Source organism: Citrobacter sp. JUb117 (genome assembly GCF_024809055.1).
Lineage (GTDB): Bacteria > Pseudomonadota > Gammaproteobacteria > Enterobacterales > Enterobacteriaceae > Citrobacter > Citrobacter gillenii.
The window spans coordinates 57,672-288,357 of sequence record NZ_JANUFB010000006.1 but is presented as its reverse complement, the minus strand read 5'-3'; the positions used below and the strand labels follow the sequence as shown (position 1 = coordinate 288,357).

218 protein-coding genes, 2 tRNA genes, 1 other RNA gene, 5 pseudogenes and 1 other annotated feature (1 of these 227 running past the window's edge) are annotated in these 230,686 nt (G+C 52.9%); of the genes and pseudogenes, 124 read left to right on the top strand and 102 right to left on the bottom strand.

All coding sequences use genetic code 11. The features are described 5' to 3' along the window. Window positions 1-71 precede the first annotated feature (71 nt). Entirely contained in the window at window positions 72-629 is a 558-nt protein-coding gene (locus M2374_RS15815) for a DcrB family lipoprotein (protein WP_115257264.1), read from the top strand. A gap of 3 nt (window positions 630-632) precedes the next feature. On the opposite strand, the gene M2374_RS15810 is transcribed toward M2374_RS15815, so the two are convergent. Next, window positions 633-1,850, bottom strand: coding sequence for an MFS transporter (locus M2374_RS15810; protein WP_181688675.1), 1,218 nt, complete (start codon window positions 1,848-1,850; stop codon window positions 633-635). 132 nt (window positions 1,851-1,982) lie between these two features. Here M2374_RS15810 and M2374_RS15805 point away from each other — a divergent pair, with 132 nt between their 5' ends. The 20 genes from M2374_RS15805 to acpT all read left to right on the top strand — a co-directional run bounded on the left by M2374_RS15805 (window position 1,983) and on the right by acpT (window position 19,174). After that, the gene (locus M2374_RS15805) at window positions 1,983-3,032 is read left to right on the top strand and encodes an AI-2E family transporter (RefSeq protein ID WP_115257262.1); all 1,050 of its coding nucleotides are present in this window, start codon (window positions 1,983-1,985) and stop codon (window positions 3,030-3,032) included. Between the two features lie 415 nt (window positions 3,033-3,447). Then, entirely contained in the window at window positions 3,448-3,825 is a 378-nt protein-coding gene (locus tag M2374_RS15800; RefSeq protein ID WP_135912828.1) for a hypothetical protein, read from the top strand. A gap of 68 nt (window positions 3,826-3,893) precedes the next feature. Continuing rightward, window positions 3,894-4,955, top strand: a complete 1,062-nt coding sequence (locus M2374_RS15795; RefSeq protein ID WP_115257260.1) for a class I SAM-dependent methyltransferase — start codon at window positions 3,894-3,896, stop codon at window positions 4,953-4,955. A gap of 40 nt (window positions 4,956-4,995) precedes the next feature. After that, a complete protein-coding gene (locus M2374_RS15790) occupies window positions 4,996-5,718 on the top strand; it encodes a beta-ketoacyl synthase chain length factor (protein ID WP_181688674.1) in 723 nt (240 codons plus the stop codon). Window positions 5,719-5,759: 41 nt separating this feature from the next. Further along, window positions 5,760-6,530 carry a lysophospholipid acyltransferase family protein gene (locus M2374_RS15785; protein ID WP_404979241.1) on the top strand — a complete coding sequence of 257 codons (771 nt, stop codon included), beginning with the start codon at window positions 5,760-5,762 and terminating at the stop codon, window positions 6,528-6,530. Further along, window positions 6,511-6,768, top strand: a complete 258-nt coding sequence (locus M2374_RS15780) for a phosphopantetheine-binding protein (RefSeq protein WP_096759209.1) — start codon at window positions 6,511-6,513, stop codon at window positions 6,766-6,768. The genes M2374_RS15785 and M2374_RS15780 overlap by 20 nt, the downstream gene beginning before the upstream one ends. Before the next feature lie 12 nt (window positions 6,769-6,780). Beyond that, window positions 6,781-7,032: an acyl carrier protein gene (locus M2374_RS15775; RefSeq protein ID WP_096759208.1), complete on the top strand. Its 252-nt coding sequence runs from the start codon at window positions 6,781-6,783 to the stop codon at window positions 7,030-7,032. 6 nt (window positions 7,033-7,038) lie between these two features. Continuing rightward, entirely contained in the window at window positions 7,039-7,620 is a 582-nt protein-coding gene (locus tag M2374_RS15770; protein ID WP_181688673.1) for a hypothetical protein, read from the top strand. Beyond that, on the top strand, window positions 7,617-8,978 hold the full coding sequence (locus M2374_RS15765) for an AMP-binding protein (protein WP_181688672.1): 1,362 nt from the start codon (window positions 7,617-7,619) through the stop codon (window positions 8,976-8,978). The genes M2374_RS15770 and M2374_RS15765 overlap by 4 nt, the downstream gene beginning before the upstream one ends. Beyond that, window positions 8,965-9,318 carry a beta-hydroxyacyl-ACP dehydratase gene (locus tag M2374_RS15760; RefSeq protein ID WP_181688671.1) on the top strand — a complete coding sequence of 118 codons (354 nt, stop codon included), beginning with the start codon at window positions 8,965-8,967 and terminating at the stop codon, window positions 9,316-9,318. Before M2374_RS15765 ends, M2374_RS15760 begins: the two co-directional genes overlap by 14 nt. Next, window positions 9,309-11,000, top strand: coding sequence for a glycosyltransferase (locus tag M2374_RS15755; RefSeq protein ID WP_181688670.1), 1,692 nt, complete (start codon window positions 9,309-9,311; stop codon window positions 10,998-11,000). The genes M2374_RS15760 and M2374_RS15755 overlap by 10 nt, the downstream gene beginning before the upstream one ends. A gap of 2 nt (window positions 11,001-11,002) precedes the next feature. Next, entirely contained in the window at window positions 11,003-11,425 is a 423-nt protein-coding gene (locus M2374_RS15750; protein WP_259155266.1) for a thioesterase family protein, read from the top strand. Further along, on the top strand, window positions 11,422-12,027 hold the full coding sequence (locus M2374_RS15745) for an outer membrane lipoprotein carrier protein LolA (RefSeq protein WP_181688668.1): 606 nt from the start codon (window positions 11,422-11,424) through the stop codon (window positions 12,025-12,027). Before M2374_RS15750 ends, M2374_RS15745 begins: the two co-directional genes overlap by 4 nt. Continuing rightward, entirely contained in the window at window positions 11,996-14,317 is a 2,322-nt protein-coding gene (locus M2374_RS15740; protein ID WP_181688667.1) for an MMPL family transporter, read from the top strand. Before M2374_RS15745 ends, M2374_RS15740 begins: the two co-directional genes overlap by 32 nt. A gap of 130 nt (window positions 14,318-14,447) precedes the next feature. Beyond that, window positions 14,448-14,984 (top strand): DUF3261 domain-containing protein, encoded by a 537-nt coding sequence (locus M2374_RS15735; RefSeq protein WP_117342614.1) that lies wholly within the window; start codon window positions 14,448-14,450, stop codon window positions 14,982-14,984. Between the two features lies 1 nt (window position 14,985). Further along, window positions 14,986-16,155, top strand: coding sequence for a beta-ketoacyl-[acyl-carrier-protein] synthase family protein (locus M2374_RS15730; protein WP_181688666.1), 1,170 nt, complete (start codon window positions 14,986-14,988; stop codon window positions 16,153-16,155). Then, window positions 16,152-16,628 (top strand): 3-hydroxy-fatty acyl-ACP dehydratase, encoded by a 477-nt coding sequence (locus M2374_RS15725; RefSeq protein WP_181688665.1) that lies wholly within the window; start codon window positions 16,152-16,154, stop codon window positions 16,626-16,628. Before M2374_RS15730 ends, M2374_RS15725 begins: the two co-directional genes overlap by 4 nt. Continuing rightward, window positions 16,625-17,356 carry a 3-ketoacyl-ACP reductase FabG2 gene (locus M2374_RS15720; RefSeq protein ID WP_146718118.1) on the top strand — a complete coding sequence of 244 codons (732 nt, stop codon included), beginning with the start codon at window positions 16,625-16,627 and terminating at the stop codon, window positions 17,354-17,356. Before M2374_RS15725 ends, M2374_RS15720 begins: the two co-directional genes overlap by 4 nt. Next, window positions 17,353-18,582: a beta-ketoacyl-ACP synthase gene (locus M2374_RS15715; RefSeq protein WP_096759197.1), complete on the top strand. Its 1,230-nt coding sequence runs from the start codon at window positions 17,353-17,355 to the stop codon at window positions 18,580-18,582. The genes M2374_RS15720 and M2374_RS15715 overlap by 4 nt, the downstream gene beginning before the upstream one ends. Before the next feature lies 1 nt (window position 18,583). Continuing rightward, the gene (gene acpT, locus M2374_RS15710; protein WP_181688664.1) at window positions 18,584-19,174 is read left to right on the top strand and encodes a 4'-phosphopantetheinyl transferase AcpT; all 591 of its coding nucleotides are present in this window, start codon (window positions 18,584-18,586) and stop codon (window positions 19,172-19,174) included. Here the strand turns inward: acpT and M2374_RS15705 are convergent. Beyond that, window positions 19,166-19,672 (bottom strand): phenolic acid decarboxylase, encoded by a 507-nt coding sequence (locus M2374_RS15705; protein ID WP_135911256.1) that lies wholly within the window; start codon window positions 19,670-19,672, stop codon window positions 19,166-19,168. The genes acpT and M2374_RS15705 overlap by 9 nt on opposite strands. Before the next feature lie 99 nt (window positions 19,673-19,771). Here M2374_RS15705 and M2374_RS15700 point away from each other — a divergent pair, with 99 nt between their 5' ends. Together M2374_RS15700 and nikR are read left to right on the top strand one after the other, a co-directional pair. Beyond that, entirely contained in the window at window positions 19,772-20,632 is an 861-nt protein-coding gene (locus M2374_RS15700; RefSeq protein WP_117342497.1) for a LysR family transcriptional regulator, read from the top strand. An 82-nt stretch (window positions 20,633-20,714) separates the two neighbouring features. Further along, window positions 20,715-21,116 (top strand): nickel-responsive transcriptional regulator NikR, encoded by a 402-nt coding sequence (gene nikR / locus M2374_RS15695; protein WP_096759193.1) that lies wholly within the window; start codon window positions 20,715-20,717, stop codon window positions 21,114-21,116. Window positions 21,117-21,191: 75 nt separating this feature from the next. Here the strand turns inward: nikR and M2374_RS15690 are convergent, their stop codons facing one another. After that, window positions 21,192-22,388 (bottom strand): NAD(P)/FAD-dependent oxidoreductase, encoded by a 1,197-nt coding sequence (locus M2374_RS15690; protein WP_174361272.1) that lies wholly within the window; start codon window positions 22,386-22,388, stop codon window positions 21,192-21,194. A 229-nt stretch (window positions 22,389-22,617) separates the two neighbouring features. Here M2374_RS15690 and pitA point away from each other — a divergent pair, with 229 nt between their 5' ends. After that, window positions 22,618-24,117 (top strand): inorganic phosphate transporter PitA, encoded by a 1,500-nt coding sequence (pitA, locus tag M2374_RS15685; protein ID WP_115257235.1) that lies wholly within the window; start codon window positions 22,618-22,620, stop codon window positions 24,115-24,117. A 64-nt stretch (window positions 24,118-24,181) separates the two neighbouring features. On the opposite strand, the gene uspB is transcribed toward pitA, so the two are convergent. After that, a complete protein-coding gene (gene uspB, locus M2374_RS15680) occupies window positions 24,182-24,517 on the bottom strand; it encodes a universal stress protein UspB (protein ID WP_096759190.1) in 336 nt (111 codons plus the stop codon). 393 nt (window positions 24,518-24,910) lie between these two features. Here uspB and uspA point away from each other — a divergent pair, with 393 nt between their 5' ends. Both uspA and dtpB read left to right on the top strand, forming a co-directional pair. Next, window positions 24,911-25,348, top strand: coding sequence for a universal stress protein UspA (uspA, locus tag M2374_RS15675; RefSeq protein WP_003023368.1), 438 nt, complete (start codon window positions 24,911-24,913; stop codon window positions 25,346-25,348). 292 nt (window positions 25,349-25,640) lie between these two features. Continuing rightward, on the top strand, window positions 25,641-27,113 hold the full coding sequence (gene dtpB / locus M2374_RS15670) for a dipeptide/tripeptide permease DtpB (protein WP_115257234.1): 1,473 nt from the start codon (window positions 25,641-25,643) through the stop codon (window positions 27,111-27,113). 87 nt (window positions 27,114-27,200) lie between these two features. Here the strand turns inward: dtpB and M2374_RS15665 are convergent, their stop codons facing one another. Beyond that, entirely contained in the window at window positions 27,201-27,704 is a 504-nt protein-coding gene (locus M2374_RS15665; protein WP_181688663.1) for an Rrf2 family transcriptional regulator, read from the bottom strand. A 230-nt stretch (window positions 27,705-27,934) separates the two neighbouring features. Here M2374_RS15665 and M2374_RS15660 point away from each other — a divergent pair, with 230 nt between their 5' ends. Beyond that, window positions 27,935-29,134 carry an NAD(P)/FAD-dependent oxidoreductase gene (locus M2374_RS15660; protein WP_181540271.1) on the top strand — a complete coding sequence of 400 codons (1,200 nt, stop codon included), beginning with the start codon at window positions 27,935-27,937 and terminating at the stop codon, window positions 29,132-29,134. 111 nt (window positions 29,135-29,245) lie between these two features. On the opposite strand, the gene rsmJ is transcribed toward M2374_RS15660, so the two are convergent. Both rsmJ and prlC read right to left on the bottom strand, forming a co-directional pair. Further along, window positions 29,246-29,995, bottom strand: a complete 750-nt coding sequence (rsmJ, locus tag M2374_RS15655) for a 16S rRNA (guanine(1516)-N(2))-methyltransferase RsmJ (protein WP_115257231.1) — start codon at window positions 29,993-29,995, stop codon at window positions 29,246-29,248. 8 nt (window positions 29,996-30,003) lie between these two features. Beyond that, entirely contained in the window at window positions 30,004-32,046 is a 2,043-nt protein-coding gene (gene prlC / locus M2374_RS15650) for an oligopeptidase A (RefSeq protein WP_117342500.1), read from the bottom strand. A 214-nt stretch (window positions 32,047-32,260) separates the two neighbouring features. Here prlC and M2374_RS15645 point away from each other — a divergent pair, with 214 nt between their 5' ends. Together M2374_RS15645 and gorA are read left to right on the top strand one after the other, a co-directional pair. Then, window positions 32,261-33,103, top strand: a complete 843-nt coding sequence (locus M2374_RS15645) for a 23S rRNA (adenine(2030)-N(6))-methyltransferase RlmJ (RefSeq protein WP_096759184.1) — start codon at window positions 32,261-32,263, stop codon at window positions 33,101-33,103. Between the two features lie 104 nt (window positions 33,104-33,207). After that, window positions 33,208-34,560 carry a glutathione-disulfide reductase gene (gorA, locus tag M2374_RS15640; RefSeq protein WP_115257229.1) on the top strand — a complete coding sequence of 451 codons (1,353 nt, stop codon included), beginning with the start codon at window positions 33,208-33,210 and terminating at the stop codon, window positions 34,558-34,560. Between the two features lie 100 nt (window positions 34,561-34,660). Here gorA and M2374_RS15635 read toward each other — a convergent pair whose 3' ends face one another. Further along, entirely contained in the window at window positions 34,661-36,055 is a 1,395-nt protein-coding gene (locus M2374_RS15635; protein ID WP_181688662.1) for a cytochrome-c peroxidase, read from the bottom strand. Window positions 36,056-36,485: 430 nt separating this feature from the next. On the opposite strand from M2374_RS15635, the gene M2374_RS15630 reads away from it, so the two are divergent. Then, window positions 36,486-38,135, top strand: coding sequence for an alpha,alpha-trehalase (locus M2374_RS15630; RefSeq protein WP_181218563.1), 1,650 nt, complete (start codon window positions 36,486-36,488; stop codon window positions 38,133-38,135). A gap of 30 nt (window positions 38,136-38,165) precedes the next feature. Here M2374_RS15630 and M2374_RS15625 read toward each other — a convergent pair whose 3' ends face one another. Further along, a complete protein-coding gene (locus tag M2374_RS15625) occupies window positions 38,166-39,755 on the bottom strand; it encodes an STY4199 family HEPN domain-containing protein (protein WP_181688661.1) in 1,590 nt (529 codons plus the stop codon). 178 nt (window positions 39,756-39,933) lie between these two features. Between M2374_RS15625 and M2374_RS15620 the strand changes: the two genes are divergently transcribed. Both M2374_RS15620 and M2374_RS15615 read left to right on the top strand, forming a co-directional pair. Continuing rightward, the gene (locus M2374_RS15620; protein WP_115259888.1) at window positions 39,934-40,473 is read left to right on the top strand and encodes a GNAT family N-acetyltransferase; all 540 of its coding nucleotides are present in this window, start codon (window positions 39,934-39,936) and stop codon (window positions 40,471-40,473) included. A gap of 86 nt (window positions 40,474-40,559) precedes the next feature. After that, a complete protein-coding gene (locus M2374_RS15615; protein WP_117342504.1) occupies window positions 40,560-40,910 on the top strand; it encodes a glycoside hydrolase family protein in 351 nt (116 codons plus the stop codon). 18 nt (window positions 40,911-40,928) lie between these two features. On the opposite strand, the gene M2374_RS15610 is transcribed toward M2374_RS15615, so the two are convergent. Together M2374_RS15610 and M2374_RS15605 are read right to left on the bottom strand one after the other, a co-directional pair. Next, on the bottom strand, window positions 40,929-41,531 hold the full coding sequence (locus M2374_RS15610; protein ID WP_181688660.1) for a response regulator transcription factor: 603 nt from the start codon (window positions 41,529-41,531) through the stop codon (window positions 40,929-40,931). Between the two features lie 366 nt (window positions 41,532-41,897). Continuing rightward, on the bottom strand, window positions 41,898-42,656 hold the full coding sequence (locus M2374_RS15605; RefSeq protein ID WP_181517749.1) for an SDR family NAD(P)-dependent oxidoreductase: 759 nt from the start codon (window positions 42,654-42,656) through the stop codon (window positions 41,898-41,900). 119 nt (window positions 42,657-42,775) lie between these two features. On the opposite strand from M2374_RS15605, the gene M2374_RS15600 reads away from it, so the two are divergent. The 3 genes from M2374_RS15600 (at window position 42,776) to M2374_RS15590 (ending at window position 46,407) form a co-directional block, all read left to right on the top strand. Continuing rightward, complete coding sequence (locus M2374_RS15600; RefSeq protein ID WP_181688659.1) at window positions 42,776-43,675, top strand: LysR family transcriptional regulator; 900 nt, start codon at window positions 42,776-42,778, stop codon at window positions 43,673-43,675. Between the two features lie 47 nt (window positions 43,676-43,722). Next, entirely contained in the window at window positions 43,723-44,751 is a 1,029-nt protein-coding gene (gene yhjD / locus M2374_RS15595; protein ID WP_115257221.1) for an inner membrane protein YhjD, read from the top strand. Window positions 44,752-45,084: 333 nt separating this feature from the next. Beyond that, window positions 45,085-46,407, top strand: coding sequence for an MFS transporter (locus tag M2374_RS15590; RefSeq protein ID WP_181688658.1), 1,323 nt, complete (start codon window positions 45,085-45,087; stop codon window positions 46,405-46,407). An 84-nt stretch (window positions 46,408-46,491) separates the two neighbouring features. On the opposite strand, the gene M2374_RS15585 is transcribed toward M2374_RS15590, so the two are convergent. Both M2374_RS15585 and pdeH read right to left on the bottom strand, forming a co-directional pair. Continuing rightward, window positions 46,492-48,552: an AsmA family protein gene (locus M2374_RS15585; protein ID WP_135911249.1), complete on the bottom strand. Its 2,061-nt coding sequence runs from the start codon at window positions 48,550-48,552 to the stop codon at window positions 46,492-46,494. A 78-nt stretch (window positions 48,553-48,630) separates the two neighbouring features. Continuing rightward, window positions 48,631-49,398 (bottom strand): cyclic-guanylate-specific phosphodiesterase, encoded by a 768-nt coding sequence (pdeH, locus tag M2374_RS15580; protein ID WP_096759173.1) that lies wholly within the window; start codon window positions 49,396-49,398, stop codon window positions 48,631-48,633. 230 nt (window positions 49,399-49,628) lie between these two features. Between pdeH and M2374_RS15575 the strand changes: the two genes are divergently transcribed. Further along, window positions 49,629-50,558 (top strand): sugar kinase, encoded by a 930-nt coding sequence (locus M2374_RS15575; protein WP_096759172.1) that lies wholly within the window; start codon window positions 49,629-49,631, stop codon window positions 50,556-50,558. 99 nt (window positions 50,559-50,657) lie between these two features. Here the strand turns inward: M2374_RS15575 and M2374_RS15570 are convergent, their stop codons facing one another. The 3 genes from M2374_RS15570 to hmsP form a co-directional block, all read right to left on the bottom strand. Continuing rightward, on the bottom strand, window positions 50,658-52,151 hold the full coding sequence (locus M2374_RS15570) for a pitrilysin family protein (protein WP_115257218.1): 1,494 nt from the start codon (window positions 52,149-52,151) through the stop codon (window positions 50,658-50,660). 221 nt (window positions 52,152-52,372) lie between these two features. Continuing rightward, window positions 52,373-53,659: a dicarboxylate/amino acid:cation symporter gene (locus M2374_RS15565; protein WP_115257217.1), complete on the bottom strand. Its 1,287-nt coding sequence runs from the start codon at window positions 53,657-53,659 to the stop codon at window positions 52,373-52,375. Between the two features lie 178 nt (window positions 53,660-53,837). Further along, entirely contained in the window at window positions 53,838-55,823 is a 1,986-nt protein-coding gene (hmsP, locus tag M2374_RS15560; RefSeq protein ID WP_181688657.1) for a biofilm formation regulator HmsP, read from the bottom strand. Between the two features lie 424 nt (window positions 55,824-56,247). Between hmsP and megL the strand changes: the two genes are divergently transcribed. Together megL and M2374_RS15550 are read left to right on the top strand one after the other, a co-directional pair. Then, a complete protein-coding gene (gene megL, locus M2374_RS15555; protein WP_096759168.1) occupies window positions 56,248-57,444 on the top strand; it encodes a methionine gamma-lyase in 1,197 nt (398 codons plus the stop codon). 118 nt (window positions 57,445-57,562) lie between these two features. Then, window positions 57,563-58,861, top strand: coding sequence for an amino acid permease (locus tag M2374_RS15550; protein ID WP_096759167.1), 1,299 nt, complete (start codon window positions 57,563-57,565; stop codon window positions 58,859-58,861). A 44-nt stretch (window positions 58,862-58,905) separates the two neighbouring features. On the opposite strand, the gene M2374_RS15545 is transcribed toward M2374_RS15550, so the two are convergent. The 12 genes from M2374_RS15545 to M2374_RS15490 all read right to left on the bottom strand — a co-directional run bounded on the left by M2374_RS15545 (window position 58,906) and on the right by M2374_RS15490 (window position 71,108). Then, window positions 58,906-60,108: a sigma-54-dependent Fis family transcriptional regulator gene (locus M2374_RS15545; protein ID WP_146718143.1), complete on the bottom strand. Its 1,203-nt coding sequence runs from the start codon at window positions 60,106-60,108 to the stop codon at window positions 58,906-58,908. Between the two features lie 176 nt (window positions 60,109-60,284). Next, a complete protein-coding gene (gene dppF, locus M2374_RS15540; protein WP_115257215.1) occupies window positions 60,285-61,289 on the bottom strand; it encodes a dipeptide ABC transporter ATP-binding subunit DppF in 1,005 nt (334 codons plus the stop codon). Next, window positions 61,286-62,269 (bottom strand): dipeptide ABC transporter ATP-binding protein, encoded by a 984-nt coding sequence (gene dppD / locus M2374_RS15535; protein ID WP_096759164.1) that lies wholly within the window; start codon window positions 62,267-62,269, stop codon window positions 61,286-61,288. Before dppD ends, dppF begins: the two co-directional genes overlap by 4 nt. Before the next feature lie 10 nt (window positions 62,270-62,279). Next, the gene (gene dppC / locus M2374_RS15530; RefSeq protein ID WP_259155262.1) at window positions 62,280-63,182 is read right to left on the bottom strand and encodes a dipeptide ABC transporter permease DppC; all 903 of its coding nucleotides are present in this window, start codon (window positions 63,180-63,182) and stop codon (window positions 62,280-62,282) included. A 9-nt stretch (window positions 63,183-63,191) separates the two neighbouring features. Continuing rightward, a complete protein-coding gene (gene dppB, locus M2374_RS15525; protein WP_096759162.1) occupies window positions 63,192-64,211 on the bottom strand; it encodes a dipeptide ABC transporter permease DppB in 1,020 nt (339 codons plus the stop codon). Window positions 64,212-64,377: 166 nt separating this feature from the next. Beyond that, window positions 64,378-65,985, bottom strand: a complete 1,608-nt coding sequence (gene dppA / locus M2374_RS15520; RefSeq protein WP_181688656.1) for a dipeptide ABC transporter periplasmic-binding protein DppA — start codon at window positions 65,983-65,985, stop codon at window positions 64,378-64,380. Continuing rightward, a complete protein-coding gene (locus tag M2374_RS15515) occupies window positions 65,900-66,136 on the bottom strand; it encodes a hypothetical protein (RefSeq protein ID WP_162604169.1) in 237 nt (78 codons plus the stop codon). The genes dppA and M2374_RS15515 overlap by 86 nt, the downstream gene beginning before the upstream one ends. A gap of 578 nt (window positions 66,137-66,714) precedes the next feature. Then, window positions 66,715-66,847: non-coding RNA, RtT sRNA (locus M2374_RS15510), on the bottom strand. A 34-nt stretch (window positions 66,848-66,881) separates the two neighbouring features. Next, window positions 66,882-66,958: transfer RNA gene (locus M2374_RS15505), tRNA-Pro, on the bottom strand. 91 nt (window positions 66,959-67,049) lie between these two features. Then, complete coding sequence (gene eptB, locus M2374_RS15500) at window positions 67,050-68,741, bottom strand: kdo(2)-lipid A phosphoethanolamine 7''-transferase (protein WP_117342512.1); 1,692 nt, start codon at window positions 68,739-68,741, stop codon at window positions 67,050-67,052. A 208-nt stretch (window positions 68,742-68,949) separates the two neighbouring features. Then, entirely contained in the window at window positions 68,950-70,152 is a 1,203-nt protein-coding gene (locus M2374_RS15495) for an MFS transporter (RefSeq protein WP_096759157.1), read from the bottom strand. Window positions 70,153-70,403: 251 nt separating this feature from the next. Further along, window positions 70,404-71,108, bottom strand: a complete 705-nt coding sequence (locus tag M2374_RS15490) for an autotransporter outer membrane beta-barrel domain-containing protein (RefSeq protein ID WP_137399638.1) — start codon at window positions 71,106-71,108, stop codon at window positions 70,404-70,406. A gap of 159 nt (window positions 71,109-71,267) precedes the next feature. Between M2374_RS15490 and tag the strand changes: the two genes are divergently transcribed. After that, window positions 71,268-71,849: a DNA-3-methyladenine glycosylase I gene (tag, locus tag M2374_RS15485; RefSeq protein WP_096759155.1), complete on the top strand. Its 582-nt coding sequence runs from the start codon at window positions 71,268-71,270 to the stop codon at window positions 71,847-71,849. Further along, complete coding sequence (locus tag M2374_RS15480; RefSeq protein ID WP_096759154.1) at window positions 71,827-72,267, top strand: N-acetyltransferase; 441 nt, start codon at window positions 71,827-71,829, stop codon at window positions 72,265-72,267. Before tag ends, M2374_RS15480 begins: the two co-directional genes overlap by 23 nt. Here the strand turns inward: M2374_RS15480 and M2374_RS15475 are convergent. Then, window positions 72,236-74,569, bottom strand: coding sequence for a molybdopterin guanine dinucleotide-containing S/N-oxide reductase (locus M2374_RS15475; RefSeq protein WP_181688655.1), 2,334 nt, complete (start codon window positions 74,567-74,569; stop codon window positions 72,236-72,238). The two genes, M2374_RS15480 and M2374_RS15475, sit on opposite strands and share 32 nt — an antisense overlap. Window positions 74,570-74,729: 160 nt before the next feature. Between M2374_RS15475 and M2374_RS15470 the strand changes: the two genes are divergently transcribed. The 6 genes from M2374_RS15470 to ghrB all read left to right on the top strand — a co-directional run bounded on the left by M2374_RS15470 (window position 74,730) and on the right by ghrB (window position 80,644). After that, window positions 74,730-75,392 carry an OmpA family lipoprotein gene (locus M2374_RS15470; protein WP_045448680.1) on the top strand — a complete coding sequence of 221 codons (663 nt, stop codon included), beginning with the start codon at window positions 74,730-74,732 and terminating at the stop codon, window positions 75,390-75,392. Window positions 75,393-75,493: 101 nt separating this feature from the next. Next, complete coding sequence (locus M2374_RS15465) at window positions 75,494-76,510, top strand: LacI family DNA-binding transcriptional regulator (RefSeq protein ID WP_181688654.1); 1,017 nt, start codon at window positions 75,494-75,496, stop codon at window positions 76,508-76,510. A gap of 100 nt (window positions 76,511-76,610) precedes the next feature. After that, window positions 76,611-77,360, top strand: coding sequence for a sugar phosphate isomerase/epimerase (locus M2374_RS15460; protein WP_181688653.1), 750 nt, complete (start codon window positions 76,611-76,613; stop codon window positions 77,358-77,360). A gap of 3 nt (window positions 77,361-77,363) precedes the next feature. Next, window positions 77,364-78,302, top strand: coding sequence for a sugar kinase (locus tag M2374_RS15455; protein ID WP_181624878.1), 939 nt, complete (start codon window positions 77,364-77,366; stop codon window positions 78,300-78,302). Between the two features lie 64 nt (window positions 78,303-78,366). After that, a complete protein-coding gene (locus tag M2374_RS15450; protein WP_115257204.1) occupies window positions 78,367-79,647 on the top strand; it encodes an MFS transporter in 1,281 nt (426 codons plus the stop codon). Between the two features lie 22 nt (window positions 79,648-79,669). After that, window positions 79,670-80,644 carry a glyoxylate/hydroxypyruvate reductase GhrB gene (gene ghrB, locus M2374_RS15445; RefSeq protein ID WP_181688652.1) on the top strand — a complete coding sequence of 325 codons (975 nt, stop codon included), beginning with the start codon at window positions 79,670-79,672 and terminating at the stop codon, window positions 80,642-80,644. Window positions 80,645-80,702: 58 nt separating this feature from the next. Here the strand turns inward: ghrB and M2374_RS15440 are convergent, their stop codons facing one another. Beyond that, the gene (locus M2374_RS15440; RefSeq protein WP_096759146.1) at window positions 80,703-81,413 is read right to left on the bottom strand and encodes a DUF3053 domain-containing protein; all 711 of its coding nucleotides are present in this window, start codon (window positions 81,411-81,413) and stop codon (window positions 80,703-80,705) included. A 378-nt stretch (window positions 81,414-81,791) separates the two neighbouring features. Between M2374_RS15440 and M2374_RS15435 the strand changes: the two genes are divergently transcribed. The 3 genes from M2374_RS15435 (at window position 81,792) to cueP (ending at window position 83,302) form a co-directional block, all read left to right on the top strand. Then, window positions 81,792-82,082, top strand: coding sequence for an HTH-type transcriptional regulator (locus M2374_RS15435; protein ID WP_115257202.1), 291 nt, complete (start codon window positions 81,792-81,794; stop codon window positions 82,080-82,082). Between the two features lie 281 nt (window positions 82,083-82,363). Beyond that, the gene (gene cspA, locus M2374_RS15430; protein ID WP_004126446.1) at window positions 82,364-82,576 is read left to right on the top strand and encodes an RNA chaperone/antiterminator CspA; all 213 of its coding nucleotides are present in this window, start codon (window positions 82,364-82,366) and stop codon (window positions 82,574-82,576) included. Between the two features lie 186 nt (window positions 82,577-82,762). Further along, the gene (cueP, locus tag M2374_RS15425; RefSeq protein ID WP_096759144.1) at window positions 82,763-83,302 is read left to right on the top strand and encodes a copper-binding periplasmic metallochaperone CueP; all 540 of its coding nucleotides are present in this window, start codon (window positions 82,763-82,765) and stop codon (window positions 83,300-83,302) included. A 63-nt stretch (window positions 83,303-83,365) separates the two neighbouring features. On the opposite strand, the gene glyS is transcribed toward cueP, so the two are convergent. The 3 genes from glyS to M2374_RS15410 all read right to left on the bottom strand — a co-directional run bounded on the left by glyS (window position 83,366) and on the right by M2374_RS15410 (window position 86,760). After that, complete coding sequence (gene glyS, locus M2374_RS15420) at window positions 83,366-85,435, bottom strand: glycine--tRNA ligase subunit beta (protein WP_115257201.1); 2,070 nt, start codon at window positions 85,433-85,435, stop codon at window positions 83,366-83,368. 9 nt (window positions 85,436-85,444) lie between these two features. After that, window positions 85,445-86,356, bottom strand: a complete 912-nt coding sequence (gene glyQ / locus M2374_RS15415; protein WP_001168551.1) for a glycine--tRNA ligase subunit alpha — start codon at window positions 86,354-86,356, stop codon at window positions 85,445-85,447. Window positions 86,357-86,451: 95 nt separating this feature from the next. After that, window positions 86,452-86,760: a YsaB family lipoprotein gene (locus M2374_RS15410; protein WP_115257200.1), complete on the bottom strand. Its 309-nt coding sequence runs from the start codon at window positions 86,758-86,760 to the stop codon at window positions 86,452-86,454. Between the two features lie 175 nt (window positions 86,761-86,935). On the opposite strand from M2374_RS15410, the gene M2374_RS15405 reads away from it, so the two are divergent. Continuing rightward, complete coding sequence (locus M2374_RS15405) at window positions 86,936-87,931, top strand: acyltransferase (RefSeq protein ID WP_117342616.1); 996 nt, start codon at window positions 86,936-86,938, stop codon at window positions 87,929-87,931. A gap of 13 nt (window positions 87,932-87,944) precedes the next feature. Here the strand turns inward: M2374_RS15405 and yiaB are convergent, their stop codons facing one another. The 3 genes from yiaB to xylA form a co-directional block, all read right to left on the bottom strand. Further along, window positions 87,945-88,292 (bottom strand): inner membrane protein YiaB, encoded by a 348-nt coding sequence (yiaB, locus tag M2374_RS15400; RefSeq protein ID WP_115257199.1) that lies wholly within the window; start codon window positions 88,290-88,292, stop codon window positions 87,945-87,947. 167 nt (window positions 88,293-88,459) lie between these two features. Continuing rightward, window positions 88,460-89,914, bottom strand: coding sequence for a xylulokinase (gene xylB, locus M2374_RS15395; RefSeq protein ID WP_181688651.1), 1,455 nt, complete (start codon window positions 89,912-89,914; stop codon window positions 88,460-88,462). A gap of 72 nt (window positions 89,915-89,986) precedes the next feature. Then, a complete protein-coding gene (gene xylA, locus M2374_RS15390) occupies window positions 89,987-91,309 on the bottom strand; it encodes a xylose isomerase (RefSeq protein ID WP_181688650.1) in 1,323 nt (440 codons plus the stop codon). Window positions 91,310-91,671: 362 nt separating this feature from the next. Here xylA and xylR point away from each other — a divergent pair, with 362 nt between their 5' ends. Beyond that, window positions 91,672-92,850 (top strand): D-xylose utilization transcriptional activator XylR, encoded by a 1,179-nt coding sequence (xylR, locus tag M2374_RS15385; RefSeq protein ID WP_115257197.1) that lies wholly within the window; start codon window positions 91,672-91,674, stop codon window positions 92,848-92,850. 85 nt (window positions 92,851-92,935) lie between these two features. Here the strand turns inward: xylR and M2374_RS15380 are convergent, their stop codons facing one another. Continuing rightward, window positions 92,936-93,760: a protein bax gene (locus M2374_RS15380; RefSeq protein ID WP_096759137.1), complete on the bottom strand. Its 825-nt coding sequence runs from the start codon at window positions 93,758-93,760 to the stop codon at window positions 92,936-92,938. 316 nt (window positions 93,761-94,076) lie between these two features. On the opposite strand from M2374_RS15380, the gene malS reads away from it, so the two are divergent. Both malS and avtA read left to right on the top strand, forming a co-directional pair. After that, on the top strand, window positions 94,077-96,107 hold the full coding sequence (gene malS, locus M2374_RS15375; protein WP_181688649.1) for an alpha-amylase: 2,031 nt from the start codon (window positions 94,077-94,079) through the stop codon (window positions 96,105-96,107). Window positions 96,108-96,283: 176 nt separating this feature from the next. Further along, on the top strand, window positions 96,284-97,534 hold the full coding sequence (avtA, locus tag M2374_RS15370) for a valine--pyruvate transaminase (protein ID WP_181688648.1): 1,251 nt from the start codon (window positions 96,284-96,286) through the stop codon (window positions 97,532-97,534). 36 nt (window positions 97,535-97,570) lie between these two features. Here avtA and M2374_RS15365 read toward each other — a convergent pair whose 3' ends face one another. Both M2374_RS15365 and M2374_RS15360 read right to left on the bottom strand, forming a co-directional pair. Next, the gene (locus M2374_RS15365; RefSeq protein ID WP_181688647.1) at window positions 97,571-98,044 is read right to left on the bottom strand and encodes a 4Fe-4S dicluster domain-containing protein; all 474 of its coding nucleotides are present in this window, start codon (window positions 98,042-98,044) and stop codon (window positions 97,571-97,573) included. Between the two features lie 114 nt (window positions 98,045-98,158). Then, window positions 98,159-98,974: a helix-turn-helix domain-containing protein gene (locus tag M2374_RS15360; protein ID WP_115257193.1), complete on the bottom strand. Its 816-nt coding sequence runs from the start codon at window positions 98,972-98,974 to the stop codon at window positions 98,159-98,161. A gap of 252 nt (window positions 98,975-99,226) precedes the next feature. Between M2374_RS15360 and M2374_RS15355 the strand changes: the two genes are divergently transcribed. Together M2374_RS15355 and M2374_RS15350 are read left to right on the top strand one after the other, a co-directional pair. After that, window positions 99,227-100,621 carry an MFS transporter gene (locus M2374_RS15355; protein WP_181688646.1) on the top strand — a complete coding sequence of 465 codons (1,395 nt, stop codon included), beginning with the start codon at window positions 99,227-99,229 and terminating at the stop codon, window positions 100,619-100,621. Window positions 100,622-100,637: 16 nt separating this feature from the next. Further along, window positions 100,638-102,593, top strand: coding sequence for a glycoside hydrolase family 127 protein (locus tag M2374_RS15350; protein ID WP_137399628.1), 1,956 nt, complete (start codon window positions 100,638-100,640; stop codon window positions 102,591-102,593). An 86-nt stretch (window positions 102,594-102,679) separates the two neighbouring features. On the opposite strand, the gene M2374_RS15345 is transcribed toward M2374_RS15350, so the two are convergent. Then, window positions 102,680-103,420: a MipA/OmpV family protein gene (locus M2374_RS15345; protein WP_096759120.1), complete on the bottom strand. Its 741-nt coding sequence runs from the start codon at window positions 103,418-103,420 to the stop codon at window positions 102,680-102,682. Window positions 103,421-103,541: 121 nt separating this feature from the next. Here M2374_RS15345 and M2374_RS15340 point away from each other — a divergent pair, with 121 nt between their 5' ends. Further along, window positions 103,542-104,495, top strand: coding sequence for a LysR family transcriptional regulator (locus M2374_RS15340; RefSeq protein ID WP_115257191.1), 954 nt, complete (start codon window positions 103,542-103,544; stop codon window positions 104,493-104,495). A 16-nt stretch (window positions 104,496-104,511) separates the two neighbouring features. Here the strand turns inward: M2374_RS15340 and M2374_RS15335 are convergent, their stop codons facing one another. The 9 genes from M2374_RS15335 to M2374_RS15295 form a co-directional block, all read right to left on the bottom strand. After that, on the bottom strand, window positions 104,512-105,648 hold the full coding sequence (locus M2374_RS15335) for an HlyD family secretion protein (RefSeq protein ID WP_135911235.1): 1,137 nt from the start codon (window positions 105,646-105,648) through the stop codon (window positions 104,512-104,514). Window positions 105,649-105,653: 5 nt separating this feature from the next. After that, window positions 105,654-105,977 (bottom strand): DUF3302 domain-containing protein, encoded by a 324-nt coding sequence (locus M2374_RS15330; RefSeq protein WP_117342532.1) that lies wholly within the window; start codon window positions 105,975-105,977, stop codon window positions 105,654-105,656. A gap of 260 nt (window positions 105,978-106,237) precedes the next feature. After that, window positions 106,238-107,776 carry an aldehyde dehydrogenase AldB gene (gene aldB / locus M2374_RS15325; RefSeq protein ID WP_181688644.1) on the bottom strand — a complete coding sequence of 513 codons (1,539 nt, stop codon included), beginning with the start codon at window positions 107,774-107,776 and terminating at the stop codon, window positions 106,238-106,240. Window positions 107,777-107,868: 92 nt separating this feature from the next. Further along, window positions 107,869-109,020: an L-threonine dehydrogenase gene (gene yiaY, locus M2374_RS15320; RefSeq protein WP_135911233.1), complete on the bottom strand. Its 1,152-nt coding sequence runs from the start codon at window positions 109,018-109,020 to the stop codon at window positions 107,869-107,871. A 189-nt stretch (window positions 109,021-109,209) separates the two neighbouring features. Then, on the bottom strand, window positions 109,210-111,054 hold the full coding sequence (gene selB / locus M2374_RS15315; protein ID WP_117342535.1) for a selenocysteine-specific translation elongation factor: 1,845 nt from the start codon (window positions 111,052-111,054) through the stop codon (window positions 109,210-109,212). Next, entirely contained in the window at window positions 111,051-112,442 is a 1,392-nt protein-coding gene (gene selA / locus M2374_RS15310) for an L-seryl-tRNA(Sec) selenium transferase (protein WP_181688643.1), read from the bottom strand. Before selA ends, selB begins: the two co-directional genes overlap by 4 nt. A gap of 97 nt (window positions 112,443-112,539) precedes the next feature. Next, complete coding sequence (locus M2374_RS15305) at window positions 112,540-113,148, bottom strand: glutathione S-transferase (RefSeq protein WP_181688642.1); 609 nt, start codon at window positions 113,146-113,148, stop codon at window positions 112,540-112,542. A 70-nt stretch (window positions 113,149-113,218) separates the two neighbouring features. Then, window positions 113,219-114,355 (bottom strand): HlyD family secretion protein, encoded by a 1,137-nt coding sequence (locus tag M2374_RS15300; protein WP_181688641.1) that lies wholly within the window; start codon window positions 114,353-114,355, stop codon window positions 113,219-113,221. 2 nt (window positions 114,356-114,357) lie between these two features. Then, entirely contained in the window at window positions 114,358-114,714 is a 357-nt protein-coding gene (locus M2374_RS15295) for a DUF3302 domain-containing protein (protein WP_115257185.1), read from the bottom strand. Between the two features lie 530 nt (window positions 114,715-115,244). Here M2374_RS15295 and mtlA point away from each other — a divergent pair. From mtlA to mtlR, 3 genes are all read left to right on the top strand, one after another. Further along, window positions 115,245-117,158 carry a PTS mannitol transporter subunit IICBA gene (gene mtlA / locus M2374_RS15290; RefSeq protein ID WP_115257184.1) on the top strand — a complete coding sequence of 638 codons (1,914 nt, stop codon included), beginning with the start codon at window positions 115,245-115,247 and terminating at the stop codon, window positions 117,156-117,158. Between the two features lie 128 nt (window positions 117,159-117,286). Beyond that, a complete protein-coding gene (gene mtlD / locus M2374_RS15285) occupies window positions 117,287-118,435 on the top strand; it encodes a mannitol-1-phosphate 5-dehydrogenase (RefSeq protein ID WP_181688640.1) in 1,149 nt (382 codons plus the stop codon). After that, a complete protein-coding gene (gene mtlR / locus M2374_RS15280) occupies window positions 118,432-119,022 on the top strand; it encodes a mannitol operon repressor MtlR (protein ID WP_181490832.1) in 591 nt (196 codons plus the stop codon). Before mtlD ends, mtlR begins: the two co-directional genes overlap by 4 nt. A 12-nt stretch (window positions 119,023-119,034) precedes the next feature. Here mtlR and M2374_RS15275 read toward each other — a convergent pair whose 3' ends face one another. Beyond that, a complete protein-coding gene (locus M2374_RS15275) occupies window positions 119,035-119,241 on the bottom strand; it encodes a hypothetical protein (protein ID WP_096759106.1) in 207 nt (68 codons plus the stop codon). 292 nt (window positions 119,242-119,533) lie between these two features. Between M2374_RS15275 and M2374_RS15270 the strand changes: the two genes are divergently transcribed. From M2374_RS15270 to trmL, 6 genes are all read left to right on the top strand, one after another. Further along, window positions 119,534-119,896 (top strand): YibL family ribosome-associated protein, encoded by a 363-nt coding sequence (locus M2374_RS15270; RefSeq protein WP_096759105.1) that lies wholly within the window; start codon window positions 119,534-119,536, stop codon window positions 119,894-119,896. Between the two features lie 261 nt (window positions 119,897-120,157). After that, entirely contained in the window at window positions 120,158-121,813 is a 1,656-nt protein-coding gene (lldP, locus tag M2374_RS15265) for an L-lactate permease (RefSeq protein ID WP_096759104.1), read from the top strand. After that, window positions 121,810-122,586: a transcriptional regulator LldR gene (lldR, locus tag M2374_RS15260; RefSeq protein ID WP_096759103.1), complete on the top strand. Its 777-nt coding sequence runs from the start codon at window positions 121,810-121,812 to the stop codon at window positions 122,584-122,586. Before lldP ends, lldR begins: the two co-directional genes overlap by 4 nt. After that, a complete protein-coding gene (gene lldD / locus M2374_RS15255) occupies window positions 122,583-123,773 on the top strand; it encodes an FMN-dependent L-lactate dehydrogenase LldD (protein WP_096759102.1) in 1,191 nt (396 codons plus the stop codon). Before lldR ends, lldD begins: the two co-directional genes overlap by 4 nt. 210 nt (window positions 123,774-123,983) lie before the next feature. Then, on the top strand, window positions 123,984-125,324 hold the full coding sequence (locus M2374_RS15250; RefSeq protein WP_117342540.1) for an aromatic acid/H+ symport family MFS transporter: 1,341 nt from the start codon (window positions 123,984-123,986) through the stop codon (window positions 125,322-125,324). 46 nt (window positions 125,325-125,370) lie between these two features. Continuing rightward, window positions 125,371-125,844: a tRNA (uridine(34)/cytosine(34)/5-carboxymethylaminomethyluridine(34)-2'-O)-methyltransferase TrmL gene (trmL, locus tag M2374_RS15245; protein ID WP_181688639.1), complete on the top strand. Its 474-nt coding sequence runs from the start codon at window positions 125,371-125,373 to the stop codon at window positions 125,842-125,844. 179 nt (window positions 125,845-126,023) lie between these two features. Here trmL and cysE read toward each other — a convergent pair whose 3' ends face one another. From cysE to M2374_RS15220, 5 genes are all read right to left on the bottom strand, one after another. Next, window positions 126,024-126,845, bottom strand: coding sequence for a serine O-acetyltransferase (gene cysE / locus M2374_RS15240; protein WP_096759099.1), 822 nt, complete (start codon window positions 126,843-126,845; stop codon window positions 126,024-126,026). Between the two features lie 80 nt (window positions 126,846-126,925). Next, window positions 126,926-127,945, bottom strand: a complete 1,020-nt coding sequence (gene gpsA, locus M2374_RS15235) for an NAD(P)H-dependent glycerol-3-phosphate dehydrogenase (RefSeq protein WP_181688638.1) — start codon at window positions 127,943-127,945, stop codon at window positions 126,926-126,928. After that, on the bottom strand, window positions 127,945-128,412 hold the full coding sequence (gene secB / locus M2374_RS15230) for a protein-export chaperone SecB (protein ID WP_096759097.1): 468 nt from the start codon (window positions 128,410-128,412) through the stop codon (window positions 127,945-127,947). Before secB ends, gpsA begins: the two co-directional genes overlap by 1 nt. Window positions 128,413-128,459: 47 nt before the next feature. After that, on the bottom strand, window positions 128,460-128,711 hold the full coding sequence (gene grxC, locus M2374_RS15225) for a glutaredoxin 3 (RefSeq protein ID WP_032945356.1): 252 nt from the start codon (window positions 128,709-128,711) through the stop codon (window positions 128,460-128,462). Between the two features lie 28 nt (window positions 128,712-128,739). Next, window positions 128,740-129,171 carry a rhodanese-like domain-containing protein gene (locus M2374_RS15220; RefSeq protein ID WP_096759096.1) on the bottom strand — a complete coding sequence of 144 codons (432 nt, stop codon included), beginning with the start codon at window positions 129,169-129,171 and terminating at the stop codon, window positions 128,740-128,742. Window positions 129,172-129,419: 248 nt separating this feature from the next. Here M2374_RS15220 and gpmM point away from each other — a divergent pair, with 248 nt between their 5' ends. The 3 genes from gpmM to M2374_RS15205 are packed head-to-tail and all read left to right on the top strand — an operon-like array spanning window position 129,420 to window position 133,193. Continuing rightward, a complete protein-coding gene (gene gpmM, locus M2374_RS15215; RefSeq protein WP_181688637.1) occupies window positions 129,420-130,964 on the top strand; it encodes a 2,3-bisphosphoglycerate-independent phosphoglycerate mutase in 1,545 nt (514 codons plus the stop codon). Window positions 130,965-130,997: 33 nt separating this feature from the next. Beyond that, window positions 130,998-132,257 (top strand): murein hydrolase activator EnvC, encoded by a 1,260-nt coding sequence (gene envC / locus M2374_RS15210; RefSeq protein WP_232058724.1) that lies wholly within the window; start codon window positions 130,998-131,000, stop codon window positions 132,255-132,257. Between the two features lie 3 nt (window positions 132,258-132,260). Beyond that, window positions 132,261-133,193 carry a divergent polysaccharide deacetylase family protein gene (locus M2374_RS15205; protein WP_146718158.1) on the top strand — a complete coding sequence of 311 codons (933 nt, stop codon included), beginning with the start codon at window positions 132,261-132,263 and terminating at the stop codon, window positions 133,191-133,193. Here the strand turns inward: M2374_RS15205 and M2374_RS15200 are convergent, their stop codons facing one another. The 3 genes from M2374_RS15200 to kbl all read right to left on the bottom strand — a co-directional run bounded on the left by M2374_RS15200 (window position 133,194) and on the right by kbl (window position 136,655). Beyond that, a complete protein-coding gene (locus tag M2374_RS15200) occupies window positions 133,194-134,231 on the bottom strand; it encodes a glycosyltransferase (RefSeq protein WP_135911224.1) in 1,038 nt (345 codons plus the stop codon). 192 nt (window positions 134,232-134,423) lie between these two features. Further along, window positions 134,424-135,449, bottom strand: a complete 1,026-nt coding sequence (gene tdh, locus M2374_RS15195; RefSeq protein WP_153880297.1) for an L-threonine 3-dehydrogenase — start codon at window positions 135,447-135,449, stop codon at window positions 134,424-134,426. Window positions 135,450-135,458: 9 nt separating this feature from the next. After that, window positions 135,459-136,655, bottom strand: a complete 1,197-nt coding sequence (kbl, locus tag M2374_RS15190; protein ID WP_117342546.1) for a glycine C-acetyltransferase — start codon at window positions 136,653-136,655, stop codon at window positions 135,459-135,461. Between the two features lie 214 nt (window positions 136,656-136,869). Between kbl and rfaD the strand changes: the two genes are divergently transcribed. The 4 genes and pseudogenes from rfaD to M2374_RS15170 form a co-directional block, all read left to right on the top strand. After that, on the top strand, window positions 136,870-137,802 hold the full coding sequence (gene rfaD / locus M2374_RS15185; protein ID WP_096759088.1) for an ADP-glyceromanno-heptose 6-epimerase: 933 nt from the start codon (window positions 136,870-136,872) through the stop codon (window positions 137,800-137,802). Between the two features lie 2 nt (window positions 137,803-137,804). Then, window positions 137,805-138,851: an ADP-heptose--LPS heptosyltransferase RfaF gene (gene rfaF / locus M2374_RS15180; RefSeq protein ID WP_181688636.1), complete on the top strand. Its 1,047-nt coding sequence runs from the start codon at window positions 137,805-137,807 to the stop codon at window positions 138,849-138,851. A 3-nt stretch (window positions 138,852-138,854) separates the two neighbouring features. Continuing rightward, a complete protein-coding gene (gene rfaC, locus M2374_RS15175; RefSeq protein ID WP_181629909.1) occupies window positions 138,855-139,823 on the top strand; it encodes a lipopolysaccharide heptosyltransferase RfaC in 969 nt (322 codons plus the stop codon). A 16-nt stretch (window positions 139,824-139,839) separates the two neighbouring features. Then, window positions 139,840-140,865: pseudogene (locus M2374_RS15170) on the top strand (O-antigen ligase family protein); the annotation flags it as partial. On the opposite strand, the pseudogene M2374_RS22380 reads toward M2374_RS15170, so the two are convergent. Next, a pseudogene (locus M2374_RS22380) lies at window positions 140,853-140,903 on the bottom strand (hypothetical protein); the annotation flags it as partial. The pseudogenes M2374_RS15170 and M2374_RS22380 overlap by 13 nt on opposite strands. Before the next feature lie 212 nt (window positions 140,904-141,115). Here M2374_RS22380 and M2374_RS15165 point away from each other — a divergent pair. From M2374_RS15165 to M2374_RS15155, 3 genes are read left to right on the top strand one after another with little or no spacing between them, the layout of a single operon-like run. Next, complete coding sequence (locus M2374_RS15165; RefSeq protein ID WP_181688634.1) at window positions 141,116-142,126, top strand: glycosyltransferase; 1,011 nt, start codon at window positions 141,116-141,118, stop codon at window positions 142,124-142,126. A 1-nt stretch (window position 142,127) separates the two neighbouring features. Continuing rightward, window positions 142,128-143,183 (top strand): lipopolysaccharide core heptosyltransferase RfaQ, encoded by a 1,056-nt coding sequence (gene rfaQ, locus M2374_RS15160; protein WP_181688633.1) that lies wholly within the window; start codon window positions 142,128-142,130, stop codon window positions 143,181-143,183. After that, window positions 143,184-144,128, top strand: a complete 945-nt coding sequence (locus tag M2374_RS15155; RefSeq protein WP_181218496.1) for a glycosyltransferase family 8 protein — start codon at window positions 143,184-143,186, stop codon at window positions 144,126-144,128. A gap of 27 nt (window positions 144,129-144,155) precedes the next feature. On the opposite strand, the gene M2374_RS15150 is transcribed toward M2374_RS15155, so the two are convergent. The 4 genes from M2374_RS15150 to M2374_RS15135 are packed head-to-tail and all read right to left on the bottom strand — an operon-like array spanning window position 144,156 to window position 148,160. After that, complete coding sequence (locus tag M2374_RS15150) at window positions 144,156-145,148, bottom strand: glycosyltransferase (protein ID WP_181218494.1); 993 nt, start codon at window positions 145,146-145,148, stop codon at window positions 144,156-144,158. Window positions 145,149-145,195: 47 nt separating this feature from the next. After that, on the bottom strand, window positions 145,196-146,215 hold the full coding sequence (locus tag M2374_RS15145) for a glycosyltransferase (protein ID WP_181688632.1): 1,020 nt from the start codon (window positions 146,213-146,215) through the stop codon (window positions 145,196-145,198). A gap of 30 nt (window positions 146,216-146,245) precedes the next feature. Next, on the bottom strand, window positions 146,246-147,043 hold the full coding sequence (gene rfaP / locus M2374_RS15140; protein ID WP_181688631.1) for a lipopolysaccharide core heptose(I) kinase RfaP: 798 nt from the start codon (window positions 147,041-147,043) through the stop codon (window positions 146,246-146,248). Next, the gene (locus tag M2374_RS15135) at window positions 147,036-148,160 is read right to left on the bottom strand and encodes a glycosyltransferase family 4 protein (RefSeq protein ID WP_174361299.1); all 1,125 of its coding nucleotides are present in this window, start codon (window positions 148,158-148,160) and stop codon (window positions 147,036-147,038) included. The genes rfaP and M2374_RS15135 overlap by 8 nt, the downstream gene beginning before the upstream one ends. Window positions 148,161-148,572: 412 nt before the next feature. Here M2374_RS15135 and waaA point away from each other — a divergent pair, with 412 nt between their 5' ends. Continuing rightward, entirely contained in the window at window positions 148,573-149,850 is a 1,278-nt protein-coding gene (waaA, locus tag M2374_RS15130) for a lipid IV(A) 3-deoxy-D-manno-octulosonic acid transferase (RefSeq protein WP_115257166.1), read from the top strand. Window positions 149,851-149,858: 8 nt separating this feature from the next. Further along, a complete protein-coding gene (gene coaD, locus M2374_RS15125) occupies window positions 149,859-150,338 on the top strand; it encodes a pantetheine-phosphate adenylyltransferase (protein WP_115257165.1) in 480 nt (159 codons plus the stop codon). A 14-nt stretch (window positions 150,339-150,352) separates the two neighbouring features. On the opposite strand, the gene mutM is transcribed toward coaD, so the two are convergent. The 4 genes from mutM to radC form a co-directional block, all read right to left on the bottom strand. Further along, a complete protein-coding gene (gene mutM / locus M2374_RS15120; RefSeq protein WP_115257164.1) occupies window positions 150,353-151,162 on the bottom strand; it encodes a bifunctional DNA-formamidopyrimidine glycosylase/DNA-(apurinic or apyrimidinic site) lyase in 810 nt (269 codons plus the stop codon). Between the two features lie 98 nt (window positions 151,163-151,260). Next, window positions 151,261-151,428 (bottom strand): 50S ribosomal protein L33, encoded by a 168-nt coding sequence (gene rpmG / locus M2374_RS15115; RefSeq protein ID WP_003024094.1) that lies wholly within the window; start codon window positions 151,426-151,428, stop codon window positions 151,261-151,263. A 20-nt stretch (window positions 151,429-151,448) separates the two neighbouring features. Next, a complete protein-coding gene (gene rpmB / locus M2374_RS15110; protein WP_003024071.1) occupies window positions 151,449-151,685 on the bottom strand; it encodes a 50S ribosomal protein L28 in 237 nt (78 codons plus the stop codon). Window positions 151,686-151,960: 275 nt separating this feature from the next. Continuing rightward, a complete protein-coding gene (gene radC / locus M2374_RS15105; RefSeq protein WP_096759076.1) occupies window positions 151,961-152,626 on the bottom strand; it encodes a DNA repair protein RadC in 666 nt (221 codons plus the stop codon). Between the two features lie 169 nt (window positions 152,627-152,795). On the opposite strand from radC, the gene coaBC reads away from it, so the two are divergent. From coaBC to slmA, 3 genes are all read left to right on the top strand, one after another. Continuing rightward, the gene (gene coaBC / locus M2374_RS15100; RefSeq protein ID WP_137399949.1) at window positions 152,796-154,016 is read left to right on the top strand and encodes a bifunctional phosphopantothenoylcysteine decarboxylase/phosphopantothenate--cysteine ligase CoaBC; all 1,221 of its coding nucleotides are present in this window, start codon (window positions 152,796-152,798) and stop codon (window positions 154,014-154,016) included. Continuing rightward, window positions 153,994-154,452 carry a dUTP diphosphatase gene (gene dut, locus M2374_RS15095; RefSeq protein WP_003827259.1) on the top strand — a complete coding sequence of 153 codons (459 nt, stop codon included), beginning with the start codon at window positions 153,994-153,996 and terminating at the stop codon, window positions 154,450-154,452. The genes coaBC and dut overlap by 23 nt, the downstream gene beginning before the upstream one ends. 116 nt (window positions 154,453-154,568) lie before the next feature. Next, window positions 154,569-155,165, top strand: coding sequence for a nucleoid occlusion factor SlmA (gene slmA, locus M2374_RS15090; RefSeq protein ID WP_096759074.1), 597 nt, complete (start codon window positions 154,569-154,571; stop codon window positions 155,163-155,165). Between the two features lie 89 nt (window positions 155,166-155,254). Here the strand turns inward: slmA and pyrE are convergent, their stop codons facing one another. Both pyrE and rph read right to left on the bottom strand, forming a co-directional pair. Continuing rightward, window positions 155,255-155,896 carry an orotate phosphoribosyltransferase gene (pyrE, locus tag M2374_RS15085; protein ID WP_115257162.1) on the bottom strand — a complete coding sequence of 214 codons (642 nt, stop codon included), beginning with the start codon at window positions 155,894-155,896 and terminating at the stop codon, window positions 155,255-155,257. A 64-nt stretch (window positions 155,897-155,960) separates the two neighbouring features. Then, entirely contained in the window at window positions 155,961-156,677 is a 717-nt protein-coding gene (gene rph, locus M2374_RS15080) for a ribonuclease PH (protein ID WP_115257161.1), read from the bottom strand. A 125-nt stretch (window positions 156,678-156,802) separates the two neighbouring features. Between rph and M2374_RS15075 the strand changes: the two genes are divergently transcribed. Next, complete coding sequence (locus tag M2374_RS15075) at window positions 156,803-157,666, top strand: YicC/YloC family endoribonuclease (protein ID WP_096759071.1); 864 nt, start codon at window positions 156,803-156,805, stop codon at window positions 157,664-157,666. A gap of 259 nt (window positions 157,667-157,925) precedes the next feature. Next, window positions 157,926-158,543, top strand: a complete 618-nt coding sequence (locus tag M2374_RS15070) for a trimeric intracellular cation channel family protein (protein WP_096759068.1) — start codon at window positions 157,926-157,928, stop codon at window positions 158,541-158,543. Here M2374_RS15070 and ligB read toward each other — a convergent pair. Further along, entirely contained in the window at window positions 158,540-160,219 is a 1,680-nt protein-coding gene (gene ligB, locus M2374_RS15065; RefSeq protein WP_181490807.1) for an NAD-dependent DNA ligase LigB, read from the bottom strand. The two genes, M2374_RS15070 and ligB, sit on opposite strands and share 4 nt — an antisense overlap. Window positions 160,220-160,480: 261 nt before the next feature. Here ligB and gmk point away from each other — a divergent pair, with 261 nt between their 5' ends. The 5 genes from gmk (at window position 160,481) to recG (ending at window position 166,471) form a co-directional block, all read left to right on the top strand. Continuing rightward, the gene (gene gmk, locus M2374_RS15060; protein ID WP_005122601.1) at window positions 160,481-161,104 is read left to right on the top strand and encodes a guanylate kinase; all 624 of its coding nucleotides are present in this window, start codon (window positions 160,481-160,483) and stop codon (window positions 161,102-161,104) included. 54 nt (window positions 161,105-161,158) lie between these two features. After that, on the top strand, window positions 161,159-161,434 hold the full coding sequence (rpoZ, locus tag M2374_RS15055; protein ID WP_002442542.1) for a DNA-directed RNA polymerase subunit omega: 276 nt from the start codon (window positions 161,159-161,161) through the stop codon (window positions 161,432-161,434). Window positions 161,435-161,452: 18 nt separating this feature from the next. Beyond that, complete coding sequence (spoT, locus tag M2374_RS15050) at window positions 161,453-163,567, top strand: bifunctional GTP diphosphokinase/guanosine-3',5'-bis pyrophosphate 3'-pyrophosphohydrolase (protein ID WP_096759066.1); 2,115 nt, start codon at window positions 161,453-161,455, stop codon at window positions 163,565-163,567. A 127-nt stretch (window positions 163,568-163,694) separates the two neighbouring features. Then, complete coding sequence (trmH, locus tag M2374_RS15045) at window positions 163,695-164,384, top strand: tRNA (guanosine(18)-2'-O)-methyltransferase TrmH (RefSeq protein ID WP_096759065.1); 690 nt, start codon at window positions 163,695-163,697, stop codon at window positions 164,382-164,384. 5 nt (window positions 164,385-164,389) lie between these two features. After that, on the top strand, window positions 164,390-166,471 hold the full coding sequence (gene recG, locus M2374_RS15040; RefSeq protein ID WP_115257159.1) for an ATP-dependent DNA helicase RecG: 2,082 nt from the start codon (window positions 164,390-164,392) through the stop codon (window positions 166,469-166,471). 42 nt (window positions 166,472-166,513) lie between these two features. Here the strand turns inward: recG and gltS are convergent, their stop codons facing one another. Continuing rightward, a complete protein-coding gene (gltS, locus tag M2374_RS15035; protein ID WP_096759063.1) occupies window positions 166,514-167,719 on the bottom strand; it encodes a sodium/glutamate symporter in 1,206 nt (401 codons plus the stop codon). Window positions 167,720-167,944: 225 nt separating this feature from the next. On the opposite strand from gltS, the gene xanP reads away from it, so the two are divergent. Together xanP and M2374_RS15025 are read left to right on the top strand one after the other, a co-directional pair. After that, on the top strand, window positions 167,945-169,336 hold the full coding sequence (gene xanP / locus M2374_RS15030) for a xanthine/proton symporter XanP (protein ID WP_096759062.1): 1,392 nt from the start codon (window positions 167,945-167,947) through the stop codon (window positions 169,334-169,336). A gap of 121 nt (window positions 169,337-169,457) precedes the next feature. Next, window positions 169,458-171,167 (top strand): AsmA family protein, encoded by a 1,710-nt coding sequence (locus tag M2374_RS15025; protein WP_181490806.1) that lies wholly within the window; start codon window positions 169,458-169,460, stop codon window positions 171,165-171,167. Between the two features lie 90 nt (window positions 171,168-171,257). Here M2374_RS15025 and yicI read toward each other — a convergent pair whose 3' ends face one another. Next, window positions 171,258-173,576, bottom strand: coding sequence for an alpha-xylosidase (gene yicI, locus M2374_RS15020; protein ID WP_181490805.1), 2,319 nt, complete (start codon window positions 173,574-173,576; stop codon window positions 171,258-171,260). Between the two features lie 350 nt (window positions 173,577-173,926). Between yicI and M2374_RS15015 the strand changes: the two genes are divergently transcribed. The 3 genes from M2374_RS15015 to M2374_RS15005 all read left to right on the top strand — a co-directional run bounded on the left by M2374_RS15015 (window position 173,927) and on the right by M2374_RS15005 (window position 176,069). Further along, window positions 173,927-174,021 (top strand) — tRNA-Sec (locus tag M2374_RS15015). A gap of 160 nt (window positions 174,022-174,181) precedes the next feature. Then, window positions 174,182-175,375 (top strand): phage integrase central domain-containing protein, encoded by a 1,194-nt coding sequence (locus tag M2374_RS15010; RefSeq protein WP_181688630.1) that lies wholly within the window; start codon window positions 174,182-174,184, stop codon window positions 175,373-175,375. Window positions 175,376-175,385: 10 nt separating this feature from the next. Beyond that, window positions 175,386-176,069, top strand: coding sequence for a hypothetical protein (locus M2374_RS15005; protein WP_181540237.1), 684 nt, complete (start codon window positions 175,386-175,388; stop codon window positions 176,067-176,069). Here M2374_RS15005 and M2374_RS22375 read toward each other — a convergent pair. The 3 genes from M2374_RS22375 to M2374_RS14995 form a co-directional block, all read right to left on the bottom strand. Further along, complete coding sequence (locus M2374_RS22375) at window positions 175,989-176,588, bottom strand: biosynthetic peptidoglycan transglycosylase (RefSeq protein WP_181540236.1); 600 nt, start codon at window positions 176,586-176,588, stop codon at window positions 175,989-175,991. The two genes, M2374_RS15005 and M2374_RS22375, sit on opposite strands and share 81 nt — an antisense overlap. A gap of 495 nt (window positions 176,589-177,083) precedes the next feature. Further along, window positions 177,084-177,650, bottom strand: a complete 567-nt coding sequence (locus M2374_RS15000) for a phage polarity suppression protein (protein WP_181688629.1) — start codon at window positions 177,648-177,650, stop codon at window positions 177,084-177,086. An 18-nt stretch (window positions 177,651-177,668) separates the two neighbouring features. Then, window positions 177,669-177,896 carry an ogr/Delta-like zinc finger family protein gene (locus M2374_RS14995; protein ID WP_135912512.1) on the bottom strand — a complete coding sequence of 76 codons (228 nt, stop codon included), beginning with the start codon at window positions 177,894-177,896 and terminating at the stop codon, window positions 177,669-177,671. On the opposite strand from M2374_RS14995, the pseudogene M2374_RS14990 reads away from it, so the two are divergent. From M2374_RS14990 to M2374_RS14970, 5 genes and pseudogenes are all read left to right on the top strand, one after another. Next, window positions 177,840-178,124, top strand: a pseudogene (locus tag M2374_RS14990) (hypothetical protein); the annotation flags it as partial. The gene M2374_RS14995 and the pseudogene M2374_RS14990 overlap by 57 nt on opposite strands. Before the next feature lie 71 nt (window positions 178,125-178,195). Next, the gene (locus M2374_RS14985) at window positions 178,196-178,456 is read left to right on the top strand and encodes a hypothetical protein (RefSeq protein ID WP_404979232.1); all 261 of its coding nucleotides are present in this window, start codon (window positions 178,196-178,198) and stop codon (window positions 178,454-178,456) included. Continuing rightward, the gene (locus M2374_RS14980; RefSeq protein WP_071692548.1) at window positions 178,453-178,773 is read left to right on the top strand and encodes a DUF5375 domain-containing protein; all 321 of its coding nucleotides are present in this window, start codon (window positions 178,453-178,455) and stop codon (window positions 178,771-178,773) included. The genes M2374_RS14985 and M2374_RS14980 overlap by 4 nt, the downstream gene beginning before the upstream one ends. A gap of 14 nt (window positions 178,774-178,787) precedes the next feature. After that, window positions 178,788-181,121: a primase-helicase zinc-binding domain-containing protein gene (locus tag M2374_RS14975; protein ID WP_259155249.1), complete on the top strand. Its 2,334-nt coding sequence runs from the start codon at window positions 178,788-178,790 to the stop codon at window positions 181,119-181,121. Window positions 181,122-181,533: 412 nt separating this feature from the next. Further along, complete coding sequence (locus M2374_RS14970) at window positions 181,534-182,100, top strand: DUF6680 family protein (protein WP_181490804.1); 567 nt, start codon at window positions 181,534-181,536, stop codon at window positions 182,098-182,100. Window positions 182,101-182,108: 8 nt separating this feature from the next. Here the strand turns inward: M2374_RS14970 and M2374_RS14965 are convergent, their stop codons facing one another. Beyond that, a complete protein-coding gene (locus M2374_RS14965; RefSeq protein ID WP_115257155.1) occupies window positions 182,109-182,303 on the bottom strand; it encodes a toxin-antitoxin system HicB family antitoxin in 195 nt (64 codons plus the stop codon). 135 nt (window positions 182,304-182,438) lie between these two features. Between M2374_RS14965 and M2374_RS14960 the strand changes: the two genes are divergently transcribed. The 5 genes and pseudogenes from M2374_RS14960 to M2374_RS14940 all read left to right on the top strand — a co-directional run bounded on the left by M2374_RS14960 (window position 182,439) and on the right by M2374_RS14940 (window position 185,849). Next, window positions 182,439-182,729, top strand: a complete 291-nt coding sequence (locus M2374_RS14960; RefSeq protein WP_181490803.1) for a SymE family type I addiction module toxin — start codon at window positions 182,439-182,441, stop codon at window positions 182,727-182,729. A 160-nt stretch (window positions 182,730-182,889) separates the two neighbouring features. Further along, window positions 182,890-183,150: a type II toxin-antitoxin system Phd/YefM family antitoxin gene (locus M2374_RS14955; protein WP_117342569.1), complete on the top strand. Its 261-nt coding sequence runs from the start codon at window positions 182,890-182,892 to the stop codon at window positions 183,148-183,150. 3 nt (window positions 183,151-183,153) lie between these two features. Beyond that, complete coding sequence (locus M2374_RS14950; RefSeq protein ID WP_115257152.1) at window positions 183,154-183,456, top strand: type II toxin-antitoxin system RelE/ParE family toxin; 303 nt, start codon at window positions 183,154-183,156, stop codon at window positions 183,454-183,456. Window positions 183,457-183,743: 287 nt separating this feature from the next. Beyond that, window positions 183,744-184,025: pseudogene (locus tag M2374_RS14945) on the top strand (hypothetical protein); the annotation flags it as partial. A gap of 327 nt (window positions 184,026-184,352) precedes the next feature. Then, window positions 184,353-185,849 carry a C69 family dipeptidase gene (locus M2374_RS14940; RefSeq protein ID WP_259155247.1) on the top strand — a complete coding sequence of 499 codons (1,497 nt, stop codon included), beginning with the start codon at window positions 184,353-184,355 and terminating at the stop codon, window positions 185,847-185,849. Between the two features lie 65 nt (window positions 185,850-185,914). Here M2374_RS14940 and M2374_RS14935 read toward each other — a convergent pair whose 3' ends face one another. Then, complete coding sequence (locus M2374_RS14935) at window positions 185,915-186,565, bottom strand: LuxR C-terminal-related transcriptional regulator (RefSeq protein WP_117342577.1); 651 nt, start codon at window positions 186,563-186,565, stop codon at window positions 185,915-185,917. Window positions 186,566-186,998: 433 nt separating this feature from the next. On the opposite strand from M2374_RS14935, the gene M2374_RS14930 reads away from it, so the two are divergent. The 4 genes from M2374_RS14930 to M2374_RS14915 all read left to right on the top strand — a co-directional run bounded on the left by M2374_RS14930 (window position 186,999) and on the right by M2374_RS14915 (window position 191,773). Next, on the top strand, window positions 186,999-187,574 hold the full coding sequence (locus M2374_RS14930) for a fimbrial protein (RefSeq protein ID WP_181688625.1): 576 nt from the start codon (window positions 186,999-187,001) through the stop codon (window positions 187,572-187,574). A 67-nt stretch (window positions 187,575-187,641) separates the two neighbouring features. Beyond that, on the top strand, window positions 187,642-188,349 hold the full coding sequence (locus M2374_RS14925) for a molecular chaperone (RefSeq protein ID WP_146718187.1): 708 nt from the start codon (window positions 187,642-187,644) through the stop codon (window positions 188,347-188,349). A gap of 23 nt (window positions 188,350-188,372) precedes the next feature. After that, on the top strand, window positions 188,373-190,835 hold the full coding sequence (locus M2374_RS14920; RefSeq protein ID WP_181688624.1) for a fimbria/pilus outer membrane usher protein: 2,463 nt from the start codon (window positions 188,373-188,375) through the stop codon (window positions 190,833-190,835). Then, on the top strand, window positions 190,826-191,773 hold the full coding sequence (locus tag M2374_RS14915) for a fimbrial protein (protein ID WP_115257143.1): 948 nt from the start codon (window positions 190,826-190,828) through the stop codon (window positions 191,771-191,773). Before M2374_RS14920 ends, M2374_RS14915 begins: the two co-directional genes overlap by 10 nt. A gap of 77 nt (window positions 191,774-191,850) precedes the next feature. Here M2374_RS14915 and M2374_RS14910 read toward each other — a convergent pair whose 3' ends face one another. Together M2374_RS14910 and M2374_RS14905 are read right to left on the bottom strand one after the other, a co-directional pair. Beyond that, the gene (locus M2374_RS14910; protein WP_223240284.1) at window positions 191,851-192,690 is read right to left on the bottom strand and encodes a helix-turn-helix domain-containing protein; all 840 of its coding nucleotides are present in this window, start codon (window positions 192,688-192,690) and stop codon (window positions 191,851-191,853) included. A 245-nt stretch (window positions 192,691-192,935) separates the two neighbouring features. Next, window positions 192,936-193,853 carry a LysR family transcriptional regulator gene (locus M2374_RS14905; protein WP_115257142.1) on the bottom strand — a complete coding sequence of 306 codons (918 nt, stop codon included), beginning with the start codon at window positions 193,851-193,853 and terminating at the stop codon, window positions 192,936-192,938. Between the two features lie 112 nt (window positions 193,854-193,965). Here M2374_RS14905 and M2374_RS14900 point away from each other — a divergent pair, with 112 nt between their 5' ends. After that, on the top strand, window positions 193,966-194,973 hold the full coding sequence (locus tag M2374_RS14900; protein WP_115257141.1) for a zinc-binding alcohol dehydrogenase family protein: 1,008 nt from the start codon (window positions 193,966-193,968) through the stop codon (window positions 194,971-194,973). Between the two features lies 1 nt (window position 194,974). Next, entirely contained in the window at window positions 194,975-195,280 is a 306-nt protein-coding gene (locus M2374_RS14895; RefSeq protein ID WP_115257140.1) for a putative quinol monooxygenase, read from the top strand. Between the two features lie 39 nt (window positions 195,281-195,319). Here the strand turns inward: M2374_RS14895 and M2374_RS14890 are convergent, their stop codons facing one another. Beyond that, a complete protein-coding gene (locus tag M2374_RS14890; protein WP_135911193.1) occupies window positions 195,320-196,096 on the bottom strand; it encodes an SDR family NAD(P)-dependent oxidoreductase in 777 nt (258 codons plus the stop codon). A 147-nt stretch (window positions 196,097-196,243) separates the two neighbouring features. On the opposite strand from M2374_RS14890, the gene M2374_RS14885 reads away from it, so the two are divergent. Both M2374_RS14885 and M2374_RS14880 read left to right on the top strand, forming a co-directional pair. Continuing rightward, window positions 196,244-197,188: a LysR substrate-binding domain-containing protein gene (locus tag M2374_RS14885; RefSeq protein WP_181688623.1), complete on the top strand. Its 945-nt coding sequence runs from the start codon at window positions 196,244-196,246 to the stop codon at window positions 197,186-197,188. Between the two features lie 26 nt (window positions 197,189-197,214). After that, window positions 197,215-198,117: a carboxylate/amino acid/amine transporter gene (locus M2374_RS14880; RefSeq protein ID WP_146718191.1), complete on the top strand. Its 903-nt coding sequence runs from the start codon at window positions 197,215-197,217 to the stop codon at window positions 198,115-198,117. A gap of 28 nt (window positions 198,118-198,145) precedes the next feature. Here the strand turns inward: M2374_RS14880 and nlpA are convergent, their stop codons facing one another. From nlpA to M2374_RS14865, 3 genes are all read right to left on the bottom strand, one after another. Next, the gene (gene nlpA, locus M2374_RS14875) at window positions 198,146-198,964 is read right to left on the bottom strand and encodes a lipoprotein NlpA (RefSeq protein WP_135911190.1); all 819 of its coding nucleotides are present in this window, start codon (window positions 198,962-198,964) and stop codon (window positions 198,146-198,148) included. Between the two features lie 124 nt (window positions 198,965-199,088). Next, a complete protein-coding gene (locus M2374_RS14870; protein WP_181688622.1) occupies window positions 199,089-199,991 on the bottom strand; it encodes an Rpn family recombination-promoting nuclease/putative transposase in 903 nt (300 codons plus the stop codon). Between the two features lie 220 nt (window positions 199,992-200,211). Further along, window positions 200,212-200,628: a GNAT family N-acetyltransferase gene (locus M2374_RS14865; RefSeq protein WP_135911189.1), complete on the bottom strand. Its 417-nt coding sequence runs from the start codon at window positions 200,626-200,628 to the stop codon at window positions 200,212-200,214. A 129-nt stretch (window positions 200,629-200,757) separates the two neighbouring features. On the opposite strand from M2374_RS14865, the gene M2374_RS14860 reads away from it, so the two are divergent. Then, window positions 200,758-201,051 (top strand): YicS family protein, encoded by a 294-nt coding sequence (locus M2374_RS14860; RefSeq protein ID WP_115257133.1) that lies wholly within the window; start codon window positions 200,758-200,760, stop codon window positions 201,049-201,051. A 36-nt stretch (window positions 201,052-201,087) separates the two neighbouring features. Here the strand turns inward: M2374_RS14860 and M2374_RS14855 are convergent, their stop codons facing one another. Then, window positions 201,088-202,035 (bottom strand): LacI family DNA-binding transcriptional regulator, encoded by a 948-nt coding sequence (locus tag M2374_RS14855; RefSeq protein ID WP_137362526.1) that lies wholly within the window; start codon window positions 202,033-202,035, stop codon window positions 201,088-201,090. 292 nt (window positions 202,036-202,327) lie between these two features. Between M2374_RS14855 and M2374_RS14850 the strand changes: the two genes are divergently transcribed. The 5 genes from M2374_RS14850 (at window position 202,328) to M2374_RS14830 (ending at window position 207,287) form a co-directional block, all read left to right on the top strand. Next, a complete protein-coding gene (locus tag M2374_RS14850; RefSeq protein WP_096759495.1) occupies window positions 202,328-202,642 on the top strand; it encodes a PTS sugar transporter subunit IIB in 315 nt (104 codons plus the stop codon). Window positions 202,643-202,654: 12 nt separating this feature from the next. Then, window positions 202,655-203,986, top strand: coding sequence for a PTS sugar transporter subunit IIC (locus M2374_RS14845; protein WP_096759028.1), 1,332 nt, complete (start codon window positions 202,655-202,657; stop codon window positions 203,984-203,986). A 20-nt stretch (window positions 203,987-204,006) separates the two neighbouring features. Further along, window positions 204,007-205,389, top strand: a complete 1,383-nt coding sequence (locus tag M2374_RS14840; protein ID WP_146718193.1) for a glycoside hydrolase family 1 protein — start codon at window positions 204,007-204,009, stop codon at window positions 205,387-205,389. A gap of 12 nt (window positions 205,390-205,401) precedes the next feature. Continuing rightward, entirely contained in the window at window positions 205,402-205,704 is a 303-nt protein-coding gene (locus M2374_RS14835) for a PTS lactose/cellobiose transporter subunit IIA (protein WP_008786514.1), read from the top strand. Between the two features lie 206 nt (window positions 205,705-205,910). Then, the gene (locus M2374_RS14830; protein WP_096759026.1) at window positions 205,911-207,287 is read left to right on the top strand and encodes a carbohydrate porin; all 1,377 of its coding nucleotides are present in this window, start codon (window positions 205,911-205,913) and stop codon (window positions 207,285-207,287) included. A 125-nt stretch (window positions 207,288-207,412) separates the two neighbouring features. On the opposite strand, the gene nepI is transcribed toward M2374_RS14830, so the two are convergent. The 6 genes from nepI to uhpA form a co-directional block, all read right to left on the bottom strand. Continuing rightward, entirely contained in the window at window positions 207,413-208,606 is a 1,194-nt protein-coding gene (gene nepI, locus M2374_RS14825) for a purine ribonucleoside efflux pump NepI (protein WP_115257129.1), read from the bottom strand. A 130-nt stretch (window positions 208,607-208,736) separates the two neighbouring features. Continuing rightward, window positions 208,737-209,189, bottom strand: coding sequence for a DUF1198 domain-containing protein (locus tag M2374_RS14820; RefSeq protein WP_096759021.1), 453 nt, complete (start codon window positions 209,187-209,189; stop codon window positions 208,737-208,739). A 145-nt stretch (window positions 209,190-209,334) separates the two neighbouring features. Beyond that, entirely contained in the window at window positions 209,335-210,726 is a 1,392-nt protein-coding gene (gene uhpT, locus M2374_RS14815; protein WP_096759020.1) for a hexose-6-phosphate:phosphate antiporter, read from the bottom strand. 142 nt (window positions 210,727-210,868) lie between these two features. Next, the gene (locus M2374_RS14810; protein WP_181688621.1) at window positions 210,869-212,197 is read right to left on the bottom strand and encodes an MFS transporter; all 1,329 of its coding nucleotides are present in this window, start codon (window positions 212,195-212,197) and stop codon (window positions 210,869-210,871) included. A gap of 9 nt (window positions 212,198-212,206) precedes the next feature. Next, window positions 212,207-213,709, bottom strand: a complete 1,503-nt coding sequence (gene uhpB / locus M2374_RS14805; RefSeq protein ID WP_137362530.1) for a signal transduction histidine-protein kinase/phosphatase UhpB — start codon at window positions 213,707-213,709, stop codon at window positions 212,207-212,209. Then, window positions 213,706-214,299, bottom strand: coding sequence for a transcriptional regulator UhpA (uhpA, locus tag M2374_RS14800; protein ID WP_096759017.1), 594 nt, complete (start codon window positions 214,297-214,299; stop codon window positions 213,706-213,708). The genes uhpB and uhpA overlap by 4 nt, the downstream gene beginning before the upstream one ends. A gap of 22 nt (window positions 214,300-214,321) precedes the next feature. Here uhpA and M2374_RS22370 point away from each other — a divergent pair. Beyond that, window positions 214,322-214,405, top strand: a pseudogene (locus tag M2374_RS22370) (hypothetical protein); the annotation flags it as partial. A 48-nt stretch (window positions 214,406-214,453) separates the two neighbouring features. Here M2374_RS22370 and ilvN read toward each other — a convergent pair. The 3 genes from ilvN to ivbL all read right to left on the bottom strand — a co-directional run bounded on the left by ilvN (window position 214,454) and on the right by ivbL (window position 216,640). Next, on the bottom strand, window positions 214,454-214,744 hold the full coding sequence (gene ilvN / locus M2374_RS14795) for an acetolactate synthase small subunit (RefSeq protein WP_115257126.1): 291 nt from the start codon (window positions 214,742-214,744) through the stop codon (window positions 214,454-214,456). A gap of 3 nt (window positions 214,745-214,747) precedes the next feature. Beyond that, window positions 214,748-216,436, bottom strand: coding sequence for an acetolactate synthase large subunit (gene ilvB, locus M2374_RS14790; protein ID WP_153880496.1), 1,689 nt, complete (start codon window positions 216,434-216,436; stop codon window positions 214,748-214,750). A gap of 105 nt (window positions 216,437-216,541) precedes the next feature. Beyond that, window positions 216,542-216,640 carry an ilvB operon leader peptide IvbL gene (gene ivbL, locus M2374_RS14785; RefSeq protein WP_096759014.1) on the bottom strand — a complete coding sequence of 33 codons (99 nt, stop codon included), beginning with the start codon at window positions 216,638-216,640 and terminating at the stop codon, window positions 216,542-216,544. A gap of 523 nt (window positions 216,641-217,163) precedes the next feature. Between ivbL and tisB the strand changes: the two genes are divergently transcribed. From tisB to emrD, 3 genes are all read left to right on the top strand, one after another. Continuing rightward, window positions 217,164-217,253, top strand: a complete 90-nt coding sequence (gene tisB / locus M2374_RS14780) for a type I toxin-antitoxin system toxin TisB (RefSeq protein ID WP_115257124.1) — start codon at window positions 217,164-217,166, stop codon at window positions 217,251-217,253. Window positions 217,254-217,345: 92 nt separating this feature from the next. Beyond that, complete coding sequence (locus M2374_RS14775; protein WP_181688620.1) at window positions 217,346-218,206, top strand: DMT family transporter; 861 nt, start codon at window positions 217,346-217,348, stop codon at window positions 218,204-218,206. A gap of 208 nt (window positions 218,207-218,414) precedes the next feature. Next, on the top strand, window positions 218,415-219,599 hold the full coding sequence (emrD, locus tag M2374_RS14770) for a multidrug efflux MFS transporter EmrD (protein WP_181688619.1): 1,185 nt from the start codon (window positions 218,415-218,417) through the stop codon (window positions 219,597-219,599). Here emrD and M2374_RS14765 read toward each other — a convergent pair. Then, the gene (locus tag M2374_RS14765; RefSeq protein ID WP_181688618.1) at window positions 219,526-220,608 is read right to left on the bottom strand and encodes a cellulase family glycosylhydrolase; all 1,083 of its coding nucleotides are present in this window, start codon (window positions 220,606-220,608) and stop codon (window positions 219,526-219,528) included. The two genes, emrD and M2374_RS14765, sit on opposite strands and share 74 nt — an antisense overlap. Before the next feature lie 81 nt (window positions 220,609-220,689). After that, entirely contained in the window at window positions 220,690-221,616 is a 927-nt protein-coding gene (gene dsdC / locus M2374_RS14760; RefSeq protein ID WP_096759010.1) for a DNA-binding transcriptional regulator DsdC, read from the bottom strand. A 241-nt stretch (window positions 221,617-221,857) separates the two neighbouring features. On the opposite strand from dsdC, the gene dsdX reads away from it, so the two are divergent. Both dsdX and dsdA read left to right on the top strand, forming a co-directional pair. After that, window positions 221,858-223,195, top strand: a complete 1,338-nt coding sequence (gene dsdX, locus M2374_RS14755) for a D-serine transporter DsdX (protein WP_096759009.1) — start codon at window positions 221,858-221,860, stop codon at window positions 223,193-223,195. Between the two features lie 17 nt (window positions 223,196-223,212). Beyond that, a complete protein-coding gene (gene dsdA / locus M2374_RS14750; protein WP_135911183.1) occupies window positions 223,213-224,535 on the top strand; it encodes a D-serine ammonia-lyase in 1,323 nt (440 codons plus the stop codon). A 12-nt stretch (window positions 224,536-224,547) separates the two neighbouring features. Here the strand turns inward: dsdA and M2374_RS14745 are convergent, their stop codons facing one another. The 3 genes from M2374_RS14745 to M2374_RS14735 are packed head-to-tail and all read right to left on the bottom strand — an operon-like array spanning window position 224,548 to window position 225,774. Continuing rightward, entirely contained in the window at window positions 224,548-225,078 is a 531-nt protein-coding gene (locus M2374_RS14745; protein ID WP_135911182.1) for a radical SAM protein, read from the bottom strand. Beyond that, a complete protein-coding gene (locus M2374_RS14740) occupies window positions 225,075-225,437 on the bottom strand; it encodes a DUF202 domain-containing protein (RefSeq protein WP_181688617.1) in 363 nt (120 codons plus the stop codon). Before M2374_RS14740 ends, M2374_RS14745 begins: the two co-directional genes overlap by 4 nt. Beyond that, window positions 225,427-225,774, bottom strand: a complete 348-nt coding sequence (locus M2374_RS14735) for a YidH family protein (protein WP_096759005.1) — start codon at window positions 225,772-225,774, stop codon at window positions 225,427-225,429. Before M2374_RS14735 ends, M2374_RS14740 begins: the two co-directional genes overlap by 11 nt. A 108-nt stretch (window positions 225,775-225,882) precedes the next feature. Between M2374_RS14735 and M2374_RS14730 the strand changes: the two genes are divergently transcribed. After that, window positions 225,883-226,332 (top strand): hypothetical protein, encoded by a 450-nt coding sequence (locus M2374_RS14730; RefSeq protein WP_135911181.1) that lies wholly within the window; start codon window positions 225,883-225,885, stop codon window positions 226,330-226,332. Window positions 226,333-226,455: 123 nt separating this feature from the next. Here M2374_RS14730 and M2374_RS14725 read toward each other — a convergent pair whose 3' ends face one another. The 3 genes from M2374_RS14725 to ibpA form a co-directional block, all read right to left on the bottom strand. Next, complete coding sequence (locus M2374_RS14725; RefSeq protein ID WP_135911180.1) at window positions 226,456-228,117, bottom strand: putative transporter; 1,662 nt, start codon at window positions 228,115-228,117, stop codon at window positions 226,456-226,458. A gap of 124 nt (window positions 228,118-228,241) precedes the next feature. Then, window positions 228,242-228,670: a small heat shock chaperone IbpB gene (gene ibpB / locus M2374_RS14720; RefSeq protein WP_096759003.1), complete on the bottom strand. Its 429-nt coding sequence runs from the start codon at window positions 228,668-228,670 to the stop codon at window positions 228,242-228,244. A gap of 94 nt (window positions 228,671-228,764) precedes the next feature. Further along, window positions 228,765-229,178 carry a small heat shock chaperone IbpA gene (ibpA, locus tag M2374_RS14715; protein WP_045448945.1) on the bottom strand — a complete coding sequence of 138 codons (414 nt, stop codon included), beginning with the start codon at window positions 229,176-229,178 and terminating at the stop codon, window positions 228,765-228,767. Beyond that, window positions 229,172-229,244: a sequence feature (ROSE (Repression Of Heat Shock gene Expression) occurs in the 5'-region of heat shock genes and acts as an RNA thermometer to modulate expression.), on the bottom strand. It overlaps the preceding gene by 7 nt. A 240-nt stretch (window positions 229,245-229,484) precedes the next feature. On the opposite strand from ibpA, the gene M2374_RS14710 reads away from it, so the two are divergent. Continuing rightward, window positions 229,485-229,817, top strand: a complete 333-nt coding sequence (locus tag M2374_RS14710) for a YceK/YidQ family lipoprotein (RefSeq protein ID WP_096759493.1) — start codon at window positions 229,485-229,487, stop codon at window positions 229,815-229,817. Window position 229,818: 1 nt separating this feature from the next. Here M2374_RS14710 and M2374_RS14705 read toward each other — a convergent pair whose 3' ends face one another. After that, window positions 229,819-230,686, bottom strand: the 3' portion of a protein-coding gene (locus M2374_RS14705; RefSeq protein WP_181688616.1) for a DUF3748 domain-containing protein. 359 nt of this gene lie beyond the right edge of the window; 868 of the gene's 1,227 nt are visible here — the last part of the coding sequence; the start codon falls outside the window, past its right edge; it ends in the stop codon at window positions 229,819-229,821.

The following is a 230,686-nucleotide window of genomic DNA, read 5'->3' as shown; positions in this document are numbered from 1 at the left end:
GGTTCATTTTCCGAGTTGTGATAAGATGGACGAATGAGCCGTTATGGCCGTTTATCGAAAGGAAGAAGTCAATGCGCAATCTGGTTAAATATGTCGGTATTGGCCTGCTGGTTATGGGGCTTGCGGCCTGTGATAATAGCGATACCAAAGCGCCAGCCGAGGGTGCTGCCGCGGAAAGTAACGCCGCCGGACAACCGGTCAGCCTGCTGGACGGCAAGCTCAGTTTTTCCCTGCCAGCAGATATGACCGATCAGAGCGGCAAGCTGGGTACTCAGGCCAACAATATGCACGTGTATTCTGACGCAACCGGCCAGAAAGCAGTGATTGTGATTGTCGGTGATGACACCAGTGAAGACCTGACCGTGCTGGCCAAACGCCTGGAAGATCAGCAGCGTAGCCGTGACCCGCAGCTGCAGGTCGTCACCAACAAGTCGATTGAGCTGAAGGGCCATACCCTGCAGCAGTTAGACAGCATCATCTCCGCCAAAGGCCAGACCGCTTACTCTTCTGTGGTGCTGGGCAAAGTGGACAACCAGCTTCTGACCCTGCAGATCACGCTGCCTGCTGACGATCAGCAGAAAGCGCAGGCGACCGCAGAGAACATCATTAACACGCTGGTTATCCAGTAACGGTTAAGACGATGACACGGCCTCCGCAGAGTCCTCCGGGGGCCGTTTTTTTAACCGCCAGGTCAGCAATAACGCCACCGCCACCAGCCCGGCTGCCGCCAGATAAATAACCGGTACGCCCGCCCACGTCATCACCAGTCCCGCCAGCGGCCCGGTAATCCCCAGTGAGAGATCCATAAATACCGTGTAGGTCGCCAGCGCAGCGCCCTGATTCTGCTGCGGCACCGCTTTTACCGCCACCACGCCCAGCGCCGGGAACACCAGCGAGAACCCCGCACCTGCCAACAGAACGCCTACTTTCGCCATCCACGGCAGATCCGCCATCCCTACCAGCAGCAGCCCAACTATTTCCACGCTAAAACAGATCATCGCCACATTTAACCCGCCTAAGCGGTTAATGCCGTTTGGGAATAACAGGCGGGTCCCGACAAACGTACAGCTAAACAGCGTCAACGCGAATGCCGCGCCGTCCCAGCCTTTGGCGTCATAAAACAGCGTGATAAAGGTGGCGATCACCCCAAAACCAGCGGAAGCCAACGCCAGCGCCATACCGTACAACCAGACGCGCCCGAGCACCGCGCGAAACGGCATCGGCTTGCCCTTGCTGGCCTTCACCGCCGGACGTGGCAGCGCCAACATTATTGCTAACAGAGCCACCGCCATGATGGTCAGCGCCAGTCCCTGCAAACCACCCCAGGCGTAACACAGCACGCCCAGCGGCGCGCCTATCGCCATCGCTCCGTAGGTGACGATACCGTTCCATGAAATCACCCGCCCAATGTGTATTGAGCCCACCACACCCACGCCCCACAGCGTTGAACCGGTACCGGCAAAACTTTGCCCAATCCCCAGAATCACGCGCCCGAGGCACAGCAACACTAAGCTCACCATCGGCCAGCCACTGGTTGTTCCCGCCAGCAAATAGCCCAGGCCACTTAAAAAACAGCCGCACAGCCCGAACACGACAATCTTTTTCGGCCCCAGCAGATCGGCGTATCGCCCCGCATGCGGGCGGCTCAACAAGGTGGCGAAATATTGCAGGCTGATCACAAGCCCAGCCCAGAAGGCGCTAAAACCCATAACATCATGAACATAGCCGGGTAGCACCGCGAGCGGCAAGCCAATAGTCAGGTAGCTGGCGAAGTTAAACATCACCACCGAGACAATGCGCAGATTGAGACGAAATCCGTTAAGCGCCGGTTCAGCGACGGGTTCGGGCATGAAGGGTCACCACATTTTTACAACAGTGTTTCATTTCTACCATGTTGCCGGGCAGAAATCAGCAGACAGTTTAGGAATATAGGTCGTAAGCCAGCCGCTACACTTAGAGCAAAACGTAAAAAGGAAGAACACATGACAAGCGCTCAGCCTGATAAAACAGGTTTGCATATTTTGCTCAAACTGGCCGCCCTGGTGGTGATCCTCGCAGGTATTCATGCGGCTGCCGACATTATTGTGCAGCTGTTGCTGGCCCTCTTTTTTGCCATCGTCCTGAACCCGCTGGTGACCTGGTTTATTCGCCGGGGGCTGCGTCGCCCGATTGCCATTACGCTGGTGGTGGTAGTGATGCTGTTCGTGCTCACCGCGCTGGTCGGCGTTCTCGCATCTTCAATCACAGAATTCATGGACATGCTGCCAAAGTACAACAAGGAGCTGACGCGCAAGGTCCTCTACGTGCAAGAGATGGTGCCCTTTCTTAACCTGCACATGTCGCCAGAACGTCTACTGCAACGTATTGACTCCGACAAGCTAATGACCTTCACGACCACGCTGATGACCGGGCTTTCCGGCGCAATGGCCAGCGTCTTCCTGCTGGTAATGACGGTGGTGTTTATGCTGTTTGAGGTACGCCATGTTCCTTACAAGCTGCGCTTTGCGCTGAATAATCCGCAGATCCATATTGCGGGTCTGCACCGTGCATTGAAGGGCGTTTCTCACTACCTGGCGTTAAAAACATTGCTCAGCTTATGGACCGGAGCTATCGTCTGGCTGGGACTGGCGCTAATGGGCATTCAGTTTGCGCTGATGTGGGGCGTGCTGGCATTCCTGCTTAACTATGTACCCAATATTGGCTCGGTGATTTCCGCCGTCCCTCCCATGCTGCAGGCGCTGCTGTTCAACGGAATTTACGAATGCGTGCTGGTCGGCGCCCTATTTTTGGTCGTACATATGGTGATTGGCAATATCCTCGAGCCGCGTATGATGGGCCATCGTTTAGGCCTGTCGACGCTTGTTGTCTTCCTGTCCTTACTGGTATGGGGATGGCTGCTCGGCCCGGTCGGCATGTTACTTTCCGTGCCGCTTACCAGCGTGTGTAAAATCTGGATGGAAACTACCAGGGGTGGCAGCAAGCTGGCAATTTTGCTTGGCCCCGGTAGACCGAAAAGTCGATTACCGGGATAAACTACCAGACAAGGTAGTTTATATATTACGAATAAGATGGTAATAACGCAGACATTACCATCTTAACTTAAATAAAAAACCAATATACAAAGTAAAACCATAATAACTAAAATAAAAAACCTTCCAAAAACACATCTCCGGCACTAACCCACTATATTTAAAAACCATTTAAATTGATGCGCTTAGCTTGATAACGTATACTTCGCACCAATCATGTTGCTGCAAAATTTTCTACTGAAGAAAACCATTAAATATTAAGAAATCATGCCACCAGCACCGTGTTATCTGTCATGTGGAATACAACTCTAATTTAGCTTAAATAAAGATACAGATGATGAAAGGCGAGAATAATTTCATCACTTATTATTTCAATCGTATAAAAATACCGTGATAGGGAGTTTTAATGAAACAGTATATTAAGTGGTTTGCCGCTATTGCGGTTGTCGGCGCGCTGGCAGGCTGTGCGCGTACTGCGCCGATCGATCAAGTTCACTCAAGCGTTAGCGCGGGGCACACTCAGGACCAGGTTAAAAACGCCATTCTAAAAGCCGGCATTCAACGCCAGTGGATCATGACGGAAATTAACCCGGGGGTGATCAAAGCTCGTCAACAGACACGCGATCACGTGGCAGAAGTCCGTATCACCTACACCGCGACCAGCTACGACATCAAATATGACAGCAGTCTTAACCTGCAGGCTTCAGGCGGAAAAATTCATAAAAACTATAACCGTTGGGTGCGCAATCTGGACAAAGACATTCAGGTCAATCTGGCAGCCGGTGCCAATCTGTAATTATGCCTAAAGTCGGGCCGATAAGGCCCGATAACCTCACTATCTGCCACTCAACAGGTTGTTCCCACATGTACGAACAGGACTCGCTCAGCGCACTGGATGCTATTACTGAAGCACAACGTATCGCATTTGCCCCTATGCTTTTTCAAACCGCGTTGTGCCTGCGAAATGCGGGAGTACTGACCTGGCTGGATAAGCAAGGTAAACGCGGCGCTACGCTCGACGAAATTACCGAAAACAGCACCATCAACGAATATGCCGCCAGCATATTGCTGGATATGGGATTAAGTGGGCGCATCATTACCCACAAAGAGGGATATTATTACCTCGCCAAAATCGGTCATTTTCTTTTACATGACACGATGACCAGAGTGAACATGGATTTCACTCAGGATGTTTGCTATCAGGGCCTGTTCTATCTGGAAAATGCGCTGAAAGAAGGTAAACCCGCCGGATTAAAAATATTTGGCGACTGGCCAACCATTTATCCCGCCCTGTCGCAATTACCGCTGGCGGCGCGTGAAAGTTGGTTTGCTTTTGATCATTACTATTCAGACGGGGCATTTGACGCGGCATTACCGTATGTATTCGCCAATGCCCCTGCAACCCTGTACGATGTCGGCGGAAATACCGGAAAATGGGCATTACGTTGTTGTCAGCATGATGACAATATCGCCGTCACGTTATTAGATTTACCACAACAAATTGCGCTGGCCCGTGAAAATATCGAAAATGCAGGATTATCTCATCGCATAAAGTTCCATGCTGTGGATATGCTTAGTGACTCGCCTTTACCCGCAGAGGCTGATATCTGGTGGATGAGTCAATTCCTGGACTGTTTTTCCCCGGAGCAAATTATCGCCATGCTGAGCAAGATTGCCGGCGTAATGAAACCCGGTGCCAAACTCTGCATTATGGAACTGTTCTGGGATGCGCAGAAATTTGAAGCGGCCTCATTTAGCCTGAATGCGTCTTCGCTTTATTTTACCTGTATGGCGAACGGCAACAGTCGTTTCTACAGCGTAGAGAAGTTTTATCACTATCTGAAACAGGCAGGTTTTCAGGTAGATGAACGCCACGATAACCTGGGTATTGGGCATACTTTATTGATATGCCAGAAGAAAAAATAACAAACAACTGGAATAACCGATTTATCGCGGACGCGCGTTGATGAAATTTGCATTAAACATTACCGACTGGCAGGCAAAAGCTCCAGGATTAAGCGAAGCGGCACAGTGGCATGAATGGTCACGGCTTTCGCACACCATCGATCCAGCCTCGCCACAGGGAAAGCTCAGTGAATTACCGATGATGACCGCTCGCCGCCTCAGTTCGGGTAGCAAGCTGGCCGTCGAGTGCGGGCTGGCAATGCTCCGTCGTCATGCGATCGATGCCGTCCTCTATACCAGTCGTCACGGTGAACTGGAACGTAACTACCGCATCCTGCACGCATTGGCGACAGAGCAGCCAATCTCTCCGACCGATTTCGCCCTGTCCGTGCATAACTCCGCCGTCGGCAACCTGACCATCGCCGCAAAAAACCCGATCGTCTCCTCCTCGCTCTCAGCAGGCAAAGACACGTTCCAGCAAGGATTATGCGAAGTGATGGGCCTGCTACAGGCGGGATATCAGCGGGTGTTAATGGTCGATTTCGATGGTTTCCTGCCTGAGTTTTATCACCCGCAGCTGCCTGCTGACATGCCGACCTGGCCATTTGCCGTCGCGTTGGTTATTGAACCAGGTAGTCAGTGGCGGTGTGAAACCCGCCCATACCGCGACCACGGCGAGTCCACGTTGCCGCAAAGCCTGCTGTTTTTACAACATTATCTGCGAGATACCCCGGCGTTTACGCTGACGGGTGAACGCGTACAGTGGCAATGGAGTCAGGGGTGAGCGCGGTGTTCCAGCCCCTTAACCGGGCATGGCGACTGGTGATGACCGGTTTATGCTTCGCCCTGTTTGGCATCGGCGGACTGCTCCTTTCCACTATCTGGTTTAACGTATTGTTAATCACAGTATGGAATAATTCCATACGTCGGCGCATTGCCAGACGCAGCATAGCCGCCAGTTTTCGTCTCTTTTTAACGGTGACGAAGGGGCTTGGCGTGCTGGATTACCACATTGAAGGGCGTGACGTTTTGCTCAAGGAACGAGGATGTCTGGTCGTCGCCAACCATCCGACGCTCATCGACTATGTGCTACTGGCTTCGGTCATGGCAGAAACAGACTGTCTGGTGAAAAGCGCGCTCCTGAAGAATCCGTTCCTCGGCGGCGTAGTCCGGGCGGCGGATTATCTGATTAACAGCCAGGCTGATGCACTGTTGCCCGCCTGCCAGCAGCGGCTGGAACAAGGCAACACAATATTGATTTTCCCCGAGGGGACACGCACGCGTCCCGGTGAGGAAATGACGCTCCAGCGTGGTGCGGCAAATATCGCCGTGCGCTGCCACAGCGACTTACGCATAGTCACGATTAACTGCAGCGAGCAAATGCTTGATAAGCAAAGCAAATGGTATGACATTCCACCGGCTAAACCCGTATTTACCATATCCGTCCGCGCACGGGTAAAAATCGACCAATTTTACGATGCAAATTCACAAGAACCGGCGCTGGCCGCAAGGCAGTTGAACCGGCATCTTTTGCTTCAATTACAACCAGGTACGTTACCTCTTTCAGGAATTAATGATGCAAGCGCTTTATCTTGAAATCAAAAATCTCATTATAACGACATTGAATCTCGACGAACTTACTGCTGACGATATTGAAACCGACGCAGCGCTGTTTGGCGATGGCTTAGGGCTGGACTCCATCGACGCCCTGGAGTTAGGCCTGGCGGTGAAAAATGAGTATGGCGTGGTTCTCTCGGCTGAGAGCGAAGAGATGCGCCAGCACTTCTTCTCCGTCGCCACGCTGGCATCTTTCATTCACGCGCAACGTGCCTGAGGAAAGTCCGTTATGACTGAACAAAAAGCCATTTACGAAGAAGTCTCCGCGCTGCTGGTTAAGCTGTTTGAAGTCGACCCACAGGACATTAAGCCCGAGGCGCGCCTGTACGACGATCTGGAACTGGACAGCATTGACGCTGTTGACATGATCGTGCATCTGCAAAAGAAAACCGGCAAGAAAATCAAGCCGGAGGAATTTAAAGCGGTGCGGACAGTGCAGGATGTCGTCGATGCGGTAGAACGCCTGCTCAAAGAAGCATAACGCATCGTGTCGGGCGCGCGTTCGCTGCCAGTCGTACAACTGCTGACAGGCTTACTGCTGTTGGCCTGGCCATTTTTAATCTGGTTTGGCCTGACACATAACGGCCTGCACTGGCTGCTACCGCTGATGGCATTGCTGCTGTTTGTACGCTTTCGCCAGACCCGGCGACAGGCGGGACCGTTGCGCGTCGTGACGCAGATAGTGGCGGTAGCGGGCATCACGCTTTGCGTTACCAGCTATCTGCTCAAAACGCACCAGTTGCTGCTGTTTTATCCGGTGGTGGTCAACGGGGTCATGCTGGCAGTCTTTGGTGGCTCACTCTGGTCTACCATGCCGGTTGTCGAACGCCTGGCACGGCTGCGCGATCCCAATCTACCCGCAGCAGGTGTGCGCTACACGCGCCGCGTCACGCAAATCTGGTGTGCCTTTTTCATCCTCAATGGCAGCATTGCACTCGGTACCGCGCTGTATGGCGATATGTCCCTGTGGACGGTGTGGAATGGCATGCTCTCCTACCTGCTGATGGGAACGCTGATGGCAGGAGAGTGGCTGGTGCGCCGCCAGGTGATAAAACGAGATAACCCATGAAGCAGCCCCTTCCACTCTCTGAGTGGCTCAGCGCTCCACGTCCATCCGACGTACCCGTTGCGTGGTTAGAAGACGCGACCTGGACACTCGGCCATCTACGCCACGATGTTGCCCTGTTGATAACGTACCTGCAGCAGCAGGAGGGTGAACGCTGGGCACTGTGCTTTGAGGACAGCTATCTGTTTATCGTGGCACTGCTGGCAACGCTCCATGCTGGCAAAACGCCGGTGATCCCGGGCCATTGTCGCGTTTCATTATTGAACGAGCAGCATGCGCTGTTTGACGGCGTATTGAGCGATAAACCGCTGAACTGGCAGGGTCCGCTACAGGTTGTCCAGTCTGCCATGACGGCCGCCACAGACGACGTGACGTTCCCCCCCATCCGCAGCGACACCTTTGTGGAACTCTTCACCTCCGGCTCTACCGGCCAGCCGAAGCGGGTCGTTAAACCGATCGGGCGTCTCGATAACGAAGCGGCGTTGCTCGCCGCGCGCTTTGCCGACCGTTTAACAGGTTGTCGGGTGGTGGCATCAGTGTTGCCACAGCATCTGTACGGCCTGACATTTCGTATCTTCCTGCCGATGTCCTTGGGCTTGCCGCTACACGCGGCAATGCTCTGGTACGCCGAACAACTGGCGGCGTTGGGCCATGAGCATCAGTATGTGTTTATCAGCAGCCCGGCGTTTCTGAAACGCCTCGACCACCAGCTTGCCGCGCCGCCGGTCCGGATGGTTCTGTCAGCGGGCGGTATGCTGCCCTGGCAGGACGTCACGCAGACAGCAGACTGGCTAAACGTCTGGCCTGATGAGATCTACGGTAGCACTGAAACCGGCATCCTCGCCTGGCGTTATCGCCAGCAGGATGATGTAGCATGGCAGCCCTTCCCCGACATCAGATTCCGGTCAGAAAATGATGCGTTTCGCGTATTTTCCCCGCTGATTGCTGCTGATGATGGCCTGTTGCTCGACGATATTCTGCATTTTGCAGAAAACGGTCAGTTCCGCCTGATGGGACGGCGGGGCCGGGTGGTCAAAATTGAAGAAAAGCGTATTTCGCTAAGCGAAGTAGAGCGCCGTCTGCTGGCACTGGACGGCATTTGCGACGTTGCTGCTATGCCTGTCTCACGCGGCGGACGCCAGGGCGTTGGCGTCCTGCTGGTTCTGGATAACGAAACGCGTCAACGCTGGTATCAGCGCGGAGGAAAACCACAAGAGCTGAGCTGGCGGCGCGCGCTGCGCCCATGGCTGGAGCCGGTTGCTGTTCCCCGCTACTGGCGGGTGATTGACGAAATCCCGGTGAACAGTATGAACAAGCGTGTCTATGCGCAATTACAGGAGTTATTCCATGAAACCCCATGAAATTGAGCGTCATCAGGCACAACCTCAGCAGGTGGAGATTGTTTTGCATCTCGACCCTTCTCTATTCTGGTTCTGCGGACATTTTACCGTGCAGCCACTGCTGCCCGGCGTGGCACAGATCGACTGGGTAATGCACTACGCCACCACGCTGCTCGCCCCCGGCTGGCGCTTTCACAGCATTCAGAACGTGAAATTTCAGGCTCCGCTGTTACCGGAAAACACCGTCACGCTAGCCCTGGACTGGCAAGAAGAGCGCCAGATACTGACCTTCAGCTACCAGCGCCACGACGGCGAAGCGCGCCATACCGCCAGCAGCGGGAAGATCCGGTTATGCCGTTAACGTTTTCTCCCTGCGTGCTGATCCCCTGCTACAACCATGGCGCAATGATGGCCAGCGTGCTGGCGCGGCTTCAGCCGTTCGGCCTGCCCTGCATTGTGGTGGACGACGGCAGCGACGACGCCACGCGGGATGAACTGGCCCGCCTGGCAGCAGAAGATAAAAATCTGACCTTAATTCGCCTGCCGATTAACTCGGGCAAAGGTGCGGCGACGATCTGCGGCATGCAGGCGGCGGCAGAGGCCGGATTCAGCCACGCGGTGCAGGTAGACGCCGACGGGCAGCATGCCATTGAAGATATCCCGAAGCTGCTTGCACTGGCGGAGCTTCACCCAACAGCGTTGATTTCCGGGCAGCCTATTTATGACGACTCAATTCCCCGCTCGCGCCTGTACGGACGCTGGGTGACCCACGTCTGGGTGTGGATTGAAACGCTCTCGCTCCAGCTCAAAGACAGCATGTGCGGCTTTCGGGTTTATCCGGTAGCACCGACGCTACAGCTGGCGCAGCGCGTGACGCTCGGCAAGCGAATGGATTTTGATACCGAAGTGATGGTGCGCCTCTACTGGCAAGGTAACACCAGCTATTTTGTCCCCACCCGCGTCACCTATCCGCTGGACGGGCTATCGCATTTCGATGCCCTCAAAGACAACCTGCGCATTTCACGGATGCACACGCGCCTGTTTTTTGGCATGTTGCCGCGCATCCCGTCGCTGCTTTTTCGCCGCGCATCGCCACACTGGGCGCGCCAGCAGGAAGTAAAGGGATTATGGGGGATGCGCCTGATGCTACTGGTGTGGCGATTACTCGGGCGCAAAGCATTCTCCCTGCTGCTCTACCCGGTGGTCGGCGTTTACTGGCTGACGGCAACCACCGCCCGCAAAGCCTCCCAACGCTGGATTGCTCGCGTGCGTGAACAGCTAACCGCACGCCAGATGCCGCTGCCGCCATCGCTCACCAGCTATCAGCACTTCCTGCGTTTTGGCGATGCGATGCTCGATAAAATTGCCAGCTGGCGCGGCGAACTGCGGTTAGGCCGCGATGTGGTCTTTGCTCCGGGCGCTGAAGAGACGCTCAACGTTAGCTCACCGCGCGGCAAGCTACTGCTGGCCTCGCATCTGGGCGATGTTGAAGCCTGTCGCGCGCTGGCGCAATTACAGGGCAGCAAAACCATCAACGCGCTGGTGTTCAGCGACAATGCCCAGCGCTTTAAGCAAATTATGCAAGAGATGGCCCCGCAGGCCGGGCTGAATCTGCTGCCGGTAACCGATATTGGCCCGGATACTGCGATCCTGCTTAAAGAGAAGCTGGATCGCGGCGAGTGGATTGCCATCGTCGGCGATCGTATTGCAGTCAATCCGCAACGCGGCGGCGAATGGCGCGTCTGCTGGAGCCGTTTTATGGGGCAAGCGGCCCCCTTCCCGCAGGGTCCGTTTATCCTCGCCGCTATTTTACGCTGCCCGGTGGATCTGATTTTCGCCCTGCGCCAGCAGGGGAAACTGCGTATTCACTGCGAGCCTTTCGCCGACCCGCTACTGTTGCCGCGCGCCGACCGGCAAAACGCATTACAGCAAGCCATCGATCGCTACGCCGAACGTCTGGAACACTACGCGCTACAGTCGCCGCTCGACTGGTTTAACTTTTTCGATTTCTGGCAGTTGCCGGATACCAAAAACAAGGAGTAAGGGTGCTTAACGATCCCCGCTTTACGGCTGAAGTCGAGCTGACCATTCCGTTCCACGACGTCGATATGATGGGCGTGGCGTGGCACGGCAACTATTTCCGCTATTTCGAAATTGCCCGCGAGGCGCTGCTGAATCAGTTCGATTATGGCTATCGGCAGATGAAAGAATCGGGCTATCTGTGGCCGGTGGTCGATACCCGCGTGAAGTACCGCCACGCGCTGACCTTTGAGCAGCGCATTCGCGTACGCGCCCGCCTTGAGGAGTTCGAAAACCGTCTGCGCATTGGTTACGAAATTTTCGATGCCGAAACCGGCAAACGCGCGACTACCGGCTATACCATCCAGGTGGCGGTAGAAGAGAACAGCCGCGAACTGTGCTTCGTCAGCCCGGCTATCCTGTTCGAACGTATGGGGGTCACGCCATGAGATTTTTACCGCTGCTGGCGCTGCTTATCAGCCCATGGGTCAGCGCTCTGACGCTGGATGATCTGCAACAGCGCTTTACCGAACAGCCGGTGGTCCGCGCTCACTTCGATCAAACCCGCACCATTAAGGATCTGCCGCAGCCGCTACGATCGCAGGGTAACATGTTGATCGCACGTGACCAGGGATTGCTGTGGGACCAAACGTCCCCGTTCCCGATGCAGCTGCTGCTCGATGACAAACGGATGGTACAGGTGATCAACGGCCAGCCGCCGCAAACCCTCACCGCTGAGAACAACCCGCAGATGTTCCAGTTCAACCATCTGCTGCGCGCGCTGTTCCAGGCGGATCGTAACGTGCTGGAACAGAACTTCCGCGTGGAGTTTGCTGACAAAGGCGAAGGCCGCTGGACGCTGCGCCTGAAGCCGATCACCACGCCGCTGGATAAGATTTTCGCAACCATCGATTTAGCCGGAAAAACCTATCTGGAAAGTATTCAACTGAACGATAAGCAGGGCGATCGCACCGATATCGCCCTTTCCCAACACCAACTGACGCCCGCACAGCTGACCGATGACGAACGCCAACGCTTTGCCGCCCAGTAAACGTCCCGCGCTGCTGTGGGGAATCGCCTGCCTGATCCTATTGGGCGTGTTGCTGACGCTGTTGCCTCAGGCACGGCTTAACAGCAGCGTGCTGGCAATGCTGCCCAAGCAGACGTTGGGGGCGATCCCGCCGAGCCTCAACGACGGCTTTATGCAGCGCCTTGACCGGCAACTGGTCTGGCTGGTAAGCCCCGGGAAAAAAGCCGACCCGCAGGTTGCCCGCAGCTGGCTGTCGCTATTACAGAAATCGCAGGCGCTGGCTGAGGTCAAAGGCCCGATGGACGCCGACAGCCAGCAGGCATGGGGCGCTTTCTTCTGGCAGCACCGCAACGGCCTGATCGATAGCGACACCCGCGCACGCCTGCAAAACGGCGGCGAGGCGCAGGCGCAGTGGATTCTTTCCCAACTCTACTCGGCCTTCTCCGGCGTGAGCGGCAAAGAGCTGCAAAACGACCCGCTGATGCTGATGCGCGGCTCGCAGTTGGCAATGGCCAAAAACGGCCAGCGCCTGCGGCTGATGGACGGCTGGCTGGTGGCCCAGGATGAACAGGGCAACTACTGGTACCTGCTGCATGGCGAGCTGGCCGGTTCGTCGTTTGATATGCAGCAGACGCACCAGCTGGTCACCACGCTGAATACGCTGGAAGGTGAACTCAAGGCGCAATATCCGCAGGCGCAGCTGTTGTCTCGCGGGACCATGTTCTACAGCGATTACGCCAGCCAGCAGGCAAAGCGGGATGTTTCGACCCTCGGTGTCGCCACCCTGCTTGGGGTGATTTTGCTGATTGTGGCGGTGTTCCGTTCCCTGCGCCCGCTGCTGCTGTGTCTGATTTCGATCGGCATTGGCGCGCTGGCAGGCACCGTCATCACGTTGCTGATTTTTGGCGAGCTGCACCTGATGACGCTGGTGATGAGCATGAGCATCATCGGGATCTCCGCCGACTACACGCTCTACTATCTGACCGAGCGGATGGTGCACGGCGCAGAAACCTCACCGTGGCAAAGCCTCAGCAAAGTGCGCAATGCCCTGCTGCTGGCGCTGCTTACCACCGTGGCGGCGTATTTGATTATGATCCTCGCGCCCTTCCCCGGCATTCGTCAGATGGCGGTATTCGCGGCGGTAGGCCTGAGCGCTTCCTGCCTGACGGTGATTTTCTGGCACCCGTGGCTGTGTCGTGGGCTACCGGTGCGCCCGGTTCCGGCGATGGTACTGATGCTACGCTGGCTTGCGGCCTGGCGACGCAATAAAAAGCTTTCTGTCGGCTTGCCGGTGGCGCTGGCCCTGTTCTCGCTGGCGGGTCTTGCCACACTGCGCGTGGACGATGATATCTCGCAGCTTCAGGCGCTGCCGCAGGATATTTTGGCACAGGAAAAAGCGATTACCGCGCTGACCGGGCAGAGTGTCGATCAGAAGTGGTTTGTGGTGTACGGCCAATCTGCACAGCAAACGCTGGAGCGGCTGGAAGCCTTTACTGCTGCGCTGGAGCAGGCGAAAAAAGAGGGATGGCTTGGCGGGTATCGCACTATTCCGCTGAATTCACTCGCCCGCCAGCAACAGGATCTCAGCCTGCTGAAAAACGCTGCGCCAGCCGTAATCAAAGCCCTGAACAACGCCGGGCTGGCGACGGTAAACCCCGATCTTAACGCCATGCCGGTAACGATCGATGCCTGGCTTGCCAGCCCGGCCAGCGAAGGCTGGCGGCTGCTGTGGCTGACCCTGGCCAATGGCGAAAGCGGCGTGCTGGTACCGGTTGAAGGGGTGAAAAACAGTGCTGCATTAAGCACTCTCAGCACGAAATACTCCGGTGTCGCGTGGGTGGATCGTAAAAGCAGCTTCGACGAACTGTTCGCGCTGTATCGCCATATTTTGACCGGCCTGCTATTGGTTGCGCTGGCAGTGATTGCCTGCGGCGCGATGGTGCGACTTGGCTGGCGCAAAGGGCTAATCAGTCTCGTGCCATCGGTATTATCGCTGGGCTGCGGTCTGGCAGTGCTGGCGCTCAGCGGCCATGCAGTCAATTTGTTCTCGCTGCTGGCGCTGGTGCTGGTACTCGGCATCGGCATTAACTACACGCTGTTTTTCAGCAATCCGCGCGGCACACCGTTAACCTCATTTTTAGCGATTACGCTGGCGATGCTGACCACGCTGCTGACCCTCGGCATGCTGGTTTTCAGTGCCACCCAGGCTATCAGCAGCTTTGGTATCGTGCTGGTGAGCGGCATTTTCACCGCCTTCCTGCTGTCACCGCTGGCGATGCCAGTGAAAAAGAGAAAAAAAGACGATGAGTAAACTGATATTTCGTTGGTTGAGTGGGCTTTTGCCGGATGGCGGCGTTGCCTTATCCGGCCTACGTCAGCACATCAATTGTAGGCCGGATAAGCGCAGCGCCATCCGGCGGGGCCTGCTTGTCGCCACGCTGATGCTGGCCGGTTGCAGCCACTCACAGCCCGAACAAGAAGGCCGACCACAGGCGTGGCTGGAGCCGGGCGCACGCGTGACGCTACCCGCGCCGGGGATCTCTCCGGCGGTCAGTTCCCAGCAGCTCCTCACCGGCAGCTTTAACGGCAAAACCCAGTCGCTGCTGGTGATGCTTAACGCCGATGATAAAAAACTCACCCTGGCAGGCCTCTCCTCTGTCGGTATCCGCCTGTTCCTCGTCACTTACGATGAAAAAGGGCTGCATGCCGAACAGTCGATCGTGGTGCCGCAGCTGCCGCCCGCCAGCCAGGTTCTGGCCGACGTGATGCTCAGCCACTGGCCGATTAGCGCCTGGCAGCCGCAGCTGCCGAAGGGCTGGACGCTCACCGATATCGGCGACAAGCGCGAACTGCGCAACGCCCGCGGCAAGCTGGTCACAGAAATCACCTACCTGAACCGCAAAGGTAAGCGCGAGCCCATCAGCATCGAACAGCACGTGTTTAAATACCACATCACCATTCAATATCTGGGTGACTGAGATGATCTACATTTCTGCGGTTGGCATGATTAACGCGTTGGGCAACAACCTCGATGAGATTGCCGCCAACCTGACGCGCGGCGTGGCCCCCGGTATGCGCCCGCGCACCGGCTGGCTTCAGGGCCATCCGCATGCGGTGTTAGCCGGCGTTGACGGTGAACTGCCGACGATCCCCGATGAATTTAGCGCTCACCGTTCGCGCAATAATCAGCTGCTGCTGGCGGCGCTCGCGCAAATCCAGCCGCAGGTAGATGACGCCATTGCGCAGTTTGGTCGCGACCGCGTTGCCGTGGTGCTCGGCACCAGCACCTCCGGGCTGGACGAAGGCGACGTGCATGTTGATCTCACGCTCAACGGCAAAGCGAGCAGCGCCTGGCAGTACCCGCAGCAGGAGCTGGGCGACCCGTCGCGCTTTCTCAGCCACTGGCTGGCATTGGACGGCCCGGCGTTTACACTCTCTACCGCCTGCTCCTCCAGCGCCCGCGCGATCATGAGCGGACGCCGCCTGATTGAATCCGGGCTGGCGGACGTGGCGATTGTCGGCGGTGCGGACACGCTAAGCCGGATGCCAATCAACGGTTTCCATAGCCTGGAATCACTCTCGCCAACGTTATGCCAGCCATTTGGTCGCGACCGCGGCGGGATTACCATCGGCGAAGGCGCGGCGCTGATGCTGCTGACCCGCGAACCGCAGCCGATTGCGCTGCTGGGCGTCGGCGAATCCAGCGATGCGTACCATATTTCGGCCCCGCATCCGCAGGGCGAAGGGGCGATTCGCGCCATTACGCAGGCGCTTAACGACGCGGGGATGACGCCAGAGCAGGTGGGCTACATCAATCTGCACGGCACCGCCACGCCGCTGAACGACAAAATTGAGGCTAACGTAGTGAACACGCTATTTGGCGAAAGCGTCCCGTGCAGTTCGACTAAACATCTGACCGGACACACGCTGGGTGCTGCGGGGATCACCGAAGCTGCCATCAGTATGCTGATTTTACAGCGCGACCTGCCGCTGCCGCCGCAGGATTTTGGCTCCTCGCCACGCGATGAAACGCTGCCTGCTTGTGGGATCATCGAACAAATGCAGCCGCTACCGCGCCCGGTCATCCTGTCAAACTCCTTTGCCTTTGGCGGCAATAACGCCAGTATCCTGCTAGGGAGAAATTCATGAGCCGCTATTTAGCACCCGGCGACTATCTGCCGCACGACGCGCCGATGCTACTGCTTGAAGAAGTGGTCAGCGTGACAGACGACTCCGCCACCTGCCGCGTCATGGTATCGCCCGACGGCGTACTGGCTCCGTTTCTCGATGGCGAGGGCAATCTACCCGGTTGGTTCGCCCTTGAACTAATGGCGCAAACCGTTGGCGTCTGGTCCGGCTGGCACCGTCATCAGGCGGGTCAGGCCAGTATCTCGCTGGGCATGGTGCTCGGCGCACGTGAATTAGTCTGCGCGGCGGGAATATTGCCAGGTGGCCTGACGCTGGATATTAGCGTCACACTACTGATGCAAGATGCACGTTTTGGCAGCTTTGAATGCGCCATTCAGGCCGGTGAAGAGATGCTGGCAAGCGGTCGCGTCAACACCTTCCAGCCGACAGCGGAAGAACTTAACACCCTATTTCAACAAGGAGCGTCCGCATGAGTCGTTCAGTTTTGGTTACCGGCGCCAGCAAGGGCATTGGTCGCGCCATCGCCCGCCAGCTGGCGGCGGACGGCTTTGTGGTCGGCGTGCACTATCATCGCGATGCGCAAGGTGCCCAGGAGACGTTGGATGCAATCCTCGCTGCTGGCGGCACGGGGCGTCTGCTGGCCTTTGACGTCGCCAACCGCGAGCAGTGCCGTGAAGTGCTGGAGCAAGATAACGACGCGCACGGTGCGTGGTACGGCATCGTCAGCAACGCCGGCATTACCCGCGATGCGGCCTTCCCGGCGCTCAGCGACAACGACTGGGATGCGGTGATCCACACCAACCTCGACAGCTTCTATAACGTTATCCAGCCGTGCATGATGCCGATGATTAGCGCCCGCTTGGGTGGGCGCATCATTACCTTATCGTCGGTTTCCGGCGTGATGGGCAATCGCGGTCAGGTCAACTACAGCGCCGCCAAGGCGGGGATTATTGGAGCGACAAAAGCGCTGGCGATTGAGCTGGCAAAACGCAAAATTACCGTCAACTGCATTGCGCCGGGGCTGATTGATACCGGGATGATCGAAATGGAAGAGGCCGCACTGAAAGAGGCGATGTCGATGATCCCGATGAAACGGATGGGCCAGGCCGATGAAGTGGCCGGGCTTGCCAGCTATTTAATGTCGGATATCGCGGGTTACGTCACCCGCCAGGTGATTTCTATCAATGGAGGGATGCTATGACACGTCGCGTGGTCATTACAGGGATGGGCGGCGTCACCGCCTTTGGGGAAAACTGGCAGGATGTCTCCGCCAGGCTACTGGCGTATGAAAACGCGGTGCGCAAAATGCCGGAGTGGCAGGTTTATGACGGGCTGCATACGCTGCTTGGCGCGCCTGTCGACGACTTTACCCTGCCGGAACACTACACCCGCAAGCGTATTCGCGCCATGGGTCGCGTGTCGCTGATGTCCACCCGCGCGACCGAACTGGCGCTGGAGCAGGCCGGGCTGATTGGCGATGCGGTGCTGACCAACGGTGAAACCGGGATTGCCTACGGCTCGTCAACCGGCAGCACCGGTCCGGTGAGCGAGTTCGCCACCATGCTGACCGAGAAGCACACCAACAATATTACCGGCACCACCTACGTGCAGATGATGCCGCACACTACCGCCGTCAACACCGGGCTATTTTTCGGCCTGCGTGGGCGAGTGATCCCCACCTCCAGCGCCTGCACTTCCGGCAGCCAGGCGATTGGCTACGCATGGGAAGCGATTCGTCACGGCTACCAAACGGTGATGGTCGCAGGCGGCGCGGAAGAGCTGTGTCCGTCGGAAGCGGCGGTGTTTGATACCCTGTTCGCCACCAGCCAGCGCAACGATGAACCAAAAACCACGCCCTCGCCGTTTGATGAACATCGCGACGGGCTGGTAATTGGCGAAGGCGCAGGCACGTTGATTCTGGAAGAGCTTGAGCACGCCAAAGCGCGCGGCGCGACAATTTACGGTGAGATTATCGGTTTTGCCACCAACTGCGATGCGGCGCATATCACCCAGCCGCAGCGCGAGACGATGCAGATTTGCATGGAGCAGTCGCTGAAAATGGCGGGCTTACGCGCGCGGGATATCGGTTATATTTCAGCCCACGGCACGGCGACCGATCGAGGTGATATTGCAGAAAGTCAGGCAACCGCCGCCATTTACGGTGATAATGTGCCGCTGTCCTCGCTCAAAAGTTATTTTGGCCATACCCTTGGCGCCTGTGGGGCGCTGGAAGCCTGGATGAGTTTGCAAATGATGCGCGAAGGCTGGTTTGCGCCTACGCTAAATTTAAGCCAGCCTGATGCCAACTGTGGCGCGCTGGATTACATTATGGGTGAAGCCCGCAAGATTGATTGTGAGTTCCTGCAGAGCAATAACTTTGCGTTTGGCGGCATAAATACTTCTATTATCATCAAACGTTGGCCCTGATATGTACCGGATCGTTGTTGGGAAAGTTTCTGTTTTAAGCGCTGGCGCCCTGCCTCGCGCGTTGTATGAACAGGCGCCGCAAGGTGCGCGCCGCACGCGCTGGCTGGCTGGCCGCGTGCTGCTTTCCCATGCCTTGTCGCCACTGCCTGACATTGTCTATGGTGAGCAAGGAAAACCGGCATTCTCAGGCGACACGCCGCTGTGGTTTAATCTCAGCCACAGCGGGGATGACATCGCCCTGCTGCTCAGTGATGAAGGGGAAGTCGGCTGCGATATTGAAGTCGTGCGCCCCCGTGATAACTGGCAAACGCTGGCAAATACGGTATTCAGCCAGGGGGAACATGCTGAGGTAGAAGCGGAACATCCGGACCAACAACTGGCCGCATTCTGGCGCATCTGGACGCGCAAGGAAGCCATCATTAAACAGCGTGGCGGCAGCGCCTGGCAAATTGTCAGCGTCGACAGCACCACCCTGACGTCCTCACTCTCTGTCAGTCAGTGCCAGCTCGATACCCTGAGCCTGGCCGTGTGTACGCCAACGCCGTTTACATTGACTGCCGACGCCGTGCAGAGACTGGATACCTTAGCGTAAATTTTCCGGGAAGTTATCCGGCAATTCGCTGGCAGCACAGGCAATAACGCTGTCATTATTCGCCCCGCAGTCACGCACGAAGGTAATGGTCGCGAACTCATCAATCACCTCGGTTGGATACGCCGGGCCCGCATCACGATACGACATCATCAGCGGAATATGGTCATTCTGGAAGCAGACCGTTTTCTCCGGATTGTTGATCACCCAGCGTGGAAAGAAGATGGTGCCGTGGAAAAGTTTGTCACCCAGATTTACGATCAAGCTGACGTCGGTTCCGGTCGGTTCGGTCCATGAAATTTTATAAACGCTCTCCCCAACTCGCACAATGTACGCCCGCTGATCTTTCACCCAACGGTTAGCCACAATACCGCTGTGAATACGGTAATCCAGCGTGGTGTCATTTTTCACGTAGATCTCGTAATTCCAGCCATTATCGTAGGTATAGACCAGATGTTTGCCGACAAACCCGCTCAAATCATGTTTATCAAAAGCGCTCATATGCGTTCTCCTCTCAGTTGATGGGGCGATCTTAACGCTTCAAAAATTGGATGAATAACGCTATGTTTACATCATATTCATTCAATTTTTAGATGAGTTATGCATAAGACAACCCTGGAGCAGTGGGCCCTGCTGGAAAAAGTGGTGGAGCTGGGTAGCTTTACTAAAGCAGCGGAAGAGACCAACCGTAGTCAGTCTTCGGTGAGCTACAATCTGGCGCTGTTACAGGAACGGCTCGGCGTGACGCTACTGACGCCGGAAGGCCGCAGAGCGGTATTAACTCCGGCAGGCGAGGTACTGCTCAATCAGGTCAAACCGCTATTGAAGGCTTTTTCATGGGTGGAAACCCGGGCGGCGACTTTACGCAATGGCACGCGAACACGACTGGATTTGATGGTAGATAGCATCTTCCCACGCAAACGCCTGTTCGCGATCCTCAAGCAGTTCCAGCAGGCGTGGCCGCAGACGCAGGTGCGTCTGACTGAAGTGCTGGAGAATGCTGACGATCGGCTGGCGGCACATGCCGATGCGGACGTGATGGTTCTGACCCGGCGTCAGGATGTCACCGGACGCGGTGAATGGTTGATGAATATTGATTTTGTGGCCGTTGCCCACCGCGATCACCCGCTCTGCACGCAGGATACGCCGCTGGATGAAGACGCCTTACGCGCCTGGCCGCTGATACGTATTGCCGATCGCGACAACCCACAGCAAGCGGTTCGCGATGCCTGGACCTTCTCTACCATTGATGCCGCTATTGATGCGGTATTGTATCAGGTCGGTTACGGCTGGTTGCCCGAGGAGCGCATTCAAGCGCAGCTTGATCAGGGGCTATTACGTCCGTTGCCGTTAAGTCACGGCGCTCGCCGTGCCACACCGTTGCATCTGATCGTCAAAGAGACGCTCGCGCCGCTGGATGAGCAGGTAAGCACCCTGCTGCGTTTATTGCGAGCTCATTAACCTTTTCCCCAGATGCCGCACGTGTGTTACAAAATACGCTATTTCCGCATGCCCTGTACGCCACATAAAAGGTTAACTTTAGATGCAACGAGTCACCATTACTCTCGATGACGATTTACTGGAAACGCTGGACAGCCTGAGCCAGCGCCGGGGTTATAACAACCGTTCCGAAGCCATCCGCGACATTTTGCGCGGCGCGCTGTCCCAGGAAAGCACGCAAGAACACGGCACCCAGGGCTTCGCGGTGCTCTCCTATGTTTATGAACATGAGAAGCGTGACTTAGCCAGCCGTATTGTCTCGACCCAGCATCACCACCACGATTTGTCGGTCGCCACGCTGCATGTCCACATCAACCATGACGACTGCCTGGAAATCGCCGTGCTAAAAGGGGACATGGGTGACGTTCAGCATTTTGCCGATGACGTTATCTCCCAACGCGGCGTGCGCCACGGTCATTTGCAGTGCCTGCCGAAAGAAGAGTGACGTCTATTACGTTGCCGGCCACGACTACATCAGATGACGCGTAATATTAAAACGTTATACGGTTTACCTTCACCGTCACTCCCCGGACACTAAATCCTGCGCACACGCCCAGGCGCTCGACCATGCCCACTGGAAGTTATAACCACCCAGCCAGCCGGTGACGTCCATCACTTCGCCAATGAAATAAAGGCCCGGTACTTTGCGGGCTTCCATGGTCCGTGAAGACAATTCGTTGGTGTCTACTCCGCCCAGCGTCACCTCTGCCGTGCGATACCCTTCCGTGCCGTTTGGCTGCACGCGCCATTCGGTCAGCGTTTCCACCAGCGCTTGCTGATCGCGTAGGTTAAGCTGCTTCAACGTCACGTCCGGGATTTGCCCCAACTGCTGCAAACACTCCACCAGTCGCTTCGGTAATTGCATCGCCAGCGTGTTCTTCAGACTCTGATTGGGATGCGCGCTGCGCTGTTCATCAAGGAAGCTTTCGAGGTCAACATCTGGCAACAAATTAATGCTGACAAATTCACCCGGCTGCCAAAAACTCGAAATTTGTAAAACGGCCGGGCCTGACAGCCCACGGTGCGTAAAGAGCAGGTTTTCACGAAATACGGTGCCGTCCTCGGCGGTAATGACAGAGGGAACAGACACGCCGGAGAGCACCTGAAGCTGGTCAAGCAGCGGCTTATGCAGCGTAAAAGGCACCAGACCCGCACGCGTTGGCAGCACATTCAGGCCAAACTGTTCGGCAATTTTATAACCAAATGGCGTCGCACCCAGACCCGGCATAGAAAGCCCACCGCTGGCAATCACCAGTTTCGTCGCACCAACGGTTGCGCCGTTGAGCTCCAGCGTAAAGCCCTCATCATCCCGTGCAACGCTCAGAACTTCGCTACGTAAGCGCATCGTAACGTTACCTTTTTCGCATTCCGCTACCAGCATATCGACTATTTGCTGCGCGGAGTCGTCACAAAAAAGCTGGCCGAGCGTTTTTTCATGCCAGGCAATGCCATGTTTACCCACCAGATCGATAAAATCCCACTGGGTATAGCGCGCCAACGCTGACTTACAGAAATGAGGGTTTTGACTCAAATAAGCCGCAGGCTCAACATAAAGATTGGTAAAGTTACAGCGCCCCCCGCCAGACATGAGGATCTTGCGCCCGGGCTTTTTACCATTATCAATAAGCAGTACTCGACTTCCTGCTTGTCCTGCCTGCGCGGCACAGAACATACCCGCTGCGCCAGCGCCTATAATAACGGTATCAAACCTTTCCACGTTGCGATCCTCTCTAAAAAGCGGGCGTGAATTGTAAAGATTCCTCAGTGGCCGCACCAGCACCAAACCATCAAAAATAGGTATTTATCTGAATTCTATAAGATAATTCTTTAGTGGTGTCATACAAAGCAGGAGACAAATCAAAAAAACTCTATATTTCACTTTGCCCGCGCCGCCAAAGTCACTGATAATGCGCCGCGTTCATGTCCTCAAAATGGCGTAACGTCCTATGCTACATTTGTTTGCTGGCCTGGATTTACATACCGGGCTTTTACTCTTGCTTGCTTTGGCTTTTGTTCTGTTCTACGAAGCAATTAACGGCTTCCATGATACAGCCAATGCCGTCGCTACTGTGATCTACACCCGTGCCATGCGTTCGCAATTGGCGGTGATCATGGCTGCGGTGTTTAACTTCTTTGGTGTTTTGCTGGGCGGTCTCAGCGTAGCGTATGCCATCGTGCATATGTTGCCAACGGATCTGCTGCTCAACATGGGTTCATCACATGGCCTCGCCATGGTGTTCTCTATGCTGTTGGCGGCAATTATCTGGAACCTGGGTACCTGGTACTTTGGTTTGCCTGCATCCAGCTCCCACACGCTGATTGGCGCGATTATCGGTATTGGTTTAACCAATGCGTTGATGAACGGCACATCGGTCGTGGATGCACTTAACATCCCGAAAGTGATAGGTATTTTTGCCTCTCTTATCATCTCGCCGATTGTCGGCCTGGTGGTTGCAGGCGGCCTGATCTTTTTGCTGCGTCGCTACTGGAGCGGTACTAAAAAACGTGCCCGTATTCACCTAACGCCAGCAGAGCGTGAAAAGAAAGACGGCAAGAAAAAGCCGCCATTCTGGACGCGTATCGCACTGATCCTCTCCGCAATCGGCGTGGCGTTCTCTCATGGCGCAAACGACGGGCAGAAAGGCATTGGTCTGGTCATGCTGGTACTGATTGGCGTAGCACCTGCCGGTTTCGTGGTGAATATGAACGCTTCCGGTTACGAAATTACCCGTACCCGCGATGCCATCAATAACGTCGAAACCTTCTTCCAGCAACGTCCTGACCTGCTCAAGCAGGCGACCGGCGTAGACCAGTTGATTCCGTCACCGACGGAAACAGGTACAGCGACGACGACAGAGTTCCATTGCCACCCGGCTAATACCATTAACGCGCTGGAACGTGCGAAAGGTATGCTGGCGAATCTGGAAACCTACGACAAGTTAAGCGTTGAGCAGCGCGGACAACTGCGCCGTATTATGCTGTGCATTTCCGATACCACCGATAAGGTCGTGAAACTGCCTGGTGTAAGCAACGACGATCAGCGTCTGTTGAAGAAACTGAAAACCGACATGCTGAGCACCATTGAGTACGCTCCGGTGTGGATCATCATGGCCGTTGCGCTGGCTCTGGGCTGCGGTACGATGATTGGCTGGCGTCGCGTGGCAACCACTATCGGTGAGAAAATCGGTAAGAAAGGCATGACCTATGCTCAGGGGATGTCGGCGCAGATGACGGCCGCCGTCTCTATCGGTCTCGCCAGTTATACCGGTATGCCAGTTTCCACCACCCACGTACTCTCCTCTTCCGTTGCGGGTACGATGGTCGTTGACGGTGGCGGCTTACAGCGTAAAACAGTGACCAGCATTCTGATGGCCTGGGTCTTCACCCTGCCTGCGGCGATTATTCTTTCCGGGGGGCTGTACTGGCTCTCCCTGAAGCTTATCTAAGCGAATGCGCAATAAAAAAGCGGGCCTGCAAACAGGTCCGCTTTTTTTTACGCTGTCATCAGGTTCAGTGCCAGATAATCAGCGCAACCATACTGATTAATACCAGGCCACATAACGAACTGGTGAGAATGAACTGACCGCGCACGCGCTCACAGCGGCGAATAAACTCATCATCATGATGATCGCGATAGCGCTGAGCGTAGATATACCACACCAGACGCATCTGCTTGTTGGGTTGCCCATGCGAGGTAAAAAAGCCTCCGCCATCAACATACTGGTAAAGCAATGGATCGCAACCACGAAGTACCACTAACAGTGCGCGCAACGACGAGAAATAGCGCGCCATATTAACAATGCAAACGACACACAAAGCCCAGAATAACGCAATGGTGCTTATCATACCCCCTCCCCGGCGACCCGCCCACGGAGTTCCTCTCCGGGACTACCGCTCCCCGATACCCTACCAAACTATGCAGTGAAGAGTGCTACCGAAACCGCTCGTGTTAGTGTCACGCATCCGAGCGCCTCTCTAGATAGTGTAGGAGATTAGTTAATTTTTTTGCCAGAAGGTTAATCACTATCAATACAATTAACTGAAAAATTTGTTTAACTACTTGGCAATCAAGGTGGATTGACGGATTATTCTGGTCGCTATAATGTAAGGATAGTCCCTATAGGGTACGTCTTTACGACTGGGCTAGCCCCGCGCGTAAGGTCCGCAGGATGCGGATGACGCGGCGGCAAACGATCGCCAGAAGGCTAGTCATCGACAACTTATGGAAGGAGTAACACTATGGCTTATAAACACATTCTCATCGCGGTTGATCTTTCTCCGGAAAGCAAAGTTCTGGTTGAAAAAGCGGTCTCTATGGCGCGGCCTTACAATGCAAAAGTTTCCCTTATCCACGTTGACGTAAACTATTCCGACCTGTACACCGGGCTAATCGACGTAAATCTGGGCGACATGCAGAAACGCATTTCTGAAGAAACTCATCACGCGTTAACCGAACTGTCCACCAACGCAGGCTACCCTATCACCGAAACCCTGAGCGGTAGCGGCGATCTGGGTCAGGTTCTGGTTGATGCCATCAAAAAATACGATATGGATCTTGTCGTGTGCGGCCATCACCAGGATTTCTGGAGCAAGCTGATGTCCTCTGCGCGCCAGCTGATCAACACCGTTCACGTCGACATGTTGATTGTCCCGCTGCGAGATGACGAAGAAGCATAAAATGCTAGCTGTCGGGGGGTAACCCGCCCCGCTGTAAACATTTAAGCCTGTAAGCGCCCGCCTGTGCGGGCGTTTTTGTTTTTGTACCTTGCGTGAAAATTATTGCCTATCAGTACATCAATCCAACAAATAAATCATAATTAGTGTGATCAACTAATTGGATCGAAAACTATCTCTATAATACTCTACCCGCGCGGCATATCACCGCAGTCTATAACAAAATAAGACTTTTTCGGCGCGTTTTAGAATACGCGTTCATACTTTTCGGGATGGCTTTGAAAGGCGAAGGAATATGAATACACGAGCACCTACGGGCTTGCTGCAGCAACCTCGTCCGTTCTTCATGATCTTTTTTGTAGAATTATGGGAACGATTTGGCTATTACGGCGTTCAGGGCATCCTGGCGGTATTTTTTGTTAAACAACTCGGCTTCTCTCAGGAACAGGCGTTTATCACCTTCGGTGCGTTTGCTGCGCTGGTGTACGGCCTGATATCCATTGGTGGCTACGTTGGCGACCACCTGTTGGGCACCAAGCGCACGCTGGTTCTCGGCGCCATCGTGTTAGCCATTGGCTATTTCATGACCGGAATGTCGCTGCTGAAACCCGACCTGATTTTTATTGCGTTGGGTACCATCGCCGTAGGTAACGGGCTGTTTAAAGCTAACCCGGCAAGCTTGCTGTCAAAATGCTATCCGCCAAAAGACGCCCGACTGGACGGCGCCTTCACTCTGTTTTATATGTCGATTAACATCGGCTCCCTGCTGTCGCTGTCGCTGGCGCCGGTCATTGCCGATAAGTTTGGCTATGCGGTGACTTACAACCTGTGTGGCGCGGGACTTATCGTTGCACTGCTGGTCTATTTTGCCTGCCGTGGCATGGTGAAGGATATCGGTTCTGAGCCAGACCATAAGCCGCTGGTATTCCGCAATCTGCTGTGTGTACTGGCCGGTACCGTGGTGATGATATTCGTGTGCGCCTGGTTGATGCACAACGTGAAAGTTGCCAACCTGGTGCTGATCGTCCTGTCGATTATCGTCACCATCATCTTCTTCCGTCAGGCATTCAAACTGGATAAAACCGGGCGCAATAAGATGTTTGTGGCCTTTATCCTGATGCTGGAAGCGGTGGTGTTCTACGTGCTGTACGCGCAGATGCCGACATCACTGAACTTCTTTGCCATCAATAACGTACACCATGAAATTCTCGGTTTCGCCATCAACCCGGTGAGCTTCCAGGCATTGAACCCGTTCTGGGTGGTGCTTGCCAGCCCGGTACTGGCAGTGATTTATACCCGTCTGGGCAACAAGGGCAAAGACCTGACCATGCCGATGAAGTTCACGCTCGGTATGTTCCTGTGCTCGCTGGGCTTCCTGACCGCTGCTGCCGCGGGTATGTGGTTTGCCGATGCGCAGGGGCTGACCTCGCCGTGGTTCATTGTACTGGTATATCTTTTCCAGAGTCTGGGTGAGTTGCTGATTAGCGCCCTGGGGCTGGCCATGGTCGCCGCGCTGGTGCCGCAGCATCTGATGGGCTTTATTCTGGGGATGTGGTTCCTGACCCAGGCTGCAGCGTTCCTGATGGGTGGCTACGTGGCAACGTTCACCGCGGTACCGGAAAACATCACTGACCCGCTACAGACGCTGCCTATCTATACCAACGTCTTTAGTAAAATCGGTCTGGTCACGCTGGCCGTCACGGTAGTGATGGCGATTATGGTGCCCTGGCTGAATCGGATGATTAATACGCCGAGTACTGAACAGTAATACGCCGTGCCGGATGGCGGCTATTGCCTTATCCGGCCTACATTCATTATGCCCGATACGCCTTGCGCTATCGGGCATTTTTAGTGGTTATCCTTTGCGTGCGTCGATCCAGTCCTGCACTTCCACCACAAACGTATCCGGTGCTTTGCGATACATCTTACGCGCCAAATCCAGGATCGTGTGCTGACCAAGCGCCTCTTCCATACGCTGCTGCGCCATGTCCATCACTGAGCGCACGCCGCAAATCCCTTCACAGGCCCACTCCGGCGGATGTTCCTCAAAGACCGCTAAGCGCTGGCGGATTTCACGGCATTCGAAGATACGCTTATCGCCGTCAATGGCATTGACCACGTCCAGCATCGTGATGTGCTCGGCGGGCCTGGCGAGCTGAAAACCGCCGCCCTTTCCTTCACTGCTGCGCACCAGTCCGGCCTTCGACAGACGGGTGAAGATCTTCGCCAGATAGTCATACGGCACGCTTTGTAGCTCAGCAATTTCCCGTACGCTCATATCCCGCGCATCCCCCTTACTGTCAACCATACACATCAGGCTATGGATGCCGTACTCAACCCCGGAACTGTAGAATGCCATGTTCTTATCTCAGCCAAAATGAATCTGAGTTATTGTAACTTTTTCGGCCTGCACATACCAGATACCCAGAATTCATCCGCTCATAAATAAAATTTAATTAATTAAATATCAAATATATAAATACAATTCAACAGACAAAGAAGCGCTTTTACAGGAAATCACATTGCAATCTTTAACTACGACCAATAAAATCCGAGTAAATAATTCATAGTCACCAGTGAGAAACGCCAATGCGTAAAAAAATTCTGATCGTGGGCGCCGGTTTTGCCGGTATGTGGGCAGCATTAAGCGCCGCACGACTGGCGGATAAACATCAGCAGCCCATTGATATTACTGTTATTGCGCCGCAGCCAGAGCTGCGCGTGCGCCCGCGTTTTTATGAGAATGATGTCCAGACGCTGGTTGCGCCACTGCAGCCGCTGTTTGATGTCACCGGTGTGAACTTCCTGCGCGGCACGGTTACCCAGTTGCTTCCACAATCTAAAGAAGTGAGCTGGACGGACGCAACGGGCCAAAAACAGCTTCTCCGCTACGACCGGCTGATTCTGGCCAGCGGCAGTGAAGTTAATCGCAATAGGGTTGCCGGCGCTGCGCAGCACGCCTTCGACCTCGATCAGCTGGAAAGCGCAACCGTACTGGAGCAGCATCTGAAAGATCTCGCGCACAGACCAGAAAGCGAGGCGCGCAATACCGTGGTGGTCTGCGGCGGCGGCTTTACCGGGATCGAAATGGCTCTGGAATTACCGGGTCGCCTGCGCGACATTCTCGGCGCTGATGCTAAGACCAGAGTTGTCGTAGTTGAACGCGGCCCGCAACCGGGTGCACGCTGGAGCCAGGAGCTGCGCGATGTGATCGCCGAAGCCTCCGCTGAACTGGGTGTGGAATGGCGGGTCAATGCAGAAGTCGAAAGCGTGGATGCGTCCGGCGTGACGCTGAAAGACGGGCAGACGATTACATCACAAACCGTTATCTGGACGGTCGGCGTGCAGGCAAACGGCTTAACGGCACAGATCGACGCCCCGCGCGATCGTCAGGGCCGTCTGCATGTGAATGCGCATCTTCAGGTTGTGGGCCACGAGGATATCTACGCGACGGGTGATGTCGCCTGGGCCGCCACTGATGACAAAGGCAACCACGCCTTAATGACCTGCCAGCACGCGATTCTGTTGGGTAAATTTGCCGGGAACAATGCCGCTGCCTGCCTGTTAGATGTGATGCCACTGCCCTATCGCCAGGAAAACTACGTCACCTGTCTGGATCTGGGCGCGTGGGGCGCGGTGTACAGCGAAGGCTGGGATCAGCAGGTGAAACTGACGCGCGCAGAGGCGAAGAAACTGAAGCGATCAATCGTCAGCGAGCTGATTTATCCACCGAAAGCGGACCGTACAGTCGCCTTTGAGATTGCCGACCCGCTGGCACCGTTTGTGTAATTGATATTGCCGGATGTCAGCGTACTCGCAAGGCTGCGCGTACGCCCGATAAGCGCAGCACCATCGGGCAGCAAACCATGCCGGATGGCGACGCGACGCGTGTTATCCGGCCTACGGAGTTCCGGCATAAATATCAAACCGATGCCCTTTGGTCACCACCGCGTTCGGCGTTGCCACCTCCGCCAGCGGCGGGGCATAGTCCGGGCGCTTGACCACCACGCGTTTAGTGGCTAACTGGCGCGCAGGCTCCAGCAGGCCATCGGCATCTAAATCCGGCCCCACCAGCGACTGAAACACGCGCATCTCTTTTTTCACCAACGCGCTTTTCTGCTTATGCGGGAACATCGGGTCGAGGTATACCACCTGCGGGCGTGGGGTGATATCGGTGAGCGCCGTCAGGCTGGATGCATGAATTAACTGCAAACGCGCCTGCAACCACGGGCCAATTTCCGCATCGGCATAACCGCGCGCCAGGCCATCGTCGAGCAACGCCGCCACTACCGGGTTACGTTCCAGCATCCGTACGCGACAGCCCACGGAGGCCAGCACGAACGCATCGCGTCCCAACCCGGCCGTCGCGTCCACCACGTCCGGCAGATAATCGCCTTTCACGCCAACGGCTTTCGCCACCGCTTCACCGCGGCCGCCGCCAAATTTGCGCCGGTGGGCCATCGCCCCGCCGACAAAATCAACGAAGATGCCGCCGAGCTTGGGTTCATCGCGCTTGCGCAGTTCCAGATGCGCCGGTGTCATCACCAGCGCCATCAGATTGTCTTCATCGTGTTCCAGTCCCCAGCGGGCAGCCAGAACAGATAAGGCGCCGTCTCCGGCGCCCGTTTCATCCAGTAAACAAATTTTCACGCCAGTCTTCAGCCCTTGATGCCGTAATGGTCCAGCATCGCATCCAGTTGCGGCTCACGGCCACGGAAGCGTTTAAACAGCTCCATAGGCTCTTCGGAACCCCCACGGGTCAGGATGTTATCGAGGAACGACTGGCCGGTTTCACGGTTGAAAATCCCTTCGTCTTCAAAGCGGGAGAAGGCGTCCGCCGCCAGCACGTCAGCCCACAGGTAGCTGTAATATCCCGCCGCATAACCCCCGGCAAAAATATGGCTGAAAGCGTGCGGGAAGCGACCCCATGTTGGGCCCGGCACCACGGCAACCTGTTTTTTGATCTCCGCCAGGGTGTCGAGAATTTTCGCCCCTTGCTGCGGGTTAAACTCAGCGTGCAGACGGAAGTCGAACAGACCGAACTCCAGCTGACGCAGGATGAACAGCGCCGCCTGGTAGTTTTTCGCCGCCAGCATTTTATCCAGCAGTTCTTTAGGCAGCGGCTCACCGGTTTCATAGTGACCGGAGATAAACGCCAGCGCTTCCGGCTCCCAGCACCAGTTTTCCATAAACTGGCTTGGCAGTTCGACAGCATCCCACGGCACACCGTTGATACCGGAAACACCGGCCGTTTCGATGCGGGTCAGCATATGATGCAGGCCGTGACCGAACTCGTGGAACAGGGTAATCACTTCATCGTGGGTAAACAGCGCCGGCTTGCCGCTGACCGGACGGTTAAAGTTGCAGGTCAAGTAAGCGACCGGTTTTTGCAACGTGCCGTCGGTTTTACGCATCTGCCCGACGCAGTCGTCCATCCATGCCCCACCGCGCTTGTTTTCACGCGCATAAAGATCCAGATAGAAGCTGCCGCGCAGTTCGTTGTGTTCGTCATACAGCTCAAAGAAACGCACTTCCGGGTGCCAGACGTCAACATCGGTACGCTCTTTGGCAGTGATGCCATAAATACGCTTAACCACTTCGAACAGGCCGTTTACGGCTTTGTTTTCCGGGAAGTACGGGCGCAACTGCTCGTCGCTGATGCTGTACAGGTGCTGTTTCTGTTTCTCGCTGTAGTAGGCGATATCCCACGGCTGCAGCTCATCAACGCCAAACTCTGCTTTAGCGAAGGCGCGCAGCTGGGCCAGCTCTTTTTCACCCTGCGGACGGGCACGTTTTGCCAGATCGGTCAGGAAGTCGAGTACCTGCTGCGGGTTCTCGGCCATTTTGGTGGCGAGAGATTTAAAGGCATAGCTTTCAAAGCCCAGCAATTGAGCCAGCTCGTGGCGCAGCGCGAGGATCTCTTCCATCACCGGGCTGTTGTCCCATTTGCCCGCATTGGGCCCCTGATCGGATGCACGGGTGGAGTAGGCGCGGTACATTTCTTCACGCAATGCCTGGTTGTCGCAGTAGGTCATCACCGGCAGATAGCTCGGGATATCCAGCGTCAGCAGATAACCTTCCTGCTCTTTGGCTTCGGCCTGGGCTTTTGCTGCCGCCAGCGCACTTTCCGGCATGCCAGCCAGCTCAGATTCGTCGGTGACCAGTTTGGTCCAGCCCATGGTGGCGTCGAGCACGTTGTTGCTGTACAGGTTGCCAAGTTCAGACAGGCGGGTCGCGATTTCACCGTAGCGCTGCTGTTTTTCTTTCGGCAGGCCGATACCAGAAAGCTCAAAGTCACGCAGGGCGTTATCGACGGCTTTTTTCTGCGCGGTATTCAGGGTGGCGTAATGGTCACCTTCACGTAGATCGCGGTACGCCTGGTACAGGCCTTCATGTTGCCCAACCCAGGTGCTGTACTCAGACAGCAGCGGCAGCGTTTGTTCGTAGGCTTCGCGCAGTTCCGGGCTGTTTTTCACCGAGTTCAGATGGCTGACCGGAGAGAAGATACGCCCCAGGACATCGTCCACTTCCGCCAGCCGCTGGCAAAGATTTTCCCAGGTATATGGCGCCCCCTGCGCAACCACGCGCTCGACGTTTTCGCGGCAGTCGTTCAGCGCCTTAGTGACGGCGGGTACAACATGCTCGGGCTGAATTTTGGAAAACGGCGGCAGTTCGAAGGGAGTCAGCAATGGATTGGTCATTAGCGCAGTCCTGTAGAAAAGAGTGAATGAAGCGCGCATCCGGCGCTGTGCATATTATTTGTAGAATGGGGTTAAGTGTAGAGGATTTCAATGCCAGGCGTTGCGCTTTCGCGGCAGTGACGACTTTTCTGTATACTGTGGCGATACGCTCTATTTTCGCCCGATGGCACGCAGCTTATCGGGCCTACGTTTACAACCTGGAACACGTTTACCCATGCTCAGTTATCGCCACAGCTTTCACGCTGGCAACCACGCCGACGTCCTTAAACACACGGTTCAGAGCCTGATCATCGAGTCGCTCAAAGAGAAAGATAAACCGTTTCTCTATCTGGACACCCACGCCGGTGCGGGCCGTTATCAGCTGAGCAGTGAACGTGCTGAACGTACCGGTGAGTATCTGGAAGGCATCGCCCGCATCTGGCAGCAGGACGACCTGCCGGCAGAACTCGAGCCGTACATCAGCGTAGTGAATCATTTCAACCGTAGCGGTCAACTGCGCTACTACCCAGGCTCTCCGCTGATTGCCCGCCAGCTGCTGCGCGCGCAGGACAGCCTGCAGCTAACCGAACTGCACCCGAGCGATTTTCCGCTGCTGCGCTCCGAATTCCAGAAAGATGAGCGCGCGCGTGTGGCAAAAGCCGACGGCTATCAGCAGTTGAAATCGAAATTACCACCCGTCTCCCGTCGCGGGCTGATCCTCATCGATCCGCCGTACGAAATTAAAACCGACTACCAGGCGGTAGTGGCCGGTATCCACGAAGGCTATAAGCGTTTCGCGACCGGCACCTATGCCCTGTGGTATCCGGTAGTCCTGCGCCAGCAAATCAAACGCATGACCAAAGAGCTGGAAGCGACCGGCATTCGCCGCATCCTGCAAATTGAGCTGGCGGTTCGTCCGGACAGCGATCAACGCGGCATGACAGCGTCCGGCATGATTGTGGTTAACCCACCGTGGAAGCTGGAACAGCAAATGAACAATGTGCTGCCGTGGCTGCACCGCAAACTGGTTCCGGCGGGAACCGGACATACCTCGGTAAGCTGGATCGTACCGGAGTAATCGCAGCCATCGGTGGAACCTTTTGATTTCAGGTATACAATCGCGAATATTTTGGCGGAAGGCATAACGCTTCTCCGCCCTACAATGAACATGAAGGAGCGGTCATGACCAAACACTATGATTACATCGCTATCGGCGGCGGCAGCGGTGGTATCGCCTCCATTAACCGCGCGGCCATGTACGGTCAGAAATGCGCGTTGATTGAGGCCAAAGAACTGGGCGGTACCTGCGTCAACGTTGGCTGTGTACCGAAGAAAGTGATGTGGCATGCCGCACAGGTTCGTGAAGCGATCCATATGTACGGCCCGGACTACGGCTTCGATACCACCATCAATAAATTCGACTGGGACAAGCTGATCGCCACCCGTACCGCCTATATCGACCGCATTCACACCTCGTACGACAACGTACTGGGTAAAAATAATGTCGATGTGATCAAAGGTTTTGCCCGCTTCGTTGATGCCAAGACCATTGAAGTAAACGGTGAAACCATCACCGCCGATCATATTTTGATTGCCACAGGCGGCCGCCCGAGCCACCCGAACATTCCAGGCGTGGAATACGGTATTGATTCCGACGGTTTCTTTGAACTGCCGGCCCTGCCGAAGCGCGTTGCGGTAGTTGGTGCAGGTTACATCGCCGTTGAACTGGCTGGCGTGATTAACGGCCTGGGCGCAGAAACACATCTGTTCGTGCGTAAACACGCGCCGCTGCGCAGCTTTGACCCGATGATCGTCGACACGCTGGTTGAGGTAATGAATGCCGAAGGCCCGACCCTGCATACACACGCGATTCCAAAAGCGGTAGTTAAAAATGCAGATGGCAGCCTGACCCTGGAGCTGGAAGATGGTCGTAGCCAGACCGTGGATTGCCTGATCTGGGCGATTGGCCGTGAACCGGCAACCGATAACTTTAACCTGGCGGTTACTGGCGTGAAAACCAACGAAAAAGGCTACATCATCGTTGATAAATACCAGAATACTAGCGTTCCAGGAATTTACGCCGTGGGCGATAACACCGGTGCTGTTGAATTAACGCCGGTTGCCGTTGCCGCGGGTCGTCGCCTGTCCGAACGTCTGTTTAACAACAAGCCGGACGAGCATCTGGACTACAGCAACATCCCGACCGTGGTCTTCAGCCATCCGCCAATTGGCACCGTCGGCTTAACCGAGCAACAGGCGCGCGAGCAGCACGGCGATGATCAGGTGAAAGTGTATAAATCATCGTTTACCGCGATGTATACCGCTGTCACCACACACCGTCAGCCGTGCCGTATGAAGCTGGTGTGCGTGGGTCCGGAAGAGAAGATTGTCGGTATTCACGGCATCGGCTTTGGCATGGACGAAATGCTGCAGGGCTTTGCCGTGGCACTGAAAATGGGCGCGACCAAGAAAGACTTCGACAACACAGTCGCTATTCACCCGACCGCGTCGGAAGAATTTGTCACCATGCGTTAATACTATAAATGCCGGATGGCGGCTGATGCCTTATCCGGCCTACAAACACCGTAATATGTAGGCCAGATAAAGCATCAGTCACCCTTCGGCATTGTATTAATCACTTATCCTGCATATACGGCGTATAGATCCCGTTGAGGCTTTCAAGGAACGCCACGATATCGTCGATATCTTTTTGCGGCAGTTCTTTGCCTACCTGATAACGCAGCATCAGTTTTACCGCGCCGTCGAGGGTTGGCACATCTCCCCGGTGGAAATAAGGTGCAGTCAGTGCAACGTTACGCAATCCAGGGACTTTCTGGCGCAGCTTATCTCGTAATTCATTGGTGACGTTCATTCGACCAATATCTACGGCAGTGACCTCACCAAAATTAAAGTCCTTTTTCAAGCCTAAGGGTTCAAATGAACGCCCGCCTAAAATAATACCGCCATGGCAGGTGGCACATTTATTTTCCTTAAATAATTGATAGCCATGTTTTTGCTGAGCCGTTAACGCGCTTTCATCACCCCGCAGCCATTTATCAAACGGTGCATTTGGCGTAATCAGCGTTTTCTCAAACTCAGCAATCGCATCGGTAATATTGTCCCCGCTGAATCCCTGAGGATAAACGGTGATAAATTCTTGCTTCAGCATCGGGTCTTTATCTAACTTCTGGATAATTTCATCCCAGGATTTCGACGCCATTTCAATCGGGTTTAACGGTGGACCACCCGCCTGCGCCTGCAATGTTGGTGCGCGACCGTCCCAGAATTGTTCCACGTTAAAGACCGAGTTAAACACCGTCGGTGCATTAATCGGTCCAACGGCGCCACCGACACCGATTGACGTTTTCCTGCCATCCACACCGCCTGCGTTTAAGGCGTGGCAGTGCGCACAGGAGATCGTGCTGTCGCCAGAAATGCGCGGGTCATGATACAGCGTAAAGCCCAGCGCCACTTTGCGGGCATCAGTCGGAATACTTTCCGGTATTGGCTGTACGGGCTCATTGCGATGCTGCGTGGCGGTATCACGGCTGGCGTAGTACTGCTCACGTTGTTTGGTTACCCAGCCAAGAATGTCTTCTCGCTCAGCATCGCTGACCTTACCGGCCCAGTGCAGTGCGGTATAACGCGTTGGTGGCATGGTGTCATACTGCATCACCCATTCAATTTTATTCAAATCACTTTGCGAAACGGGTTTATCCGCAACCAGCGCGGCACGAACAGCTTCAAGATTGAATGATTTGTATCCTAATTGAATGTCATAATTCATCAATTGTTTAGCGACGGGAAAGGAAGAATAGAAAGGTAATTCAGCTGAAGGCGTGTGACAATAATCACATCCCTTTTCGCGTAAAAATCCTAATACCTTATTATTGGCTTCCAGCGTAGAGGCCTGAACATCAGCCTGTTTGCTACGTTGATTATCGTGATACCACACATAACCGGATAATCCAAAATAACAAATTACGATGCCTGTTATGGCAATCGCGGTAAGACGGGTAATGATTTTCATTATTTTACCCTCACCGTTGTGAGTTATTGTGACCCAGAAAATTGAAATAATTAATGCGCAGTCTTTGTCAGACTTGACCATCATAGAAAATAAGCGGAGTATTATTTTGATAAGTATCAATCAATTACATGGGCCAGAACTATCATTAGAATAGCCTGCACCTATTACAGGGATCGGATGTTAGCTGATTCTGTTCACACCTCGTTGCAATCGAATGTTCTGAAAATGGAAAATATACAGATCGTACGAGACCGGTAATTCTTCATTATTATCATTAAGATAGTTTTATTTTTTAAATATTAAAAAACATAAGAACGTGATCAACCGCACGCTTTACTCACCCGACACCGAAGCGAATGTCTACGCTTAACAGACAGCCGGGCAATAGCCGTTTCCTTTCACCATCTCTTTACCGGAGGTCTTTCTCATTATGCTCAACCAGAAACTACCCCACGCCCCTTCAGAAGAACTGACGATCGACCTCGATCTGCTTTATGAAATGGATCCGTGCGAGTTAAAGCTGGATGAAATGATTGAGGCAGAGCCTGAGCCGGAGATGATTGAAGGGCTGCCTGCCTCAGATGCGTTAACGCCCGCCGATCGTTACCTCGAACTGTTCGAACATGTTCAGTCGTCAAAGCTGTTTGCCGACAGCAAAACCTTCCCCGACTGCGCACCCAAAATGGACCCGCTGGACATTTTGATCCGCTATCGCAAGGTTAAGCGGCACCGGGACTTTGACCTGCAGCGCTTTGTTGAGAACCATTTCTGGCTCCCCGAGACCCCGTCGAGTGAGTACGTTTCCAACCCGCAGGACTCTCTGAAAGAGCATATTGACCAGCTGTGGCCAGTGCTAACACGCGAACCGCAGGATCACATTCCCTGGTCCTCGCTGCTGGCGCTGCCGCAGTCGTATATTGTGCCGGGCGGACGTTTTAGCGAAACCTACTACTGGGATTCCTACTTCACTATGCTCGGTCTGGCGGAGAGCGGTCGGGGGGATCTGCTGAAATGTATGGCGGATAACTTTGCCTGGATGATTGAAAACTATGGCCATATCCCGAACGGTAATCGGACCTACTACCTGAGTCGCTCTCAGCCGCCGGTGTTTGCACTGATGGTGGAACTGTTTGAAGAAGATGGCGTGCGCGGCGCGCGGCGTTATCTGGATCATCTCAAAATGGAATACGCGTTCTGGATGGATGGCGCAGATTCCCTGGCGTTAAACCAGGCGTACCGTCATGTCATCAGAATGCCGGATGGTTCTCTGCTCAACCGTTATTGGGACGATCGTGATACCCCGCGCGATGAATCGTGGATCGAAGACGTCGAAACGGCCAAGCATTCTGGCCGGCCGCCGAATGAGGTGTACCGGGATTTGCGTGCCGGTGCGGCTTCCGGCTGGGATTACTCCTCACGCTGGCTGCGCGATGCGGGCCGCCTTGCCAGCATCCGCACCACCCAGTTCATCCCCATTGATCTCAACGCCTTCCTGTACAAACTGGAAAGCACCATTGCAAACATTTCGGCACTGAAAGGCGATCGCGAAACCGAGGCTCTGTTTCGCCAGAAAGCCACCAACCGCCGCGCCGCCGTAGACCACTATCTGTGGGATGATGAAAACGGCTGTTATCGGGATTATGACTGGCGACGCGAAGAGATGGCCCTCTTCTCCGCCGCCAGTATCGTGCCACTGTATGTCGGTATGGCGACCCATGCACAAGCCGACCGCCTCGCTAATGCCGTACGCAGCCGTCTGTTAACCCCCGGGGGTATTATGGCGACGGAATACGAAACCGGTGAACAGTGGGATAAACCCAACGGCTGGGCACCGCTGCAGTGGATGGCGATTCAGGGCTTCAAGCTGTATGGTGACGACCACCTGGGCGATGAGATTGCCCGCAACTGGTTGAAAACGGTTAACCTTTTTTATCAGGAGCACCATAAGCTTATCGAGAAGTACCATATCGCCGACGGCACGCCGCGTGAAGGCGGCGGCGGCGAGTACCCGTTGCAGGATGGCTTTGGCTGGACCAACGGCGTCGTGCGCCGATTAATCGGTCTCTACGGCGAGCCGTAACGGTCTGACAGGACGTTGCTCATCAGGCCGTCAGTTAATGGCGTCATACAGCGCGGTATGAATTTTCTGCCATTTATTGTTTTCGGCGTTTGGCTCCGCGCGAGCGCGTCGTTCGGCTTGCTCGGCGTCATACCGTTGGCGCGCGACAACGTCCGGTTTAGCACAAAAACTTTGCAGATAGCTTTTATGCAGCGACGTCAGCGATGCGCCGTTCGACATCGCATGACTTAGCGTACTCATAAACTGCTGACAGGGCTGGGTTTCATCCATCTGCGAGGGATAGCGCAACAACAGCTTCAGTACAGCAGTATTGCCCGCAGAGAACGCCTGCTCCGTCCACGCCAGCTTCCAGTCCATCCCGCCTTGTAAAAACAATGACGTAATGCGGGTATCATTGCGATCGATAGCCGCCCGCATGGTAAACGCATCCCACGAAATGCCCATGCGGGTCACGGCTTCCCGTGCGGAAGGAGCATCACGTCGCGGTTCCTCTTGTATGATTTCAACCGATTGACCGGCGGTCACCCGCGGCGCAGGCGAGCTAAATAACCAGAATGCGCCCAGCGATATTGCCAGCACCATCGCGCCAACGGCGACCCACAGCATGTTGGAAATCAGCTGCTCACGCTCTTCAGCCGTACGCTGCGCTCGCTTTTCTGGTGGGTCAATGCTGTCGGCAATTTCGTGTTTATCATCCCCGGTCTGTTCAGCCTTTTGCTTTGCCGTTTCCCAGAACTGGCGAACGAGACCCTCATCAGATTCCAGATACGATGCGGGATTGATGCGGACACGACGTTCTTCAAACGCCCGCTGCACGGGGTGGGTAATTTGTCGGTACTGATACTTTAACAACATCAGCTGTACCGAGGTCAGCGGCTGCTGAGCAATGACGCTATTACGTGCTATCCGGCAATCATCAAGAAACATGCGCAGCGTTAAGCGCGGTTCGACAAACAGCGTGAGTACCGAAGTGTCATTAAAAATCTGGGTAAAGTGGCGCACGAACAGTTTCTTATCGACCACCATCAGCGCCAGCTCGCTAAACAACATGCCGTCCAGCGCATCACGCCCCTCACCCAGCTTAAGCCAGCGGCGTAGCCTGTCAGCACCGAAGTGCTGTTTCAGGAAGCTGTTGAGCGGATGCTGGTCCGGCCATACCCTTGCGACAAGGGCTTTGAGGGTTAACTCTATAGCACGAAGTTGGCTCTGCGCTTGCAGCTGCGCCTCCTGTCCTCCACTTTCAATATCGGTTTGATAGTGCAGGATCGGCTGAAGCTGGCGCAGTTGCTCCAGAGACGCGACAAAACGCAGCGCAGAAATGAGCTGGTTTTCACTGACATCCTGACCACTTTCATACTGGGGAACGTTTTGCTGAAGATGGCGTAACCGCAGGGTGAACTGGCTTAATTGCGCATCGTTCATCTGCAATCGTCTGGCTACCGCCCCCCAGCCACCCAGATTCAGGCGAGCCTGGTCGAGCTGTTCCAGAAACCAGCGCGGGTCTTTTCCCTCTGCAACATGCACACCTAACAACAACAGGATTTCCACCGATGCCTGGCGGATGATCCCCAAACAGTGTTCAAATGGCGTACATGTCGCCGGTAATGCGCTATTGGTCATTATCATCCCTAAAAGGGCCGTAACGGTACGGCCTCACAATGGTCTTTATTGCTCTTTATATAAACGCGACGCCGTATTAAAACGGGCTGGTGCAAACTGAAATACATTCATATAACAAATGAATGTGTTTTACAGTGATGACCTCGTAATCATTGAAAATTATCCAGGAGATAAGCCTGTGCCCGTGTTAAAAACACCACGACTGACCTGCCGCCCGCTGACGGCGTCTGATTGGGATTTTTTCTTAGCATTACAGCAGGATCCTAGCGTAATGCACTATGTCTCTGATGCGCGCTCTGAACAAGACGTACGGACAATATTCGACTCGCGTTTAGCCGAATGGTCTCCCGGAAGCCCACACTGGCTATGCCTGGTCATGTGCGATAACGACTCGGGAACGCCGCTCGGCGTCACCGGATATGTTCACGAAAATAATGAGTGTGCCGAAGTGGGGTTTCTGCTCGCGCCCGAAGCGCAAGGTAAAGGCTATGGCGCGGAGTCTTTGCATGCCGTGTGTGATTTCGCGTTTACAACCGGCGGGCTACACCGTATGACGGCCTGCGTCACCGCCGGCAATTATGCGTCTCGACGTCTGCTGGAAAAGACGGGATTTATTCTCGAAGGTACACTGCGCGAAAGCTATTGGCTGCATCAAACCTGGCACGATGACTGGATTTTCGGCCTGTTAAAGCACGAATATCCGCTCCGCGCGTCATAAGGCGTCTTACTGAAAAAACGGGCTGTATGGCAGGTACCATAACGGAAGGTTTGCTCTAGAATGGTTCTCTTTGCAGAGAAATCAGTATGTACCGCCATTCATCACATTTTACGCCCGCCTGTATCGCCTTTATTAAACAAGGACAGGGATTGTCGCTGGAAAAATATCAGGATGAACGCGGGGTCTGGGTCATTGGCTACGGGCATGAAATCACCGTAGGTGAAACCTTCACGAGCCAAATTTCAGTAGCACAGGCAGAAACGCTGCTGCTCATGGATCTCTACGCCTGCGAGGAATTAATCCAGGCGAAACTGCCGCAACTGAACGATCTGTTTCAGCTGGAAGCATTAATTGCGTGGATGTTTAGCGTGGGGATAACCCGGTTTTGCGCATCAGAAATGTGGCCTGCTCATATTTCACAGCCAGAGACGATCTGACTGTGAAATAAGCGTTGATTAATGTACTTCGTTTAACATCATCGCCGCCTGGGTACGGTTTTTTACCTCCAGACGCTGATACAGCGACTCCAGATGCGCTTTTACCGTCCCGGTGCTGATATTTAACAGGCGACCAATTTGTTTATTGGACTCCCCTGCAGCCAGCATGGCCAAGATCTCGCGCTGACGCGAACTTAGTGCTTTTATATTTTGGCTACCGCACGTGGTTGGCGTTAAGCAATCTCTGGGATAAAACATCATGCCCATTGCCACGCTATTGAGCGCCAGCGCGAATGTTTCTGCGTCAGCGTCGCGCGGCACAATGGCCAGCACGTTTAACTGTGTCACCTCCTGCAGCCATTTTTTACGGCAATCTGTGGCGGTGATCAGTACTTTTACTGTCGCATAGCGTTGCGCGAGTTGTTGGAGCAGTTCACGGCAAAACTCACTGCCAAGATCGCCATCAAGCATAACCAACGCATTGGGATTGTCTTCCAGCTTTTGCCAAAGGTCATCTGCCTGACTGACACCCTGAACATCCACTCCTGGAAGATTTTCTTGTAAACTGACATTCATTCCATGAATAAATATTGACTGCCTGTCAAACATTATTACCTGCATTATTTCTCTCCGTCTGAATAAGATATTGGCCTTAACACGCGGAAGGGTATTACCCATGGGGTAAAATAAGAACTCACCATTTGGCAGGGGCCATTCTACCGATGAAAGAAGAAGAGAGAAGCAGAAGTTATGAATAGTTACAGCTCAAACAAAAGGATTACATAAAGAGGTCATAAAAACACTCTGAATTAAGGAATTCCTTATTATTAGCGCATGCCTCTCGCCAAGTAATATTAATTAATCAGAGTCTATGTTTTTCACCAAAAATAAGGAACATGGCATATCAGGGAAATATGTTACAAAAAATAATGTAGCATGAAGTGCTTATTTAATCAGAGTCGGTGACCGAATAAGCACGGGACGGGTTTACAGGAACATCCCGCCAGAGACCTCAATGCGCTGCGCGGTCATCCACGCCAGGTCATCACTAAGCAACGCAGCGATGGCATCACCAATATCATCCGGCAGCCCGACACGTCCCAATGCGGTTTGCGAGGCAATATATGCATTCAGCTGCGCATTGTCCCGCACGTTCCCGTCGCCAAAATCGGTTTCAATCGCGCCGGGCGCAATAATGTTCGCCGTAATACCGCGCTCCCCCAACTCTTTTGCCTGATAGCGGGTCAGCACTTCCATCGCGCCTTTCATGGCGGCATAGGCGCTGTAGCCTGGCAGGGCAAAACGCGACAGCCCGGTCGACACATTGAGGATCCTGCCCCCTTGGTTTATCAGCGGCAACAGGCTCTGCGTCAGGAAAAAAGGCCCTTTAAACTGGATGTTCAAAAGCTGGTCAAACTGCGCTTCGGTGAAGGCAGAATACGGCGCAGTTATGCCGATCCCGGCGTTGTTCAATAAATAATCAAACCTCGTACATTGCCACTGGGTTTGCAGCGTCTCCTGCATTTGTTCAACAAAGCGCGGAAACGTTGAAATATCGCCGACATTCAGCGGCAATGCTGCTGCTTTGCCGCCAAGTTGGCGAATATCATCCACCACCTGTTGAGCTTCTTTTTCATTGCTGTTCCACGTCAGAATGATGCCCATTCCTTTACTCGCCAGCTTAAGCGCCGCGTTTTTCCCCAGTCCACGACCGCCGCCGGTCACCAATACAATACGTTGCGTCATAAGAAACCTCATTTCAGGCGTTGTGAAGATTGAGATAAAGCTTATTAGGTGTTAGAAAAACAATAAATATGTCGAATTGCGCATTACTGTTTCCTTGGGAACAACAATAGGGCAGAGAGATGGATAAAATTCACGCAATGCAGTTGTTCCTCCGCGTCGCAGAACTGGAGAGTTTTTCGCGTGCGGCCGACACCCTCGGACTGCCTAAGGGAAGCGTATCGCGACAAATCCAGGCGCTGGAAAATCATCTGGGTACCCAGTTGCTGCATCGCACCACCCGCCGCGTTCAACTGACCCAGGACGGGATGATCTATTACGAACGTGCGAAAGATCTGTTGAGCAATCTGGATGAGCTGGACGGACTTTTTCATCACGATCCCACCAGCATCAGCGGTAAACTGCGGGTCGATATGCCGGTTGGCGTGGCCAGAAATCTGGTGATGCCCCGCCTGCCTACCTTTTTACATCAGTATCCGGGACTTGAGCTAGAACTCAGCAGCAGCGACCGTCTGGTGGATTTAATCCGTGAGGGTTTCGACTGCGTGGTGCGCGTGGGTGCGCTGAAAGATTCAGGGCTGATTGCCCGCCCGCTGGGGAAATTGACGCAGATTAACTGCGCCAGCCCACAGTATCTGGCCCGTTTTGGTTATCCCGAAAGCCTGGACGATTTGGCCTCGCATGCGGTGGTGCATTACGCGGTAAATCTGGGTACCCGTTCGCAGGGCTTTGAAATAGCGACCGACAACGGGCCCCGCTGGATAAAAACCGGCGGCATGCTGACGGTGAACAGTACCGAAACCTATCATGCGGCCTGTCTTGCCGGGTTGGGCATCATTCAGGTCCCACGCGTGGGTGTACGTGAGGCATTGCGCGCCGGTACGCTGGTTGAAGTCTTACCGCAGTATCGCGCCGAACCGATGCCGGTTTCTCTGCTGTATCCACATCGCCGTAATCTCTCCCGCCGGGTCCACCTGTTTATGGAATGGCTGACCGGCGTGATGAAAGACTATGTGGACTGACGCGCTATACTGTCCTGTGAATGCACAGAATAAGGACTACCGCCCTGATGACGCAGGAAAAAGACGTAAAACGCCCCATTCAGGAACTTGAGCACGCGCCGATCGCCAAAATTGACACCCCAGAGCGTGACCAGACAGAAACCAACAATAAGACCCATCAGGCGCTGAAAACAGCCCTGACTCTGGCGGAACGCGTTCAACGCCAGCCCATGATCGCCCACCTTATCCGCGCCGCAGAACGTTTTAATGACCGGATGGGAAACCAGTTTGGCGCGGCAATCACCTATTTCTCGTTCCTGTCGATGATCCCTATCCTGATGGTATCGTTCGCTGCCGCCGGTTTTATTCTCGCGTCGCACCCCACGTTATTGCAGGATATCTTCAGTAAAATCCTGGCCAACGTCAGCGATCCGACGCTGGCATCCACGCTGAAAAACACCATCAATACCGCCGTTCAGCAACGTACCACCGTCGGGCTGGTCGGGCTGGGTATCGCCCTTTACTCCGGGGTTAACTGGATGGGAAACCTGCGCGAGGCCATTCGCGCCCAGTCGCGTGATGTCTGGGAACGCACGCCGCAGGATCAGGAGAAAATCTGGGTCAAATATCTGCGCGATTTTGTCTCGCTGATTGGATTACTGATTGCGCTGATTGTCACCCTGTCAATTACCTCCATCGCCGGTTCCGCCCAGCAGATGATAATCTCGGCCCTGTACCTCGATGGTATTGACTGGCTGAAGCCCGCCTGGCGACTGATCGGCCTGGCGATCTCTATTTTCGCCAACTATCTGTTGTTCTTCTGGATTTTCTGGCGACTCCCGCGTCATCGCCCACGTAAGAAGGCGCTCATTCGCGGTACCTTTATTGCGGCCTTTGGCTTTGAAGCAATCAAAATTATTATGACTTACACGCTGCCGTCGCTGGTGCAATCCCCGTCAGGCGCGGCGTTTGGCTCGGTATTAGGTCTAATGGCTTTCTTCTACTTCTTCGCCCGTTTGACCCTGTTCTGCGCCGCCTGGATAGCCACCGCGGAATACAAAGACGACCCGCGGATGCCGGGGAAAACACACCGCTAATCTTCGTTAACTGCCTGATGGCGCTACGCTTATCTGCCCTACTGGTGAGTTTTGTAGGCCGGATAAGCGTAGCGCCATCCGGCAATTATAATGCCGCCCGCTCTCACTGATTCAGTGAATAAATCCAACCCGTAACTTTTATTTAACCAAAAACCAGTTTTATCATCCAAGTTTTAAATTATGTGAAGCATTTCATAGAAGCGAAATCTTCGGCCTAAACATTATCCCCTTTTTGCCCGATTTTTGACCAAGCGCAACGATTGTTACAGATTGAAATGTCTCTTTTGCTGTGCGTAATATGACCGTTCGTTCGACAAAAAATAAGAAAATAATATGCAAGCAACCGCCACAACGCTCGACAACGAACAAGAACACACCCCGGTCAATTCGCGCAATAAAGTCGTCGTCGCCTCACTCATCGGTACCGCCATTGAGTTCTTCGACTTCTATATTTACGCGACCGCCGCGGTGATCGTTTTCCCCCATATCTTCTTCCCACAGGGCGACCCGGCGGCGGCTACGCTGCAGTCTCTCGCCACCTTTGCTATCGCCTTTGTGGCACGGCCGATCGGCTCGGCGGTGTTCGGACATTTCGGCGACCGCGTCGGGCGTAAGGTCACGCTGGTTGCTTCGCTGCTGACCATGGGGATTTCGACGGTGATTATCGGCTTGTTGCCGGGTTATGCGTCGATTGGGATTTTCGCCCCGATCCTGCTGGCACTGGCGCGTTTTGGTCAGGGATTGGGTCTTGGCGGTGAATGGGGCGGTGCTGCATTGCTGGCCACAGAAAATGCCCCACCGCGCAAACGGGCGCTCTATGGGTCCTTCCCGCAGTTGGGCGCACCGATCGGCTTCTTCTTTGCCAACGGCACGTTTCTGCTGCTCTCCTGGCTGCTGACCGATGAGCAGTTTATGAGCTGGGGCTGGCGTGTACCGTTTATAGCCTCTGCGGTACTGGTGATTATCGGTCTGTACGTTCGCGTCTCACTGCATGAATCCCCGGTGTTCGCCAAAGTCGCGGCAGCGAAAAAGCAGGTTAAGATCCCGCTGGGAACCCTGCTGACAAAACATGTTCGCGTCACGCTCCTCGGCACGTTTATCATGCTGGCGACCTATACGCTGTTCTATATCATGACCGTTTACTCAATGACCTTCAGTACCGCCGCCGCCCCTGTGGGCCTTGGTTTACCGCGTAATGAAGTCCTGTGGATGCTGATGATGGCGGTGATTGGCTTTGGCGTGATGGTCCCGGTTGCCGGACTGCTGGCCGACGCGTTTGGTCGTCGCAAGAGCATGCTCATCATCACCACACTTATCATTCTGTTCGCCCTGTTCGCCTTTAAACCGCTGCTGGGTTCTGGCAATCCGGCGCTGGTCTTTGTCTTCCTGCTGCTGGGGCTGAGCCTGATGGGGCTGACATTCGGCCCGATGGGCGCGCTGCTGCCGGAGCTGTTCCCGACCGAGGTGCGCTACACGGGCGCGTCGTTCTCGTATAACGTTTCATCGATTCTCGGCGCGTCCGTGGCCCCCTACATCGCGGCATGGTTGCAAGGTAACTATGGTTTGCCGGCCGTCGGGATTTATCTGGCCTCGATGGCCGCATTAACGCTGATCGCGCTGCTGTTAATCCACGAGACGCGCCATCAGTCGTTGTGATTCTTTTGCCGGATGGCGGTGTAACCACCTCATCCGGCCTACGTTGAACATGAAATCCAGGCCGGGTAAGCATCCGACCAGACATCACTTCTTCATTTGCGACAAAATCGTCCGGCACTGATTAGCCTCACCTTCTGACGGTGAGATCAGTGCCAGCAGGGCGGCAGCCGGCGTGACGAGCGTTGCCAGTGCCGCGGCGACGGCCCCACGCGCAATCAGCGGCCCTGCTTTCACTCCGGCCTGCGGATTTTTGAATGTCCCGCGAACATACAGCGGTGAGCGCAGCGTAATAATACGAATGCCTTTACTCTCCGGATCGACGGTTAAATCCAGCTGTTCAGAGGCAAAACTCGCTGTTCCCGTAACATTGATAACCGCATTTTCGGTATCAAAAGCAAAAATTTGCGGGCGCGCAACGCCATTGACGATATCCAGATTCGCCGCCGCACAGTTCACTCGCACTTCGTCATCACCAAATATCTGTCCGACGATATAGTTGCCCAAATTCAGCCCCACTATTTCCATCAGGTTTCGACTGATCAACCCATCGTTCATCAACAACTTCAGGTTGCCATTACTGTTTCCGAGCAGCGCAGCCACCGAATTCCCGCTCCCGCGAAATTCGGCATCACCGTTCATTTCACCGAGCGTTTTCTGCATCAGTTCCACATCCGGCATCAGCTCTTTCAGCTTCAGACGACGCGCCTGAATAGTCGCCCGGCCCTGCATCGGCTTTTTATCCCCTTCCAGATGAATGCGAGAGACGATGCTGCCTCCCGCCAGACCAAATTTCAGCGGCTGCAGTTGCAGGTCGGCATTGTTCAGGATGATATGGGCGGAGAGATCGCTTACCGGCAGGCTGCTGCCGTGCTCAATACGCCGTCCCTTGAAGCGCACATCGGCATCCATCACGTTCCATTTATCGGTTTCGAAACGGTCGTACGGCAAGACTTTATCCGCGGGCTGAACGCTCTTCTCGCCTTTACGCTGTTCAGATTGTTTGGCGCGTTGTGCACCTTTACCGGAATCCACGCCAATCAGCGGCCCTAAATCTGCCAGCCGCAGCTGGCGCGACTCAACGTCGCCTTCCAGTTTCGGGCGCGGCTGGCCGGTGGTGTAAGCCAGCGTGCCGTGAATATCACTGTCGCCGATGCGGCCATTAAAGTCGCGATAACTAAATACGGCAGATTTCTCACTGCCTATTTTGGCCACCAGCCGCCCGTCAGTTTCAAAGGGGGGAGTATCCGGCAGCAGAACGCCGGTCAAATCGTACAAATCCCCGAGCGAATCACCGGAGAATTTCAACTGAAGATCGACGCCGCCCATATTCATCGGGTCATTTACCGCACCGACAAAGGCCACCCGCGTATTAGCTGAACGGAAATCGGCCTGCACCGGGAACGGTGTGCCTTCGCCGCGTAACGCCAGCATCCCACCGATTTTTCCACTGCCGGTTAGCGGTTCACCGCGATACCGCCCTTGTGCCTTCAGGCCGAAAACGTAATCGCCAACGTTGGCACGCTTTTCTGTGCTTTTCGTTCCCGTCACTTCGCTAAAGGGCAACGGCTTGCCCAGCGGATCAACGACGATTTCAATCTCCGATTGGGTGATCTTATCGTTGATGGCGATACGTCCTTGATCGAACAAAATATTATCGAGTCGAAATGACCAGGCTGAAGGCGGGGTGTTGGGATCGGGGTTTTCACTCCCCGCGAGGGTAAAGGTCCAGTTGTTGTTTTTCTCCGACAGGCGAATAAGCCGCGCGTCCGGTTTCACCAGCTTAATCCACGGTAGCCAGACCGTTTTGGTCAGCAACGCCAGCGGCGCGAGCGTGGCTTCAACGCGCGGGAGATGCACCATGGTGATGTCAGGGATATCCGGCGGGTTGCCGAGGATAATATCCTCCGCATGAATGTGCGGCCACGGAACCCAGCTTCGCCAGCCGGTTTCCTGCTTCTGGCGTTCCCAGACGACACCCAAATCACCGCGTATCGCGAACGGTCGGTTGAGTTCAGTAGAGACTTTCTGGTTGATGGTCGGTTTGAGCCGGTTCCAGTCAAATGTCGCAATCACGATGATGAGTACGACGATCAACAACAAGAAAACCCCTGATACTGCTGTGGTTATTTTGCCTGCTTTCGTCATCTTTTACCTCCTCACTTTCTTCCTTGCCTGTTCTAAAGATAGTCCAGCAGGGTTAAAAGGAGGCCGATGACGCCAACATCACAGCGACAATATCACCTCTTCAAGGGTATTCAGGGGAACCGGACGCGAGAGAAAATAGCCCTGCGCAGCGAACGCCGGTGAGTTTTGCACGTCGCGCCACTCTTCCAGTGTTTCCACACCTTCAACAATCACGCCGCGGCAATAACGGTTCATCAACTGCAGCAGCAGTGTGAACAGGTTGCGGCCTTCCGGCGTCTGGCGCAGCATAATAAACAGATCCCGCGCTACCTTAATGTAGTCATAGCTGACTTCGCTCAGAGCGGAGAAATTCGCCATCCCGGTGCCAAAGTCATCCAGCCAAAGCGGGCCAAACTCGCACATTGAGGCAAATGACGCTCCCTTCGGTAAACGAATATGCTCCACCAGTTCAAAGCGCAGCCACGGCAGGCATTCAATGATTTTCAGTATGTCGGGATCCTGGCGCATCGCCAGCAGCGTCGGGCCATCGACGTTCACCGACGCCAGCAGGTCGTGGGCTCTGAAAAAGTCGCTTTTCAGTTGGAGTTGCAGAAGCTGCTCTTTCACCACGTCAATACGATGACGTACGGCTATTTCGGCAAAATAGCGGTCCGGCGCAAGACGCTGGGCAGGATTGTCAGGATGGCTCACCACTGTCAGCAGTTCAACGGCCATCAGCCGCCCATTGGTCTGGTAAATCGGCTGGTAGGTGTAAGCACGCTCGCACTGCAGCCAATAGCGTCTCTCCAGCAAGCTCTCGATACTCGCATCAGGCGTAATTAGCTGCTGGGTAACCTGCTTTATCATCTGAGATGTCCTGTAAATAAGAGTGTGACTGACCGGACTCGTCAAAGGTTATCGGCGCTCGGGCGCAGAACTTTACGTTCAGCACATCGCAAAATAAAAACCAGGCAGCAAAAAATTGCGCAGAATACGCGTTGGCTCAAAAAATTAATGGAACGATGTTTTAATATAGTTGACCACTTAACACCCACAGCGCACACTACCGTTAATTTTTTTCAGAGCAGGTTACGACTATGTCCAGCAAGATTGCCGTGATTGGCGAATGCATGATTGAACTGTCACAGAAAGGCGCAGACGTTCAGCGCGGTTTCGGTGGCGACACGTTGAATACATCCGTTTATATCGCCCGTCAGGTCGATTCTGCGGCCCTTTCTGTACACTATGTCACGGCGCTGGGCACGGACAGTTTTAGCCAACAGATGCTGGAATCCTGGCATGGCGAAAACGTCGATACCTCATTAACGCAACGCATGGACAATCGCCTTCCGGGTCTCTATTACATTGAGACAGACAGCACCGGCGAACGTACCTTCTATTACTGGCGTAATGAAGCCGCGGCAAAATTCTGGCTGGAGAGTGAACAATCCGCCGCCATTTGCGAAGAGCTGGCGACGTTCGACTACCTGTACCTGAGCGGTATAAGCCTGGCGATCTTAAGCCCGACCAGCCGCGAGAAACTGCTGTCACTGCTGCGCGAATGCCGCGCCAACGGCGGAAAAGTCATTTTTGACAACAACTACCGCCCGCGCTTGTGGAGCAGTAAAGAAGAGACGCAGCAGGTGTATCAGCAGATGCTGGAGTGCACCAATATCGCGTTCCTGACGCTGGATGATGAAGACGCGCTGTGGGGTGAAAAACCCGTTGCTGAGGTCATTGCCCGCACCCACGCGGCCGGTGTGCAAGAGGTAGTGGTGAAACGCGGCGCAGACTCGTGCCTGGTGTCTATCAATGGCGAAGAGCTCATTGATGTACCGGCGGTAAAACTGCCGAAAGAGAAAGTGATTGATACCACTGCCGCAGGCGACTCGTTCAGCGCCGGGTATCTGGCCGTACGCTTAACCGGTGGTGATGCCGCAGAAGCCGCCAAACGCGGTCATCTGACGGCCAGCACGGTGATTCAGCATCGCGGGGCGATTATTCCCCGCGACGCAATGCCGCAGTAACTTATTGTTCTTGTAGGCCGGATAAGGCGTTAACGCCGCATCCGGCATTGGGTACGCCGGGGGCGCTTCGCTTGCCCGGCCTACAGGTTACGATACCCTCTACTGTACTGGCGGAATATCCGTCACTTCAGGATGCGACTCATCGGTTTCAACCGACGCTGCCGCAGCGGCCACCGGCGCCATGATGGCATCCCACGTCGCCTGCAGATCCTTCATATTGAATTCCGGCTCACCCTTCGGCTGCAGCAGAATGAGTGCCATTTCTTGCGACAGTTGCTGGCGCAGGTCCTGATTCAACATTTCTACGGTCAGGCCATTGAGGAAGTTCTGGCGTAAACGCTGGTACTGTTCCGGCGCAATATCCACCACCTGATTTTGCAGCGAGCGCAGGCGCTGGCTGATTAAGATATCGGTATCGGTTCGGCCATAGGTGGCAAACAGCTTCTGCAGTTCCAGATTTTTTTGTGCCACCAGCGCGTTAAATTCATCTTCTGGCAGCCCCTTATCACGCACTTTCGCCAACTCACGCGCCACCGTACCCAGATTCGCATTCAGCTTATCATTCGGTGACTCAACGTTAATGGCGCACTGCGCACGCAGGAACAACACCCGACAGTCAAAGCCGAGGCCGATATCTTTCGCATTGTTTTTAGTAAGCGTCTGCTGAATGTGCCAGAACAGCGCTTCACGGGCTAAATCAGCACGCCAGTAGCGCAACAGCGCGGCAGATTCACGAATCGGTTGCCACGGCGTATCCCACATAATGGAGAGGCGATCCTGGCGTACCGCATCGGTCATAATGCTCACCGCTTCAGCGCGTAGCGGAGAAAGTGTCGGCACCGGTGCCGGAGTCTCACGTTTACCTTTTAATTCGCCGAAGGTTTTGTTGATTTGCTCTGCCACGTTACGTGCGTCAACGTTGCCGACGATAATCAGCGTCATGGCATCCGGGGTATACCATTTCTGGTAGAACGACTGGATTTTCTCAGCATCGACCGGGGTTTTCAGCGGATCGGCAGGATCGTGTCCCAGCAGCGTTGATCCTTTCAGTCGGTAGCGCCACCAGCCTTCTTTGGTGTCCACCGGCCAGGTTGTCACCATATCTTCGCTACTCAGCGCATGGTTGATGGTTTCTGGCGTGATGGTCAGTTTGCCGGAGATAGTCGCCAGATAAGAGAGCGACTCTTTCAGCAGGTCGTTACGGCTGTTGGGCAAGCTGAGGTTATACAGTGTGGAATCATAGGAAACGATAACAGGCGGCATGGGACGCTTGGGATCGAACCCCTGCTGCCACAGTGAACGGGCTTGCGTGGCATCAAGGCCACCGCTTTGCGTCAGCGCGATACGCGGGATCGCATGGCTGAAACCACTCTGTTGTGTATTTTCGGTGAGTGAACCGGTATTAACCAGCAGGCGAACCTCGATACGGTCGCTGGGGCGCTGGGGGGTGGCTAATACTTGCCACTGTAAACCGTTTGCCAGCGTACCCTGTTGCCACGCCGGGTCAGGCTGGAGCGCATCTGCCTGCACATAGCCGGCAGAGGCCATCATCAGCAAGCTGCCCGCTAAAAGTCGAATTTTTGTGCCCTGCATGTGAACCCCTGATCAACAATCCTGGTAATAAAAAGACAGCCCTGAACAGGACTCTCTGAATATGACGTTAAAACACTTCGTGTTAGACCGCGAAAACATAAAAATGTCACGGAAGAAGTGAAAAAATCCCGAAGCCATCGGATCGACGGCTTCAGGTACAGGGGGTAATTATGCGCAGGAGCCCGTAGCCCTACAAGGGACTACGGGCAGAAGTGACGAGATTAAGAGGATAAATCGTGCGTTTTGCCATCCTGCGCACGGTTATTCAGCGTGTCATCCAGCTTTTTGGTATCCAATTCTTTCACCCACTTAGCCACAACGACCGTGGCCACACCGTTACCAATCAGGTTGGTCAGCGCACGGGCTTCAGACATAAAGCGGTCAATACCGAGAATCAACGCCAGACCGGCAATCGGTAAATGGCCCACAGCGGAGATCGTCGCCGCCAGGACAATGAAGCCACTTCCGGTGACACCCGCAGCCCCTTTCGAGGAGAGCAGCAGCACCACCAACAAGGTTATCTGATGGAAGATATCCATATGACTGTTCGTGGCCTGAGCGATAAACACCGCCGCCATCGTCAGATAGATCGAGGTCCCATCAAGGTTAAACGAGTAACCTGTAGGGATAACCAGCCCGACCACCGACTTCCGACAGCCCAGTTTTTCCATCTTATCAAGCATACGCGGCAGCGCGGACTCGGAAGATGATGTCCCCAGAACGATCAGCAATTCTTCACGGATATAGCGGATGAACTTGAAGATGCTAAAGCCGGTTGCACGAGCAATAGACCCCAGCACCACCACCACAAACAGAATACAGGTGATGTAGAAGCAGATAATCAACTGCCCCAGCTGTACCAGCGTACCGACGCCATATTTACCGATGGTAAAGGCCATGGCCCCGAAAGCACCGATTGGCGCCAGGCGCATGATCATGTTGATGATGCCGAAAATGACCTGCGAGAAGCTTTCAATCACGTTGAAAATCATTTGGCCTTTGCTGCCCAGACGGTGCAGCGCGAAACCAAACATCACCGCGAACAGCAATACCTGCAGGATGTTGCCGCTGGCGAACGCGCCAATGACGCTACCTGGGATAATATCCATCAGGAAGCCCACAATCCCCTGGTCTTTTGCCTGCTCAGCGTAAATCGCGACAGCTTTGGCATCCAGCGTGGCCGGATCAACGTTCATCCCGGCACCGGGTTGCACCACGTTGACAATGATAAGACCGATGATCAGCGCAATCGTACTGACTACTTCAAAATAAAGCAGTGCAACCGCACCCGTGCGGCCTACTGCTTTCATACTTTCCATGCCTGCAATGCCGGTAACGACAGTACAGAAGATGACGGGAGCGATGACCATCTTAATGAGCTTAACGAACGCGTCGCCAAGCGGTTTCATTTGGGCGCCCAATTCAGGGTAGTAATGGCCAAGGAGAATACCGATGGCAATCGCTGTCAGGACCTGAAAGTAAAGGCTTTTGAATATTGAGGTTTTCATAGGGTGTCCTTAAAGTAAAAACCACAGGTCTTGTAAGGTTTTATTTAACCTGCGGCCCTAAAGTAACACCCACACAACATGACAGAAATGTACAAAGATCATAATTGATACAAAAATGTTAAAAATTTTGAGCTGGCTCGCACAAGCGCACCCTTTTTTAAGTTTTGTAATCAGCCCATTACTGCGTTAAATAACGTTCTTCGAAGATATCTGCCGGAACGGGACGGGCAAATAAGAATCCCTGCGCCACTTCCACGCCCGCCTGTTCCAACCACGCGCGTTGGGCTTCGGTTTCGACACCTTCAGCAATCATCTGTAAATCGAGGCTGTGCGCCAGCTGAATAATCGCCGTGATCATGCTGCAATCCTCAGGCACGCCGTCGACAAACATCTTATCGATTTTGAGCACATCCACCGGCAGCGACTTCATATGCTGTAGCTGGCGTAAACCGGCGTAGCCCATACCAAAGTCATCCAACGCGATACGCACACCTGCATTACGCAGCGGGCGCAAAATGGCAACGGCCGCGTTGGGATCATCGATATGTCGGCTTTCGGTCACTTCGAGAATCAGCGTGCCGGGCTTCACACGATACCGGTTTAGTAGTTCCAGCAGGTCTGACACCATATTCGGGTGCATTAACTGCAGTGCAGAAAGATTGACCGATAGTGGAAGCATCAGACCGCGCTCCTGCCAGGCAGCAAGCTGGCGGCAGGACTCTTCCAGCACCCAGTACCCGACAGTTACCATCAGACCACAGGATTCAATCCTGTCGATTAACCCTTCCGGCAGTTCCCAGCTTCCATCCGGCTGCTGCATCCGTAACAGCGCTTCCGCACTCAGTATTTTGCCGCTGGCAATTTCTACCTGCGGCTGCATCCACAGCGCAAAGTGCTGGTTGTCCAGCGCGGTAAGAATGTCGTTCTCTTCCGTCAAACGCTGCTGAGCTTCTTCCATTTGCTGCGGGTCAAAGAACTGAATCTGGTTTTTACCCTTCCGGCGTGAGGTGAGTGCCGCAGAGAGCGCACGGCTGTAAAGCTGCTCTGCGGTTAAGTCGCCATAAAACATCGCGACCCCAATATTGCAGTTGGGGCGCAGTTGGATGCCGTGGATAGGCAAACGCTCATTAATGATAGTGAGTACTTGCTGACCTAATGTGATGGCATGCCAGGGTTCCTTCACACCATGCGCAATAATGGCAAAATCGTAGCCACTGACCTGGGTAAGCACCATTCTGGGCGCCAGTACCGACTTGAGTTTTTCGACAACCGTCAGCAGCAGGATTTCCCGCTGAGTTTCGCTCAGCACGCCTGCGGTATCCCGCAACGTTTCGCAGGTGACAATCATCAGTGCTGTGGTCTGCTTACGGGATACAACCTGCTCCAGCAGCCCCATTAAAAACGTTTTGTTGGGCAGTTCGGAGACCGGAAAACGCATTGAATAGTCGCTCAACTCTTCGCTGCGGCGCTGCACCAACTGCTGGTTCAGGTTGTAGCTGCGCACCAGCATGCCAATCTCATCATCCTGATGCAGGCGCGGCAACGCCAGTTGGTAGCCAATTAACGCCTGCTGAGGGATCTCATTCAGTTCTCGGGCTATTTTACGCAACGGATGCACAATCAAGCGGTTAATACACCAGGAGATCGCCACCGTCAGGACCAGGGATAAAAGTAAGTAAATGGTCACTAACGTTGATAGCGTGCTCATCACGAATTTGTACATACGGTACGAATCTGCCTGCAGCACCAGATAGGCCAGCGGCTGTGGGTTGGCAGAACGCTCCAGAGAATAGACCGGCAGCGAGATCTGCACCGGTAGTTCGAACAGACGCGTCACCGTTACCGGGACCGAACGTTCGGGAATAAAGCTCATCCGCAAAGCCTGAAACTGATTCGGCAGTACCACATCGGCACGGCTGACCACGCCCGCGGGCTGAATTCGCCGTAAAATCGTCTCCGCTTCGGGGATATCCCCTTTCAGAATGGTGGCCGACAGGGGCTCACGTACAGAGCGGGCGATACTTTCCAGTTGCGTAGCCGTGTTATAGCGGTTCTGCTGTACCAAATGAAACAGCAAAACGGTGCAAAAAATAAAAACAAACACCATGACTACGGCCGCAACCATCGCCATCTGCTTAATTGTTAACGAGCGACTGACACGCAAACTGACTCTCCATGGATAAATAAAACTGCCGTCAGAGTATACCCGATCATAGCGTTATTAAGAGAGGCGCTATCTGAAAAGTTCCCATCGTGTATTTTCGCCGCAGGTTTGACGCCTGGCGTGGCAAGTTACCGACAGAAAGGCGAAAAAGGCCGCAAGATTACGCCTCACCGGACAAGCCCGGCTTATCGATGATTCTGCGGTAACACATCACCCCAACCACTTCGCCAGCACCCCGTCTGCGTGAAGCCTCGCATTCACGTTTATCTCGCCGTAACTGGAAAGTTATTTGCCAGCTGGCAACTTTCCTGACGGCATCTCAAATGATTAAATTACTAACACATTGATATCTATACATTCATGTTCTGGCACAGCGATTGCTATTTGACTGTGAGCTGTTCTGTTCCGAATCAAAGGAGATATCATGTCTGACTGTCGTGCTTACGGATTCAATACCCAGATCGTTCATGCGGGCCAACAACCCGACCCTTCCACTGGCGCGCTCAGTACGCCTATTTTCCAGACGTCAACCTTCGTTTTTGACAGTGCCGAACAGGGCGCCGCCCGCTTTGCGCTTGAAGAACCCGGCTACATCTATACGCGCCTTGGAAACCCCACCACCGACGCGCTGGAGAAAAAGCTGGCTGTGCTGGAAAGAGGCGATGCCGCGCTGGCAACTGCATCCGGTATTTCAGCCATCACCACCTCGTTGCTGACCCTGTGCCAGCAGGGCGACCATATCGTTTCCGCCAGCGCCATTTACGGCTGTACTCACGCTTTTCTGTCACACAGCCTGCCGAAGTTCGGCATTAACGTCAGCTTCGTCGACGCCGCCAAGCCGGAAGAAATCCGCGCGGCCATGCGCCCGGAAACCAAAGTGGTGTATATCGAAACGCCAGCAAACCCAACGCTCTCGCTGGTTGATATTGAAACGGTCGCCGGGATCGCCCATCAGCAAGGCGCATTGCTGGTCGTGGATAACACTTTTATGTCGCCCTACTGCCAGCAACCTCTGCTGTTAGGTGCCGACATCGTGGTGCACAGCGTGACCAAGTACATCAACGGCCACGGGGACGTGATTGGCGGTGTGATTGTTGGCAAGCAGGAATTTATCGACCAGGCACGATTCGTCGGGCTGAAAGATATCACCGGCGGCTGCATGAGTCCGTTCAACGCCTGGCTGACGCTGCGCGGCGTGAAAACGCTGGGCATCCGAATGGAGCGCCATTGTGAAAACGCGTTAAAAATTGCCCGCTTCCTGGAAGGGCATCCGGCCATTACCCGCGTGTATTACCCTGGCTTGCCTTCACATCCGCAGTATGAGCTGGGTAAACGTCAGATGAGCCTGCCGGGAGGAATTATCAGCTTCGAAATCGCCGGCGGCCTCGAGGCTGGCAGACGGATGATCAATTCTGTAGAATTGTGCCTCCTCGCGGTCAGTCTCGGTGACACCGAAACCCTCATTCAGCACCCAGCGTCTATGACACATTCGCCCGTTGCGCCAGAGGAACGGCTTAAAGCAGGTATTACCGACGGACTTATCCGTCTTTCTGTTGGTCTTGAAGATCCAGAAGATATTATTAACGACCTTGAACACGCCATCAGAAAGGCAACATTCTGACTATTACGGCTTGAACCGATGCAGATCGGTTCAGGCCGTTGAGAATCAAGGCACAACAGCCTGGCTATACACGTAATTCCTTTTCAGGGGAGAGCGTGTATTTTCGGCAGGGGGTTCTATGCAGGACAACACATTACAATTAAGCAACACTACAGCAACCGCCGCATCCTTCTCAACAAAGCTACCTTTTACAAAATACGATTTTGGTTGGGTATTACTCTGCATCGGCATGGCAATTGGCGCCGGAACGGTGCTGATGCCGGTACAAATTGGTTTAACCGGTATTTGGGTATTTATTGTCGCCTTTATTATTGCTTATCCCGCCACCTATATTGTGCAGGATATTTATTTAAAAACGCTCTCTGAAAGTGAAACCTGTAATGACTACACCGATATTATTAGTCATTATTTAGGTAAGAACTGGGGCGTATTTCTTGGCGTCATCTATTTTCTGATGATTATCCACGGCATCTTTATTTATTCATTATCGGTTGTTTTTGACAGTGCATCCTATATCAAAACCTTCGGACTCACCGATGCCGATCTTTCGCAGTCAATTATCTACAAAGTCGCAATTTTTGCGGTGCTGGTTGCCATTGCTTCCGGCGGAGAAAAGCTGCTGTTCAAAATCTCCGGCCCGATGGTGGTGGTAAAAGTTGGCATCATCATTGTGTTTGGCTTTGCGATGGTCCCGCACTGGAACTTTAATAATATCAGCGCATTCCCTGAGGCGGGCGTCTTCTTCCGCGATGTCCTGCTAACCATCCCGTTCTGTTTCTTCTCGGCGGTGTTTATTCAGGTACTGAACCCCATGAATATCGCCTACCGCAAACGGGTGTCAGACCGGGTGTTGGCTACGCGCATGGTCATTCGTACCCACCGCATCAGTTATATTACGTTGATTGCAGTCATTCTGTTCTTCTCATTTTCCTTTACCTTCTCTATTAGCCATGAAGAAGCGGTCTCAGCCTTCGAACAAAATATTTCCGCACTGGCGCTGGCGGCTCAAGTTATCCCAGGACAAATTATTCACATCACCTCCACGGTGTTGAATATTTTTGCCGTACTGACAGCATTCTTCGGTATTTATCTGGGATTCCACGAGGCTATGAAGGGTATTATTCTTAACGTACTGGGTCGTGTTATCGACGTTGAGAAAATTAATCCATTGGTTCTGACGCTGGGGATTTGCGCCTTTATCGTCACCACGCTGGTGATTTGGGTGTCGTTCCGCGTATCAGTACTGGTGTTCTTCCAGTTGGGTAGCCCGCTTTACGGTATCGTCTCGTGCATTATTCCGTTCTTCCTGATTTATAAAGTCACACAGCTGGAAAAACTGCGCGGGGTAAAAACCTGGCTTATCCTGCTGTACGGAATGTTGCTGTGCCTGTCACCACTGTTGAAGCTGATTGAATAACAAATTAAATAACCCGATGACAGCGCCGTCAGCCCTGACGGCGCTTACTCCACGCTCTCCAGCTGATAGCTACGGATTTTATTCAGTACCGTGGTATGCGACACCCCCAACGCTTTGGCAATATGCCGCGATGAAACATTCTCATCCATCATCTGCTCTATCAACTGACGCTCAGCGCATTGAACCTGCTGTTTAAAAGGCTGTCCACCGCGGGCCTGATTAACTGAGGTTATACTCGCGATACCCAAATCCTCTCGGGTAATCACATCAGATTCTGCCATCAACATCAGACGAATAATGGTGTTTTCCAGTTCGCGCACGTTCCCCGGCCAACCATGATGATGCATCGCATCAAAGCAGCCTTTATCCAAAATTAACCGGCGCTGAAATTCTTTCGCATATTTCTGCACAAAATGGCGGATCAGCAGGCTGAGATCCTGCGGGCGTTCCCGCAACGGAGGAATAGTCAGGGAGAGGACGTTAATTCGATAATACAGGTCGGCGCGCAGCAGGCGTTGTTCGACCATCTCTTCCAGATTGGCGTTGGTCGCCACAATAATACGCACGTTAACCGGAATAATCTGCGCCCCGCCCACGCGGCGGATCCCGCCATCTTGCAGTACTCGCAGTAATTTGGCCTGTAAATTCAGCGGCATCTCACCAAATTCATCCAGGAAAAGGGTGCCTTTATCCGCCATTTCAAACAGCCCTTTTTTGCCTTTACCGTCCGCACCGCTGAAGGCGCCTTTTTCGTATCCGAAGAATTCACTCTCCATCAGCGACTCGGGTAATGCAGAGCAGTTAACCGGAATAAATGGATAAAAGCTACGCTGGCCAGAGTTATGAATCGCTCGGGCCAGCAGCTCTTTACCGGTGCCGGTTTCACCGCGGATCAGGACGGTATACTTGCTGTCCGCAATTCTGATCGCTTTTTCGATCAGTGCCTGCATGCTCTGGCTGCTGCAAATAATGTCTGAAAAATAGCGTGGGCGTTCCACTTCGGGCATCGACAGTTCGCTTATCTCTTCGCAAAAGTAAGCAACGTTAATAATATCGGCACGCTGACTTAAACTGGATTGCACGCAGGAAATATCCTGCAACTGACGACACCAGGATTTAATCAGGATCCGGCCTGCCGTCACTTTCATTGAGATGATATTGATATCACAGCAGGAAAACTCCTTCAGGACATCCTCAACCATAGACAGGCGATCAATTGTTTTAATATCCCAGCGTATCGTGACCACATTTGCTCCAAGTAGTTAGCAACTGCGAAGTAGATATTTCGGTGACGCTCAAGAATCTGACTACATTCTAGACGCTGTGGAATAATGTTCTGCCAATGGACTCACATTGTGGAAGTAAAAACGAAATATAAAAAAACCGGAGCACAAGGCTCCGGTTATTGGGTCATAACCCACGCTTATTGCTGCGGATTCTCATCCTGGTCTACGGCAAAGCACGCCACCAGCTGACCGCCGTAATCTTTAAGCTGCGGCTGTAGCTGGGTACAAGGACCAAAACGACGGCGGCAGCGGGCGTTGAACGCGCAGCCCGGCGGTGGATTCAGCGGGCTTGGCAGCTCGCCGGTCAGCTTGATGCGCTCACGACGGTCGTCCGGGTTCAGACGCGGCGTCGCAGAGAGCAGCGCCTGGGTGTACGGATGGCGCGGATTGTTGAAGATCTGATCTTTGGTCCCTTTCTCCACGCAGCGACCTAAATACATCACCATCACTTCATCGGCAATATGTTCCACTACCGACAGGTCGTGGGAGATAAAGACATAGGACAGCCCCAGATCCTGCTGCAGATCCATCATCAGGTTCAGCACCTGCGCACGCACGGAAACGTCCAGCGCGGAAACCGGTTCGTCGGCAATCACCACGTCCGGGTCAAGCATCAGACCGCGGGCGATGGCAATACGCTGACGCTGACCACCGGAGAACATGTGCGGATAGCGGTCGTAGTGCTCGGTTTTCAGACCCACTTTCGCCATCATCTCCAGCGCTTTTTCACGACGCTGCTCTTTGCTGAGCGAGGAGTTGATCTGCAGCGGCTCCTCCAGAATCTGCCCCACTTTCTTACGCGGGTTCAGCGAGCCATACGGGTTCTGGAACACAATCTGGATTTTCTGCCGACGCAGCTTCTGCGCCTGAGGGTCATGCTTGAGCAGATCCTGCCCCTGGTAATACAGCTCTCCGCCGGTCGGAACTTCAATCATCGTCAGCAGGCGACCCAGCGTTGATTTCCCGCAGCCCGACTCGCCAACCACCGCCAGCGTTTTGCCACGCTCTAAGGTAAATGACACGCCGTCCAGCGCTTTAACCAGGCGCTCCGGGGCGAACATCCCCTTCTTCACCGGATAGTGTTTTTTCAGGTCAATTGCCTGCAACAATGGCTGTTGCGAGGTGGCCTCGTGCGTACTCATAGTGTGGGCCTCCCGGCATCATCGAGTGGGTAGTGGCATTTCGACTGGCGACCTTCGCCCAGTATGTTCAGCTCCGGCTCTACGCTACGGCATTTGTCCGTGGCATACGGACAGCGCGGGTTCAACAGACAACCGTTCGGGCGGTCGTATTTACCCGGCACCACGCCCGGCAACGAGGCCAGACGCGCTTTATCCTGCGCAAACTCCGGCAACGCACGCAGCAATGCCTGGGTATACGGATGGCGGGGCGCGCGGAAAATATCGTGTGCAGCCCCGGTTTCCACCACCTGACCGGCATACATAACGATGATTTTGTGTGCCGCTTCTGCCACCAGCGCCAGGTCATGAGTAATCAACACCAGCGCCATATTTTCTTTCTGCTGAAGCTCCAGCAGCAGTTCGATGATCTGCGCCTGAATAGTCACGTCCAGCGCGGTTGTCGGTTCATCGGCAATCAGCAATTTCGGACGACAGGCAATCGCCATGGCGATCATCACGCGCTGACTCATACCTCCAGACAACTGGTGCGGATACACATCAAGACGTGAAGCCGGGTCAGGAATGCCCACCAACGTCAGCAGGTCAATCGCCCGCTGAATACGGGTTTTCTTGTTGCCACCCTGATGCACCTTAATGGCTTCCATAATCTGGTAGCCGACGGTGTAGCACGGGTTGAGGCTGGTCATTGGGTCCTGGAAAATCATCGCCACTTCAGCACCCACCAGCTGGCGACGCTCTTTTTCAGAGATGCGTTTCAGGTCGCGGCCGTTAAACTCAAGGCTTTCCGCCATCACGCGGCCGGGGTAGTCAATCAGCCCCATAATCGCCAGTGAACTGACGGACTTACCGGAGCCGGATTCCCCGACAATCCCCACCACTTCGCCCTGGTTCACACTGTAGCTGATGCGGTCTACGGCACGGAATTCGGCGCCAACGTCGCCGAAATGTACAGATAATTTGTCTACATTTAATAACGCCATCTCGAACCTCTTACTGCTTCAGTTTGGGATCGAGCGCGTCACGCAGACCGTCACCCATCAGGTTAAATGCCAGCACCGTCAGCAGGATCGCCAGACCCGGGAAGGTCACGACCCACCAGGCACTTTGCGCGAACTGCAACACGTCGGAGAGCATAGTGCCCCATTCCGGTGTTGGCGGCTGCGCGCCCATGCCCAGGAAGCCAAGCGCGGCCATATCGAGAATGGCGTTAGAGAAGCCGAGCGACGCCTGAACAATCAGCGGCGCAAGACAGTTAGGAAGAATATTGACGAACATCTGGCGCATCGCACCGGCACCCGCCACGCGAGAGGCGGTGACGTAGTCGCGGTTCACTTCCACCAGCACGGCGGCACGTGTCAGACGCACATAGTGCGGCAGCGCCACGAACGTCAGTGCCAGCGCCGCATTACCTATCGATGGGCCAAATACCGCCACCAGCACCAAGGCCAGCAACAGGCTCGGCAGTGCCAGCATGATATCGACCACTCGCATGATGACGTTATCAACGATGCCGCCGAAATAACCGGCCACCAGCCCGAGAATCACGCCCATCAGCAGCGAGAGCACCACCACCAGACAGCCGACCAGCAGCGACAGGCGTGCACCGTACATCAAGCGCGACAGCACATCGCGCCCTACGTCGTCAGTACCAAACAGATGCGCCCGCGAGCCGCCTTCCTGCCACGCAGGAGGTGCCAGCAGCGTATCGCGAAATTGTTCCGCCGGGTTATAGGGCGCAATCCAGTTGGCGAAAATTGCAATAAACAGCACGATGACCACATAAACGAGGCCAACGACCGCACCTTTGTTGCGTTTAAAATAGTGCCAGAACTCCTGCAACGGGGTCATCGGCACCGGTGCAGCAATAACTTTATTTTCAGTAACCTGTGACATGATGGCCCCTTACTTCTTATGCCGAATACGCGGGTTCACCACGCCGTACAGCAGGTCTACCAGCAGGTTGACGAGAATAATCATCGTCGCTACCAGTAATACACCGCCCTGCACTACCGGATAATCACGGCGTTGCAGCGCATCAATCAGCCAGCGCCCCAGACCCGGCCACGAGAAAATGGTTTCGGTCAGAATAGCCCCAGCCAGCAGCGTACCGACCTGCAGACCGATAACGGTCACCACAGGCAGCATGGCGTTGCGCAGAGCATGAATGACGATCACGCGCATCCGCGTCAGCCCCTTGGCGCGCGCGGTACGAATGTAATCTTCGCCCAGCACTTCCAGCATTGACGAACGGGTCATACGCACGATAACGGCCAGAGGAATGGTGCCCAGCACCATCGCGGGCAGGATCATATGCGCCACGGCATCAATGAAGTTACCCTCTTCACCCCAGATGGCGGTGTCGATCAGCATAAACCCGGTCAGCGGGTTGGAGTCATCAAGGAACACCATGTCGCTCACCCGCCCGGAAACCGGCGTCAGGTTCCACTGCACGGAAACCAGCATGATCAGCATCATGCCCCACCAAAAGATAGGCATGGAATAACCGGTCAGTGCCAGACCCACAGCGGTGTGATCGAAAATGGAACCACGCTTAACCGCGGCGAGTACGCCAACGGGAATCCCTACCGCGGTGGCAAACATCATGGCGCAGACACCGAGTTCCAGCGTCGCTTTAAAGCGCGGCACGAACTCTTCCCACACCGGCAAGCGGCTTTTTAACGAAATGCCTAAGTCACCATGCATAACCCCCCAAATGTAATGGAGGTACTGCTGCCACATCGGTTTATCCAGACCGAGTTCAGCCAGCAGTTGAGCATGACGCTCAGGGGAGATCCCACGTTCACCCGCCATGATCATTACCGGATCGCCGGGGATCATATGGACGAAAGCAAAGGTGAGAAGAGTGATACCGATAAACGTAGGGATGACGAGTCCCAAACGTCGGAGAATGAACTGCAACATAACCCGGATTCTCTCTAATGACGCACGGCCTGGAACCGTGAATCTGTATTGCTCACAAATCTTATCCCACGCAAACTGCATCGTGGGTAAAGCATTACGCCGGATGGCGCTGCGCTTATCCGGCCTACACAATACCGGGGCGCAGCGCTTCCTTAATTGCTTTTAATTATTCGACAGAGACGTTTTCGAAGTGGTGTTTGCCTAATGGATCAACCACATAGCCTTTGACTTCTTTACGCACTGGCTCATACACGGTGGAGTGAGCAATGATCAGCGCAGGCGCCTGGTCATGCATCACTACCTGAGCTTGTTTGTAGAGTTCAACACGCTTGTTGTGGTCGTCGGTCGCGCGGGCCGGTTGAATCAGATCTTCAAACGGCTTGTAACACCAGCGAGAGTAGTTGGAGCCGTCTTTCGCTGCCGCACAGCTGAACAGGGTGGCGAAGAAGTTATCCGGATCCCCATTGTCCCCGGTCCAGCCCATCATCACCGCCTGGTGCTCACCAGACTTGGCACGCTTGAGGTACTCGCCCCACTCGTAGGTGACGATTTTGGCCTGGACGCCAATTTTCGCCCAGTCCGCCTGGATCATTTCAGCCATACGGCGTGCGTTCGGGTTGTACGGACGCTGTACCGGCATCGCCCACAGTTCAACGGTGAAGCCTTTGTCCTGGCCCGCTTCTTTCAGCAGCGCTTTGGCTTTTTCCGGATCGTAGCTGTAGTCTTTAACGTCGTCGTTATAGCCCCACATGGTTGGCGGGATCAGGTTCTTGGCTGCAACGCCTGCGCCCTGATATACCGCTTTGATGATCGCTTCTTTGTTCACCGCGTAGGTCAGCGCCTGACGCACTTTCACGTCATCGAACGGTTTCTTCTCGGTGTTGAAAGACAGGTAACCCACGTTCAGGCCCGCCTGCTCCAGCAGGTTGAGGTTTTTATCCTGCTTCATGCGCGCGATGTCAGCCGGGTTCGGGTACGGCATCACCTGGCACTCATTCTTCTGCAGTTTGGCGTAACGCACGGATGCGTCAGGGGTGATGGAGAAGACCAGACGATCGATCTTCGGCTTGGTGCCCCAGTAACCTTCGAACGCTTTATACAGAATGCGCGAGTCTTTCTGGTACTGCTGCATCTGGAACGGACCGGTACCGATTGGGTTCAGATCCACTTTCTCCGGGGAGCCGGCTTTCAGCATGTTGTCGGCATATTCTTTGGAAAGAATAGACGCGAAGTCCATCGCCAGATCTGCCAGGAACGGTGCTTCCGGGCGGGTCAGTACGAACTGGACAGTGTTATCGTCGACTTTCTTCACTTCACTGATCAGATCCGGCAAGCCCATCCCTTCGAAGTACTCATAGCTGCCACCAGAGACTTTATGGTACGGGTTCTGGGCGTTTTTCTGGCGGTCAAAGGAGAACACCACGTCATCAGCGTTGAAGGTACGCGTCGGTTTAAATTCTTTATTGTCCTGCCACTTCACGCCCTGACGCAGGTGGAAGGTATAGGTTTTACCGTCTTCGCTGATTTCCCACTTCTCAGCCAAGCCCGGGATCACTTCAGTCGTACCGGTTTTGAACTCAACCAGGCGGTTATAGATCGGTACTGAGCTGGCATCATAGGTTGTGCCAGAAGTGAAAAGCTGTGGGTTAAAGCCTTCAGGAGATCCTTCTGAACAATAAACCAGAGTTTTAGCCTGTACGCTTGCTGCGACGGTCATAGCCACCAGGCTCAGACCAAGCTTCAGCATCCCTGACTTCTTCAAGGAAATACTCATTCTTCTGCTCCAAATGTGATGTTTGTTGTTTTACCCTTTGCAGTGGGTTTGCACCGCCTGGCCTTTTTTGTTTTTTACCCGGCCGGGTCGGCGTTAAGAGGATGGGGATTCCGTTCACATAAGCGACTGAGTTGCAGTGCGGATTCTCCATGAAATGCCCCTCATGCCCTACAATCTGTCAACAGAATGTGAAAACGTCAATACAGGTAACCGTGATTTACGCCAACGGTGAGAATTCGCAAACAAAGATTAAAAAAAGTGCAGAGGGGCATTTTCAGCAGGGAAATTTGTGCTACGCGGCCTATACCAGAATAAATATCTTCATATTTAGCAACGTTTAGTGATTAACATTTATGCAAAATGTGAAAAATTTCTTAATGAATGCTGCATATCTGAGCGATTAATACCATGAACGTTAAAGCGCACAGCGGAAAATGCTAGGTTCAGCCATAAGTAACGCAAAAAAAGATTCAAGCAAATATAAAAAAAGACAATGGAATATGTCACAGAATCGTTAACAGACAGTGGGAAGTGGTACACAATTTTTGCAGGCGAAATGAAGATGAAACAGGGAAGCAGCCCGTAGGCCGGATAAGGCGTCTGCGCCGCCATCCGGCGATGCAGACTCCCACGCGCTTTAATTGCCTGATGGCGCTGCGCTTATCAGGCCTACAAATCCTCTCGGCTTCAAATGCAAAAAGCCCTGCTCATAGAGCAGGGCTTTAAATTTGGTCGGTGATAGAGGATGACTCGCCACTACGTGGCTCGCCCTGCGGGCCGTTGCTGACGCAACGTTCTCTCGCTCCGCTCGAGTCGAACCCCTTGCCCCCGGAGGTTCTCATCCTCGTGAATCCCGGAAAGCAAAAAGCCCGCTCAAAGAGCGGGCTTTTCTAATTTGGTCGGTGATAGAGGATTCGAACCTCCGACCCCTTCGTCCCGAACGAAGTGCGCTACCAGGCTGCGCCAATCACCGAATGCGGGGCGCATCTTACTGCTCAGGTGCGCGCCCGTCAATCCCTTCGTATCAAAATGCCATTCGATCGGCGAGAAAGTCAGCAGGCCGGTTACTGCGCCGCGACTTTCTGCCCGCCCGGAACGTTGCACCAGTTATTGTTCTCATTTATACCGCCGTTTGGCGAGGTATAACCGAGGCAACCCAAAATGGTGTCATACAGTTCCACATGACGGCGCGGGACCTTCATATCCGCCTCTTGCTTCAGGTGAGCAAACGCCTTCGCATGATCGGGGTCTTCCAGATACTTATCCGACATCCACACCATCATCGGCACGCGGAACTGCTCTGGCGGCGCCATTTTACGCGGCGTACCGTGCAGGTGCTCACGTTCGTTAATAGACTCACCGTGATCGGCGGCATAGAACACTATCGCTTTCTTATCGCGCAGTTGATCAAACACTTTGGTAATAAAGTGATCGACATAGGTCACCGAGTTGTCGAAAGAGTTAATCATCTGTTCTTTCGAACAGCCGCTATCGACATCCACACACTCAGGCTTCCACTGTGCATACTCGCGAGTGTAGCGCTGCGTGTAGTTAAAGTGTGAACCTTTGGTATGCAGAATAATCAGGCGCTTACCGCTGTCATTCTGCTTTAAGGATTGCTGCATTTCGGTAATCAGCAGCATATCGTCAACTGTTTTGCCACGGTTACGCGGCTCTGCGCCAATTTGTTCACGATAGGCGATGTTTTCCGCCATGGTATTACTGTAGAACCACATCTCGCTTTGCATCGCGTAAAGGTCTGTTTTAAACCCTAACTGACCGAGTACGGAAAAAACGTTTTGTTCTTTCAGCGTCCGCTGTGGGTTTTCTTCCGCACCACCTTGACGTACAAACATGCAGCGCAGCGACAACTTGGTCGCGGTATCACATGAATACCCACGGAATGCCGCCAGGTTTTTCTCCTGAGCCAGTCTTGGTGTGGTATTTCGCTCGTAGCCAAAAATCCCCATATGATCCCAGCGCGTGGTCTCACCAATAATAAACACCACGTAGGTGTCATCGAGATTCTTGGGGGCAACATAAGTGAATTTTTTCGCCGGGTTCATCAGCGATTTGTTGTCTGAGGACTCATCAACCTGCGCCCAGGCATACAGCCCTAACGCGGAGAGCCAGTTTGACGGCAGATAGGAGTTTGCCACGACGCCGCCGTAGCTGGGTAAATCGATGCCGGTTTCACGCTCGACGGATCTCTGCTGCATGCTGAGCAGACGAATCGGCGCCCATACCATGATCCCCGCCAGCAAAACGACCGCCACATTGCGAAATCTCATACCTGGCGTGCGCAGCTGTTTTATCAGGGTGTAGCGACAACGGTTATTCCAGATTAAGAGCAACGGCAAAATACTGACCGAAACCAGCCACGCAATAAAATGCCAGCCCACAACTTCCTTCGATAAATCAATATCGGTGGTCATAACCGAGGCAATAATGCCGTAACCGATCACCACGTTCAGGAAGGTCATATAATAGCTGGCACCTGCGGAACACAGCACCACAAAGGTTGCCAGTACACGCCAGGCGCGTCGGCCAAATAAAGAGAGAAGACGAAGTAAAAAGAAGGTTGCCAGCACCGCGCCAGCTAATTCAACAACCGCAGAGATTCCTTTCCAGACGGTGAACTCGTACGCATATCCGCTAAAACGACGGTAAAATACAGCGGAGTTCATAAACAGACCGATATAGATTGCCAGCAAGAGACTGAGCTTCTGCTGCGTCATCGACTTAATATATCTCATCAATAAAACCTGGAAAACGGGATAAAAAGCCCTACTTACAGTCAGTTAGACCGGGCAGGTGAAAGATGCGACAACGGCAGAGTTTGAAATGTCTACGGGCGCGAGTAAGTAGACCACAGGTAAACGCAAAAGTGCTTATAGAGAATGAAAATGGCGCATATATTTTTGTAAATATATGCGCCAGGTATTAATGACACCACTAATAGAATCAGGCGTGCGCCTCGGTAAATACGCTACGCTGAGGCTGACGAATGGTGGTAGACAGCGCCAGCGAGATGATTAACAGCGCGAAGATGACACAGAAGGTCACGTAAAAACCGCCAAACAGGGAAGCGATGATGGACCCACAGATGCTGCCAATCCCGAAGCCCAGATAGATAACCCCATAGTTTTTAGCCAGATTATTCAGGCCAAAGAACTCACTGACCAAGGACGGGAATACGGTAATCGTACCGCCAAAGTTAAAGGCAACGCAGGCAATCGCCGCGAAGAAGGTCGCTTCGTTCAGCGGTGCGAATAGCAGCGCCGCCATACCGACCAGCGAAACAACCTGACCAATGGTGATAACGCGAATACGGGAAATCTTGTCGGACAGGATGCCCAGCACCAGACGGCCTGACAGGTTAGCGATGGAAATCACCGTCACCGCATTGGCCGCTGTCGCCACATCCATATGCGCCAGAGTTTGTGCAATATCTTTTGCCACACCAATGACATACAGCCCACTCATACACGCGGTCAGGAACATCACTGCCAGCATCCAGTACTGTGGTTTGCGCATAGATTGCGCCAGAGTGTAGTCGTTCTCGACCACGCCATTCACCGTTTTAACTTCCTGATTTGGTGCATCTTTCATCAGCGTAGAGCCAAAGACGATCATCACCAGCACAATGGCACCCCAGATAACAAAGGTTTTCTCCAGCCCGACGGTTTCCAGCAGATGAGTGTCGATAAACTTGAAGCCGAGGCTTCCGAGGCCATAAGAGCCGATAGCAAAGGCGGAAATCAGCCCTTTACGCTCAGGGAACCATTTTACGCAGTTGGACAGCGTTAACAGGTAGCCCGCACCATCCGCCAGGCCCACCAGCACACCCGCACTCAGCCACAGCATAATCAGGCTGTCAGAGTGTGCGGTTAAGAAGAAGCCCACGCCCAGCAGGATACCGGATGCCATGGTGACGCGTTTCACGCCAAAACGTTCCTGAAGTTTCCCGGCGACAGAAGAAGAAATCGCCAGGCCCAGGCTTAACAGGCCAAAGGAGAAAGCCACCTGGCTGACCGGCGCATCCAGCTTTGAAGAAAGCGCGCCATTGAACAGGCTCCAGGTGTAAACCGAACCTAAGGCAAATTGGGTAATGATGGTGCCGATCAGGGTCAGCCACCGGGTACGCTGATAATCAGAAGTTTTCATGGCAGTATTCCTGCATAAGCAAAATGGGAAATTCTCTGCCAACAACCATACCGAAGTGCATTTATGACGAGGGGAAAACGGCATGAAGTGCCATCAGAACGGAATGAAATGCCTGGATTGCGGAATGAATGACGAGACAAAAAGTGAGAGGACCGGATTTTTTCACACAAGTGAGTACCCGCTATCACTGAGATGCGTGTGATTATTGATTCTAATTAGTTACGGAGTTGTTTTATTTACGCATGTTCGCGTTAAAATTTAGCGCTTACTCCCATGGTGTACATATAGTCACTGTTATTGGTGCTATTTTCCGCCTGAGAGAGCGCAGCATAGGCCGCCATATGCGGATTGAGCAGCATATCAGCCCCCACGGTAACATCCAGCCAGTTGCCGTCCTGACTCGCCGCGGACATCCGGCTGAGGCCCGATTGCGCCTTCCAGATATTCTCGCCAAACTGCTGGTTATAGCTGATTTGCGCCCACGGACGCAGATCGCCAAACTGCGAATTAACCCGCCAGCCTAAGGTGCTAACGCTGGCATGCCATAACGGATCGGTCTGCGTGACGGACGTCGCACTGTCGCCAAACTCGTTATAGGTGGACGTTGCCGAACCGTCATAATGTAGGGCTGCAATCGGGCCGGTCGTCACTTGTCTGGACACGGGGAAATTCCAGCCCATACTCATACCGCTGGTCGTATCCAGCGTCGTTTGGTCCGCCAGGTTCACCACCGGACCCGCCACGCTCTTCGTGGAACGAATGCGTTCTTCAAGTATGTCGTTATAGCGTGGTTGGTGATCGCTGTCCCATGTATAACGTTCAGCCGTATGACCTGACATAGCATCAACGATATATTCTTGTTGCCAGCCATAGGCCGTATGGGTAGACAGCGCACAGACCACGACGCTCACCAGAAGGCTGAACCTCTGGCGACCACTACTGTTTCTTATAATCATCAACGCGACTCCAGAAAAGAGCCGAATTCGGCGATATTATTGTCATTGTGTGAAGGATATCGGGCACATTAGGCCCTGTATTAAATATTGTCTTTTTAGCGGGCGCGTCAAGGCGAGCCGAATGAAATTTTTACGCCAGTAAAAACAGCGAGGAAGAATATGCAGCGTTGCGGCTGGGTCAGTCAGGATCCACTATACATTGCCTATCACGACAAGGAGTGGGGTGTCCCCGAAACCGATGGTCAAAAGCTGTTCGAGATGATCTGTCTGGAGGGGCAGCAGGCGGGGTTATCGTGGATAACCGTCCTGAAGAAACGGGAAAACTATCGTCATGCTTTCCACCATTTCGATCCCGTCGCCGTTGCCGCGATGACCGAAGATGATGTCGAAAGGCTGGTGCTGGATGCCGGTATTATTCGTCATCGAGGGAAAATTCAGGCCATTATAGGCAACGCACGCGCCTACCTGGCGATGGCGCAAAACGGCGAACCGTTTAGCGAGTTTGTCTGGTCGTTCGTTGATCATCAACCGCAGCTGACGCGCGCCGCCAGCCTGAGCGACATCCCCACCTCAACCCCTGCGTCTGACGCGCTCTCAAAAGCGTTAAAAAAGCGCGGCTTTAAGTTTGTCGGCACCACCATCTGTTACTCCTTTATGCAGGCATGCGGGCTGGTCAACGACCATGTCACCGGCTGTATTTGCTACCCGGAGGGTCAACATGATTCGCCAATCAACGCCTGACGATCTGGCACCGATTCTGGCGCTGTGGATGGATAGCACGATTTATGCTCATCCGTTTATTGAAGAACGCTACTGGCGTGAGAGTGAACCCATCGTACGCGATGTCTACCTGCCCGCAGCACAAACCTGGGTATGGGAGGAAAGCGGCCAGCTCAAAGGCTTTGCCAGCGTGATGGAAGCGCGCTTTTTGGGCGCACTGTTTGTTGAACCTACCGCCATCAGAAGCGGGATCGGCAAAGCGCTGGTGCAGCATGTCCAGCAGCGCTTTTCGTTACTCAGCCTTGAGGTTTATCAGAAGAACCAGTCGGCGGTGAATTTCTACCATGCGCTGGGTTTTCGTATTGAAGACAGCGCATGGCAGGAAGAGACGCATCACCCCACGTGGATTATGAACTGGCAGGCGGATCAAACGCCGTAAGCGCCAGTGCGGGCCCGGTGTACTTTTCCAGCCACGCCAGCGCGGTGTTGCCCGCGCAGCCATTCCCCAGCTTCGAGCTGGGGAGATCGCAGGTCAGCACATTCACCGCGCCATTCTTACAAATACCCCCTGCGGACAGGTCCAAATCTGGCCAGGCGCCCTCGTGAATACAAATCACGCCCGCTTTGATGCCTGTCGTCACCACCGCCCCGGCCAGAATTTGCCCGCGATGATTCCACACCCTGACCGTGTCGCCATCGGCAATCCCCCTCGCCTTTGCATCCTGCGGGTGAATGGTCACCGGCTCGCGATCCGCCACCGCGTACTGCTCGCGTAACGTGCTGTAATTCAACTGGCTGTGCAAACGGTGCGCCGGATGGGCCGACAGCACCTGTAATTGCTCGGGCTCAGCATTGCCGAACCATTCATCCGGCGCCAGCCACATCGGGTGCCCTGCACAATCCGCGTAGCCGTAACTTGCAATCTTCTGCGAGTAGATTTCGATTTTGCCGCTGTCAGTTTTCAGCGGATGCGCCTGCGGGTCACGGCGAAAATCAGCAAAGCGAATAAACTGCGCGTTGGCGGCACTTTCCGGCATTTCGATAAGCCTGTTGGCCTGCCAGAACTCGGCAAAGGGCGGCAACGTCACCTGCTGGCTGGCCCCGCGCTGCCCGGCAATCTTGTAAAAGGTCTCCAGCCATTCCAGCTCGCTTTTGCCTTCCGTAAACCGTTCATACCCGCCCTGCTCCCAGCGCTCGCTGAGTTCAGCAAAAACATCAAAATCATTACGCGCCTCATCGCGTGCCGGCACAACCTGCTTCATCGGTACCAGATGCTGATTACTGTAATCACCGGTCATGGTGAGGTCGTTACGCTCAAAAGAGGTGGTGGCGGGCAAAACGATATCGGCATGCTTCGCCGCCGCAGTCCAGAAACACTCGGAGATCACCACCAGCTCTGGCTTTTGCCAGGCGCGAATCAGACGATTGGTATCCTGATGATGGGTGAAGTTTGCCCCGCCCGCCCACCAGAGAAAACGGATGTCCGGGAAATGGCGGTCCATACCGTTGTGTTGGTAGAACCCTCCGGGGTTTTCCAGAGCCTCAACGATGCGCGCAACCGGGATTTTATCCACCGCATCGGTGCCACCTTTTACGCTCCCCTGCATGGAGGCGAGCACCGCCGCGCGACGCGTCGGATTGCCGCCGTTAGCAAAATGATAAGAGAGACCAAAACCACCGCCAGGCGTGCCAATTTGCCCGAGCATGGCGGCCAACGTGACGATCATCCAGTGCTTTTGTTCACCATACTGCTGACGTTGCATACCCCACCCGGCCATCAGCATAGTGGTGTTTTGGTGAAATATTTCTGCCAGTTCACGTATTTTCGCCGCAGGAACACCACAAATCTCCGCAGCCCACTCTGCCGTTTTGGCGACATCATCGGATTTCCCCACAAGATAGTCGGCAAATCGTTCATAACCGGTGGTACAGCGGGCAAGAAACGCCTCGTCGTGCCAGCCGTTTTCCACCAGCGTATGGGTAATGCCGAGCATCAGGGCGACATCGGTACCCATATGCGGGGCGACCCACTCCATTTTGTCACCAAAGAAATCCACGCTCTCCGATCGCATCGGATCAATGCAGATCAGGCGTTTACCGCTGTTGCGTAACGCCTCAAAGTACGCGAGCCCCTGCTCATCAGAGGCGTTCCAGGCAATCTTCAGGGTGTTGAGCGGATTCGCGCTCCAAAGCACCACCACGTCGCTGTGCTCCAGTACGACGGGCCAACTGGTCTGCTGCTGATAGACTTCGTTCCCGCCCACGACGTACGGCATGATGGCCTGCGCCGCCCCCGTTGAGTAATCCCCCAAATGGCCGGTATAACCACCCGCCAGCGCCATATACCGCTGCAGCAGGGTCGCGGCCTTGTGTAACACACCGTTCGAACGCCAACCGTACGAACCGGCAAAAATGGAGGACGGACCGTAACTGTCGCGAATGCGCTTATGCTGGGTATGGATCAGATTCAGCGCCTCATCCCAGCTGACACGGACAAACTCATCCTGCCCGCGCACACCCTGTGGAGCCTCCGGCGAGGCCAGAAAGCCTTTACGCACCATCGGAAAACGCACCCGCGTTTTGCTGTGTACCTGATCGCGCACCACGGTCTGCAACGAATTGGGCTGTGAAGTGGGCAATGCGCCACGCGAGGAGAAAACCGTGTCGCCATCGGTTTCAACAAGAATGGGTCCCCAGTGGGCGGCGGTTAATACCGAGTAATGTGCGGGTGAATTAGCCAAGATGGCGCTCCTGAATGCGATGTGACGGCTTATTTATTATGCCGTTCAATGTTACTTACAAATTTCAGAGTCTTCCCTGGAATTTTCTTCATGTTCACACGTCATAATCAACCGCCACAGTCGCTGTGGTAAAGAATAAAAAAGTCATTAAGGAATTAAGATGAAGAAACGTGTATTTGTGATTGCTGCCATCGTGAGCGGCGCCCTGGCGGTTTCTGGCTGCACAACAAACCCTTATACCGGTGAACGCGAAGCGGGTAAATCCGGCATGGGGGCGGGCATTGGTTCGCTGGTGGGTGCGGGCATTGGCGCGCTCTCCTCGTCGAAGAAAGATCGCGGTAAAGGCGCGTTGATTGGCGCAGCCGCAGGGGCCGCCGTGGGTGGTGGTATCGGTTACTACATGGACGTGCAGGAAGCAAAACTGCGCGAAAAAATGCAGGGAACCGGCGTGAGCGTGACGCGCAGTGGCGATAACATCATTCTGAATATGCCCAACAACGTCACCTTCGACAGCAGCAGCGCCAACCTGAAACCTGCCGGGGCCAACACCCTGACCGGCGTGGCAATGGTGCTGAAAGAGTACAATAAAACCGCAGTCAACGTATTGGGCTTCACCGACAGCACCGGCAGCCAGGATCTGAACATGCGTCTGTCACAGCAGCGTGCGGACTCCGTTGCCAGCGCCCTGATCACTCAGGGTGTAGAAGCTAACCGTATCCGCACCCGTGGAATGGGCCCGGCGAATCCAATAGCCAGCAACAGCACCGCGGAAGGTAAAGCACAAAACCGCCGCGTAGAGATCACGTTGAGTCCAATTCAGTAACGTTTTGTGCCGGAGACAGGGTGCGCCTTATCCGGCATGAAGCACTTGCCATCGTTGATTTTCACGATAAGGTGTTCACACTAAATTCAGGGAAATCAGCGATGAGCAAATCAACACGTGCCACCATCAGCGATGTGGCGAAAGCCGCAAAAACGGGTAAGACCAGCATTTCACGCTACCTCAACGGTGAGAAGCATCTGCTTTCCGACGCGCTGTTGGCCCGCATTGAACACGCCATTGCCGAACTCGACTATCGCCCAAGCCTGATGGCACGAGGCCTGAAGCATGGCCGTACCCGCCTGATAGGCCTGATTATCGCCGACATTACCAACCCCTACTCCGTTAACGTGTTAAGCGGTATCGAAGCTGCCTGTCGCGAAAAAGGCTTTACCCCGCTGGTCTGTAATACCAACAACGAAGTGGACCAGGAGCTGCATTATCTCGATCTGCTGCGCAGCTATCAGGTTGAGGGGATTGTGGTGAATGCCGTCGGCATGCGCGAAGAAGGGCTGAACCGCCTGCAACAGTCTGCACTACCGATGGTGTTGATTGATCGTAAAATTCCGGATTTCGCCTGTGATATGGTCGGTCTGGATAACACCCAGGCGGCGACAGTTGCCACTGAGCACCTGATTGAACAAGGCTTCGAAGCTATTATGTTCCTCAGCGAGCCGTTGGGGATGGTTAACACCCGACGCGAACGTCTAACTGCTTTTCGCGCCACGCTGGCGCGATACCCCGGCGTTATCGCCGAAAATGCCGAGGTTTCGCTGGCGGAAAATACGCAACTGGATGACACGCTGCGTCAGTTTCATCAGCAGCATCGCGGAATGCGTAAGGCCGTTATCTCTGCCAACGGCGCGCTCACGCTGCAGGTGGCCCGCTCGCTGAAGCGTATTGGCCTCAACTGGGGCAGCGACATCGGCCTGCTCGGTTTTGACGAACTGGAATGGGCCGAACTGGCTGGCGTCGGCATCACCACCCTGAAACAGCCCACCTGGCAGATTGGCTATACCGCCGTCGAGCAGGTTGTACGCCGGATCGATGGTAAATCGGATGCTGTTCAGGAACAGGTTTTCTCCGGTGAGCTGATCGTTCGCGGGTCTACCGCCCGTTAAATTTCCTTCGTGATGGTGATCATAAATTCGGCATCATAGTCTTTTCTTTGGAACCGGTTCCATCTAGCGTTATAGCAAGAACGCACGATTTGGAGTTTCCATGAAAAGAAAAATTATGGTGGTCACCGCCGCTTACGGCTACGACCAGGTGCATGCAGCTGGCGGGCAAACTGCCATGCTGCCTATTATTGCTGAAGCCGGAGCTGACGGCGTTGAAATCCGCCGCGAAATGCTGAGCGACGCCGAGCTTAAAACGCTGCCAACCCTGGCATCCGCGATTGAAATCTTCGGCCTGCTGGCCTGCTACTCCGCGCCAGAACCGCTATTTCTACAAGATGGTCATCTCAATCCCCACCTGCCGGCACTCCTTCAGGAAGCCCAAACGTTGCAGGCGTTATGGTTAAAAGTCTCCCTGGGTCATTTTTCCCATACTCAGCAATTCGACACACTACGTGAGTGGCTCAACGACAGCGGTATGGAACTGGTGGTCGAAAACGATCAAACGTCCTGCGGACGACTGCAGCCTATGCTGCACTTCAGGGATGCCTGCCAGAAGCAGGATCTGCCGGTATCCCTGACCTTTGATATGGGCAACTGGCTGTGGGTCGGCGACTCCCCCGAAGACGCCGCGCAGGCGCTCGCCTCAACCGTGGGATATATCCATGTGAAGGCCGCCACTCCGCATCTCGACAGCTTCCGTGCCATTGCGCCCGATCGGGCAGACCCGCGCTGGCTGGCACTGTTAAACACGCTGCCCACGGACGTCCCGCGCGGCATTGAATTCCCCCTGGAAGGGCACGATTTAGCGGCGGTGACCCGTCACTACGTCGAACTGCTACGCGAGGAGTAACACATGAAAAATTCACTGGATGTCGTCACCATTGGCGAAGCAATGACGATGTTTGTCGCCACGCAAACCGGCGAACTGGCGGATGTAGAGACATTTATCAAACGGGTCGCGGGCGCAGAGCTTAACGTGGCAACCGGCCTTGCTCGTCTGGGCCTCAAGGTCGGCTGGGTGAGTCGCGTAGGTCACGACAGTTTTGGCCGTTTTATTATTAAGTCGCTGGCAAAAGAAGGGATTGATGCGCAGGGAGTCACTCAGGATGGACGCTACGCAACCGGCTTTCAGCTGAAATCTAAAGTCGAAAATGGAACCGATCCCATTGTGGAATATTTTCGCAAAGGCTCAGCCGCCAGCCATCTTGGCATGGAGGATTATCACGAAGCGTACTTCTCCAGCGCACGCCACCTGCACCTGAGTGGCGTGGCGGCAGCGCTGTCCGCCAGTTCTTACGAACTGCTGGCCCATACCGCCCGCACCATGAAAGCCCAGGGAAAGACTATCTCATTCGATCCCAATTTACGCCCGGTGCTGTGGAACAGCGAAGCGGAGATGGTGGAGAAACTCAACCGACTCGCATTCCAGGCCGACTGGGTTCTGCCGGGGTTAAAAGAGGGCATGATTTTAACGGGACAACAGACGCCTGAAGGCATCGCCGACTTTTATCTGCGCCATGGCGTGAAGGCAGTGATTGTTAAAACGGGTGCCGATGGCGCCTGGTATAAGGCAGCCAACGGCGAGCAGGGCTGCGTCGCACCGGTGAAGGTCGACAACGTGGTCGATACCGTCGGCGCGGGCGATGGCTTTGCGGTCGGCGTCATCAGCGCCCTGCTGGAAGGGCACTCACTGCATCAGGCGGTGACCCGAGGCAATAAAATTGGCGCCCTGGCCATACAGGTTCAGGGCGACAGCGAAGGATTACCCACACGTGAACAATTAGCGGAATAAACCCCCGGCCCACTCTGTACCCTACATACAGAGGCGGCGTAACAGCATAACCAGAGGGCAGTCTATGAATAGCTCAACCAATGCAGCAAAACGCTGGTGGTACATCATGCCAATCGTGTTCATCACGTACAGCCTGGCGTATCTCGACCGCGCGAACTTCAGCTTCGCCTCCGCCGCAGGCATTAACGAGGATCTTGGCATTACCAAAGGGATCTCTTCCCTGCTGGGTGCCCTGTTTTTCCTCGGCTATTTCTTTTTCCAGATCCCAGGCGCAATTTACGCCGAGCGCCGCAGCGTACGAAAACTCATTTTTATCTGCCTGATCCTGTGGGGCGGGTGCGCCTCGCTGACCGGAATGGTCAGTAACATCCCCATGCTTGCCGCCATCCGTTTTATTCTTGGCGTCGTAGAAGCCGCCGTCATGCCCGCGATGCTGATTTATATCAGCAACTGGTTTACCAAATCCGAGCGTTCACGCGCCAACACCTTCCTGATCCTCGGTAACCCGGTCACCGTGCTGTGGATGTCCGTCGTTTCGGGTTATTTGATTCAGGCGCTCGGCTGGCGTGAAATGTTCATCATCGAAGGCTTTCCGGCCGTCATCTGGGCGTTCTGCTGGTGGGTGCTGGTCAAAGACAAACCTTCCCAGGTGGGCTGGCTGACGGAGTCAGAAAAAAGCGCGCTGCAGGCACAGCTGGAACAAGAGCAGCAGGGAATTAAAGCCGTGCGTAACTATGGTGAGGCTTTCCGCTCACGCAATGTGATCCTGCTGTGTATGCAGTATTTTACCTGGAGTATCGGCGTTTACGGTTTTGTGTTGTGGCTGCCGTCAATTATCCGCAGCGGCGGCGCGAATCTCGGCATGGTGGAAGTGGGCTGGCTTTCATCGGTCCCGTATCTGGCCGCCACCGTCGCGATGATTTTGGCCTCATGGGCTTCCGACAAACTGCAAAACCGTAAGCTGTTTGTCTGGCCGCTGTTACTGATCGCCGCGTGTGCCTTTATCGGCTCCTGGGCCGTTGGCGCTGACCACTTCTGGATGTCTTACACCCTGCTGGTGATAGCCGGTGCGGCGATGTACGCCCCGTATGGTCCCTTCTTCGCCATCATTCCTGAAATGCTGCCGCGTAACGTCGCCGGGGGCGCCATGGCGCTGATTAACAGTATGGGCGCGCTGGGGTCATTCTTTGGCTCCTGGTTTGTTGGCTACCTCAATGGCACCACCGGCAGCCCGTCCGCCTCGTACATTTTTATGGGGGTGGCGCTTTTTGTCTCAGTGTGGCTAACTCTGATTGTTAAGCCTGCTAATAATACCTGCATTCCGGTTGGCGCACGCCACGCTTAAATTTTAACTTACGGAGATTCGCATGAAGCCGTCCATTATTCTCTACAAAGCGTTACCTGACGATTTACTGCAGCGCCTGGAAGCACATTTTTCGGTGACTCAAGTCCCTAACCTGCGCCCGGAAACGGTCGCACAGCACGCGCAGGCCTTCGCCAGTGCGGAAGGTCTGCTGGGCTCCAGCGAAACCGTCAATAGCGCCCTGCTGGAGAACATGCCCAGGCTGCGCGCAACCTCAACAATCTCCGTAGGCTATGACAATTTCGACGTCGAGGCGCTTAACGCCCGTAATGTCTTACTGATGCACACCCCAACCGTACTGACCGAAACCGTGGCGGATACGATAATGGCACTGGTGTTAAGCACGGCTCGCCGCGTAGTCGAGGTGGCTGAACGCGTGAAAGTAGGTGAATGGACCAAGAGCATCGGGCCGGATTGGTTCGGCACCGATGTACATCACAAAACGTTGGGGGTTGTCGGTATGGGCCGCATCGGCCTCGCACTGGCACAACGCGCCCATTTCGGCTTTGGCATGCCCATTCTCTACAATGCACGCCGCCAGCATAAGGAAGCGGAAGAGCGCTTCAACGCGCGCTACTGCAATCTGGATACGCTGTTGCAGGAATCGGATTTTGTCTGTCTGATCCTGCCGCTAACGGATGAGACTCACCATCTGTTTGGCGCCGCGCAGTTCGCCAAAATGAAGTCCTCCGCCATTTTCATCAACGCTGGACGTGGCCCGGTCGTGGACGAAACCGCACTGATTGCCGCCCTGCAAAGCAGGGAGATTCATGCCGCCGGTCTGGATGTGTTTGAGCAGGAACCGCTGCCGGTAGACTCTCCGCTGCTGTCGTTACCAAACGTGGTGGCGCTACCGCATATTGGTTCGGCAACCCATGAAACCCGCTACAACATGGCAGCCTGTGCGGTAGATAACTTAATTGATGCACTGCAAGGGAACGTCGAGAAGAACTGTGTGAATCCGCAGGTAGCAGGATAAAAAAATGCCGGGTAGCGCTACTGCGTACCCGGCATTCTGTATATCGTTATTCCCTGAATTACTGGGCTGCGTTCACCGCAGCAGTCCAGGCTTGATTAAATGCCTGATGCTGGGCTGCCAGCGGGCCAATCAGCGTGTTGTACTGGCTTGCCTGTTGTGAGGTCGGGAACTGGATACCGTTCGCCACAAAGCTCACCTGCGTATCCTGCTGCGCGATAAAATCACCCACCTGTACCAGTTGCTGCGTAAAGATTTGCGCGGCAGGAATCAGCGGCTGTAGCGCCTCTGACGGAGCAGTCACGACTTTGCTGTATACCTGATCAAAGACGGGTTTCAGATCCTCGCTTTGCTTCAGCGCACCACGTGCGGCATCGGCCTGCAGCTTCGCATTCTGCAGCTGTTGCCCTAACACGCCCAGCGCACCATTTGCCTGACGCAGCGGTTCACGCTGGGTCACGTAATCCTGAGGAACACGGATGGCATTTACGCTATCCACAACCGGGCGCAGACCGGAGTCCATCGCCTGATTCACCTGCTGTGAATAACCATAAAGAATCGCGTAATCGGAGACAAACGGGCCAAACTGTTTTTTCTGATCGGCGGTCAGCGTCGGTAAACGCTCTCCGCTACGCATTGCAGTATTCTGCAGGAAATCGACAAACGCTTTGCGTTGATCGCCTTCTTTATCAAAACACCCACTCAGGCCAACTACCATTAAGAGCGCCAAAACAGGCGCAAACCAGCGAGAGCAGGACTTACCTGTCGCCATTTTAATACTCCTTCACCCAAAAATGCGCACAACGACACCCGCGTGCCTGACGATGACAAGGATAGTCCAGGTCAGCCCCGCAAGATACCCTTTCCGCGTAATCTTGTCGGGGAAAATACCCGTTTCGGTGGCCCTGCGTTTTGCTGAACAATGCGCCATCAGCCGAATGGCGTAAAAATTTTGTCATCTTTACAAATGAGTTTGGCCGAGAGGAGATCCCGACCGTTATCAGATCGTTAGCAAACTACAGGTCGGCCACCGCGATCCGCTGAAACGCGCCCACCGCGCGCACCCCACGCCCGGCGTCTTTTTTTGCGACTATTCTTAATGAGCTTCGATGAAATTCACGATCCCGCTGTGTGATTTTAGGAGTCCTCAATGGAATATAAAGATCCTATGCTTGAACTGCTTAGCAGTCTGGAACAGATTGTTTTTAAAGATGTATCGCAGACCGTCACCTTGACGCAAAAAGCCAACCCGTTTACCGAATTTGAACAGCTACGACGAGGGACGGGTTTAAAAACAGATGATTTTGCCCGAGTAATGGGCGTAACGGTTGCGATGGTTCATGAGTGGGAGTCTAAACGCGTAAAGCCTTCCAGTACCGAATTGAAATTGATGCGCCTGATTCAGGCCGACCCGAGATTAAGTAAGCAGTTGATGGATTGATGTTTTTTCTGGTTTTTCTTCAGAACGGTCCTGTAAATGGACCGTTCTACCACCAGCTCCAGCAACAAAAAAGAAAATAGTAGTTGCATCCTCCGGCGTAAAATGAGTTAATGCACTCAACGGTTTGACGTACAGACCATTACAGCAGTTTAGTAAGGCAAGTCCCTTCAAGAGTTATCATTGATACCCTTCGTAGTGAGCATTTTCCTTTACTGTTAAAAAATCTGTAAAGCACGCCATATCGCCGAAAGGCACACTTATTTTTTAAAAGGTAATACACTATGTCCGGTAAAATGACTGGTATCGTAAAATGGTTCAACGCTGATAAAGGCTTCGGTTTCATCACTCCTGACGATGGCTCAAAAGACGTGTTCGTACACTTCTCTGCTATCCAGAACGAAGGCTACAAATCTCTGGACGAAGGTCAGAAAGTTTCCTTCACCATCGAAAGCGGCGCTAAAGGCCCGGCAGCTGGCAACGTAACCAGCCTGTAAGCTTAAAAAGCTCAAAATTCTAGATCCCTGCCAAACGGCGGGGATTTTTTTATCTGTCTCTCGCAATAAATTTCCCCAGCTTTCTTCTTTGCATTACTTTACCCACCGCACCTTTGACCTTTCCCTAAGGGTAAGCTTTATAGTACGTCGGCATGTATTCCACAATTTTCACAAGGAATTGAAGCTATGTCGAAAACCTCACTGTTGCTGTTATTAGGTTTACTCACCACAAGTAGCGTATTCGCTGCTACCCCAGAATCAACCTTTCTGGCGCAACATGGGCTAAGCGGGAAATCCGTTGAGCAAATTGTCGACGCCATTGACCAGTCGCCTCAGAGTCGACCACTGCCCTATTCTGCCTCCATCACCAGCACCGAACTAAAGCTCTCTTCCGGTGAACAGGTTTATACGCTACCGCTTGGTGACAAGTTCTATCTCTCCTTTGCCCCATACGAATGGCAAACTCACCCCTGCTTTAACCACAGCCTTTCTGGCTGCAAGGGAGAAATGCCCGAGAAGACCTTTGATGTCAAAGTGACGGATAGCAAGGGAGACGTGGTGGTGCAGAAAGCAATGACCAGCTACCGCAATGGTTTTATCGGCGTATGGCTACCACGCAATATGGAAGGCACAATTGAAGTGAGCTACAACGGCAAAAAAGCGTCTCACGCCATCAAAACGATGAATGACAGCCAGACCTGTCTGACCGAATTGCAGCTGCGCTAACAGCATAAAAAAATGCCGGATAGGCAATTGCGTATCCGGCATTTTTTACGTCAATACAGACGGTTACTGCAGCAGCGAAATATCCGCCACGCGCAGGAACAGCTCACGCAGTTTTTCGAGCATGGTGAGACGGTTGATACGTAAATCCTTATCTTCCACCATAACCATTACTTTCTCGAAGAACGCATCAACCGGTTCGCGCAGTTCGGCCAGTTCGACCAGCGCTTCCTGATAGCGACCCTCAGCAAACGCAGGCTCCAGCTTGTCACGCAGTACCACAACCTTCATCGCCAGCGTAATTTCTTCCGGCTCTTTCAGCGTTGCTGCATTCACACGGTCGTTCAGCGGCTCTGTCGTTTTCGCGAGGATGTTAGAAACACGTTTGTTAGCCGCAGCCAGCGCAGACGCGGCTTCCAGTGTACGGAAGTGCGAAACCGCCTTCATACGTGCGTCGAAATCAGCCGGACGCGTCGGACGACGTGCCAGCACCGCCTGAATGGTATCAACGGTGTAGCCTTCGTCCTGATACCAGGCACGGAAGCGACCCAGCATAAAGTCGATGACATCATCCACTACGTTCGCGTTGGACAGCTTGTCACCGTACAGACGTACCGCTTCTTCGGTCAGCGTTTGCAGATCGAGGTTCAGGTTCTTCTCAACGATGATACGCAGCACGCCCAGCGCAGCACGACGCAGTGCAAACGGGTCTTTGTCACCTTTTGGATGCTGACCAATACCGAAGATACCCGCCAGGGTGTCCATTTTATCGGCAATGGCTACCGCACAGGCCACCGGGTTAGACGGCAGGTCATCACCGGCAAAGCGCGGCTGATATTGCTCGTTCAGCGCTACCGCTACATCTTCCGCTTCGCCATCATGACGTGCGTAGTGCATGCCCATCACGCCCTGGGTGTCGGTGAACTCGAAGACCATGTTGGTCATCAGGTCACACTTGGACAGCAGGCCCGCGCGGGTGGCGTGGTTGACATCAGCGCCAATCTGTTCAGCAATCCAGCCCGCCAGCGCCTGAATACGATCCGTCTTGTCGCGCAGGGTACCCAGTTGCTGTTGGAACAGCACGGTTTGCAGACGCGGCAGATGATCTTCCAGGCGTTTTTTGCGGTCGGTATTGAAGAAGAATTCGGCATCCGCCAGACGCGGACGAACTACTTTCTCGTTACCGGAAATAATCTGCATCGGATCTTTCGATTCGATGTTAGCGACGAAGATAAAATTCGGCAGCAGTTTGCCGTCGTTCGCGTACACCGGGAAGTACTTCTGGTCACCTTTCATGGTGTGAACCAGCGCTTCAGACGGTACCGCGAGGAATTTTTCTTCGAACTTCGCCGTCAGCACCACCGGCCATTCAACCAGAGACGCGACTTCTTCCAGCAGGCTTTCGCTCAGGTCAGCGTTACCGCCAATCTTACGCGCCGCCTCTTCGGCATCGGCCTTGATTTTTGCCTTACGCTCGGCGTAATCAGCAATGACTTTGCCGCGCTGGCGCAGAATTTCAGGATACTGGTCGGCATTGTCGATGGTGAACTCAGGCTCGCCCATAAAGCGGTGGCCGCGGATCACGCGATCGGACTGAATACCCAGAATCGTTGCCGGGATGACTTTGTCGCCCAGCAGCAGCGTGACGGTATGAACCGGACGCACAAAGTGGACGTCGGACGCGCCCCAGCGCATCAGTTTCGGGATCGGCAGCTTAGCCAGTGACGTGGCAATCATGTTTGGCAGCAGCGTTTCTGCGCTTTCGCCTTTCACATGCGCACGGTACAGCAGCCATTCACCTTTGTCGGTGGTCAGCCGTTCAGCCTGATCAACGGTGATACCGCAACCGCGCGCCCAACCTTCTGCCGCTTTGCTCGGTTTACCTTCAGCGTCAAACGCCTGGGCAATCGCCGGGCCGCGCTTTTCTACTTCACGGTCAGGTTGCGATTCAGCAAGGGCAGCCACTTTCAGCGCCAGACGACGCGGCGCAGCAAACCACTCTACGTTGCCGTGCGCGAGGCCAGCATTGTCCAGCTCCGCAGTGAAGTTCGCAGCGAAGGACTCAGCCAGGCTGCGCAGTGCTTTTGGTGGCAGCTCTTCAGTGCCAATTTCCACCAGAAAAGTTTTCTCAGACATGGCCGCCTCTTATTTGTCTTTGTTGCACATCGGGAAGCCAAGGGCTTCACGGGAAGCATAGTAAGCTTCTGCCACTGCTTTGGTCAGGGTGCGAATGCGCAGAATATAACGCTGACGCTCGGTGACGGAGATGGCTTTACGCGCATCCAGCAGGTTGAAGCTATGGGCGGCTTTCAGAATACGTTCGTAAGCAGGCAGCGGCAGTGGGTTTTCCAGCGCCAGCAGCTGCTGGGCTTCTTTCTCATACTGCTCGAAGCAGGTGAACAGGAAGTCCACGTCAGCGTATTCAAAGTTGTAAGTCGACTGCTCGACTTCGTTCTGATGGAACACATCGCCGTAAGTGGTTTTACCCAGCGGGCCGTCGCTCCAGACCAGGTCGTAAACGCTGTCTACGCCCTGAATGTACATCGCCAGACGTTCCAGACCGTAAGTGATTTCTCCGGTCACAGGCTTACATTCCAGACCACCAACCTGCTGGAAGTAGGTGAACTGCGTCACTTCCATGCCGTTCAGCCACACTTCCCAACCCAGACCCCAGGCACCCAGCGTTGGGTTTTCCCAGTTATCTTCCACGAAACGGATGTCGTGAATGGTTGGATCCATACCCAGCTCTTTCAGCGAACCAAGGTACAGCTCCTGAATGTTGTCCGGGGACGGCTTAATGACGACCTGGAACTGATAGTAATGCTGTAAGCGGTTCGGGTTTTCGCCATAGCGACCGTCGGTCGGACGACGAGAAGGCTGCACATAAGCAGTCGCCATCGGCTCCGGCCCCAGCGCGCGCAGGCAGGTCATTGGGTGAGAAGTACCCGCGCCGACTTCCATGTCCAATGGTTGAACAATGGTGCAGCCCTGGCGAGCCCAGTAATCCTGTAAGGTCAGGATCAAGCCCTGGAAGGTCCTGGTATCAAACTTTTGCATATTATTTCGTGCTGGATACGTGTGGATTTAAAGGAAGCGATCAGTATACCCGCTGGCTGCAAGATATACAGTACGAAACGGGAAAAAGGAGGAACTTAGCGCATGGAAAGGTGCAAAAACTGCCCGTCTGCGTCAAATGAGCAGACAAAACTCTCTTTACGGAAGGTAGAACCACGCATCTCATAGCTGCCCTGGAACTGTTCGAAGCCGGTTACGTCTATTTTCTGCGTCCCGGTGTTATAACGTTCAGCCGCTTCATTTTTGCATAATGCTTCCATATCCAGCGAACGTGAAGAGCTCACTTTGGCCTTTTGCGCTTTCTGAGTCGGTGCCGGCGGCTGTGGGTCCGCGCATCCTGCCAGCAGGAGGGCAGCCATCGCGGGAAAGAAATACTTCATCATCATTTTATTACCCTCTGATTTGCGGGTCAGTCTTATTATTATTACTGTCTGGAAACGGATCCTATTTTGAGAATCTCATCGGACCATCACAAGCTTTAGCGTAAAAACTCAGATTATTCCAGTGAGATACATCCGCGAAATGCCAGTCAGACTTTTTTTAATGGAAACAGAGGAACTGATGCAGCCCAAAATTTTCTGGATTGATAACCTGCGCGGGATAGCCTGTTTAATGGTGGTTATGATCCATACAACCACCTGGTACATCACCAATGCGCACAGCGTCAGCCCGTTAGCCTGGGATCTTGCCAATGTGCTCAATTCAGCTTCACGCGTCAGCGTACCGCTGTTTTTCATGATTTCAGGCTTTCTTTTCTTTGGCGAGCGCAGCGCCCAGCCGCGACATTTTCTCCGTATTGCGCTCTGCGTTCTGTTTTATAGCGCCGTCGCACTGGCCTACATCTCACTGTTCACCTCGATTAACGCCGAGCTGTCTTTGAAAAATCTGCTGCAAAAACCGGTGTTCTATCACCTGTGGTTTTTCTTCGCCATCGCCGTCATCTACCTGGTCTCACCGCTGATTCAAGTGAAAAGTATTAGCGGAAAAATGCTGCTGGCGCTGATGGTGGTGCTTGGCATCCTTGCTAATCCCAACACCGTCTCGCTAAAAATGGGGGGCGTTGAGTGGCTGCCTATCAACCTGTACATCAGCGGCGACACGGTCTATTACATCCTGTACGGCTTGCTGGGCAGGGCGATTGGCATGATGAATACACAAAAACGCGCGCTCACCTGGGTCTGTGCGGCACTGTGCGTCACCGCCGTCTTTGTTATCTCTCGCGGAACCTTATACGAGCTCCGCTGGCGAGGGAATTTCGCCGACACCTGGTATCTCTACTGCGGCCCAGCCGTATTTATTTGCGCAGTCTCGCTGCTGACGCTGGTCAAAAACACCCTTAGCGCACGCACTATCCCCGTACTGGGCCTGATTTCCCGCCACTCACTGGGTATCTATGGCTTCCACGCGCTGATCATTCATGCGCTGCGCACTAACAGTATCGAGCTCAAGAACTGGCCGCCGCTGGATATGCTGTGGATTTTCAGCGCCACGCTGGCGGGCAGCCTGCTACTTTCGGTTCTGCTGCAACGCATCGATACACGCCGACTGGTGAGTTAACACTCACCCGTCGTTACTCTTTTAGCGGGCGCATCAGCATAATTTGCCCCGCTAAACACACGAAGAATGCCATTGGATAGGCGCCCATTTCGATGAGTGACAAGGGAGCGTTCAGCATCCCCAGCAGCAGCAACCCTACTGTTATCAATGCCACCATCTGGCACACACGCGTAAAGTGTTCGTCATTCTGATTACTATTTTCAGCACGCTGGTAAGCGTACGTCACAAACATCCCTGTCATCAGGACACCCAGAAAGTATCCTTTCCCGTTCAATAAGGGACAGGCGCGCCATAAACCAATAACGTAAATGAGTGCACCCGAAAGGAATAATAGCCATGCCATAAACCTCGTAGTCTTCATTGGGATCTCCTTATCCATCACGGATACAATATGAATAACCCACTAAAGACAACACAGAAAAATAGCACTAAGTTATATTTTCAGAATAAATCCATACACGTAAATTATTAATTTAAAAAATACATAGATTATAAAAATCCCCTCCATTTAGCAGAGGGGAAATATGATCATGACATCAGCGGCAGCAATTGCTGATAGAGACGACGGAAGGTTTCGCGACGCTGCAAATAAAGCGCATGGCGATCTGCGTCAGGATAATGCGCCTGTTCCAGCGCCAGTTGAGGCAATAGGTCAGATAATGGCTTATCGGAATTCATCGCAATTTGTGCCAAACGTGCCGCCCCCAACGCAGGACCAACGTCACCACCGGTACGGTAATCCAGCTGCAACCCGCTGATATCAGACAGCATCTGGCGCCAGTACTCGCTGCGCGCCCCGCCGCCAATGAGCGTAATGCTGGCCGGTTTAACACCACAGGCATGCACCACATCCATACCATCTGCCAGCGCGAATCCCACGCCTTCCAGCACTGCTTTCGCCAGTTCTGCCGGCCCATGCTGATGCGTCAGACCAAAAAAGACGCCTTTCGCCTGCGGATTATTATGCGGCGTACGTTCACCCGACAGGTACGGCAAAAACCAGACGGGTTCAGCCTGCTCATCCGCCTGTTGTGCCGCAGTTATTAGCGCAGGAACGCTGCTCAGCCCGGTTAATTTTACCGCCCAGTCCAGGCAGGATGCCGCACTGAGCATAACGGACATCAGATGCCATCTTTCAGGTAAGGCATGACAAAAACTGTGTACCGCACTTTCTGGTTTACTGAGGAATCCGTCGCTTACCGCAAAGTAAACACCGGACGTGCCCAGCGAAAGCATCGCCTGACCGGCATTCATCATACCGACGCCAACTGCGCCTGCCGCGTTATCTCCGCCACCCGCAATCACCGGGATCTCGGACAAGCCCCAGGCTTGCGCGACCGCAGGCAACAACGTGCCGGTAATCTCGCTGCCTTCAAACAACGCTGGCATATGCGCACGGGTCAGGTGACAGGCTGCCAGCATGACGTCGCTCCAGTCGCGCTTCGCAACGTCCAGCCACATCGTACCGGCGGCATCAGACATATCGCTGGCGAATTCCCCGGTCATACGCAAACGCAGGTAATCTTTCGGCAGCAGGACTTTATCAACCTGGCGGAAAATATCCGGTTCATGGCGCTGAACCCACAGCAATTTGGGTGCCGTAAAACCCGGCATCATCAGATTGCCGGTGATGCCGCGAGACTCTGGAACCTGGTTTTCCAGTATCTCGCACTCTTGTGCGCAGCGTCCATCATTCCATAGGATCGCCGGGCGCAATACCTTCTGCTGCTCATCAAGTAGCGTCGCACCGTGCATTTGACCGGCAATCCCCAGCGCCTTCACCTCCCTGAGTGAATGTTGCTGAGCCAGTGCTTTGACGGCGCGATCCGTTGCCAGCCACCACTGTTCAGGATCCTGCTCCGACCATAGCGGATGAGGACGCGAAACCGTGAGTTTCTCCGTCTGCGAGGCCACAACATCACCCTGCTCATTCAGCAGTATGGCCTTTACGCCTGATGTGCCCAGATCTATCCCGATATACATAGGGTATCGTTCCTTAAAGAAATGCCCGGCAGCGCAAAGCTATCCGGGCTGACGAACGTTCTTAACGATCCGTTATTTGTCGAACAAATAATGGTTTACCAGATTTTCCAGCTGTTCCTGATGACCGCTCTGATGCACCGGCGCCAGATTATGTTGTTCAGCGTACTGCGCAATTTCGGTCAGCGTCATCTGGCCCTTCAGAATTTGCTGGCCCAGCTCACCATTCCAACCGGCATAACGTTTTGCAACGCGCTGATCCAGGCCGCCATCTTCAATCATGCGAGCTGCGATTTTCAACGACAGTGCCATGGTGTCCATCGCCCCAATATGACCATAGAACAGATCGTATTTATCGGTGCTCTGGCGACGCACTTTGGCATCAAAGTTCAGGCCACCCGTGGTGAAACCACCCGCTTTCAGGATTTCGTACATCACCAGCGCATTCTCTTCCACGCTGTTCGGGAACTGGTCGGTATCCCAGCCCAGCTGCGCATCTCCGCGGTTGGCATCGACAGAGCCAAACAGGCCCAGCGCGATTGCGGTGGCGATTTCGTGGTGGAACGAGTGGCCAGCCAGCGTGGCGTGGTTAGCTTCGATATTCAGTTTGATCTCTTTTTCCAGGCCGAACTGTTTCAAGAAGCCGTAAACGGTCGCCGCATCGTAGTCGTACTGATGTTTGGTCGGCTCCTGCGGCTTCGGTTCGATAAGCAAAGTCCCCTGAAAACCGGTTTTGTGTTTGTGCTCAACCACCAGTTGCATGAAACGGCCAATCTGCTCGCGTTCCTGACGCAGATCGGTATTAAGCAGGGTTTCATAGCCTTCACGACCGCCCCACAGAACATAGTTCTCGCCGCCTAATTTATGCGTAGCATCCATGGCAGTCACCACCTGGGTGGCCGCCCAACTGAACACTTCCGGATCCGGGTTGGTAGCCGCACCTGCGCCGTAACGTGGGTTAGTAAAGCAGTTTGCCGTCCCCCACAGCAGCTTCACGCCGCTTTGTTCCTGTTTAGCGGCCAGCACATCAACCATCTGCGCGAAGTTGTTTTTGTACTCTTTCAGCGAAGCACCTTCAGGCGAGACATCTACATCATGGAAGCAGTAGTAAGGCACGTTCAGCTTGTGGAAAAACTCAAACGCCACATCCGCTTTGCGTTTCGCCAGCGCCAGCGCTTCACCGGGTTGCTGCCATGGGCGGTCAAAGGCTCCCATGCCGAACATGTCTGCACCATTCCAGCAGAAAGTGTGCCAATAGCAGGCGGCAAAACGCAGGTGATCTTCCATACGCTTGCCTAACACTTTCTCATCAGGATTGTAATGGCGAAATGCGAGCGGGTTAGTGGATTTTGTCCCTTCAAAACGAACACGGTCGAGTTGGTCAAAATAAGCCTGCATAATAAGCTCCATAATCAGGTAATACGGCAAGTAAACTGCGATATCGCCATACTGGAATTTCCTGATTTATTGCTCAATTACGTTATTTCACACCGCTATTAAGAGAATACCCAAATGTGCGCTGGCTCCCAAAAAAACGCGCTAAATAAAGAAATAAAAAGACGATCGGGATCGGATCCTGATGAATAAACTAAAAACCATAATCCGCGGATAAGATATGACAATTGCCTTCCCGCTTAGGGTATGTGAGTTTTGCATAGCGCTACGCAAATCAAAAATTTGTCACACATAATCAGGCAGCATTATCCACGGTTTTGGTAGTATCGACAGGCCCATATTCACCCTTTCCAGGACAGGCTCTTATGTTTGATAAACGTCACCGTATCACTCTTTTATTTAATGCCAATAAAGCCTACGACCGCCAGGTTGTTGAGGGCGTGGGTGAATATTTGCAAGCGTCGCAATCTGAATGGGATATATTCATCGAGGAAGATTTTCGCGCGCGTATTGATAATATTAAAGACTGGTTAGGCGACGGTGTTATTGCCGATTATGACGACGATGACATTGCGCAATTACTTGCCGATGTCGATGTCCCCATCGTTGGCGTCGGGGGTTCTTACCATCTTGCTGAACATTATCCACCGGTCCACTACATTGCCACCGATAACCACGCATTGGTTGAAAGCGCCTTTCTGCATTTGAAAGAAAAAGGGGTGAACCGCTTTGCATTTTACGGTCTACCACCTTCCAGCGGCAAACGCTGGGCCGAGGAGCGTGAATATGCCTTTTGCCAACTGGTAGCGAAAGAAAAGTACCGTGGCGTGGTCTATCAAGGCCTGGAAACAGCACCAGAAAACTGGCAACACGCACAAAATAGGTTAGCCGACTGGCTGCAAACTCTGCCACCGCAAACCGGGATTATCGCCGTCACCGACGCGCGTGCACGGCACGTTTTGCAGGCCTGTGAACATCTGCATATTCCGGTACCGGAGAAACTGTGCGTCATTGGCATTGATAACGAAGAACTGACCCGCTACCTGTCGCGCGTGGCGTTATCATCCGTTGCTCAGGGTGCTCGTCAGATGGGCTATCAGGCCGCAAAACTCCTGCACCGCGTGCTGGCGAACGAAGAGCCGACGCTACAACGCATTCTGGTCCCTCCGGTACGCGTCGTGGAACGTCGTTCAACCGACTACCGTTCACTTACCGATCCGGCCGTTATTCAGGCGATGCACTTCATCCGCAACCATGCCTGTAAGGGCATCAAGGTCGAACAGGTACTGGATTCAGTGGGGATTTCACGGTCGAATCTGGAGAAGCGTTTTAAAGAGGAGGTCGGGGAGACCATTCATGCGGTGATCCATGCCGAAAAGCTGGAGAAAGCGCGCAGCCTACTGATTTCAACCACGCTTTCCATCAACGAGATTTCACAGATGTGCGGTTATCCGTCTCTGCAGTATTTCTATTCGGTGTTCAAGAAAGAGTACGACACGACGCCAAAAGAATACCGCGATGTGAACAGCGAAGTGCTGATGTGATGTGTTGCCGGATGGCGACTGCGCCTTATCCGGCCGACGAGTCATCGTGTTGGCCGGATAAACGTAGCGCCATCAGGCGCAGGAATTACATATGCGCTGCAATTAAGCGCTGGTTATCCTGGTACATCGCGAACAGATAGTTGTTGTAGCTCTTCCCTTGGGTGGAATACCCCTTCAGCTTATGAATCATCGCCGTGGCTGTGACTTCCTGATCGGTTTTACGCAGCTGAGCGCGTGACTTACGGAAGGAAGAGTATGCCGGATGTGTATTCAGATTAATGACGTAAGCCGTCACTGACTCTTTCACCGAGTCAAACTGAGAGTAGCCTTTCACCTTACCCGGCGCATTGGTGCAACGACCTTTGACACATTTCATGCCAAACAGATTATTGTTGCTACGTGCCAGCTTCGACGTACCCCAGCCGCTTTCTGCCGCAGCCATGGTTGCCACCATACTGGTAGGGATAATATCCACGCGCTCAAGCAGCGTGTTCCACGGAATTTTACGCGTGTTGCCAGACCAGCTCACCTTGTAGCGTTTGGCGATATCTTTCATGCGCGCACGCTCGCTCGGCGACCAGCGATTCTGGTACTGCTTTGAAATCAGCCAGTTACGTTCAGCAGTAATGGCCGCATTTTGACTAGTAATGTAAGGCATAACCGTCCGGAGAAACGCTTTTTTCCTTGGTGTTCCGGAAGGGTATTTTCGCAAATCAGGAAGTGAACTACTCTTTGCACTATTGCGAGAATACTCTTGTTTACTGCTTACCTGTGTATTACTTGTCTTGGTTGCCTGGGGCTTCTGACTCGTTGTTGCCGTGTGTGTCTTTGCCAGCACCTCACCGGAAAATGCAATGGTGAGTAACATTAGAATCATGGCCCCATATCGTCGAATGGGAGTCAATATCATTAGGTCTCCTGGTCGGATTTATACATTCCAACACCTTATATTTTTCATAAAAATGAGAGATGAATCTCAAATCATAGCAAAAATAGCCGTCAAGAGCACCCAAAGGAATAGTCCAATTCCGAAACTATGTCACGCGCTAACGGTTAAGATTGGTATTAATTCGAAGAAAATGCGGGGGTTATCGCAAAATAATGCCGTTTTTTGCGCACGATCGCTCACCCTCACGTCTCATCCTGGCGGAATCCACCCAAAGGATGAGTCTCCGACCGTAATTCGCTGGCAAACTGGCTAAAATCGCAGCATTCAGGACAGCGTTATGAAACTTGCCGCCTTTGCGCTGGCGCTTATGCCAGGCATCACCATCGCCTCGTCATGGACTTCTCAAGGGTTCCCCACCTTCGAAGTGGAGGGTACGGGTAAGTTTGTCAGCCATGCAACGTTGACGAAGGGTACCCGTCCTTTAATACTAAATTTTGACCAACAGTGCTGGCAGCCTGCCGAAACCATTAAACTCAACCAGATGCTGTCGCTAAAACCTTGCACAGGCGAGCCACCACAGTGGCGTTTATTCAAAGACGGTAGTTACACGCTGGAAGTGGATACCCGCTCCGGAACGCCAACGTTGATGCTGTCACTAGCATCCGCCGTTGAGCCGGTGAGCAACCTGATTCGCCAGTGTCCGAAATGGGATGGCTCACCGCTGACGCTGGATGTGAGTCAGACTTTCCCTGAAGGTGCCGTGGTGCGTGATTACTACAGCCAGCAGACGGCAATGGTTAAGCACGGTCAAATCACCCTCCAACCCGCAGCCAGTAGCAACGGGCTATTACTGCTTGAACGCGCAGAAACGGACGCCCCTGCCCCCTTCGACTGGCATAACGCCACAGTGTATTTCGTACTGACGGATCGCTTTCAAAACGGCGATCCGACCAATGACCACAGCTACGGTCGCCACAACGACGGCATGCAGGAGATTGGGACGTTTCACGGTGGCGATTTACGTGGCCTCACCAGCAAACTCGACTATCTGCAACAGTTAGGCGTTAACGCCCTGTGGATCAGCGCTCCGTTTGAGCAGATTCACGGCTGGGTAGGTGGTGGCACCAAAGGGGATTTCCCCCACTACGCCTATCACGGTTATTACACGCAGGACTGGACCACGCTTGATGCCAATATGGGCAACGAGGCCGATCTGCGTGCGCTGGTCGATGGCGCTCACCAGCGCGGTATCCGCATTCTGTTCGATGTGGTGATGAACCATGCCGGTTACGCGACGCTGGCCGATATGCAGGCTTATCAGTTTGGCGCGTTATATTTATCGGGCGATGAATTGAAACATACGCTCGGTGAACGCTGGACGGACTGGAAGCCCGCCGCCGGACAGAGCTGGCACAGCTTTAATGATTACATCAATTTCAGTGATAAAGCCGCCTGGGAAAAATGGTGGGGGAAAAATTGGATCCGTACCGACATCGGCGACTACGACAGCCCCGGTTTTGACGACCTGACGATGTCGCTGGCCTTCCTGCCCGATCTGAAAACCGAGTCCAACACACCTTCCGGGTTACCGGTGTTTTACAATAACAAACCGGATACCCACGCCAAAGCCATTGCGGGCTACGCGCCACGAGATTATCTGACCCACTGGCTCAGTCAGTGGGTGCGTGACTACGGGATTGACGGGTTTCGAGTCGATACAGCCAAGCACGTCGAACTTCCCGCCTGGCAGCAGTTGAAAACCCAGGCCAGCGCAGCGCTGGCCGAATGGAAGAAAGCCAACCCGGACAAAGCGCTGGATGATAAACCCTTCTGGATGACCGGCGAAGCCTGGGGTCACGGCGTTATGCGCAGTGCGTATTACCGCCACGGCTTTGATGCGATGATCAATTTTGATTATCAGGAACAGGCGGCCAGCGCCGTCGACTGCCTGGCCAATATGGATCTCACCTGGCAGCAGATGGCGGATAAATTGCAGGATTTTAACATCCTGAGCTATCTCTCATCGCACGACACGCGCCTGTTCCGCGAAGGTGGAGATAAAGCCGCCGAGCTGTTGCTACTGGCACCGGGCGCGGTGCAGCTGTTTTACGGTGACGAATCCGCGCGTCCTTTCGGCCCGACCGGCTCAGACCCTTTACAAGGCACGCGATCCGATATGAACTGGCAGGACGTCAGCGGTAAATCGGCCGCCAGCGTCGCACACTGGCAGAAAATCAGCCAGTTCAGGGCCAGACATGCCGCCATCGGCGCTGGTAAACAAACCACGCTGACGTTGAAACAAGGATACGGATTTTCCCGCGAGCACGGTGACGACAAAGTGATGGTCATTTGGGCAGGTCAGCCCTAATCCCCCCTGGCTTCTCGTACCCGGTGGGGCGAGAAGCGTTATGCAAAATAAAACACCACCCTGTTACAAATATGTAGCACAAAACGTCAATTTAGTCTCACAGGCCTGATTTGCACCCCGCCATAGGTAGCGCTATGGTTAGCCACTTTATTACTCAGCTCGACAGACCACCTGCTATGACATTCTCACTTTTTGGCGACAAATTTACCCGCCATTCAGGCATCACCCGCCTGATGGAGGACCTCAACGACGGTTTACGTACGCCCGGCGCGATCATGCTTGGCGGCGGTAACCCGGCGCAAATCCCACAGATGCAGGAGTACTTCCAGTCTCTGCTAGCCGAGATGCTGGAAAACGGCAAAGTCACTGATGCGCTTTGTAATTATGACGGTCCACAAGGGAAAACCGAGCTACTGGCCGAACTGGCCACGCTGCTGCGCGAGAAGCTGGGCTGGGATATCGAACCACAATATATTGCACTGACAAATGGTAGTCAGAGCGCGTTTTTCTACTTATTCAATCTTTTCGCCGGACGTCGCGCCGACGGGACCACCCGAAAAGTCCTGTTCCCACTGGCACCGGAATACATTGGCTATGCCGATTCCGGGCTGGAAGAGGAGCTCTTCGTCTCTGCGCGCCCGAATATCGAGCTGCTGCCGGAAGGTCAGTTTAAGTATCACGTTGACTTTGAACACCTGCACATTGGCGAAGAGACCGGCATGATTTGCGTGTCGCGCCCCACCAACCCGACAGGCAATGTGATTACTGACGAAGAGTTATTGAAGCTGGACCGCCTCGCCAATCAGCACGGTATTCCGCTGGTCATTGATAATGCCTATGGCGTCCCGTTCCCCGGCATTATCTTTAGCGAAGCCCGTCCGCTGTGGAACCCCAACATTGTACTGTGCATGAGCCTTTCCAAGCTCGGGCTGCCAGGTTCGCGCTGCGGTATTATTATCGCCAATGAAAAAATCATCACCGCGATCACCAACATGAACGGCATCATCAGCCTTGCCCCTGGCGGTATGGGTCCGGCTATCATGTGCGAGATGATTAAACGCAACGATCTCCTGCGCCTGTCGGAGACCGTGATCAAGCCGTTTTATTATCAGCGCGTTCAGGAGACCGTGGCGATCATTCGCCGTTACTTATCCGAAGAGCGCTGCCTGATCCATAAACCAGAAGGGGCGATTTTCCTGTGGCTGTGGTTCAAGGACTTGCCTATCACCACCGAGCTGCTGTATCAGCGCCTGAAAGCACGCGGCGTGTTGATGGTTCCCGGTGATTACTTCTTCCCGGGGCTGGACAAGCCGTGGCCGCACACCCACCAGTGCATGCGGATGAACTACGTTCCGGAGCCGGAGAAAATCGAGGCTGGCGTGAAGATTCTGGCTGAAGAGATAGAACGCGCCTGGCGTGAAGGCTGATGGCAAACCCGACCGCCTAATCGGTCGGGTCACGCATTACAACGGCCGTGAACGCAAACGCTGCTGCTGAATTTTTGCGGCGTCAACGCATTGCAACGCACGGGTCGGGCAGGATTCTACACACGCCGGGCCCGTTTCACGATGCCAGCACAAATCACATTTAACCGCCTGCACCCGCGAGCGCTGTGCAACCACATTCATGGCCCCAAACGGACAGGCCAGCATACAGCTCTTACAGCCAATGCAGCGTGCCTGTTCCACGAAGATATGCCCATGTTCGCGGCGAATAGCGGTGGTCGGGCAGGCATTCGCACAAGGTGCGTCTTCGCATTGATGACACGTTACCGCCGTGGTAAACGCGTCGTCTTTAATCACCCGAATACGCGGGATAAATGCCCCGGAGGAGACCGTCGCACACGTCTGGTTTTCCTGATGCGCGACGACGCAGGCCACTTCGCAGGTTCGACATCCAATGCATTTCGCCGCATCCGCCATAATAAACCCGTTCATTGCCTTCTCCGTCGCCGTTAAAACCACAGAGTGCCAGAGAGCGGGCCCCCACCGCTTTGATCGGACAGGGGAAACGGTGGAATTTTGTCAGGTGTATGAGCCAGGCAGGGGCAACTACGCCGAATTAATATGCTCTTTACAGTAACGGCGCTTCCACGCCGCCGGGGTCAGGCTGGTGTGCGTACGGAAAATTTTGCGAAAATACCCCACGTCGTTAAATCCACATTTAAACGCCACCTCGGTCAGCGACAGCGAATCACTGATCAACAGCTTTTCTGCCGCCCTCACCCGCTGGCGATGCAGCGCTTCGGTTAACGTCAGCCGAAAAACACCCCGGAATACACGCCCCAGATAGTCTGCATTGCAATGCAGTTCTTTCGCCAGCAATGAGGCTGATAGGGGTAAATGGAACTGCGTATGTATCATTTGCTGCGCTTTCCACGCCAGCGCATTACCGGGCGTATCGGCAGGTTGTTCGCTGGCGGCAGCGGATATTTGCTGCAAAATCAGCAACAGGATCAGCTCCAGCGCAACGCTGCGATGGATATTCTCCTGCTCACGTAAAAACTGGCGAAACAGCGAAATAATATATTGTGGCTCATTCACCCGAGTCTGTTGCGGGATCGAAAGCAGCGCTTCAGGCGGTGAAACACGCTCACCGGACTTCACTTCAAAATGCAGCCAATAAAATTTTAAATCGGGCGGAAATTGTTCCACGCCGACATGTAAACGCTGCGGCCACAGCAGCAAACTCTCTCCAGCCTGCACGCTAAAAATAGCGTTCCCTTCACGAATCGTTAATGTCCCTTTTTCGACAAAGATAATTTCCCAGGAATGAAGTTGCCGCGCCGGATGACTTCCCACGCCACGAGAAATAAACAGCCCGCCATTTTGTACTTTAATCGGAAGTGACATGGATAATTCAAGCATAACTATTCAATTTCCCGCTTTTAGCACCCTAAAAACCTGCCTTCATCTTTGATTATTCACGATAAAATAGTATCTCGCCGGATCGAAATCACACTTTTTCAATTAAGTCGGAATTGTCATCTTTTTATACTTTTCCCTTCCCTTGTTGGTCTGTGTATTTGGTGCAGAATAAATAACGTACTTTGCAAATGACACAATAAAAGCCCGCAATGTAGCGGGGTACTTTCTGAACATCCTCTCCGGGAGTTATTTATGACTTCGGCTCCGATTACGACCAACGATTTGGCACAACGTGCACAAGACGACAAATTATCTCTGCGTGAAAAAATAGGTTACGGATTAGGCGATGCAGGCGGGACCGTTATTACCTGCCTGATCATGAACTTCCTGACTTTTTTCTATACTGATGTGTTTGGCTTAACGCCCGCACTGGTCGGCACCTTGTTTATTGCCCTGCGCGTATTTGACGCGGTTTCTGACCCGATCATGGGTGTCCTCGCCGACCGCACGCAAAGCCGCTGGGGACGCTTTCGCCCATGGCAGCTGTGGGTGGCCGTTCCCATCGGCATTATTGGCGTTCTGACCTTTACCGTCCCGGACGCCAGCATGGGGGTAAAAATCGCCTGGGCATTTGGCACCTATCTGCTGCTTTCCGTCGGCTATACCGCGATCAATGTGCCGTATTGTGCGCTGATCAACACCATGACGACGCGCCACAATGAAGTGATCGCCTGCCAGTCCTGGCGCTTTGTGCTGTGCGGTGTCGCCGGTTTTTTAGTCTCCGTCGGCCTGCCGTGGATGGTGGAGATACTCGGTCAGGGCAACGCCGCGCAGGGTTATCAGTTTGGCGTGGGCATCCTGTGTGCCATCGCAGTCGTCATGTTCCTGTGCTGTTTCTTCTGGGTGCGCGAGCGGGTACCGCTGGCGATGATGGGGAAATTTACGCTGCGCGAACACATCGGCGGACTGCGTAAAAATGACCAACTGCTGCTGATGCTGGTGATGTCCTTCCTGCTGATCAATGTCTTTAATATTCGTGGCGGCGGGTACATGTACTTCATTACCTACGTGCTGGAAGGCAGTACCGCTTACACCTCGCTGTTTTTCACCATGGTCACCTTCGCCTCGATCATCGGTTCGGTGGTGGTTAGCCCGCTGACGCGACGCATCGACACCGTCAAACTCTATTACTACACCAACCTGGTACTGGCGGCGCTGGCAGCGTTAATGTGGTTCCTGCCAACCGGTCCAGCGCACCAGACGTTATGGCTGGCGGTGATTCTCGGCAACGGCATTATTCTCGGCTTCACGCTGCCGCTGCACTTCTCGCTGATGGCCTTTGCTGATGATTACGGCGAATGGAAAACCGGCGTGCGTTCCTCCGGCATGAATTTCGCCTTCAACCTGTTTTTCATCAAGCTGGCCTGGGCCTCCAGTGCCGGGATCATCAGCGTGTTGTTTATTTTTGTCGCCTATCAGCCTGGCGCTGGCAACCAAACCGCCAGTTCGCTGCAAGGTATTACCGCCATGGAGACGCTGCTGCCCGCCCTGTTCCACCTACTGCTGGCGCTGTCTATCCGCCTTTGCAAACTCAATAACCCGATGATGTCGCGCATTGCTACCGATCTGCGTCAGCGTCATGTATAGCCTTAAGGAGCACGAAATGAACGCACAGGAAGTCGACCTGCATAAGCTCACGGTCAGCGATCCGTTCCTCGGACAATACCAGCAACTGGTGCGCGACGTGGTGATCCCCTATCAGTGGGATGCGCTCAATGACCGTATTGCAGAAGCCGATCCCAGCCACGCTATCGAGAATTTCCGCATTGCTGCGGGCCAGCAATCCGGTGAGTTTTACGGCATGGTTTTTCAGGATAGCGACGTGGCCAAATGGCTGGAGGCCGTGGCCTGGTCGCTGTGTCAGAAACCGGATACCGAGCTGGAAAAAACCGCCGATGAGGTGATTGAACTGGTCGCCGCCGCCCAGTGCGAAGATGGCTATCTCAACACCTATTTTACGGTGAAGGCCCCTGAAGAACGCTGGACGAATCTGGCCGAATGTCATGAGCTGTACTGCGCGGGTCACATGATAGAAGCGGGTGTGGCCTTCTTTCAGGCGACGGGAAAACGCCGCTTACTGGAGGTGGTATGTCGTCTGGCAGACCATATCGACAACGTTTTTGGACCCGGTGAAAACCAGCTGCATGGCTATCCCGGACACCCGGAAATTGAGCTGGCGCTCATGCGATTGTATGAAGTCACGCAGCAACCACGGTATATGACGCTGGTAAATTATTTTGTTGAGCAGCGTGGCACACAGCCGCATTTCTACGATGAAGAGTACGAAAAACGCGGTCGCACCTCCTACTGGCACACCTACGGACCGGCGTGGATGGTGAAAGACAAGCCTTACAGCCAGGCGCACCAGCCAATATCTGAACAGCAAACCGCCATCGGTCACGCCGTGCGCTTTGTCTACCTGATGACAGGAGTGGCCCACCTGGCACGCTTAAGCCAGGACGAAGGCAAGCGCCAGGACTGCCTGCGACTGTGGAACAATATGGCCCAGCGCCAGCTGTACATTACCGGCGGGATCGGCTCGCAAAGCAGCGGCGAGGCATTTAGCAGCGACTACGATCTGCCCAACGACTCTGTGTATGCGGAAAGCTGCGCCTCTATTGGTCTGATGATGTTCGCCCGCCGGATGCTGGAGATGGAGGCCGATAGTCAGTACGCCGACGTAATGGAACGCGCACTGTATAACACCGTACTGGGTGGTATGGCGCTTGACGGAAAACACTTTTTCTACGTTAACCCGCTGGAAGTGCATCCTAAATCTCTAAAATTTAACCATATTTATGACCACGTGAAGCCCATTCGCCAGCGCTGGTTTGGCTGCGCCTGCTGCCCACCGAATATCGCGCGCGTGTTAACGTCGATTGGCCATTACCTCTACACGCCGCGCCAGGACGCGCTGTATATCAATATGTATGTGGGCAACAGCATGGAAATACCCGTTGAAAACGGGACGCTGAAACTCCGCATTAGCGGAGATTATCCGTGGCATGAGCAGGTTAATATCACCATTGATTCCGTGCAGCCAGTACACCACACCCTGGCACTACGCCTGCCGGACTGGTGCTCCGCGCCGCAGGTAATGCTGAACGGTCTGCCGGTCGAGCAGGATATTCGCAAAGGCTATTTGCACATAACCCGCACCTGGCAAGAAGGGGATACGCTGAGCCTGACGCTCCCGATGCCGGTGCGTCGGGTATACGGCAATCCGCTGGTTCGCCATGTTGCCGGTAAAGTTGCCATTCAACGTGGACCGTTAGTCTATTGTCTGGAGCAGGCGGATAACGGCGAGGAATTGCATAACCTGTGGCTGCCCAAAGAGAGTGAATTCAGGGTCTTTGAGGGGAAAGGGCTATTCAGCCATAAAATACTGATTCAAACGGAAGGGGTGAAGCAAAGCGCTGATGATGCCACGCAGCAATCGTTGTGGCACTACGATGTCTCCCCCGCTTCCCGGCAAACGCATACGCTGACGTTTATTCCGTGGTTTAGCTGGGCGAACCGTGGTGAAGGTGAAATGCGGATTTGGGTCAACGAGCAGTAATGATATGACGGATGGCGACTGTTGGCGCCATCCGTCAAAACATCATGAAAAAATTGCCCTCTTCCATGAGGACAAACGGGTGAGAATCAGAAACGCCAGCTCACCCCTGACAGGAAAGTGAAGCTGTCATCGCGATCAACCATTGGGCTATCCTTAATATCATCTGGCAGCACGCTATAGTTGGCGCTGGCCAGCAGTGTCAGGTTAGCGGTTAACGCATATTTTGCGGACAGACCGGCATACGGTGTCCAGCTATCGCCTGGGGAATAGCTAGATAACCCGCTACGGCGAGACTCATTGCCTGAGATGCCGTAGTAATATTCGTTGAATTTTTCATCGTAGTAGAGCACACCAATGGACGGCGTCAGCGTCAGCTTGCCCATCGGCATTGGACGGAACAGAGAAACTTCGCCAGCCCAACCGCTGCTGTTGTCCATTACATCCGCTGCGGCAGAGACTTTCACGCTGCCCCATTTCTCATGGTGATACCATGCGGCCCCCGCCATTGCGGTTGCGTCACGCTTGTCGAGCTGCTTCATCGCATGATCGTCGTTATCGCCTGGGTCAAACTCAAGCGGCATCCACGAAGCAGTAATGCTAAATTCATTACTTTCACTCTTCGACAGAATATAACCTAGCGTTGTTTGCCTAAAATAAAATGATTCGCCTTCATAACTGATAAGCGGTACTGCATGGACATTTTCATTGTATCCACGATAAGGAGATTCGTTATATACAGCCCCACCGCCAAGAGAAAACTCTGCGGCTGATGCACTTGCCATAAAAGACAAAGCAACTAGCGCCGCAATATTGCGTTTAATTAACATGCCAACTTTCCATTTTAAAATAAGCTACAAAGCAGGCGCATAATAATGCTTACAATTTCATCAGTGCAAGACGCATATTTATATAGTAATATATAAAATCATATATATATTGGATTCAGCGATGAACAAATTACAACTCAAACACCGGGAACTGAAAATTATTTCGGTCATTGCTGCCAGTGAAAACATCAGCCATGCCGCAACCGTACTCGGCATTGCGCAGGCCAACGTCAGCAAATATCTTGCTGATTTTGAATCAAAAGTTGGATTAAAGGTGTTTGACAGAACCACCCGACAACTTACCCTGACGCCCTTTGGCACCGCGTTGCTACCCTACATCAATGACATGTTAGACAGAAACGAGCAGCTGAACAATTTTATTGCCGATTATAAGCATGAAAAACGTGGTCGGGTCACGGTATATGCACCGACGGGAATTATTGCTTACTTATCGCAACATGTTATTGCAAAAATTCAGAATATTGGTGGAATTAGCCTCTCGCTGAAAACCTATAACCTGGAACGTAAAGCATTTTATGAAGGGGTCGAATTCCCTGATGATTGTGATGTTTTAATTTCCTACGCACATCCCAAAGATGAAACACTGGTTGCCAGTTTCATTACTAAATATGCGGTTACGGCTTTTGCCAGCCAGGGATATCTCGATAAACACCCCATCAGTAGCCCTGAAGAACTGGAGCAACATTCCTGTATTTTGATTGATTCAATGATGATTGATGACGCCAATATTTGGCGATTCAATTCAGCCGGTGGCAAGGAGATGCATGACTATCGGGTGACAGGAAATTACGTCTGCGATAATACACAATCCGCGCTGGCGCTGGCACGTAATCATCTGGGCATTGTTTTTGCGCCCAATGAAAGCGTTCAACTTGATATTGAGGCTGGGGCGCTGGTTCCGTGCTTCTCTGAACAGCACGAGTGGTGGCTGGATCTGGTCGCGATTTTCCGTAAGCGTGAATACCAACCCTGGCGAGTGCAGTTTATTCTGGATGAGATGTTGGCGGAGATTCGCGAGCAGCTTACTCAGGTGCTACAACAGCCACCTGAGTAAGTAATATAGTCTGCACCTAGTGGTCGAGATACAGGTAATGCACCCAACTGGTCATGCGTAACAGGACCTTACGCATCACTGATACATGGGCGAAATGGTCCGAATACACCGCGACCTGAGCGTAAATACCATCAGGCAACGCGTTGACGTCCACATTCTCATTCAGTTCAATCGTGGCGATCACCCCTTCCGAACCCGGCGTGGAGTTTAAGGATTGCAACGCGCCGTTCGACTGATACGTCCCCCCCGGAACCGCCGGGCTAATCGCGGCCAGTTTTCCGCTATAAACTTTCCCCGGTAGCGCGTTAAATACCACTTCAGCTTCGTCACCTGGCTCCAGTCGCAGAAGTGAGTTTTGGCGGAACTGGGCAATAATCTGTCGTTTTTGATCCGGGATAAACACCATCACCGGACGCATCGGCAGCGCAGCGGCATAGGTGCCCGGTCGGATCAGCACCTGGGTAACATAGCCATCGCTGGGCGCACGAACCACGGTTTGATCGAGGTTAAATTCTGCTTCCGCCAGCTGGGCTTTCAGGCTGGCAATTTGTGAATGCTCACCCATCACCATGCTGTCTAACTGGCTCTGTATTTGCTGTTGCTCTGCGAGGGACGATTTTACCGACGCTTCCTGCGCCAGATAGTTTTGCCGTGCCGCATCGATATCGCGTTCAGAAAAAGGATTTACCTTCGCCTGGCTACCCTGCGCGTAACGCTGGTAATCTTTTGCCAACTTGTCACGCGTGGCCTTTTTCTGCTGCGTGTTCGCTTTCATTTCATCTAACTGCGCAACCAGCGCCTGCTCTTTATGCTGTGCCGTGACAATATCGGCTTTCAGGCGGTCAACCCTCGCCTGATAACGCCCTGGGTTAAGCTTAAACAGCACCTCGCCTTTTTTGATCAGCGTGTTTTTCTTATCCGTGACTTCTGTTACCACCCCGGTCACCTGCGGCACGACGGGAATAGAAATAACCGCCTTTTGCGCCTTAAATGTATACGGATGGTTATAGTTCATCAGTAATATAAGTCCGCAAACAATAAAAATACCGCCCAATGCTGCAGTTGGTACTGTCCATTTATTTACAGGAATTTTAAAAATTTTAAATACAGACCATGCACAAGCCACATAGGTCAAAACGATCAGTAAATCCATCGATATTACTCCGCCGGGGAGGTCTTAACCTCGGCCAGTTTCTTTTCCAGATCGGCTACCCGCTCCTGAAGTTGAATCAGGGAAGAATCAGCGCTTTGCATGCCCCAACCGCGCTCCGGGCGGTACAGCGTTGCCCAAATCCATAAAAAGGGCCAAATAACATGCAGCGTAAACAGACTTACCCATCCCGCAACATGGATAGCGTCGGCATGAGGATGGTTACGTTTTTTTGCAATTAGATAGGGAATATCATGCAGAATAATAACCCCATAAAAAATGACCAGGAATACAAAAATAAGCACTCCTAATGCAAAATAATCAAGAAACATATTTGCCTCAGGGATTAAAAATAAAGAATTTGTATGCTATTAGTTTTAAATAATAGATTTGAGCATAATAGAGGAATAACCAGATTGGATGCAATTGTCTTATTTATATAACGATATATGGGTTTATATATACCCATCGTCTTTTGAACTGCTTCTTTGTTGGCTTCGTTCGCTCACCCCAGTCATTTACCTGAGTAAACTGCAGAGCAGAACTTGATGCCCGGCTCGCTATGCGATACCGGGCAATAAGTGACAGGAGATTAAAACAGCCCCAGCGGTTTATCAGAGTAGCTCACCAGCAGGCACTTGGTCTGCTGGTAGTGGTTCAGCATCATCTTGTGAGTTTCCCGCCCGATACCCGACTGTTTATAGCCGCCAAACGCCGCATGTGCCGGGTAGGCATGGTAGCAGTTGGTCCAGACGCGTCCGGCCTGAATACCACGTCCCATCTTGTAGGCCAGATTACCGTTACGGCTCCAGACGCCGGCACCCAGTCCGTATTGGGTATCGTTGGCGATCTCCAGCGCGTCTTCCATAGTTTTAAAGGTTGTGACCGCCAGCACCGGGCCGAAGATCTCTTCCTGGAAAACGCGCATATTGTTCTTGCCGTACAGGATGGTTGGCTCGAGGTAGTAGCCCTCTTTTAACTCCCCATCCAGTTGCTTACGCCGCCCGCCGGTCAGGACATCCGCCCCTTCTTTCTTACCGATATCAATGTAGTTCAAAATGGTTTCTAACTGCCCATGTGAGACCTGCGCGCCCATTTGCGTGACGCTATCAAGCGGGTTACCGCTGCGGATACTCTCCACACGGCGAATGGCTCGCTCCATAAAACGTTCGTATATAGATTCCTGCACCAGTGCACGACTCGGGCAAGTACACACCTCGCCCTGGTTGAAGGCAAATAGCGCAAAGCCTTCCAGCGCCTTGTCAAAGAACGCATCTTCCTCATCCATAACGTCGGCAAAGAAGATATTCGGCGACTTGCCACCCAGTTCCAGCGTGACAGGGATAATATTCTGTGTGGCGTACTGCATGATCTGCTGGCCGACTTCCGTCGATCCGGTAAACGCCACTTTCGCAATGCGTTTTGATGTCGCCAGATATTCGCCGATTTCTCCGCCCGCACCGTTGACCACGTTCACCACGCCCGGTGGCAGCAAATCACCGATAACTTCCATCAGCAGCAGCACCGACAGCGGCGTCAGACGAGCTGGCTTCAGCACCACGCAGTTACCCGCTGCCAGGGCCGGCGCCATCTTCCAGCTCGCCATCAGCAACGGGAAGTTCCACGGGATAATTTGCCCGACTACGCCGAGCGGTTCATGGAAATGATACGCCACCGTATCGCTGTCGACTTCACTGATCCCCCCTTCCTGGGCTCGAATACAGGAGGCGAAATAGCGGAAATGGTCAATGGCCAGCGGCACATCTGCCGTGCTGGTTTCGCGGATTGGCTTACCGTTATCCCAGGTTTCTGCCGTCGCCAGCAGCTCCAGGTTTTGCTCCATGCGATCGGCAATCTTGAACAGGAGCGCAGCACGATCCTGGACGGACGTATGCGCCCATTTATCTTTGACTTTGTGCGCGGCATCCAATGCCAGGTCGATGTCTTTTTTGCCGGAAGAGGCCACTTCGCACAGTAACTGCCCGGTGACCGGCGTCAGGTTCTGGTAATACTCACCGTCCACCGGTGCCACCCAATCGCCGCCGATAAAGTTATCGTATCGGGCTTTTAACTTCAGGGGATAACCATACTCGCCGGGATGAATACGCGTTGAAGGGGGGTTATTGGTCATGACCGTCTCCTTGCTGTAGGGGTACTACAAAGGTAGACGGGACTGGCGAATTATTCGCCAGCCATTTACTGCTTTACGACAGATGTCACGGTTTACATTGCCGCGCGATAGATCGCCATGATTTCCTCATGCGTCGCCTGAATCGGGTTGGTAAAACCACAGGCATCCTTCAGGGCGTTGGTCGCCAGAATAGCAAAATCTTCTTCCTTCACGTTCAGGTCGCGCAGGCCTGCCGGAATTGCCACTTTCTGCGCCAGCTCACGGATCGCCGCGATGCAGGCCTCAGCGCCTTGCGCTTCGCTCATATCCGCCACATTCACACCCATTGCAGCCGCGCAGTCACGCAGGCGAGCCGCAGCAACCTTGCTGTTGAACACCTGAACATGCGGCAGCAGGACGGCGTTGCACACCCCGTGCGGCAGGTTATAGAAACCGCCCAGCTGGTGCGCCATTGCGTGAACGTAACCCAGAGATGCATTGTTAAAGGCCATACCGGCGAGGAACTGCGCGTAGGCCATGGCTTCGCGCGCCTGCGCGTTGCTGCCCTCTTCCACGGCAACCGTCAGATTTTCAGCAATCATCGTTACCGCTTTGAGCGCACAAGCATCGGTAATTGGCGTGGCGGCAGTGGAAACATAGGCTTCAATGGCGTGGGTCAGCGCATCCATACCGGTGGCCGCCGTCAGAGACTTCGGCATACCGACCATCAGCGAGGAATCATTTACCGACAGCAGCGGGGTCACGTGCTTATCAACAATCGCCATTTTAATGTGGCGTTCTTCATCAGTGATGATGCAGAAACGGGTCATTTCAGATGCCGTACCCGCCGTGGTGTTGATGGCAATCATCGGCAGCTGTGGTTTTGCAGAACGGTCAACGCCTTCGTAGTCACGAATGTCGCCGCCGTTAGCCGCCACCAGCGCAATGCCTTTCGCACAGTCGTGTGGTGAGCCGCCGCCCAGGGAAATAACGCTATCACACTGGTGTTCTTGCAGAAGTTTCAGACCCGCCGCAACGTTGCTGGTAGTTGGGTTAGGATGTGTACCATCAAAAATAACACTGAAAATATCACGTTCCTGTAAGGCCTTTTGAATATCGCCCGCCATCCCTAATTGGGTCAGCATGGCATCCGTCACGATTAACGTACGACGGAATCCATATTCCGCCATTGTATTCATGGCATCCTTCAATGCACCAGTACCTATTACGTTCACAGATGGGATAAAAAATGTTGAAGCAGCCATTGTACAATCCTTAATTACTCTAAAGAGGTAGGCAGCATACGTGTGAAAATCCCATCAAAATATGATCGTGGTTGTTATTTTAATAACACCAGAAATTAAAAAAGCACATTAGGTTTAAAATCTAATGTGCTTATATAAATCAACCGCTATTTTGTATTAATTCATGTTTTCTATGAATTAATTGTGTCATTACTTTTCGGGAAACAGTAATGCATCGCGTAATAAATGATCATTTCCCCGGCGACGGGTAAACCCAATACGGTCAAAATATTCCAGAATTTGGATAGCCAATTTACGTCCCACATTCAGCCTGTCGCGGAAATCAGCGGCACAGGTTGATCCTCTTTCCAGATCCAGTTCGCGGATCATATTGGCAAAAGCCACGATGCGATCGTTACGATAATAGCGATCTTTGACGATCGCGGTAATGATGCCCTGCTGCGCTGCCTGCCGTAACGCCAGACGCATGGCCTGCTCATCTGTGCCCGTTTCTTTCGCCAGGTCCCGCACCCACCACGGCTCATCACCGAAGAGAGGCTCAACTTTTTGCCAGATGGCCTGCTGCTCATCGCTAAAGCCGGCCTTATGGTCCGGTAAATGCAGCCAGCCATGGTGGCTATGGATAACGCCGCTATCGCGCATTTTTTCGATCAGCAGCAGGACCAGCGCTTCGTCTTCCATCGGCAGCGCCATGCGCCGCAGACGCTCACGCCCCGGTCCCGGTTCATCGCGATGCTGCTCGTGGTACGTCGCCAGCGTATCCAAAATTTTACGCTGCCAGCGGGCGGCGACAGAGGCATTCAACAGGCTATATCCAGCCTGAATAAAACCATGTTGCTCAATCAACGGGCGCATCCCGTCGCCGTTAAGCTGGCGCGCCCATGCGAAATCGGGGATGTTCACCGCGCCACGCGTCAGATGCACTGCCAGCGCGTCGCCGTCATTCTGTGCGTTTTCCAGCGCCGATAGCCACTGCAGATACTCCGGTTTACGCTTGCCACGACGCGGCGGGTTGAGCGTCACCACGCGTGCACCCGCAAGCGTCGTGCGGGCAGAAATATCGCGCAGCACCAGTCTGTCGTTATCGGCCAGCCACAGCGGCGTATCAAACACCAGCTCCGCCAGCGTCCCTTCGAGCAGGGAAATACGCCCGGTCACGTGGCTGGCCGCGTGGTGAATATGCAGCGGTTGCCACTGTGTCAGCGGGGCGGCGTGCTCTAAAGAGACAATGACGCGGGTCAAGGCATCCGGCGGTGCATCGGACAACAGCCAGTCACCGCGGGTGAGCTGTTCTTTCTCCGCATCGCCAGCAATATTCAGGGCAATACGCTGCCCGGCATGAGCGTACTCAGTGGCCTGGTTTTGCGCATGCAGACTACGCACGCGCATCGGTTTGTTGACCCCAGTCAGCCACAGCGTGTCGCCAACGTTCACTTCACCACTGAGCGCCGTGCCGGTAACCACCAGGCCCGCCCCCTTCACCGTAAAGGCGCGGTCAATTGCCAGCCGGAAGGTGTGATTGCGGGCCAGCTCTCGCGCAGGCAGCTGCAGCAGATGCTCACGTAATGCATCAATACCCAGCCCTTCACTGGCAGCGGTCACGAAAAGTGTCGCCCCGGCAAAACCAAAGTTCGCCAGCGTTGACTGCACTTCTGCACGCACGTCGTCAATACGCGCGTCATCCACGCGATCGGCTTTGGTCAGCGCCACGGTGAGCTGCGGATTGCCCGTCAGTTGCAGGATCTGCAAATGCTCCCGCGTTTGCGCCATCACGCCATCATCGCAGGCCACCACTAACAGCGCGTGATCGATGCCGCCGACGCCCGCCAGCATGTTGGACAGAAACTTTTCGTGTCCGGGAACGTCGATAAACCCCAGCACGCGGCCATCCGGCTGCGGCCAGTAGGCATAGCCCAAATCGATGGTCATGCCGCGTTTTTTTTCTTCCGGCAGGCGATCGGCATTCACACCGGTAATCGCCTGTAATAACGTGGTTTTTCCGTGGTCAACGTGTCCGGCTGTTGCAATAATCATTTCAGCATCATCTCCATAAACCGGGGCTCGTCTTCAAGACAGCGCAGATCCAGCCATAAGCGGCCATCATAAATTCGCCCAATGACCGGCACCGGTAGCGCGCGCCAGCGGGCAGCCAGGGCCTCAAGGCGGCTACCGCGCCCGTCATGCGGGGTAAAGGTTAATGCCGCGCTGGGCAGTCTATCAACCGGTAGCGAACCACTGCCAATCTGCGACAGACAAGGCATCACGTTCAGTGCAAACTCGCCGCCATAATGTTGTTCGAGCTGTGCCTGTAAGCGTTGTGCCTGTTCGCGGATCGCCTCTTCCTTACGAGTGAGCAGGCGCAGCGTGGGTAATTTTTCTGCCAGTGCTTCCGGGTGTAAATAGAGCCGCAGCGTGGCTTCCAGTGCCGCCAGGGTCATTTTATCGGCCCGCAGCGCACGTTTCAGCGGATGACGCTGCAGCCGGGCAATCATCTCTTTCTTACCGACGATAATTCCGGCCTGCGGCCCGCCCAGCAGCTTGTCGCCCGAGAAGCTGACCAGGCTAACACCCGCGGCAATCAACTGCTGCGGCATCGGCTCCTTGGGTAAACCGTACAGGCTGAGATCCACCAGCGAGCCGCTGCCCAGATCCGTCACCACCGGAATATCCAGCTCATGACCGATCGCCGCCAGCTCGGCTTCATCCACCGTTTTGGTAAAGCCTTCAATGCTGTAATTGCTGGTATGCACTTTCATCAACAGACCGGTATTTTCATTCACTGCCTGACGGTAATCGCTGGCGTGCGTCCGGTTAGTGGTACCGACCTCATGTAGAACGCACCCGGCCTGGCGCATCACGTCCGGAATACGAAATGCGCCGCCAATTTCCACCAGCTCACCGCGTGAAACCACCACCTCTTTACCATTGGCGGTTGCTGCCAACATCAGCAGCACCGCTGCCGCATTGTTATTAACGATGCAGGCATCTTCGGCTCCCGTAATGCGACACAACAGGTCCGCCAGCGCACGATCGCGATGCCCACGACCGGCGCCGTCGAGGTCATACTCCAGCGTCACCGGCGCGTGCATCACCTGCATCACCGCCTCAATCGCTTCTTGCGCCTGCAACGCACGACCCAGGTTGGTGTGCAGCACCGTACCCGTCAGGTTGATGACCGGACGCAGCGCGCTGTGCGACTCGCGTTCCAGCCGGGCGCTGGCTTCTTGCGCCCAGTCGTCACTCCACGCCGGGAGTGCCTGCGTGTCGCGAATCGTTTCCCTTGCTTCGTCGAGCATATGGCGAAGAAGCTCCACCACCTGGGTATGACCGTGAGACTCACGTAAGGCAAGAAAGGCGCTGTCGCGCAATAAACGATCGATCGCAGGAAGCTGGCTGTAGAGTGAACGCATGTCGGTTGTCATGAAAGGGCCTGGCTGTTGGTGGCCCTCTCCGCCGGGGAGAGGGATAGCAATATGGGGGGATTGTACCGTGAGTTTGCTCAGGCGGACATAATACGCATCAAGCCTTTGGCGGTTCCGTGCGGGCAAAGCTCTCACGCTGAAAGAGCGTTTCCACCAGTTTAACCAGTCGCGGTCGGTCAACACACCAGCCGGGTGCGACGCGACGGAAATTGAGATAACCCACGGCGCAGGCGATGGCGACGGTGGCCAGATTCACCGTGTCCGTTTTCAGGGTGCCGTCTGCCAGATAGCCTTCCAGCACATCCAGGCTGCGGGTAATTTTCTCGCGCTGGCGCAGCAGTTCGATTTCTGATTGCAGTGCGGCTGGCCGGGCCTGTTCACGTACGGAGACAAGTCCAGCATCCATAATACCGTCCGCCAGCGCTTCAATCTGACGCACCTTCAGCGCCGCCAGCGGATCGCGCGGTAACATGGCTGGCGCAATATCCAGCAGCTCAATGTATTCGGCGATGATTGGCGAATCGAACCAGTACTCGCCCTCATCGGTGACCAGCGCGGGCACTTTTCCTAACGGGTTGTAGCGCGCCACGCCGTTTTCGACGTTGTAGGGGAGTTCATTAACGAATTCGAAGGTAATGCCCTTTTCCAGCAACAGAATAGAGATTTTTCGCACAAAAGGGCTGGTGTAGCTACCAATGAGTTTCATGCCGTGTCCTTTTTGCCAACAAAAATATCAGTATGGCTCAGGCCACGGCAAATGGCAGGTGACGACGGTCTCAATGATCTAAATAAAGGTAATGCATCCAGCTGGTCATACGCAGCAGTACTTTACGCATCACCGACACGTGGGCGAAATGGTCGGAGTAAACCGCCACCTGGGCATAAATGCCGTCCGGTAAGGCGTCAACTTCGGCATTCGGCTCCAGTTCAATCGTTGCCAGCACGCCATCGGTACCCGGCACCACCGTTAAGGACTGCAATGCGCCCTGAGCCTGATAAGAACCTCCCGGCACAACCGGCAGAATGCTGGTCAATTTACCGGAGAAAACCTGGCCTGGTAGCGCATTAAACACCACTTCCGCTTCATCGCCCGGTTCAAGACGCAGCAATGAGTTCTGGCGGAACTGGGCCACAATCTGACGTTTCTGTTCCGGAATAAAGACCATCACCGGTCGCAGAGGCAGCGCAGCGGCATAAGTCCCCGGACGGATCAGCAACTGCGTGATATAGCCATTACTTGGCGCACGCACGACGGTCTGATCCAGATTGTATTTGGCTTCAGCAAGCTGAGCACGCAGAGAGGCAACCTGCGACTGCTCGCCGTTAACCATGCTGTCTAACTGACTTTGGATCTGGGTTTGTTCCGCAACGGAGCCTTTCACCAGCGCATCTTGTGCCAGGTAGTTTTGGCGGGCGTTGTCGATATCGCTTTCAGAAAACGGGTTAACCTTCGCCTGGCTGCCTTTCAGGTAGCGTTGATAATCTTTATACAGACGATCGCGCTCGGCAGACACTCGCGTGGTGTTGGCGACCGCTTCCGAAAGTTGCGCTTTTAAATTATCGATATTGTGCGTTGCGGTAACCAGGTCGGCCTGCAGCCTGTCGACGCGCGCCTGGTAGCGGCCTGGATCGAGTTTGAACAACACCTCGCCTTTTTTAATCAGCTGATTATTTTTATCGGTAACCTCACTCACAATCCCCGTAACCTGCGGCGTAATTGGAATGGATATCACCGCTTTTTGCGCAGTGTAGGTATACGGGTGGTTATAGTTCATTAATAAAATGAGGCCCGCAACAATAAACACGCCACCTAAAGCTGCAGTAGCAAGCGTCCATTGGTTTACCGGGATACGGAATATCTTAAAGATGGCCCAGGCAAATGCCACGTAGGTCAAAACAATCAACAGATCCATGATCAGCGCTCCTGCGTGTTCTTATCAGCGGCGGGTTGCACCGCAGCCAGTTTTTGTTCCAGATCGGCTACGCGCTTCGCAAGAGCGTCAATATCAGGGTTGCCCGTCGTTGGTTGAATGTGGTTTTGCATCCCCCAGCCGCGTTCGGGTTGGTAGAGCGTGGCCCAAATCCACAGGAACGGCCAAATGGCATGGAGCGTAAACAAGCTAATCCAGCCCGCCGTATGAATCGCATCGGCATGGGGATGGTTACGCTTTTTAGCCATGTTGTAGGGAATATCATGGATGGCGATGATTCCGTAGAACAGAACCAGGAAGACAAAAATGAGCACGCCCAACGCGAAATAATTTAGAAACATACCTGCCTCGAATTCACACTAATTAGAGTTTTTTTGTGCTGGCAGCCGTATGTACCCTGGCTGATGTCTTGAACATAACTGGAGTTGGCAATTTTTGCCATACCACAAAAAAAATATATTTTCTGAGTAAAAGTTGCTTTATTTTCCGCAAAAAATGGGCGGGGGAGAATCTGCTTCAGATCACACTGGGAAAAAAACAGATGAAAATTTCTTGTGATTCAGATCACAAAGACTCAACAAACACGCCAACATAAAACGTGAACCAATTCACATTTTTCTGCCTTTTTGGGTGAATTCTAACCGTGAGGTGTTTTTTTGTACTGGTGCTTTGTGATGAATATCACATTAACTACCGCCATACACCCTATATTTACGTGACGAATATCACATAAAAAGGCGTCGACTGGACAGTTGAACGATTCAGTGCCAGATTTCGCAGTATCTACAGGGTCCGGCTACCTCCTGCCGCTACATTAACAAACCTCGGGCTTTCAGCCTGCGCGATAGCAAACATAAGAAGGGGTGTTTTTATGTCATCCGATATTAAGATCAAAGTGCAAAGCTTTGGTCGATTCCTCAGCAACATGGTGATGCCGAATATCGGCGCGTTTATCGCGTGGGGTATTATCACCGCATTATTCATTCCGACAGGGTGGTTGCCGAGCGAAACGCTGGCTAAGCTCGTTGGCCCTATGATCACCTATCTTCTGCCGCTGCTGATTGGTTACACCGGCGGTAAATTGGTGGGTGGCGATCGCGGCGGTGTGGTCGGTGCCATCACCACAATGGGTGTGATCGTCGGTGCCGATATGCCGATGTTCCTCGGCGCAATGATTGCCGGTCCGTTGGGCGGCTGGGCGATTAAACACTTCGATAACTGGGTTGACGGTAAGATTAAATCCGGCTTTGAGATGCTGGTGAACAACTTCTCCGCCGGCATCATCGGGATGATCCTCGCTATCCTGGCGTTCCTCGGCATTGGCCCACTGGTTGAGGCCCTGTCCAAAATTCTGGCAGCAGGCGTTAACTTCATGGTTGTCCATGACATGCTGCCGCTGGCGTCTATCTTTGTTGAACCGGCGAAAATCCTGTTCCTCAACAACGCCATCAACCACGGTATTTTCTCACCGCTGGGCATTCAGCAGTCCCATGAGATGGGCAAATCCATCTTCTTCCTGATTGAAGCAAACCCGGGTCCGGGTATGGGCGTCCTGCTGGCGTACATGTTCTTCGGTCGCGGTAGCGCTAAACAGTCTGCGGGCGGTGCGGCTATCATCCACTTCCTGGGCGGTATCCACGAAATCTACTTCCCGTACGTGCTGATGAACCCACGTCTGATCCTGGCCGTTATCCTCGGCGGTATGACCGGCGTATTTACGCTGACTATCCTCGGCGGCGGTCTGGTTTCTCCGGCCTCTCCGGGCTCTATCCTGGCCGTACTGGCCATGACGCCAAAAGGCGCGTACTTCGCTAACATCGCGGCAATCTGTGCGGCCATGGCGGTCTCCTTTGTGGTCTCAGCCATTCTGCTGAAAACCAGCAAAGTGAAAGAAGAAGATGACATTGATGCAGCGACCCGTCGCATGCACGACATGAAAGCAGAATCCAAAGGTTCATCTCCGCTGTCTGCGGGCGATGTCACCAACGACCTGAGCCATGTGCGTAAAATCATCGTTGCCTGTGATGCCGGTATGGGCTCCAGCGCAATGGGTGCAGGCGTACTGCGCAAGAAAGTGCAGGATGCCGGTCTGTCTCAGATCTCCGTCACCAACAGCGCGATTAACAATCTGCCGCCGGATGTGGATCTAGTCATTACACACCGTGACCTGACCGAACGCGCTATGCGCCAGGTTCCGCAGGCGCAGCACATTTCGCTGACCAACTTCCTCGACAGCGGTCTGTACACCAGCCTGACCGAGCGTCTGGTTGCCGCACAGCGCCACAACGTTAACGAAGAGAAGGTACGTGACCACCTGAAAGACAGTTTTGATGAAGGTGATAACAACCTGTTTAAACTGGGTGCGGAGAATATCTTCCTTGGCCGTAAAGCCACCAACAAAGAAGAAGCCATTCTGTTTGCCGGTGAGCAACTGGTGAAAGGCGGCTATGTTGAGCCGGAATACGTCCAGGCAATGCTGGATCGCGAAAAACTGACCTCTACCTACCTGGGTGAGTCCATTGCGGTACCGCACGGCACCATCGAAGCTAAAGATCGCGTGCTGAAAACCGGCATCGTGTTCTGTCAGTACCCGGAAGGTGTGCGCTTCGGTGAAGAAGAAGACGACATTGCCCGCCTGGTGATTGGTATCGCCGCGCGTAACAATGAGCACATCCAGGTGATTACCAGCCTGACCAACGCGCTGGATGATGAATCCGTGATCGAACGTCTGGCGCAGACCACCAGCGTGGATGAAGTGCTGGAACTGCTGGCAGGTCGTAAGTAAGCGTTATTGCCCGGTAGGACTCATGCTTACCGGGCCTACAAAATCCTCTCCCTTGTGGAGAGGGTTAGGTTGAGGGAAAAGCCTCACCCCAGCCCTCTTGGGTAAAAACATTAATGAAGGTTAATACTATGAAAGCATTACATTTTGGCGCAGGTAATATCGGTCGTGGCTTTATCGGCAAACTGCTGGCAGACGCGGGGATACAACTGACGTTTGCGGATGTAAATCAGGTGGTTCTCGACGCCCTGAATGCCCGTCATAGCTATCAGGTTCATGTTGTCGGTGAAAATGAGCAGGTTGATACCGTTTCCGGCGTTAACGCCGTCAGCAGCATCGGCGACGATGTCGTTGAACTGATTGCCCAGGTTGATCTCGTGACCACCGCGGTTGGTCCGGTCGTGCTGGAACGCATTGCGCCTGCCATCGCCAAAGGGCTGATCAAGCGTAAAGCGCAGGGTATTAGCACCCCTCTGAATATTATTGCCTGTGAAAACATGGTGCGCGGCACCACCCAGCTGAAAGGCCACGTGCTGAACGTGCTGGACGATGCGGATAAAGCCTGGGTTGAAGAACACGTTGGTTTTGTCGATTCTGCCGTAGACCGTATTGTTCCGCCTTCCGCCTCTGCCGCCAATGACCCGCTGGAAGTGACCGTAGAAACCTTCAGCGAGTGGATTGTCGACAAAACCCAGTTTAAAGGCGAGCTGCCAAACATCCCGGGAATGGAATTAACTGATAACCTGATGGCATTTGTCGAACGTAAGCTCTTCACGCTGAACACGGGGCATGCTATAACCGCGTACCTCGGAAAATTGACCGGTCATCAGACCATCCGTGACGCGATTCTCGACGAGAAAATCCGCACAGTGGTAAAAGGTGCGATGGAAGAGAGCGGCGCGGTACTGATCAAACGCTATGGCTTTGATGCGGCAAAACATGCAGCATACATTCAGAAAATCCTCAGTCGTTTCGAAAACCCGTACCTGAAAGATGACGTTGAGCGCGTGGGCCGCCAGCCGCTGCGTAAACTGAGCGCAGGCGACCGTTTAATCAAGCCGCTGCTCGGCACGCTGGAGTACGGCCTGCCGCACGTTAATCTGGTGCAGGGTATTGCTGCGGCGATGCATTACCGCAGTGAAGAAGACCCGCAGGCGCAGGAACTGGCAGCGCTGATTGACGAAAAAGGCCCACAGGCCGCGCTGGCACAGGTTTCCGGGCTGGATGCCAACAGCGACGTGGTGGCGGAGGCGGTTAACGCATATAACGCAACCAAATGATCCACAGTGTGGCGCAGGTCAGCCTGCGCCCGAATATCAGATTGTCAGATATGCAGGCAATAATGGAACAAACGCAGGCCTTTGAAAATCGTGTGCTTGAGCGTCTGAATGCTGGCAAAACCGTACGCAGCTTCCTCATCACCGCCGTAGATTTACTCACCGAGGCGGTGAATATCCTGGTGCTTCAGGTATTTCGCAAAGACGACTACGCGGTTAAATATGCAGTGGAACCGTTGCTCGACGGCGACGGGCCGCTGGGCGATCTGTCGGTCCGTCTGAAGCTGATCTACGGCCTGGGTGTGCTCAGCCGCCCTGAGTATGAAGATGCGGAACTGCTGATGGCGCTGCGTGAGGAATTGAATCACGACGGTAATGAATATGCGTTCACCGACGACGAAATTCTCGGACCGTTTGGTGAACTGCACTGCGTGACGGCGCTCCCGCCCCCGCCCCAGTTTGATACCTCAGACTCGGGTTTGTACGCCATGCAAATCCAGCGCTACCAGCAAATGGTACGCTCAACCATGGTGCTCTCTCTGACCGAGCTGATTTCTAAAATCAGCTTAAAGAAAGCCTTTCAGAAATAACGTCATACCGATTTACTTCTCATCCTGCTGCGGTCGATACAGCTGGCGATAGTACTCCAGACGCTGCAGATACAGCGGCACGTTTTCCTGCGGGACCTCAGAAGGCACCGTGTTACGCGGCGGCGTTTTATTCAAGTACTCACGAAAAGCCTGGCTTGACGCCATAAAATCGATGGTTTTATCAATAAGAATCGAAACGTTCTCGCCTATTTTCGCCATGATGATTCATCCTCCATGTATTATCCGCGACCCGCCTGCGCGGTCGATGGTTTAAGTTTAGGATCGGATGGTTAATTATATTGAGGAAAACGTGCTTCACTATGCCACCACCGACAAAAAGCACCATCAACGATCTTATTTCTTAAAATCCCTTTTTAATCAAACAGCTAACATTTTCATTAGCGAAATAATACTTGCAGCATTTGATTATTTATCTTCGATTAGTTGAGAATAATCCCCCTCTGCGCGCATACTATAGGATATTCATCCTATTTTTAGCAGAAGCTATCCTATGAAAGAAGTCGAAAAAAACGAAATTAAACGTCTGAGCGATCGCCTGGACGCCATCCGCCACCAGCAGGCAGACCTGTCACTGGTTGAAGCCGCCGACAAATATGCCGAGCTGGAAAAAGAAAAAGAAACGCTGGAAGCCGAGATCGTGCGCCTGCGTGAAGTTCACGGTCAGAAGTTGAGCAAAGAAGCACAAAAGCTCAGCAAGCTCCCGTTCCGTCGCGCCATCACCAAAAAAGAGCAGGCCGACATGGGCAAGCTGAAGAAAAGCGTGCGCGGCCTGGTGATCGTACACCCGATGACCGAACTGGGTCGTGAAATGGGCCTGAAAGAGATGACTGGCTTTTCAAAGACTGAGTTTTGATCACCCTCCGGGCAACGTCCGTTTGCCCGGTCTCCTATTCCCCCGCCAATTGGCCCTACCAATTTTAGCCAGATCCGAATACCCCCTCACATTTCGTTAAAAATAACTTACAATGCCGTTGCCAATAAATAACATTTGATTAACCATTCGTTGTCATTACCCCTACACAACAATATTGGCAGGGCCACTTTTACACATAGTGTGACGACGAGATGAGCACAGACTCATTGCATTATGTCGGCGGCCCCCAGGAGACCTGCAATGAATCTCTGGCAACAAAACTACGACCCGGCCGGTAACATCTGGCTTTCAAGCCTGATTGCCTCACTCCCTATTCTGTTCTTTTTCTTCGCGCTGATTAAGCTCAAGCTGAAAGGTTATGTCGCTGCGACGTGGACGGTAGGGATTGCCCTGTTGGTCGCCTTGCTGTTCTACAAAATGCCGGTCGATCACGCGCTGGCATCCGTGGTGTACGGCTTCTTCTATGGTCTGTGGCCGATTGCCTGGATAATCATCGCCGCCGTATTCGTCTATAAGATTTCGGTCAAGACCGGGCAGTTCGACATTATCCGTTCCTCAATTCTGTCGATTACCCCGGACCAGCGTCTGCAGATGCTGATTGTCGGCTTCTGCTTTGGCGCATTCCTCGAGGGGGCTGCAGGATTTGGCGCCCCGGTGGCGATTACCGCCGCACTGCTGGTTGGCCTGGGCTTCAACCCGCTGTACGCCGCAGGGCTGTGCCTGATTGTAAACACCGCACCGGTGGCGTTTGGCGCAATGGGTATTCCGATCCTGGTTGCTGGTCAGGTTACCGGGCTGGACAGTTTTGAAATCGGCCAGATGGTAGGCCGCCAGCTGCCGTTCCTGACGATTATCGTGCTGTTCTGGATCATGGCGATTATGGACGGCTGGCGCGGCGTGAAAGAGACCTGGCCGGCGGTAATGGTCGCAGGCGGCTCCTTTGCCATCGCGCAGTACCTCAGCTCTAACTTTATCGGGCCAGAACTGCCGGACATCATCTCTTCTCTGGTGTCACTGGTGTGTCTGACGCTGTTCCTGAAACGCTGGCAGCCGGTACGCATCTTCCGCTTTGGTGACATGGGTGCTTCACAGGTCGATCAAACGCTGGCCCGCACTCACTACACCGCCGGCCAAGTGGTTCGCGCCTGGTCACCGTTCCTGTTTCTGACAGCAACGGTCACGCTGTGGAGCATCCCACCGTTTAAAGCGCTGTTTGCCCCTGGCGGCGCGATGTATCACTGGGTGGTGAATGTTCCGGTACCGTTCCTCGACAAACTGGTGGCCCGCATGCCGCCGGTGGTACACGAAGCCACGGCCTACGCGGCGGTATACAAGTTTGACTGGTTCTCAGCGACCGGCACCGCCATTCTGTTTGCCGCCCTGCTGTCTATTGTCTGGCTGAAAATGAAGCCCTCTGCCGCCCTGCAAACCTTCGGCAGCACGCTGAAAGAGCTGGCGTTGCCCATCTATTCCATCGGGATGGTACTGGCATTCGCATTTATCTCTAACTACTCAGGCCTGTCTTCGACGCTGGCATTAGCGCTGGCACACACCGGCAGCGCCTTTACCTTCTTCTCGCCGTTCCTCGGCTGGCTGGGCGTATTCCTGACCGGGTCAGATACCTCTTCTAACGCACTGTTCGCAGCCCTACAGGCAACGGCAGCGCAGCAAATCGGTGTCTCCGATGTACTGCTGGTGGCGGCAAATACCACCGGTGGCGTAACCGGCAAGATGATCTCCCCGCAATCTATCGCCATCGCCTGTGCGGCCGTGGGGCTGGTGGGTAAAGAGTCTGACCTGTTCCGCTTTACCGTGAAACACAGCCTGATATTCACCTGTATGGTGGGTGTGATTACCACGCTTCAGGCCTATGTCTTAACCTGGATGATCCCATGATAGTGATGCCCAGACGCCTGTCCGACGAGGTCGCTACTCGCGTGCGGGCGCTGATTGAAGAACAACAGCTGGAGGCGGGCATGAAGTTGCCCGCCGAGCGCCAGCTGGCCGTACAGCTCGGCGTGTCGCGTAATTCACTGCGCGAGGCGCTGGCAAAGCTGGTCAGTGAAGGCGTGCTGCTCAGCCGTCGCGGCGGCGGGACGTTTGTCCGCTGGCAGCATGAAGCCTGGTCCGAACAAAACATCGTTCAGCCACTGAAAAGCCTGATGGCGGATGACCCGGATTACAGCTTCGATATTCTCGAAGCCCGCCACGCCATTGAGGCCAGCACCGCGTGGCATGCCGCGATGCGCGCTACAACTGCCGACAAAGAGAAAATCAGGCTATGTTTTGAGGCCACGCAGAGTGAGGACCCGGATCTCGCCTCACAAGCAGACGTTCGCTTTCACCTCGCCATTGCGGAAGCGTCGCACAACGTGGTGCTGCTCCAGACCATGCGCGGTTTCTTCGACGTATTGCAGTCCTCGGTAAAACAGAGCCGCCAGCGTATGTACCTGGTGCCACCTGTGTTTTCACAGCTCACAGCACAGCACCTTGCCGTGCTGGACGCGATTGTCGCCGGGGACGCTGATGGCGCGCGTAAGGCGATGATGGCGCACCTCAGCTTTGTCCACACCACCATTAAACGCTTTGATGAAGACCAGGCCCGCCAGGCGCGTATTACCCGTCTGCCCGGTGACCATAATGAAATTAGCAGGGAGAACAACTCATGATTATTTCAGCAGCCAGCGATTATCGCGCCGCAGCCCAGCGCATTCTGCCCCCCTTCCTGTTCCACTACATCGACGGTGGTGCCTATGCAGAGCATACCCTGCGCCGTAACGTCGAAGATTTATCGGAGGTGGCACTACGCCAGCGCGTGCTGAAGAACATGGCCGACCTGAGTCTGGAAACCACCCTGTTCAACGAAAAACTGTCGATGCCGGTGGCATTAGCGCCGGTTGGCTTGTGCGGCATGTATGCCCGCCGGGGCGAAGTTCAGGCCGCCGCTGCCGCTGACGCCAAAGGTATTCCGTTTACGCTTTCGACGGTTTCCGTCTGCCCGATTGAAGAAGTTGCCCCGACGATCAAGCGTCCGATGTGGTTCCAGCTGTACGTCCTGCGCGATCGCGGTTTTATGCGTAACGCGCTGGAGCGTGCTAAAGCAGCGGGTTGCTCCACGCTGGTCTTTACCGTCGATATGCCCACGCCCGGCGCGCGCTACCGTGACGCACATTCCGGGATGAGCGGTCCGAATGCCGCGCTGCGCCGTTACTGGCAGGCGGTAACCCATCCGCAGTGGGCGTGGGACGTTGGCCTGAACGGTCGTCCGCATGATTTAGGCAATATCTCGACCTACCTGGGTAAACCCACCGGCCTGGAGGATTACATCGGCTGGTTGGCAAACAACTTCGATCCGTCCATCTCCTGGAAAGACCTCGAGTGGATCCGTGAATTCTGGGACGGTCCGATGGTAATCAAAGGGATCCTCGACCCGGAAGATGCCCGCGACGCCGTACGCTTTGGCGCCGACGGCATCGTGGTCTCGAACCACGGCGGCCGCCAGCTGGACGGCGTGCTGTCTTCTGCACGTGCGCTACCCGCCATTGCCGACGCGGTGAAAGGCGATATTGCGATTCTGGCAGACAGCGGCATCCGTAACGGTCTGGACGTGGTGCGCATGATTGCACTGGGTGCAGATACCGTACTGCTGGGCCGTGCTTACCTGTATGCACTGGCGACCCACGGTCAGGCAGGTGTCGCTAACCTGTTGAACCTTATTGAGAAAGAAATGAAAGTGGCGATGACGCTGACCGGTGCAAAATCCATTCGTGAAATCAGCCGTGACTCACTGGTACAAGAGCTGGGAAAGCAACTGCCCGCCGCACTGGCACCTCTCGTCCAGGGTAGCGCCGCGTAACCGCACCCCCGTAAAACCCTACACTCTGAATGGTCGGCCTGTTCTCAGTCCGGCCATTTTTTATGCAAAAATAACGACCAGTTAACATTTACACTCAATATATTTGACAACTTTTTATTCACCTGCCAAATGTATATACAAGCTAATACAACAACAACCCACACAATAATAATCCACACAACAACAACCATCATAACGGGCGAGGGTGACATGGTTTATTCCGGTAAAGTGAATATCCAGCAGGCGATAGATGACAGTCCTTTTTCACGCTTTCATTGGGTCATCATCGTCCTTGGCTTTCTGGTGCTGGCCATTGATGGCTTCGACACGGCGGCGATGGGCTACATTGCCCCTACCCTCTCAGCCGACTGGGGGATCAAGAAACAAGATCTCGGGCCGGTATTAAGCGCCGCGCTGCTGGGGCTCTCATTTGGCGCCCTGCTGGCCGGGCCAATTTCCGATCGCATGGGGCGTAAACGCGTACTGGTTTTTTCCTGCCTGTTCTTTGGTCTCGCCAGTCTGGGCACCGCCTATGCCCAGACGCTGAATATGTTAACGTTTTGGCGGTTTCTCACCGGACTCGGGCTGGGTGCAGCAATGCCGAACGCCATCACGTTGGTGTCAGAATTTGCGCCAAAACGCTGCCGCTCGATGGCGATTAACACCATGTACTGCGGTTTCCCGCTCGGTGCAGCAGGTGGCGGGGTTATCTCCTCCTGGCTGATTCCTAACTACGGCTGGCACAGCGTCCTGCTCGCCGGGGCAATTGCCCCGCTGGCGCTGACCATCCTCCTGGTGTTATTTCTGCCGGAGTCGGTCAAGTATCTGGTCCATCGCGGGAAAGAGATCGCGCAAGTCAAACGAATTGCCCGTCGCTTTATGCCAGGTGATATAGACCAGGTCACCCATTTTTATCTGGATGAAGAACGGACTGACGTCAAAAAAGGCAGCGTGGCGCAGTTGTTCAGCATGCCGTGGCTGCCGGGCACGTTGATGCTGTGGATGACCTACTTTATGGGGCTGGTTATCTATTATGTGCTGCTGAGCTGGATGCCGACGCTGATGCTGGGAATGGGTTACCCGCTGGCAGAATCTGCCTGGCTGACATCACTGTTCACCTTCGGCGGTACCGCGGGGATCCTGCTGGCCGGCTGGCTGATGGATCGCTGGGAAGCGCACAAAGTCGTCTCCATCGGTTTTATCCTGACAATGCTGTTTGCACTGGCGCTCGGGTTTGAACATAACCACATCATTCTGTTTGGCGCCCTGATCTTCCTGATGGGGATCACCATGAACGGTGCACAGTCCGGACTACAGACGCTGGCGGCAACGTTTTACCCGACCCACTGTCGCGCAACAGGTATTGCCTGGATGCAGGGCGTGGGCCGCTTTGGTGGCGTCGCCGGGACCATGACCAGCGCCCAATTACTTTCTCTGCAATGGCAGGCTGACAGCATATTGATGTTCCTCAGCGTTCCCGCGCTGCTGGCTGCTGCCGCAACGCTTTATAAGCTGCAACGCTATAAACCGCAGCCTCTGACCGTCGCATAGTACCCGTCCTTTCTGCTATCCTGCCCCCCGTTATTAAGGGGGCAGTATGCTTAACATCGTTTTATTCGAACCAGAAATCCCGCCAAATACCGGCAATATCATCCGCCTATGCGCCAATACCGGCTTTCGTCTGCATATTATTGAGCCCATGGGCTTTACCTGGGACGACAAGCGCCTGCGTCGCGCGGGGCTGGATTATCACGAATTTACCGCCGTACTGCGCCACCCTGATTACGCCGCCTTTGTGGCTGCAGAAAATCCGCAACGTCTTTTTGCGCTGACCACCAAAGGGACGCCGGCCCATAGCGCGGTAAGCTATCAGGATGGTGATTATCTGATGTTTGGCCCGGAAACGCGCGGCCTGCCCGCCAGCATTCTCGACACGCTGCCTGCCGAACAAAAAATTCGTATTCCGATGATGCCGGACAGCCGCAGCATGAACCTGTCTAACGCGGTGTCGGTGGTGGTGTATGAGGCCTGGCGCCAGCTGGGGTATCCGGGCGCCGTATTACGCAGTTGATTTTGTCGGATGCGGCTAGCGCCTTATCCGACCTACATTAATTTGATGTTATTCGTTTCGAGCGTTATCGGCGCAGACAGATTGAACACGGACTGCGCACAGTCACCGGAGCGTACACGCAGTACGTGAGGATGACGAGCACAGCCCAGGTTCAATATGGCAAGTAAGATAGCTCGAAATCAGATGCCATCGCCGCATTCGAACGTATGATGTATCCCGTTGAAATGCTGATCCATATCCATGGACGGCTTATCGCTGTCAGGTTTACCGACAATCCGTGCCGGAACGCCTGCGGCGGTGGTATGTGGCGGTACGGGCTGTAAGACGACAGAACCCGCGCCAATTTTCGCCCCGCGCCCAACCTCGATGTTGCCGAGAATTTTTGCGCCCGCGCCAATCATCACGCCTTCACGAATTTTTGGGTGACGATCGCCGCCCGCCTTACCAGTCCCGCCTAAGGTGACGGATTGCAGGATCGAGACGTCGTTTTCGATCACCGCGGTTTCACCCACCACAATTCCGGTGGCATGATCGAGCATGATCCCACGACCAATTTTTGCCGCCGGATGAATGTCGACCTGGAAAGTCACGGACACCTGATTTTGCAAGAAGATCGCCAGTGCCTGACGCCCCTGATGCCACAGCCAGTGGCCGATGCGGTAAGCCTGCAGCGCATGGAAGCCCTTCAGGTACAAAAGCGGAGTGGAATATTTGTCGACAGCTGGGTCACGCGTGCGCACTGCCTGGATATCGCAGGCCGCCGAGGCAATCATTTCCGGATCGGCGGCGTAGGCTTCTTCCACCACTTCACGAATAGCAATCGCCGGCATGATTGGCGACGCAAGCTTATTCGCCAGCATATAGCTTAGCGCGCTGCCGAGATTCTCATGCTTGAGCAGCGTTGCGTGGTAAAAACTGGCCAACATTGGCTCACAATCCGCCAGTGCCCGGGCTTCTGCTTTAATATTTTTCCAGACGATATCCAGTTCTTCACACGGCATTGCGTACTCCACAGAAGGTAGCAAAACGACCAACCCGTTCTACGCGGGTCGGGTCGTTATAGTAAAACGGTTCCTTACGGCTAGTGGCTGCTCCGCTCGTCCTTGCGTGCACGACCTAATAACGTCAATGCTGCCTCGCGCGCATTTTTTCCGCAATACAATACTTGATAAATTTCCTCGGTTATTGGCATTTCGACACCAAAACGGTGCGCCAATTCACGAACTTCTTTCGTATTGCGATAGCCTTCAACCACTTGGCCAATCTTGTCCTGCGCGCCCTGAACATCCATGCCCTGACCGAGCATCATGCCAAAACGGCGGTTACGCGACTGGTTGTCGGTACACGTCAGCACCAGATCGCCCAGACCCGCCATGCCCATGAAGGTCGCCGGATCGGCACCCAGCGCCGCGCCAAGGCGTGACATTTCGGTCAACCCGCGGGTGATCAATGCCGTACGGGCATTAGCACCAAAGCCGATGCCGTCAGACATCCCTGCGCCAATGGCAATCACGTTTTTCACCGCGCCGCCAAGCTGGACACCAATGAAGTCCGGGTTGCTGTAAACGCGGAAACTTTTGCCGCAGTGCAGCAGTTGCTGGAGATCGTCAGCAAACGTCTCGTCCGTTGACGCCAGCGAAATCGCCGTAGGCATGCCTGCAGCCAGTTCTTTGGCAAACGTAGGACCGGAAATCACCGCCAGCGGAATGGCATCCCCCAACGCTTCACGCGCGACATCCTGTAACAGGCGTCCCGTTTCTGCTTCCAGACCTTTTGTCGCCCAAACCAGGCGCGCATCAGAGCGCATCAACGGTTTGATCTGACGCAGCACTTCGCCAAAGACGTGGCTCGGCACCACCACCAGAATATTACGGCTGGCGGTCAGCGCAGTGGCTAAATCACTTTCCAGGCGCAGCGTATCGGGAAAAGGCACATCAGGAAGGAACGCAACGTTGCAGCGATCGTGCTCGAGCGTTGCGATATGTTTGGGATCGTGGCCCCACAGGATAACCGGGTGGCCGTTTCTTGCCAGGGTAATGGCAAGAGCGGTGCCGTACGAGCCGGCACCAATCACAGTCATTGAAGCATTACTTTGATTCATCAGGCATCCTGATGTTCTTCAGTACCTTCGCCAGTCTGCTGCTGTAAATAGTTCATGAACAGCGCATCAAAGTTGACCGGTGCAAGGTTCAGCTGCGGGAACGTACCGCGTGATACCAGGCTGGTGATGCATTCACGGGCATACGGGAACAGGATGTTCGGGCAGTATGCACCCAGGCAATGCGCCATCTGAGTCCCTTCAATTCCGCTGATGGAGAAAATCCCGCCCTGCTGAACTTCGCACAGGAACGCCGTTTCTTCACCCAGAGAAGCCGTTACGGTGACACGCAGCACAACTTCATACACGTCATCTGCCAGTTGGGTAGATGCAGTATCAAGATCAAGTTTAACCTCTGGCTGCCAATCTTTCTGGAAAACATGCGGTGCATTTGGCGCTTCGAAAGACACATCCTTGGTATAAATACGTTGGATCTGGAAAGCCATTTCAGTGTTATTTTGTTCTGACATGTTTAGAAAACCCTTTAGTGTTGTCCTTTAAATACTATCCGTACGCCTTAACGCAGCAGGGGATCCAGTCCACCACGCGCATCCAACGCATACAAGTCGTCACAACCACCAATGTGCTGTGCATCAATAAAAATCTGCGGAACCGTCGTACGACCACTGCGTTTGATCATCTCTTCGCGCTTCACGGTGTCGCCGTCAATCGGAAGTTCCTGGAAACTCACGCCCTTGCTGTTCAATAGCGCTTTTGCGCGATGGCAAAATGGGCAGGTTGCTTTGGTGTAGATCTCGATGTTGGCCATGACTTATCTCCGATATTAACTTACGGTGTTACTTGCCACGTACCAGCGGGAGGTTTTCACCACTCCAGCCTGCTACGCCATCTTTCAGCACGGACACCTGCTCAAAACCCGCTTTAATCAGCGCAGTTGCAGATTCCTGGCACTGCATGCCAGAACCGTCAACCACAATAACCGGTTTGGCTTTGTGTTTTTCAAGCTCGCCGAAGTTGTTGGCTTTAATTTCGCTCGGCAGCAGGTTAGTTGAACCGGCGATATGGCCTTTGCGGAAGTCATCACGCTGACGTAAATCCACAATAACCGCATCTTCTTTATTGAGAAGACGAGTGGCTTCGCCGCGGGTAATCACCTTCACTTTCGAGGTCAGGCTTTTGATGGTCGTAAATAATACAGCCGCCAGTAACGCAATCCAGGCGATACTCAAGACAGGGTGGCGACTAACAAATTGCATAATTTCTTGCATGGGGGGTAACAACTCCCGACTCAGTGATTAAAAAAACCAAGGAAAGAGTATACCTGCGCGTTGGCGCAAATACAGCCAGAGCGTGCATTGGATTGCATTTTTGCGGGGCGCTACGGAAAAAAAAACGTAAATCCGAGTCCTCCCTGACGTGCTATACCCCATTATTTGATCTTCGGGGGCTACTTTATCGATTCAGCTGTAGTAAAATTACGCAATTATTTTTATCTATTAAGTGTGAGGTTGTCGCAATGTCGGTTTCTAAAAAACCTATGGTACTGGTGATTCTGGATGGCTACGGCTATCGCGAAGACAGCCAGGATAACGCCATTTTTAATGCTAAAACCCCGGTTATGGATGCTCTGTGGGCCAAACGTCCACATACCCTGATTGACGCATCTGGTCTGGAAGTCGGCCTGCCTGACCGCCAGATGGGTAACTCCGAAGTGGGTCACGTCAACCTGGGCGCGGGCCGTATCGTGTATCAGGACCTGACCCGTCTGGATGTTGAAATTAAAGAACGGACTTTCTTCACTAACCCGGTACTGACCGATGCGGTCGACCAGGCGAAAAAAAGCGGCAAAGCAGTACACATCATGGGTCTGCTGTCTGCGGGCGGCGTACACAGCCACGAAGATCACATCCTGGCGATGGTTGAGCTGGCGGCAGAACGCGGCGCAGAAAAAATCTATCTGCACGCCTTCCTCGATGGCCGTGACACCCCACCGCGCAGCGCTGAAAAGTCGCTGCAAAAATTCGAAGAAAAATTTGCCGCGCTGGGCAAAGGTCGCGTTGCGTCCATTATTGGTCGTTACTACGCCATGGACCGCGACAACCGTTGGGATCGCGTTGAAAAAGCGTATGACCTGATGACGCTGGCCCAGGGTGAATTCCAGGCTGACACCGCAGTAGCAGGTCTGCAGGCCGCTTATGCTCGTGATGAAAACGACGAATTCGTAAAAGCGACCGTGATCCGCGCAGAAGGCCAGGCCGATGCCGCAATGGAAGACGGCGATACGCTGATTTTCATGAACTTCCGTGCTGACCGTGCGCGTGAAATCACCCGCGCGTTTGTGAACGCTGACTTCGATGGCTTCGCGCGTAAGAAAGTGGTTAACCTCAACTTTGTGCAGTTGACCGAATACGCGGCCGACATCAAAACAGCGGTAGCTTACCCACCAACGTCTCTGGCGAATACCCTCGGCGAGTGGATGGCGAAGCACGACAAAACCCAGCTGCGTATTTCCGAAACTGAAAAATATGCACACGTGACCTTCTTCTTCAACGGTGGCGTAGAAGAGCCGTTCAAAGGCGAAGACCGTATCCTGATCAACTCGCCGAAAGTAGCCACCTACGATCTGCAGCCAGAAATGAGCTCCGCAGAGCTGACCGAGAAGCTGGTTGCCGCGATTGAGAGCGGGAAATACGACACCATCATCTGTAACTACCCGAACGGCGACATGGTCGGTCATACCGGGGTAATGGATGCTGCGGTTAAAGCGGTTGAAGCGCTGGATCACTGCGTTGAGCAAGTGGCCAAAGCGGTTGAGTCCGTTGGCGGCCAATTGCTGATCACCGCAGACCACGGTAACGCTGAGCAAATGCGCGATCCGTCTACCGGTCAGGCACATACTGCACATACCAACCTGCCGGTTCCGCTGATTTATGTCGGTGGTAAAAACGTCAAAGCTGTCGATGGCGGTAAACTTTCCGATATCGCCCCGACCATGCTGACGCTGATGGGCATGGAAATCCCGCAAGAGATGACTGGTAAGCCGCTGTTCATCGTGGAATAATCCCTCCCCATGAGGGGAAAGGCGATTAATACCATCACATGGGCCGCAAAACCGCGTAGGTTTTCAGTCAGGCCCTTGTTATACGCCAGCGTGATTAGCGCTGGCGTATTGTTGTGCGCCTTTTCCGCCCACGCGGACGAACGCGACCAGCTCAAATCTATTCAGGCCGATATCGCGGCAAAAGAACGCGCGGTACGCCAGCAACAACAGCAACGTTCCACCCTCCTCGCCCAGCTTAAAGCCCAGGAACAGGCCATCGCCGTTGCGGCACGACAGCTGCGCGAAACGCAAAATTCACTGGCGCAACTGAATGCGCAAATTGCCGAAATGAACGCCGCCCTCGCGAAGCTGGAAAAGCAGCGAGCAGCACAGGAACGCAGCCTGGCCGCCCAACTGGACGCCGCGTTTCGTCAGGGTGAGCACACCGGCATTCAGTTAATCCTCAGTGGCGAAGAGAGTCAGCGCGGGCAGCGCCTGCAGGCCTATTTTGGCTATCTGAACCAGGCGCGGCAGGAAACCATCGCCCAGTTGAAGCAAACCCGCGAAGAGGTCGATTCGCAGAAAGCCGAGCTGGAAGATAAACAGAGTGAGCAGCAAACGCTGCTGTACGAGCAGCGCGCTCAACAGGCCAAGCTGGAACAGGCGCGTAACGAGCGCCAAAAAACGCTCGCTGGGCTGGAGTCCTCCATTCAGCAGGGCCAGCAGCAGCTCAGCGAACTGCGCGCCAACGAATCCCGTCTACGCAGCAGCCTTGCACGGGCCGAGGCCGCCGCCAAAGCGCGCGCTGAGCGTGAAGCCCGCGAAGCACAGGCGGTGCGCGATAAGCAAAAGGATGCCTCGCGCAAAGGGTCGACCTACAAGCCGACCGAAAACGAAAAATCCTTGATGTCCCGTACCGGGGGGTTAGGTTCACCGCGCGGTCAGGCATTCTGGCCCGTCCGTGGCCCAACGCTGCATCGCTATGGCGAACAGCTGCAAGGTGAGCTACGTTGGAAAGGGATGGTCATTGGCGCATCTGAAGGCACCGAAGTGAAAGCCATTGCCGACGGTCGCGTTATTCTGGCCGACTGGCTTCAGGGTTATGGTCTGGTGGTCGTGGTTGAGCACGGTAAAGGCGATATGAGCCTGTACGGATATAACCAAAGCGCGCTGGTCAGCGTAGGTACGCAGGTGCGTGCCGGACAGCCGATTGCCCTGGTGGGTAGCAGCGGCGGTCAGGGCAGACCCGCACTCTATTTCGAAATTCGTCGCCAGGGTCAGGCGGTCAATCCACAGCCGTGGTTGGGAAGATAAGTTTTGCCTCAGTTTCGCCGCATAATATTCTCACTCGCCAGCCTGCTGGCATTCGCTCCCTCTGTTTTTGCCGGTAAGCTTGCCATCGTGATCGACGATTTCGGTTATCGTCCGCACAACGAGAATCAGGTGCTGGCGATGCCTTCTGCGATCTCCGTTGCCGTTCTGCCCAATGCACCACATGCACGGGAGATGGCGACCAAAGCGCATAACAGCGGACATGAAGTCTTAATCCATCTGCCGATGGCGCCTCTCAGCAAACAGCCGCTTGAGAAAGATACCCTGCGCCCGGAGATGAGCAGCGACGAGATTGAGCGGATTATTCGCGATGCGGTAAGCAAAGTGCCGTATGCCGTCGGGCTTAACAACCATATGGGCAGCGCGATGACCTCCAGCCTGTTTGGCATGCAGAAAGTGATGCAGGCACTGGAACGGTACGATCTTTATTTCCTGGACAGTATGACCATCGGTAACAGCCAGTCCATGCGTGCGGCAGGAGGAACGGGCGTGAAAGTGATTAAACGCAAAGTCTTCCTCGACGACACGCAAAACGAAGCGGACATTCGCCGCCAGTTTAACCGCGCGGTCGAACTGGCGCGCCGCAACGGTTCCGCTATCGCGATTGGGCACCCTCATCCTTCGACGGTACGCGTATTGCAGCAAATGGTTTATAACCTGCCCGCCGACATTACGCTGGTTCGCCCAAGCAGCCTGCTCAATGAACCACAGGTAGATACCTCTACGCCAAATCTGACGCCACCGAAAAACAGCACGCCTGATGCGCCGCGTAATCCTTTCCGCGGGGTGAAACTGTGCAAACCGAAGCAACCGTTAGAACCCGTTTACGCCAGCCGATTCTTTAGCGTGCTCGGTGAGAGCATCACCCAAAGCACGCTGGTACAATATATGCGCCTGCAGTGGCAGGGCTGGTCGTAATCAGTCTTTCAGACCCAGCGTGACATGTGCCAGACGGCGTGGCGTCAGTGATTTATCGCGCCACTTGCTAAACCGGATGGCCCATAACAGCACCTGATAACCCAGCTTAACGCTGCAAATATTGCTCACCATTCGCTTGAACATACCCGATACAAACACCTCGGCAATCATGCGCTGGCGAATCTTTTCGTCTGGCTCTTTGCGGATGCAATGGCATACGCGTAGCGCTTCGTAAATCACCTGCTGTTTGAATTCAGGGTAAATCGGAATACGCCCGGCGTAATCATGATTCATCTTATCCAGCAGGCGGGTAATTTTGATGTAGTGGCGCTGATAGGCCAGGTTCTTCTCTCCGGTACGCGGCAGGCGACTGACGGACGCGCCGTGCAGGAAATATTTATACAGCGGAACCTCCGTGTAACGCGCGCGTTTGGCGTTAAACATAAACTCCGTCGTCCAAATAATATCCTGGTGGTGCAGACCGGAAAGAAAGGTTAGCCCAGCGTCGCGGATGGTTTGATGACGGTAAACCCCCATCCAGACCACATGCCGCCAGCGACGACTGGCAAGTGCTTTGCGCAGCCAGTCCGGCCCGGTCATGACGCCGGTAGAACGAATACGATCGGTGGGAATAGATGCCCAGGTATGACCTGTTTCCGCAATACACCAGTCGGCGTTACACTGGGCAACGTCCAGATTGTCCTGCAGCGCCATATTCATCAGCGTTTCATACATTTCCGGATAGGCAATGTCGTCACCATCGACGTAAGCGATATACTCGCCCTTTGCTACCGCCATACCGGTATTTCGCGCTGCCGAGACGCCCCCGTTGCGCTGGTGCAGCAAATGGACGTGTGGATAACGATCCGCATAGGCCTGAGCAAGCTCTGCCGAGTTATCCGTAGAGCCATCATTTACGATGATGATCTCCAGATTTTTCCAGGTTTGCGCGATCAGCGAATCCATACACGCAATGAACGGTTCACCCGTATTGTAAAGCGGCATAATGACGCTCAATAGGCCGGGAGTATAGGTCATATAAAATCCTGCCAAACAATGTAATTAACGGCAATTTTTAGCATATTACGCGGCAGAAGATCAGAGAAAGTTATTCTTATCTTTGACCTAAAATGCGCAGGACAAGCGGGATCGCGCCAGAAAAAAATCCCCGGGTATTTAATGAACATAAATATCCGGGGACAGCACACAGAACCCATTAATCAGAAACGGTTAATCCCAGCTCAGGATCACTTTCCCTGACTGACCTGAACGCATCGCGTCAAAGCCCTGCTGGAACTCATCGATGGAGAACCGATGGGTGATGATTGGCGACAAATCCAGACCAGACTGGATAAGTGCAGCCATTTTGTACCAGGTTTCAAACATTTCGCGACCGTAGATACCTTTAATAAACAGCCCTTTAAAGATAACCTTCGTCCAGTCGACGGACATGTCTGACGGCGGAATACCCAGCATGGCGATGCGACCGCCGTGGTTCATGGTGTCCAGCATGGCGCGGAACGCTGGCGGCGCACCGGACATCTCCAGACCCACATCAAACCCTTCGGTCATACCCAGCTCGGCCATGACGTCAGTCAGGTTCTCTTTCGCTACGTTTACCGCGCGAGTAATACCCATTTTGCGTGCCAGCTCAAGGCGATACTCATTCACATCCGTAATGACAACGTGGCGTGCACCAACGTGCTTCGCGACGGCTGCTGCCATAATCCCGATAGGACCTGCACCGGAAACCAGCACATCTTCTCCGACCAGATCGAACGACAGTGCCGTGTGAACCGCATTGCCGAACGGATCGAAGATTGAGGCTAAATCATCGGAGATGTTATCCGGGATCTTGAACGCGTTAAACGCCGGGATCACCAGATACTCAGCAAAACAACCCGGACGGTTTACACCGACACCGGTCGTATTGCGGCACAGGTGAGTACGCCCACCACGGCAGTTACGGCAATGCCCACAAGTAATGTGGCCTTCACCCGACACGCGATCGCCGATTTTAAAACCTTTCACTTCCTGGCCGATGCCGACTACTTCGCCGACATACTCATGCCCAACAACCATTGGAACCGGGATGGTTTTTTGCGACCATTCATCCCAGTTATAAATGTGAACGTCAGTCCCGCAGATGGCTGTTTTACGGATTTTAATCAGCAAATCGTTATGACCGACTTCCGGTTCAGGAACGTCGGTCATCCAAATGCCTTCTTCCGCTTTCAGTTTGGATAACGCTTTCATTTCACATCCTCAGGCAATAACGCCCAGTTGTTTACCAATGCGTGTGAACGCGTCAACAGCACGCGTAATCTGCTCAGGGGTATGCGCCGCAGACATCTGGGTACGGATACGCGCCTGGCCTTTCGGAACCACCGGATAGAAGAAGCCGGTAACGTAAATACCTTCTTTTTGCAGTTCACGGGAGAACTGTTGTGCAACGACTGCATCACCCAACATCACCGGAATAATCGCGTGATCGGCACCGGCTAACGTAAAGCCAGCGGCGGACATTTGCTCACGGAACTGACGGGCATTTGCCCACAGACGATCGCGCAGGTCATGGCCGGACTCAACCATTTCCAGCACCTTAATGGACGCTGCCACAATCGCCGGAGCCAGTGAGTTGGAGAACAGGTACGGACGGGAACGCTGACGTAGCCACTCCACGACTTCTTTACGCGCTGCGGTATAACCACCGGACGCGCCGCCCAGTGCTTTACCCAGCGTACCGGTAATGATGTCGACACGCCCCATCACTTCGCAGTATTCATGGGAACCGCGGCCGTTTTCGCCGACAAAACCCACCGCGTGGGAATCATCAACCATCACCAGTGCATCGTACTTATCCGCCAGGTCGCAGACGCCTTTCAGGTTGGCAATCACGCCGTCCATCGAGAACACGCCGTCGGTAGCAATCAGCACATGACGCGCCCCAGATTCACGCGCTTCTTTCAGGCGCGCTTCCAGTTCCTGCATATCGTTATTGGCGTAACGGAAACGCTTCGCTTTACACAGACGAACGCCGTCGATGATAGAGGCGTGGTTCAGGGCATCGGAGATAATCGCATCTTCTGCGCCCAGCAGCGTTTCGAACAGGCCGCCGTTAGCATCAAAGCAGGAAGAATAAAGAATGGCATCTTCCATACCGAGGAACGCCGCCAGTTTTTGCTCCAGCTGCTTGTGGCTGTCCTGGGTGCCGCAGATAAAGCGCACCGAAGCCATGCCAAACCCGTGAGAATCCATACCCGCTTTTGCCGCTGCAATCAGTTCCGGGTGGTTAGCCAGTCCCAGATAGTTGTTCGCACAAAAGTTAATCACGTGGCTTCCATCAGCTACCGTGATATCCGCCTGCTGCGCAGACGTAATAATGCGTTCTTCTTTAAACAGCCCTTCCGCACGTGCGGTTTCCAGGTCGTTCGTTAACTGCTTGTAAAAATTCCCACGCATTGCAATTCTCCAGACTGGGCAAATTTCAGCACATATTACCCAAAGCTATACATTGATACGAGATGACGCGTCATCACTTCTTCAAAATGAAGCATAAATCACGTGTACCCGCACGGCTTATCGGTGAATGGCTGAAGCCAGGGCCATGTAGTGATATGATAGAAGTATTCGTGTCTGAGATTGTCTCTGACTCCATAATTCGAAGGTTACATTTATGATCATCGTTACCGGCGGCGCGGGCTTTATCGGCAGCAACATCGTTAAGTCACTGAATGATAAAGGCATCACTGATATCCTGGTGGTGGACAACCTGAAAGACGGCACCAAGTTTGTTAACCTGGTGGATCTGAATATTGCTGACTACATGGATAAGGAAGACTTCCTGATCCAGATTATGGCCGGTGAAGAATTCGGCGATATCGAAGCAATTTTCCACGAAGGCGCATGCTCTTCCACCACCGAGTGGGATGGCAAGTATATGATGGACAATAACTATCAATACTCCAAAGAGCTGCTGCACTACTGCCTGGAACGCGAAATTCCGTTCCTGTACGCCTCTTCTGCAGCCACTTACGGCGGACGTACTTCTGACTTCATCGAATCCCGTGAATATGAGAAACCGCTGAACGTTTACGGCTACTCAAAGTTCCTGTTCGACGAGTATGTTCGTCAGATCCTGCCAGAAGCGGATTCGCAGATTGTCGGCTTCCGCTATTTCAACGTCTACGGACCGCGTGAAGGCCACAAAGGCAGCATGGCAAGCGTGGCTTTCCATCTCAATACCCAACTCAACAATGGCGAAACGCCAAAACTGTTTGAAGGCAGCGAAAACTTCAAACGTGATTTCGTCTATGTTGGCGATGTTGCCGCAGTTAACCTGTGGTTCCTGGAAAATGGTGTATCCGGTATCTTTAACCTCGGTACCGGTCGCGCGGAATCATTCCAGGCCGTGGCGGATGCTACGCTGGCTTACCATAAAAAAGGCAGCATTGAGTACATTCCGTTCCCGGAAAAACTGAAAGGCCGCTACCAGGCGTTTACTCAGGCGGATCTGACTAACCTGCGCGCAGCAGGCTACGACAAGCCGTTTAAGACCGTGGCCGAAGGCGTAACGGAATATATGGCCTGGCTGAACCGCGACGCGTAAGTATGAAAATTTTGGTGATAGGCCCGTCCTGGGTTGGCGACATGATGATGTCGCAAAGTCTCTATCGCACGCTCAAGGCGCGCTATCCCCAGGCGATAATCGACGTGATGGCACCGGCATGGTGTCGTCCGCTGCTGTCGCGCATGCCTGAAGTCAACGACGCGATTGCCATGCCGCTAGGACACGGTGCGCTGGAGATCGGTGAACGGCGTAAACTCGGCCACAGTCTGCGTGAAAAACGCTACGATCGTGCCTTCGTGCTGCCGAACTCATTTAAGTCAGCACTGGTGCCGTTCTTTGCGGGCATTCCCCATCGTACCGGCTGGCGCGGTGAGATGCGCTACGGGCTGCTCAATGATGCACGCGTGCTGGATAAAGAAGCCTGGCCGCTGATGGTCGAGCGCTATGTGGCGCTGGCCTACGATAAAGGCGTAATGCTTTCAGCGAAAGATTTACCGCAGCCGCTGTTATGGCCGCAGCTGCAAGTCAGCGAAGGTGAAAAATCACTGACCTGTAGCCAGTTCTCTCTCTGTGCTGAACGCCCGATCATCGGTTTTTGTCCTGGGGCAGAATTTGGTCCGGCCAAACGCTGGCCGCATTATCACTATGCGGAACTGGCAAAACAGCTGATCGACGAAGGTCATCAGATCGTACTGTTTGGCTCAGCCAAAGATCATGAAGCCGGTAATGAAATTCTGGCGACACTCAGCACCGAACAGCAGGCATGGTGCCGTAATCTGGCGGGTGAAACGCAGCTCGAGCAGGCCGTTATTCTTCTCGCCGCCTGTAAAGCGGTAGTCACCAATGACTCAGGATTAATGCACGTAGCCGCCGCGCTGAACCGTCCGCTGGTCGCCCTGTACGGCCCCAGCAGCCCGGATTTTACTCCGCCTCTTTCCCATAAAGCACGGGTGATCCGCCTGATAACGGGTTATCACAAAGTGCGTAAGGGCGATGCGGCGCAAGGGTATCATCAGAGCCTGATTGACATCACTCCTCAGCGCGTTCTGGAAGAACTGAACGACCTGTTGTTACAAGAGGAAGCCTGACGGATGCGGGTTCTGATCGTTAAAACATCGTCGATGGGCGATGTACTGCATACATTGCCTGCGCTAACCGATGCGCAGCGGGCAATTCCAGGTATTCAGTTTGACTGGGTGGTTGAAGAAGGGTTCGCGCAAATCCCATCCTGGCATTCAGCCGTTGAGCGGGTGATCCCCGTGGCGATTCGCCGCTGGCGTAAAGCCTGGTTTTCAGCACCGATTAAAGCCGAGCGTAAAGCGTTTCGCGATGCGGTGCGTTTACAGCAGTATGACGCGATAATCGATGCCCAAGGTCTGGTTAAAAGTGCCGCTCTGGTTACGCGTCTGGGGCGCGGCATCAAGCATGGCATGGACTGGAGCACGGCTCGCGAGCCACTGGCAAGCCTGTTTTATAACTGTAAGCATCATATTGCCAGGCAGCAGCATGCCGTTGAACGTACGCGGGAACTGTTTGCGAAAAGTCTGGGGTATACCAAACCACAGTCGCAGGGCGATTATGCTATCGCGCAGCATTTCTTGAACGATCTTAATGCTGATGCAGGCCAATATGCGGTATTTTTACACGCGACAACCCGTGATGATAAACATTGGCCGGAAGCCAACTGGCGGGAGCTGATTGGCCAGTTACATAACGCCGGAATACGCATTAAGCTGCCCTGGGGTGCCCCTCATGAAGAAGCGCGCGCCAAAAGGCTGGCTGATGGTTTTAACTACGTCGATGTCCTGCCGCGGATGAGTCTGGAAGAGATCGCAAGTGTGTTGGCGGGGGCAAAGTTTGTCGTGTCGGTGGATACAGGGCTCAGCCATTTAACCGCAGCGCTGGATCGCCCGAACATTACCCTGTATGGCCCAACAGACCCTGGGCTGATTGGTGGGTATGGGAAGAATCAATACGCACAGCAGAGTCAATCCGGTAATTTACAAGATCTCGATGCCAGCAGCATCAACGCATCATTGCTTGATATTAATTTGCTTTAACTTTAAGAGATGAACCATGCTTTGCCAAAACATGTTTTCTCGCTTTATCGATAATACAAAAAACAACCCATTTAATTTTCTATATCAGCTATTTTACACGGGGATCCTTGTCACCCTTGCGATGGTGCTGGTCAATCCCGATGAGGCACTGAAGGTATTTATTGCCTGTGCGGCCCTGTCTCTGCCGTTGATTGGCAAAAATATAAAGTATGTGCTCGGCAACAAAAAAAATCTGATCTTGCCTTTTATGCTGTTGCTTTTTGGCTTAGTGCAAATTATCTGGGTGGACATCTTTAAGCAACCCGGATCTGCCTTTACCGGCGCCTACCGTTCGTATCAGAACGGGGGTAAAGTCATGATCTTTGCCGCACTGGTTCTCACCGCATTAACCTCGCGAGCACCCTGCGAAACCAAAACCCGTGTCACCAGCATCTGGGTTATTGTTACGGCAATTGGCCTGTATCTTTTTGCAGGCTACCAGCTAGCCGGTGCCCCTAATCCTTTGGATTATCGTGTTGCTCTCGGCTTTGAGCACCAGACTGGTACCGCTTATGCGCTGACATTGATTGGCTTATTGGCATCTCAGGCCATTATCAACCTGCGTATAAAACATACCGTTTCACTTTATCTTCTGCATTTTTTGGTATCGTTGGCAGTCATTATCACTACGCAAACCCGAGCCGCCATTTTAGTTTATCCGATCCTGTGTATCGGACTGTTTTACATATACTATCGTCATAATCGCAGCATGTTATTAAGGGCATTTTTGGCCTTCTTGATATTGGTAGGAATTGCAGCGATCCCCTTAAAATCAGTCATTGAATATCGCTACCAGAACTTCATGGTCGACCTGCATGCTTATAGCCAGAGCAACAGTAATACCTCTATTGGTGCGCGACTTGCGATGCAACGGGCAGGTATTGATGCGGGGGAAAAACATTACTGGGGACAGTCACTTGAACAACGAGGTACTGAAATCCGGCAACTTGTTAATAAGGATAGTTCCTTACAAGGTGCTCTTGAATTTCTCAATGTCCATTTGCATAACGAAATTATTGATACCTTTTCACTAAAAGGCATTCTGGGCGTTGTTGTGCTACTCTTGCTCTATACCACCCTATTTTTAAAAGCCTACTGGCTGCGAAGTCCTCTGTTGTTGGTCATATCCGGCGCTATAGCTATCTATGGCTTGAGTGATTTATTATTATATGCCAAAGGTGAAGCCTTGAGCAGCATGCTAGCGTTATGTGTTGCAGCAATGCTAGTACCGGGTCTGACGAGGGAACGATGCCATGATTAACGATTCAGGTTATTTACTGAGCATTATTATACCTGTATACAATAATGCTGAATTTATTACGGCTACGCTGACATCCATACATCAAAGTATCACTGATGAAGTTGAGTTAGTCATTGTTAATGATGGTTCTACTGATCTATCTGATGAATGCATTAATGCATTTTATCGTGAAAATAATTTCACCAATCTCAAATATATTAGTAAAAAAAATCAAGGCGTTGCTATTTCCCGCAACATTGGACTTGCACATGCGACAGGAAGATATATTGGTTTCGTAGACAGCGATGATATTGTCTGCCCGAATTATTTCTCTATTCTCCTTCCTAAATTAAGGGACGAGAAATATGATATTGTTGAATTCAACTTAACCCGGGATATGAATAACCTATATCAAGGAAGTCTCGATGTGGGCACCATCACACAACGTGAAATAATTATAGCAGATGATAACTACACCCCTTTGCTACCAACATTTCGTGCAGGCCAGTGGCATTTAATGACGAAAATTTTTCATCGTGATGTGATCGGTAAAGATAGATTTGAAGAGTATCGCCGTTATGAAGATGTTATCTTTTGCCCATTTCAGTATTTCAAATGCCATAAAATTTTAAAAATAGAGAATAAACTCTATTACTACCGGATAAATGATAAAAGCATTACCGAGAACATTATCGACAGTGACGCTGACAGTATCTTTTTTGCTATGCGAAAAATGTATAATTACATCAATGAAAATAGTGCAACGCGTACTATCGCTACGTTAATGATCGTTAATTGCTTTCTGGAAGGACGTAAACTCTTACGTAAGAAAAAAGGTTACTATCGCTATAACGAAAGCATGATAAATGATATTCACAATGCACTTACATGCTGTGATACGAAAGTCATTAAGAAAAAAGTATTTTATAAAATGAAATATCCACACATTGACCGGCATATTTCTAAAATACGCTATACGATAATAAACGCCTGTAAGACCTTACTTGTTCGAAAGGGATTTTAACATGTTTAAGAAACTAGACCGCGTTCTCATTTGCAAACTTAAATTTTATGGCGACGTTCTGTTAATTACCCCTGTAATTGAAAGTATTAAAGCACGTTACCCAAATGCTAAAATTGATCTACTCCTATATAAAGATACCAAGGCAATCTTAGCTGCCAATAAAGATATCAACGCTTTTTATCTTATCGCGAAAAAAAAAGGTCTGCTGGCAACTGCGAAAAATTACATATCGGTACGTCAACAACTGAAAAAAAATCAGTATGATCTGATCATTAACTTAACCGAGCAATGGCCGATTGGTGCACTTATTGCTTCCTTGCATCGTCCTTCCATTGCATTTAAACGTGATAAAAAACTATGGAACAACCTTTTTTCATGGGTTACGCCATTCACTGGTACACATATTGTTGAACAAAATTTATCCATTTTAAAAGGTATTGGTTTTGGTGAATCAGAACTAAAGAAAGAAATGTCGCTTTGCTATCGCCAAGAAGACTATCAGCATTTAACCTCCCAACTACCTGCGCTATCTTCAAAAAACTATGTCGTTATTCAACCCACAGCGAGGCAAGAGTTTAAATGTTGGGATGATGATAAATTCGCACATGTCATAGACCATTTGCATCAGCGCGGTCTGCATGTTTACCTTACCTGCGGGCCCGCACTCAATGAGCAGCAACAAGTAAAACACATAGCGGAGTTGTGTAAATCATCTCCTGACCTAACACTGGCGGGTCAAACCACCTTCCTGCAGCTAGCTGCGTTGATCGACCATGCAGTTCTTTACATCGGGGTCGATTCTGCGCCTATGCACATGGCGGCAGCGTTAGGAACACCGCAGGTCTGCCTGTTTGGCGCTACCAATTATCAACAATGGAGACCATGGTCAGATAAAGCCGTGTTGATTTGGGCTGGAGATTATCATCCAATGCCTTCTCGGAATGAGCTCGACAGATCAGAAAAATATTTAACATGGATCCCCGAAAAGGTCGTGATTGACGCTATCGATATGGTACTTCATGATAGTGGCACTGATAAAGGTAATGAGAAGGCATAAATGGGCAACAAAAATAACGTTATTAATATTGCTTACTGTACAGATGCCAACTATCTGGAATATGTAGCAGTGTCCATTATGTCCGTCATAATGAACAACCCAGGACAAGACCTGTCATTTTTCGTTTTTGTCTATGACGTCACTGATGAAGAGATTGATAAGCTACGCTCCACCAGTGATAAAATTCAGGTTATCAATATTGATAAAGAAGAGATTGAAAAATATAACAATGACTTTGCAATCAAACACCTGAACCGTTCAACTTATATGCGCCTTGCCGTTCCGCGCTTACTGAAAGATAAAGTTGAGCACTTTATCTATTTAGATGCCGACACTCTGTGTTTTGATAAACTCAATGATATTAACAGTATTGATATCAGTAACGTCATTTGCGCAGCCAGCCACGACTCGCTCGATATCCATGATACAAAAAATGCCAAACGCCTAGGTCTCAGTACAGGTCATTACTTCAATGCCGGTTTTTTGTATATTAATATCGCGAATTGGATTAAATTCGACATCGAAAACAAAGCAAATACTGTACTATTTGAACAGGGAAAAAATCTACCTTACTTTGATCAAGATGCTCTAAATATTGCAATGGATGGCAACGTCAAATTTATTGATAATCGATGGAATTTTTTGTTTAACTGGTTTAACGATCAACAGAAAGATAGTTTCTTCTATCAAAAAGATAACCTGCCACGCATTATCCATTTCACCGGTGGAAGAAAGCCATGGTATAAAGAACACACAGGGCTTGCACAGCAGCTGTATCTTTTCTACCATCATTTCACACCATGGCAGAACACAGAAATGCGCTCTTATGCCCCGCGAATGAGGCCTACTGATTATCGGGTTTACTCGCGTCAGGAAGCCAAAAGGGGAAATTACTGCGCTTCGATCAAATGGTATATGAAATATCTCAAGACAAAACTGCGCTAAATAAAAAACTCCCTTTCGGGAGTTTTTTTACTTACTTTGTAACTTTGCACGTAAATAGCCGATATAGCTAATTATTGAAGCGAAATATTTTCCTTGTAGCCTTTCATGCCGTGATTTCTTTTTATACTGTTTTGGCGTTCTGGCTGGCAGCAAGGGAACATCCGCCCAAGGGGAGGCTTTCCATGCCTCAACAAAGTACACTGCAGAAGGGTAGTTAGCCCAGGAATTCCATGGTTTTGTGACACCAACATAATGAATAAGAATGGTATCTTGCGTAATATATTCTTTATACAGTGACAAATTCTTACTCTTTAATTCTTGTTTAATACCATAAATAGCATTGAATTTTCTCGGTAAAAATATCACTTTATCCAAAAAAATAATATTTAGAACATCTTGATCAGGGAAAGAAAGTTTCTTGCTCTTATCTAAGAGGATATCAAACGCTGCATTAATAAAATCCTGCTCTTTCCACTTTCTTAGATTTGCATAAATAACGCCTGAATTAAAATACTCACTGTTTTTCTCGATATCTCTGGCAGGACTGTCATCAACATCTTTCACTACAGCGGCAACATGATTACTAATATTAATTTGAGTCAATTCAAGGAGTGAACCTTTACACATAACATCAGCATCAATGTATAAAATCGAATCTATCTTTTCACCAAGATACTCAAAAGCTATGAATCTAAAATACATTGCATGCGACCAGGCATGACCGCTCGGTAATATTTTTAGGCCATCAGAATCCATGACATAAATCGAGATATTCGCAGAATATTGCTCTGCTAACTTTGCAATTCTTTGCTGATAGTCTTCATCCAAATAATCGGTAAAAAGGTGAAAATGTATATTTAACCCTTTATTATGTAACAGTACTGATGTCATCGAGATCGCAGCACCAAACATAAAATTCTTATCCACTCCCCAAGCAATGTTGAGTTGTGCATTTTGTTCGGTCGGCACTTGATTAAAATCAAGTATTTTCTTTATAGACTGATGACAATCAAATTTCATTCGCTACACCCATTTAGTTTTACTATCACAAGTTGCTAATTTTAATATCAGTGTATTTTAGAGCTTTGTATTTTACTCTTTATATACATAACATGGCTAAGTACCGATCGAATATATTTTCTCTGCACTTTTTCATGCCTCGATTTACGTTTATATAACTTCGCCGTATTTGCATTCAATAAAGATTTTTCCGCCCATGCGGATTTCTGATATGCTTCAATAAAAAATTTAGCTACTGGATATTTAGCCCATATATGCCATGGCTTTGTTACGCCGACATAATGAATTAACACTGTATCATCAGTGATATAATTTCTGTAAATCTCATCATTCTTATTTTTCAGTTCCTGATCAACACCATAAATACAGTTAAAGTCTCTTCTCAGGAAAATCACATTACCGACAAATAATATATTAAGAACATCTTGATCAAAATAAAGAAGCTCCTTTTGGCGCTTTTCTAAAATAGAAAAGGCTTTAGTTAGTAGTTGTTGCTCTCGCCAGACGACCAAGTTGGCAAACACCACGCCAGAATTAAAATATCCATTACTCAACTCAGGAATACCAAGTCTGGTACCGGATTTAATACGCACTTCATCAATATCATTGATTACAGCGGCATATTCCCCACAAAAATTAATTTCAGTAAGTTCTCGCAAAGAACCTTTGCAAACCACATCGGCATCAAGGTACAGCACTGAACTAAGTTCAGTGCTTAAATACTCAAATGCAAAGTAGCGATAATACATTGCATAGGTCCAGGCTTTAGTGCTCGGTAATTTTCGAAATGCAGTATTATCGAAAACAAGGACAGTCACGGTCGTACTGTACATTTGTGTCAGTCGTTTTACACTTTCCAGATAGTCATCATCGACATAGTCTGTTGCTATATAGAAGTGGATATCAATATCAGGGTTATTTACCAGCACTGAGGTCATCGAGATACCAGAACCAAATAAAAAATTACGATCAACACCATACGCAATATTTAGTTTTTTGTTCTTTTCGTGCGTAGAACTGTCAATCAAATGCTTTTGAATAATTACTTGCTGAAAATCGATGTTCATAGTGCAATGGCCTCAAAATTAATATGTACTTTAGAGCGCTTTTCTTATTGTTCTCTGTCTGATTTTTTGCGCTTTCGTAACGGCTTGTTCAAACAACTTAACTTCCTGACGGAAAATTTCACGTAGCGGCATGGCAAAGTAAACACGTAAAAATCGATAGATATCTCTTGATGTCAGCCCGATTTCAAGTGATGAGAAATAGAGCCCAATCAAATCTTTATTGCGCCAACGGCGAGGTACATGTTGGCGTATTTGCGCACGATGCAGATCGATCACCGAGAGTTTAATATCCTCAATTTTTGAGGGCATAGGTTGTTGAAGCAAAAAGTGACACATATAACAGTCACGATGGTTCACCCCACCACGATGCATTTTACCCACCATTTCTGCCACGCGGGTGATAATGGTCCGTTTTAATACAAAATTAGGGCGTTCAACACTCCAACTAGCGCAAAAATCTTCGAGGCTGATAGCAGGAGAGAGATCTTCAGTGATAATAAATGACGTACGCTCTAATGGATTCAGTCCTTTCTGTCCAAACGCCACCCCGGTCATGGTATCAACATTCAACGCTTGCAAACGATGAATAGCTAACCACTCTCGATCGGCCCCCAGCACTGGCATACGTAACGAAATCAGGTTTTTCACCACTTCTTTGAACGTGGTTCCATGATGATATTTAAGAAAATATCCTTTCCCCATCATCTCAAAACGTAGAGTACGTCGCGTTTCCAACGCACGAAAAACCTCACCATCCAGTTTAGCGACTTCTGTAAACGGATCTTTTCCCTGCCACTGCGTGGCAAAGGGTTCTTTTAATTCAATCATTCTCAATGCCTAAAATGATGTCTGCAGCCCTGTCAGCCAGACTATAGAGATCTTCTGTATCAGCAAAATGCCGTGCATTTCCGGCCCAGCGACTTCTTTGCTCATTGTTTTGCAACGCATCGAAAAGTGCTGAATTCAAGTTGTTCTGCACAAACGGTTCAGGAATAACCACGCCACATTGGGCAGCATTGATATAGTCAGCATACCCGCATACTTCCGTGGTTAACACCGGCAACCCTGCAACTACTGCCTCTAATAAGACAATCCCAGCAGCTTCCTGAACAGCAGGATGCAGTAACAAATCCGCAGCAGACATCAATTCGGAGATATCATCCCGCCCCGAGAAAAACTGTACTTGTTTTTCAATACCCAATTGGCGAGCCTGAGCACGGTAACGATCTGCTTTATCCTGACCGACGACCATCAACCGCGTACGCTGGCGTAGAGGTTCAGGCAAAGACGCCAGAGCCTGCAATGTACGCAGCACACCTTTACGCTTGAAATCTGAACCTACCTGCAGAAGGAAGAACTGATCGAGACCAATATCATTTTTTTCCCTGACAATCTGTCTACTGTTTTCAGGCTGCTGGCTGTACTTTCGGTCAGGGTAAATACCCGGTGGTAAAATACGAAAACGTGGATTCTCGGTATGATAATGACGTTTAAAATCGCCAATTTGTTTGTTGGTTAACATCAGTAATGTGGTATGAGAACCTTGCTGAAATACTGCCTTTTCAAATGAGGCATAATGGCGATAACGCCGCGTCAGCTTGTAAAAAAAACCTTTTTCACGGGCAACTTTTTCGGCATAACAGACATCGGCTGCATAATACACATCCAGCCCAGGCATTTTATTAAAACCAACAACACGATCAACAGGATGTTGGCTAAAATACTGTTGAACCCATTGATGATATTGCTCATTTTTCCCATGATTTGTTCTGGATGTAACTGGAACGAGTATAATTTCCAAGCCTTCAGGGCGCTCCCCCTGCCATTGTTGGGTAAAGACCTGAACATGATGCCCCCGTGCAGCAACCGTCTGCGCAACCCGCAGAAAATCACGCTGCAATCCACCATAAGGAAAATACTTGTACAAACAAAAAGCAATGATCATGCATTAATATCCGCATCGTGTCGCCAGGCATACCAAGCCAGATACATAAGGGGACTGTAATCCTTACTTGCGCTACCCAAAGATTACTCCACATGCTTCGGCCGCAAACTACCAGAAATTGCGCAATAGTATATCATTGATTATCACTCAATCCGAACTGAATGTTTTTTGAACAAAAAAATTAAATTTATTATAAAAAACAGATACATAATATAAATTCAATTTCATCGTAAAAATCGTATCGCACGAGAAGTTAAGCCCTAATATTGGACGCAGGTGTTTTTTGAAACGACCGCCAGGCATAACAATGCCTTGTCAACACAAGCGTTTTGGTACAACCTGGATAAAAATGATGGTAAAGCCACAGTTAAATACATAGAATCCCCAGCACATCCCTAGGTTAGCCACTATTATGCTCGAATTGCTTTACACCGCCCTTTTCTACCTTATTCAGCCCTTGATCTGGATACGGCTTTGGGTGCGCGGTCGTAAGGCTCCGGCCTACCGTAAACGCTGGGGTGAACGCTACGGATTTTATCGTCGTCCACTAAAGCCAGGCGGCATCATGCTGCATTCTGTGTCCGTGGGCGAAACACTGGCGGCGATCCCATTAGTCCGCGCCCTGCGACATCGTTACCCGGACCTGCCGATCACGGTTACCACCATGACACCAACCGGCTCAGAGCGCGTCCAGTCTGCATTTGGTACTGACGTTCAACACGTCTATTTACCTTACGATTTACCCGATGCACTCAACCGTTTCCTGAACAAAGTTGACCCCAAACTGGTGTTAATCATGGAAACCGAGTTGTGGCCAAATCTGATCGCGGCACTCCACAAACGTCATATTCCTCTGGTCATTGCTAACGCCCGACTTTCCGCCCGTTCGGCCGCAGGCTACGCGAAACTGGGTAAATTTGTTGGCAGATTACTACGTCGTATTACGTTGATTGCCGCACAAAATGAAGAAGATGGTGCACGCTTTATTACGCTTGGTGCAAAGAGCAATCAGGTGACCGTCACCGGCAGTCTAAAATTTGATATTTCCGTCACCCCGCAGTTGGCCGCTAAAGCGATCACGTTACGTCGCCAGTGGGCACCACATCGCCCGGTATGGATTGCTACCAGCACACACGATGGTGAAGAAAGCATTATCGTCGCCGCGCATCAGGCATTATTAAATCAGTTCCCGAATCTGTTACTGATTCTGGTTCCACGACATCCGGAACGTTTTCCGGATGCCATTAACCTCGTACGCCAGGCTGGGCTAAGCTATACCACACGGTCCTCGGGAGAAGTCCCGTCTTCAGGTACTCAGGTGGTTATTGGCGATACGATGGGCGAACTGATGCTGCTGTACGGCATTGCCGACCTGGCGTTCGTCGGCGGCTCACTGGTTGAACGTGGGGGTCATAACCCATTAGAAGCTGCTGCGCATGCGATTCCCGTACTGATGGGACCACATACTTTTAATTTTAAAGATATTTGCGCCCGACTTGAGCAGGCAAGTGGATTGATCACCGTCACCGATACCACCACGTTGGTGAAAGAGATCTCGTCGTTGCTGACCGATGCAGATTATCGTAATTTCTATGGTCGTCATGCAGTTGAAGTTCTGTATCAAAACCAGGGCGCGCTACAGCGTCTGCTGCAGCTGCTGGAACCTTACCTGCCACCCAAAACGCACTGAGGGTTGTCATGCAAAAACGGGCAATTTATCCAGGAACCTTCGATCCCATTACTAACGGCCATATCGATATCGTGACGCGTGCAACAAGCATGTTCGATCACGTGATTCTGGCGATTGCCGCAAGTCCCAGTAAAAAACCGATGTTTACTCTGGAAGAGCGTGTTGAGCTGGCACAGCAGGCAACGGCGCATCTCGACAATGTCGAAGTACTGGGGTTTAGCGACTTAATGGCAAACTTCGCCCGCGATAAACAGGCAAATGTTCTGATTCGTGGGCTGCGTGCCGTGGCAGATTTTGAGTATGAAATGCAGTTGGCGCACATGAATCGCCACCTGATGCCGCAGCTGGAAAGCGTCTTTTTGATGCCTTCCAAAGAATGGTCATTTATCTCATCATCGCTGGTTAAAGAAGTCGCCCGCCATCAGGGGGACGTGACCCACTTTTTACCGGCGAACGTGCACCAGGCGTTAATGGTCAAGCTGAAGTAAAGGCGTTATCTACGCTATTTCTGGCAGCGACGGCAGTAGAATGTCGTTCGCTGTGCATGTTTTGTCGCAACGATCGGCGCGCCACATGCACGGCAAGGCTCACCTTCACGCCCATAGACTTGCAACTCCTGGGCAAAATAGCCCGGCTTGCCGTCACTTTGCAGAAAATCCTTCAGCGTCGTTCCCCCTTGCTCGATAGAGCGAAGCAAAACCGCCTTGATAACGCGCACCAACAGCTCACACTCAGATACCGACAGCGACGATGCCAGGCGGTCAGGATGGATACCAGCCGCAAACAGCGACTCGCTGGCATAGATGTTGCCAACCCCCACCACTAACTTGTTGTCCATCAGCCAGGGTTTAATCGCCGTTTTCTTCTTCGCGCATTTCTGCTGGAGATAACTGGCGTTGAAATCATCGCTCAGCGGCTCCGGGCCAAGATGCGCGAGAACATTGTGTCCCGCCAGTTCTTTGGTCCATAGCCACGCCCCAAACCGCCGGGGATCGGTATAGCGTAGGACTTTGCCATTGCTCATCACCAAATCCACATGGTCGTGTTTTTCTGCCGGGCGTTCTTCAGGAAGAATACGTAAACTGCCTGACATGCCCAGATGAATGATAATCCAGCCATCCGCTAGCTCTAAAAGCAGATACTTCGCACGACGTTGTACGCTAAGCACAGGCTTATCACTAAGACGATAGATTTCTTCTGATACCGGCCAACGCAGACGCCCATTACGCACAATGGCGTGCAGAATCGTTGCCCCAACGAGATGCGGCTCAATACCACGGCGACTGGTTTCGACTTCAGGTAATTCAGGCATAGCATCTCCGGCGGTGTATCAGGTCTCATTAATATGGGGACGGCCAGAAAACAAAAAACCCCGCCGAGGCAGGGTTTTTCTTTACATCAAAGCGAAAATTATTTGATTTTCGCTTCTTTGTATAAAACGTGCTGACGGACAACTGGATCGAATTTTTTCAGTTCCAGTTTTTCCGGCTTAGTACGCTTGTTCTTCGTGGTGGTGTAGAAGTGACCAGTACCAGCAGAAGAAACCAGCTTGATTTTCTCACGAATACCTTTAGCCATGATTTATTTCCTCTTAGTACTTAGTACTTTTCGCCACGGGCACGCAGTTCAGACAGAACTGTTTCGATGCCTTTCTTATCAATAACACGCATACCTTTAGCAGATACACGCAGGGTGACAAAACGCTTCTCGCTCTCAACCCAAAAACGGTGAGAGTGCAGGTTAGGCAGGAAACGGCGTTTAGTCGCGTTCAGTGCGTGGGAACGGTTGTTACCGGTCACCGGACGCTTGCCAGTAACTTGGCAGACTCGGGACATGTCTATTCTCCAAAAATCAAATTAGCTCGAGCTTCGTATGGGGTATTGGCGCCTCGTCAGGCTTCTCAGCCCGGTTATCGCAGTTCAATACACTCAATCTTTCATACTGCATCAACGTTGGATACCGAATGAATGATTTCGTATATTTGCGAACTCTCGATTGCCAGGCCCAAATGCCAAACCCGAGATTCTCAAAGGTGGCGTAGTATACGCTGAGTCAGCGATGTGCTCAAGTCCCGAACAGACAAAGATCCCGATGGATCGCGTAAAGTGCGTTAAATCCAACCGCGTTCCGCAAAAGAAACGTACTCTCCGCGCCCAATTACTAGATGATCAAGCACCCGGACATCCATGAACTGACAGCATTTCACAACACGCTCGGTGATAAGTTTATCTGCTTTACTCGGCTCTGCACACCCCGAAGGGTGATTATGCGCAAGGATCAGCGCCGACGCATTCATTTTTATCGCCTCACGGACAATTTCTCGCGGATGTACCTCGACATGGCTGAGCGTGCCAGAAAAAAGTGTGCTGTGTTTAATCACACGATGCTGAGCATCAAGAAAGATCACCAGAAAGATCTCTCGTTCCTCTTGCGAGAACTGGCTTTGCAGGAACTCACGCGCCATTTCGGGACTCAGTAGCGAACGCTCTTCCATCACGCGCACGTTGTAGTAACGCTTTGCCAATTCGGCAATACCTTTTAGCTGAGCATACTTCGCCACGCCAATACCCTGAACCTGGCTGAAATCCATGTAATCGGCCGATAACAGACCATACAGAGAACCAAAATTTTGCAGTATCTCTTTTGCCAGCGTCAGGACATCTTTCCCTCGCGAACCGGTACGTAAAAAAAGTGCCAATAGCTCAACATCCGTCAGCGAATCTACCCCCAGAGCCATCATTTTTTCCCGGGGCATCGAACATTCCATCTCTTCCATGCTTCTCCTCCCTTAGCCCGCGAATGGTTACATAACACCCGCCATGAAGCGACGTCCTGTTTTCACTTCTTCGTGACGCCTCGCAAAGTGCTTCCCGGCAAAAGCACGTCGCATTGAGGATTGTGATAAAATATCCGCCTTCTGGTGAAATCCAACAGGAAAGATCATGATGAGCCTGGCCGGTAAAAAAATCGTAATTGGTGTCAGTGGCGGTATTGCTGCATACAAAACCCCCGAGCTGGTACGCCGTTTACGGGAACGTGGCGCAGACGTCCGCGTGGCAATGACCGAGGCGGCAAAAGCGTTTATTACGCCCCTGAGCTTACAGGCGGTTTCGGGCTACCCCGTTTCCGACAGCTTGCTTGACCCCGCAGCAGAAGCTGCGATGGGTCATATTGAACTCGGGAAATGGGCCGATTTAGTTATCCTGGCCCCCGCCACGGCTGATTTGATTGCGCGTGTTGCCGCTGGCATGGCCAACGATCTGGTGTCAACGATCTGCCTGGCAACGCCTGCGCCTGTTGCCGTCTTACCGGCCATGAACCAGCAGATGTACCGCGCCGCCGCAACACAGCACAATCTCGGCGTTCTCGCGTCACGTGGCTTGCTCATTTGGGGACCCGACAGCGGCAACCAGGCCTGTGGCGATGTTGGCCCTGGCCGTATGCTGGATCCGTTAACCATTGTGGATATGGCGGCGGAACATTTTTCACCTGTCAATTCCCTACAACACCTCAACATCATGATTACGGCTGGCCCAACACGCGAGCCGCTTGATCCGGTGCGCTACATTTCTAACCACAGTTCCGGAAAGATGGGTTTCGCCATCGCCGCTGCGGCAGCAAAGCGCGGCGCTAATGTCACGCTAGTGTCAGGTCCCGTGTCATTAGCCACGCCGCCTTTGGTGCAGCGTATTGATGTCGTTACGGCGCTCGAAATGGAAGCTGCCGTGCAATCAGTCGTACAGCAACAGCATATTTTTATTGGCTGTGCCGCCGTCGCTGATTATCGCGCAGAAACCGTAGCCCATGAAAAAATCAAAAAGCAGGCGACGCAGGGTGATGAATTCACAGTAAAAATGGTCAAAAACCCGGATATTATCGCCGGGGTTGCCGCACTCAATGCTAATCGTCCTTTTGTCGTTGGGTTTGCCGCCGAAACAAATAATGTGGAAGAATATGCCCGGCAAAAACGTATCCGCAAAAACCTTGATGTGATTTGTGCAAACGATGTTTCACTATCTACTCAAGGATTTAACAGCGACAGCAACGCATTACACCTTTTCTGGCAGGATGGAGATAAAGTCTTACCGCTTGAGCGTAAAGAACTCCTGGGCCAATTATTACTCGACGAGATCGTGACCCGTTATGATGAAAAAAATCGACGTTAAGATTCTGGACCCACGCGTAGGGCAACAATTTCCGCTCCCGACGTACGCCACCTCTGGCTCTGCCGGACTTGACCTGCGCGCATGTCTTGATGACGCCGTAGAACTGGCTCCGGGCGCAACGACGCTGGTGCCAACCGGGTTAGCCATTCATATCGCCGACCCTTCGCTGGCGGCGGTAATGCTTCCACGCTCCGGGTTGGGCCATAAGCACGGTATCGTCCTCGGCAACCTGGTCGGCTTGATTGACTCCGATTATCAGGGCCAACTGATGGTATCTGTCTGGAACCGTGGCCAGGACAGCTTCACTATCGAGCCGGGTGAGCGTATTGCACAGATGGTCTTTGTGCCGGTCGTGCAGGCTGAATTTAATCTGGTGGAAGAATTTGAAGCCACCGATCGTGGCGAAGGCGGCTTCGGCCATTCCGGGCGCAAGTAACCCGTAGAGAAGTATCCCACAGCGTAATAACGCAATAACATACCGCAAACAGTTGTTTGCGGTCGCTGTGTGGATGCCTGCCTGGCAAGTGCTTATTTTCAGGGGTATTTTGTAACATGGTAGAAAAGCAAACTGCGAAAAGGAATCGTCGCGAAGAAATACTTCAGTCTCTGGCGCTGATGCTGGAATCCAGCGATGGAAGCCAACGCATTACGACAGCAAAACTGGCAGCCTCTGTTGGCGTTTCCGAAGCGGCATTGTATCGCCATTTTCCCAGCAAGACCCGCATGTTCGATAGCCTGATTGAGTTTATCGAAGATAGTCTGATTACCCGTATCAACCTGATTTTGAAAGATGAAAAAGACACCGGCGCACGCCTGCGTCTGATCGTGTTGCTGATTTTAGGGTTCGGTGAACGTAACCCCGGCCTGACGCGTATTCTGACCGGTCACGCACTGATGTTTGAGCAAGATCGTCTGCAGGGCCGCATTAATCAGTTGTTTGAACGCATCGAGGCCCAGCTGCGCCAGGTTCTGCGAGAAAAACGGATGCGTGAAGGTGAAGGTTACGCCATGGATGAAACGCTGCTGGCCAGCCAGTTACTGGCTTTCTGTGAAGGTATGCTGTCTCGTTTTGTGCGCAGCGAATTTAAATACCGTCCAACGGACGATTTTGACATCCGCTGGCCGCTGATAGTCGCACAATTGCAGTAATCGCTGATTGCCCGGTGGCGCTACTACGCTTACCGGGTCTACAGAAAGTGCGTAGGCCGGATAAGCGTAGCACCATCCGGCAGTTCTGATTATACGCCGTACGTTTCGCGATACGCCCGCACTGCGGCCAGATGTTCCGCCATCTCCGGCTTCTCTTCCAGATACGCAATCAAGTCTTTCAGGGTAATGATTGAAATGACCTTGCACCCATAATCACGCTCCACCTCCTGGATAGCGGAAATCTCACCACGACCCCGTTCCTGACGATCGAGAGAAATCAGAACCCCAGCTAACATCGCACCATTCGCCTGGATTATCTCCATCGACTCACGAATCGCCGTACCGGCGGTGATCACATCATCCACCAGCATCACACGGCCCTGCAATGCGCTGCCGACCAGGTTACCGCCTTCGCCGTGGGTTTTCGCCTCTTTACGGTTAAAGCAGTACGGCAAATCTTTATCGTGGTGTTCTGCCAGCGCAACGGCGGTCGTTGTGGCAATAGGAATACCTTTGTACGCCGGGCCAAACAGCAAATCGAAATCAATACCGGAATCCACCAGCGCTTCGGCATAAAAACGGCCTAACAGTGCCAGGTCACGCCCGGTATTAAACAGTCCAGCGTTGAAGAAATAGGGGCTCTTACGCCCGGATTTCAGCGTAAACTCGCCGAACTTTAGTACCTGCTTGCTAAGCGCAAACTCAATAAACTGGCGCTGATACGGTTTCATGGATTCGCTCCTCATCTCACTTTATAACAGACAAAAAAAAGCGACTCATCAGTCGCCTTTAAAATTAATTTTCTAACGCCGCCTTCTGCGTCGTTATGATGGATTCAATTCCCCCTCGGGCCAGTGCCAGTAGGGTGAGAAGTTCTTCATGGCTGAACGGTTCGCCTTCCGCCGTGCCCTGCACTTCAATAATGCGACCATCTTCGGTCATCACCACGTTCATGTCGGTTTCTGCCGCAGAGTCTTCAACGTACTCTAAATCGCAGAGCGCTTCGCCATTCACAATACCCACGGACACCGCAGCAACCATCCCTTTCATTGGGTTGGTTTTCAGCTTACCGCTGGCAACCAGTTTGTTCAGCGCATCAGCCAGCGCAACACAAGCACCGGTAATGGATGCAGTACGGGTACCGCCGTCTGCCTGAATCACGTCGCAGTCCAGGGTGATGGTGAATTCGCCAAGCGTTTTCAGGTCAACGGCGGCGCGCAGCGCACGCGCGATCAGACGCTGAATTTCCATGGTACGGCCGCCCTGCTTACCTTTCGCCGCTTCACGTGCGTTACGGGTATGAGTCGCACGCGGTAACATGCCATATTCTGCGGTGATCCAGCCTTGCCCCTGGCCCTTCAGAAAGCGCGGCACGCCTTCATCAATCGAAGCGGTGCACAGTACTTTGGTATCACCAAATTCGACCAGCACGGAGCCTTCAGCGTGTTTTGTATAATTACGGGTCAGGGTGACGGGACGCACCTGGTTGGCACTACGACCTGCTGGACGCATGATAAAATCTCCGGCTTGAAACGAATGTGGCTGCGCATTATACGGAGTTCCGACGGTTATTCCTATCCTGACAAGACATGGATGGCTATAATCCTCCCATCTCATCTTCAAAAACAGGAACGTCTATGATCCGCAGCATGACCGCCTACGCCCGGCGTGAAATCAAGGGTGAATGGGGTAGCGCTACCTGGGAAATGCGCTCGGTAAACCAGCGTTATCTGGAAACCTATTTTCGCCTGCCGGAACAGTTCCGTAGTCTTGAGCCTGTTGTACGCGAACGCATCCGCACGCGTCTGACACGCGGTAAAATCGAATGTACGCTGCGTTTTGAGCCTGATGCCAGCGCGCAAGGTGAGTTGCTCCTGAATGAAAAACTCGCTAAACAGCTCGTCACCGCCGCAAACTGGGTCAAGATGCAGAGCGATGAAGGCGAAATTAATCCGGTTGATATCCTGCGCTGGCCGGGTGTCATGGCGGCCCAGGAACAAGACCTGGACGCTATTGCCGCAGAGATCCTTGCCGCGCTCGATGGCACGCTGGACGACTTTATTGTCGCACGTGAAACCGAAGGCCAGGCGCTAAAAGCGTTAATCGAACAACGTCTGGAAGGCGTCAGCACCGAAGTGGCGAAAGTCCGCGCGCATATGCCGGAAATCCTGCAGTGGCAGCGTGAACGTCTGGTTGCCAAACTCGAAGACGCACAGGTTCAGCTGGAAAATAACCGTCTTGAACAAGAGCTGGTGCTGATGGCGCAGCGTATCGATGTGGCGGAAGAATTAGATCGTCTGGAAGCCCACGTTAAAGAAACCTACAACATCCTGAAGAAAAAAGAGGCGGTCGGCCGTCGTCTGGACTTTATGATGCAGGAATTCAACCGTGAATCGAACACCCTCGCCTCTAAATCCATCAATGCCGAAGTGACTAACTCAGCCATTGAGCTGAAGGTATTGATCGAGCAAATGCGCGAGCAGATTCAGAACATCGAATAGGTCATCTCCTCACGTAGCCCGTCGATAAAATGGCGGTGCTACGCCTGCTTTTCAACTATCCGCTTATTTTATCGCCACTTCGAATTATATTTTCTCATCATCTATGCTCAGTTTTTAAAGCTTAAAGTGCATACCATCTGGCATGCTTAGTAAATTTGCATTAGCTGTAGTTATTAAAACCACTTCGCCTTAGAAAATCTCAATCGTGACAACGAGCACAAATCGCTAACCTTAGCCCCCAAGAAATCAGGGGGAATACATGCTGTTACACGTTTTATACTTAATTGGCATCACTGCTGAAGCCATGACGGGTGCACTGGCGGCAGGCCGTCGTCGCATGGATACATTTGGCGTTATTATTATTGCCACCGCGACCGCCATTGGCGGCGGGTCCGTCCGTGATATTCTTCTCGGCCATTATCCTCTCGGCTGGGTGAAACATCCTGAGTACGTCATTATTGTGGCGACCGCCGCGGTGCTAACCACAATTATTGCTCCCGTCATGCCCTACCTGCGCAAGATTTTCCTCGTACTGGATGCACTAGGCCTGGTGGTGTTCTCGATTATCGGCGCACAGGTTGCACTTGATATGGGACATGGACCAATCATTGCCGTTGTAGCAGCAGTCACCACCGGTGTCTTTGGTGGCGTATTGCGCGATATGTTCTGCAAACGCATTCCGCTGGTGTTCCAGAAAGAACTGTATGCCGGGGTGTCATTTGCCGCTGCCGTGCTGTACATCGTGCTACAACATTATGTTTCCAACCACGATGTGGTCGTTATCTCCACCCTGCTATTCGGTTTTACCGCGCGATTATTGGCGCTGCGCCTGAAGCTAGGGCTGCCGGTGTTCTATTATCACCATGAAGGTCATTAAGGTATAAATCCGGTAACGCGCTGAGCGGCTAACCAGTTACTTAGTGCGTTGACTTGCCGATTATCCCGCCATTGAATCACCTGCCTGGCACGACGCTCCCCCGTGGAGGGAAGCTGGCGCCAATGGCTCTCATCGCACGCCTGTAATTGCCGCCAGGAACTCTCGTGACTGGCGTTAAGTGTTACCTGTGTTAACGGTATGCCCATGGCGATTAGCCAGCGAGTAAAAGGACGCTGCCGTGACAGATTGAATTGATGCCACAACTTCTCTCCCTTGCTTACCCCAAGCGCGGACTGTAATTGCTCTGGGGTTAATGCCAGCCACGAAAAGATATGTTCAAAGCGATACGCCTGATGGAGTTCCCGCCATCCCGCCTCGCCGATACCCTCAAGATCCAGCACCTCTTTTGCACTCAGCCAGACCAGTCGGGCAACAAACTGTTGCTGACACTCAGGCGTAGCATAAAAACAGGTCAATGAATTGAAGTGCCCCTCTGGGGGCGTAGGTTTAGTACGTTGAGTACCGCGCCAGACAACTTCATCGATGCGAGGAATGCCCTGTCCGGCCAGGCTTATCAGGAGGTGATCGCCTGGGGCAATATCCCATTCATTCCAGCGTCTTACAGAGCCGACGTTGACACGCTGTACCCGTTTATCATCCAGCATGACAGGAGCCAGTAGGGCGACCACGGCAACTTTCCCACTTTTACCGACAGAAAACTGAATATCCATGACCTCGGACACGCGAGCGACCGGAGAATATTTCCAGGCCACCACCCAATCACCCTGTCCGGGTAACCAGTTTCGCGCTGGCGGCTCTTTTCCCATGCGCACCACCACACCATCCGTCACGAAAGGCAATGTGGAAGTCCACCAATGTGTACGGGCACGCTCGACCTCATCTGCATTATTCACGGGCTGAGTATAGTGTTGCGTAAAACCGAACCCCGCATCAGCGAGCAGCGTGAGCCTTTCCTGCATCGCCTCTGGGCCATCAGGCCAGGCCCAGATGAAAACAGCCAGGGAGTGTAGTGACTCTGAATTACCCTGACGCATCAGCATTCCTGCCACCTTCGAGCGGGCGTTCATTCCGCCTCTCTTTTGCTGGATATGCCCCTCCTGCTGTAGAAATATTTCACCCTGTAAGGTGCTGTTCGCCAGCAGACCTTTAGTTGTCTGCGGTATGGATGGGATCCGACGAACCTTCTGGGTCCAGTCTTCTCCTTTAAGGCCATTTCCGCGACTAATCGCCCTGACAAGACTGCCATCCTTATAAACCAACGTCACCGCAACCCCATCGACCTTCGGTTGTACCCATACATCGCTGCGGTTACGTAACCATTGCTGTATCGCGGGTTTATCTGCAAGTTTACGGACACCGGTATGGGGAATGGGATGCGATATCGTCCCGCTAATCGGTGGGGCAGGCACCTCGGTTTGAGGCTTCTCATCAAAACAGCGCTGCCACTGCCGTAATTGCGCATTGAGTTGGTCATAAACGCCATCGTCTACAGCACTGACCCCCTGCTGCCAGTAGCTGGCATCCCACTGGGTTATCTGCTGTTGTAGCTGTGAAATTTCTTCATGAGCCCTGGCTGGCGACCAGACCGGGCACAAAGCCCATACGGGTAAGTGCACTAGCAGCAAAATCAGCACCATGTATTTCCTTATTGCCATCACTACCTCCGCTGTAGGTTGTATTACGCGGCAGGTATAGCGCGAAGCGGTAGAGAATCCGAGTGGTAAAAAGCCATCCTGCGAGGAGCTTTCCGGTCATTTTTACTTGTTGCAGCAACTCTGCGATAAAACAGGAAAAAGATACGCAAAACGCAATAATCCTGCGCAAAAAGTGTGACAAAGACTACGTCGTATAGCGGCTACGTGTATAATAAGCCCGTATGTAGGCTCTCTTTCGACAATCACATACATAAGATACTCATGGCTCAAGGCACGCTTTATATTGTTTCTGCCCCCAGTGGCGCGGGTAAATCCAGCCTGATTCAGGCTTTATTAAAGACCCAACCGTTGTATGACACCCAGGTTTCTGTTTCGCACACCACGCGCGCACCGCGCCCGGGGGAAGTGCATGGTGAACACTATTTCTTTGTGAACCATGATGAATTCAGGACCATGATTGGCAGAGATGCGTTTCTGGAACACGCAGAGGTATTCGGCAATTACTACGGCACCTCGCGTGAGGCAATTGAGCAAGTACTGGCATCGGGCGTAGATGTCTTTTTAGATATCGACTGGCAAGGTGCGCAGCAAATTCGTGAAAAAATGCCGCATGCACGCAGTATTTTTATTTTGCCGCCTTCTAAGATTGAACTGGACCGTCGCCTTCGTGGGCGTGGTCAGGATAGCGAAGAAGTGATCGCAAAACGTATGGCACAAGCTGTTGCAGAAATGAGCCATTACGCCGAATATGATTATCTGATTGTGAATGATGATTTTGATACTGCCCTGGGCGATTTGAAAACGATCATTCGCGCCGAACGTCTGCGCATGAGCCGCCAAAAGCAGCGCCATGACGCTTTAATCAGCAAACTGTTGGCAGACTGAACCCACATTCAGTATCATGCCCAGTCATTTCTTCACCTGTGGAGCATTTTAAGTATGGCACGCGTAACTGTTCAGGACGCTGTAGAGAAAATTGGTAACCGTTTTGACCTGGTACTGGTCGCCGCGCGTCGCGCTCGTCAGATGCAGACAGGCGGAAAGGATCCGCTTGTACCAGAAGAAAACGATAAAACTACCGTAATCGCGCTGCGCGAAATCGAAGAAGGTCTGATCAACAACCAGATCCTCGACGTGCGTGAGCGCCAGGAACAGCAAGAGCAGGAAGCCGCTGAATTACAAGCCGTTACCGCTATTGCTGAAGGTCGTCGTTAATCACAAAGCGGGTCGCCCTTGTATCTGTTTGAAAGCCTGAATCAACTGATTCAAAACTACCTGCCGGAAGACCAGATTAAGCGTCTTCGGCAGGCGTATCTCGTTGCACGTGACGCTCACGAGGGCCAGACACGTTCAAGCGGTGAACCCTATATCACGCACCCGGTAGCAGTAGCCTGCATTCTGGCCGAGATGAAACTCGACTATGAAACGCTAATGGCTGCACTGCTGCATGACGTGATTGAAGATACCCCCGCTACCTACCAGGACATGGAACAGCTTTTTGGTAAAAGCGTTGCAGAACTGGTTGAAGGGGTATCGAAGCTTGATAAGCTTAAGTTTCGCGATAAGAAAGAGGCGCAGGCCGAAAACTTTCGCAAGATGATTATGGCGATGGTGCAGGATATCCGCGTCATTCTCATCAAACTTGCCGACCGTACCCACAATATGCGCACGCTGGGCTCATTACGCCCGGACAAACGTCGCCGTATTGCCCGCGAAACCCTCGAAATCTACAGTCCGCTGGCGCACCGTTTAGGTATACATCACATTAAAACCGAGCTGGAAGAGTTGGGTTTTGAAGCGCTGTACCCGAACCGCTATCGCGTGATTAAAGAAGTGGTTAAAGCCGCACGCGGCAACCGCAAAGAGATGATTCAAAAAATCCTCTCGGAAATCGAAGGGCGTTTGCAGGAGGCAGGCATTCCGTGTCGCGTAAGCGGTCGCGAGAAACACCTGTACTCGATCTACTGCAAAATGGTGCTCAAAGAGCAGCGTTTTCACTCGATCATGGACATCTACGCGTTTCGCGTTATCGTCCACGACGCCGACACCTGTTATCGCGTACTTGGTCAAATGCACAGCCTGTACAAACCCCGTCCTGGTCGCGTGAAAGACTATATCGCCATTCCGAAAGCGAACGGATATCAGTCTTTGCACACCTCGATGATCGGTCCGCACGGGGTTCCGGTTGAAGTACAAATTCGTACTGAAGACATGGACCAAATGGCGGAGATGGGGGTTGCTGCGCACTGGGCATATAAAGAGCACGGCGGTGAAAGCAGCACCACAGCGCAAATCCGCGCACAGCGCTGGATGCAAAGCCTGCTGGAACTGCAGCAGAGTGCCGGTAGCTCATTTGAATTTATTGAAAGCGTCAAATCTGATCTCTTCCCGGATGAGATTTATGTTTTCACACCGGAAGGGCGCATTGTTGAACTGCCTGCCGGTGCAACACCTGTCGATTTCGCTTATGCCGTGCATACCGACATCGGTCATGCCTGCGTCGGTGCACGCGTCGACAGACAGCCTTACCCGCTTTCGCAGTCGCTTTCCAGCGGCCAAACTGTTGAGATCATTACCGCTCCGGGCGCGCGTCCGAATGCGGCGTGGCTCAACTTTGTCGTTAGCTCGAAAGCCCGCGCCAAAATTCGCCAGCTGTTGAAAAACCTCAAGCGCGATGATTCCGTTAGCCTGGGTCGCCGTCTGCTTAACCATGCCTTAGGCGGTAGCCGTAAACTGGCTGAGATCCCGCAGGAAAGCATCCAGCGTGAGCTTGAGCGCATGAAGCTCGCCACGCTTGACGATCTGCTCGCGGAAATCGGCCTGGGGAATGCCATGAGCGTGGTGGTAGCGAAAAACCTCCAGCAGGGTGACGCATCTGCGAATGTTCCTGCGCAATCCGGCCACGGCCATCTGCCGATCAAAGGCGCTGATGGTGTGCTGATCACCTTCGCGAAATGCTGTCGTCCCATCCCAGGTGACCCGATTATCGCCCACGTCAGCCCGGGGAAAGGTCTGGTCATTCACCATGAATCCTGTCGTAACATCCGTGGTTACCAGAAAGAGCCAGAGAAGTTTATGGCTGTGGAATGGGACAAAGAAACGGAGCAGGAATTCATCACCGAAATCAAGGTGGAGATGTTTAACCACCAGGGTGCTCTGGCTAACCTGACGGCGGCAATCAACACCACGACTTCCAATATTCAAAGCCTGAATACGGAAGAAAAAGACGGTCGCGTCTACAGCGCCTTTATCCGCCTGACCGCTCGCGATCGCGTGCATCTGGCGAATATCATGCGCAAAATCCGCGTAATGCCGGACGTTATTAAAGTCACACGTAATAGAAATTAGCGCTTACACAAAATCATTCGAATTGCATCAAGGCGGCAAGCGAATGAATCCCCAGTAGCGTACAGAAGTACGTGACTGGGGTAAGTGAGTGCAGCCAACGCCGAGGCAGTTCGAAGGATGAAGTGTAATGAACTCAAACCGTTATGCGCGTATTTGTGAAATGCTCGCCAGGCGTCAGCCCGATCTGACCGTCTGCATGGAGCAGGTCCATAAACCTCATAATGTTTCTGCGATCGTTCGTACCGCAGATGCGGTCGGTGTGCACGAAGTCCACGCCGTCTGGCCGGGTAGCCGCATGCGCACCATGCTCTCTTCTGCCGCAGGCAGTAACAGCTGGGTGCAAGTCAAGACCCACCCGACTATTGGCGATGCGGTCACCCATTTAAAAAATCAGGGCATGCAGATTCTGGCGACGCATCTCTCTGATAAGGCTGTCGATTTCCGTGAAATTGATTACACGCGCCCCACCTGCATCCTGATGGGTCAGGAAAAAACCGGCATCACCCAGGAAGCGTTAGACCTTGCGGATCGGGATATCATCATTCCTATGACCGGCATGGTGCAGTCATTGAATGTCTCGGTTGCCTCCGCACTCATTCTGTATGAAGCACAGCGCCAGCGGCAAAACGCCGGCATGTACCAGCGAGATAACAGCATGCTGCCGGAAGACGAGCAGCAGCGCCTGCTTTTCGAAGGGGGTTATCCGGTGCTGGCCAACGTCGCAAAGCGCAAAGGTCTCCCTTACCCCCACGTCAATACGCAGGGCGAAATTGAAGCCGATGCCGCGTGGTGGGCCACTATGCAGTCAGCGAGATAAATCCGATGAAAGGCCGTTTACTGGATGCCATTCCACTTAATTCCCTGACGGGCGTTGGCGCAGCGCAAAGCAGTAAACTGGCTAAAATCGGCCTGCACACCGTACAGGATCTCCTGTTACACCTTCCTCTGCGTTATGAAGACCGCACGCATCTGTACCCAATTGGCGAGCTTTTGCCGGGCGTCTACGCCACCGTAGAAGGAGAAGTGCTGAACTGCACTGTCACCTTCGGTGGTCGGCGAATGATGACCTGCCAGATAAGCGACGGTTCCGGCATCCTGACGATGCGTTTTTTCAACTTCAGCGCGGCAATGAAAAATAGCCTGGCGACAGGTCGGCGAGTGCTGGCCTACGGTGAAGCCAAGCGCGGGAAATACGGGGCAGAGATGATCCACCCGGAATACCGCGTACAGGGCGATCTCAGCACCCCGGAACTGCAGGAAACGCTCACACCAGTTTACCCGACTACGGAAGGGGTTAAGCAGGCTACGCTGCGCAAACTTACCGATCAGGCGCTGGATTTGCTCGATACCTGCGCCATTGCCGAACTGCTGCCGCCCGAACTGTTACAGGGCATGATGAGCCTACCGGAAGCGCTGCGCACGCTGCATCGTCCACCGCCATCGTTACAGCTCAGCGATCTAGAAACCGGACAACATCCGGCGCAGCGGCGCCTGATCCTCGAAGAGCTCTTAGCCCATAACCTCAGTATGCTGGCATTGCGCGCCGGGGCGCAGCGTTTTCATGCCCAGTCACTGAGTGCCAACGATACGCTGAAAAACCAGCTGCTGGCCGCATTACCCTTCAAACCCACAGCCGCACAGGCGCGGGTGACCGCTGAGATCGAACGCGACATGGCGCTGGATGTCCCGATGATGCGCCTGGTACAGGGTGATGTCGGATCTGGTAAAACCCTGGTCGCCGCGCTCGCTGCCCTACGGGCCATTGCCCACGGTCAGCAGGTAGCGCTGATGGCACCAACCGAACTGCTGGCCGAACAGCATGCGAATAACTTCCGTAGCTGGTTTGCCCCACTTGGCATTGAAGTCGGCTGGTTGGCCGGTAAGCAGAAAGGTAAAGCGCGTCTTGCCCAACAGGAAGCCATTGCCAGCGGGCAGGTACAGATGATTGTCGGTACACACGCCATTTTTCAGGAGCAGGTTCAGTTCAATGGTCTGGCGCTGGTGATTATCGACGAACAGCACCGCTTTGGCGTTCATCAACGTCTGGCTCTATGGGAAAAAGGTCAGCAGCAGGGTTTCCACCCGCATCAGCTGATCATGACTGCCACGCCGATCCCGCGTACTCTGGCAATGACCGCCTACGCCGATCTCGACACCTCGGTGATAGACGAACTCCCGCCGGGTCGTACGCCGGTCACCACGGTCGCCATCCCGGATACCCGTCGCAGCGATATTATTGATCGCGTGCGCAACGCCTGTACCCATGAAGGACGTCAGGCTTACTGGGTCTGCACGCTGATTGAAGAGTCTGAATTGTTAGAAGCCCAGGCGGCAGAAGCCACGTGGGAAGAGCTGAAAATTGCCCTACCGGAACTCAATATTGGTCTGGTGCACGGACGCATGAAGCCCGCCGAGAAGCAGTCGGTGATGGCTGCCTTCAAGCAGGGAGAACTGCATCTGTTGATCGCCACCACGGTGATTGAAGTCGGCGTGGACGTCCCCAACGCCAGCCTGATGATTATCGAAAACCCGGAACGTTTAGGTCTGGCCCAGCTGCATCAGCTACGCGGCCGCGTCGGTCGTGGCGCGGTGGCCTCCCACTGCGTGCTGCTCTACAAATCACCGCTGTCAAAAACCGCGCAGAAACGCCTGCAGGTCCTGCGAGACAGTAACGACGGATTTGTGATTGCGCAAAAGGATTTGGAGATTCGCGGCCCCGGAGAATTACTGGGGACACGACAGACGGGGACGGCGGAATTCAAAGTAGCGGATTTACTACGCGATCAGGCAATTATTCCGGAAGTTCAGCGCATTGCCCGTCATATTCACGAACGTTACCCACAACAGGCGGTGGCGCTGATTGAACGCTGGATGCCGGAAACCGAACGCTATTCCAACGCGTAATCGATAAATAGCGGCGGCGGTTGTCACACCGCCGCACGGCCTTTATTGCGCAAAAATTGGCAACAGCAAATACAGCTTAATCACCAGCGCGTTAACGATGTCGATAAAGAACGCCCCTACCATCGGCACGACTAAAAATGCAGTATGCGATGGACCAAAACGCTCGGTAATCGCCTGCATGTTGGCAATCGCCGTCGGCGTTGCGCCGAGACCAAAACCACAGTGCCCGGCTGCCAGCACAGCGGCATCGTAGTTCTTGCCCATCATGCGCCAGGTGACAAATATGGCGTACAGCGCCATGAAGATCGTCTGCACCACCAGAATCGCCAGCATCGGCAGCGCCAGCGAAGCCAGTTCCCACAGCTTCAGGCTCATCAACGCCATCGCCAGGAACAGCGACAGACTCACGTTGCCCAGCACGGAAACCGCGCGTTCAAACACCCGATAAAAGCCCATTAACGCCAGGCCATTGCTGAGGATCACCCCAACAAACAGCACGCAGACGAAGGTCGGCAATTCCAGCACGGTACCCACCAGCAATTGCGCAACGATTTTGCCCACCGTCAGACAGATAGCGATCAGCGCGATGGTTTCAATCAGCACCAGAGAGGTGATGATGCGCCCGACATCCGGTTTTTCAAACGCAGTCGGCACGGCCTGATCGTCCGGCATACCGTCAGGCGTAGTGGAGTGCTTCACCAGATAGCGCGCGACCGGGCCGCCAATCAGTCCACCCAGCACCAGGCCAAATGTTGCGCACGCCATCGCCACTTCGGTGGCATTGGTAAAACCGTAGCGCTCAATAAACAGCTTACTCCACGCCGCGCCCGTACCGTGTCCACCGGAAAGCGTAATCGAACCGGCAATCAGCCCCATCAACGGGTCAAGACCCAGCAGGCTCGCCATCCCGATCCCAATGGCGTTCTGCATCAACAGCAACCCCACCACCACAATCAGAAAAATGCCCACCACGCGGCCACCGGCGCGCAGGCTGGCGATGTTGGCGTTCAGGCCGATAGTGGCAAAGAACGCCAGCATCAACGGGTCACGCAGCGTCATATCGAAATTAACTTCCCAGCCCATGCTCTTTTTCAGTACCAGCAGTGCGATCGCCACCAGTAAACCACCCGCAACGGGCTCAGGTATCGTGTATTTCTTCAGGAAGGGAACAGACTGGACGAGCTTACGCCCCAGCAGCAACACCAGCGTTGCCGCAACCAATGTAGATAACGTATCGAGGTAAAACATAGACAGCTCCATTAGTGCGTTTAGCACAATCACGCACGATGTATTCCAGATCGATTTTTAGGTCTTTTTAGGTTTTCGGGGTGGATTTTAAGCAGAAAATGACAAAAAGTTATATAAAAAGGTGAGTTCATCGGTTTTAAATATTAAGAATACCTGCTAGCAAACGTTTGCTTTTCTGTTCTGGTCAGATAAAATCACCGCTTTTCCACCATGGGATTGCCTCTGATGTCCGTTAACGCCGTAGAGCCAACAAATGCGCAACCGGTTGCGCAGGCTCACAACAGTGAACTGATTTACCGTCTTGAAGATCGCCCCCCGTTAGCCCAGACCCTGTTTGCCGCCTGCCAGCACCTGCTGGCGATGTTCGTCGCGGTGATCACGCCAGCCCTGCTTATCTGTCAGGCGCTCGGTTTACCGGCTCAGGATACTCAACACATTATCAGTATGTCGCTGTTCGCATCCGGCGTAGCCTCCATCATTCAGATTAAAGCCTGGGGGCCGGTTGGCTCAGGGCTGTTATCTATTCAGGGCACCAGCTTTAACTTTGTAGCACCACTGATTATGGGCGGCACGGCGCTGAAAACCGGCGGTGCAGATGTCCCGACCATGATGGCGGCACTGTTCGGTACGCTGATGCTGGCGAGCTGCACGGAAATGGTTATCTCGCGCGTACTGCATCTGGCGCGCCGTATTATTACCCCGCTGGTCTCAGGTGTGGTGGTGATGATTATCGGCCTGTCGCTGATTCAGGTAGGCCTGACGTCAATCGGTGGCGGCTATGCCGCAATGAGCGACAACACCTTCGGCGCACCGAAGAATCTGATGCTGGCCGGCGTTGTACTGGCGCTCATTATTCTTCTTAACCGCCAGCGCAATCCGTACCTGCGCGTGGCATCACTGGTGATTGCCATGGCCGCAGGCTATCTGCTGGCCTGGTTTATGGACATGTTGCCGCAAAACACCGCCCCGGTGAGCCAGGACTTCATCATGGTACCAACGCCGCTATATTATGGCCTGGGCATTGACTGGAGCTTACTGCTGCCACTGATGCTGGTCTTTATGATCACCTCACTGGAAACTATCGGCGATATTACGGCCACCTCCGATGTCTCCGAACAACCGGTCTCCGGCCCGTTGTACATGAAGCGTTTGAAAGGCGGCGTTCTGGCAAATGGCCTGAACTCGTTTGTTTCCGCCGTGTTCAATACCTTTCCGAACTCCTGCTTCGGGCAGAACAACGGGGTGATTCAGTTGACCGGCGTAGCCAGCCGCTATGTTGGCTTTGTAGTCGCGCTGATGCTGATCGCGCTGGGTCTGTTCCCGGCGGTCAGTGGGTTTGTACAGCACATCCCTGAGCCGGTTCTCGGCGGCGCTACGCTGGTGATGTTCGGTACCATCGCCGCCTCCGGGGTGCGCATTGTTTCTCGCGAGCCGCTGAATCGCCGCGCTATTCTGATTATTGCACTGTCGCTGGCCGTTGGCCTGGGCGTCTCCCAGCAGCCGCTGATCCTGCAGTTTGCCCCGGACTGGGTGAAAAACCTGCTCTCCTCAGGGATTGCCGCAGGCGGTATTACCGCTATCGTTCTGAACCTCGTTTTCCCGCCAGAGAAACAGTAAGCGACATGCGGCGTTGATTCAGAATCAACGCCGCTGTTACGCTCTTTCACCATTCCCGCCTTGAGGATTGCGCGTAAATCGTGCATAACTTGACTACGTGTACTTTGCGGGATGGAAGACCATGAAATTTATTGGAAAGCTGCTTCTTTACGTGCTGATCGCCCTTGCAGTGGCGATCCTCGGTCTCTATTTTCTACTGCAAACCCGCTGGGGCGCCGAGCATGTCAGCGCCTGGGTGTCAGAGAACAGCAGCTACCACCTGACGTTTGATGCCATCGATCATCGGTTTTCTTCGCCCTCCCACATTCTGCTGGAGAACGTCACCTTTGGTCGGGATGGCCAGCCCGCCACCCTGGTAGCAAAAAACGTTGATATTGGGCTGAGCAGTCGTCAAATCACCGACCCGCTGCACGTCGACACCATCCTGTTGCAAAACGGTACGCTGAATCTTTCTCCACAAACTGCACCGCTGCCGTTCCAGGCCGATCGCCTGCAGCTACAGGATATGGCACTCAACAGCCCCGGAAGCGAGTGGAACCTCAGTGCGCAGCGCGTGAACGGTGGCGTAATCCCCTGGAGCCCTGAAGCCGGAAAAATACTCGGCAGTAAAGCGCAGATCCAGCTCAGCGCCAGCTCGTTAACGCTGAACGATGTTCCTACGACTAACGTGCTGATTGAAGGCAGTATCGATAACGATCGCGTCACGTTAAGCAATATTGGCGCCGATGTGGCGCGCGGCGCATTGACCGGCGTGGCGCAGCGAAACCCCGACGGCAGTTGGATGGTGGAGAATCTGCGGCTAAACGACATTCGGTTGCAAAGCGATAAATCGCTGACCGACTTTTTTGCGCCGCTCACCACCATTCCCTCGCTGCAAATTGGTCGTCTTGAGGTGACAGATGCCCGTCTACAAGGCCCTGACTGGGCGGTAACGGATCTCGATCTCAGCTTGCGCAACATGACCTTCAGTAAGGACGACTGGCAAACCCAGGAAGGTAAGTTGTCGATGAACGCCAGCGAATTTATCTACGGCTCGCTGCACTTCTTCGATCCTATTCTCAACGCTGAGTTCTCGCCGCAGGGCATTGCGCTGCGCCAGTTCACCACCCGCTGGGAAGGCGGTATGGTCAGAACCTCCGGCAACTGGTTGCGCAATAGCAAAGCGCTTGTTCTCGACGATGCCGCAGTTGCCGGGCTGGAATACACGCTACCGGAAAACTGGAAACCGCTGTGGGTGAAGCCCTTGCCCACCTGGCTCGACAGCCTGACGCTGAAGAAATTCAGCGCCAGCCGCAATCTGGTGATCGATATCGACCCAGCTTTCCCGTGGCAGCTCACCGCGCTGGACGGTTACGGCGCCAACCTCGGACTGGTGCAAAATCACCAGTGGGGGATTTGGAGCGGTAGCGCCACGCTCAACGCCGCGGCCGCCACGTTTAACCGCACCGACGTACGCCGCCCTTCGCTGACGCTTACGGCCAACAGCAGCACGATCAATATCAGCGAACTGAGCGCGTATACCGAGAAAGGGTTGCTGGAGGCTACCGCCAGCATCTCACAACTTCCGCAGCGCCAGACGCAGGTCAGCCTGAACGGTCGCGGTGTGCCAATGACTATCCTACAACAGTGGGGATGGCCTGCGCTGCCGATTTCCGGCGACGGTAACATCCAACTGACTGCCAGCGGCACTCTGCAGGCAGATACGCCGCTGAAGCCCACGGTGAACGGTCAACTGCATGCGGTGAATGCCGACAAGCAGCAAGTGACACAGACGATGAGTGCAGGTGAGATTTCGGGCGGCGAAGTGATGTCGACCGAGCCTGCGCAGTAAGGTATCGCCGGTAGAGCAAATACTACCGGCCCAAAAAGTTGTGCACACCATGGTGCCGGCATCGCCATCCGGCACCACGTTCACATGCACTTACAGGGTAATGGTCAACACATTGCCTTCTGCTGCAATCACCACACCCCACTCGCTCCCTGTAGATGAACCGCCCTTCACGCCGCCAACTTGCGGGATGTTACGCAGACACAGCGTCCAGTTGCGCGCCTCGCCCTCCCCCGTCACGGTGATGGTGTTATCCACACGTTTCGCCCTCAGCGTGAAGATAACCGAGCCGTCAGCGGCCGGCACGTCACAGACGGCTTCACGCCCCTCCTCCAGATGGAACAGCTGGAACGCAGTGCCTTCATGCCAGGCGTAATCCGGCTTCTGGTTATTGCTGCCCAGCGCCAGCAGGGTGTTGTCACGCACGTAGACCGGCAGGCTCAGGAAGTCATGCTGCTGTTTATGCCAGCGACTGCCCACAATCTCGTCGTTACGCCACAGGTGCGTCCAGCGACCTTCCGGTAGGTAGAACTGCACATCTCCCGCTTCAGAGAACACCGGGGCCACCATCACGCTGTCGCCCAACATGTACTGACGGTCAAGGTAATCACACGCCGGATCGTCCGGGAATTCGAGCATCATCGCACGCATCATCGGCGTGCCATACTCGCTGGCGCGCACAGCTTCGCGATACAGATACGGCATCATGCGGCATTTCTGCTCGGTGAAGTAACGCACCACATCGCAGGATTCGTCGTCGTACGCCCATGGTACGCGGTAGGATTTGCTGCCGTGCAGACGACTGTGGCTGGAGAGCAGCCCAAACGCACACCAGCGTTTGTAGACGTGCGCCGGGGCGGTATTCTCGAAGCCGCCGATGTCGTGACTCCAGAAGCCAAAGCCGGACAAGCCGATGGATAAGCCACCGCGCAAGCTTTCCGCCATTGATTCGTAGTTGGCGTAGCAGTCGCCGCCCCAGTGCACCGGAAACTGCTGCGCGCCCACGGAAGCAGAACGGGCGAACAGCACCGCCTCTTCTTCCCCCACGGTCTCTTTCAGCACGTTCCACACCAGTTCGTTGTAGATGAACGCATAATGGTTGTGCATTTTCTGCGGGTCAGCGCCGTCAAACCACTGCACATCCGTCGGGATACGCTCGCCAAAATCGGTCTTGAAGCAGTCCACGCCGATATCTACCAGGCCTTTCAGCTTGTTGGCATACCACTCGCAGGCCTCTGGATTGGTAAAGTCATAAATCGCCAGCCCCGGCTGCCATTTATCCCACTGCCATACCGATCCATCCGGCCGCTTAAGCAGATAGCCTTTTTCTTTCAGTTCGTTGAACAGCGGCGATTTCTGCCCGATGTACGGGTTGATCCACACGCAGACCTTCAGGCCTTTCTCCTTCAGGCGACGGAGCATGCCTTCCGGGTCCGGGAACGTCACCGGGTCCCACTCAAAATCACACCACTGGAAGGCCTTCATCCAGAAGCAGTCGAAATGGAAAACGTGCAGCGGCAGGTTGCGCTCGGCCATGCCGTCGATAAAGCTGTTCACCGTCGCTTCATCGTAGTTGGTGGTGAACGAGGTGGTGAGCCACAGACCGAACGACCACGCAGGCGGCAGTGCCGGGCGACCGGTAAACTGGGTATAGCGATCCAGCACCGCTTTCGGGGTCGGGCCGTCGATCACGAAGTATTCCAGATACTCGCTTTCCACGCTGAACTGTACCTTTGACACCTTCTCGGAGCCAATTTCAAACGACACACACTGCGGATGGTTCACCAGTACGCCGTAACCACGATTGGTGACATAGAACGGGATGTTCTTGTAAGACTGCTCGGTACTGGTACCGCCATCGCAGTTCCAGGTCTCGACCGTCTGACCATTACGCACCAACGACGTAAAGCGTTCGCCAAGCCCGTACACCGTTTCGCCGACGCCCAGATCCAGGCGCTCGAACATATAGTTGCGATCGCTATTAGCATCCTGCACGTAGCCATTATTTTTCAACTGGCTGCCGGTAATGCGCTCCCCGTTGCGTAAAAAATCGAGGGCCCAGAATTCGCCTTTGGTTACGCGCACACTTAAATTACCGCTCTTCAATTCGGCAAAGTCGGCGTTATCGCACATCTCAACCTTCACGTCCTGCAGCACGTTCAGCGGATAATGCGGGCCGTTATCCAGCGCTCCCTGAAAGTGTTCCATGCGCACGCCTACCACACCTTCCTGCGGCGAGAAGAAGCGCAACGTAAACATCGGGGTGTCCAACTGCCAGGTTCGCTCACGCACGTCGCGCGGCGCAACGTAGACCACCATCTCATTACCCTGCTGTTCAACATCGAACACCTGAACGGGGTTTATTACATTCAGACCTGGCTGGGTCATCCAGTTTCCGTCACTAATTTTCATCGTCTGTTCCTTTAGTTCTGAAATGCTTTCGCCGTAACGTCCTGTTGATTGCGTCGGTCAGATACGGGGCATAAGGCGTACACAGGCATACTGGTACCGGTTACAGTTTTTGTAAATCATCACGCGTGACATGGGTATTCCGATATCTCGTTATCAAATTACGATTCTTGTTTTCTGTGATCGGGGTAGCGTCAAAAAATAAACATCACTGTAACTTATGGATTTTGTGGGGATTTATATGAAACCGATCATGTTATAGCGAAACGGAAGTTAAAAAAGTGAGTCAGGGGGTGTGGAAACCCGAGGAAGTAGCTATAATGCGCCCCGCCTCCATGTAGCAATCGAGGCGCGGAAGATCGTCATCTCCGGTGAGGTGGCTGGACTTCAAATCCAGTTGGGGCCGCCAGCGGTCCCGGGCAGGTTCGACTCCTGTGATCTTCCGCCAAAATTCCTCCGTCACCATCCGAGAAAGTCTAAAAATCCTTTGTTTTCAAAGAATAAATAAATCACTCATCCGTAACCGTCCGACAACATCTCCCTGAATCCATGAAAAATATGTATAGTGATGTGTATAAATTTTTTATACACATTTTTGGCTTATACACATGGCACTTACAGATATACAAATCAAACGAGCAAAGCCCCAAGACAAGCCATACACATTGAACGACGGGCAAGGCCTGTCATTGCTTATCAATCCCGATGGCTCGAAGGGCTGGCGTTTCCGTTTCCGCTTTGCCGGAAAAGCGCGGTTAATGTCATTTGGTAGCTACGACCTTGTGAGCCTAGCTGAAGCACGTGAGAAACGCGATACAGCTCGGAAGCAGGTTGCAAACGGCATAGACCCAGTGGAAGAACGTAAAGCCCAAAAACTGGCACAGCAGCTCTCAACAGAAAACTCATTCGCGGCTATATGCCGTGAGTGGCACTCAAATAAAGCCGATCGCTGGACACTTGCCTACCGCGAAGAAATTATTAAAACATTTGAGCAAGATGTTTTCCCGTTCATTGGTAAATGTCCTATTAGTGAAATCAAACCCTTAGAACTTCTTGAAGTGTTGAAACGAATAGAGAAGCGTGGAGCACTGGAGAAAACACGCAAAGTACGCCAAAGATGTGGCGAGGTTTATCGATATGCAATTATAACTGGCCGCGCTGAATATAACCCAGCACCTGATTTAGCTATCGCCTTAGCCGTTCCTAAGCAGAAACATCATTCTTTTTTATCTGCCGAAGAATTACCTCATTTTATTCATGATCTGGAAGCGTATACCGGCAGTATCATCACTAAAAATGCAACAAAGATAGTAATGCTAACCGGCGTAAGAACTCAGGAAATGCGCTTTGCTACATGGGAAGAAATCGATCTCGACAAAGGCATATGGGAAATCCCGGCAGAACGGATGAAAATGCGTAGACCTCACATTGTCCCTTTATCTACTCAAGTGATTAACCTCTTTAAGCAGCTCAAACCCATTACCGGCCATTACCAATACATTTTCATTGGCAGGAATAACCGTAGTAAGCCAATCTCGAAAGAAAGTGTGTCGCAAGTGATTGAGTTACTTGGTTACAAAGGACGTGCTACAGGTCACGGTTTTAGGCATACAATGTCGACAATCCTACATGAACAAGGATTTGATAGTGCTTGGATTGAGATGCAGCTAGCACATGTAGATAAGAATAGTATCCGTGGCACTTATAATCATGCTAACTACTTGGAACATAGAAGAAAAATGTTACAATGGTATGCAAATAAGATGTATCCAGAAATGTTGCTCACAGTAATGCACAATTAGGGTTTAGGGTATGTTTGAGATATTTAAGATATTAATAACTGCAATTACCACCTTGCTATTTACGGGAATTATTGGTAATAAAATAATCATCAAATTTCAACGTGATAATTGGTTATACCAACAAAAATTTCAAAACAACGAGAAGGATCTAAAGGAGTTTGAAAAAGTTATAGCTGAAATAAACTCTCTTATTAGCTCGAGAATTTCAAGGATGCGGATATATATAGATGAACAGATATCTAACGATGGGAGGATTGAAGAAGAAACAAGAGCGGGATATATAAAACTCAAGGATGAATGGAATGATAAACTTAATAATTTTTATCATTTTTTATTCACTCATGAGTCTACTGATTTATCGTTATATCTTGAAAGGGAAATTCAAGAGCGTTTTGTTTCAATTCATAATGACATGCGTCACGCAGATGTAAAAAAACTCAAAAGCAATGAAACAATGAATAAACTAAACTTACTATCAAATAAGTCTAGCCACTTAATGAAACTCATGGAAGAAAGAAAAAAACAAAAAAGGTCTAATATCTATGATGAAACAAAAATATATTTTACAAAAGAAAACCTAGATGAGTTCTCTACCTTTTTCATGTTAAAAGCTTTATTTTTTCGCTTTCCTAACGCTCATAGCATAAGTCGCTCTCCTTTTAGTTCTAACGTACCATCTAGCCGTCTGAAATAAGGGTTGAGGGGTGAGAAGCATAGAAGCTACCATTGCGGATTCAAACTCCGTGAGACTGGATATATCCTTATTAAAAGTCTTCATTGCTGCTTGCTCTATGCCAGTTAGTCTTGTGCCTAAATAGGCATGGTGCATATATGAGTGTAGTATCACCCTCTTTGAATATCGATTATTAATTATAAAAGCCAAGCATATTTCATAAACCTTTCTTTGTAAGGTTCTTGCTCTATAATCTGTCACTGTTCGTACAAATTGCATATCTATTGTGCTTGCACCACCTTTGAATCTTAAGGTAGTGATTAATTTAAATAACTCTCTTATGAATGATTTAATATCAAACCCGCCATGACAAAAAAACCTACGATCCTCTAGAATAATCACATAGTGTTCAACAAGATTTAAATCACTTTCTGTAAAAACAATATGCTCATCAATTTTAAATAAATCATTATGAATCCTCTTTAAAAGATCCCTTACCCTGCTTTGATTAAATTTTGGTATGTGTATATTAGCATTCATCCTCATACCACCTCATTTTCCCTTATTGAAGGATATTAATATACCATACTCAATTATAAAATAAAATACAAACATATTCATAAGCACAACGCCAACCAATGAAATAGCAATAGCAATAGCAATAGCAATAGCAATAGCACTAATTTGAATACAGCTACATTCAATCGAAAACAATACAACAAACTAGAATGTTCGGTATGATATAAATAAGAAACCAATACTGCAATTTAAAACCAACAATTATATAAGATTTCATTTCTATATTTAATGTGAAATTAAATAAGCAATAGAACTTAGCGCGCAATGCTCTCCCCGCCCCGCCTGCCCGCTTAAGGGATCGCTTTGAATGCAGGTGCATGAACGATCTCCGACCGCGCCAGAGCAGGCGCTGGCAGGTGAGGACGGCGCGGGATAACAAATGCAAAACCATGCACCTTACGCATGCATGGCTTTTTTCGGTAAAAATGGCGGGATTTACGGGGATTTTCTGACGTGCTACCGCGCGGCAAGTTCTGCGCGTTTACGGCTGTAATTCTGGTTTTGTGCTGGAGTGAATTTCTCTCGATTATCATCCCGCGAAGCCGCGTCAGGCCTGAATCCGATGGCTGTTAAAATGTCATTATCCTGTGCGGAATAATTAATTTTTTCACCGGCGGCCAGCCAGACCAGTAACGCGTCACGCAGATAATCGATCGAATGCTGCATCAGGCAGTTTTTTAAGGCGGGATGCCTGGCGTTATATTCCATCAGCTCGGGAGCCAGTGCGGCGGCCAGCTCTGCACCGTGTGCCTGCATAAAATCATGCAGTCTGTTACGGATACTGATGCGCTGCACGTCCTCATGCGAACGGATATAACGACCGGCAGATCGGTTAATTTCCCATTTTTTCACGTCGATAATATCGCGCAGTGTTTGCAGACTCCGGGGACTGTTGTCATCACCGGTGATAAGCCCTTCGCGGTATTCCTGTTCAGCCTCTGCCAGTTCAGCTTTGCGGCTCAGCCAGGTGGTTTTATTGTTCTGGCAGGCTTCAAAAGCCTGCGCCAGGGTTAATGTTGTCATCAGGTGTCTCCGTGGCCGCTACAGGTTTTGTTTCCGGACTTTCCCGGAATGAGCCGCGATAAATTCATCCCCCTCTGCATCAGTCACTGAGGGAGGCTGAATAACCGAGTCGACCGACTCCATGGTGCGGAACGTGGCGGAGCACAGAATATTCGTGCACTGGTAATAAAGCTGTTTCACGGTTTCGGACAGATAGCGGCTGGTTCGGGTATGTGCCGGACTCTTGCAGAACGGACAATGCATCATGACAGCAGCCCCCGCGCTTTTAAGCGCAGTCCTGAAAACCGCCACGCCGTATTGCGCGAAATAGCGGCCGACCCGGCATTACAGCAATACCGGGCGCGGAATATCGATAACTATCCTGACGATATTCCCCCGGTTAAACGTCCGGCGCCGGTGGCGCATAAATGGCGGAATAATTTCAGGCCGGAAACGGAAATAAAACCGGATAACAGCTACCGCCATTATCTGTAATTAAAAACGACACCCAAAAATAAAATGTGCGTATCTGCGCAGGGATACGCACGTCCTCAGGAGACGAAATAATGCCTGTTAACAGTACGGAACGGCCGCAGAATATAAACCAGCCCACCATCAGCCGGGCAGACCTTGAATGCCTCGAACATCTTCGCAATGTCGGCCAGCTCGTCGGCGACCTGATGCAAGTACAGGGCTGTACCACCGTGCGCCATAATCCGGCGCAGCAGCTACAGCTCACCTCGGTAATTTACCTCATGACTGCCCAGCTCGACGGCGTGGTCGACCGCTGCAATCAGCACTGGCTGACCGGGGAGGGCAGTGTATGAAAACCGCACTATCTCCCGTTCTGCGCGCTGCACTTTACCGCCGCGCGGTCGCCTGTGCCTGGCTGACCCTGTGCGAACGTCAGCACCGCTACCCGCAGCTCACGCTCAGTACGCTGGAAAGCGCCATTGCGACCGAGCTGGAGGGCTTCTACCTGCGCCAGCACGGCGAGGAAAAAGGCCGTCAGATTGCCTGTGCCCTGCTCGAAGATTTAATGGAAGCCGGACCACTCAAGGCCGCCCCGTCGCTGTCCTTTCTCGGGCTGGCCGTGATGGATGAACTCTGCGCCCGTCATATCACCGCACCGGCACTGCACTGAGGGAGAAAATAACCATGAAAATGAACGTAACGGACACCGTGAAACAGGCGTGCGGCCACTGGCCGCGCATTCTCCCGGCGCTGGGGGTAACGGTCATCAAAAACCGCCATCAGGCCTGTCCGGTGTGTGGCGGCTCCGACCGCTTTCGCTTTGATGATAAAGAGGGGCGCGGGACGTGGTTCTGCAATCAGTGCGGCGCGGGAGACGGCCTGAAACTGGTTGAGAAAGTGTTCGGCGTGACCCCGTCAGAGGCGGCCGGGAAGGTGAACGCCGTGACCGGCAATCTGTCGCCGGTTTCCCCGGAAGTGACTGCGGCCGCAGACGCTGAAACTGAGGCCGACCGCAAAGCCGCCGCCGCGCTGGCCGCAAAACTGACGGAGAAAGCCCGCCCGGCCACCGGCAACGCCTACCTCACCCGCAAGGGCTTCCCCGGCCGGGAATGTCTGACGCTCACCACCCTGCATAAAACCGGCGGCGTGACGTACCGCGTCGGTGATTTAGTTGTCCCGCTGTATGACGATAGCGGCGCACTGGTTAACGTCCAGCTCATTAATGCAGACGGTCTCAAGCGCACCCTGAAAGGCGGTCAGGTAAAAGGGGCATGTCATATTCTCGACGGGAAAAAAGAGGCGGGAAAACGGCTGTGGATAGCGGAGGGCTACGCGACCGCGCTCACCGTGCATCACCTGACCGGGGAAACCGTCATGGTGGCTCTGTCGTCGGTGAACCTCCTTTCTCTGGCGAGCCTTGCCCGTCACAAATATCCGGCCTGCCGGATTGTCATTGCCGCCGACCGTGACCTCAGCGGCGACGGCCAGACCAAAGCGTCTGCGGCCGCAGAGTCCTGCGAGGGCGTGGTCGCCCTGCCGCCGGTGTTCGGTGACTGGAATGATGCGTACACACAGCACGGCGGAGAGGCCACGCGTAAAGCCATGTATGACGCCATCCGGCCACCGGCTGACAGCCCTTTCTCTACCATGAGCGAGGCGGAATTTACCGCCATGAGCACCAGTGAGAAAGCCATGCGGGTGCATGAGCATTACGGCGAAGCGCTGGCGGTGGATGCGAACGGGCAGCTCCTGTCCCGTTATGAGGCCGGTATATGGAAAATCATTCCGCCGTCGGACTTTGCGCGCGACGTGGCCGGGCTGTTCCAGCGCCTGCGCGCCCCGTTTTCGTCGGGGAAAATTGCTTCGGTGGTGGATACCCTGAAACTGATTATTCCGCAGCAGGACGCCCCGGCGCGGCGGCTGATTGGCTTTCGCAACGGGGTGCTTGATACCAAAAGCGGTATATTCAGCCCGCACAGCAAAACGCACTGGCTGCGCACCCTGTGCGACGTGGATTTCACCCCGCCGGTGGAGGGGGAAACGCTGGAGACGCACGCGCCGAATTTCTGGCGCTGGCTCGACCGCGCTGCCGGTTCGCGTGCCGATAAACGTGACGTGATACTTGCCGCGCTGTTTATGGTGCTGGCGAACCGTTACGACTGGCAGCTCTTCCTCGAAGTGACCGGTCCCGGCGGCAGCGGGAAAAGTATTCTGGCCGAAATTGCCACCATGCTCGCCGGAGAAGATAACGCCACGTCGGCGACTATCGAGACGCTGGAATCCCCCCGCGAACGCGCGGCGCTGATTGGTTTCTCGCTGATACGTCTGCCTGACCAGGAGAAATGGAGCGGTGACGGGGCTGGACTCAAGGCCATTACCGGTGGAGATGCGGTCTCCGTCGACCCGAAATACCGCGATGCATACTCCACTCATATTCCGGCGGTGATACTGGCCGTGAACAATAACCCGATGCGCTTCACCGACCGCAGCGGCGGGGTGTCACGTCGCCGGGTGATAATGCACTTCCCGGAACAGATTGCCCCGGAAGAACGCGACCCGAAACTGAAAGATAAAATCGCCCGGGAGCTGGCCGTCATCGTGCGCCAGCTTATGCAGACATTCAGCGACCCGATGACGGCGCGAACACTGCTGCAGTCGCAGCAGAACTCCGACGAAGCGCTCAGTATTAAACGCGATGCTGACCCGACATTTGATTTTTGTGGCTATCTGGAGGCACTGCCCGAACCTGACGGTATGTATATGGGGAATGCGAATATCATCCCGCGACAGCCGCGCCTGTACCTGTATCACGCCTATCTGGTGTACATGGAGGCGCACGGCTACAAGAACACCCTCAGCCTGACCATGTTCGGCAAAGGGCTGTCATCGATGCTGAAAGAGTACGGACTGAATTACGCCAGACGACGAACAAATCAGGGGATGCAGACGAACCTTGCGCTCAGGGAGGAAAGCAACGCCGACTGGCTGCCCCGGTGCGATGAAACCACCGCGATATAACCTACCCGGACCGGCATCAGCCGGTCTTTTTTTACCTGAAATCCCGGAAAGTGAACAGTAAAGTGTTCACTGTTCACGGAGTGTTCACCGTATATCATATTGAAATTAAAGGTAAATAATGTCGAGTGAACAGTGTGAACAGTTTTCCGTAAAAAAAGTTTTTTTTCGTAGTTTGAAATTGTGCGAAAAATGGACACATCCGCTCATGTGTATAGTGATGTGTATATTATTGACATATTATATTTTTTTAAATCAATAAAAACATGATGTTGCGTTCATTTTTTGACTCCTGTGATCTTCCGCCAAAATGCTTTTCTTATCCCAGCCATTTGTCATATCTCCTCAGTACACGAATTCATTTATGATCCTCGTTCAAATGTTTAAATTCAATTATTGATAACGAGAATCATATATGAGTACTGCACTTACCATTATAGCCATTACTGCCACTGTGATTAGCCCATTAATAGCCATTCAAACTCAAAAATTCATTGAAAAATATTCACAGATAAAATCATTAAAAATTGACATATTCAAACAACTCATGGCAACCAGATCTCCGAATGCTCGACTGTCTAACGAACATGTTCGTGCATTAAATATGATCGACTTAGCATTTTATGGAAAAGTAAGAAGAGGAAAGGCCAGAAGAAGCGCTTCTGAAAGTGATGTATTATCTTCCTGGATGCTTTACTTTGCACATTTGAATACATCATACCCTGATAACGACAACGCTTTAGGAACCATATGGAACCAAATAAGCAACAATCTTTTCTTGGACTTATTGTCAGAGATCGCAAAAGATATTGGCTATAATTTTGAGCGAGTGCAGTTACAAACAGCCATATATTCCCCTGTGGCTCATGGGGCAATAGAGAACGACCAATTAAAAATCAGGAAGGGTTTAGCTGCAATATTTTCAGGAGAAGATGCCTTAAAAATGGAGATCATAAATATCCCAGGAAGGCAGGATAATTAATCGGCCCACTATTTATCTTGAGGCTCAATCTGCAGCCTTACCAACTCCTTTCTCCCCAAGGTTTTGAGCCAATTCCCCAAGCTCATCCCCTCTGCCTTTGCAGCTGCCTCGAACTGCGCCTTTAACTCAGGCGTGATACGAATCTGGAAGGTCGGTGCTTTTCCGGATTTGGACTGGTTTGGGTCGCGTTTAACCGCTGACATGTACGTACCTATAAGAGCAAGATATCAACAACCAGGTACGTACCTTTTCTTTGGCGACCGGATCTATAAATGCTCCCGCCCGGTATTCGCAGTACCTGACGAGAGCTAACCTCACCAACTATCAAGGAGTTGATTATGGCTGATTCGCATTCTACCCCAGACACCGACCAATCTGGAACCGAGCGTTCGTTAATTGTGGGATATCGCCCGAATGTTTTCGACAAATCCACGCCAAAAATTATCCTTTCCGGCAAGTGGTTACACACGGCTGGGTTTGATACCGGACAACAGATTACCGTAAAAGTGATGAACAGTTGTATCGTCCTGATGGTCTACAGCGAACAAGAGCAACGGCTGCAGGATGAGTTGAAAGAGGTACAGCAGAAGCTGGCAAGAATTGAGAGTACGCTGGCGACTCTCCAGTGAAGCACGGCTGAACCTGTAAGCCATACTTACAGGTTCACCAGGTGCCGGATGGCGCTATCGCTTATCCGGCCTACTTTTCTGGCCCCCTCTTCATAGTGACCACCAGAAAGATATCGACTATAATGAACGAATCGAACGATTCATGCGAAATGGTGACAATATGCATACTCTCACGGCAAATGAAGCCAAAACACAATTTGGCGATATGCTGCTTAAAGCACAGCGAGAACCTGTGCAAATTAACCGTAACGGTAAGCCTGTTGCAGTCGTCGTTTCCATTGAGGACTATGAACAAATGGAAGCCATGAAGCTCCAGTTACTGAAGGCCAAAATTCAGCGTGCTCAGAACGATATTCATTCGGGCAATACTGTCGACGGCGATGCTTTTTTTGATGAGTTGATGGATCAACACAAAGGATAAAAAGTGAGTTACAAACTTACTGGGGAAGCACAGCGCGATATTATTGAAATCCGTGATTACACATCAAGAAATTGGGGCGCTAAACAGTCCAGGGATTATCTTAGGAAATTACAGGTCGTTCTCTCCCAATTAGCTGAAATGCCAGGCATGGGGCAACATCGCATTGATGATTTTGGTGAAGATGTTTACAGCTTTCCTTATGTTAGCCATACGATTTACTATAGTGCACAAGACACAAATATTGTTGTATTGGCAGTCTTACACCAAAGCCGAGTACCAACAAAACATCTGGGACAACGTTTGTAGCCCACCACCTTATTTTCCGGATGGCGCTAACGCTTATCCGGCCTACGGCTTCTCTGCCAATAAAAATAAAGCCGCCGATTGGCCCGTTCTTCACAGACCCCCACCCTGCGCATGAGAGAAACTATTCTTTCATTACAGCTATGCGGGGAGAATTAAGAAGAAGAATCACCGGATAGAGCCATCTGGATAAAGACGCACGAACGGATGCTTCTGCGTTTTGTACCAGCCATTATTTACTGGACGCGTGCGCAATGAAAAAAACCTGCACGATTATTCTGGTCAGTATTGGGCTGGCGACCATTAACGGCAGGCTGTATGGACATCACACCACGGACGTCAGCAGGAACATTTATTTTAGCTACACCCAACAGCGCGATGCCCGCGTGCTGCAGACGATGCAGGTGGTCAAAACTTTCGCCGATACAGCGGATGAAGATGATATTAACAGCACATTACCGGGGTTTTATCGCCAGAGCGGGCGAGGCCTGAGCCTGGTTATGGAGGAGTATAAAGGCGCGTGGATTTTTGCGACGTCGAATGTTCCCTCACTGTATTGCCGCAAAAGATAATATCGTAATTTCATTTAAATCCAGCATTCACATTTATCATCATTGACTTACGCGACATGGGTCACTGAATCCAGTAATAAGCCATTGCTATTCTTCTCCCCGAATCAGGAAGCATCCTGAATACCTCGATATCCACTGCGTAAAAATCAAGCGAAATGGACGTGTTAGAGCGTCCAGAAGACTTTAACCGACGGATGGATATGCGGAGATAACGTGGGCAGGGGCGTTTATCTCTCTGGCGAGCCATGCCTGACAGTACAGGCGTGATCGCATTAAGGAAACGGTGTGTTTCCGGTGTACTTATGGCGTACTTATGAGGGATACATAATGTTTAGTTTTAAAAAGTGCCTGATTGCACTTTCAGTAAACCTGGCGGTTGTTTCATCCGGTTTTGCGTGTACGACCCTGCTGGTCGGCAATGAAGCCTCGGCGGACGGCTCAATGTTGGTGGCCCGTAGCGCAGACAGCGACGCGCTGAAAGCACAGCATTTTTTGATTCATCCAGCGAAACAGAACCAGACCGGGGTATACAGCACCAAAGCACATAATGGTGCGAATGATTTTACCTGGCCGCTGCCGAAAAACTCACTGCGTTATACCACCGTGCCTAACTGGAAAACCCAGCTACACGGAGCCACCGGTTTTAACGAACTGGGCGTTGGCGTCAGCGGGACAGAATCTATTTTTGCTTCACCGAAGGCGCTGGCCGTTGACCCGTACATTGAGGATAAAGGGATCACCGAAGACGATATCCCGGACATCTTACTGTCACAGAGCAAAACCGCACGTGACGCGGTGGCCCTGCTGGGGCATATCGTTGAAACCGTCGGCGCAGGTGAAGGTTTCGGCGTTGCCGTCGTGGATGATAAAGAAATCTGGTATCTGGAAACCGGTAGCGGTCACCAGTGGATGGCACAGCGGCTGCCAAATAATCAATATTTTGCCACCGGTAACCAGGGACGTTTACAGGATTACGATCCACAAGACCCGAACATGATGGCGTCGAAAAACCTGATTGAATTCGCCAGCGAAAAAGGTCTGTACGATAAGGCCAAAGACGGCAAATTTAACTTCTCCACAGTCTATACCCGCGATGATGTACGTGACCGTACCTATAACGACCCCCGCGTGTGGACCATCCAGAAAACGTTTAATCCTTCCGTCAATCAGGATATGGCCGCAGGCCGCGAGTTCCCGGTATTCCTGAAGCCGGAGAAGAAGATGACGCTGGATGATGTGAAGTCAGTGCTGCGTAGCCACTATGAAGGCACCAGCCATGATCCGTACACCAACGGTCTGAACGGCAAAGAACCGTGGCGTCCTGTCAGCGTATTCCGCACCTACGAGGCCCACGTGATGCAGGTCCGTCCGTGGCTGCCAAAAGAAATTGGTGAAACAACTTACATTGGCCTCGGTATGGCCGATCTTACCGCCTTTGTTCCTTACTACAGTGGACTGAAGGCGTATCCGGCCAACTATACGATGGGGACGGATAAAGCAGACGATCAATCCATCTACTGGAAGTATCGTAAATTACAGACGCTGACTATGACCGATTATCCTAAGCTCGCGCCCATCGTCAAAAAAGCCTACAAAGCGTGGGAAGACAAGGTTGCACAGGAGCAAAAAGAGGTTGAGGCCGAATATCTGAAGATGGCGAAAACCGATAAGCCTGCCGCAGATAAAATGCTGAATGACTTCAACCTGCGCATCATGGCCGACGCCGAGAAGCTGACGGAAGACCTGACGAATCAGCTGTTCACTATCCGCACTAAAGATATTCAGTCTGATATTTTCTTTGCTAACGCAGCCAAAAAAGACTGAGTCACCGCACGATAATCATCTGGCGCAAAGCAGACACGACGGCTTTGCGCCAACATCAATCAGGATCAGGGGAGTTCATCCAGCATCGGGGTTCTGAGATGGGTGTTTGCCCAACAGGCAGCCTGGGTTCGATTACTCACGGCGATCTTTTTGAAGATATTATAGATATGCGTTCTCACTGTGTTTTCACTGATAAAAAAGGCATAAGCAATCTCCATATTAGATGCCCCTTTCGACAGTTCAGTCAGGATTTCATATTCCCTCTCCGTTAGCAGCCAAGCATCGTTATCGGGTTGCGTGAAACCGATATTTTCTTGCAGCGGAGTGTGCGTTGGTTCTGAGCAGGGAGTTTGATAACCTTCTTTAATCACATTAAGCAAATGCTCGATGGTGCAATTGCTGGGGATGACGGACTCGAAATTCGGCCATGACATGCAGTCATACAGCGACAGCGATCTCAGGTAATTGATAATGTAGATCCGTACGTGATATTGATTATCATTGAGCAATCTTGACCATACTTTTTTAATTTTTTGACTGGATGCCTGAATATCATAGAGAATAATGCTTCCATCACAGATAAACGACATATCCGGTCGATTAATATTAATAAAATCAACAAGAATACCGACTTTCTTATTGAGATAATCCAGCAAGAGCTGTGTCTGTATCGACTGGTTGCTAATCAGTATGATCTTACTGTCCATGTTAAGCATAGATGGCCTTCATTCAAATGATGAGTGAAAATACTTCCCTGGCATTATGGTATACAAAATCAACGTCGCGTAATGACTTAAGATTAAAGATAATCTGATTGCGTTATGAAAATTTAGCTAATTGTGCAATATAAATATTCGGTTTTTTCGAGTCATTGACTATTGTTATCTATCACATTTTGATATCAACACTTTCAGGAGCCAGACGTATATTATAAACATGACAGATGATAATATTTTATGACAACTCATCTTTCTCTGCGACTCTTAATATCATTTCCTGAGTGAAATACGTTTAATTTACCATATACAACTCCAGCATTTCTTACATAATTCATATGGAGCGTAAGCCTGGCTGGACATATATACCCTATGTGTCAACAGCAATATCAATGATATCAGAGGCGCTGTATCTCTACATGAGGAACACATTATGAGTAAATTATCTTTAGTAACGTTAATTGCATGTACAGTCTCCATTCCTTCAGCTATGGCATTTGGTGGCTTCGGACCTGGCCTGGAGTCACACGGAAAAGTTACTTTTACCGGACAAGTTTTCGCCAACTCCTGTAAAATATTGAGTGGTGATAAAGATAAACACGTAAAACTCAACCCCGTACTAAATACACTTATAAAAAAAACTAATACGGTACAAGTTCAGGGATTTAGCATCCAGGTAACTGACTGTTTTATCCATGAAAAGGCAGTACCGAAACTGGCATGGGGCAAGGGAAATATATTGACTGACGATGGATACCTTAAAAACACGAGTCTCAACGGGGCGATAAACGTAGCATTACTATTAAGTGATGGTAAAGGTAATAAAATTAATCTTCACGACAATGATCTGAGATTTGAACCGGAAAAAAATTACATTAAAGGTGATAAATCTATCCTAACCTATAAATTTAACGTAGGTTATATTATGCCAAGTAAAACTTTTATTCTTGATAGAGCCACTGCTGGCTCTGTGAGCGCTCAGGCAAACTATAGCATTACCTATCTCTAAATACGCAATGCCATCGCACTTGGTGCCATAATACCCAGTGCATGGCATTTATTTTTATAGAGGTTTTATGAAAATTATTTTTTCTTTATTGGCCCTATTTTCAATGTATGCTGCGCACGCTAATAATATTATTGTTAATGGTACCCGGTTTATTTACTCTGAAGATGTTGCAGAAATCACCATCCATATGACCAATACGGGAAACTCACCATCGCTAGCGCAGATATGGCTGGATGAAGGCGATCTGGAGAAACTTCCCGAGGACATCACCACACCATTTATTATCTCACCACCGATTGCCCGCGTTGACGCGGGAAATGGGCAGTCGCTGAGAATCAAAAAAGCAGCCGATAGACGTATTTCCGCCACAGATCGCGAGTCGCTATGGTGGTTAAACATTCTGGATATTCCCTCCGTGGATAAAAGTAAAGTCACGGAGAATTCGTCGATGCTCAACTTAGCCATTCGCTCACGCTTTAAATTTTTCTGGCGTCCCGCGGGCTTAGGTGAACGGCAGAATGCTGAAAGCAAGATGCAAATTCTCGCTAACAACGGTGATATCACGCTGGTTAACCCAACACCTTTTTTCATTACGGTTGCGGATATCGTAACGGCTTCCGGCAATGGACTTCTGCGCGAAGGCGTGATGGTAGCCCCTAAAAGCAGCAGCACTATTACCGCAAAGCACAATGTCAGACGCGGCGAAGCAGTCTTTTTACAGGCAGTCAGTGATTACGGTAGCGTTGTGGAATTCAAGACCACCATTAATCAATAGAAAGGGATAGAAAGGAAGACAAAATGGGTTTATGTAAAAGGATATTCACCCTGCCCTGCATTATCATTTTACAGAGTTCATTATATTCAGTTGCACTCCACGCAGAAAACAATACTCGCTATGAATTTGATAATGCCGTCCTGATGGGCAACGCATCTCTTAATGATTTGCGTTCTTTTAATGCGGCAGGCTTGTTACCGGGCCAGTATATAGTCGATATATATATCAACGATAACTGGCGCGGACGTCGTGAGCTGTTATTTGAAAAAAATGACCGCGGGGAATTAGTCAGCTGTTACTCGGGGCAATTTCTTAAAGGTGTGGGCATCGACCCAAGTAAGATGAATGATACGCTGGCCGCGAATCCCTCACGCTGCGCCAGCATCGCCAAATGGGACCCAAGTGGGAAAGCCAACGAGCAGCTCAACACCAGCCAGCTTGAGCTACGCATCACCATCCCACAGGCCTATGTCGAGAATCTTGACAGCAATTATGTTCAACCTGAATTATGGCAACCGGGGATCCCAGCGATTAATTTCGGTTACAACGCAGATTATTACAGCACCCAGCAGCGGGGTCACGATCACGCCAGCACGGACAGTGCGTGGTTGGGGATGGATATCCGCGGCTCCGCTGGAGGGTGGCTGCTTGAGCATTTTGGCAGTCAGAACTGGGACAGCAAGGTGGGTAGCCATTACGCCAATAACCGCACGACGTTAAAACGACCACTCCCCGGTTTGGGATCCATGTTCAGCGCCGGGAAGTTTTATACCGACAGCCAGATGTTCGACAGCATTGCTCTTCTTGGGGTGGGGCTGGCTTCCGAGGATTTAATGCGCCCGGATAGCACGCTGAACTGGGCTCCAGTCATTCGCGGGGTGGCAGAAACCAATGCCCGGGTAACCATCACTCAGGACGGACAGACTCTTCACCAGTCCTCCGTTCCAGCCGGGCCATTCTCAATTGAGTCCGTGCTGCCCGCCAATTCCGGGGGCGAGCTACTGGTGACCATTCAGGAGTCTGACGGACGTATCCGTCGCTTCACCGTGCCTTACGCCAGCGTCCCGCAGTTGCTCAAACCCGGTGTTTCACGCTATGGCGTGGCCATGGGTACCGTTGATGAAGATAACAATGATGACGACCCGTTTGCTGCTCAGGCTTACTGGCAGTATGGCCTGAACAACTTTCTCACCTTGTACAGCGGCGCATCCGGGTTTGAACGCTATCAGTCAGCGCAGCTCGGTAGCGGCCTCAACAGCAGACTTGGCGCATTCGCCATTGATGTTACGCAATCACGCCTGCATCTTGATGATGACCGCCATCAGGGCCAGCAGTACCGTCTGACCTGGAATCGAACTCTGGCCTGGTCTGAAACCTCGCTCTGGCTGGAAGCTAAATACAGCTCACATCACTTTTATGGCCAACGCGACGCCCTCGATGCACTGGATGCCGAAAAGTCTGACAACCCCTTTCGCTCATTACGCGAGAAACAGTCGTATAGCGTCAGCATCAATCAACCGTTATCAGACACCTGGGGTTCATTCTATTTGTCCGGCTCACTTAAAAAGTACTGGGATCAACAGGACAATTATCGCCAGTATGCCGTGGGCTACACAAACTCATGGGGTAATCTGACCTGGAACATATCAGCACAACGACTCTGGAATGAGGATGATCACGGTTCGGTCACCAAAGACGATCAAATCATGCTTTCGTTAAGCTATTTTCTGCCACGAGACAACGCCGGATTTACACAGATTTCGTCTGACAGCTACGCGAATAACGGAACAGCCAGCAATACGCGCCTCGGTTTCACCACCTCTTCCGATGATGAAAATAATATCGTATGGGGAGTCAACACCGGCTACGCTCGCGGTGGCGATGCAGAATGGGGCGCCAACGGAATGATCCGCACCCCTTACACCTCAATAAACGGAACATGGAGCCAGGGCAACTCGTGGCATCAGATCAGCGGAGGGATGAGCGGGATGATGATCGATCACGCGAAGGGAATCACCTTCTCACCAGAGCGCTCTGATACCGTCGCGCTGGTTTACGCACCGAATGCCAATGGCGCACATCTAGACGGCGTGCCAGGAACCCGCTTCGATAAAAACGGTTATGCCATTATGCCGTGGCTGCGCCCGTGGCGCGTTAATGACGTGATGATCGATCCAAAAGGCTCCGCTGACGGCCTGACATTCAGCAAAACCCAGGGAAAAGTTGCGCCTTACGAAGGCAACGTCGTACCCGTCATCTTTGAAACAAAATTGCAGCGACAGACGATTATTTATCCCCGCCTTTCAGACCAGCAGAAATTGCCGTTCGGCGCCATTATCCGCGACCGCACCAATAACCATGTTGGCTATGTCGGGCAAGGCGGTGCGCTCTATATTGATGAAACCACCTCACCGGACGTGTTTGTTTCCGTGGAAAACAGGAAATGTACGATCGTATTAAAAAGCCAGGAGGCCACATGCCGCTAATACGGGCTGCTTTTATTCTGGGTATTACGTTGGGCATTCATCAGACGGCTAGTGCTGCATGCACACTGGCCTCGCAAAAAATGATTGTCCCACCGGAAACCGTCACAGTGAAGCGTGCTGTTCAGTCCGGAGGCGTGATTCAGTCACGTACGATTTTGGTTCCCAATGTTCAGGGGACGGAATGCACAAACAGCCTGCCGTTTACCGCTCAGGTGATGGGCGATCGGTCGGTAGCAACCTTACCCGGCATCCTGCGCAGCAACGTAAGCGGTATCGGTCTGAAAGTCTCTCTGGAAACGTCAACCGGACGCACCATCCAGTGGCCATCAGCGTTCAGGGCAACTCCGGACGAGTTTAAAAACAGCAAGATCAATATTGAATTGATTAAGCTGGACAGCAGCCTTCCTGCTGCCTCTTCGTCAGGCTCATTGAATCTGCAGATAAAAAGTGAAACGCAGTCGCAGCCGGTGGTGGATATCGTCCTACCGGCAAAATATATCACGCTGCTCAGCCGTTCCTGTAAGGTGCAAGGTAACCGCACGATCAACGTAGAATTGCCCGATGTACCGCTGAAGCACTTTAAGCGTCACGGCAGCACAACGGCAAGAAAACCGTTTTCTATCGACCTGCTTTGTAAGAACGACTTCTCCACGCCAGCCCGGGTTATCTTGCGCTGGAGCACCCTCTATAGTGGACAGGATCGTAACATTGGCGTCTTACCCAATATTCTCCCCAACGGTGCAAAAGGAATCGGCATTCAAGTTTTAGATCAACAACAAAACCCTATCAACTTTAATCAGCAGTCCACATTTCCGTTAACACATCAGGATAAAGGGAAATACACTATTCCTTTTCATGCACAATATTATCAAACGGAAAGGAACGTCAGCCCCGGGAGGGTTCGCGCCGTGTTGTATTTCAATGCGGAATATGAATAACCATCGATAAATAAGACGTGCAGCATGGTCTTTGCTCCACGAAAGTGGAGCCTTTTTCATCAGGACATGTCCGATCGTCATAGGTCTAACGGAATATAGTGCTCACAGATAATTGTCTTATTGATAACATCTTGTGGATGATAGCGAAACACTTCAATATCAAAACCGGGCTTTCTTTTTAATTTCAACTCCGGCATTGATTTCAAATAAATATATTTTGAATACAATGGATAGGCATCTTTCCTAAATATGAATGAAAAACAGGCATATTCCCCCGGAGGGTACTCATAGCGGTTATAAGCGTTCAGCGCATGATGATTCTTGCTGCCAATAATGGTTCTAATCTTCAGTCGCGTCGTCGACCTGGGATGGGGCGCAAAATCGGTAAGCGCCCACACATCTTGCTTTAAACTGGCAAGCTGATCGAATATCAGGTTAAGACGTTGGAGGTGTGAGTCCTCGGTTGGCGGGACTGGCGAATCATAGCGGTACTGAAACCCGGAAACAACATCAGCTGGTAACGTCCTTAGCTGTGGTTTATCGATAATGGTATCGCCGTGTTGCGCATACGACAGCAGCGGCGAGAGATCCCAGTTCGTGTTTTTACGGTACTCTCTCGGTGTACAACCCGTTAATTTTTTGAATTCACGGGAAAAAGATTGCTGTGAATCGAACCCTAGCCGCACCGAAATATCGATGATATCCATCATCGTCAGGCGTAACAAAGAGGCCGCTTTGGTAATCCGTCGCTTGCGAATATAGAGGCCTACCGGCATATTGATTCGCTGTTTTATCATTCCCTGAATATGTCTTCGGCTATACCCGGAAAAACGGGTAAGGTCGTCTATATCAACACCTGTGACGTAATTCTCTTCGATATAAAACAAGACGTCATTAATCGTCATTGCTTTCAACATACCTTCTCTATCTCCATTTAAAAAAGCATCCGTGCCCACCTTTGAAAACGGGATAACGGGATAAACAAATAACCCGATATTAGAGAAGGCTATTTTTACGTTGTATAGCAATGTGCACTATTCGCGTCAAACAAATTTAAACGAATATACATACCCCACGTAAAACTATACGCAAAATACTCCATTTTAATATAGTTAAGTTCGGTATTTATTAATACTTAATGGCTGCGGAGAAGCGCTGACGGTTAACGACGCTCAGAGGGAAGCATCATCAGCGTTTCACACCGCGCCTTCACGGCGTCGTGCAGCAGGCGCACCGCCGTTGAAAGCTGTTTTCGGTGCGGGCAAATCATATTTAGCGGGACTTTTTCCCCCTGATAATCAGGCATCAGCAACTGCAAACGACCGTCACGTACATCTTCACTCACGTCCAGCCACGACTTATACGCAATCCCCTCACCGGCAATCGCCAGACGACGGATCACTTCGGCGTCATCGCTCATAAACGTGCTGTTGACCTGCACACTACTGACCTCACCGTTGCGCGTAAACGTCCAGCGGTCATGGAGTCGCCCGCGTAAGACGAAGGTCATGGCATTTAACGGCGCTAAATCATCTGGTTTTTGCGGCTCACCGTGCTGCGTAACCCACCCCGGAGAAGCCACCAGCACGCGTCGATTACCAGGAGCCACGGGCAGTGCGATGTAAGACGCATCCTCGGTATTACCATAACGAAACGCGACATCGACGGGATCTTTAAACACATCAGTCACCTGATCGGAGAAAAAGACCCGCAGGCGCAGGGCGGGGTGGCAACGACGAAATGACTGAAAAACAGGCAGCAGCAGGTTACGCCCGAGATCGGACGGCACCGCAATTTGCAGCGTGCCGGAAATCTCATCCTCGGGTGTCTGAATTTTCTGCAGACCGGCATGCATCACGTCCAGCATCTGGCGGGCATAGGGCAACCAGACCTCGCCTTCCGGTGTCAACCGCAGACTACGCGTGGAGCGCGCAAACAAGCGTATGGTCAGCGTGGACTCCAGGCGCTTGATGGCGGAACTGACCTGGGCCGGCTGGACGCCGACTTCGCGCGCCGCATCACTAAAACTGTTAAGCGCCGCGGCGCGGACAAACAACGTGAGATCTTCAAGCCGGAACATTTTCACTCCCCGAGTATAAGTCCTGTCGCCGTGAGGCTATTTTTCCCGTTCTGATGCCGGTTTACCATCGAATTATTCAACAGATAAACAGAATCCTGTAACCGGAGAGATTATGAAAGCCATCGCCATTACCCACGCCGCAACCGACGGCAGTAACATCGCATATTTACAAGAGATTGACCTGCCAACGCCCATTGCCAAAGGGCATGACCTGCTGGTTGAGGTGAAAGCGATTTCCGTTAACCCTGTTGATACCAAAGTTCGCGAGGGATTCAGCGCTGATACCCCGCGTGTTCTGGGCTGGGATGCGGTGGGCGTGGTGAAATCCGTCGGCGAGTCCGTAACGTTATTCACACCGGGCGACGAAGTCTGGTATGCCGGCGCGCTGGGTCGGGCGGGCAGTAACAGCGAATTTCAGCTGGTTGATGAACGCATTGTCGCGCTGAAGCCGCAATCGCTGGATAACGCCTCTGCCGCCGCCCTGCCGTTGACTGCCATCACCGCATGGGAAATGCTGTTCGACCGCCTGGGTGTTGCGGAAAATGGCAACGAAGGCGACGTATTGTTGATCGTCGGTGCAGCGGGGGGCGTCGGTTCTATCCTGACTCAACTGGCGAGTAAACTGACCAAAATGACCGTTATCGGCACAGCATCGCGCCCGGAAAGCCAGAAATGGGTGCGTGAAGCAGGTGCACATCATGTGATCGATCACAGCAAACCGCTGACCGAAGAGCTGGCACGAATTGGAGTTAAAGAGGTCACACACGTTGCCAGTCTGAATAATACCGAACAGCACTATCAGCAGATTATTAGCGCCCTGGCCCCACAGGGCAAACTGGCACTGATTGACGACCCAGAATTCCTTGATGCTCGTCCGCTAAAAGCAAAAAGCATTTCACTGCATTGGGAATTTATGTTTACCCGTTCAATGTTCGAAACCCATGACATCATTGCCCAGCACCAGCTACTGACCCGCGTGGCGCAACTGATCGACTGTCAGACGATCCGTACTACTCTGGGCGAGCATTTGGGCACTATTTCTGCGGCGAACTTACAAAAAGCCCATGCGCAAATTGAAACCGGTCGTGCGGTAGGCAAAATTGTTCTGGAGGGGTTTTAATATGTCTGACACTGAAGTGATTTCTATTATTGCGGTACTGAAAGCCAAACATGGGAAAACCGACGCCCTGAAACAGGCACTGCAGGCCTTACTGATGCCCACGCGTCGGGAACCGGGCAATATAGAGTATGCGCTGTTTCAACTGCGCGATACGCCGGATGTGTTTTACGTGCGCGAATCCTGGCGGGGTCAGGCCGGTCTGGACGACCATATTGCCCTGCCGCATTTCCAGACGTTTATCCTGCAAATGAACGATCTGCTGGCCGAGCCGCTGCGTCTGGATTATCTGACGCCGATTGCGCCTTAATCTCTTGATGAAATCCCCCGCCACACGGGGGATATTCAGTCAGGCATTACGCCCCGCCATCACACCGCCATCCACATCCCAGACAGCCCCGGTCACCCAACCCGCTCTATCAGAAAGCAGGAATGCGACGGTTTCTGCAACGTCAACTGGCGTCCCAACCCGGCCTGTCGGATGGAAGCTATCAAAGCTGCTCATCACCCCCTGCACATCCTCTTTCGGAATAAACCCTTCATAGATAGGCGTGTGTACCACCGCTGGAGAAACGGCATTAACACGAATACCGCAGCCCCCCAGTTCAATGGCCAGATTTTTCGTTAAGGTATGCAGGCCCGCTTTTGCCATCGAGTAGGCCGAAGAGGGCGTCGCCGCTATCGCTTGTTGTGCCCACATCGAACCAATATTCACAATGGCACCATTTATCTTTGCCGCCACCATATTGCGCACCACATCCCGGGTAATGAAGAACATCGCACGGTTGAGGCTCATGTACAGATCATAATCCGCAACCTCATGTTCAATAAATGGTTTCGGCAAGAAAACCCCGGCCGCATTGACCAGCAGGCTGATGTCGCGGTGTTCGGTATTCACTGTTTCCATCACCTGGTGCATTCCGGCTTCTGACATCAGATCCGCGGCAATGACCGCGACATGACCCATTGCCGCCAGCGCCTGACGCGCCTGCTCAGCTTTATCGGCACGATTACCGACCAGCACCACACGTCCACCCTCTTTCAGGATCAGTTTCGCAGTTTCAAGTCCCATCCCACTGGTCCCGCCCACCACTAACAGTTTTTGTCCGGCAAATAATGCTTTCATCGTTAACCTCGTTTCAAAAATTCCTTGATGCGCTAAAGATGCCACCCGGCAGAGGTGATGACGAATGAGAAGAAATAGCGACACCAGAAAGAAAATCTATCTCGCAGGCGTATACTGAGAACTGCCAATCAGAAGGAACAGAACCAGATGCGTTTACTTAATCGACTAAAATGGCTGCACGCCTTTGAGGCCACCGCCCGCCATGGCAGCTTTACCGGCGCTGCGCAGGAGTTGGGCGTAACGCCCGCCGCAGTCGGACAGTTGGTACGCGCACTGGAAGATTGGGTGGGCCATCCGCTGTTACACCGATCCCGTTCAGGTAAAGAGCGCCTCACGCTGGTTAGTGAAGCGCAGGACGCATTACGCGACATTACCCAAGGACTGGATAACCTCGAATCCGGGCTGAATAAACTGCGCGGTCGTCGGGCACGCTCGGTGGTAATCATCACCGCCTCTCAGGTACTGGTAATGAACTGGCTGATGAGTCGTCTCAACCGTTTCTCGCAGGCGCATGAAAACATCGAACTACGCCTGAACGTGACGGAAAAATTAATGGATGTCGCCCACGGCGAAGCGGATTTGGGTGTGTGCTGCGGAAAAGGTGACTGGCCAGGAGTCAACAAAACCAGGTTGATGGATGAAGAGGCCGTTCTGGTCTGCAGCCCGCTCCTCGTGCCAACAGAAAAAATATCCTGTGGTGAATGGTTGGCCACACAGAAGCTGATCCATGATGATACCCCCCACCACGGTGCCAATTTTCCGTCCTGGGATGATGTTCTGAATGCTACCCATGCTCCCGCCGCACGCGAAAGCGGGCTGCACATCAACTCCACCGCCACCGTGATTCTGGCAGCACTCAGTGGTCAGGGTGTGGCCATTGTGCGCCTCGCGCTGGTGCAACAACTTCTTACTGACGGACAACTGGTCCAGCTTCATCCCAACGTCCGCTGGCCTCTGGCATGGTCATACTACATCGTCACGCCACAGCACGCGGCTATGCGCCCTGAGGTGAAAATCTTTAATGACTGGCTGAAGGCGGATGTGCAGGCAGAGATCCATACCATCTCTGATATGATGCCTGCACACAAATAAGACAATACAACCATGCCGAGGGAATAATGAGTTCCACCAGAAGAGGGATGATGAACGTCCTGATTGCCGCCGTATTATGGGGAAGTTCGGGCGTTTGCGCGCAGTACATCATGGAGCAAAGCCAGATGTCGTCGCAGTTTTTAACCATGACGCGCCTGATTTTCGCCGGACTCATTCTGCTGATGCTCTCGTTTGTGCACGGCGACAAAGTCTTTTCGATCATCAAAAACCGCAAAGATGCCATCAGTCTGCTGATCTTTTCTGTGGTCGGCGCGCTCACCGTACAGCTGACTTTTCTGCTGACCATTGAAAAATCCAACGCCGCCACCGCAACAGTACTGCAATTTTTGTCACCAACTATTATCGTGGCGTGGTTCTCCGTAGCGCGTAAAGCGCGACCCGGCATTTTAGTGCTCACCGCCATTCTGACTTCACTTATCGGCACATTCCTGCTGGTGACTCACGGCAACCCAACCTCGCTGTCTATTTCACCTGCCGCGCTGTTCTGGGGGATCGCCTCCGCCTTTGCCGCCGCGTTCTATACCACCTATCCCTCTACGCTTATCGCCCGTTACGGTACGCTGCCGATCGTTGGCTGGAGTATGTTGATAGGTGGCCTGATCCTGCTTCCGTTCTATGCCGGAGAGGGAACGGACTTCGTGGTCAATGGCAGTTTGATTCTGGCGTTTTTCTATCTGGTGGTGATCGGCACATCGCTAACGTTTAGCCTGTACCTGAAAGGCGCGCAGATGATTGGCGGACCGAAAGCGAGTATTTTGAGCTGTGCGGAACCGTTGAGCAGCGCCCTGTTGTCGCTGTTATTGTTAGGGATTACGTTTACCCTGCCTGATTGGCTGGGCACGCTGCTGATCCTCTCTTCTGTAGTGCTGATTTCAATGGATTCCCGTCGCCGCGTCCGAACGGTATAACACCGAGCGGCGCGGCTACAGAGGGGTATTACCAGCCCGGTACCGCGCCGCCGTTAAAGATTTTTTCCGCCGCTTTTGCGACTTCCGGAGACTGATAAGATTGCAGGAACTCTTTTACGTTCTCGGCATTTTTATTGTCTTCTCGCGCCACCAGGATATTTACGTACGGCGAGTTTTTATCTTCGATAAACACGCTGTCATGTACTGGCGAAAGTCCGGTTTGCTGAATGTAGGTGGTACTGATGATCGCCACGTCTACTTTCTGATCGTCCAGCACGCGCGGCAACTGCGCGCCTTCCAGCTCCATAATAGTCAGATGACGCGGATTATCGGTGATATCCAGCGCCGTCGGCAGCAGACCGGTTCCCTCTTTCAGCGTGATTAATTTTTCTTTTTGCAGCAGCAACAGCGCACGCCCGAGGTTAGTGGGATCGTTAGGTATCGCAATCGTCGCACCGTCTTGCAGTTGATCGACCGTTTTGATTTTTTTCGAATAACCGGCCATCGGGAAGACAAAGGTATTGCCCACCGCCACCAGCGTATAGTTATGCGCTTTATTATCCTGATCCAGGAACGGACGATGCTGGAAGACGTTGGCATCCAGCTCACCCTGATTAGTTGCATCATTAGGCAGTAACGAACCACTAAATCCCACCAGCTCAACATCGAGTCCGTACTTCTCTTTGGCCACCTTCTTCGCGACTTCCGCCACATCCTGCTCTGCGCCGTTAATCACACCGACTTTAATGTGTTTTGTATCACTGCTTTGCTGGTCGCAACCTGCCAGCAATAATCCCACCAGCAATACCGCGGTCCCAGCCCCGAAATAGGGTTTCTTCAGCTTCACGTTTTTATCCTTTTGAATTAACCGCCCATTGAGTAATGAAATGACTATAGCGGGAAGGCCGCTGCGGTTTATAAAATGAAAAAGCATCAGCAAGAAGAAAAAAGCATAACGGAAATAAGAGAGATTAGTCGGAGTGTTCCATAAGCTCATCAATGGATAGCCCGGTAATTAGTAGCACCAGGTCGCGATCGATACCCTTTTCAAGCATGGCATGTGCAATCCGCAACGCTTCGTCCTGCTTTCCTTCCTGTTTTCCTTCTTTTCTCCCCGACTCACGTAAGCATTCTGCAATAGTCATTAATCTCTCCTTGTGTTGGGGAACGCGCCCGGCAAGCCTGCGGATAAACACCTCAAAACGGGTCGCACTACCAGACTGTAGCAAGTAATTAAACAGCGTTTCTATCTGGCTGTCATTAGCGTGTTCCTTAACAAGCAGGACCGTCAGTTTATCCACCAGAAGCGTCAGGTCGCGCTCACGGATATGCTTTTGAACAAGCTCCAGCAGAGCCATCCGCCGATGCTGCATAATCTCATCATCAGACACCACGGTGATGTCCACCAACGGAAAAGGCGCATCATAAAGTTGCCGCGCTATCTCTGGCTCGGCAAATTCATCCAGCCAACTTAGCGAAAAGGGATATGGGCTTTCCACACCATGGTAAAAAAGTATCGGCACCACCAGGGGCAACGTTTTATACCCGGCGTCGAGATGACGCTGCATCGCGGCAATGGCATAGCGCATCAGTCGAAATGCCATGTGGGCATCCGGCGAACTTTGATGTTCAATCAGCGCATAGATGTAGCCATTACCCTTCGTTGTTTGCAGAGACCACAGTACATCGGAATAGCTGGCCCGCAGGTCTTCCTCTACAAAACTGCCGGATTCAAGCTTCAGCGTGTCCAGCTTGCAAAGGTCGCGTAGCGATTCAGGAAGCCAAATATCCAGGAAATCCCTCGCCGTTTCCGGGTGGGCTAAAAACCTTTTAAACACCGCATCATGCGGCGTGGATGTCGTGCTTTTTTTCATGGCGATCCATCACCTGCATTACAAGATGACGGGACCTTACTCGCCTATCGCATAATCCACATCAGGCAACGTTTAAGCCTGCGAGGTGCTTTGGGAGATAAATACACACTACTGTAATGTATTCATTTTCAGGGAATGATGTTCGCAAAAATGCCCGGAGGCGCTAACGCTTACCGGGCCTACACGGGCTGCTGAAACGCATAACCGGCTGTGACGGTCATCAAAACGTTTTCGATAAATAGTGGCGTGCGGCACCTTGCTCCGGAAAATTTTCGAGGGTTAATTGCAGCTGGTAGCCGTTCTTTTGATAAAATGGTAGCGCCTGGAAACTCAGGGTATCAACCAGCGCATGCAGACATCCTCTCTCACGAGCCGTCTTTTCTGCTGCCTGAATAAGATTCGTGCCGTAACCCCCTTTACGCAGGGATTCATGCATCCACAAAAACTCGATACACAGCCATTCACCTTTGATTTTGCCGATCAGCCCACCCTGTATTTCATTGTGTTCATTGCGCCAATAGACCGCCAAATCGCCGAAATTGCTCGTTTTCAGGAACGGGAAGTTGTAAGCCCGCAGGCCAGTAAGCAGCGCGTTTTGATCGTCTTCGGTAACCGTATCCGTAATCTGTATCTGCATTCTATCCTCCTGAAAAAATACAACTTCTGGCTGATTTGGTTTTAGACATTAACACAGGCTGATGAGTGAGCCTTATGGCGTCTACACTTACTCTTGAGATGATGCGCATCGACAACAAGGATTATTATCATGAAACGAGCCGTTTTTCCGATTATTGCCGTCCTTTTCACGCTGCCGGGTCTGGCGCAGGCCGACTCGGCTTACGGTTCTCTACAGGCAGTTCACGAAAAAAACACCGTATTAAAGGACTTACGCAAAATTTGTACCCCACAAGGGTCGCCGTCGGATGAAGTATGGGAAAAAACGATTATGTCTGATACGCGTAATCAGCAGCACATTCGCGAGGCCATTTTGGCAATACAAAGGAGTAATCAGAATAACTACTGGGATGCGCTGGGCAAAGTGGAATGCCCGGATATCTAGGCGTGAAGCGCATGGCTTCACGCCTGATTAAGACAGTTAACGCTGAGGAATAATGAGGTCGCCACGCAGCACGTATGAACCCAGCACGTTCTGGGTTTTCTCGTTCAGCCAACTGACAATGCGTGCCGCCATCGCATCCATTGAATACTCAATGGCCGGGATAGTTGGAATGCCCGGCAGATGCAGCGACCCGGCCAGGCTAAAGACCATAATGTCTCCCGGCACCGATTTATTAAACGCCTGCAGCTGCGGGATAACCCGCTGGGCCTGCTGTTCGTCCGCCACCAGCAGCGCGTTAAAATTGAGCGTTGACGCGTTATTGAGCAGCTCCTGCAATGCCACGGAGGACGACGTGGCTTCCATAAACACCAGATTGCGGTTAAACGGCAGGAAGTTTTTTTCCAGCGCATGCTTGTAGCCCAGCAGCACCTGATCCGAGAACCCCATACCGTCCGGGTGGATCAGTGCAATCTGGCGTCGGTTCTGGCTTATCAGGTAGTTACAGGCTGTTTCGGTAGCAAACGCGTGATCAAACTGAATGCTGTTGACGTCATCGCCAGAGTCCAGGCAATCCACCAGAATGACATTCTCCTGGCTAATGCTCAGCGGGAACCGCGCGCCAATAATCAATACGTCATCGCACAACCCACAGCTTAATTCATCCAGGGCGTTCATCACTTCCGCTTTGCTATTGGCAAAACGCAGCAGCAGATGCTTTTGATGCTGGCTAAGGTGTTTTTCCAGCGCGTAGAGATAGCCGGTAGTCTGGTTAATGTTATCCTGCGCGCAAATCACCCCAATACAGCCGGTAGACTGACTCAGCAGCGACTGTGCAATCACGTTCGGGCGATAGTTCAGTTCATCCACCGCTTTCAGCACGGCAAGACGGCTGGCCTCTTTGACACCACGTGAACCGCTCAACACGCGTGACACCGTGGCCTTTGACACCCCGGCCAGACGCGATACATCGTTGATAGTAGACATCATTCTCCCCTGACAGGACCCGCCTGGCCCTTTCCTTCCTGTATTTAACACTGGCTTAAATAATCGCCACTCGCAGTATATCTGTTTCCGTTTTTCATGGAAACCGATTTTCCATTTGGACTCAAAAAGAGATCAAATCGCCGAATTTCGTGAGCCAGATTCAAATAATTAGCCTTATAACAATAAGATCTTGATGGCCGTCACAGTTCTGTTTGCGATGAATGGAAACCGGTTTCCGTATGATATCAAATCAGACTCGCAATATGTTTTTACATTTAAAGGATGGTTCACCATGTTCAGGATTATGTTGTGTTGCTCTGCAGGGATGTCCACCAGCATGCTGGTTCGCAAAATGGTTGAAGAAGCGGAAACGCGCGGGTTGCCCGTGAAGATTGATGCATACGGTGTTGCCGAATTTGATACACAGTTTCCAAATTATCAGGTGGTGCTGCTAGGCCCCCAAGTAAAGTACATGCTTACTACGCTCTCAGAAAAGGCTGCCACCCAGGGTGTACCCGTAAAAGCCATAGATATGATGGATTACGGTATGCAACGCGGTGACAAAGTGCTGGATTATGCCCTGTCGCTGATTGAAGCGGCACACTAGAAAGGTATCAATATGAGTTCGTTATATCAGTCAATGGTTGCCGTCATTGAACAATCCATCACCCCGCTCGCCGGAAAACTGGGGCAGCAAAAGTATGTGATTGCGATTCGTGACGGTTTTACGGCGGCGCTGCCGTTTATGATCATCGGCTCGTTCATGCTGGTGTTTATTTTCCCTCCGTTCTCTGCCGAAACCACCAACAGCTTTGCCCGTGGCTGGCTCGACTTTTCTGCCACCTACCGTGAACAGTTAATGCTGCCGTTCAACCTCAGCATGGGTGTTATGACGTTCTTCATCTCCGTTGGCATTGGCGCCAGCCTTGGCCGTCAGTTTAATCTCGACCCAATTATGTCCGGGCTGCTGGCTTTTATGGCATTTCTGCTGGTAGCAGCGCCTTATGCCGACGGAAAAATCTCGACCCAGTATCTTTCCGGTCAGGGAATTTTTACCGCCCTGATTACCGCCATTTATTCCACCCGCGTGTATGCCTGGCTGAAGCAGAATAACGTGACAATCCGCCTGCCAAAAGAAGTGCCGACCGGCGTCGCGCGTTCATTTGAGATCCTGATTCCGGTGCTGGTGGTAATTGCCACCCTGCATCCGCTGAACCTGTTTATCGAAGCACAAACCGGGATGATCATTCCGCAGGCGATTATGCACCTGTTGGAACCGCTGGTTTCCGCCTCTGATTCGCTGCCAGCGATTCTGCTTTCCGTCCTGCTGTGCCAGATTTTCTGGTTTGCGGGAATCCACGGCGCACTGATTGTCACCGGCATCATGAACCCATTCTGGATGGCCAACCTGTCCGCTAACCAGGCGGCACTGGCGGCAGGTGCGGCGCTGCCGCACGTTTATCTGCAAGGCTTCTGGGATCACTACCTGTTGATTGGCGGCGTGGGCTCAACCTTACCGCTGGCGTTCCTGCTACTGCGCAGCCGCGTCGCCCACCTGCGCACCATCGGCAAAATGGGAATTGTGCCTAGTTTCTTTAATATTAATGAGCCTATTCTGTTTGGTGCGCCGATCATCATGAACCCGATGCTGTTCATCCCGTTCGTCTGCGTTCCAATGATCAACGCCGTACTGGCCTATAGCGCTACCAAGCTCGGCTGGATAGCCCAGGTCGTGTCGTTAACCCCGTGGACCACGCCAGCGCCAATTGGGGCATCCTGGGCTGCGAACTGGGCATTAAGTCCGGTGGTGATGTGCTTTATCTGCATGGCAATGTCGGCGCTGATGTACCTGCCTTTCCTGCGTGCGTACGAACGTTCTTTGATGAAATCCGAAGAGCAAAAAGCCCAGGATGCCGTCTCCGTAGCGAACGCTGCCCGTAGCAACTCATAATGAATCAAGGAGTCAGAACAATGAGATACCGTTTTCCTGAAAACTTCTGGTGGGGCAGTGCCTGCTCAGCGCTGCAAACCGAAGGGGATAGCCTGAACGGCGGTAAAAGCCAGACCACATGGGACGTGTGGTTCGACCGTCAGCCAGGTCGTTTCCATCAGGGGGTTGGCCCGGCAGACACCTCCGGTTTTTATCAACACTGGAAACAGGACATCGCACTGCTGAAACAGCTACAGCACAACAGCTTTCGTACATCCTTGAGCTGGTCGCGCCTGATCCCGGACGGCACCGGCGAGGTCAATCCCGAAGCGGTCGATTTCTATAACAACGTCATCGACGAGCTGCTGGCGCAGGGTATCACGCCCTTTATCACCCTGTTTCACTTCGATATGCCAATGGTCATGCAGGAGAAAGGCGGATGGGAAAATCGTGAAGTTGTGGAAGCCTTTGGCCGCTACGCCCAGACGTGTTTTACATTGTTCGGCAATCGGGTGAAGCACTGGTTCACCTTCAACGAACCGATTGTCCCGGTAGAAGGCGGCTATCTGTATGACTTCCACTACCCGAACGTGGTGGATTTCAAACGTGCGGCAACCGTGGCTTACCACACCGTACTGGCGCATTCGACGGCGGTCCGTGCGTATCGCGCTGGCAACTATGACGGTGAAATCGGCGTAGTGCTGAATTTAACGCCGTCTTATCCGCGCTCGCAAAATCCGGCGGATGTGAAAGCCGCACACCATGCGGATCTGCTGTTTAACCGCAGCTTCCTCGATCCGGTATTAAAAGGCGAATATCCGGCGGACCTGGTGGAACTGTTGAAACAGTACGATCAACTACCGGCCTGCCAGCCCGGCGACAGCCAGCTCATCGCCGAGGGTAAAATCGACCTGTTGGGCATTAACTACTACCAACCACGCCGGGTGAAATGCCGCGATAGCGCCGTCAATCCTGACGCGCCGTTTATGCCAGAGTCGCTGTTTGATTATTACGAAATGCCGGGACGTAAAATGAATCCGTACCGTGGCTGGGAAATCTATGAGCCGGGCATTTACGATATTATTACGAATCTGCGTGATAATTATGGCAACCCGCGCTGTTTTATTTCTGAAAACGGCATGGGTGTAGAAAACGAGCAGCGTTTTATTCAGGACGATCAGATTAACGACAATTACCGTATTGAGTTTGTCTCGGAACATCTTAAATGGCTGCATAAAGGCATTAACGAGGGTTGTCATTGCCTTGGTTACCATATGTGGACCTTTATTGATAATTGGTCATGGCTTAACGGATATAAAAACCGCTACGGTTTTGTCCAATTAGATTTAGCCACGCAAAAACGTACAGTGAAAAAGAGCGGCGAGTGGTTTGCGAAAACTGCCGCCAATAATGGATTCGATTAAAAAGAGAGCATCATGATTGCATTAGAAGAAGCAGTAATGGAAATCATCGTCAATGCCGGGCAGTCACGCAGCCTGTGCTTCGAAGCACTGCACGCCGCGCGCGCCGGGAACATTGACGAAGCGAAAAGCCTGCTTCGTGAGGCTGACGGCTATGCCCGTCAGGCTCACCACATGCAAACCAAATTGATCGAACAGGACGCCGGGGAAGCCCGGCAACCAATGACATTAATTATGGTGCATGCGCAGGACCACTTAATGACGTCGCTATTAGCCCGCGAACTGTCAGAAGAAATCATTCATCTGTATCAACGTTAGTTTCTAAATAACACTTTCTGAACGGAGTATTTATTACGACTAAATAAATCATTTCTGTACCTATTAAAAAACAAACAAATCAACTTGTTTTGGTGATAGCAAATTCAACCGAGACGGGATGGTTATTATCTTAAAATAAATGAATACACACGCTTATTCAGAATGCCAATGGCAACCTGAAGGGTTAAGTGTCAAATGAGATAACCATGAACATAAAAAAACTTCCATTAGCCATGGCGGTCGTGGCCGCGCTGTGCCCAATTTCTGTGCTCGCACAGGAATTTACGCAGGAACAAATCGACGCCATCGTCGCCAAAGCCGTCGATAAAGCGCTGGCGGAACGCCAGGCGAAAATGGACGCTGCCGTGGCGAAGAAAACCGATGTGATTAACGAACCGCAAAGCGCGGCGCAGTCGCCGGATATGGCGATACCGTTCGGCGTGAAGTTCAGCGGCTACGCCCGTTACGGCGCGCACTTCCAGAGTGGCGATCAGAAATACGTTGGCGTTGACGGGTCCTATAACGGTGCATCCGCGATTGGTCGTCTGGGTAACGAAGGCAACGGTGGCGAATTCCAGCTCTCCAAAGCGTTCAAAAGCGACAACGGCGCAATCTGGGATATCAACGTGATGATTGACCACTGGGGCGACGAAGTTAACCTCAAAAAAGCCTACGCGGGCGTGACCAACGTGCTGGAGTCCAATCCGAACGCCTACATCTGGGCCGGTCGTGACTTCCATCAGCGTCCACAACAGGGCATCAACGACTACTTCTGGATGAACCACGACGGCCAGGGCGCCGGGGTGAAGAACTTCGACATTGGCGGCGTACAGTTTGATGTCGCCACCGTCGCCGCCGTCGAATCGTGTAGCCCGGAAGTCATGGAAGACGAAGCTAACCCTTCACGCATTACCTGTACCGGCGGCTCCGGCACCGGCGATAAAGGTAACTACGCGGTGACGTCAAAAATCCACAATATGAAGGTCGGCCCGCTGGACCTGGAGATCTACGCCAACTATGGCTTTGACTCCAAGGCCGTCGAGAGCGATGACCGTCTGAAAGCCTGGCAGGGCGCTTTTGTGCTGAGCCACACCAACGACAGCGGCGTGAACAAGGTGATCGCCCGTTATTCGGATAACTCAGACAACAGCGTCTACAACAAAACCGACGACCTGACCACGGTTTACGCCAGCTTCGAGGGGAGCCATAAGTTTACCCGCCAGGCGCAGGTGGAATACCTGCTGGCGTTCCATGACTACGACAACAGCGCAGATAAAAGTGATAACCGTAAGAACTACGGCGCAATTGTACGCCCGATGTACTTCTGGAACGACGTTCACTCCACCTGGCTGGAAGCGGGCTATCAGCGCGTAGATTACGACAACGGCGGGGATAACAGCGGCTGGAAGCTGACGCTGTCGCAGAACATGTCGATCGCCATGGGACCCGAATTCCGCCCCATGCTGCGCTTCTACGTGACAGGCGGCAAAGTGGACAACGACCGCACCGCGCGCGTCAACGGCACGAAAGACGAAACCCTGGACGACTTCAACCTCGGCGCGATGTGGGAAGCGTGGTTCTGATAAGGAATCATGCATTATCGTCGTTACGTAGGCCCGGTAAGCACCGCGCCACCGGGCACGATGCCGGAGGGCGGCGTTAACGCCTTATCCGGCCTACGTAGACGGTCCCGCAATGAATATTGGGATCATTGCATACCCTTTATGCGCACTTTCGCTGCCACCACTAGCGCCGTCAGCAGCATCAGGCTGCCGGAGAGCATCAGGGGCGACAGCAGTCCGAGGTTATCAAGCGCATAGCCTCCCACCGCAGCCCCACAGGTATTGGCAAGCTGGATCACGGCGACCTGGACGGATCCGGCTTTTTCTGCCTGATCGGCCAGCGAGCGGGTGATCCACGTCGACCATCCCACCGGCACCAGCGCAAACGCCAGCCCCCAAACAATCGCAATACCCGCGGCGACCACTTTGTCACTGCCCCAAAAAATCAGGATCAGCGCGCTGATCGCCAGCACCAGCGGTGCACCGGCTAATGCCAGTTTCACCGAGCGCTTCAAAATCATCGACGAGAGCGACGTACCCACAAAACTGGCAATACCAAAGCTCAGCAGCACCAGCGTCAGGCCATCCACATCAAATCCCGCCAGATTCATATACACCGGGCGAATATAGGTAAAGAAGGCAAACTGTCCGGCAAAGGACATAAAGATGGCGATCATGCCGGCCATCACGCCCGGACGCTGGAGCAGGCTGAACATATTTTGTTTCTGGTGCGACGGCTCACCGGGCAGCGAAGGCAGCGATCTCACCACCCAAATGGTGCACAGCACTCCCATTACCGCCGCAGCATTAAACACGTTACGCCAGCCGATAATACCGCCTAAAAAACTCCCCAACGGTGCAGCAATCACCAGAGCAATAGAGACCGCGCCGAAGATAACCGACAGCGCCTTCGGCACCGTACGCGCGGGAACCAGACGCATAGTCAGCGACGCCGACATCGCCCAGAATCCGCCCAGCGCCAGCCCCAAACAGGCACGGCCCACCAGTAGCAACGCAAAAGAGTTGGCGAACGAGACCAGCAGGCAGGAGAGCGTCAGCAGCACTGAGAACAGGATCACCACATAGCGACGATCGGTCGCCTGAATGATTTGCGTGACAAACAAGCTGGCAAACATGGCGACAAAGGCCGTCACGGTGACCGACTGCCCGGCAACACCTTCTGAAATGCCCAGATCCTGCGCCATCGGCGTCAGCAAACTGACCGGCAAGAACTCAACGGTTATCAGGCAGGCAACACAGAACGCGACGGCAAATACCGCCGACCAGTTAGGTCGGGCATTCACCTCTGCGCGGGATTTTTGTTCAATAACGTCACTCAATTTTGTAACCTGCGTAGGATTATTGTAGAAAAGTTACGCAGTGTAACATTAAAAATGTGACGTATTTAACGTTTTAACAACTTTCACCGCCGGACGGCGATGCCAAATAGCCATCATCACAAATCTGATATCAGTGTAGCCAGTGCACACCATCTTCAGGCAGGAAAAAGGCGTTGTAGCGCATTTGAAATGCATTTATCTCCTGCAGGTCTGGCTCCATTTCACGCAAAAAACCGAGCGCCAGACGCACCTGGGCGTCGGTAATTGGCGCGGCCAACCGGGCTTTTTGCAGTAAACGATGCCACTGCAGCAGATTCTGCTCACTACCGTCGACAATGACGACTTGCCAGATCAACAGCACCTGTGCGGCATTTTGCAGATGCGATTCGTCAGGTCGGTGGAGGTACTGTAAAAACGCCTCACCCTGCACTTTTCCCATCTGATCGGTCATCGATTCTACCGCCATCACATCAATACCCAGACGCTCGCTCAACCGGCGAACCGCACGCCGCGCCCCGGACGTCAGCACCCGAAAACCGACAATAAAAACAACCACCAACGTGGCCAGCATTATCCAAATCATGCGCACATCCCTTACCCGACAGGACGCCCATCATAGCGGCAAATTCATCTCTGTCGACGGCCGAACGTGTCAACGCTATTCCGGACGGCGCATAAGGCATAAAAAAGCCCGCCATAAAGGCGGGCAAAACGTTACCACTACACACTTAAGCGATGTTTAACTGCTGAATTTTTTTCTCGCGACGGATTTTACGTTCTTCGAAGACGGCCACGATAGCCATCAGGCAGATACAAGCGATAGCGGCGGTGTCCAACGCGGCGAAGGTGCCCGCCCAGCCGGTCAGGCCGAAGACTGGCGTCCCATCGGCAATCATCCCCAGACCCAGCTTAGCGAAGCTGTCACCGATCAGATACGCGAAGGTGCCTTTAATCCCATCGGCCGCGCCGATCGCTTTTTTCGGCACAAAGCCGACTGCCGCCACGCCGATCAACAGCTGCGGACCAAACACCAAGAAGCCGAGGGCAAACAGGGAAGCTAGGTAAACGTACTGGTTGCTGGCGTGCTGATAAACACCGAGCGTGGCGATAATTAATGCCAGCGCGACACAGGCTACCAGTGCGCGACGACCGTTCGCCAGATCCGACAGCCAGCCCCACAGCAGCGTGCCGACCAGCGCGCCCACTTCAAACAGGGTGAACCCCTGAATTGCCACCTCTTTAGAGAGTTTCAGCTCCTGGAAGGCATACACGGTAGACCACTGGTCGATACCGATACGCACCACGTACAGGAAGATGTTGGAGAAGCACAGCAGCCAGATCACTTTGTTTTTCAGCACGTACTCAACAAAGATCTGCCATTTGGTCATTTCGTTTTCTTCGGTCTCTTTGTCCTCTTCGCTGATCTCTTCGCCAAACAGTTCTTCTGCTTTACCGAGGCCATAAGATTCCGGAGAGTCGCTACCAAAGCGCAGGCCGATAAAGCCCACGATCAGCGCGATAATCGACGGGAAGATAAACATCCCAATGACGTGGCCGTCGAACAGCACGTTAGCACCGAACAGCGCCACGCCTGCCGCACCCGCACCGCCGAGGTTATGGGAGATGTTCCACATACCGAGGTAGGAACCACGTTTACGGCGCGGCGTCCATTTGGTGATGGTCGAATAGCTGCACGAGCCGCCGGTACTCTGGAAGAAACCGCTCAGCGCGTAGAAGGCGATCATCAGGTACAAGCTGGTTGTGCCCGGCCCCATGCTGGCGCTAAAGCCGAGCATACAGATGGCCGAGAGGATCAACATCAGCGGCAGGAACTGCTTAGTGTTTTTGCCGTCAGCGTAGTAGGAGACCAGCGTTTTACCCACGCCATAGGTGATGGAGAAGCCCAGGCCAATCATCCCCAGCTGCGTCATGCTCAGCCCGTAGGTGGTGATCATGTCGTTCTGCGCGATGTTGAAGTTTTTGCGGATCAGGTACATGGTCAGGTAGCCGATGAAAACCACCAGGTAAGACTGCATGAACGGCTTGAACCACATTTTGCGCCGCACATCGAGCGGCAAATCCAGGGTCGGCTTGCGCACCTGGTTTAGAAAGGCCAGCATAGGACACTCCCGAGCTAATTTTTATACCTGCGAATAGCAGGCATTGTAAAAATCAGTCGGCAGAGACGCCTGAGACAGCGTCCAGGCGGAACCGGGAAAATTTCTTAGTTTTGCCCCACTCAGGGCAAAAAGGTGAGGTGCATCACGCTTCGCTGACGTTGCGCGGCGCCTGAGCGTTTAAAAACGGCAGCAACAATAGTGCGGAAATACCCGCCGCAATGGCGATCACCACGAAGAACCCGGTCCAGTGCCAGACTTCCATCACCTTTGCCAGCGGCCAGCCGGAGAGCGATGCGCCGAGATAAGCGAACAGCCCAACAAACCCGGTTGCCGCGCCCGCCGCCTCTTTGTGCGAGCACTCCGCCGCCGCCATGCCGATCAACATCTGCGGGCCAAAGACAAAGAATCCGGTGGTGAAGAAGCACGCCGCCTGCATCACATAGCTGGCAAACGGCATCAGCCATAGTGAACCGACTGAGAGCAAAATCCCGGCGGCAAAAATCAGGTTCATCGGCCCCCGATTGCCGTTAAACAGTTTGTCCGATCCCCAACCCGCCACCAGCGCACCGATAAATCCGCCCAGTTCGAACATGGTGACCGCCGTATTAGCGGTGACCAAATCAACGCCCAGCGTCTCCGACATGTACAGATTGCCCCAGTCGTTGATCGCCGCACGCACCACGTACACCAGCACATAGCACAGCGACAGCAGCCAAATATACGGGTTCAGCAGCACGTATTTAGTGAGGATCTCTTTGCGGGCCAGCCCCGCCCCTTCCTGCTGTTGGGCGATTTCCAGCTCGTCGTGCCGCCAGTCGCCAACCGGCGGTAAGCCGATAGCCTGCGGGCGGTCACGCAGTCGCCAGCAGAGGAAAATGCCAACCACAATCGCCATCGTCCCGGCAATCATCATCCCGGCCCGCCAGCCGTAGTGCAGCGCCGCGGCGGCCATCACCATCGGAATTAACGCCCCACCAACGTTATGCGCGGTGTTCCACAGCGCCCACCAGCCGCCGCGCTCAGTACGCGAGTACCAGGCCGTCAACAGACGGGCGCACACCGGCGACCCCCAGCCCTGGAAGAAGGCATTCAGCGCCCACAGTACGGCGAACGCCCACTGCGAAGTGGAAAAGCCAAACAGGATGTTTACCACCCCGGTGGCAATCAGCCCGATGCCCATAAAATAGCGGGCGTTGGAGCGGTCGCTGACGATACCGGAGACAAACTTCGACAAGCCATAGGTGATGTAAAACAGCGTTGCCAGCAGGCCAATATCGTTGCGGGTGAGTACGCCGCTGGCAAGGATATCGGGCACCGCGGCGTTGAAGCTTTTACGCGTGAAATAAAACAGCGCATAGCCAAGCCAGATGGTCAGCAGGATATGACGCCGCCAGTAGCGGTAACGGGCGTCGACCTCGTGTTTATCAGTGATAAGCGGCGCATTCGCCGGGGCTTTAAAAAAATTCAGCATCAATGCTCCTTACACGTAGCGCTGAGGCAACGACACGCTGACGCGCGTGCCATGCGTGCAGGAAATCGAGAGCGATCCGCCAAGGGCCGTAATGCGCTCACGCATGCCGGTCAGGCCAAATCCTTGTTGATTCGAGCCCGGCGGCAGACCGCAGCCGTCATCTTCAATCACCAACATTAACCGCTCGTCCTGTTGCCAGGCCTGAAGCGTCACCGCGCTGGCGTTGGCGTGTTTCACAATGTTGTTCAGCCCTTCCTGACAGACGCGAAACAGCGTCACCCGCTGGCTTTCACTGAGTGCCGACTCGTCGATGTGCCAGTCGAGATGGCTGACGATGCCGCGACTTTCCAGCTCCATTTCGCGTAGCAGCGAGCGAATAGCCTGTTCCAGCGTCAGATCGTCGAGCTGGCGTGGGCGTAACCGCCCAAGCAGGCGACGCACCGAATCGTAGACGCCCAACGAAAGCTGCTCGATATGCGCCCCGCTTTGCTTCACGCCCGCATTCTCCGGGGCCAGTCGCTGGACAATGCCCGCCTGGGTGCGAATGGCGGTGATGGTCTGGCCGATATCGTCATGCAGTTCGCGCGCCACATCGCGGCGCACGCTCTCTTCGGTTTCCAGCAAGCGTTCTGCCAGCCGATGATTACGCGCCAGCTCGTTTTGCAGCGACTGGTTGAGTTCTCGCAGACGCTGAATCCCCGCACCGAGCAGCAGCCCGGTCAGGCTTTGCGCCAGCAGCGAGAGCAGTAAATCAACGGGATGATCGTGCCAGGTCTGGCTGGCAATCAGCGCGATGGCGTTCATCAGCGTGGCAATTAGCGCGCCCTGCCAGCCGTAATGCCAGGCCAGTGCGATGATCGGCAGCGCCAGGCAAAACGGTGTAAAGCGCGAAAGCTCGTCCGGCAAGCCCAACTGCAACCACAGGCTGACGCTGAACAGCAGCAGGTACCACACCAGATGTCGCCCACGCCAGTTCACCGGCTGGGAGACCACCGCCGGGCCGAGCGGTAGCCAGGTAGTGCTGGTCAGGTAGTGCCAGAACACCAGACAGATAGGGGCCAGCGTCAGTCCACCGGTCAGGGTCAGCAGCAGCGCAGTCCACGCGACTTCGCCCTGCCCCAGCCACGGCAGCGACTGTAACAGCGCCGCAGCAATCAGCGCCGCCCCCTGCAACAACAAGGCACGCCAGTCGCGCTGATGGCGATAGCGCCAGATCAACGTCACAGGCAGCAGCGTCAGCAGGCTACCGGTCATCAACAGGGGGAAGTGCGCCAGCGCCACTTCCTGCGCCAGCCAGAAAATCAGCAGCCATTCCGCGCCCAGCAGCACCGGCCAGTAGCCACGTGGACATTGCAGCATCAACCCCAGCCGCAGGCCAAACGGGAACAGCAGTACCGCCAGCTCAGGGCGTTCCACCAGATGCAAGCTAATGCTCCACAGGCAGAACCAGGCAGCGGAGAAGATAAAGAAGCAGGCGACAACGGTGATTAAGCGAGAAAAAAAGGTGTTCATTGCCAGCCGTCAAACATCCGTCGAGCCAGCTCAACGTCGTTACTGACGTTCAGTTTTTCCATCAGATTAGCGCGGTGCACATGCACCGTTTTTGGCGACAGGCCCAACTCGGCGGCAATCTCTTTCACCGCCATGCCCTGCGCCAGTTTTTCCGCCACCTGACGCTCGCGCTTGGTCAACGGATCCTGACGCCCTGCCGCCAGTTTGACGGCGATATCCGGCGTGAGATAGCAGCCGCCGGTCGCTACAGTGTGTACTGCTGCAATCAGCTCATCAGGGCTACAGCGTTTGGAGAGGAAGCCGCGCGCCCCGGCGTTTAGCGCCTGTTCCACCAGCGCCGGGCTGTCGTGCACGGAGAGCATAATCGTCGCCATCCCTTTAGGGAGCTGGCTTAACAGCTCCAGCCCGGAGATATCCGGCATCGAAATATCGCAAATGCACACCTGCACGCCGCGGCCAGGCAATCCCGCCAACGCCTCAGCGCCTGAACCAAACTCAGCCACAACCTGCAAATCGGGTTCAAGCCCCAGCAGCTGCGCAAAGCCGGAGCGGACGATAAGGTGATCGTCTATCAGTGCAATGGTTGTCATGAATGTTGTCCTGGCGTGTGGGATGCCTGATGACGCTACGCTTATCAGGCCTACGGGCAGGAGCCGTGGTAGGCCGGATAAGGCGTTTACGCCGCCCTCCGGCAAAGGCGCTTACCTTAACGATATACACTTCATCGTTCAAGCCTTGAACGGATTACTCGAAGAACACGCTTATCTTGTTAAACATCGACGGGTCGGACTGGTTGCGCGCGACTTTCACCACATCTTCCAGTTTATCAATCTGGCTGATCATCTGTTCCAGACGTTGGTCATCGTTGACCAGTAACCAGATACGGCTCTGGTCGCTGTCCTGAATCGGTAGACAGAGAATGCCTTCCACGTTAAACGCGCGACGGGCGAACAGGCCACAAACGTGAGTCATTACGCCGGGGTGGTTACGCACGGTGAGTTCAAGTATTACGTTGTCATGAGTCTGCTGTTGCATAGCTTATTCCCCCACCATCTCTGTATTTGCCGCGCCCGGCGGCACCATCGGATACACTTTTTCTTCCGCATCGATACGCACGTGGATCAGCGCCGGTCCCGGACGATCGATAATCGCCTGCAATGCCGCCTGCGGGTCGGCTTCGTGGTTTAAATCGCAGGTTTCGAGACCGAAACCGGCGGCAATCTGCATAAAGTTAATCATCCCCGGATAGGTGGCAGCAAACACGCCCTGTTTGTAGAACAGGCTTTGTTGCTGATACACCAGCCCCAGCGCTTCGTTATTCATCAGGATGATTTTAATATCCAACTGATTCTCACTGGCGGTGGCCATTTCCTGAATATTCATCATCAGGCTGCCGTCGCCGGAGAAGCACAGCACTTTTTTATCCGGGTTCGCCAGCGCCGCGCCAATTGCCGCAGGCAGGCCAAACCCCATGGTGCCAAGGCCGCCGGAAGTCAGCCACTGGCGCGGACGGTTCAGCGGGTAAGCCTGCGCCGCCCACATCTGATGCTGACCGACGTCGGTGGTGATGATCGCGCTGTCGTCCACACAGGCAGCAACCGCGTTAATCAGCCCATAATGGCTGAGCGGATTTTTTTCCTGTGGGATGGTGCACGGAAATTCTTGCTGCAGGTCGGACACCTGCTGATGCCAGGCTTCACGCGGTTGCGCTTCAATCAGCGGGATTAACTGTGCCAGCACCTCATCTACATCCGCCTGAATCGCCACATGCGCTTGTTTGATTTTACCCAGCTCCGCGCGGTCAATATCCACGTGGATGATTTTTGCATTCGGGCAGAACTGCTCAGTTTTACCGATCGCCCGGTCATCAAAACGGGCTCCCAGAACGATCAATAAATCCGCTTCTTGCAGAATAAAGTTGGTGCTGCGCGCGCCGTGCATCCCCAGCATACCTAACGACAGTGGATGCGCTTTTGGCAGCATGCCGAGCGCCATTAGGGTCATGGTGGTGGGCAACGTCGCTTTTTCTGCCAGCTCACGCACCCGCTCAGGGGCGTTAATGACTCCGCCGCCAAGATACAGCACCGGGCGTTTGGCCGCGTTAATCATCGCAGCGGCATCGCGGATGCTCTCCGTGCTAAAGGCTGGCGCGGGTGATTTTTCAGCCGGTGCAGGCAACGATTCAATCTCAAACACGGCGGTTTGGATATCTTTAGGAATGTCTATCCACACCGGGCCCGGACGGCCTGACTGCGCAATGCGGAAGGCATCGCTCATAACCTGGGGCAATTCATTGATATGGCGGACCAGATAGTTGTGCTTGGTGATGGGAATCGCAATGCCGTAGGTGTCGACTTCCTGGAATGCGTCGGTGCCAATCATCGAGGCCGGAACCTGGCCGGTAATACACACCAGCGGGATGGAATCCAGTCGCGCATCGGCAATAGCCGTCACCAGATTGGTGGCCCCCGGCCCGCTACAGGCCATACACACGGCAGGTTTGCCATCGGTTCGCGCCATGCCCTGGGCGATAAACCCCGCACCCTGTTCGTGACGCGCCAGGATATGACGGATTTGCGTACTTTGGCTTAAAGCGTCGTAGACGGGGAGAATCGAGCCGCCCGGAATACCGGTGACCACCGTAATGCCCTGGCGCTCCAGGAAATGAACGATGAATTCTGCGCCCGTAAAGCGCGTACGCTTGGATGTTATGCCCGAACTTGCCATGCTCCAGTCCTTTTATTCTGGGCCTGCGTATCCGGGTGGGTCTCTTAAACGAAAAACCCCGCCCGGTTTGCGCCGGCGGGGTTTTGGAATCGTGTGTTCCGGACCCTACGGCGCATTGCCGACGACCACCACCACACGCACGACGACCACTGCGCGAGATGGCGCAGTTTTTAGTAGGGTCGCTGTCAGCATGGAAGGGTTCATTAGGGGCCTTGTCTGTTTGTTGGTTAACAGGATTTATACAAACACAGGTTTTTCAGCGTGACAATGGAAAAATTTTCATCTGCGTAAAAATGCGTCAACGATCACGTTTCATTGTATGTTGTGCAAAAACAAAAAACCCCGCCGGAGCGAGGTTTTCATCAGCGTTGTGCGGTTGGTTTCCGCTGGACACACTGTGTTATGTCAACGCAAAAAGTATACGCGTTCTACGAAGAACACGCAATTTCGGCACGAATTTTGACGTTTTTTAGTATGATTCAGTCATAGCATTACGTCCATAAAATACTGTTCATTTATACAGTATTTATCTATAATGTCACCGTACGCAATGTGTTATGCGGGGGCCGCAGAGTAAACCGGCGCAAAAAAGTCCTGGCTGAAACGGGTGGTGCCGTCAGCGCCTTAACCCCCGTGTGAGCACACTGTGTTATGTCAACAAAGGTGCTGGCAACAGGCAGCGGCGAGGTACGCCAGCACCGTGCTCCTTGTACCAAAAGGAGAGCGTATGAGCCTCGTGGATATCACCATTCTTATCCTGAAACTCATTGTTGCTGCACTGCAACTGCTTGATGCTGTTCTGAAGTACATTAAATAACTCAGATTCAAGTCGCACTAAAGGGGAGTGGGTAACCACTCCCCTTTCACCGTTACCCAGGTGCGCGTAGCTCGACAATATGTTACGTTTTTATGACGCTATCAGGGACGAATACCGCTATGACGCTTTCTGTTTTCTGCATTTTGCTGTTCGCCGCACTGCTCCATGCCAGCTGGAATGCTATCGTAAAAGCAGGAAACGACAAGTTGTACTCCGCCATTAGCGTCAGCGGATCGGCTGCAGTCATGGCCTTGATTTTACTGCCTTTTGCACCTCATCCCTCAGCAGCTAGTCTGCCGTACTTAGCGGTCTCAACCGCGTTACAGGTGGTGTATACCGTGCTGGTCGCCAAGACCTATCAGGTCTCGGACATGAGCCAGACTTATCCCTTAATGCGCGGTACTGCCCCGCTGCTGGTCGCGATCATCAGCGTTCTGTTTCTCGGCGATAGTCTGTCAATGCTCGCCTGGGTGGGTATCGCCACCATCTGTATGGCAATCCTCGGCATGGCGTTTAACGGGCGCAGCAGCTCACAGCAGGGAATTGTTTTGGCGTTAATTAACGCCTGCTTTATTGCTGGCTATACGCTGGTGGATGGCACCGGGGTACGACTCTCAGAGACCGCGTTGGGCTATACGCTGTGGACCTTCTTTCTCAACGGATCTTGTCTGCTCACCTGGGCGATGATCGCCCGACGCCGGGAGGCATCACGCTATCTGGCGCAGCAATGGAAGAAAGGCATTTTGGGCGGTATCGGCACCATGGGATCTTACGGTCTGGCACTGTGGGCAATGACACAGGCCCCGCTGGCAGTGGTCGCCGCGTTACGGGAAACGTCAATCCTGTTTGGTGCCCTGCTCGCCTGGCTGCTGCTTAAAGAAAAAGTCGCCGGTATACGCATTTTTGCTGCTGCCGGGATTGCCGCCGGGGCGATTTTGCTCCGTTTGTCGTGATCGCGCCTTCTCCATCCTCCAGAATGGTCGGATGCATTCCGGCAACATTTATTGCCGCTATTTGTTTACATTTCCTGCCGCTTCCCTTCCCGCCTTTGTAGTGATCAATATGGCCTTCTTTTTTTAATGTGGTAGATTCCACGCGCATTTAGCGGAATGTTCAGCACCTTATTCTTCTTTTTTCTCTTTTTTAAAAGTAATCAGCGAAATGAAAAGGCATAGAAGCGTCAATTTGTTGTTGATGTTGGTACTCCTGGTGGCGGTAGGCCAGATGGCTCAAACCATTTATATCCCCGCCATTGCCGATATGGCGCGTGAACTCAACGTTCGCGAAGGAGCGGTGCAAAGTGTAATGGCGGCTTACCTGCTGACCTACGGCTTGTCGCAGCTGGTTTACGGTCCCCTTTCCGACCGGGTAGGGCGCCGTCCGGTGATCCTCACCGGAATGTCTATTTTTATGCTGGCTACGCTGGTCGCCATTACTACCCATAGCCTGACGGTATTGATTATCGCCAGCGCCATTCAGGGAATGGGAACGGGAGTCGGCGGCGTAATGGCACGAACCTTACCGCGCGATCTGTATGAAGGCACCCAGCTACGTCATGCTAACAGTTTGTTAAACATGGGTATTCTTGTCAGCCCGCTGTTAGCGCCGCTGATTGGCGGCGTGCTGGACACGATGTGGAACTGGCGTGCCTGCTATATTTTCCTGTTGATTCTGTGCGCAGGCGTAACGTTTAGCATGGCGCGCTGGATGCCGGAAACGCGTCCTGCAGGTGCGCCGCGCCCACGGCTTATGGCCAGCTACAAAACCCTGTTTGGCAACGGCGCATTCACCTGTTACGTACTGATGCTCATCGGCGGACTGGCGGGCGTTGCCGTCTTCGAAGCCTGCTCCGGGGTATTGCTGGGCGCAGGATTAGGCTTGAGCAGCATGGCGGTCAGTATTCTGTTTATTCTGCCGATCCCGGCGGCGTTTTTCGGTGCGTGGTTCGCCGGTCGCCCGAACAAGCGCTTCTCAACGCTGATGTGGCAGTCGGTTATCTGCTGCCTGGTGGCTGGTTTGATGATGTGGATCCCAGGCCTGCTTGACGTGATGAACGTCTGGACGTTACTGATCCCCGCCGCGCTGTTCTTCTTTGGTGCCGGGATGCTGTTCCCACTCGCCACCAGCGGCGCGATGGAACCCTTCCCGTTCCTGGCTGGTACCGCCGGGGCACTGGTAGGTGGTTTACAAAATATTGGTTCCGGCGTGCTGGCGTGGCTTTCCGCGATGATGCCTCAGACCGGACAAGCTAGCCTGGGTCTGCTGATGACCCTTATGGGTGTGCTGATTCTGGTGTGCTGGTTGCCGCTGGCGTCACGCGTGTCTCATCAGGAGCAGGCGGTTTAAGCGTGTGATGGCCCGGTTTCTCGCCGGGCTTTTCACATTCAGGCGCAATCATCGTATTCAGCAACGGTTCCAGCGCCGGACGCCAGGCCCCTTCCTCGCCATCATAAAACTGCGTATCTGCATTGATAGCATAGGGAATTTTTGCTTTCTTCAGCTCACAGGCCATAAAGCGGGCAAACGCCATCTGCGAGGCCGAAGGCACATTTTTGATCGTCTCTCCCGGCGCCCATCCCCCGACCCAACTGACATGACCGGTCTTCTGCTGCCAGTGAAAAGCGCTGTTAATGCGGGCGCGAATCGCCGTCTTTTCTGCCGCTGTACCCGACGTCCACGGATACTTACCGTTGTTTTTTAGCGGCCCCCACGGGAAGACATGCCACTCGGCCAGCACGGTGTTCTGACTTTGCGGCGGTAGCTTCAGACTCGACAATTCTTCCGGCGCGGCGCGCAGACGGGGTGCGACAAAAATCATACGCTGGGGATCGATAGCGTGAATCATACGAATCGTTTTGTCATACACCCGATTGAGCGACGCCTGATTGTGATTGAGCTTATCAGCAGGTTCGTAGATCAGGTCAAAACCCAGTAACGGCGACCCTTGACCAAAGTAATGCGCGACGGCCACCCACCAGTTAATCACCTCTTTTTCATTGCTGATGCTGGGGTCTTTTTTATACTCGTCCGCCTGATAAGCAATAATTGGGATCACGCCATAGTGTTCGCAGGCTTCCACCAGTTTTCGCAGATGAATAAGCCGGGCCTCAGTGGGTTCTCCGGCCACGCGAATACGCACATGGGCGAGCCCCTTCGCCTGGAAATCTCTTACCACCAGCGGGTCAAACTCGCGGATGCCCCGTTCGGTGCGCGCCCAATCCACGTCCATCCCCACACCCAGTTGTTGGGCGTAGTGTGCTGCCGTCAGCGGAGGTTGTGCCGCATAGACAGTGGCGCTGGCGAGCAGCAACAGAGAAGCAAGCGGCTTTAACACGGTGATCCTCAGGTAAATCATCAGGTGTGATTCACGTATTTAGCATGATTTCTGACGCCGGGTGTAGAGAGAAAGCGTAAAAATATTCGAGGCTCACCTCGATTATTTTACCTGCTCCTGCAGCCAGCCAATAAACGCCTCGATTTTCGGCCACTGCCGGCCAGGTAGCGTAGTGATGTAATAATGCTGATGGCATTTCAGCGCCATATCACCAAAGGGAGCGACCAGTTCTCCACTATCGAGGCGTTTTTGTACTAACCGCTTGCGCCCCATCGCCACACCGATGTGGTTCATGGCGGCAATCACCGCTAAATCGGAACGATCGAAGCCAATGCCCGATGATGTCGGCAAATTCACTGCAAAATGCTGCGCCCAGCTGTGCCACTCATCGGTCCCTGAATCATTACTCCACGCCTGCCTGTCATGCAGCAACGTGCAGTGCGACAGGTTCACCCGCGCGTCGGTAAGATCATGGCGGCGGGCATAATCCGGGCTGCACACCGGCAAGATCGCTTCGTCCATCAGGAAATGATGCGTGAGCTGCGCAGACGGCGCATCATCAAAATAGATGGCCAGGTCAATACCGGCACGCTGCATATTGACGTTGTCATTCCCGGTCAGCATGGTCAGTGAAATCGACGGATAGCGACGGGTAAAGTCGCCGAGCGCGGGAACCAGCCAGCACTGGGCGATGGAGGGCCGCGAGTAGACGGTAAGCGTCCCGGACAGCTCCTGGTTTTTGATATCGAGAATTTCCTGATTAAGCGTATCCAGAGAAGATTTCAGCGCCCAGAACACCCGCTTGCCTTCGTGCGTGAGTTCGACTTTGCGATGTGAACGGACAAACAGCTGGATGCCCAGTTCCTCTTCCAGTTGATTAATACGGTGACTGACGGCGCTGGGACTTAACGACAGTTCGTCTGCTGCCAGCGCAAACGACTGATGCCTGGCCGCCACTTCAAAGGTATAAAGCTTTGACAGTTGCCAGCCATTGAGCAGCCGATTTCTGACCTCGCGTACGGGATCCATACTCACCTCTTTCATCCTGAATCTTTCCCCGAAGTGTAAAAAAAACCGCTGTAAAAATCAGCGCAAAGATGAACCAGAGTGAACCATATCGCATTATTAGGCCATTATTAGAGGTAAATCACCCATTTGATTCAATCTATCTCATGTGAAAGAGGATTTTTATCGTTTGTCAGCGAGTGCCTTATTTTTGTCCAATAGACCCAGGCTATAAAGTCAGGTTAATCACAGGGCAAGGTGAGATATGCACTCTCAAATCTGGGTTGTGAGCACGTTGTTGATAAGCATCGTGTTGATCGTTTTGACCATCGTGAAGTTCAAATTCCACCCGTTTCTGGCGCTGCTGTTAGCCAGCTTCTTTGTGGGAACGATGATGGGTATGGGTCCACTGGATATGGTTAATGCCATTGAGAGTGGTATCGGCGGTACGCTGGGCTTCCTCGCCGCGGTTATCGGTCTGGGGACTATTCTCGGAAAAATGATGGAAGTGTCCGGCGCGGCAGAACGCATCGGCCTGACGCTACAGCGCTGCCGCTGGCTTTCCGCTGACGTCATTATGGTGCTGGTCGGTCTGATTTGCGGGATCACGCTGTTTGTTGAAGTCGGCGTGGTGCTGTTGATTCCGCTGGCGTTTTCTATCGCCAAAAAAACCAATACCTCGCTGCTGAAGCTGGCGATCCCGTTGTGTACAGCACTGATGGCGGTGCACTGCGTCGTCCCACCACATCCGGCGGCCCTGTTCGTGGCGAACAAGTTGGGTGCCGATATTGGTACAGTGATCGTTTACGGTTTACTGGTGGGTCTGATGGCGTCGCTGATCGGCGGGCCGCTGTACCTGAAATTCCTCGGCAATCGTCTGCCGTTTAAACCGGTACCGGCTGAGTTTTCCGACCTGAAGGTACGCGACGAAAACACGCTGCCGTCGCTGGGTGCCACGCTGTTTACCGTGCTGCTGCCGATTGGCCTGATGCTGATGAAAACCGTCGCTGAACTGAATATGGCGAAAGGCAGCGCGGTGTATACGCTGCTGGAGTTTATCGGCAACCCGATCACCGCCATGTTTATCGCCGTGTTTGTGGCCTATTACATTCTCGGTCTGCGCCAGCATATCGGCATGGGCGCACTGTTGACCCATACTGAAAATGGCTTTGGATCCATTGCCAACATCCTGCTGATTATCGGTGCGGGCGGCGCGTTCAACGCCATTCTGAAGAGCAGCGGACTGGCGGATACGCTGGCGCTGATTCTTTCAAACATGCATATGCACCCGATTCTGCTGGCCTGGCTGGTGGCGCTGATCCTGCACGCTGCGGTGGGTTCTGCCACGGTGGCGATGATGGGCGCAACGGCGATTGTGGCACCCATGCTGCCGCTCTATCCCAACGTCAGCCCGGAGATCATTGCCATTGCCATCGGTTCCGGCGCGATTGGCTGCACAATCGTCACCGATTCCCTCTTCTGGCTGGTGAAGCAGTACTGCGGCGCTACCCTGAATGAGACATTTAAATACTATACGACCGCGACATTTATCGCGTCGGTGATTGCACTCGCGTGCACATTCCTGCTTTCCTTTATCATCTAAGCGCAAAGAGACGTCCTATGGAAAACATGCAAAAACTCATCGCCCAGTATCCGTTAGTGGAGGATCTGGTCGCACTGAAAGAAACGACCTGGTTTAACCCGGGCACCACCTCTCTTGCGGAAGGTTTACCCTATGTTGGCCTGACGGAAGACGACGTTCAGGATGCTCACGCCCGTCTGGCGCGCTTTGCGCCGTACCTGGCAAAAGCTTTCCCGGAAACCGCGGCCACCGGCGGTATTATCGAATCTGAGCTGGCCGCCATTCCCGCCATGAAGAAACGGCTGGAAAAAGAGTTTGGCCAGAATATCAGTGGCGAAATTCTGTTGAAGAAGGACAGCCACCTGCCGATTTCCGGCTCGATTAAAGCCCGTGGCGGTATTTATGAAGTACTGACTCACGCCGAAAAACTGGCGCTGGAAGCCGGTCTGCTGACCACCGATGATGATTACAGCGTGCTGCTTTCACCTGAGTTCAAGCAGTTCTTCAGCCAGTACAGCATCGCGGTAGGCTCGACCGGTAACCTCGGGATGTCGATCGGCATCATGAGCGCCTGCATTGGCTTTAAGGTGACGGTGCATATGTCTGCTGACGCCCGCGCCTGGAAAAAAGCCAAACTGCGCAGCCACGGCGTGACGGTAGTGGAGTATGAAGAAGATTACGGCGTGGCGGTTGAACAGGGCCGCAAGGCGGCGGAGTCTGACCCGAACTGCTTCTTTATCGACGACGAAAATTCCCGCACGCTGTTCTTAGGCTATGCGGTTGCCGGGCAGCGTTTGAAGGCGCAGTTCACGCAGCAGGGCCGCGTGGTAGATGCCGACCATCCGTTGTTTGTTTATCTGCCATGCGGCGTCGGCGGCGGCCCTGGCGGCGTGGCATTTGGCCTGAAGTTGGCGTTCGGCGATAACGTACACTGCTTCTTTGCAGAGCCGACCCATTCACCGTGCATGCTGCTCGGGGTTTACACCGGGCTGCACGATGACATCTCTGTACAGGAGATTGGCATTGATAATCTGACCGCAGCCGATGGCCTGGCGGTGGGTCGGGCTTCTGGTTTTGTGGGGCGTGCGATGGAGCGTCTACTCGACGGCTTGTACACCCTTGATGACCAGACCATGTACGACATGCTGGGCTGGCTGGCGCAGGAGGAAGGGATTCGCCTTGAGCCGTCGGCACTGGCGGGGATGGCCGGTCCGCAGCGCGTTTGCGCGTCAACTGACTATCAACAAATGCACGGTTTCAGTGCTGAGCAACTTAATAACGCCACGCACCTGGTGTGGGCCACCGGCGGTGGCATGGTGCCGGAAGCCGAAATGGCACAGTACCTGGCGAAAGGGCGCTAAACGCCGTTGACCTTAACGCAGCATCGCCATCAGTTCCATCGGTGAGCGATGCTGCTTCAGCAGGTCGCGCATAACGCGCATATGCGGAGCCGTGTGGTCAAAGAAAGCTTGATAGCCTGCACACAGTCCACCCTTGCCGCTATCATCACAAAATGCAGGGCAATCGCCACGATAGAATTGCAACAGGGAACATGACTGACAGCGCGCGCTCATCTGTGAAATCGTCTGTCGATTAGTTTGTCCCGTTCGACCACACCACCGATTCAACGTTTCATCAAAAAGCGGAATAGATATTCGCGTAATATCCTCACGAACCCAGATATCAAATACCGTATTTAAAAAATGTCCCCAGTCTTCCGCTGTAACTGAACCCGCAGTCAGACACCCTTTTTCATCGCGTTCAACTAAGGGAATAAACTGCACCGAACGAACGCCTGATTTTTGTATATTGCGATATAAATCAATAGGTTGATTGCATTTCAGCCGATCTACCACCACCTTAATCATTCCCTCACTAACATCCATGTGCTCACACTCCGTCATACAAAATTCCCGAGATATACGATAAGTTGGCGAACGTGTGTTACAGCAAACAGTATTGCGAGAGATAACACCGCGAGGGAGATCATAAATTTGTCACGCACCGCGCGAGATTCAGAAAAATCACTATGCGTGACGTCCATCAGGTTACGGCTCCGGGTATAGCGCCAAAGAATTATCGCCACAATTGCCAGTACCCCAATTGACACCCAAAACAGAAAGCCGGCCTGATGCCAGTTATGTTTCAGCGCCAGCACTATTAACGCGCCATAACCCAGCAGGGTGCGAAACCAGGCCAGCGAGGTACGTTCAGGTTGCAGCCCCGGATCGGCGATACGTCGCGATTTACGGCTATCCGGCATACAGCACCAGGCCCATCACAATGACCGCAACAATCATCAAAATCAGACTGATTATCAACAGGCTATGCGTGTATGGCAGGTCCTCTTTCAGGCGCATGGCCTTTTCATTCCGCAACCAGCGCAGGTAGCCATAAATCGCCAGACCGCCGGCAAACAGGCACAGCAGTAGCGCCAGCAGTTCGCGAATGACCGGCGTGGCGAAATCCGGTGCCAGTTGATCAAGACCCACACCAGCGGCCAGAAACCCCAGCGCAGTGCGGATCCACGCCAAAAACGTACGCTCATTTGCCAGCGAGAAGCGGTAATCCGGCGCTTCTCCGAGGCGGGAAATCTTCATTATGGCTCCTTTTAACTATCGCGGTTCAGCCGTTTTTCCTGCCCACTTTCAGAATTTCAAACGCCAGATTGCTGATATTCTTCACGCTATCCAGCACCGGGAGGTCAAATGGACATCATATCGCAAAACAAATGTAGCTCATTAGGAATGCTTTTCGGCGCCATTGCCTTGATTTTTGGTATTTTTCATTTCTCTTTCGGTCCATTTTACGCCCCACAGGCTCGACTTGAGAACGTGGTGGCAGAGAAGGTTTCAGCCGTCAAAAAAGGTATTATTGCTGGGCTGAAGGGTGAGAAGCCGCTTGTTACTGACAAAGAAGAAACCATCAATATTGATAAGGTGCTGAATAACAGTAGTATCGCTCTTGCCGTCATTGCTCTGGTTTGTGCTTTTATCGGTGGCATGCGCAGAGAAAATCGTTGGGGTATCTATGGCGCCATTATCTTCGGCGGAGGAACACTAGTCTTTCATACCTTGCTCTTTGGCGTCGCGCTGATATTCACCATCATTCTGATTATAATGATATTTTCATTTCTCAGCGGCGGTTCGCCGATTTAATCGTTTTATCAAAATACAGTCACATTATTTGGCTAGAAATGATGCAATCAGAGTATCGCTGGAGGGTAATGCCGAATTGCGTCTTATCCGACCTACAGACCAGGCAGGCCGGATAAGTCAGTGTTAACCCATCCCCCAGAAGATCACCGCCAGCAGTTGGGGGGTGATAATGCGCAGGAACATCACCAGTGGGTAGACAGTGGCATAGGAAAGCGCCGCCGCACCGCTGGTAGCGTGCAGGTTGTTGGCAAAAGCCAATGCCGGTGGGTCAGTCATCGAACCGGCCAGCATTCCGCACAGCGTGAGGTAGTTCATTTTGGTGAGCAGCCGCGCCAGCAAACCAACGGTGATCAGCGGAACGGCGGTAATGAAAATACCGTAACCCACCCAGCTTAAGCCATCGCCCTGGGTTAATGTATCGACAAAATCACCACCTGATTTCAGGCCAACCACCGCGAGAAAGAGCACAATCCCCAGTTCGCGCAACGCCAGGTTAGCGCTCGGCGGCATAAACCAGTACAGCTTGCCGATGCTGCCAATACGCCCAAGTATCAGCGCCATAATCAGCGGCCCACCAGCCAGGCCCAGCTTTAACGCCACCGGGAAGCCAGGAATAAACAGCGGAATAGAACCCAGTAAAACCCCAAGTCCGATACCGATAAACACTGGCAGCATCTGTACCTGCTGCAGTTTTTGCTGCGCGTTGCCGACAACATTAGCGACGGCATCGATGGACGAGGGCCGCCCCACCAAATTGAGGATATCACCAAACTGCAGGCTGGCGTCGCTGCTGGCGACCAGCTCAACACCTGCGCGGTTCAGGCGCGAGATAACAACGTCATAGCGTTCTTTGAAATGCAGATCGCGGATCCGTTTACCCAGCACCTGTTCGTTGGTCACCACCACACGCTCGACGCGCAAATCCGTGCCTCGCGTCGACAGCGAGGTATCAACTTCCTGACCGATCACTACCAGCGCGTTGTGCAGGTCATCGGGCTGCCCGACCAGGTGGAGCAGGTCACCCATCTGGATAATGGTTCCCGGCGACGGCACCATCAATGTCTCATCCCGCTTCAGACGCGAGCAGATAATTTTATCGCTGTTCAGAATGGGGACGTCCTGAATCGCCATATTATTCAGGTTCGGGTTTTCAACGCGGATGTTCATGGTCTGAATCAGCGCCTGACCGTTGGTCCGCGTTGATTCGTGCTGCTGTGCTTCTGCCTCGACGTTAACGCGGAAGATAAGGCGCATTAACCACATCGTGAGCAAGATACCGCAAATACCAAAAGGATAAGCCATGGCGTAGCTCATCCCCATCTGGTCCACGACATCCATGGGCGTACCCAGATCGCGCAGGATTTGCTGTCCAGCACCCAGCGCCGGAGTATTAGTGACGGCACCGGAGAATATGCCCAGCACCACGGGAAGAGGTATAGCAAAAATTTTATGCAGGAGAGCGGTAACCAGGCCCCCCATAATGACAATCAGCACGGCGAACAAATTCAGGCGCAGGCCCGAAACACGCAGCGAAGCAAAGAATCCCGGACCCACCTGGATACCGATGGTGTACACGAAGAGTATCAGACCGAATTCCTGAATAAAATGCAGCATGTCGCCGCTCAGGGTCATCCCTGCCTGATCGACAAAATGTCCGACGATAATACCGCCAAACAGCACGCCTCCGATGCCAAAACCCACACCCCGGACTTTAATGTTGCCGATCCATAACCCGACAACCGCCACCAATGCCAGAACGCTGACCGTCAATGCTATATCACTCATTCTTCTGTTCCCTGTGAATAACATTATTAAGTAGATGGATTCTGGCAGAGTACAGTCGCAATGTATGGGTGGTAAAGCACAAAAAAGCCCCGTCATTTCTGGCGGGGCAAAGGCAAGGAGCTAATTAGCTATTTAATGCGGGACGTTCGCTGATGGTGATCCGCTGCGGTGGGACCGTTTCAGGTTCGTTGCGAATTAAATCGATGTGCAGCAAACCATTGGTGAAGCTCGCGCCGGAGACTTCCATATTTTCAGCCAGGGTAAAGCTCAGGCTGAAGGATTGTGTCACCAGCCCCTGATGCAGCCACTTGGTCTCTTTTTCCGGCTGCTCAGGCGTACCTTTCACGGTCAGACGCGTACCTTCCAGCTGAATATCCAGATCTTCCTGACGGAAACCGGCTAACGCAAGCGTAATGCGATAGTGGTTATCGTCGCTCTTTTCGATGTTATAGGGTGGGAAGCTCTGGCTTTCGCCGGTGTTTTGCAGTGCATTGGCCAGTTTGTCAAAACCGATCCATTGACGCAGCAGCGGGGATAAATCGTAGTTACGCATATTCATTTCTCCTTCTAAGAAGCGAGTAAATACCTTTCAGCTCCCTGACGGCAAGCTGATTGCTTAGCAGGGCCGCCTGACGCGGCCCACTGAATTAGTTGATTTCGATACGGCGCGGTTTGTTCGCTTCCGGAATCACGCGCTCAAGCTCGATATACAGCAGACCATTCACCAGGTTTGCGCCACGAACATGAATGTTCTCCGCCAACTGGAACTTGCGTTCAAAGTTGCGCTCGGCAATACCCTGATACAGGTAAGTACGTTCTTTTTGCTCGTCTGCATGAGCGCCTTTCACCACCAGCAAATTGTCCTGGGCGGTAATTTCCAGCTCGCTTTCAGCAAAGCCCGCAACGGCAATCGCAATACGGTAATGGTTTTCGTCTACCAGCTCGACGTTATACGGAGGGTAGCCGCCATTACTCTGGCTCTGATTGCTTTCCAGCAGGTTAAACAGACGATCAAAACCAATTGCAGAACGGTATAACGGGGATAAGTCAAAGTTACGCATAATCAATAGCTCCTGAAATCAGCGAGAATGTTAGACCTTCCATCATGGACAGGTCAGGTAGCCAGAACACCCATCAGGCGTGCCCTTCATTTGCCTACATCCTAAAAATGGGTCTTGATACAAACTTTTCAAGCGTATTCATCCGACTTTTTTTGCAGTTTGTTGTCTATTGCATACACTGGGGGAACAGTTGTTATCGTTAGAGTGCGATAGCCACCACAGTGCGACAGAATGGTGATGTTATTTTTCGCAACGGATCGCTATAACTCACCATGCAAACACCGATGTTTAACAGATGAAAAAATGATGATTAGAAAAATGTTGTTAACACTGATGATGTGCAGCGGAATGGTTGTTGTGAGCGGGTGCTCCAGCGTCATGTCGCACACCGGTGGCAAAGAGGGAACGTATCCTGGTACGCGTGCCAGCGCCACGATGATTAGCGAGAGCGATACCAACTGGGGAACCAAGTCACTGGCGATTCTTGATATGCCATTTACCGCCGTGCTGGATACGCTACTGCTCCCGTGGGATTTCTTCCGTACCGATAGCTCGGTAAGATCGCGCGTAGAAAGAAGCGAGGAGAGCACGCAAGCCATTAACGACGTGATCCCCCCGGCAACAATGCCAGCCCCTTAAGTTAACGCCCGGTTTCTGTCACCCATAGCTGGCGGAAACCCTCGACGTTCTCCATCCACGCAACCTGCTGCCCATCAGGCGAGAAAACGATCGCATCAGCAGACGGTGGGGCTTCGTGACCTTTCGTTAAAAAATCAATCTCTCCCGTCTGTGCATCACAGCAGGCAATTCTATTTTCCAGCACGAATCCCAACCATTGCCCCGACGGATGCCAGTTAAAGGCGGACTGAATATCACTCGAACTGTGAGTTAACTGGCGCGGTGCACCGCCCTGAGGTGAAATCAACCAGAGCTGCACCACGCCATGATCATCACGCATCAAAAACGCAATCTCTGATGCCAGGGGATGACTGCGCACCCAGTGACGCGGCTGATTCACCAGCCCAGGGAAAGCGCGGTCGTGAGTAAACGTCAGGCGGCGCTGAACCACGCCAGCCGGCGGGGCTGGCATTGTTGATTCGCTGCCTTCAAGCGGTGCATCGCCCGATTGCTTCCAGCCACTTTCATCCTGCGGTAAATCGACAATAAACAGTTCAGGTACTTTCTCACCATTGACTGACAACGTATCACCGATAAACGCCAGCGCGTGGTTCCCCACCCAGCCCTCTTCATAGGCACGGTTAATCTGATCGCTACCCGGCTGTGGCGCAGGCGTAGTCTGGCTTACCAGTACGCACCAGTGACTTCCGCTGTACTCGCGCGGATGCTGAACGGAAACCGTCACCGGACCGTGCGGCGAAGCCACGCCAACGTTACGTAAATCCAGCGCCGGGGAACGCTCACGCAACACATGGTCGTTATAGGTGAAGCTGACAAACTCGCCGTTCGGGCTAAAAACATGTACATGGCTGCCGCCGCGCAGTGCGCCA

Bases quoted from the DNA above. Each gene is read 5' to 3' on its own strand.
- dppD (WP_096759164.1), bottom strand. From the start codon at position 62,269: ATGGCGTTATTAAATGTAGACAAATTATCTGTACATTTCGGCGACGTT.
- slmA (WP_096759074.1), top strand. From the start codon at position 154,569: ATGGTAGAAAAGCAAACTGCGAAAAGGAATCGTCGCGAAGAAATACTT.
- M2374_RS15765 (WP_181688672.1), top strand. From the start codon at position 7,617: ATGAAGCAGCCCCTTCCACTCTCTGAGTGGCTCAGCGCTCCACGTCCA.
- avtA (WP_181688648.1), top strand. From the start codon at position 96,284: ATGACATTCTCACTTTTTGGCGACAAATTTACCCGCCATTCAGGCATC.
- M2374_RS15725 (WP_181688665.1), top strand. From the start codon at position 16,152: ATGAGCCGCTATTTAGCACCCGGCGACTATCTGCCGCACGACGCGCCG.
- M2374_RS14930 (WP_181688625.1), top strand. From the start codon at position 186,999: ATGAGTAAATTATCTTTAGTAACGTTAATTGCATGTACAGTCTCCATT.
- M2374_RS14970 (WP_181490804.1), top strand. From the start codon at position 181,534: ATGAGTACTGCACTTACCATTATAGCCATTACTGCCACTGTGATTAGC.
- ibpB (WP_096759003.1), bottom strand. From the start codon at position 228,670: ATGCGTAACTACGATTTATCCCCGCTGCTGCGTCAATGGATCGGTTTT.
- ghrB (WP_181688652.1), top strand. From the start codon at position 79,670: ATGAAGCCGTCCATTATTCTCTACAAAGCGTTACCTGACGATTTACTG.
- M2374_RS15490 (WP_137399638.1), bottom strand. From the start codon at position 71,108: ATGATTATAAGAAACAGTAGTGGTCGCCAGAGGTTCAGCCTTCTGGTG.
- M2374_RS15590 (WP_181688658.1), top strand. From the start codon at position 45,085: ATGCAAGCAACCGCCACAACGCTCGACAACGAACAAGAACACACCCCG.
- acpT (WP_181688664.1), top strand. From the start codon at position 18,584: ATGTACCGGATCGTTGTTGGGAAAGTTTCTGTTTTAAGCGCTGGCGCC.
- M2374_RS14845 (WP_096759028.1), top strand. From the start codon at position 202,655: ATGAGTTCGTTATATCAGTCAATGGTTGCCGTCATTGAACAATCCATC.
- secB (WP_096759097.1), bottom strand. From the start codon at position 128,412: ATGTCAGAACAAAATAACACTGAAATGGCTTTCCAGATCCAACGTATT.
- M2374_RS14885 (WP_181688623.1), top strand. From the start codon at position 196,244: ATGCGTTTACTTAATCGACTAAAATGGCTGCACGCCTTTGAGGCCACC.
- M2374_RS14745 (WP_135911182.1), bottom strand. From the start codon at position 225,078: ATGACGGAGTGTGAGCACATGGATGTTAGTGAGGGAATGATTAAGGTG.
- M2374_RS14905 (WP_115257142.1), bottom strand. From the start codon at position 193,853: ATGTTCCGGCTTGAAGATCTCACGTTGTTTGTCCGCGCCGCGGCGCTT.
- rpoZ (WP_002442542.1), top strand. From the start codon at position 161,159: ATGGCACGCGTAACTGTTCAGGACGCTGTAGAGAAAATTGGTAACCGT.
- xylA (WP_181688650.1), bottom strand. From the start codon at position 91,309: ATGCAGGCTTATTTTGACCAACTCGACCGTGTTCGTTTTGAAGGGACA.
- M2374_RS15455 (WP_181624878.1), top strand. From the start codon at position 77,364: ATGAAAAATTCACTGGATGTCGTCACCATTGGCGAAGCAATGACGATG.
- M2374_RS15155 (WP_181218496.1), top strand. From the start codon at position 143,184: ATGGGCAACAAAAATAACGTTATTAATATTGCTTACTGTACAGATGCC.
- M2374_RS14870 (WP_181688622.1), bottom strand. From the start codon at position 199,991: ATGAAAAAAAGCACGACATCCACGCCGCATGATGCGGTGTTTAAAAGG.
- glyS (WP_115257201.1), bottom strand. From the start codon at position 85,435: ATGTCTGAGAAAACTTTTCTGGTGGAAATTGGCACTGAAGAGCTGCCA.
- M2374_RS14965 (WP_115257155.1), bottom strand. From the start codon at position 182,303: ATGTCAGCGGTTAAACGCGACCCAAACCAGTCCAAATCCGGAAAAGCA.
- M2374_RS15070 (WP_096759068.1), top strand. From the start codon at position 157,926: ATGCTGTTACACGTTTTATACTTAATTGGCATCACTGCTGAAGCCATG.
- malS (WP_181688649.1), top strand. From the start codon at position 94,077: ATGAAACTTGCCGCCTTTGCGCTGGCGCTTATGCCAGGCATCACCATC.
- M2374_RS14935 (WP_117342577.1), bottom strand. From the start codon at position 186,565: ATGCTTAACATGGACAGTAAGATCATACTGATTAGCAACCAGTCGATA.
- M2374_RS15815 (WP_115257264.1), top strand. From the start codon at position 72: ATGCGCAATCTGGTTAAATATGTCGGTATTGGCCTGCTGGTTATGGGG.
- M2374_RS15775 (WP_096759208.1), top strand. From the start codon at position 6,781: ATGACTGAACAAAAAGCCATTTACGAAGAAGTCTCCGCGCTGCTGGTT.
- uhpB (WP_137362530.1), bottom strand. From the start codon at position 213,709: ATGAACACCTTTTTTTCTCGCTTAATCACCGTTGTCGCCTGCTTCTTT.
- yiaY (WP_135911233.1), bottom strand. From the start codon at position 109,020: ATGGCTGCTTCAACATTTTTTATCCCATCTGTGAACGTAATAGGTACT.
- M2374_RS15610 (WP_181688660.1), bottom strand. From the start codon at position 41,531: ATGCAGGTAATAATGTTTGACAGGCAGTCAATATTTATTCATGGAATG.
- M2374_RS14940 (WP_259155247.1), top strand. From the start codon at position 184,353: ATGTTTAGTTTTAAAAAGTGCCTGATTGCACTTTCAGTAAACCTGGCG.
- M2374_RS15340 (WP_115257191.1), top strand. From the start codon at position 103,542: ATGAACAAATTACAACTCAAACACCGGGAACTGAAAATTATTTCGGTC.
- M2374_RS15300 (WP_181688641.1), bottom strand. From the start codon at position 114,355: ATGGATCTGTTGATTGTTTTGACCTACGTGGCATTTGCCTGGGCCATC.
- dppC (WP_259155262.1), bottom strand. From the start codon at position 63,182: ATGTCACAGGTTACTGAAAATAAAGTTATTGCTGCACCGGTGCCGATG.
- M2374_RS15025 (WP_181490806.1), top strand. From the start codon at position 169,458: ATGAAATTTATTGGAAAGCTGCTTCTTTACGTGCTGATCGCCCTTGCA.
- M2374_RS15755 (WP_181688670.1), top strand. From the start codon at position 9,309: ATGCCGTTAACGTTTTCTCCCTGCGTGCTGATCCCCTGCTACAACCAT.
- rpmG (WP_003024094.1), bottom strand. From the start codon at position 151,428: ATGGCTAAAGGTATTCGTGAGAAAATCAAGCTGGTTTCTTCTGCTGGT.
- yiaB (WP_115257199.1), bottom strand. From the start codon at position 88,292: ATGAAGACTACGAGGTTTATGGCATGGCTATTATTCCTTTCGGGTGCA.
- M2374_RS15305 (WP_181688642.1), bottom strand. From the start codon at position 113,148: ATGAAACTCATTGGTAGCTACACCAGCCCTTTTGTGCGAAAAATCTCT.
- M2374_RS15435 (WP_115257202.1), top strand. From the start codon at position 81,792: ATGGAATATAAAGATCCTATGCTTGAACTGCTTAGCAGTCTGGAACAG.
- radC (WP_096759076.1), bottom strand. From the start codon at position 152,626: ATGGAAGAGATGGAATGTTCGATGCCCCGGGAAAAAATGATGGCTCTG.
- M2374_RS15150 (WP_181218494.1), bottom strand. From the start codon at position 145,148: ATGAAATTTGATTGTCATCAGTCTATAAAGAAAATACTTGATTTTAAT.
- M2374_RS15380 (WP_096759137.1), bottom strand. From the start codon at position 93,760: ATGATATTGACTCCCATTCGACGATATGGGGCCATGATTCTAATGTTA.
- tdh (WP_153880297.1), bottom strand. From the start codon at position 135,449: ATGAAAGCGTTATCCAAACTGAAAGCGGAAGAAGGCATTTGGATGACC.
- cspA (WP_004126446.1), top strand. From the start codon at position 82,364: ATGTCCGGTAAAATGACTGGTATCGTAAAATGGTTCAACGCTGATAAA.
- M2374_RS15410 (WP_115257200.1), bottom strand. From the start codon at position 86,760: ATGATGATGAAGTATTTCTTTCCCGCGATGGCTGCCCTCCTGCTGGCA.
- M2374_RS14765 (WP_181688618.1), bottom strand. From the start codon at position 220,608: ATGATTTACCTGAGGATCACCGTGTTAAAGCCGCTTGCTTCTCTGTTG.
- waaA (WP_115257166.1), top strand. From the start codon at position 148,573: ATGCTCGAATTGCTTTACACCGCCCTTTTCTACCTTATTCAGCCCTTG.
- M2374_RS15355 (WP_181688646.1), top strand. From the start codon at position 99,227: ATGACTTCGGCTCCGATTACGACCAACGATTTGGCACAACGTGCACAA.
- kbl (WP_117342546.1), bottom strand. From the start codon at position 136,655: ATGCGTGGGAATTTTTACAAGCAGTTAACGAACGACCTGGAAACCGCA.
- M2374_RS15365 (WP_181688647.1), bottom strand. From the start codon at position 98,044: ATGAACGGGTTTATTATGGCGGATGCGGCGAAATGCATTGGATGTCGA.
- M2374_RS14985 (WP_404979232.1), top strand. From the start codon at position 178,196: ATGCCTGTTAACAGTACGGAACGGCCGCAGAATATAAACCAGCCCACC.
- M2374_RS15735 (WP_117342614.1), top strand. From the start codon at position 14,448: ATGCTGGCCGGTTGCAGCCACTCACAGCCCGAACAAGAAGGCCGACCA.
- uspA (WP_003023368.1), top strand. From the start codon at position 24,911: ATGGCTTATAAACACATTCTCATCGCGGTTGATCTTTCTCCGGAAAGC.
- M2374_RS14820 (WP_096759021.1), bottom strand. From the start codon at position 209,189: ATGATTTGGATAATGCTGGCCACGTTGGTGGTTGTTTTTATTGTCGGT.
- M2374_RS14735 (WP_096759005.1), bottom strand. From the start codon at position 225,774: ATGAAGATTTCCCGCCTCGGAGAAGCGCCGGATTACCGCTTCTCGCTG.
- M2374_RS15295 (WP_115257185.1), bottom strand. From the start codon at position 114,714: ATGTTTCTAAATTATTTCGCGTTGGGCGTGCTCATTTTTGTCTTCCTG.
- M2374_RS15335 (WP_135911235.1), bottom strand. From the start codon at position 105,648: ATGGATTTACTGATCGTTTTGACCTATGTGGCTTGTGCATGGTCTGTA.
- M2374_RS15495 (WP_096759157.1), bottom strand. From the start codon at position 70,152: ATGAAAACTTCTGATTATCAGCGTACCCGGTGGCTGACCCTGATCGGC.
- dppF (WP_115257215.1), bottom strand. From the start codon at position 61,289: ATGAGTACGCACGAGGCCACCTCGCAACAGCCATTGTTGCAGGCAATT.
- pdeH (WP_096759173.1), bottom strand. From the start codon at position 49,398: ATGATAAAGCAGGTTACCCAGCAGCTAATTACGCCTGATGCGAGTATC.
- M2374_RS15745 (WP_181688668.1), top strand. From the start codon at position 11,422: ATGAGATTTTTACCGCTGCTGGCGCTGCTTATCAGCCCATGGGTCAGC.
- M2374_RS15665 (WP_181688663.1), bottom strand. From the start codon at position 27,704: ATGGCATTCTACAGTTCCGGGGTTGAGTACGGCATCCATAGCCTGATG.
- lldP (WP_096759104.1), top strand. From the start codon at position 120,158: ATGAATCTCTGGCAACAAAACTACGACCCGGCCGGTAACATCTGGCTT.
- M2374_RS15480 (WP_096759154.1), top strand. From the start codon at position 71,827: ATGATTCGCCAATCAACGCCTGACGATCTGGCACCGATTCTGGCGCTG.
- dsdX (WP_096759009.1), top strand. From the start codon at position 221,858: ATGCACTCTCAAATCTGGGTTGTGAGCACGTTGTTGATAAGCATCGTG.
- rfaQ (WP_181688633.1), top strand. From the start codon at position 142,128: ATGTTTAAGAAACTAGACCGCGTTCTCATTTGCAAACTTAAATTTTAT.
- rfaF (WP_181688636.1), top strand. From the start codon at position 137,805: ATGAAAATTTTGGTGATAGGCCCGTCCTGGGTTGGCGACATGATGATG.
- xylB (WP_181688651.1), bottom strand. From the start codon at position 89,914: ATGTATATCGGGATAGATCTGGGCACATCAGGCGTAAAGGCCATACTG.
- mtlR (WP_181490832.1), top strand. From the start codon at position 118,432: ATGATCCACAGTGTGGCGCAGGTCAGCCTGCGCCCGAATATCAGATTG.
- grxC (WP_032945356.1), bottom strand. From the start codon at position 128,711: ATGGCCAACATCGAGATCTACACCAAAGCAACCTGCCCATTTTGCCAT.
- M2374_RS15715 (WP_096759197.1), top strand. From the start codon at position 17,353: ATGACACGTCGCGTGGTCATTACAGGGATGGGCGGCGTCACCGCCTTT.
- M2374_RS15720 (WP_146718118.1), top strand. From the start codon at position 16,625: ATGAGTCGTTCAGTTTTGGTTACCGGCGCCAGCAAGGGCATTGGTCGC.
- M2374_RS15405 (WP_117342616.1), top strand. From the start codon at position 86,936: ATGCAGCCCAAAATTTTCTGGATTGATAACCTGCGCGGGATAGCCTGT.
- M2374_RS15330 (WP_117342532.1), bottom strand. From the start codon at position 105,977: ATGTTTCTTGATTATTTTGCATTAGGAGTGCTTATTTTTGTATTCCTG.
- M2374_RS15135 (WP_174361299.1), bottom strand. From the start codon at position 148,160: ATGATCATTGCTTTTTGTTTGTACAAGTATTTTCCTTATGGTGGATTG.
- tag (WP_096759155.1), top strand. From the start codon at position 71,268: ATGCAGCGTTGCGGCTGGGTCAGTCAGGATCCACTATACATTGCCTAT.
- dsdA (WP_135911183.1), top strand. From the start codon at position 223,213: ATGGAAAACATGCAAAAACTCATCGCCCAGTATCCGTTAGTGGAGGAT.
- M2374_RS15585 (WP_135911249.1), bottom strand. From the start codon at position 48,552: ATGACGAAAGCAGGCAAAATAACCACAGCAGTATCAGGGGTTTTCTTG.
- M2374_RS15250 (WP_117342540.1), top strand. From the start codon at position 123,984: ATGGTTTATTCCGGTAAAGTGAATATCCAGCAGGCGATAGATGACAGT.
- trmL (WP_181688639.1), top strand. From the start codon at position 125,371: ATGCTTAACATCGTTTTATTCGAACCAGAAATCCCGCCAAATACCGGC.
- M2374_RS15615 (WP_117342504.1), top strand. From the start codon at position 40,560: ATGTACCGCCATTCATCACATTTTACGCCCGCCTGTATCGCCTTTATT.
- pitA (WP_115257235.1), top strand. From the start codon at position 22,618: ATGCTACATTTGTTTGCTGGCCTGGATTTACATACCGGGCTTTTACTC.
- M2374_RS15730 (WP_181688666.1), top strand. From the start codon at position 14,986: ATGATCTACATTTCTGCGGTTGGCATGATTAACGCGTTGGGCAACAAC.
- mutM (WP_115257164.1), bottom strand. From the start codon at position 151,162: ATGCCTGAATTACCTGAAGTCGAAACCAGTCGCCGTGGTATTGAGCCG.
- rfaC (WP_181629909.1), top strand. From the start codon at position 138,855: ATGCGGGTTCTGATCGTTAAAACATCGTCGATGGGCGATGTACTGCAT.
- M2374_RS14980 (WP_071692548.1), top strand. From the start codon at position 178,453: ATGAAAACCGCACTATCTCCCGTTCTGCGCGCTGCACTTTACCGCCGC.
- gmk (WP_005122601.1), top strand. From the start codon at position 160,481: ATGGCTCAAGGCACGCTTTATATTGTTTCTGCCCCCAGTGGCGCGGGT.
- dsdC (WP_096759010.1), bottom strand. From the start codon at position 221,616: ATGGATCCCGTACGCGAGGTCAGAAATCGGCTGCTCAATGGCTGGCAA.
- M2374_RS15000 (WP_181688629.1), bottom strand. From the start codon at position 177,650: ATGACAACATTAACCCTGGCGCAGGCTTTTGAAGCCTGCCAGAACAAT.
- M2374_RS14710 (WP_096759493.1), top strand. From the start codon at position 229,485: ATGATTAGAAAAATGTTGTTAACACTGATGATGTGCAGCGGAATGGTT.
- M2374_RS14840 (WP_146718193.1), top strand. From the start codon at position 204,007: ATGAGATACCGTTTTCCTGAAAACTTCTGGTGGGGCAGTGCCTGCTCA.
- M2374_RS14895 (WP_115257140.1), top strand. From the start codon at position 194,975: ATGTCTGACACTGAAGTGATTTCTATTATTGCGGTACTGAAAGCCAAA.
- M2374_RS15635 (WP_181688662.1), bottom strand. From the start codon at position 36,055: ATGAAAATCATTACCCGTCTTACCGCGATTGCCATAACAGGCATCGTA.
- nikR (WP_096759193.1), top strand. From the start codon at position 20,715: ATGCAACGAGTCACCATTACTCTCGATGACGATTTACTGGAAACGCTG.
- M2374_RS14880 (WP_146718191.1), top strand. From the start codon at position 197,215: ATGAGTTCCACCAGAAGAGGGATGATGAACGTCCTGATTGCCGCCGTA.
- M2374_RS14855 (WP_137362526.1), bottom strand. From the start codon at position 202,035: ATGTCTACTATCAACGATGTATCGCGTCTGGCCGGGGTGTCAAAGGCC.
- M2374_RS22375 (WP_181540236.1), bottom strand. From the start codon at position 176,588: ATGAATGCTAATATACACATACCAAAATTTAATCAAAGCAGGGTAAGG.
- uhpA (WP_096759017.1), bottom strand. From the start codon at position 214,299: ATGACAACCATTGCACTGATAGACGATCACCTTATCGTCCGCTCCGGC.
- M2374_RS15705 (WP_135911256.1), bottom strand. From the start codon at position 19,672: ATGAGCGCTTTTGATAAACATGATTTGAGCGGGTTTGTCGGCAAACAT.
- M2374_RS15275 (WP_096759106.1), bottom strand. From the start codon at position 119,241: ATGGCGAAAATAGGCGAGAACGTTTCGATTCTTATTGATAAAACCATC.
- dtpB (WP_115257234.1), top strand. From the start codon at position 25,641: ATGAATACACGAGCACCTACGGGCTTGCTGCAGCAACCTCGTCCGTTC.
- lldD (WP_096759102.1), top strand. From the start codon at position 122,583: ATGATTATTTCAGCAGCCAGCGATTATCGCGCCGCAGCCCAGCGCATT.
- M2374_RS15785 (WP_404979241.1), top strand. From the start codon at position 5,760: ATGACCGGTTTATGCTTCGCCCTGTTTGGCATCGGCGGACTGCTCCTT.
- xylR (WP_115257197.1), top strand. From the start codon at position 91,672: ATGTTTGATAAACGTCACCGTATCACTCTTTTATTTAATGCCAATAAA.
- M2374_RS15600 (WP_181688659.1), top strand. From the start codon at position 42,776: ATGGATAAAATTCACGCAATGCAGTTGTTCCTCCGCGTCGCAGAACTG.
- M2374_RS15805 (WP_115257262.1), top strand. From the start codon at position 1,983: ATGACAAGCGCTCAGCCTGATAAAACAGGTTTGCATATTTTGCTCAAA.
- rfaD (WP_096759088.1), top strand. From the start codon at position 136,870: ATGATCATCGTTACCGGCGGCGCGGGCTTTATCGGCAGCAACATCGTT.
- rph (WP_115257161.1), bottom strand. From the start codon at position 156,677: ATGCGTCCAGCAGGTCGTAGTGCCAACCAGGTGCGTCCCGTCACCCTG.
- aldB (WP_181688644.1), bottom strand. From the start codon at position 107,776: ATGACCAATAACCCCCCTTCAACGCGTATTCATCCCGGCGAGTATGGT.
- M2374_RS15780 (WP_096759209.1), top strand. From the start codon at position 6,511: ATGCAAGCGCTTTATCTTGAAATCAAAAATCTCATTATAACGACATTG.
- M2374_RS14975 (WP_259155249.1), top strand. From the start codon at position 178,788: ATGAAAATGAACGTAACGGACACCGTGAAACAGGCGTGCGGCCACTGG.
- megL (WP_096759168.1), top strand. From the start codon at position 56,248: ATGTCTGACTGTCGTGCTTACGGATTCAATACCCAGATCGTTCATGCG.
- ilvB (WP_153880496.1), bottom strand. From the start codon at position 216,436: ATGGCAAGTTCGGGCATAACATCCAAGCGTACGCGCTTTACGGGCGCA.
- M2374_RS15075 (WP_096759071.1), top strand. From the start codon at position 156,803: ATGATCCGCAGCATGACCGCCTACGCCCGGCGTGAAATCAAGGGTGAA.
- coaBC (WP_137399949.1), top strand. From the start codon at position 152,796: ATGAGCCTGGCCGGTAAAAAAATCGTAATTGGTGTCAGTGGCGGTATT.
- ligB (WP_181490807.1), bottom strand. From the start codon at position 160,219: ATGGCAATAAGGAAATACATGGTGCTGATTTTGCTGCTAGTGCACTTA.
- M2374_RS15270 (WP_096759105.1), top strand. From the start codon at position 119,534: ATGAAAGAAGTCGAAAAAAACGAAATTAAACGTCTGAGCGATCGCCTG.
- dut (WP_003827259.1), top strand. From the start codon at position 153,994: ATGATGAAAAAAATCGACGTTAAGATTCTGGACCCACGCGTAGGGCAA.
- M2374_RS15465 (WP_181688654.1), top strand. From the start codon at position 75,494: ATGAGCAAATCAACACGTGCCACCATCAGCGATGTGGCGAAAGCCGCA.
- M2374_RS14900 (WP_115257141.1), top strand. From the start codon at position 193,966: ATGAAAGCCATCGCCATTACCCACGCCGCAACCGACGGCAGTAACATC.
- rpmB (WP_003024071.1), bottom strand. From the start codon at position 151,685: ATGTCCCGAGTCTGCCAAGTTACTGGCAAGCGTCCGGTGACCGGTAAC.
- M2374_RS14730 (WP_135911181.1), top strand. From the start codon at position 225,883: ATGGACATCATATCGCAAAACAAATGTAGCTCATTAGGAATGCTTTTC.
- M2374_RS14865 (WP_135911189.1), bottom strand. From the start codon at position 200,628: ATGCAGATACAGATTACGGATACGGTTACCGAAGACGATCAAAACGCG.
- M2374_RS14725 (WP_135911180.1), bottom strand. From the start codon at position 228,117: ATGAGTGATATAGCATTGACGGTCAGCGTTCTGGCATTGGTGGCGGTT.
- gpsA (WP_181688638.1), bottom strand. From the start codon at position 127,945: ATGAATCAAAGTAATGCTTCAATGACTGTGATTGGTGCCGGCTCGTAC.
- M2374_RS15515 (WP_162604169.1), bottom strand. From the start codon at position 66,136: ATGGAGAATCCGCACTGCAACTCAGTCGCTTATGTGAACGGAATCCCC.
- M2374_RS14955 (WP_117342569.1), top strand. From the start codon at position 182,890: ATGCATACTCTCACGGCAAATGAAGCCAAAACACAATTTGGCGATATG.
- cysE (WP_096759099.1), bottom strand. From the start codon at position 126,845: ATGCCGTGTGAAGAACTGGATATCGTCTGGAAAAATATTAAAGCAGAA.
- M2374_RS14775 (WP_181688620.1), top strand. From the start codon at position 217,346: ATGACGCTATCAGGGACGAATACCGCTATGACGCTTTCTGTTTTCTGC.
- M2374_RS14910 (WP_223240284.1), bottom strand. From the start codon at position 192,690: ATGTTGAAAGCAATGACGATTAATGACGTCTTGTTTTATATCGAAGAG.
- M2374_RS15450 (WP_115257204.1), top strand. From the start codon at position 78,367: ATGAATAGCTCAACCAATGCAGCAAAACGCTGGTGGTACATCATGCCA.
- M2374_RS14850 (WP_096759495.1), top strand. From the start codon at position 202,328: ATGTTCAGGATTATGTTGTGTTGCTCTGCAGGGATGTCCACCAGCATG.
- M2374_RS14925 (WP_146718187.1), top strand. From the start codon at position 187,642: ATGAAAATTATTTTTTCTTTATTGGCCCTATTTTCAATGTATGCTGCG.
- ibpA (WP_045448945.1), bottom strand. From the start codon at position 229,178: ATGCGTAACTTTGACTTATCCCCGTTATACCGTTCTGCAATTGGTTTT.
- dppB (WP_096759162.1), bottom strand. From the start codon at position 64,211: ATGTTGCAGTTCATTCTCCGACGTTTGGGACTCGTCATCCCTACGTTT.
- M2374_RS15740 (WP_181688667.1), top strand. From the start codon at position 11,996: ATGACGAACGCCAACGCTTTGCCGCCCAGTAAACGTCCCGCGCTGCTG.
- gltS (WP_096759063.1), bottom strand. From the start codon at position 167,719: ATGTTTTACCTCGATACGTTATCTACATTGGTTGCGGCAACGCTGGTG.
- yicI (WP_181490805.1), bottom strand. From the start codon at position 173,576: ATGAAAATTAGTGACGGAAACTGGATGACCCAGCCAGGTCTGAATGTA.
- M2374_RS15570 (WP_115257218.1), bottom strand. From the start codon at position 52,151: ATGCAGGGCACAAAAATTCGACTTTTAGCGGGCAGCTTGCTGATGATG.
- M2374_RS15605 (WP_181517749.1), bottom strand. From the start codon at position 42,656: ATGACGCAACGTATTGTATTGGTGACCGGCGGCGGTCGTGGACTGGGG.
- M2374_RS15360 (WP_115257193.1), bottom strand. From the start codon at position 98,974: ATGCTTGAATTATCCATGTCACTTCCGATTAAAGTACAAAATGGCGGG.
- glyQ (WP_001168551.1), bottom strand. From the start codon at position 86,356: ATGCAAAAGTTTGATACCAGGACCTTCCAGGGCTTGATCCTGACCTTA.
- M2374_RS14740 (WP_181688617.1), bottom strand. From the start codon at position 225,437: ATGCCGGATAGCCGTAAATCGCGACGTATCGCCGATCCGGGGCTGCAA.
- M2374_RS15470 (WP_045448680.1), top strand. From the start codon at position 74,730: ATGAAGAAACGTGTATTTGTGATTGCTGCCATCGTGAGCGGCGCCCTG.
- M2374_RS14960 (WP_181490803.1), top strand. From the start codon at position 182,439: ATGGCTGATTCGCATTCTACCCCAGACACCGACCAATCTGGAACCGAG.
- M2374_RS15625 (WP_181688661.1), bottom strand. From the start codon at position 39,755: ATGACCAATAGCGCATTACCGGCGACATGTACGCCATTTGAACACTGT.
- coaD (WP_115257165.1), top strand. From the start codon at position 149,859: ATGCAAAAACGGGCAATTTATCCAGGAACCTTCGATCCCATTACTAAC.
- M2374_RS15200 (WP_135911224.1), bottom strand. From the start codon at position 134,231: ATGACCTATACTCCCGGCCTATTGAGCGTCATTATGCCGCTTTACAAT.
- eptB (WP_117342512.1), bottom strand. From the start codon at position 68,741: ATGAGATATATTAAGTCGATGACGCAGCAGAAGCTCAGTCTCTTGCTG.
- xanP (WP_096759062.1), top strand. From the start codon at position 167,945: ATGTCCGTTAACGCCGTAGAGCCAACAAATGCGCAACCGGTTGCGCAG.
- M2374_RS15660 (WP_181540271.1), top strand. From the start codon at position 27,935: ATGCGTAAAAAAATTCTGATCGTGGGCGCCGGTTTTGCCGGTATGTGG.
- M2374_RS15550 (WP_096759167.1), top strand. From the start codon at position 57,563: ATGCAGGACAACACATTACAATTAAGCAACACTACAGCAACCGCCGCA.
- M2374_RS15645 (WP_096759184.1), top strand. From the start codon at position 32,261: ATGCTCAGTTATCGCCACAGCTTTCACGCTGGCAACCACGCCGACGTC.
- pyrE (WP_115257162.1), bottom strand. From the start codon at position 155,896: ATGAAACCGTATCAGCGCCAGTTTATTGAGTTTGCGCTTAGCAAGCAG.
- tisB (WP_115257124.1), top strand. From the start codon at position 217,164: ATGAGCCTCGTGGATATCACCATTCTTATCCTGAAACTCATTGTTGCT.
- emrD (WP_181688619.1), top strand. From the start codon at position 218,415: ATGAAAAGGCATAGAAGCGTCAATTTGTTGTTGATGTTGGTACTCCTG.
- prlC (WP_117342500.1), bottom strand. From the start codon at position 32,046: ATGACCAATCCATTGCTGACTCCCTTCGAACTGCCGCCGTTTTCCAAA.
- M2374_RS15630 (WP_181218563.1), top strand. From the start codon at position 36,486: ATGCTCAACCAGAAACTACCCCACGCCCCTTCAGAAGAACTGACGATC.
- M2374_RS15005 (WP_181540237.1), top strand. From the start codon at position 175,386: ATGTTTGAGATATTTAAGATATTAATAACTGCAATTACCACCTTGCTA.
- recG (WP_115257159.1), top strand. From the start codon at position 164,390: ATGAAAGGCCGTTTACTGGATGCCATTCCACTTAATTCCCTGACGGGC.
- M2374_RS15760 (WP_181688671.1), top strand. From the start codon at position 8,965: ATGAAACCCCATGAAATTGAGCGTCATCAGGCACAACCTCAGCAGGTG.
- lldR (WP_096759103.1), top strand. From the start codon at position 121,810: ATGATAGTGATGCCCAGACGCCTGTCCGACGAGGTCGCTACTCGCGTG.
- M2374_RS15220 (WP_096759096.1), bottom strand. From the start codon at position 129,171: ATGCAAGAAATTATGCAATTTGTTAGTCGCCACCCTGTCTTGAGTATC.
- trmH (WP_096759065.1), top strand. From the start codon at position 163,695: ATGAACTCAAACCGTTATGCGCGTATTTGTGAAATGCTCGCCAGGCGT.
- ivbL (WP_096759014.1), bottom strand. From the start codon at position 216,640: ATGAACCCTTCCATGCTGACAGCGACCCTACTAAAAACTGCGCCATCT.
- M2374_RS14915 (WP_115257143.1), top strand. From the start codon at position 190,826: ATGCCGCTAATACGGGCTGCTTTTATTCTGGGTATTACGTTGGGCATT.
- gpmM (WP_181688637.1), top strand. From the start codon at position 129,420: ATGTCGGTTTCTAAAAAACCTATGGTACTGGTGATTCTGGATGGCTAC.
- cueP (WP_096759144.1), top strand. From the start codon at position 82,763: ATGTCGAAAACCTCACTGTTGCTGTTATTAGGTTTACTCACCACAAGT.
- M2374_RS14890 (WP_135911193.1), bottom strand. From the start codon at position 196,096: ATGAAAGCATTATTTGCCGGACAAAAACTGTTAGTGGTGGGCGGGACC.
- ilvN (WP_115257126.1), bottom strand. From the start codon at position 214,744: ATGCAACAGCAGACTCATGACAACGTAATACTTGAACTCACCGTGCGT.
- M2374_RS15790 (WP_181688674.1), top strand. From the start codon at position 4,996: ATGAAATTTGCATTAAACATTACCGACTGGCAGGCAAAAGCTCCAGGA.
- M2374_RS15350 (WP_137399628.1), top strand. From the start codon at position 100,638: ATGAACGCACAGGAAGTCGACCTGCATAAGCTCACGGTCAGCGATCCG.
- M2374_RS15010 (WP_181688630.1), top strand. From the start codon at position 174,182: ATGGCACTTACAGATATACAAATCAAACGAGCAAAGCCCCAAGACAAG.
- uspB (WP_096759190.1), bottom strand. From the start codon at position 24,517: ATGATAAGCACCATTGCGTTATTCTGGGCTTTGTGTGTCGTTTGCATT.
- M2374_RS14920 (WP_181688624.1), top strand. From the start codon at position 188,373: ATGGGTTTATGTAAAAGGATATTCACCCTGCCCTGCATTATCATTTTA.
- M2374_RS15700 (WP_117342497.1), top strand. From the start codon at position 19,772: ATGCATAAGACAACCCTGGAGCAGTGGGCCCTGCTGGAAAAAGTGGTG.
- gorA (WP_115257229.1), top strand. From the start codon at position 33,208: ATGACCAAACACTATGATTACATCGCTATCGGCGGCGGCAGCGGTGGT.
- M2374_RS15810 (WP_181688675.1), bottom strand. From the start codon at position 1,850: ATGCCCGAACCCGTCGCTGAACCGGCGCTTAACGGATTTCGTCTCAAT.
- dppA (WP_181688656.1), bottom strand. From the start codon at position 65,985: ATGAGTATTTCCTTGAAGAAGTCAGGGATGCTGAAGCTTGGTCTGAGC.
- uhpT (WP_096759020.1), bottom strand. From the start codon at position 210,726: ATGCTGGCCTTTCTAAACCAGGTGCGCAAGCCGACCCTGGATTTGCCG.
- M2374_RS14860 (WP_115257133.1), top strand. From the start codon at position 200,758: ATGAAACGAGCCGTTTTTCCGATTATTGCCGTCCTTTTCACGCTGCCG.
- selB (WP_117342535.1), bottom strand. From the start codon at position 111,054: ATGATTATTGCAACAGCCGGACACGTTGACCACGGAAAAACCACGTTA.
- selA (WP_181688643.1), bottom strand. From the start codon at position 112,442: ATGACAACCGACATGCGTTCACTCTACAGCCAGCTTCCTGCGATCGAT.
- M2374_RS15575 (WP_096759172.1), top strand. From the start codon at position 49,629: ATGTCCAGCAAGATTGCCGTGATTGGCGAATGCATGATTGAACTGTCA.
- yhjD (WP_115257221.1), top strand. From the start codon at position 43,723: ATGACGCAGGAAAAAGACGTAAAACGCCCCATTCAGGAACTTGAGCAC.
- M2374_RS15460 (WP_181688653.1), top strand. From the start codon at position 76,611: ATGAAAAGAAAAATTATGGTGGTCACCGCCGCTTACGGCTACGACCAG.
- M2374_RS15145 (WP_181688632.1), bottom strand. From the start codon at position 146,215: ATGAACATCGATTTTCAGCAAGTAATTATTCAAAAGCATTTGATTGAC.
- rfaP (WP_181688631.1), bottom strand. From the start codon at position 147,043: ATGATTGAATTAAAAGAACCCTTTGCCACGCAGTGGCAGGGAAAAGAT.
- M2374_RS14830 (WP_096759026.1), top strand. From the start codon at position 205,911: ATGAACATAAAAAAACTTCCATTAGCCATGGCGGTCGTGGCCGCGCTG.
- M2374_RS15165 (WP_181688634.1), top strand. From the start codon at position 141,116: ATGATTAACGATTCAGGTTATTTACTGAGCATTATTATACCTGTATAC.
- mtlD (WP_181688640.1), top strand. From the start codon at position 117,287: ATGAAAGCATTACATTTTGGCGCAGGTAATATCGGTCGTGGCTTTATC.
- M2374_RS15345 (WP_096759120.1), bottom strand. From the start codon at position 103,420: ATGTTAATTAAACGCAATATTGCGGCGCTAGTTGCTTTGTCTTTTATG.
- M2374_RS14810 (WP_181688621.1), bottom strand. From the start codon at position 212,197: ATGCTGAATTTTTTTAAAGCCCCGGCGAATGCGCCGCTTATCACTGAT.
- M2374_RS15795 (WP_115257260.1), top strand. From the start codon at position 3,894: ATGTACGAACAGGACTCGCTCAGCGCACTGGATGCTATTACTGAAGCA.
- mtlA (WP_115257184.1), top strand. From the start codon at position 115,245: ATGTCATCCGATATTAAGATCAAAGTGCAAAGCTTTGGTCGATTCCTC.
- M2374_RS15440 (WP_096759146.1), bottom strand. From the start codon at position 81,413: ATGGCGACAGGTAAGTCCTGCTCTCGCTGGTTTGCGCCTGTTTTGGCG.
- M2374_RS14995 (WP_135912512.1), bottom strand. From the start codon at position 177,896: ATGATGCATTGTCCGTTCTGCAAGAGTCCGGCACATACCCGAACCAGC.
- M2374_RS15565 (WP_115257217.1), bottom strand. From the start codon at position 53,659: ATGAAAACCTCAATATTCAAAAGCCTTTACTTTCAGGTCCTGACAGCG.
- M2374_RS14835 (WP_008786514.1), top strand. From the start codon at position 205,402: ATGATTGCATTAGAAGAAGCAGTAATGGAAATCATCGTCAATGCCGGG.